Source organism: Ruegeria sp. CF1, assembly GCF_056537445.1.
Window position 1 is genome coordinate 343079 of record NZ_JBQFRN010000002.1, and the last position, 195927, is coordinate 539005.

Sequence of the window (195927 nt, forward strand, 5' to 3'; positions counted from 1 at the left end):
CCAGAGGTTGGAAATTGGTCCAGTATTGTCCGATCAGCCATTGTTCCCCAATTCGGATATTGGCATGACGAATTCGGAATTCGGCGGTTCCGTCCGAGCCGAAGGCATCGACTTCGATCTGGCCCTGAATGTCACCGATTCCCGAAGGCGTGCTGGTGCGCAGCCCGATACGAGACTGACGGACTGTGGCGCCAAACGTACCATCTGTCTCGGCCGAGGGTTCACCAATCACGTTTACGAATGCGGTGTCGCCCTGATCGTATTCGAAGTCATAGAAGAAGTCGGCTTTGACATAACCGTAGACGTCCAGAGTGGTGTTGCCGATCTGCAGATCCCCAGTACCAGACCCGGGATTGGAGGATTCCAGCGCTTCGACCCGGGCGCGCAGTGCATCCAGTTCAGCCTGAGTTTGTGCATCTTGCGCCAAGGCTTGCATACCGGTCACGGAAAGCGCGCTGGCAGCAAGCAAGATAGCAGTTTTACCCTTTGTTATCATATGGATAGTTCCTTGTGTGCGAGTGTGCAGGGGCACCGTTCCACGCAACTGAATTCTTGGGAAATCACCAAGTTGAGAGAAGATGCTCTCAATTTTTCAAGCAAAAGTGTCGGTAGACATGTGACGTTTCACACTGCGGTGAAACCGGAATCTAAGTTACTGTCACCGGAAGGATTTTTGCGTGAGTTTGTAGTGATGTTGCGTGAGGTGCCTCGCGCACTGCCTCGCTACAAGTCTTCGATTTGTAACAGGAACGTGACGGATTTCAGACGTAGTCGTCGCTGTCCGGGCGATTACGACGTCGGCGCAAATCTGCGTGGTGCCGCGCTGGATGGGCAGGTTTCAGCCGGAATCTCAGATGGAAACAATAACTGGTTGGCGGCCAGAATTGTGCTGTGCACAGTGATTGGGCCGTGCGGCTCTACTTTGCCTGCGTCGCACAAGCACCTACTATTCCGTACCCCTTCCTTCCGCGGGCAGGCTTGTGTTCCCCACAGAGTTCTGTCCGCGGTTTTCTTTTTGTCAGGATTGGACAAAAAGCGGCAAAAACCTGCGCAATTCGCAAGTTTGTGGTCCGTGTTATTGCATAACAAGGCGCGAAATCGGCATCTGCTCTCAAAGACTGCAAAAAATCTAGAAGGGCAGAAACCATGCGAATCAAACGAATTTCCCTTGCGTTGGCAACCTGCGCGGGTTTGGCGGCCTGCGGTGGCTCGACCGGCGAACAGGCGATCCTTGGCGGCGGTGCGGGGGCTCTGGGGGCGGCGGTCCTCAGTGCAGATCCGCTGCTTGGGGCGGCAGTTGGGGCTGCGGGCAACGTGCTTTACTGCAAGACCCAGAACAACTGTAACTAAAGCTGAATTTAACGGGGCTGGAAAAGTCTCGTCCGTCATTGCGCATCACGCCGTCGTGGGGTCAACGCCCCGCGGCGGCGTTTTGCGTTTCCAGAACATCAAGCCAAAGGACGTTCCATGTTCAACAAGATCCTGATCGCAAACCGGGGCGAGATTGCCTGCCGGGTCATCAAGACCGCCCGCAAGATGGGCATTGGCACGGTTGCCATCTATTCAGATGCTGACAAGAACGCCCTGCATGTTTCAATGGCGGATGAGGCCGTGCATATCGGCCCGCCGCCCGCCAACCAGTCATACATCGTCATCGACAAGGTGATGGATGCCATCCGTAAAAGCGGCGCGCAGGCGGTCCACCCCGGTTATGGCTTTCTATCCGAGAACTCCAAATTCGCCGAGGCGCTGGATGCCGAAGGCGTCGCCTTTGTCGGCCCCCCGGTCGGTGCGATCGAAAGCATGGGGGACAAGATCACCTCGAAGAAGATCGCGCAGGAGGCCGGGGTTTCGACGGTGCCCGGTTACATGGGCCTGATCGAAGACGCCGATGAGGCGGTGAAGATTTCGAACGACATTGGCTATCCGGTGATGATCAAGGCCAGCGCAGGCGGCGGTGGCAAGGGCATGCGGATTGCGTGGAATGACGAAGAGGCGCGGGAAGGTTTCCAGTCATCCAAGAACGAGGCCGCGAACTCCTTCGGCGACGACCGGATTTTCATCGAGAAATTCGTGACTCAGCCGCGCCATATCGAGATTCAGGTGCTCTGTGACAGTCACGGCAATGGCATCTATCTCGGGGAACGCGAATGCTCGATCCAGCGCCGGAACCAGAAGGTTGTGGAAGAGGCGCCATCGCCCTTTCTTGACCCCGAAACCCGTAAGGCGATGGGCGAACAGGCCGTCGCGCTTGCCAAAGCGGTGGACTATGCCAGTGCCGGTACGGTGGAATTCATCGTGGATGGCGAAAAGAACTTCTACTTCCTCGAAATGAACACCCGCCTGCAGGTGGAACACCCGGTGACCGAACTGATCACTGGTGTCGATCTTGTCGAACAGATGATCCGTGTGGCCGCTGGTGAAAAACTGTCGATCACGCAGGATGACGTCACCCTGACAGGCTGGGCGATTGAAAACCGTCTTTATGCAGAGGACCCGTATCGTGGCTTCTTGCCCTCGATTGGCCGCCTTACCCGTTATCGCCCGCCGCAGGAGGTCGCAGCCGGCCCGCTGCTTGTGAATGACAAATGGCAAGGTGATACGCCTAAAGGGGATAGCGCTGTGCGTAACGATACCGGCGTCTATGAGGGCGGCGAGATCAGCATGTATTACGACCCGATGATCGCCAAGCTGTGTACTTGGGCACCGACCCGCGAACAGGCGATTGAAGCCATGCGCGTGGCGCTGGACAGTTTCGAAGTCGAAGGCATCGGTCACAACTTGCCATTCCTGTCAGCGGTCATGGATCACCCGAAATTTGTAAGTGGTGACATGACGACCGCTTTCATCGCCGAGGAGTATCCGGACGGGTTCGAAGGCGTCGACCTTCCCGAAGAAGATCTGCGTCGCATCGCAGCCTCGTGCGCTGCCATGCACCGGGTTGCCGAAATCCGTCGCACCCGCGTATCGGGCCGGATGGACAACCATGAACGGAAAGTCGGCAAACGTTGGAATGTCGCTCTGCAAGGGCAGGATTTCAGCGTCAAGGTTAAGGCTGACAAACAGGGCGCGACTGTCAAATTCAAAGACGGGTCAGCTCTGCGAGTGTCCTCTGACTGGACGCCGGGTGACCAACTTGCGGTGTTGGACGTGGATGGCAGCCCGTTGGTCTTGAAGGTTGGAAAGATATCGGGCGGGTTCCGTATCCGAAACCGAGGGGCTGACCTCAAGGTACATGTGCGCACCCCGCGTCAGGCCGAACTGGCCCGCCTGATGCCCGAGAAGCTGCCGCCTGATACATCGAAAATGCTGCTCTGCCCAATGCCGGGCTTGATCGTGAAGATTGATGTGGAAGTAGGTCAGGAGGTGCAGGAAGGTCAGGCACTTTGTACCGTTGAGGCGATGAAGATGGAGAACATCCTGCGCGCCGAGAAAAAGGGCGTTGTCTCCAAGATCAACGCGGGCCCCGGCGACAGTCTGGCCGTTGACGATGTGATCATCGAGTTCGAGTGATGATGCGCGCACCTGCGACATATCTTTCAAGGTTCCCAGCGGCTTCCGCCGGGATCTTGAAGCATGTCGCAGGTGCTCAGCCGCCCTCACGTCGTTCGCGGATTTCGCGTTCGCGCAAAGGCGTCTTGTCAATGGATCGGCCAATCTCACGCACGCTCCATGGGCTGGGTTTGCGCAGTTTGACGACACCATCCTTGTCGACAAACACCATCTGGAATCCACGTGGTCGCAGTTTTGATCGGATCGATGATCGCGCCGCCGGATCAGTATCGGTCAAGACAATCACGTCGCGATCCCGCATTGCGTCCTCGCCTTCGAGTAACATGTCAATCTGTTGCTGGAATCTTGGGTCTGCCGGGGTATCGGCAAAAACGACGATCGGGCGATGCGTCCAGAGAAAATCGCTTAGATCGCTGTCAGCTACTGGACGAACAAAGCTGTCATTCGCAGGGGCAGTCGCGTCGGCGGCCAAGGCGGCCAACGGGAATAGTGCCGAGAAAACAAAGGCAAGCGTGCGTGTCATGAGGCCTCCTGTTGTGATGAATATAGCCTCTGCTGGGGCGAATGCGACTGACGAAATGCGTGTGATCACCAAAAATTTGCTTCGTGGACGCCGCACCCACCCATGCGTATTTATCAATTTGCCTACAAAATGCGCCGTTCCCGCGGCCTTCGTGTGGGGAGAGTAGGCCGATGGAAGTGATCCTGCATTGCGGTGCACATCGATGTGCAAGCACCAGTTTCCAGAACTATCTGAGCCGGAACGTGCAGGTCCTTGCAGATCAAGGTCTGGCGTATTGGGGGCCGGAGCGAACACGCTCCAATGGCCTCAACAGCTTGAATAAACTGACGCCTGAGGTCTGTGATGGATTACGCCGCGAGTTGGACGTATGTCAGCAAGACGGCGCGACGCAGCTATTGGTCAGCCAAGAGAATTTCGTGGGCTCAATGGAGCGCAATATTGCCTTTGCCTCGCTCTATCCAGGTATGCAGGAACGTGGGCAGCTTTTGGCAAGGGCATTTGATGGAAGAGTCACTAAAATTGCTTTGAATATCCGCGCGTTGGATATGTATTGGTCTTCCGTGGCCGCCTATAAGTTCAAACGTGGCAGCGCCCCAATAGAGCCCACAAAGTGGACCCGCATCGCGCAAAGCAAGCGGAGCTGGCGAGACGTCATCACCGATATTAGCCACGCCTTCCCGGGCGTCCCATTGCTCGTTTTGCCGTTTGAGGAATTTGCGGGTCATCAACAGGCGCAGCTTCAGGCGCTGACGGGTCGCACCGCGCCCGAATTCAGCGATGGCCTTGCGTTGAATGCTGCGCCCAAACCCACGCCCCATGGTCTGACCGCTGAACAGGCGATGCAGCTTTGGGCTGATTATGCCGATGATCTGGAATGGCTTGCCTCGGGCGCCGATGGGAGGGCTGAACTGATCTGCCGGACAGATAGCAATGCACGCGGGGTCGCCCCCGCCGAAACCAGAATTGAACAGAGGAAATCGACATGACCGACACCAACGACTGGCAGGTGCTGGCTGAAAAAGAGCTGCGCGGCCGACCTTTGGGCGATCTGACCAAAGAGACGCTGGAAGGCATCGACGTCAAACCGCTTTATACTCAGGAAGACACGGCTGATCTGCCGCATATGGGCTCGCTTCCGGGCTTCGGTCCGTTTACGCGCGGCGTAAAAGCGACGATGTATGCGGGGCGCCCTTGGACGATCCGTCAATATGCAGGCTTCTCGACGGCTGAAGAATCGAATGCATTTTACCGCCGCAATCTGGCAGCCGGCCAGCAAGGTGTCTCGGTCGCCTTCGATCTGGCGACTCACCGGGGGTATGACAGTGACCATCCCCGTGTGGTGGGCGATGTCGGCAAGGCCGGTGTGGCCATCGACAGCGTTGAGGATATGAAAATCCTGTTCGACGGTATCCCGCTGGACAAGGTTTCGGTCTCAATGACGATGAACGGGGCGGTGATCCCGGTTCTGGCCAGCTTCATCGTTGCAGGTGAAGAGCAGGGGCATGACAAGGCCGTGCTCTCGGGCACCATTCAGAACGACATTCTGAAAGAGTTTATGGTGCGTAACACCTATATCTACCCGCCCGAGCCTTCGATGAAGATCATCTCGGACATCATCGATTACACTTCGAATGAGATGCCCAAGTTCAACTCGATCTCGATCTCCGGCTATCACATGCAAGAGGCCGGGGCGAACCTGGTGCAGGAACTGGCTTATACGCTGGCCGACGGGCGCGAATATGTGCGCGCAGCGACGGAATCAGGCATGGACGTGGACAAGTTCGCGGGTCGTCTGTCGTTCTTCTTTGCCATCGGCATGAATTTCTTCATGGAGATCGCCAAACTACGCGCTGCGCGCACCCTTTGGCATCGGGTAATGACCGAGTTCGGGGCGAAATCCGAACGGTCGAAAATGCTGCGAACTCATTGCCAGACCTCGGGCGTGTCGCTGCAGGAACAGGACCCCTATAACAACGTGGTCCGCACTGCCTATGAGGCCATGAGCGCGGTTCTGGGCGGCACACAGTCACTGCATACCAACGCACTGGACGAGGCGATCGCGCTGCCAACCGATTTCTCGGCACGTATCGCGCGAAACACGCAACTGGTGTTGCAAGAGGAAACCGGCGTGACCGATGTGGTCGATCCGCTGGCGGGCTCTTACTACGTCGAAAGCCTGACCAACGAGTTGGTCGAAAAAGCCTGGGCTCTTATGGAAGAGGTCGAGGAAATGGGCGGTATGACCAAGGCCGTTGCCAGTGGCATGCCCAAGCTGCGGATCGAGGAAAGCGCTGCGCGCCGTCAGGCCATGATCGACCGGGGCGAAGAGGTCATCGTTGGTGTCAACAAGTATCGCAAAGAGCAAGAAGACCCGATCGATATTCTGGACGTCGATAACGTGGCCGTGCGCGAAGCTCAGGTCGCGCGGCTGGAGCGTATCCGTGCAACGCGCGACGAGGCGGCTTGCCAACAGGCACTGGACGCCCTGACAACAACCGCCCGCGAGGGAGGTAACCTGCTGGCCGCCGCCGTCGAGGCCGCTCGAGCCCGCGCATCCGTAGGAGAGATCAGCATGGCAATGGAGAAAGAGTTCGGTCGTCACCGCGCCGAAGTGAAGACCCTGGCCGGTGTTTATGGGGCGGCCTATGAGGGTGACGAAGGTTTTGCCGCGATTCAGAATTCCATAGAAGAATTCGCCGAGGCCGAGGGGCGTCGCCCGCGTCTGCTGGTGGTCAAGATGGGGCAGGACGGCCACGATCGAGGGGCCAAGGTGATTGCCACTGCCTTTGCCGATATCGGGTTTGATGTGGATGTCGGCCCTCTGTTCCAGACGCCTGCAGAAGCCGCACAGGACGCGGTGGACAATGATGTGCATGTGATTGGGATCTCTTCGCAGGCTGCGGGGCATAAGACATTGGCGCCTCAGTTGGTTGAGGAACTGAAAAAGGCGGGGGCTGAGGACATCATAGTCATCTGCGGTGGGGTCATTCCGCAACAGGATTACCAGTTCCTTTACGATCACGGTGTGAAGGCGATCTTTGGTCCGGGAACGAACATCCCTGAAGCGGCACAAGACATCTTGCGTTTGATCGGCGAAGCCAAAACCTGACGCCGGCGCCAAGATTTTTCGTACGAAAAATCTTGTGATTTCGCCCCTTTGCGGAAAACATGCGACCAGACCCAAATGGTCTGGTCGTTTGTCATCAGGAGGCGTCTTCATGTTACTGGATCATCTGGCTGTTGCGGGCGAAACGCTTGAAGAAGCTTCTGACCATATCGAACAGGCGCTGGGCGTACGGCTTCAGGACGGCGGCAAGCATGAAAAATTCGGGACGTATAATCGACTTTTGGGCTTGCGGGATGGGCTCTATCTGGAGGCGATTGCGATCGACCCCGAAGCCTCCAAACCGCAAAGGACGCGCTGGTTCGATCTGGACCGGTTCACCGGATCACCCCGCCTGACCAACTGGATTTGCCGGGTTCCGGATATCGAAGCGTCACTGACCGTTTTCCCTGACGGCGTCGGACAACCTATCGATCTGAACCGAGGCGCGCTGCGCTGGCGTATGGCAGTCCCCCCAAGTGGACGTCTGCCATTTGACAACCTCTTTCCGGCGCTTATCGAGTGGCAGGGTGATCTGCATCCGGCGCAAATGCTTCAGGACAGTGGCTGCCGGTTACGCCGCCTTATAGTGTGCCATCCGGATGCAATCGACTTAGCCAAAGGTTTGGGGGCGTTGGAGAATGTCGCGTTTGACAGCGGCCCGGCTGCATTGCGCGCTGAATTCGAAACACCGCACGGGTTGCGCGTGCTGGAATGAACATCCGGCAGGCCAGAACCCAAGATGCACCTGCGATTAGGGCGATCGCAAACGCGATCATCAGAAATACGCTTATCACGTTCACCAACGATGAACGCAGCGTAGAAAGCGTGGCCGCAGAGATCGAAACCAAAGGCCCTGCTTTTCTCATCGCCGAGCGCAGTGGTGCCGTCGAGGGGTTTGCGACCTATGGCGCCTTCCGCTCGGGACCGGGATATGCGCAGTGCCGCGAACATTCGATACAGTTGGCACCCGAAGCCAGAGGCCAGCATGTTGGCCGTTCGTTGATGGAGGCTCTTGAAGCCATCGCGCGGGAGGATAACGTGCATGTCTTGGTGGCGGGCATTTCATCGGCCAACCCCGCAGCCATCGCCTTCCATAAGGCAATTGGTTTCAAGCAGGTGGGACGCATGCCTGAAGTGGGGTTCAAATGGGGGCAGCGGCTGGATCTTGTCCTGATGCAGAAAATACTCGGCCCGCAGTCATCTGTCGCACCTGACAGTCGTGACAAGGCACGCTAGGGTGCGCCCATGTCGATCTGGTCCAGAATAGCCGACGCGCTGAACGCGCTTGCCCAGGGCGAAAGCCTGACTGCGGTGTTTGAGAAACTGCGCACGCCGCCAGAACGTTCGGTGGCCTTTGCGATTGCTGTCGTGGCGCTTGGCGCCAAGATGGCCAAGGCCGACGGTCAGGTGACGCGGGATGAGGTGACGGCTTTCCGTGAAGTGTTTCAGATCGCGCCCGAAGATGAAGACGGGGCGGCCAAGGTCTTTGACATGGCACGGACAGACGTTGCTGGATATCAGGACTATGCCCGCCGGATTGCCCGCATGTTCGCCGAAGATAGCACCACCCTGTGCGATTTGATGGAAGGGCTGTTTCACATTGCTATGGCGGACGGGTTCTACCATCCGAACGAAAACGAGTTTTTGGAAGAAGTCAGCCGCATTTTCGGCCAGACCGACGCTCAGTTCATGGCCCTGCGCGCGCGTTTCGTACCGGATGCGCCGAAAGACCCCTATACGGTTCTGGGCGTTCCCCGCGACGCTCCTCTGACCGAAATTCGCAAGGTTTGGCGGCAACTGGTGCGAGAAACTCACCCCGATGCGATGCTGGCACGCGGCGTTCCGGAAGAGGCGGTGCGGCTGGCCGAGAAAAAGATGATCGACATCAACCGCGCCTGGGATGAAATCAACGGCGCTCGGGTCTGATCCGTGCGGTTGGCGACCTACAATATCGAATGGTTCGCCAACCTGTTTGATCGCAATGACAGCCTGATTGTCGATGGCAGCTGGTCAGGGCGTCACGATGTGACCAAGGCCCGGCAGGTTGAGGCGATCGCAAAGGTGCTGACGGCGATCGATGCCGATGCGATGCTGATCGTCGAAGCCCCCAACACAGGCAAGTCTCAGAATACCGTCCGTGCCTTGCAGCGATTTGCCGAGGCGTTCGGTCTGCGTACAAGCCATGCAATCATGGGATTTCCCAATGATACACATCAGGAATTGGCCCTGCTTTATGATCCCGAAATTCTTACAGCCAAACACGACGCAAGGGAGGCCGAGAACGCGCCGCGTTTCGATGCCGAGTTCCGGATCGACCTGGATGTGGATGCGACCGAGGATCTTGTGCGGTTTTCAAAGCCTCCGATGGAATTGGCGATCCAAACAACCTCAGGGCAGGAGTTTCGACTGATCGGGGCGCATCTGAAGTCCAAAGCGCCCCATGGCGCTGCATCGCGGGATGAGATGATACGAATTTCGATTGCCAATCGCCGTAAGCAGTTGGCGCAGGCGGTATGGCTGGGTCGACGGGTCCGACATCATTTGACGGAGCAAGAGCCGGTGATTTTGCTGGGCGATCTCAATGACGGACCCGGACTGGATGAGTTCGAACACCTCTTCGGTCGATCGTCGGTCGAGATATTGTTGCAGGCGGGGCTCTATGATCCTCATGCAGCAAGGGCATTGGAACTGCGCCCCGGTTCCGTCCCAGCAACTGCACGATTTGCGCGGCCGAATGAGGGACGGTATCTTGAGGCGTTGTTGGACTACATCATGATTAGCGAGGATTTGCGCGCCCACCACCCGAACTGGCGCATCTGGCATCCGTTTCGCGATGCCGCCTGCTGGGGCAACCCCGAGCTGAGGGATGCCTTGCTAACCGCATCCGACCACTTCCCGGTGACGTTGGATATCGACCTCTGACCTTTCAACACTCGGCACGCTCGCTTATATTCAAGCTATGCTACGTCTCATGCTGATCAGCGCTATTTGTACCGCCTTGGCCCTGCCTGCCCAAGCACAGGACGATTCGGGTAAGTCGCTGATGGAGCGGGGTGCCGAGTTGTTTCTGGAAGGCTTGCGGCAAGAGATGGAGCCCACGATCGAAGACCTGCGTGGATTTGCGGACCAATTTGGTCCGGCTTTGCAGTCTTTCATGCGGGAAATGGGTCCGGCGCTGGCTGAGTTGGCTGCTCAGGTGCAGGATTGGAGCGCGTATGAATCGCCCGAGATGTTACCAAACGGCGACATTATCATCCGCAAGAAGCCCAAAGATCAGCCCGAAGAAGTTGTGCCGGAAGAAGAGACTTCTAACGGTTATACCGATATCTGATTATCCGCGAATGATCACTTTGGGTTCTGATTTCAGCGCGCCGGCCAACGAGTTAAAACGGGCCTCGGCGACTTCGTTGAACAATGCGCCTGCCGATTTGGGCAGACGCAGTTCGAGCTTTTGTTTTTTGGGATAGTAACGCATCTTGCCCATGGCTGCGTCGTGCTGCATCCAAAGCATCGCTCCGAACCGTAGTGCTTTGCCCAGGATTTCGGCTTGTTCCTGGCCGCGTTCGTCGAGCAGTTCGTAAAGCTCGGTAAAGCGGCTCCCTTCGCGTTTGTTGCGATATCGGTGTTGCAAAGCGAGCCCGATAAAGATCCGCTCGGAATGTTTGATCCCGCTCATGTTGGCGCGGGTGACATATTCGAAACAAGCCTCGGCCCGGTAATCTGGATGCGCACGCCAACTGACGTCATGCAGCAGACAAGCTGCCTTGATCAGGCGCAGCATCGGTTCCGGCGCCGAACGGAACAAGGGCATGACAAAATCGAACAGGTGTTTGCCGAAACCGGGCAAGCGCGCGTCTTTCGCTTCGGCAAACCGGCAGGCTTCGATCAAAGGATCCCGGTCGCGCAGGCGTTGCGGCATCTGTTCATACAGCAATCCTTCGCGGATGCCGTAGCTTGAAATCGCGATGTCCTTTGGTTTGAACGTGCGGATCAGGCGTGAAAGCACATCCATTGCATAGGGGATCAATGCCATACGCGAGCCCGACACACCGGCCAATGCGCGCAATTCATCAGGATCATTCTGTTCGATGAACTTGATGGTCTCGCGTACCTGACTTTGTGTCATGCGGTATTCGTGCAGCACGTTCAGCGGATAGCCTCGGCGCAGCATGTCCAGACGTGCGAAGGCGCGCCAGCTGCCGCCGACCAGAAACAGCCGATCACGTTGAGGGCCCATCCGGTCGCGCATCTCTTCCAGCGTCTTCTTGATATGCTCCTTACGCGCCCGGCGACCGCCTTTGATATCGCGCAGCTTGAGCGGCCCCAGGGGCGAAGTCATGCGACGTCCGACCTTGCCGCCTCCGATCTCAGCGAGTTCGACGGACGAGCCACCGATGTCGCAAATCAGCCCATAAGCTCCGGGCCAACCCAGCAGCACGCCCTGAGCTGAGAGCCGTGCTTCTTCCTCGCCATCGACAACGTTGATGATCAGGCCGGTTTCGGCTTTTGCCTGCGCGCAGAAATCCGGTCCATCGCTGGCCTCGCGCACCGCAGCGGTGGCGACCGCGTGCAGGGCGGGCAGGCCGAGGTCTCTGGCAAGATGCTGAAACCTGTGCAAGGCAGCCAGCGCCCGTTTGCGACCTTCAGGGTTCAGTCGGCCGGTCTCTGACAGGCCGGCGCCCAGTTCGCACATCACCTTTTCATTGTAGAAATAGGCCGGTGAGCGCGCCGCGCCGTCAAAGATCACCATCCGGACCGAGTTCGATCCGATATCGACAACCCCGACCCGGGAAAGTGCACGGGCGCCCGGATCTTCGAACAGCGGCCTTCCGAACAGCCCGTGATCCGGGAAATCAGTCTCGGCAATCTTGGTCATGGTGTCCCCAGGTCTTTTGCGCGACAGGATGCGAGATCACCCTTGTTCGGTCAATTGCAGGCATCCGATTGTTCGGCTTCTGTGTTCAATAGACGCACCGCCAGCGCACGCGTGATGTCGCGTTTTTCGGTTAGCGCAATTTCGTCCAGCTGCTCGACCACGCGGGCGGCGGTTTCAAAGCTTCGATTCATATGCTTGACCAGATATGCTATGACATCCGGCGCCGGATTGAGCTGCCGGTCGGTGAATAGCTTCGCCAGCACTGCGCCCAGCAACGCATCGTCCGGCCCTTCAAGCGACACATGATGCGCACCTTCGGCCCGGCTTTGCAGATCAGCCAGCGGCAGATGCCACAGCTTCGGCGTCGTGCGCCCGGTCATCAGCAAGGCGTGGCCCTCAGCCAGAACCAGATTGTGCAAATGGAACAGAGTTTTCTGCTGCTCGGCGTCCGCAGCGATTACCGGCACATCCTCGACCGCCACCGGACCGCGCGCCAGGTCCGGCACGTCGTCATATCGAAGTGCGGCGGCTTGTACGATTCGACCGCCGGTCTCGCCGGCCCAGACATGCGCCAGATGGGTCTTGCCCGATCCTGCGGGGCCGCTCAGCACCAGTTTGTTGCCAGGCCATGAGGTGGCAGAGATCATCGCAACAGCCAGCGCATTAGCAGGCGAGACGAAAAAGTCTTCGCGGCCCAAGGCAGTCTTGGACGGCAGATCAAAGCTGAGCTGCATGGCCATTTATTCGTCTTCCTGATTGAGCCCTTCAAGCCCGGTATATAGGCGGCTGTGCAGATATTGCTCGGTCGCAAACCGTGCCAGCACGCCCAAGGCAGCCGCTACAGGTACTGCGATCAGCATTCCGACAAAGCCGAACAGCGCGCCGAAGACCGACAAGGCCAGCAGCAGCCAGACCGGGTGCAGGCCCACTGAACTACCGACGAGGTTGGGCGTCAGGAAGTTGCCCTCGGTCACCTGTCCGATAGCAAATATACCGGCGACCAAACCGATATGTGCCCAGTCCCCCCAGAACTGAAACAGGGCCAGGCCTATGGCTAGGGTGCCTCCGATCAGGGCGCCCAAATAGGGGATGAAGGTTACCAGTCCTGCAATGAAGCCGACGATCAGGCCGAATTGCAGACCGACCAGCATCAATGCGACAGCATAGTAGGTGCCGAGGATCAGGCAGACGGTACCCATTCCACGCACGAATGAGGCAAGAACGGCGTCGATTTCACCAGCAAGTCGTTTGATCGTGGGGGCGTGATCACGGGGCAAGAGCTCTCCGATCCGGGTGATCATGCGATCCCAATCCATCAGCAGATAAACCGCGACAACCGGTACGATAACCAACAGGACGACGACATTTATCGCTGAACCCAATGAGGCCAGAACGGTTTGCAGCACATCGCCGGTTTTTGATTTCAGCGTCTCGCCAAATGACACCAGCATCTGGTGGGTATTTGATTCGCGATCGAGCAAAGCCGGGAATTGTTTCTCAATAAAGGCGCGCAGTTCTTTAAAAAGGCTTGGCAAAACATCAATCAGATCCAGTAGCTGTGTGATCAACGCGGGCACAACCATAAGAATCATCAAAACAAAACCAAACACGCCGACAACGGTAATGATCCCGGTCGCAGCCATGCGCGAAAGGCCGAGTGTTTCCAGGCGGTCCGCAACGGGATCAAGGAAATATGCAATCGCACCACCGATCACAAAGGGCAGCAAGACATCGCCCAACAGGTACAAAAGCAGCACGAAAACAGCGGCGGCAATGCCCCAGTATCTAAGCTGATCCTTCACCGGCAAGGCCATGGCGCAATCCCTCGTTTGCACAGCATTGCCGTGTTCTTGGCCCATGACGCCCGGCGATGCAAGCGGTTCATGGCGCGCGATTTTTATACCCTAGTCTGTCAGAGTACCCAGTTCCGGTGTCTCACCTGTGGCCATTTCATCAGGCCAGTTGGTGCGCCAGATTTCCGCCGACCAGTGTCCGCAATGTACCTTCGGGCGATCAAAGCCGGACAGGGCAGGCAGCAGTGGCGCAACCACCACATCGTGGCGCGGAACGGCGAAATAAGGGAAGGAATAGCGTTCACGCCCGGATCGATTAACCACGCGATGCGGGGTCGATTTCAACCGCCCGCCCGACCACAGTTCCAGCATGTCGCCGATATTGACCACGAAGCCGCCGGGCGGGCAGTCCGGTGTGATCCAGCCGCCGGTGCGGGTCTGCACCTCAAGTCCTCCGACCGGATCGGGAGCGATTATTGTCAGCGCGTCGGTGTCCTTATGCGGATGAATTCCATAGCCAAGCTCATCCGGGGATTGTGGCGGATAGTGTAGCAGGGTCATGTTGGTCATCGGGTCGCGGAAGGCGTCGCGTAGTGTGTTGGGCGGGATTTTTAACCCCACTTCCAATGCACCCAGCAAAAGATCTGTCACGCCATCAAGCTGTAGCCAGTAATCCAGTATTACCGCGCGGGCCTGGGGCACTTCTCGGGGCCAGATATTCGGGCCGTAAAGTGCGCATTCAACCCGGATCGGCGCATCTTCGGCTGCTTCGAAATGCAGCTTGTACCCTTCGTACTTATCCGCCGCGCCCGAGCCGTCATTGGGCGTGAAGAACCCCATCGGAATGTACCCACGATAGTTTTCGCGGGTGATGGCCTGATCCCATTTTCGGGCCTCGTCGATATCAAAGATCGCACTGACACACTCGCGCACCTGCTCGATGTGCTCAGGCGTGATGCCTGTCCCTGTGATCGACAGAAACCCGATGCTGGTGCAGGCATCCATGATCTGCGCGACCGTTGCTTGATACAGCGGACCAGAAGGATCAGTCAGCGGGCTGATATCTATGGTCGGAATATGCTCCATCAGTTAATTCTCACGCCTTGTCGTTCCAGTTCCTGATGCACAGGAACAAGGTTCATGCTGTCGAGATCTTGATTGCTTTTCAAGGATAACGCCGCAGCGATCCCTGCGCCCTGACCCATCACCGCGCAGCAGGACATGTTGCGCGTCGCGGCGTGAGCGACCCGATCCGCGCCATGGGACCGGCCCGCAACCAACAGGCCCTTGATCCCTTTGGGCAGCATCGAGCGATACGGAATCTGCATATATCGCCCCGTGGTCGGCAAGATCAGAATGCCGTAGCCATCGATGAATTCAGGGTAGATACCGATGGAATCCTCGAACCGGCCCTGATGACGCGCGTCATTTTCGGTCATGTTGTAGACAGCATCGATCTTGCGCGTATCCCGAATGCCGATGGTCATTCCGAAATTGCGTAGACGTGCGTTTTCGCAACCCGGCATGAAACGGCGAAGGGCATCAATGGCCAGCATCGCCTGTCGGCGGCCTTCGATTTCACCAAAGGTCAGGCTTTCGGGGTCGGTTCCATCGATCTGGTCCATATGAATCAGGTTCATATAGGTCAGTTCTCCGGTATCGTGCATCGCCCCCCAGGTCCCCGCGATCGTGTTCAAATAAGCCGGTATCAGGCCCTCATCAATCGCCTGCTGGAAGGGTTTCTTGACGAAGGGCGAGAACATGTCGTCCTCTTTGCCCGAGGTTTCGATATTCCATTCGCCACCGCCACCCCAGTCTTTGTAGGTCTGCGGGTCGGCTTTGACACCTTCAATAAAGGCCTGTTTGTCGACACCGGCCAGATGGAACATCACTGAGGCCGCCATCATGTCCTCGCGTGGCGTCTTGTGGGTCGGGGCGCCCGCGCGATGCGCTACATCTGCATCCCCTGTGGCGTCGATGACAACCTTGGCCAAGATCGCCTCACGCCCCGCTTTGGATTCGGTAATCACCCCAGTGATGCGATCCCCCTCCATGATCGGGGCGACGAATTGCCGGTGCAACATCGGATGGACGCCAGCCTCTTCAACCAGCTTGTCGGCCACCAGTTTGAAGCCCTCGCTGTCGAGTTCGTAGCTGAGCGATTGGCTTTCAGGCACCGCTGCACCCATCTCTTTGGCGCGGGTTTCGAACTCCATGCCGATGCCACCGGCCTCGACAGTTTGTTCGTGGCGATACCAAGCAAAGCCTTCGACACCGACTGCCGTAATATTCCCACCCATGCAACCGAATCTGTCCATCAAGGAAACTTCGGCCCCAGCGCGTGCGGCAGCCAGCGCTGCTGACAATCCAGCGGGACCCGAGCCGACAACCAATACGTCGGTCTGGTGAACAACGGGGATCTGGCGGGCGGGTTCGGTGATTGTTTGCATTGCTGCCTCGCGGTTGAACGTTTGCGCCAACATTGAAAACCCCGGCGTTGCGGTCAATCAAAAAACCGACTGCGCATGGGTCGCAAAACACCGATGTGCGATTGCCCCCGGCTAGGCTTTGGAATAATCACCTTGCAGCGAAATTCTCACCCGTAAGGTTACGTTATGCGCCTCAGCCGTTACTTTCTGCCCGTTCTCAAGGAAAACCCCTCGGAGGCTCAGATCGTCAGCCACCGGCTGATGCTGCGTGCCGGGATGATCAAACAGGCCGCCGCCGGGATTTATTCCTGGTTGCCATTGGGCTTCAAAGTTCTGCGCAAGCTGGAGAACATTGTGCATGAAGAGCAGGCGCGGGCTGGGCACATCGCGATCCAGATGCCGATTCTGCAATCAGCCGACCTGTGGCGCGAATCCGGTCGTTATGACGATTATGGCCAGGAAATGCTTCGCATGCAGGACCGCCACGGTCGCGATATGCTGTACACGCCAACCGCCGAGGAACTGGTGACCGACATCTTCCGCGGCCACGTGAGCAGCTACAAAGACCTGCCGCTGACGCTCTATCAGATTCAGTGGAAGTTCCGCGATGAAATCCGCCCACGTTTCGGCGTGATGCGGGGGCGCGAGTTCTACATGAAGGACGGATACAATTTCGATCTGACCAAAGAAGACGCGCTGCACGCCTATAACCGCCACTTGGTCAGTTATCTGCGTACTTATGAGCGGATGGGTCTGCAAGCCATCCCGATGCGTGCTGATTCTGGACCCATCGGCGGTGACTACACGCATGAGTTCCTCGTACTGGCCGATACTGGTGAATCCGAAGTCTTTTATGACAGCGCGGTCACCGATCTGACCTTCGGCGATCGTGAGATCGACTATGATAACCGCGAACAGTGTCAGGCGATCCTCGAAGAGTTCACCTCTAAATACGCCCGCACGGACGAAACCCACGATGAAGCCCTGTTTGACCAAATCCCCGAAAACCGCCGCCGCGTGGCGCGTGGTATCGAAGTGGGGCAGATCTTTTATTTTGGCACCCAGTATTCCGAAGCTCTTGGAGCGACTGTGCAAGGCCCGGATGGCAAGCCGGTTCCGGTGCATATGGGCAGCCACGGCATCGGCGTTAGCCGCCTGATCGGTGCGATCATCGAAGCCAGCCATGACGATAAGGGCATCATTTGGCCCGAAGGCGTGACTCCATTCCATTGCGGCATTGTGAACTTGAAGCAAGGTGATGAAGAGGCGGACGCGGCGTGCGATAAACTCTACAGCGCGTTGACTGCGCTGGGGCTTGAGCCGCTTTATGATGATCGGAATGAACGGGCAGGGGGCAAGTTTGCCACCATGGACCTGATCGGTCTGCCGTGGCGCATCACAGTGGGCCCGCGTGGTCTGAAGAACGGTGTGGTCGAACTCACCAGCCGCCGTACCGGCGAAAGTGAGGAACTCAGCCCCGAAGCGGCCGTCACCAAGATCGCAGAAATCTATGAGGGCATCGCCTGAACAAGGCGGTGCAACCTTCGGCGGTTTAGCTCAGGAAGCTGAGGTCGGACGTGCGGTCAGGAAATCGCCGTCCGCTTCGCTGCCGCGTGCGACCACGATCGGGCGACCAAAGCGGCGTACAAGTTCCGCCAGTTCGAAGCCCAGAAACCGCAATCCACAGACGCGTTCGTCAGTGGTGCGATCCGTGATGCACAGCCGCCCCTGCCGGAAAGCAAGGCGATAGCCTTTGTCACGCAGTATGTCGGCCAACCCGGCCCAGCTTGCTGCGCTTGTGAAAACTGGCCTGATCGCTGCCCGCAACAATGCGGCGCTTTCGCAATCCAGTTCTGTTGCTGCTGAACGGGCAGTAATCGGGCCCGTACCTTCCATATGTTCTTGAATACCCATGAGCGTGCCTCCGCCCTTAAACTCTTAAAATGTGTCCCCCACACAAATAGGGTGACAAAGTTTCTCACACTAATCAATTTGTGAAACAATATTTCGCACCTGAATGTTGCGATTGTGACTCAGTCGGGTGCTGATATCTCACATTGACTTCATAACTGAAACAATAAGCCCTTGTCTGTGAAGGGGTTCACAACCATTGGTATAATTTGCGGCCAGTGATTTCTCGTGCTGCCGGTGATGATTTGGCGCTTGGGGCAAATGATTCGTTTCAAACTGTTCTTTTAGCCCCTTTATCGGGCGCAGTAACGCCGAGCCGGTGTCCGCACGATAACTGGCTTGACCATCCGGCGAAATGTCGAAAGGGTCGCGAAAAATCTGAACCCGAGGCAGGAATGGCCAAATCTCCCCCGCCCTTTGCCCCTTTTGAATGGAAAATCGCCTGGCGATACCTCCGTGCCCGTAGGGCCGAAGGGGGCGTTAGCGTGATGACCTGGATCTCGCTGATCGGGATTACGCTCGCTGTGTTCGCTCTGATCGCGACGCTGGCTGTTCGGTCCGGATTCCGGTCAGAATTCGTGGGCACTATTCTTGGGGCCAACGCACATGTCACGGTGTATTCCGCCGGAGAAATCGATGCGCAGGGGCGGCTAGACCGCACCATCACGGATTTCGATGGAATGGCCGAGCGGATCGCGCAGGTGCCGGGGGTCGAACGGGCAGCACCGCTTGTCAAAGGGCAGGTGCTGATCACCAATGCGGACCGCAGTTCAGGCGTGCAGGTCTTTGGCATTCGTCCCGACGATCTGGCCGAGTTGCCCGGTATTGCAGAAAGCGAAGAGGCCTATGGTGACCTGTCCCGGTTCCCGGACGGCATCGCCATCGGCTCGGGCGTGGCGCGGGCCATCGGGGCGACGGTGAGGGATCGGGTCAAACTGACCTCGCCCAACGGTGTCAAAACCGCATTTGGCACATCTCCCCGCGTGAACGCTTATGAGGTGGTCTATGTCTTTTCTGCCGGGCGCTATGACATCGACCGCACGCGCGTCTACATGCCGTTTGCCGAGGCGCAAAGCTTCTTCAATCGTGAAGGCGTGGCGGACGAGATCGAAGTGATGGTCGAGCGCCCCGAAGAGCTGACCCCGATCCTGATTCCGATCCTTGAGGCCGCAGGTGAGCGCAGCCAGATCTGGACTTGGCAGGATGCCTCTGGAGGATTCCTGCGGGCACTGGAGGTCGAAGACAATGTGATGTTCATCATCCTGTCAATCCTCGTGCTGATTGCAGCAATGAACATCGTCTCGGGGTTGATCATGCTGGTGAAGAACAAAGGGCGCGACATCGGTATCTTACGCACCATCGGGCTCAGCGAAGGATCAGTGCTGCGGGTGTTCTTCATTTGCGGGGCCTTTACGGGAATCATCGGAACAGCGATGGGCGTCGTACTGGGCTGCCTCTTCGCTATCTATATCGATCCGATTTTTTCCTTCGTGAACTACGTCATGGGTGGCGGCGTCTGGGACCCGTCCATTCGCGGCATCTACGCATTGCCCGCCGAATTGCACCTGTCTGACGTCATGAAAGCGGTGGGTCTGTCACTTGGCCTGTCTTTCCTTGTCACCTATTTCCCGGCTCGTCGCGCAGCGCGGCTGAACCCGGTTGAGGCGCTGCGCTATGAGTGATGTGACTTTAAGGCTCAGCGGTCTGACCAAGACCTATCTGCAAGGCACTCCCGGAGAAGTACAGGTTCTGCGCGGTGCCGATCTGGAGCTGCGCGCGGGTGAGGCTGTGGCATTGGTTGCGCCATCCGGGGCGGGCAAGTCGACCCTACTGCATATCGCGGGCCTGCTGGATATCCCGGATACCGGCGAAGTCGAAGTCGCGGGGCAGGGCGCGACGGGCAAAGGGGATCGCACGCGCACAGCGATCCGTCGGCGCGATGTTGGCTTCGTCTATCAGTTCCACCATCTGTTGCCTGAGTTTACGGCGCTGGAGAACATCGTGTTGCCGCAACTGGCAAACGGTGCTTCCGAGAAAGCAGCGCAAGCCCGTGCGATGCAGTTGCTTGATCGCGTTGGCGTCGCTCCGCGCGCAGATCACCGGCCAGCAGCCTTGTCGGGCGGAGAGCAACAGCGCGTGGCCTTCTGCCGGGCACTGGCAAATCAGCCACGTGTGCTGCTGGCGGATGAGCCAACCGGCAATCTGGACCCCGATACCTCGGATCAGGTGTTTGCGGCCCTTATGGCGCTGGTGCGGGATGAAGGGCTTTCGGCGCTGATCGCGACGCATAACCTTGATCTGGCGGCGCGGATGGACCGGATGTTGCGGCTGGAAGGGGGCGTGCTCAGGCCAGCTGAGTGATGGCGACCCCGATTGCCATTACTGCAATGCCTCCTGCCCGCATGAATGTCAGCGGCGTAACCTGAGCGCCGAACAGACCGAAATGGTCAATCGCAGCTGTGCTGATCAACTGGCCGAGCAAGACGAAAAACACCGCATTGCCCACGCCAAAATGTGGGGCCACATGGGTGATTGATAGCACATAGAAGGCGATTAATACGCCGCCCAGCAGCAGATGTTTGGGGGCTTGGGTGAGTTTGGCAAAGGCATCGGATCCACCGAGTACCAACAGCGCCAGCGCTGAAGCGACAAAGGCGATCGCGAACAGGACGACGGCGGCCGCATTGGGTGAGCCGATCAACCTGCCCAAGGCTGCATTCAGAGCGGCGAGGATGGGAACGCCGATCCCGGCGGCCAGCATGATGGCTGCGTATTGTGTCATTGCCTTTTGTCCCTGCGCCTATTTCGTTGATCTGGATCATTGCGCCAGCGAGAACTCCCGGCAAGTCTCGATTTGCCAAGCAGGAGGGAGAAAAGTGATGATCCGATCAATACTTGGCGCGGGCGCGCTGACTGTACTTACCATGATACCACAGGCCTCTTCAGCTCAGGACGTGGAGACCGGGGCCGAGCTGTATCAGCACTATTGCGCTACCTGTCATGGGTTGGATGCAACGGGGCATGGGCCAATGGCCGGGGTGCTGGTGATCCAGCCAACAAACCTGAGAACGCTGGCCGATGCAAATGGTGTATTTCCGACAGCGCGCGTCGTGGCGCGGATTGACGGGCGCGAACCGTTGGTCAGCCATGGCAGCCCGATGCCGGTTTATGGCCCCTATTTCGAAGGTAACGACACCGCGATCAAAACGCCGGAAGGGCAGCCAATCCTGACCAGCAAGCCAATCGTGGATCTAGTGGCTTACCTGAAGACCCTGCAAGTAAACTAACAAGCTCAGCGACAGATGCCATTAATCTCTGCGCCCGCCCAGGGTATCAGGACGGAGCTTTCACGCCTGTTACCGGGCAATTTCGAGACTTCGAATTGCGCGCTTAGCATATCGTGCAGGCGCTTGGTTCGAGGTGCGTCGGGGTCGAGCGCCCGGCAGCAAACATATTCCTCGACGATGGCGCCCTGCTGTTCGTAGCCATAGGCCAGAAAATCGGGCGAAGTATCAAGGTCGAACAGGTAAGGATCGTCCTTCCGGCCATGCTCTGCCGCAGCGCGGAACGGGTGATAACCAGTTGTCTTGCGATTTTGCCACTGCCAGACATGGGTTAATTCATGCGCAAGCAACATTGCCCCGATCAGGTTCACCTGATCGGGGTACTGGCTCATGTAGTCGTCCAGATACCAGTCCTTCGTGAAGTATACATGATTGAACAGCGCAACGCCCGCGGGTTTGCCGGTCACGGTTTCCTCTTTGACAGGTGGTAAGATCCGTTCACGGCAGGCAACCCGAGGGCGGGCTTTGCGGGTAAATGTAACCGCTGCGACGGGGGCACCCTCTACCAATCGCACACGATCCAGATTCAATGTGTCTCCGTGGATTTTACTGACAAATGCGCGCTCGTGATCGGTTAGAGGTCGACCACAGGCTACACATAGAAACAGCAATGAAATCAACAGGGGGCGGATCATGGCATTAAGCCTAATGCGGCAGCTCGGCGCTGCAAGTCGTTTTCAAAGGCTCATCGCCAGAACCCGGCTGATTTCCGTCAGCGATCGCCCGGATTGTCCCATCCATGTATTGAACGCGGCCTGCACCGCGGCCATTGCTTTTTTGGAGGTTGCAGGTTTGTCGATAACGCCCTCAGCGATCAGACGAGCTGTTACATCTTGGGACAGAATAAAGCTGTCCCGTCCGGCAAACCGCATAGCATACTGCGCCGAAGCACCGCCAAGCCGTGATCCGCGCTTGGCGAGCATCTGTAGCAAGCCGACATAATCCTGTGATGGCCACCCGCCCAGAATTTGCCCGACGCCACCTTCCGCGCGGAGTTCTAGCAGAAACGCGGCATTGTCGCGCACTGTGGCAATCTTAGTTCCGTTGCGGACAATGCGGGTGTCCTGCAGCAGTGCGTCGAATTTCTCGTCATCCATGAATGCGCAGCGTCCAATGTCGAAGCCGTCAAATGCCGTTTCGAATCCGTCCCACTTCGATTCGATCACTTTCCAGTTAAACCCTGCCTGGAACACGGTTTTCGTAATAATCGATAACCAGCGATCATCTGGCATCGACACCAATTCGGCGATTGGTTTAGGCTTGCTTAGCTTGCTTTCCAGTTCGGCGGGGCCGCCGTGGCGATCAGCCGATATCTGGTAGATCTTTTCAAAGTGACGCATCTCCCAGACCCTCCCTTATCCAGATGCTGCCTTATTAAGAAGATTTGACAAGGCAAATCAGATCTTGAGATGAAGCGCGTGTTTTATATTGACTAGTCAATCAATATCTTTGACGGTTCCGAACTGACGGTGTTAAGTGTATGTATTGCCGAGTGGAGCAGCAGGGATGGGTCGTGGTTTCACGCTAGATGAAGCGCGTCGGACCCGGAACAACTGTTCCCTTTCCTTTTTCGGCTAAACTTGTGCATGTTGCGAAATGTGCTGTGACCACAAATGATCCTGGGCGGGCTCGATATCGCCATGGGGCAAACGTAAAAAACAGGGAGTTGTTGTTATGAAAAAGCTAAGCGTAAGCTTTTTGGCTATCGCAGTGGCCGGGGCGGCCCATGCCGCAGATATGGGCGCGGTCGATGAACCGATCAAGCTGGCGATCAACGAATGGACCGGTCAACATGTGACCACCCATGTGGCAGGTGAGATGCTGAAGGCCGCCGGTTATAACGTAGAATACGTGACCGCCGGGATGATGAATCAGTTCCAGGCGTTGGCCGATGGGGACATTGACGCGACATTGGAAATTTGGTCGTCCAACGTGTCCGACGAATATGCCAAGAAGATTGATGAAGGCACCGTTGTTGAAATCGGCGATCTAGGGCTTGATGCCAAGGAAGGCATTGCCTACCCGGCACATGTAGCGGAGCTGTGCCCGGGCCTGCCTGCGTGGGAAGCGCTGAAAGAGTGTGCGCAAGTTTTTGCTACGGCTGAAACTCTGCCCGGTGGCCGTCTGGTCGATTACCCAGCGGATTGGGGTACGCCCGGCGCGGATCGTATGACCGGTCTTGAATTGCCGTTCAAAGCGGTCCCCGCGGGTTCCGAGGGCGCTTTGATCGCCGAATTGCGCGCCTCGACCGAGCGCAAGTCGCCGTTGCTGATCACCTTCTGGCAGCCACATTGGGCGATGTCGGCATATGACGTACAGTTTGTCGAACTGCCTGCAGGCGAAGAGGCGTGCTTTAACGATCCGTCTTGGGGCCCGAACCCCAACGCAGTGAATGATTGCGATTTCTCGCCGTCACGTATCTTCAAGGCCGGTTGGAGCGGCATGGCAGACAAGTGGCCCGCTGCCTATGAAATCCTGACTAACTATCAGCTTTCGGTCGAAGACCAGCAGCCAATGATGGGGGCGATCGACGTAGATGGTGGCGCGGTCGAAGAAGTCGTCGCGGCTTGGATGGCCGAGAATGAAGACAAATGGCGCCCCGTCGTTGACGCGGCAACGCAGTGAGTCCGCTTAAGTGACTGAAGCGAATACGCCAGCCATCGCCTGCCAGAATCTCTGGCAGGTGTTTGGCCAAGGTGCCGACAAAGCTCTGACCGACGCGCTGTCTCGGTCAGGGAGTGACGCTGACAAAGCCGCCGCCGATTTGCGCGAACTGGGGTTTATCCCTGCTGTTCAGGATGCCAATTTCGAGGTCAAAGAAGGCGAGCTTTTTGTCATCATGGGTCTGTCCGGCTCGGGCAAATCGACGCTGATTCGTTGCATTTCGCAACTTCTGCCCGGTACGGGCGGCGAGATCCGTGTGGATGGCGAGAATGTCATCGGTGCATCGAAGAAAACCCTGACTGAACTAAGGCGCAAGAAGCTGGGCATGGTTTTCCAGCATTTTGGCCTGTTCCCTCATATGACCGTGGCCGAAAACGTGGCTTATCCGCTGCGTGTGCAAGGCGTTGGTAAAAAGGAACGTTTGGCGCGTGCGCAGGAAGTAATCTCGCTGGTCGGCCTGGAAGGCCGCGAAGATAGCTTTCCTCGGCAGCTTTCGGGTGGTCAACGCCAACGCGTAGGGATCGCGCGCAGCCTTGCGGTGAATCCCGATATCTGGTTTCTGGACGAGCCGTTCTCGGCCCTTGATCCTTTGATCCGTCGCCAACTGCAAGATGAATTCCTACGCATCCAGGCGACGTTGAAGAAATCCATCGTCTTTATCACTCACGACATTCAAGAGGCGCTGAAACTGGCCGACCGCATCGCCATCATGCGCGATGGCAAGATCGTTCAGATCGGCACGCCGACGGATATCGTGCTGCGTCCGGTGGACGACTACGTGCGCGAATTTTCTAAGGACGTGGCCAAAGGCCAGCATGCCAAGGTTGCTTCGGTCATGCGTGATGATGCTGATCGTGGGCCGGATGATCCGGGCTTGACCACATCCATGACGCTCGACGCGGCGCTCGCACATTGCATGGAGCTGTATGAACCCGTTCCTGTCCGCGATGCAGACGGCAATATTGTCGGTACGGTTCATCCGTCCGATCTCGCCGCAGCCCTGCAGGTGGATGAAGCATGACCGCTGTGACGGATATCCCCGCGCGGCAGGCCCGCCTGACGGCTGGGGCGCAGGCCGCGCTGATTACCCTTGTCGTTGGCGCGGTTTGCCTTGCGCTGGAAGGCGTCGCCCCAAGGCTGGTCACATGGCCCAAAGAATGGGAACTGCCTGCAACGCAATGGGTTGGGGCGTTTCTCGACTGGTTTCTGAATGGCATTAAACCGGCGATGCGGTTGTTTTCGGACCTGATGACGTATCCGATGAATGCTGCAAACTACGTGCTCGGCAGCACGCCCTGGCCGATCTTGATTGGGGTCGTCACTGCGCTGGGTTGGTATCTGGGCGGTTTGCCGATGGCGGCGCTGGGGTTCTTTGGCCTCAGCTTCGTTCTGGCTTCAGGCTATTGGGCCGAGAGCATGAATACACTGGCCCTTGTCGCCGTATCTGTCCCCGTGGCGCTGATTATGGGCGGGGCTATCGGTATTCTTGCCAATGAAGTGCCACGTGTGAAGGCCTTTGTTCAGGCAGTACTGGACATCATGCAAACGGTGCCGACCTTTGCCTATCTGACGCCGCTGCTGCTTCTGTTTGGCTTCGGTCCGGTGGTCGGCCTGATCGCTTCGGCCATCTACGCCGCGCCACCTATGGCTCGCAACGTTATGCTGGGGCTGGAACGGGTAGAGCCCGAAATCAAAGAAGCTGCGATCATGTCCGGCGGGACGCGCTGGCAGCAGCTCTTTCAGGTCGAAATTCCTGCTGCCACGACTCAGATCATGGTTGGTGTGAACCAATGCCTGATGGCCGCCCTGTCGATGGTGATCATCGCTGCGGTCATCGGCGGCTTCAACGACATCGGCTGGGAAGTCCTTTTGACCATGCGCAAGGCACAGTTCGGTGAATCCCTCATGGCCGGTTTGGTCATCGTTGTCTTCGCAGTGATCATCGACCGGATGAGCGGTACTTTGGCAACCGAGCGCAAGCGATATGACAGCCGCGTTGTCTGGGCGATGCTGGGCTTTGCAGTGCTATTTACCGCTGCCTTCTGGTCCCGGTTGCCGAACCCGTCTGACCTTACAATTCTGGACCCGATGGCCGAGGCGATTGACACCGGCCTGACCTCATTTACGCAGGCTAACGGGCCTTGGCTGGACGCACTCAAGAACAACTCTCTCTTCTATGTGTTGTTGCCCTTGCGGATCGGTCTGGACCAGGCTGTACTACCGTTCACCTGGGGGTTCCAGTGGACCCCGAGCATGAGCTGGGGTCTGTTCGCCGCCGGTGCGGCTATCGCTCTGCTGATGGCATGGCGCGGGCATCTGACCGGTGGACTGATCGTTCTTATCCTGATCGGCATGCTGGAAACCGGCATATCAAACCTGCCTTGGCCGTTTGTCCTGACCGGCGCGGCTGCGCTGGGTTGGGTCGCGGGTGGCTGGCGTCTTGCAGCGCTGTCGGTTGGGCTGCTGTGTACCATCCTCGTTTCAGGCCTGTGGGAGCGGGCACTCCTGTCGCTCTACCTCAGCGGTGCCGCAGTGTTTTCCTGCGCAGTAGTCGGAGGGCTGATCGGTCTTGCCAGCGCAGTTTGGGGGCCGGTCTGGAAAGTGGTTCGCCCGATCTGTGATATGCTGCAGACGATCCCACTGTTTGTGTTCCTGATCCCAGTTCTGATGGTGTTTCAGATCGGTGAGTTCTCGGCCTTCCTGGCGATCTGCGCCTACGCCATCGTCCCGATGATCCGCTACACGCGACACGGGCTGGTCAACACACCCGAGGAAATGATGGAAGCCGCAATCTCCAGCGGCGCGACCGAGTGGCAGATCATGCGCGACGTCCGCGCGCCCTATGCCGCACCGACCATCCTACTGGGGCTGAACCAGACCATCCTCTATGCCTTCGCCATGCTGGTGATTGCGGCACTGATCGGGACAACCGGTCTGGGCCAGTCGATTTATCTGGCGCTGGGACAGGCGGATGTGGGGCTTGGCATCTCGGCCGGTGCTGCCATGGCAATTTTAGCACTGATCGCTGATCGTATGGTGCAGGGTTTTGCCGAGGAACGCCGAAAGGCACTGGGCCTGTAAGACAGGGCAGGGGCGGGTAACCGCCCCTTTGCCCTCACTTGATTTCGGACAAAGACCAGCGCGCTGTCACGGCCTAAACCGGGCGCAACACGTTCGGAGATTACGATGACCGGTTGGGGCCTCTTCCTCGCAGCACTTGCCACATTCCTTCTTAGCCACATGATTCCAGCACGCCCCGCAGTGCGCGGCTGGCTGATCGGTACGATGGGAAAGCGCGCATATTTCGCCAGCTATTCAATGATTTCGCTAGCAGTTTTGGCCTGGTTGATCATCGCCGCCGCAAATGCACCCTATGTCGAAGTGATCCCGCCGCTTCCAATCTTTCGCTGGGTGCCTTTGCTGGTCATGCCTATAGTCTGCTGGTTGGCCATTGCGGGCCTGTCGATCCGGAACCCGTTCTCATTCGGAGGGCTGGGGCACCGTCCGTTCGATCCCGAAAACCCTGGAATCCTGCGCACGACGCGTCATCCGATACTTGCGGCGTTGATGCTATGGGCTTTGGCACATCTGTTGGCCAATGGAAGCCTGTCGCATGTCATCTTGTTCGGCTTGTTTGCTGGCTTTGCGGTGATGGGCATGGCGCTCATTGATCACCGCACCGCGCGCAATTTGGGGACGCAGTGGGTACGCCTTTCCCGCAATACCGCGCGCCTGTCACTCAGCGCGCCCCGCCCTTGGCCCAGCCTTTGGGTCTGGTTGACTGCTTTGGCTTCTTACGCGGTTCTCCTCCACCTGCACGCATCGGTGATCGGGCTTTCTCCGTTGCCTTAATGGATGAAGGTGGTCGGACAAGCCGACGCGTGCTATCTGAAAAGTCACCAATTGAACTTTGAGGTCCAAAAAATGCATCTGGCCTATGTTACGACAACCGATCGCGGCGCAACCGATCGCCTGCTTAGCGAATTTGCGGATGGTCTTGTGCAGGCCGGAACACCGATTGCCGGGGTTGTGCAGACCAACACCGAATGTGCCGACGGATATAAATGCGATATGGATCTGAAAGTCATGCCGACCGGGGAAACCATTCGCATCTCACAATCTCTTGGCAAGAACGCTCGGGGTTGCCGTCTGGATCCGGCTGAATTGGAACGGGCCGTCGGCCTCGTGACGCGGTCGCTTGAGGATGGCCCTCAATTGCTGATCATCAACAAGTTCGGAAAGCACGAGGCGGACGGGCGGGGCTTTCGCCCTATTGTCGCCGACGCACTCGAGCGTGAAATTCCCGTCTTGGTGGGCGTCAATCAGTTGAATATTGAAAAGTTTCAGGAATTCGCCGGCGGCATAGCCGAGGCGCTTGGCCCCGATGTCAGCAGCCTGACTGAGTGGTTTGACAAAATATCCCAAACTGACGTTCAACCCGCCGCGGCATCTGGCGGCTGAAGCCCAGGCATCCATCTGCTGAGCTGCGCGCATTGTTTCACGCGCCCAACTGCCGCAAAAATGGTGGACTTGAGCCCACACATCGGGTCTAGCTTCGGTCAAAGTTGCAATCCGGCGGCCAGATATCCTGGGCGAGTGCCGACGAAATGGGCTTATCCATGATCGAAGATCAGTGCGTCTCAGATGAGCGATCTCTGGAAGCCGCTTGCGGGGTCGATGACCCGGCAGCGAAGCAATCCCGTCTCGATGGGTTGATGTCGACAGATCGCTTCTGGTTAAGCATAGTCACGGCTTACTTTCTGCTTCATGTCGTATTGCGAGTTGCAACCGGCGGCGCGCTTGGTCTGGATGAGGCTGAGATACTTCTTGATGCGCGCCGCTTGGAATGGGGCTACGGCCCGCAACTGCCACTTTATGCCTGGCTGCAATGGGGCATCTTTCAGATCACCGGTCCCGGCATATTAGGGCTGTCACTGCTGAAGAACGGGATGCTGCTGGCGACGGTTGTCACGCTGTACCTGACCATACGAACCCGTCATGCGCCACTGTGGGCAGGGCTGTCGGTCCTGTCACTTCTGATGCTCTATCAGTTTAGTTGGGAGGCGCAACGCGCGCTGACGCATACCGTTCTGGCCAATCTCTGCTCGGTTCTGACCTTCGCGGTGATTTGGGGGCTAATTCGCAAACCGACGACTTGGGGATTCGTCTTGCTGGGCGTAGTCGTGGCAATGGGAAGTTTGTCAAAATACAACTATGCGATCGCGCTGCTGGCCATGTTGCTGGCGGCTTTCAGTGCATCTGAGACGCGCAAGCCTCTCTGGTCGCCTCGACTGCTGCTTTCGTTGGGTGTCGCCGCATTGCTTGTCACACCACCGGTGCTATGGGTTCTGAACAATCCCGAACACGCATTTGCAAGCGCGCGCAAGTTGGACATGAGCAGCGATGGCCCAACCACATTGATCGCGCTGCAAGGCTTGGTTGAGTTGGCCTTGGCGTCGGCTGGGTTTGTATCGCTCTTGCTGATCGTACTGGGCGTCCTTTGGTCGATCTATCTCAGGCAAGGGGTGGCCGCCAAAGGCGATGATCTGTGGCGATTGATGACGCGTACTCTAGTCTGGGCGTTGTTACTTATGGCGGCTGTAGTGCTTGTGAGCGGAAGCACCAACGTAAAGGATCGCTGGCTGCAACCGATTTTGATTTATGCCGGCCCCGTACTGTGTTTGTGGCTACTACCCAGAACAGGTCGTAAAGGCGTAAACCGATTTGCTCAGGTCAGCGCCGTTCTAGCGGTGTTTATCGGACTGGCGATGCTGCATCACAATCTGGCAGGGGATGCCAAACGCGCGGCCCCTTTCGCTACTTTGACCTCTGAGATAATCGCGCAAACAACGCCCGAAAGTGCAATTGTTGCTGACAATTGGATTTCCGGAAACATGGCCTATTTTGCGCCCGATCAGCCTGTTTACAGCGATCGGGACCCGCGCGCGCCAAATGCTGCTCTTCGGGTTTGGGAATCGGCTCGAAATGTCCCGAAGGACGTCGACCCAGCACAGGTGAAAACCTTGGTAGCGCCATACCGCTTTGACAACAACGAAGAGATGACGCTGTCATTTGGACCTGTGTCGCAATAGCGCGGGGACCATGGAAGTTGACATCGAACGTTGCTATCACCCAGATATCGGCCTGAACGAATGGCTCAATTTTTTCGGTGAGTAAGTGGTGGGCGACCCTGGAATCGAACCAGGCGTGCGTCTCCGCGAGGGAGTTACAGTCCCCTGCCACACCTTGCGGCCTGTCGCCCACTGTCAGGCGTTGCACCTGACGTGGAGGCGTGATTACTAGCGCGTCTAAAGGGCGTCAACAGGAAAATACCGCTTTGACGCAGGAAACCGAATTCCCGGCCCGGAGGCCCGTATCATGAAGAAACCAAAGTGGGTCGTTGAGAAGGAACAGGCGCGCAAAGCGGCTGCGGCAGAAACCGTCTGGCTGTTCGGTCTACACGCCGTACGCGACGCGCTGATGAACCCGAAACGGCAGAAGCTGCGCCTGATTGTGACGCGCAATGCCCGCGACAAACTGCTGGAAGCTATTGAATTTGCGGAGATTGTACCCGAGATCGTTGATCCGCGAAAATTCACCGCACCGATTGATCCGGGATCGGTTCATCAGGGCGCGGCACTTGAGGTCAAGCCGCTGGAATGGGGTGGGCTTGCCGAGAATTGTATCGGGCAGGAAAACCCACGTGTGCTTCTGCTGGACCGGGTGACAGACCCACATAACGTCGGGGCGATTCTACGCTCGGCAGAAGTGCTGGGCGCCAGCGCCGTCATTGGCACCCGCCACCATTCAGCGCCCGAGACCGGCGCTTTGGCAAAAACTGCCAGCGGCGCGTTGGAACGACAGCCCTATCTACGCGTGCGCAATTTGGCCGATACGATCATCGAGCTGCAGAACATGGGGTATTTAGTCCTGGGTCTGGATGGTGAGGCCGAACAGACGATAGAAGCCACGCTGGGCGACAAGCGTGATCGCCCGGTGGCGCTGGTGCTCGGGGCCGAGGGGCCCGGGTTGCGGCAGAAAACCAAAGAAACCGTCGATCAATTGGTAAAAATTGACGCGGCGGGGGGATTTGGTTCTCTAAACGTCTCAAATGCCGCGGCTATCGCACTATATGCATCCAAACCCAGATGACAGGAGGCCCCCATATCCACTCCACATAAAATTGCCACCTGCTGCTATTGCGGTACCCGTGCCGCATTGGTTCTTCGGGGAAAGCAACAGCACGAGCTGAGTTGCGCAAGCTGCGGCGCACCCCTGCATAATCTCAAGATGGTGCCAAAAGCCAAACTGGCAGATCGGCCGATCAAAAGTTACCAGCCGGCACAGAAGCACAAAAAATACAAAAAGAAGAAAAAGCGGGGTCTGTTCTCAAAGGTGTTGGACGAAGCCTGGGACGTGATCGAAGACGTTTTCGATTAACAACCGCACGCCCGTTCACATCGGCGTCATGGGGGTTTCAGATACGGTTTGAAATATGCATCTTGAAGCCCTCTAACCGCAATCCAGTGAATCACCTATGTTGTCTCGACGTTCCTTCTTGATCAGTCTCTTTTGTACCCCGTTTGCCTCTGTCGTCGGTGCGCAGGAAATGCCCATGTTCTACGTGGACGATGGGATGGCGGTCTCAGGCTATGATGCGGTTTCTTATTTCAAGGCTGGAGCACCAGAGTTGGGTCAGCCCGACATAGCGCTGATGTGGAAGGGTGCGATTTGGCGGTTTGCGTCAGAGGAAAATCGCGATCGATTTGAACGCAATCCGCGCGCCTATGCCCCGCAGTTTGGTGGTTACTGCGCCTATGCGATGGCGAAAGGCCTGCTAAGCAGTACCGATCCCAAGGCATGGCAGATTGTGGATGGGCGGTTATATCTGACCCACTCGGAAGCGATCGAACGTATCTGGGAACGCGATGTCACCAATTACATCCGCGAGGCCGAGGGGCATTGGCCTGCGGTTCTTTACCAATAAAACCTATTGCTCTTGGCTTAAGATCGGCGCGCGGCTTATGTAACGAGCCGTTCTGACCATGATCGCCGAAGGAAATGCGCACGGTCCCATTCGGCGGCATTCCGCCTTTTGTGATGTGTCATCACAAAAATGCGCGCGACCTCTTTTTTTTAGAAAACTCATGCTTAAATGTCACAGTGACCGCGGAATGGAACTGCCGCGGGTCATTTCACTGTCCCTCGTTCCAACAACTGGCGCTCAGGAGTTTCCTGGGCGCTTTTTTCTTTGCATGCGCTTGCTTATGGTGTGCTCATGAATGACTACTCCGACGATGTTCTGACCCAAATCCTTAGGCGCACCAAAGTGGTTGCGGTGGTTGGGGTTTCAATGAACCCGGTGCGGCCCAGCTATTACGTGGCGCGTTATCTGTCGCTCAAGGGATATCGGGTGATTCCGGTCAATCCGGGCCATGCAGGCAAGATGCTGTTTGGCCAGACGGTGCAGGCTTCGCTGTCCGATATTCCCGAGCCCGTCGATATGGTTGACATCTTTCGCCGCTCCGAGGCCGTGCCACCCATTGTCGACGAGGCGCTGGATGCGTTTCCCGACTTGCGCACCATCTGGATGCAGATCGGAGTTGAACATGCCGAGGCCGCTGCTAAAGCGCAGGCCCGCGATATCGACGTAGTCATGAACCGCTGCCCCAAGATCGAATATCAGCGCTTGTTTGGCGAACTGCGTATGGGTGGGTTTGCGACTGGAGTGATTTCGTCCAAGCTGTGACGGCCCTGACGTTTGTGTCTACGTCCCGGCCTGAATTGAACAGAAATGGTGCATTTGTTGAGGGGGAGGTCCAATTGACCTATACCCATTCAGCAAACCAATAAGACAGGACCATGCGGAATGATTGCTTATGTGACTGTTGGTGTTGACGATATCACGCGTGCCGAGCGGTTTTATTCGGCGTTCCTGCCCGCCCTTGGTTTTGCGTTGGAGCGGTATCACGGAGACTTGAGCTATGCGCTGCCAGTGCCGCCGGGGCAATCCCCGGTTCAGCCCGAGTTCTATGTAAAATCACCCTTTGATGGAGGCGCGGCTTCGGCTGGCAACGGGTCCATGGTGGCGTTTGAGGCGCGCACCCAACAGCAGGTTCGCGACCTTCACGCCGCTGCGCTTGCCGCAGGCGGGTCTGACGAAGGCCAGCCGGGCTTTCGCGCCTCGTATGGTCCGAATTTCTATGTCGGCTATCTGCGCGATCCTCAGGGCAACAAAATCGCGCTGTTTTCCAGCAATCCAAACGAGCCGGGGCGCGACGGGTAACGCTTTCGTCGGGTCGCTATGGCGCTTCGATCACTGCCCGCAGAAGCTCAGTCTCACGGGCTGGATGTTTGTTCCTGTCGCCGCTTTTCCAGAACCACTTCGCGTGGAACCCACTCGTAACGGGTGTCCTCAACCAGGGGCGACCAGAATAGCACTCCGCCATAGCGCCAGGGATCCAAGACAACGCCTTCGTACATGCTCTCTCCCTTGCGGCTGATAATGGCAGTGCTGTGGTCGATGCGGAACGGGTTATCCGCGTTGGCGATGGCGCGGTGCATTTCCAGAGTGCGGAACTGCTCCTGATCCAGTCGCCGCTCAATATCTTCAGCCCAGTGCCAGCACAGACCACGCGGACGCAGACCCTTGTTGACCTTGGCGTTGTGGATAAGCGGAGGGTCGGTGATCTCGTATTCCTGCGCCAGTTGCGCAGTATAGGCATAGGCGATGCGGGCGGCGCGGGTGGCCTCTTCCGGGTCGATATCGGGGCCGAGGCTTTGGATTTCAGCCGCCAGCCGCTGGACCTCATCTCCGGAAGACGGGGGAGGGGTGGCACAGGCGGCGAGGGTGGCAAGCGCTGCCGCGAACACCAAAGCTCTGATCATCTGCGCGTCCTTTGCCTCAATGCACCCGAAGCCGCAGTATAGCGGGCCGGGTCATCGCACGAAACCCGCTTAGTCTTTTGGTCGGGATGCCTTCTCCGTGATGCCGCTGGTGCCCTGTCGACGGGCCAGTTCGCCCAGCACATCATCCAGCGCAACATCGCGCGCGGCCAGCATCACTAGCAGGTGATAAAGCACATCAGCCGCCTCGGAGGTCAGTTTTCCCCTGTCCCCTTTGGCGGCTTCGATGATTGCTTCAATGGCTTCTTCGCCGAATTTCTCGGCACATTTCTCGGGACCTTTGGCCAACAGCTTGGCGGTCCAGCTGCTGTCTGGTTCTGCCCCTTTACGGGCCTCAATCGTAGCCGCCAGATCGTGCAGAATGCTCATGTCAGCCTCATCGGAATGCCAGCGGCGGCCATATGCACTTTGGCCTCGTGGATGGTGTATTCGCCGAAATGGAAGATCGAGGCGGCAAGTACCGCGCTGGCGCCACCTTTGGTCACACCTTCGACCAGATGATCCAGATTGCCCACGCCCCCGCTGGCGATGACCGGCACATCTACCGCGTCGGAAATCGCGCGGGTCAGGGGCAGGTTGAACCCGGCCTTGGTGCCATCGCGATCCATCGAGGTAAGCAGGATTTCCCCCGCGCCCTTGGCGACAACGGTTTTGGCAAATTCAACCGCGTCGATGCCTGTTGGCTTGCGCCCGCCATGGGTGAAAATCTCCCACTTGCCGGGGCTGACGGTCTTGGCGTCAATGGCGCAGACAATGCATTGGCTGCCGAACTGATCCGCTGCTTCGGCGATGACGTCCGGATTCGCGACGGCGGCCGAGTTAAAGCTGACCTTATCAGCCCCCGCCAGCAACAGGGCCCGCACGTCATCTTTGGTGCGCACGCCACCACCTACAGTCAGAGGCACAAAGCACTGCTCTGCCGTGCGTTGGACCACATCGAACATCGTGCCGCGGTTCTCATGCGTCGCATGGATGTCCAGAAAGCAGATCTCATCCGCTCCGGCGGCGTCGTATGCCTTGGCCGATTCCACGGGGTCACCAGCATCGCGCAGGCCAACGAAATTCACACCTTTGACCACACGGCCATCGGCGACATCCAAACAGGGAATGATGCGGGTTTTCAGCATGGGCTTTCCTTTGCTCGGGGCACCTGTACCGGCAAAGCCCCGCCGATGCCAGACTTGTGATTGTGATCTGTCGCGAAGCCATGGAAATTAGGGGTGAAATTTATGAAAAGGATTACGCAAATGCGACAACTTCTTTTGGCTTCAATTCTCACATTCGGAGGCGCCCTGTCCGCCATGGCTGACGACATCATCAAAGTGGAAACCAACAAATCTGTGGCCGAGGCGCTGGACGCGCTGGAAGCCGCCGTGGGCAATGCGGGCGCTACCGTGTTTGCCCGCGTGGATCACGCGGCGGGGGCGGAAAAGGTCGGAACGCCGATCCCGGCCAATCAGGTGCTGATTTTCGGCAACCCGGCTCTGGGCACTCCCGCCATGCAGATCGACCCGCGCGCGGGGCTGTTCTTGCCGCTGAAGGTGCAGGCCTACGAAGACGCAAACGGACAGGTCTGGCTGGCTTATGAAGATCCGAAAGAGACGATGGACGAGCTCGACGAAGTCGAGAAATCCCCCGTCATCGAAAAGATGCGCGGCGCTTTGGCGAAACTGACCGCCGCCGCTGCTCAATAACTCAGTTCAGGGCGCGAATGGCCTCTTTTAGGTCAATCGCGCCATCATATAGCGCGCGGCCAGAGATCGCGCCGTTCAACTCGACGCCACAATCGCGCAGGGCGATCAGGTCGTCCAGTGAGCTGACGCCTCCCGAGGCAATCACCGGAATCGAAACCGCCTGCGCGAGCGCCGCCGTGGCTTCGATATTCGGACCCTGCATCGCACCGTCGCGGTTGATGTCTGTATAGATGATCGCTGCCACGCCCGCGTCCTCGAAACTGTGCGCCAGATCGGTGACCTGTACGTCGGTCTCTTCGGCCCAGCCCTTGGTGGCAACCATGCCGTTTCGGGCATCTATACCGACGGCTACCTTGCCCGGGAAGGCTTTGGCAGCTTCGCGCACCAGATCAGGGTTTTCGACTGCAACGGTGCCCAGAATCACCCGCGCCAGACCTTTCTCGATCCAGGTTTCGATCGTGGCCATATCGCGGATGCCGCCGCCTAGCTGCGCGGGCACGTCACAGGCTTTCAGAATTGCCTCAACGGGTGCCGCATTAACAGGTTCCCCGGCAAAAGCACCGTTCAGATCAACCAGATGCAGCCACTCGCAACCAGCCTCGACAAAGGCGCGGGCCTGCGCAGCAGGGTCTTCGTTAAAGACCGTCGCCTTTTCCATTTCACCACGCAGCAGGCGCACGGCGTTGCCGTCTTTCAGATCGATGGCGGGGTAGAGGATCATTTCGGGCGGCCCTATATCACTGTTACACGCGCGGGATATCGCACAGGCAGGGCAGGGGCGCAACGCGACGCTAAGTCATTCTTGCCCGGTGCCGAACGGCAGGTCAGACTGACCGGAAAGACAGGGAGATAACCATGAAGACATATTCTCTTGCAGCGGTCTTCGCTGCGATGGCCACCACCGCCTTTGCTGCCGATCCAGTAGACGGGCTGTGGAAGACCGCTCCGGGCGATACGGGCGGCTATTTGCATGTGTCGATTTCGGAATGTGGCAGCGCCATCTGCGGAACTATCGACAGCGCATTTGATGCTCAAGGCAACCAACAGCTGGAGTACGAAAACCTTGGCAAGCAGATCATCTGGGACATGATCCCCGAGGGCAACGGCAGCTATGACGACGGCAAAATCTGGGCCCCGGATCGCGACAAAACCTATAGCTCGAAAATGACGCTGGACAGCCAGAACAAACTGACCGTTAAGGGATGTGCCGTTGGGGGTCTGGTCTGCCGAGGTCAGGTCTGGACACGGGTTCAGTAAATCTCAGGGCTTCCAGGTCAGGAAATTGCCGATCATCCGCAGGCCAACGTCTTGGCTTTTCTCAGGGTGAAACTGCATCCCAACCATAGTGTCGCGGCCAATCACGGCCGTGACCTCTTGCCCGTAGTCCACATAGGCCAGCCGTTGCGCCAGATCCATCACCCGGAAGTGGTAGGAGTGCACAAAATAGGCGTGATCGCCTGATTTTATCCCGTCAAAGACCGGATGGTCGCTTTCCAGAATCAGATCGTTCCAGCCCATATGTGGCACCTTGAGCGCGCTGTCCGAGGGCTCGATCTTCACAACATCACCTGCGACCCAGCCCAGACCGTCGGTCTCAGCATATTCATGGCCCTTGGTCGCCATCAGCTGCATTCCGACGCAGATGCCCAGAAACGGGCGGCCTTTCTGCTCGACGGCTTCTACCATAGCGTCATAGATGCCTTTGTGGCCGCGCAACTCGGCGGCGCATGCCGGGAAAGCGCCATCACCGGGCAGAACCAATCGATCAGCCCGCGCGACAACATCTGCATCCGATGTCACGACGACCTCGCCCGCATCCAGTTCGCGGGCCATCCGTTGAAACGCCTTCTCCGCCGAGTGCAGGTTACCGCTCTCGTAGTCAATGATGGCTGTCAGCATCTACAGCGCGCCCTTAGTCGAGGGAATCGCATCCGCCTTGCGTGGGTCGGTTTCGACCGCATCGCGCAAAGCACGGGCAACGGCCTTGAAGGCGGCCTCGGCAATGTGGTGGCTGTTGAAACCATGCAACTGATCGATATGCAGGGTGATCCCGCCATGGGTGCTGAGCGCCTGAAAGAACTCGCGCACCAGCTCGGTGTCGAATGTGCCAATCTTTTGCGTCGGTAGATCCACGTTCCAGATCAAGAACGGACGGCTCGAGAGATCCAGCGCACAACGCACCTGTGCGTCATCCATCGGCAGGTGGCATTCTCCGTACCGACGAATACCTTTTTTATCCCCTAGCGCCTGCGTCAGTGCCTGACCCAGCGCAATCCCGGTGTCTTCGACCGTGTGGTGGTCGTCGATGTGGTAATCACCCTTGGCACGGATCGTCATGTTGATCAGCGAATGCCGCGCCAATTGATCCAGCATGTGGTCAAAGAACCCGACGCCGGTCTCGTTGTCATACTGGCCGGTGCCGTCCAGATTGACCTCGACCGAAATCTCGGTTTCGGCGGTCTGACGGCTGATCTTAGCGCTGCGCATGGGCGAATTCCTTTTGCTACAGGCGCGCTTATAGACCCGGATGGGCGACCTATCCAGACCGCTTTAAGCCTTCGTCGCAAACTGTTGCAGGGGATTGCACCCGGACGCGGCCCGTGCCAGCCTGCGGGCAACACGAACCAACAAGGCCCGGCCCATGTCCACCTGCGTTTTCATCCAGATCCGTTGTAAACCCGGCACCACTTACAAAGTCGCCGAAGAGATCGCGCTGCGTGAAATCCATTCCGAATTGTATTCCACAAGCGGCGAATACGACCTGCTGCTGAAGCTCTACATCCCCGAAACCGAGGATGTGGGCCATTTCATCAACGAAAACCTGCTGGTGATTCCCAATATCGAACGCTCGCTGACCACGATGACGTTCAAGGCGTTCTAACCCAGTTCAAACGTCGTGATGCCATATATCCGGTCAAGGTCGATGTCCGGCGCGTGACTGGAATACATACGCCCCGTTTCAAATACCTTGGTCAGCCCCAACTGTTTGGCCAATTCCATGGCTTGTGCGTTTGGATTAGGCTTGTCGATGAATACCTCGGCCTTTGCCTGATCGGCGGGTAGCGTCGTCAGAAGGGAAACCAAAAGCGCCTGCGCGATTTGTGGATTGTTGGCAAACAGAGGCCCGACCTTGTACCCGCTCAGGCAGCGCCGCAACGTTGCATAGCCTTTGATCCGCCCATTTTCCTCAAACACCCGCGAAACGTGGCTGGGTGCCTCCAACCAGCCGCGCAAGAACGTGTCGCGCGCGGCGGGGAACAGGCCTCGGTCATACGACTTTAGATCATCGGTTAGTGCGTTGATTGGACGAACCCGAGTGTCCTCCACGCGACCCAGGGCATCCAGGATGCCGCCGACGGTGCCCGCGAATCGATAATTGTCATACGCCAGTTCAAAACCGAATTTCCGATAGTTGTCCTGCTGTTCGACCACACCATCCATGCCCATGTTACGATCCTGGCAATGTGCCTTGACCGCTTCGGCGACCTGCAATCCGTATCCCGAGCCGCGAAACTCGGGACGCACGATGTAGAAGCCAAGAAATGCGTAGGCATCATCGTAGTTCACGGCGGATGCGGACGCGATCATCTGGCCGTCCAGGAAACCGCCCTTGAATCCTTCGGGGTCCGAACTGCGAAAACAGACCGCGTCGTGCAGCCCGGGGTTCCAGCCTTCCTGTCCCGCCCAATCTACAGCGGTTTGAAGTTCGTCTGCTGTTAAGGCGCGAATGACGTAATCGGGCATATCCGCATCTCCGTCGTAATTTCATGTGCAGCAAAGATGCCGCAGCAATCGCGAAAGAACCAGCATGTTCGGAGAGTTTGGTATCTGGAGCGGGCGAGGCGATTCGAACGCCCGACCCTAACCTTGGCAAGGTTATGCTCTACCCCTGAGCTACGCCCGCATCAGATACTTATATGGTCCGTAGACCTCTCAATGGAGCGGGCGAGGCGATTCGAACGCCCGACCCTAACCTTGGCAAGGTTATGCTCTACCCCTGAGCTACGCCCGCGCCGTTGAGTGAGGAGGGATGTATAAATTCCCACACGAGGCTGCAAGCGGAAAAACACAAAAAACGGCAAAAATCTTTCGACGGAAATTCGGGGCTGCGGTGTTCAAGAGATATAGCAATGAACGAAATAAGGGATTGGGCAGAGGAAATGAAAGATATTGCAGACATTAAAATGGCGGCATTGGCGGCGCTGATTGTTCTTACCACCGTGATCTACAGTCAGAGCGATGAAACACTGGCAGAGGCGCAGCCTAGCCTCCCGCATGCTCCTTTGATCGAAACGCAGGTTTTGACGGGCTAAATCGCGCGCTCAAACAGCCAATGCGAGATTCGCGATCGCGGCAATCAGAATTGCAGTGAAGGTCAGACCCATTCCGATCTGGCGCAGGATGATGATCTGTGGGGTCTTGCCAAAACCATAAGCGTGCAGAAGCCTGCCCGCCAAAAGTAACATCCCCAGCAGGTTCACAAGCCAGCCGCCAGCATCTTGCAGTTCGACCATGGCGATAAGCAGCAAAGCAAAGGGAGCGTATTCGGCGCAGTTCGCATGCGTTCGCATTGCCTTGATCATGGCCTTGTCGCCATGATCCCCGACCGATATTTTGCCCACCCGGCGTTGCCGAATGACATTCACGCTGAGTGCGACGTACAGAAATGCGATCAACGCGGCGTAGATCGGGGTGATGGTCAGCATGCGGCCTCCTGATGTTGAAAGGGCCGCCCGGTTCCCCGAACGGCCCTTATTAGCTTAGAAGGCTAAACCGGTTATTCCAGTTCGACCAGCAGATCCTTGGCGTCGATTTGACCTCCGGGCTGGACGTGAACGGCCTTGACCACCGCGTCGCGCTCGGCGTGGATACCTGTTTCCATCTTCATCGCTTCGATGGTCAGCAGTAGATCGCCTTCTTTGACTTCTTGACCTGTGACAGCGGCAACAGTTGCAACGACACCCGGCATTGGCGCGCCGATATGGTTGGGGTTACCAACTTCGGCCTTTGGCCGCTGAGCGGTTGATGCTTTCACCAAACGGTTCGGCACGCGGATCACGCGGGGCTGACCGTTGAGTTCGAAGAACACGCGAACCTCGCCATTCTCGTCCGTCTCGCCGATGGCCTGACAGCGAATCTCCAGCGTCTTGCCGGGATCGATCTCGGCGGTGATCTCCTCGCCCGGCTCCATGCCGTAAAAGAAGGTGCGCGTGGGGAGGGTGCGGACCGGGCCATAGGTGCGGTGACGGCCCATATAGTCGAGGAACACCTTGGGATACATCAGATATCCGTTCAGGTCCTCGTCATCGATCTCTTTGCCCTCAAGCTGTTTGGACAAATCGGCGCGGGTGGCCTCGAGATCGACCGCTTCGACATGCTTGCCGGGGCGTTCGGTGTTGGGGGCCTCGTCCTTCAGGACCTTCTGGATGATGGTATCGGGGAACCCGCCCGGAGGCTGACCCAGATTGCCGCGCATCATGTCCACCACCGAGTCGGGGAAGGCGACATCAGTGTTCGGGTCTTCGACCTGCGCGCGGGTCATGTTCTGGCTGACCATCATCAGCGCCATGTCACCGACCACCTTGGACGACGGCGTCACCTTGACGATATCGCCGAACATCTGGTTCACGTCCGCATACATCTGAGCAACCTCGTGCCAGCGTTCTTCGAGTCCAAGCGAACGCGCCTGTGCCTTGAGGTTGGTAAACTGACCACCAGGCATTTCGTGCAGATATACCTCGGAGGCCGGGGCCTGCAGGCTGGACTCGAAGGCCGCGTATTGGCCACGCACTGCCTCGAAATAGTCGCTGATCTCACGGATGGCCTTGATGTCCAGCCCGGTGTCTCGCTCGGTATGGCGCAACGCCTCGACCACGGTGCCGAGCGTTGCCTGAGAGGTGTTGCCGCTGAAACTGTCCATCGCGCAATCCACCGCGTCCACACCGGCCTCGGAGGCGGCCAGAATGGTGGCGCTTGCAATGCCTGCGGTGTCATGGGTGTGGAAGTGGATCGGCAGCCCGACCTCTTCCTTCAGCGCCCGGATCAGGATCTTGGCGGAGGCCGGTTTCAGCAGTCCGGCCATATCCTTCAGGCCCAGCACATGTGCGCCAGCGTCACGCAGTTCCTTGGCCATTCCGACATAGTATTTGAGGTCATACTTAGCACGGTCCGGGTCTAGAATATCGCCGGTATAGCAAACGGTGCCTTCACAGATCTTGTTGTTTTCGATCACCGCGTCCATGGCGACGCGCATGTTCTCGACCCAGTTCAGCGAGTCGAACACGCGGAACACGTCGACACCCTTGGCCGCCTGACGCACAAACTCCTGCACCACGTTATCGGGATAGTTGGTATAGCCAACCCCGTTCGCCCCGCGCAGCAGCATCTGGGTCATCAGGTTTGGCATCGCCTCACGCAGATCACGCAGGCGCTGCCAAGGGCATTCCTGCAGGAAGCGATAGGCGACATCGAAGGTTGCACCGCCCCAGCATTCGACGCTGAATAGCTGCGGCAAGTTCGCAGCATAGCTAGGTGCTACTTTGATCATATCGATCGAGCGCATCCGGGTTGCCAGCAGCGACTGGTGCCCGTCGCGCATGGTGGTGTCGGTGATCAGCAGCTGACGCTGCGCCTTCATCCAGTCAGCCACCGCCTGCGGGCCTTTTTGCTCCAGCAGGTTGCGGGTGCCCATCTGCGGTTCGGCCTTGGGCGCGGGGGGCCTGGCCTCTTTCAGGTCGGGGCGCGGCATCGGGCGATCCTTGGTTTCGGGATGCCCGTTCACAGTGATGTCGGCGATATAGTTCAGAACCTTGGTGCCCCGGTCGCGGCGTTTCTTGAACTGGAACAGGTCCGGTGTCTCATCGATGAATTTGGTGGTGTATTCATTCGACAGGAAAGTCGGGTGCTTTAGCAGGTTTTCGACAAATGCGATGTTGGTGGAAACACCGCGCACACGGAATTCCCGCAGCGCACGGTCCATCCGCGCAATCGCCTTTTCTGGCGTTGGGGCCCAAGCGGTCACCTTGGTCAGCAGCGAATCGTAATACCGCGTGATCACCCCGCCTGCATAAGCGGTGCCGCCATCCAGACGAATGCCCATGCCGGTGGCCGAGCGATAGGCGGTGATGCGGCCATAGTCGGGGATGAAGTTGTTTAGTGGGTCCTCGGTGGTCACGCGGGTCTGCAGCGCGTGGCCGTTCAGGCGAATGTCGGACTGCGTGGCCTTGCCGGTGGCCTCGATCAGGGTCTTGCCCTCGGCGATCAGGATCTGAGCCTGCACGATGTCGATGCCGGTGACTTCCTCGGTGACGGTGTGTTCCACCTGCACGCGCGGGTTCACTTCGATGAAGTAGAACTTGCCGGTGTTCATATCCATCAGGAACTCGACGGTGCCCGCGCATTCATAGTTCACATGGGCGCAGATACGGCGGCCCAGCTCGCAGATTTCGGCGCGCTGTTCTTCGGTCAGGTACGGGGCAGGCGCGCGTTCCACGACCTTCTGGTTGCGGCGCTGGACCGAACAATCGCGTTCATAGAGGTGGTATATCTCACCGTGCTTATCGCCGAGAATCTGCACCTCAACATGGCGGGCACGGGTAATCATCTTTTCCAGATAGCCCTCACCGTTGCCAAAGGCGGCCTCGGCTTCGCGGCGGCCTTCCAGCACTTTCTCTTCCAGCTCATCCTCGGACAGGATCGGGCGCATCCCGCGTCCGCCACCGCCCCAAGACGCTTTCAGCATCAGCGGATAGCCGATCCCGGCTGCCTCGGCCTTGATGGCTGCCATGTCGTCACCCAACACCTCGGTCGCCGGGATAACCGGAACGTCGGCGGCAATCGCCACTTTCCGAGCGCTGGCCTTGTCGCCTAGCGCGCGCATGGTCTCGGCCTTGGGTCCGATGAAGGTGATGCCGTTCTGAACGCAGGCATCCACGAAATCCGGGTTTTCGGACAGCAAACCGTAACCGGGGTGGATCGCATCTGCGCCGCTTTCTTTGGCCACCCGGATGATCTCGTCAATCGACAGATACGCCGCAACCGGTCCCAGATCTGCGCCAATGCGATAGGCCTCATCCGCCTTGAACCGGTGCAGGCCCAACTTGTCCTCCTCGGCGAAGACCGCGACGGTGCGCTTGCCCATCTCGTTGGCTGCCCGCATCACACGGATGGCAATCTCGCCGCGATTGGCAATCAGGATTTTCTTGAAGTCTGTCATTTCAGGTCCCGGTCTTAATGGCTGTGGCCTTGTGCATAGGCGGACAATACGGCCACGTACATATGTAGTTCTGGGTAGAACCGGCATGTTAACGCTCGCAAACGCCGCCCTTTTGCGCAAACTTATTGCACATGCTGCATTGCGGCATCAATCCCCCGTGGGAAAGAGCAAATAATGCCCGTTTCTCCGAATATCCTCGCTGCGCCCTTTGAAGGGATGATTCTATTTGATTTGAGCGAACAAGCCGTGAACAAACCCTTTCCCTCCGCGCCCATCCGGCGTAGTTTACCGGCATGAGCAGTTTTGACGAAATGGACGCCTTCGAAGGCGCATCGCTGTCGGCGCGGGCGATGCCTGCGACCTCGGCTGAGTACCTCAACGATCTCAACCCGGCGCAGCGCGAAGCGGTTGAGCGGCTGGATGGTCCGGTGCTGATGTTGGCTGGTGCGGGCACGGGCAAAACAAAAGCTCTGACCGCTCGGATCACCCATCTGCTCAGGACACATAGGGTGCGCGAGAATGAGATTCTGGCGGTGACCTTCACCAATAAGGCCGCGCGAGAGATGAAAGAGCGGGTAGGGCGGATGCTGGGCCGACCCGCTGAGGGGATGCCGTGGCTTGGCACCTTCCACGCAATCTGCGTCAAGCTGCTGCGTCGCCATGCGGAACTGGTCGATCTGAAATCGAACTTCACAATTTTGGACACTGACGATCAGAAACGGCTGCTGAAACAGCTTACTCAAGCCGCCAACATTGACGACAAGCGCTGGCCCGCTCGGATGCTGGCCGGGATCATCGATGACTGGAAAAACCGAGCGCTGACGCCCGACAAGGTGCCTGCTGCGGATGCGGGGGCCTATAATCACAAGGGCATCGAGCTTTATGCCCAATACCAGACCCGCCTACGCGAGCTGAATGCGGTGGATTTCGGCGACCTGTTGCTGCACATGGTCACGATTTTCCAAACCCACCCGGACGTGCTGGAGCAATACCAGCGCTGGTTCCGTTACATCCTTGTGGACGAGTATCAGGATACCAACGTAGCCCAATATCTCTGGCTTCGTCTGCTTGCAGGGGGCCACAAGAACATCTGTTGCGTCGGAGACGACGATCAGTCGATCTATGGCTGGCGCGGGGCAGAGGTGGGAAACATTCTGCGGTTCGAGAAGGATTTTCCCGGTGCCTTCGTTGTGCGGCTGGAGCAGAACTACCGCTCAACCCCGCATATTCTGGCCGCAGCGTCGAACGTCATTCGTGGCAATGAGAAGCGTTTGGGTAAGGAGCTGTGGACGGCCGCAGAAATTGGCGAGAAGGTTCGTTTGATCGGCCATTGGGACGGCGAGGAAGAAGCGCGCTGGATCGGCGAGCAAATCGACGACCTAGTTAATGGTAGTTCTCCTCTTGCCAAAAGGCGGGAAAACTCTCGATCAGAGCAAATGATGAGAGAGGTTGAGCGCCTCGGTGAACTTGGTGCGTTAAAAGGGCTCAATAGCAGAGAACAAGTTTTAAATCAGCTTAAGAGCCACGAGAGCTTTTTGGCAGACGATCACCGGAAAAGTCTCATCTGGGAATTGACGATGAGGCAGCAAGAAGGTCGTTCACTGGAGGCGGCTTTCCCGAGATTCTATCTGGATGAGATCGCGATTCTGGTTCGCGCCTCGCACCAGATGCGCGCGTTTGAGGATCGGTTTTTGACCATTGGTCTGCCTTACAAGGTGATTGGCGGCCCTCGATTCTATGAGCGGATGGAGATTCGCGATGCCATGGCCTATTTCCGGCTGGTGGTCAGCCCCGAGGATGATCTGGCCTTCGAGCGGATCGTGAACACACCCAAACGCGGCCTCGGCGACAAGGCGCAGCAGACGATTCAGGTGGTGGCGCGCGAGAACGGAGTGTCTCTGGTCGAAGGCGCGCGGATTGCGGTCGATAACGGCCTGATCAAGGGCAAGGGCGGCAAGGCGCTGCGTGAATTGATCGACGGTCTGGCGCGGTGGAATGCAATGACACGTGGGCCTCGGATTGAGGTGGACGATGATACGGTGATTGATGACGGTGTTTCACCGATCCGATACGGCGCGCCCGAGCATACGCATATCGAGCTGGCGCAGATCGTCTTGGACGAATCCGGCTATACCGCGCATTGGCAGAACGAAAAGACGCCCGAGGCGCCGGGGCGGCTGGAAAACCTAAAAGAACTGGTCAATCAGCTGGACAATTTCGAAAACCTGCAAGGGTTTCTGGAGCATGTCAGTCTGGTGATGGATAACGAGCAGGACAGCGACGGGGCCAAAGTCTCGATCATGACGCTGCACGCGGCCAAGGGGCTGGAGTTTCCCGCGGTTTTCCTTCCGGGGTGGGAGGATGGATTGTTCCCCTCTCAGCGTTCGATGGACGAATCCGGTCTCAAAGGCCTCGAAGAAGAACGAAGGCTGGCCTATGTCGGTATTACCCGTGCAGAAGAAGTCTGTACGATTTCCTTTGCAGCCAACCGACGGGTGTTCGGACAATGGCAGAATTCGATGCCGTCCCGGTTCATTGATGAGTTGCCCGAAGATCATGTGGAAGTGCTGACACCTCCGGGGCTCTATGGGGGTGGTCAGCAGGCAGCCGGGATCGAAACCCGCGCAGCCGAGGCGAATGTCTATAACTCTCCGGGCTGGAAGCGGATGCAGGCGCGGCAGGGGCAATATGGCATGTCACAGCCAAAAGAAAGCCGGAATACTGTGATTGATGCGACCGCCGTGGCCAGCTTTACGCTGGGCGAGCGAGTGTTTCACCAGAAATTCGGCTATGGCGCAGTGATCGGCATCGAAGGTGATAAAGTCGAGGTCGATTTCGACAAGGCAGGGGTTAAGAAAGTGGTCTCGCGCTTTCTGACCAACAAGGATGACGTGCCGTTCTGAAGCTTACAACCCTTCGACCAGCACAAGATTCGCCGTCGCCGTTTTTTGCCTGATCTTGGCCAATTCGACATAGTCCGGATCGTCCTTCCACGCGTTTGCGGCAGCCATATCCGGAAACTCCATCAGGACGATCCCATCTTCTTCCCAACTGCCTTCGATCACTTCAACGGGTTTTGAGGATACGGTTAGAAGCCTTCCGCCATGCCGGTCAAAGATCGGCATGAATCCTTCGAGGTATTTCTGGTACCCATCCGGGTCATGAATGGAAATCTGGGCGATGAAATAAGCGGCCATGGGAGACTCCTGACAAATCGTTCACGACCCCAGCCTACATCTTGTGTGCAAAAAACGAAAAACGGCGGTTCCCAGGGAGGAGGAGGGGAACCGCCGTTCTTTTCTACATCAGGGCAGGGAGGAGGAAGCCCCGATGTATCCGTACCCGGGTTTGATCCCGGTATGAGGAAGACGCGGCGACGTCAGGGAGGAGGAAGACGTCGCCGCGCGCTTTCAACATCGAGGCAGGGAGGAGGAGAGCCCCGATGTATCAGGTTCCGGCGGTCAGGGCCGGTATTAGGTGCGGCAACGTCAGGGAGGAGGAGAGACGCTGCCGCTGAAATACAGGTCCGAAAGGGAGGAGGACGGACCTGATCTCGGTGTTCTTGTTGCGCTTACCGCGCGATCTGCTCTTCGGTGGCCTGTTGGGCCAGCCGGCGGATCATCGAGCGGTGCAAGCCCAGATCAGCCAATTCCCGATCTGACAGTCCCGACAATTCGTTGACTGTCTGACGGTACAGGCGATAACGAGCAACCCGGGTTTTTAGGGTCTCAACCAGCGTTGAGATTCCATATGCCGGTGTGCCTTTCAGGGCTGTTTGTGTGCTTGCGACTGCCATCTTCATGATCCGTTCATTCTTACTGTTGCCGGTATCGTCCGGCGTTTGCTTGAGACTGAAGATAGGCAAATGCTGCGATTGCACAATAGTTCGCGTCGTCAATGCTGCTATGCAGCAAATGCATGGATTGGCAGGATAATCCGGTACGCCCCAATAATTGCCTTTAAAATACTGGTTTTCACGTGTGGTTGACGTTTCGTGTGTCCAGACCCTGTGATGGTGACCGCTTATCTATTGAGCGGAATTGGTGTTTGTTTGGGCATGTTGTGTCAACTCAAGAGGGGGCAAATCTTCTCACCGCAGGTCCGACGCCTGGGGTGGTGGTGCTATGGGAAAGCATGGGTCGACTATGGGAATGGCCTGTAAAGGGACCGTGATTCGTCCTCTTCGGCTGCCATGAATGGGTGTCTGCGCCAAATAATCCATAATTCTGAAAATTATTGGGAATTCATGGGAGAAATAATTTAGGCGTCAATTCTTACATATTTAGTGTTAGTAGGCACCAGGGGCACAATTTGTGGCATATCTGATCCGAGTTTCGATTGTATTAGTCTTGATCTGAAGCCTGCACCAGGCCTCTCCACGCAAATTTCCTATTGATTTCCATGAATTCCCATGGCATCCCTTGTGTACCCGATGAGGGCGAGGACAGTTGAGGGGCACCAAACGACCCCGAACCAAAAATACAAAAACAGGTTTCATACAGGCATCTCGCTTTCATCACTTAACAGATCCGGCGCGCGGGCGAGCAGACATCCCCCCAGGTGGCGCGCGCAGCTGGACATCCCGCAAAGCGGGTCAATGCGGCGGGTTGATCAGTGGCAGCAGATCAACCCGCCGTTTTACTTCCGGGGGGAACGTGAATTTTGAGGTGGGGCGCAAGCGAAAGGGACAGTCGTCTTGGCGCGCAGGTTTAGAGGCGAAAGCCAGCATAAGGTGGACACGAAGGGCAGGGTTTCGATCCCGGCCTCGTTTCGTCGCGTGCTTGAAGCCTCGGATCCCAACTGGCAGCCTGGCGACAATCCTGAACTCGTGATTGTCTATGGCGACCACCGCCGCAAATACCTTGAATGTTACACCATGGAAGCGATCGACGAGGTGGATGCCAAGATCGATGCGCTGCCACGTGGCTCGATGCAGCGTCGGATGCTTCAGCGGATGTTCCACGGTCAGTCCTTCCCGACCAATGTGGACGAAACGGGTCGTTTGGTGCTGCCCGCAAAGCTGCGCAACAAGATCGACCTTGAGAACGAGGCGTTCTTTATCGCTGCCGGTGATACATTCCAGATCTGGAAGCCCGAGACATACGAGGCCGAGGAACTGGCCACGACCGAGGAATGGCTTGACGATCTGCCGGATGATTTCGATCCGATGCAGTATCTCGATGGCATCGGGGATGGGTGACGGCATGGCCGGCGCTCAGACCTCATCGGACAAACCTCATATCCCCGTTCTTCTGCGCCCGTTGTTGGCCGCCGTGGCGCCGGTGTCCGGTGCCTGGCTGGACGGCACATTCGGCGCAGGCGGCTATACTCGTGCGTTGCTGGAGGCCGGGGCCGAGAAAGTCATTGGCGTCGATCGCGACCCGCTGGCATTTGAAATGGCCGCTAACTGGGCTGGGGAATACGGTGATCGGTTGGTGATGCAGCAGGGCGTGTTCTCTCGCATGGATGAATATGCACAGGATTTGGACGGCGTGGTGCTGGATCTTGGTGTCTCATCCATGCAGTTGGATCGGGCTGAACGCGGTTTTTCCTTCATGAAAGATGGCCCGCTCGACATGCGGATGAGCCAGGACGGTGAAAGCGCAGCTGATCTGGTGAATACGGCAACCGAGACGCAATTGGCCGACATCCTGTTCCATTTCGGTGAGGAACGCGCCAGTCGTCGTATAGCAAAGGCCATCGTCAAGGCGCGGGCCGAAGAACCGATCACAACAACTCTGCGGCTGGTCGAGATTATCGAATCCTGCCTGCCGCGCCCTAAACCGGGCCAATCGCACCCGGCGACGCGCAGCTTTCAGGGGCTACGGATCGCGGTGAACGCAGAATACCAAGAACTGTTTCAGGGGCTTATGGCCGCCGAGCGCGCTTTGAAGCCGGGGGGGCAACTGGCCGTTGTGACTTTCCATTCCATAGAAGACCGGATGGTGAAGCGGTTCTTCCAATCGCGCGCGGGCAAAACCGGACGCGCCAACCGTTATGCGCCTGAGATGGAGCAGGAGAAGCCGCAATTCACACTCAAGACCCGCAAGGCCGTTGGGCCGGATGAGCGGGAACTTGAAGAAAACCCACGTGCACGCTCTGCAAAATTGCGTGTCGCGATAAGAACGGATGCCCCGGCAGGGAAAATTGAGGCCCGGGCCATCGGCATGCCGCAATTGGGGGGAAGGGCAAGATGAAGAGTATTCTGTATGTGTTGACTGCACTGTCCGTGTTCGGGTTGGCGCTTTGGGCTTATCAAGAGAACTACCGCACGCAGCAGGTGCTGAAGGAAACGCAGTCGCTGCAAGGCCAGATCGGTATGGCGCAGGCGCGACTCGCCGTGCTGAATGCCGAATGGGCCTATCTAAACCGGCCTGATCGTTTGCGTGAGCTGGCGGACTTGAATTTCGAACGTCTCAGCTTGCTGCCTCTGCGGGCTGAGCAGTTTGGTCGCGCCGATCAGATTTCCTATGGCGAGGACCCGGATCTGCCCATCGTCGACCCGCTTGAAATACAGGACGTCACTGACATTCAGGCACTGATCGAGGTGCAGGTTCCATGACCCGTACACCACTTCGCCCTCTGGCCCGTATCCTCGACGCCCGTGCAAAGGGTGAAAACCCCAAGGCGATTGAACGAGAGAACATCCGCAAACGCCACGAAGACATGAAAGACCGCGCCCGCGCACGCGCCGAGGGCCGCCTGTTGGTGTTGGGTCTTTTCTTCTTTTGCGCCTTTTCGGTCGTAGGCTTTCGTATGGGCGTTCTGGCGACATCCGAGGCGCAAGAACCATTGGCAAGTGCGCCGGGGGCCTCCATCGCCATGCAACGCGCCAATATCGTGGATCGCGAAGGCCGTATTCTGGCGACCAATCTGGACACCTATTCTGTCTATGCGCAGCCACCGCTGATGATTGACCCGATCGCCGCAGCCGAGCAACTGGTCGCTATTTTCCCTGATCTGGAAAAAGAGCGTTTGGTCAAAGACTTCACCGGTAAGCGAAAATTCCTGTGGATCAAGAAGCGCATCTCGCCCGAGCAGAAGCAGGCGGTGCATGACATCGGAGATCCCGGCATCCTGTTCGGCCCGCGCGAAATGCGGCTATATCCCAATGGCAGACTCGCGGCGCATATTCTGGGCGGCTCGGGCTTTGGCCGCGAAGGTGTCAGCGCAGCTGAGGTGATCGGCGTAGCTGGCGTCGAAAAACAGTTCGACGGCTATCTGCGCGACCCGGCCAACGGCAACAAGCCGCTGCAACTGTCGCTGGATCTGACCGTTCAAGCGGCGGTAGAACAGGTGCTATATGGCGGCATGAAGATCATGAACGCCAAAGGAGCCTCGGCGGTTCTGATGAACGCCCATACGGGCGAGGTCGTCTCGGCCGCGTCGTTGCCGTCTTTTGACCCCAATGACCGTCCGCGCCCGCCGACCTCGGGCTTCGATCCCTCGGACAGCCCGCTGTTCAATCGCTACGTACAGGGTGTCTATGAGCTGGGTTCGGTGTTCAAAATCTTCACCGCCGCACAGGCGGTGCAGCTAGGTCTGGTGAACTCCAACACCATCATTGACACTTCCGGCCCGATGAAAATCGGGCGCTTCCCGATTGGCGAGTTTAACGGCAAGAATTATGGTGAGATCAGTGTCTCGGATGTAATCAAGTACAGCTCGAACCGAGGCACCGGGCGGCTGGCCTTGCAAATCGGGGCCGACCGGCAACAGGATTTTCTGAACGCGCTAGGCATGTTCGACCCAACGCCATTCGAGATTGTCGAGGCCAAGGGCGGGCAACCGCTCAAGCCCAAGAAATGGGGTGAGTTGAGCACCGTGACGATTTCTTATGGCCACGGCCTTTCGACCAGCCCCATGCATCTAGCCGCTGGTTACGCAGCGATTGCCAATGGCGGGTACTATGTCAGCCCCACGATCCTGCGCCGCAATGGCCCGCAATACGGCCCTCGCGTGATGTCCGAAAACACCGCCAAGCAGGCGCAAAATATGCTACGCAAAGTGGTCACGGATGGCACCGCCAGCTTTGGTGATGTCAAAGGGTACGACGTGGCGGGAAAAACCGGTACTGCCGATAAACCCAAGCCGCGTGGCGGGTACTATGAGGACAAGGTGATTGCCACCTTCGCCACCATCTTCCCGGCTTATGATCCGAAATATGTGCTAATCGTCACGCTGGATGAACCGTCCATCGTGGCCTATGGCGAAAAGCGCCGCACGGCGGGTTGGACTGCCGTTCCCGTTGCTGCCGAACTGATTGGACGGGTGGCGCCGCTATTGGGTCTCAGACCCCGGCTTGAGCCTGAGGCGCGCGCTGCTATAACGCTGACCTCAAATTAGGCTGTCCAGCGAAAGGTGGGTCATGGGCAATCGGTCAAAGAAACTCAGCGAACTGGCCCTGACCGCACGGGGAGGGGCCAATCCCGAAATCACCGGTCTGGCTGTTGACAGCCGCGAGGTCAAAGACGGTTTCCTCTTTGCAGCCCTTCCCGGCACCCGAGTCCATGGTGGAGACTTCATCCAATACGCCTTGCGCATGGGGGCCGCCGCGATCCTGACGGACGCGAAAGGGGCCGAGATCGCCACCGACGAACTGGCCGCATCCGATGCTGCGCTGATCGTCACGGAAGACCCCCGTCAGGCACTGGCAGGGGCCGCCGCCCTATGGTTTGGCGCGCAACCGCAGACTATCGTGGCGGTCACCGGCACCAATGGAAAAACCTCGGTCGCCAGTTTCGTCCGCCAGATCTGGACCGAGCTTGGACTTGCCGCCGTCAACCTAGGCACCACCGGGGTCGAGGGCGCATGGACTGCGCCGCTGGCCCATACAACACCCGAGCCGGTCACTCTGCACCGCTGTCTCGCCGAAGCTGCCGAAAATGGCGTGACCCATGCGGCGATGGAGGCCTCCTCGCACGGGCTTGAACAGCGTCGCTTGGACGGGGTGCATCTGACCGCTGCCGGTTTCTCGAATTTCACGCAGGATCATCTGGACTATCACGACACGTTCGAGGCCTATTTCGCAGCCAAGGCGGGTCTGTTTGATCGTGTGCTGCCCGAAGACGGGGTCGCTGTGGTCAACCTTGGTGATCCCAAGGGTGCTGAGATGCGCAAGATCGCCGAGGCACGCGGCCAGAATATCATCACCGTGGGCCCTGAGGGTTCTGATCTTTGTCTTCTGAATCAACGCTTTGACGCGACCGGGCAGGATTTGCGCTTTTCATGGAAAGGCAAGGCCTATCAAACCCGCCTGAATCTGATCGGCGGCTTTCAGGCCGAGAACGTTTTGCTGGCTTGCGGATTGGTCATCGCGGCGGGCGAGGACCCCGACCGCGTGTTCGAAACCTTGCCGCACCTGATCACCGTGCGCGGACGGATGCAGCTGGCTGCCACCCGCGACAACGGCGCGGCGGTGTTTGTCGATTACGCGCATACGCCGGATGCCGTGGCCACTGCACTGAAGGCGATGCGCCCGCATGTCATGGGACGTCTGATCGCCATTGTTGGTGCAGGCGGTGACCGAGACGCCACTAAACGCCCATTGATGGGGCGGGCCGCTGCTGAAAACGCCGATCTGGTCTTTGTTACCGATGACAACCCACGCAGCGAAGACCCGGCCACCATCCGCGGTGCTGTCATGTTGGGCGCACCCGAAGCCACGGAAGTCGGCGACCGGGCCGAGGCCATCCTGCGCGGCATCGACGCGCTGCAACCGGGCGACGCTCTGCTGATTGCGGGCAAGGGACACGAAACCGGCCAGATCGTCGGAGATCAGGTCCTGCCCTTTGACGATGTGGAACAGGCCAGTATCAGCGTTGCCGCGCTGGACGGGAGGGTCGCATGACGCTCTGGACTGCAGCCGAGGCCGCAGAGGCCACCAACGGGCGCGCCCCCACCGATTGGCAGGTGAACGGCGTCTCCATCGACACGCGCACCCTGCAGCCGGGTGACCTGTTCGTTGCGTTGAAGGCTGCCCGCGACGGCCATGATTTCGTCGCCCAAGCGCTTGAAAAAGGCGCAGGCGCAGCGCTTGTGTCGCATATTCCCGAAGGCGTGCCCGAAGATGCACCGCTGTTGATCGTCGACGATGTGCAGACGGGTCTAGAGGCGTTGGGGCAGGCGGCTCGCGCCCGGACAGGTGCGCGCGTGGTGGGGGTGACTGGCAGCGTGGGTAAAACCTCGACTAAGGAAATGCTGGCCAGCATTCTGGAGACGCAAGGCAAAACTCATGCCAGTGTCGCCAGCTACAATAACCATTGGGGCGTGCCTTTGACGCTGGCGCGAATGCCGCGCGACACCGAGTTCGCGGTGATCGAGATCGGCATGAATCATCCGGGCGAAATCGCTCCGCTGGCGCGTCAGGCGCAACCGCATGTGGGGCTGGTGACCACAGTAGCCGCCGTCCACCTCGAAGCCTTCGACTCGGTTGCGGGTATTGCTTTTGAAAAGGCTGCGATCTTCGACGGGCTGGCCGAGGGCGGCACCGCTATCGTCAACGCCGATATCGAACACGCGGGCATCTTGCGCGACTGCGCCGCTGCGCATGGTGCAAGGATCGTCGAATTTGGCCACAAGGCGCGGGACTATGCCCTGACCAACGTGCTCCAAGGCCCTGACTCGGTGCGGGGACACGGTATTGTCGGCGGAGCAGACATCACATTCGATGTCCAATCCGCGGGAACTCACTTTGCTATGAATGCGCTGGGCGCTCTGGCGGCCTGTGTCGCGCTGGGGGTCGATCTGGATCAGGCGATTGCCGGTCTGCGCGGCTGGTCTCCGGTCAAAGGGCGCGGTGTGCGCGAAGTGATCGCGCTGCCAGATGGCGGGCAGATTGAACTGCTCGATGACAGCTACAACGCCAATCCAACCTCGATGGAGGCCGCTCTCGACGTGCTGTTTGCGTCGGAGGGCAAACGCAAGATCGCGTTTCTGGGCGACATGAAAGAGCTTGGTGCGCAAGAGCAGGCGATGCACGCCGCCATGGCCGAGGTGCCTGCGATGGCGCATGTTGATCAGGTTCATTGCATCGGTCCGTTGATGCAAGCGCTGCATCAGGCTCTGCCCGAAGGCAAGCGCGGGCTGTGGACGGAAACCAGCGATGAGATGGCCGCCCATCTGCCGGAACTGATCCGCAGCGGCGACGTAGTGATGGCCAAGGGCTCTCTCAGCATGGCTTTGGCACAGATCGTTGACGGTCTGCGGCAAATGGGGCATGGCAGCGCGCCAGAGAGCCGCCGTATTGTGAGAAAGGTTTTGTAATGCTCTATTGGTTAACCGCCCTGTCGGACGGAGGGGATTTCTGGAACCTCTTCCGCTATATCACCTTCCGGGCAGGGGGCGCCTTTCTGTCTGCGCTGATCTTTGGGTTTTTGTTCGGAAAACCCTTGATCAACGTATTGCGCAAACGGCAAGGCAAAGGTCAACCAATCCGCGATGACGGCCCCGAGGCGCATCTGTCCAAGGCTGGAACCCCTACCATGGGCGGTCTGCTGATCGTGGGCGCTCTGGTCACGTCGACCCTGATCTGGGCGCGCTGGGACAATCCATATGTCTGGATGGTACTGTTCGTGACGCTGGCCTATGCGGCCATCGGCTTTGCGGACGATTATGCCAAGGTCTCAAAGCAGAACACTAAGGGCGTTTCCAGTAAGATGCGGTTGGCGCTGGGAATCATCATTGCCGTGCTGGCGTCACTCTGGGCGACGCTGCACCATCCCAGCGATTTGCAGAACCAGCTGGCTCTGCCGGTGTTCAAGGATACGCTGATCAATCTTGGCCTTTTCTATATCCCCTTTGCGGTGATCGTCATTGTGGGTGCGGCCAACGCGGTGAACCTGACAGATGGTCTGGACGGGCTGGCGATCATGCCCGCGATGATCGCGGCCTCGACCCTTGGTGTGATTGCCTATGCGGTTGGGCGGGTCGACTTCACCGAGTATCTTGATGTTCACTATGTGCCTGGCACCGGTGAAATCTTCATCTTCACTTCAGCGCTGTTTGGTGCGGGGCTGGGATTCCTGTGGTACAACGCCCCTCCAGCGGCGGTTTTCATGGGTGATACCGGATCACTGGCTCTGGGCGGTGCGCTGGGCGCGATCGCCGTGGCTACCAAACACGAGTTGGTATTGGCAGTCGTGGGCGGGCTGTTCGTGGTTGAAGCTTTAAGTGTGATCATCCAGGTCCTTTATTTCAAACGGACCGGAAAGCGGGTGTTCCTGATGGCGCCGATCCATCACCATTATGAGAAAAAGGGCTGGGCTGAACCCACCATCGTGATCCGGTTCTGGATCATTTCACTGATCTTAGCGATGATCGGGCTGGCGACGCTGAAAGTCAGATGAGCCCGCGTTGCGTCGTGCTTTCTGGATGCTCCGGTGGTGGCAAATCAACACTGCTGGAGGAGATGGCCCGACGCGGATATTCAACAGTTTCCGAGCCGGGTCGTCGTGTCATTGCCGAGGAAAGACAAGGTGGTGGTCGCGCTCTGCCTTGGGTCAACTCCGAGGTATTCTGCCGCCGGATCATTGAACTTGCGATATCAGACTTCAACAATGCCAAAGATGATCTTGTGCTATTTGATCGTTCGGCATTGGACGCGCTGATTTGGTTTGATCGAACCGTTACACCGTTGGAGACCAAAGTGCGTGAACAGATACTGCACTTGGGCTACGACCCATGCGTGTTTCTCTTTCCTCCTTGGCCTGAGATATTCGAACAGGATGATGACCGGCGGCACAACTTGGCCGCAGCTATTGCGGAATACGATGCTTTGTGCGACCGGTTACCAGACTATGGGTTCGTAATAGAAAACGTTCCAAAAGGGCCGGTCTCTTGGCGGTCGGACTGGCTGGAAGAGCGGCTCGGATAGAAGGTGTATGGCAATGATCCCGGTCAAAGGGTTTTCAGGGCAGAAAGTAGCGGTTCTGGGGCTAGGTCGGTCGGGTCTGACCACCGCACGAGCGCTGCGCGCTGGCAGGGCTGAGCCGATCTGCTGGGATGACAACCCCGCCGCGCGTGAAGCGGCAGAGGTCGAGGGATTCTCGTGTGTCGATCTGCGCCGCCACGGGGCGTTTGACGATATTGCCGCACTAATTGTCTCGCCCGGCATCCCTCATCTCTACCCCGCGCCGAACCCGGTTGCGGCCGCTGCGTTGGAAGCCGGAGTTCCGGTCGACAATGATATAGGTCTGTTCTTTCGCTCTTTCGCAGGCCCTGAATGGAACAACTACGACATCCCACCGCGCGTCATCGCGGTGACGGGATCGAATGGCAAATCAACCACCGCTGCGTTGATCCAACATATCCTGACCGAGGCCGGGCGCGACTCGCAACTGGCGGGTAACATTGGGCGCGGCGTGCTGGACATCGACCCAGGTGGCGATGGATCGGTCGTGGTACTGGAGCTATCGAGCTACCAGACCGAACTGGCCCGCGCACTGACGCCGGATGTGGCGGTTTTCACCAATCTTTCACCTGATCACTTGGATCGACATGGTGGAATGGGTGGTTACTTTGCCGCCAAACGTCGCCTGTTCGCCGAAGGAGGTCCAGACCGCGCCGTGATCGGGATAGATGAGGCCGAGGGCGCGTTTCTAGCCGGGCAACTGGCCGAGGGGCCGTCGGATGACCGGGTGATCCGCGTCTCGGTGGCGCGCAAGCTGACCGGGTCGGGTTGGCAGGTCTTTGCCCGCAAGGGTTTCCTGTCGGAATACCGCAAGGGCCGTCAGGCCGGATCGATCGACCTGCGTGAGATCAAGGGCCTGCCCGGTGCGCATAATCACCAGAACGCCTGCGCCGCCTATGCCGCCTGCCGTTCGCTGGGCCTTGCTCCGCGCGTGATCGAAGACGCGCTGCACAGCTTCCCGGGTCTGCCGCACCGCAGTCAGATCATCGCCGAGGCGGACGGCGTGACCTATGTGAATGACTCGAAAGCCACCAACGTAGATAGCGCCCTCAAAGCCTTGAGCGCGTTCAAGAAGATACGTTGGATCTGTGGCGGGCTTGAGAAAGAAGGCGGGCTTGAGGCGCTGAACGGGGCAGGGGACCACGTAATCAAGGCCTACGTCATCGGGCGTGAGGCGGCGAGCTTTGCAATGCAGTTGCAGGCCGATGCGCAAGTCTGCACCACTATGGAAGCGGCGGTTATGCAGGCCATGGCCGATGCGCAGCCCGGTGAAACCGTTCTATTGGCACCTGCTGCGGCCAGTTTCGACCAGTATGACAACTTCGAACAACGTGGCGATGACTTCGTGGATCAGGTTAAAAAACGCCTCTGAAAGCAATGCGTTTGCAATAGATCGCCGGTTCGGCGAAGCTGTGGGCCTATCTGCTTGACGCACTGCCTGCATTGGTTTTTGCCTTCAGGAAATTCAACACGAGGTCATGAATATGCCAAACCGTAAACTTCTTCTGGTCGTTCCAGCGCTGCTGGCTGCTGCGGCTTGCACCAATACCGGGGCCAACTATCAGCCCGTGATCGATGGCCCTGTAGGCCCGAACTACAATTCGGACCTGTATCAGTGCCAGCAACTTGCAGCCTCGCAGGCCAGCGTTGACGGATCGACCGCAGGTAATGCCGCAATCGGCGCTGCAGGTGCTGCAGCCGTCACCGGCATCGTTCAGGACAGCAGCGACAACCTGGGTCGCGCCGCCGTTGCCGGTGCGTTGGTTGGTGCAGGTGCTGACGTGATCAACAAGAACCAGAACAAGGAAGTCATTGTGCGCAACTGTATGCGCGGACGGGGTTACAACGTCGTAGGCTAACGGCTTGCGATGGCACTTCCGGCGGCGTGGCCCGAGGACCACGCCCATTGGAAGTTGTAACCGCCAAGCCAGCCGGTGACATCCACCGCTTCACCAATGACATAGAGGCCGGGGACATCCCTGGCCTCCATCGTTTTAGACGACAGCCCGTCAGTGTCGATCCCGCCCAGAGTGACCTCGGCGGTGCGATAGCCCTCGGTGCCCGACGGCGTAAGCCGCCAGTTGGACAATGCGGCGATCAGTTCCGACAGCGCCGTGTCGGACTGATCCGCAAGATTGCCCTTCATCGGGATATGGTGTGCGAGGTATTCCACCAGACGCGTGGGCAGGTGGCGTGCCAATTCGGTGGTCAGCGCCTTGCGCCCAACAGCCTGCCGCTGATCGCGAAGCAGATCGTATAAAGGCAAATCGGGGATCAGGTTGACCCATATTGCCTCACCCTCGCGCCAGTACGAAGACAATTGCAGCACCGAAGGACCGCTCAACCCGCGATGGGTGAACAACAAAGCCTCGTCGAAACTGGTGCGCTCGTTTGATAGTCGAGCGGGCAGGGAGACGCCGGACAAATCCTTGAACCGACCGTCCGAGAAGGTGAACGGCACCAGCGCCGCTCGTGTCTCGGTTATCTGCAGCCCGAATTGCTGCGCGATGTCATAGGCCAACCCCGTCGCGCCCATTTTGGGGATCGATTTGCCACCCGTGGCCAGAACCAGATTACGACAGGTCAGAGGGATGTGCTTGCCATCGCGTTCGACATCCAAAGCGAAACCGCTTTCGGTTTTGCGCAAGTTGCGCAGCGACGTCTGCACCCAGAGCTCGGCCTCGGCCTTGACCATTTCATTCAGCAGCATCTGGACGATCTGTTTCGAAGACCCGTCGCAGAATAATTGCCCAAGCGTTTTTTCATGCCATGCAATGCCATGGCGATCGACCAGTTCGATGAAGTCCCACTGTGTATATCGCGCCAGCGCTGATTTGCTGAAATGCGGATTCTGAGACAGGAAATTGCCCGGTCCCGCATACATATTGGTGAAATTGCATCGTCCACCACCCGAGATGCGGATCTTTTCTCCGGGAGCTTTTGCATGGTCGATCACCAGCGCCTGGCCACCGCAATGGGCTGCGCACATCATGCCGGCCGCGCCAGCACCGAGGATGATCGTCTCGAAATCCATATGCTGCGCATGGCGTGGATTGTGAGCGATGGCAAGAGCGCAGACCAAAAACGGTGTGGGTTTGGCCACGGAATTTCTCAGCAGCACTTGGGTTTGTGCCATATGGTATGTGGATTTTTACTCGTAGTGCATTCTGACATGCTAGGCTCTGTGCTAATGCTTGCCGGTTAGATCTATTTAAAGGGATAGAAATATGCGCTTTCCAAACTTCATTACAGACTTTCCAAGACTAGACGTGCCATTTCCCGAAGACGTCGTGCAGACGGCAGTCATTCGATCTGATGCTGGTTTGGTCGCCTTTTTTACTTTTCTTAAAGAAATGGAACTCCCACTACATTCACATGGTGCCCAATGGGGTACGGTGGTGGAAGGAGAAATTGAACTCACCATTGGCGGAGAGACGAAAGTTTATCTACCCGGCGACAGTTATTCGATACCAGCCGGAGTGGAGCATGGCGGGCGCATCAAGGCGGGTTCCCGAGTGATCGATGTGTTTGAAGAGCCTGACAGATACCCCATCAAAGACTGACGATTTACTTTTTAAACAATGACGTTGGGCGCGGTTGATATTCCGATGAACTTAAGCCGTGTCTCAACTGGCCTTCGATCAGAACAGGCAACTTGCGCTGCTTGAATGCATGCGCGTTTGTCGACGTCGGCTCATTGTTCCGGAATTCCAGTTCTGCCTGTCATTCTGCTAGCCCAAATGTAAAAATCCCTGTAGACTCTCAATCAGATCCCGAAAACGGGACGTTAACGAGGCAGATAGTGGCGGTATCTCATGACTGAGATGGTGTATGGCGCGGTCCAGGACCAGCGCGGAGAACCGATTCTTCCGAAGTGGTGGCGAACGATTGATCGCTGGACGATGTCCTGCGTCCTGATCCTGTTTGTCATCGGGCTTTTGCTGGGGCTAGCCTCGTCGCCGCCACTAGCGGGGCGTAACGGGTTCGATCCTTTCCACTATGTAGAACGTCAGGCGATCTTTGGCGGGCTGGCGCTGGTCGCGATGCTGCTGACCTCAATGATGTCGCCGACACTAGTGCGGCGGCTGGCGATTCTGGGCTTTCTGGCCTCGTTCGTGGCGCTGGCCTTCTTGCCGGTCTTCGGTACAGACTTTGGCAAAGGCGCGGTGCGCTGGTATTCGCTGGGTTTTGCCTCGTTGCAGCCATCCGAGTTCCTCAAGCCCGGTTTTGTCGTGGTGGCCGCATGGCTGCTGGCCGCATCACAGGAAATCAACGGCCCGCCGGGGCGGTTGTGGTCCTTTGCACTGTGTATGTCCATCGTGGCAATGCTGGTGATGCAGCCCGATTTCGGGCAGGCCTGCCTGATCCTTTTTGGTTGGGGTGTGATGTATTTTGTCGCCGGAGCCCCGATGCTATTGCTGGTCGGCATGGCCGGGGCGGTCGTTCTGGGCGGCATGTTTGCCTATTCCAATTCCGAGCACTTTGCCCGTCGTATCGATGGTTTCCTTAATCAGGAACTCGATCCGACCACCCAGCTTGGGTATGCCACCAATGCTATCCGCGAAGGCGGCCTGTTCGGCGTCGGCGTGGGTGAGGGGCAGGTCAAGTGGTCTCTGCCTGATGCGCATACGGATTTCATCATCGCGGTCGCGGCCGAAGAATACGGGCTGATTCTGGTGCTGATTATCATCGCGCTGTACTCGCTGATCGTTGTGCGTTCGCTGCTGCGGCTGATGCGCGAACGCGACATGTTCGTCCGTCTGGCTGGCACTGGTCTGGCCTGCATGTTCGGCGTGCAGGCTATGATCAACATGGGCGTCGCCGTGCGTCTTCTGCCCGCCAAGGGCATGACGCTGCCGTTTGTCAGTTATGGCGGATCGTCCCTGATTGCTGGCGGCATCGCGGTTGGCATGTTGCTGGCCTTCACCCGAACCCGCCCGCAGGGCGAGCTGGGCGACATTCTGCGCGGACGAGGCTGATGGGCAAACCTTATCTACTAATCGCAGCAGGTGGCACCGGCGGCCACATGTTCCCCGCGCAGGCGTTGGCCGAGGCGATGCTACAGAAAGGCTGGCGTGTGCGCCTGTCCACCGACCCGCGCGGAGCGCGCTATACCGGCGCGTTCCCCGCAGACGTCGAGATTGTCGAGGCATCCTCAGCCACCTTCGCCCGAGGCGGATTAGCGGCCAAGATGTTGGTTGGACCCAAGATTGCTGCTGGAGTCACTAGCATGGCTGCGCAGATGATGCGTGACAAGCCGGATGTGTTGGTGGGCTTTGGCGGCTATCCGTCGATACCGGCGCTGGGCGCGGCCATCCTGCTGAAGCTGCCGCGTATGATCCATGAACAAAATGGCGTTCTGGGCCGGGTAAACCAACTGTTTGCCACGCGTGTGGCTCAAGTGGCCTGTGGTGTCTGGCCCACCGATCTGCCTGAAGGGTCCAAGGGCATACACACTGGTAACCCGGTTCGCGCCTCCGTTCTTGAACGCGCTGCTGCCCCCTATATCCCGCCTGGGGAGTACCCGATGTCCGTCCTGGTGATGGGCGGCTCACAGGGCGCACGTATCCTCAGTGACGTGGTGCCGGGGGCCATCGCTGCGCTGCCTGAATATCTGCGCGGGTACATCCGCGTCTCGCATCAGGCCCGCGATGAGGATGGTGAACGGGTCAAGGCCTTTTACGCCGATCACGGCATACGCGCCGATGTACAGCCTTTCTTTGACGACGTACCTCGCCGTATGTCCGACGCGCAGCTGGTTGTCAGCCGGTCAGGTGCCTCCAGTATCGCCGACATTTCCGTGATTGGCCGCCCGTCGATTTTGATCCCGCTTGCCACGGCTGCCGGAGATCATCAAACAGCCAACGCGCGTGGGTTGGTTCAGGCAGGTGGGGCGATCATGATCCCCGAAAACGCCCTTGACGTTCCCGCGCTGACACAGCAAATGACCACGGTTCTCACCAACCCCGAAGCCGCACAGCAAATGGCCCATGCCGCGCTATCGGTCGGGGCACCGGACGCCACCGAGCGTCTGGTCGCCCTTGTCGAGCAACTGGCGCAGAAGGAGACCTCATGAATCCAGCAACCAAACTGCCGCAGGACGTTGGACCGATCCACTTCGTGGGCATCGGTGGGATCGGGATGTCGGGTATCGCAGAGGTGCTTTTGAACCTTGGCTACCGTGTACAAGGTTCGGACTTGAAAACCTCGAAGATTACTGACCGGCTGGCTGGGCTGGGTGCTGAGATTTTCGAAGGCCAGCGTGCCGAGAACTTGCAGAACGCCGCCGTGGTCGTGGTCTCAACTGCGATCAAACCGGGGAACCCGGAACTGGACGAGGCACGCGCGCAGGGCCTGCCCGTCGTCCGTCGCGCCGACATGCTGGCGGAACTCATGCGCCTGCGCTCGAACATTGCCATCGCCGGAACTCACGGTAAGACCACAACAACCACTATGATGGCGGAACTGATGGTCGCCGGCGATTTCGATCCCACCGTCATCAATGGCGGCATCATCCACGCCTATGGCAGCAACGCGCGCATGGGGCAGGGTGAATGGATGGTGGTTGAAGCGGATGAGAGCGACGGCTCATTCAATCGCCTACCTGCAACCATAGCCATCGTCACCAATATCGACCCTGAACACATGGAGCATTGGGGCGATTTCGATAAGCTGCGGGACGGGTTTTACGAGTTCGTCTCGAACCTGCCTTTCTACGGTCTGGCGGTCTGCTGCACCGATCATGCCGAGGTGCAGGCTCTGGTCGGCCGCATCTCGGACCGTCGTGTGCGCACCTATGGATTCAACGCACAGGCCGATGTGCGGGCCGAAAGCCTGACCTATAAGGGTGGCGTCGCCCATTTCGACATCCACCTACACCATGAAGACAAGGTGATCGAAGGTTGCACCTTGCCAATGCCCGGCGACCACAATGTCTCTAACGCGCTGAGCGCCGTGGCCGTGGCCCGTCATCTGGGCATGAAGGCCAGTGAAATCCGCGACGCGCTGGCCAATTTCGGCGGCGTCAACCGCCGTTTCACGAAGGTTGGAGAAATTGACGGCGTCACCATCATCGACGATTACGGCCACCATCCGGTCGAAATCGCCGCCGTTCTCAAGGCCGCACGTCAGGCCACCGAGGGCCGCGTCATCGCAGTCCACCAGCCGCACCGCTACTCCCGCCTGTCCGACCTGTTCGACGATTTCTGCACCTGCTTCAACGACGCCGACGTGGTCGCTATTGCGGAGGTCTTTGCTGCAGGCGAAGATCCGATCGAAGGTGCCAGCCGTGACGATCTTGTGCAGGGCCTGATCCGCCACGGCCACCGCCACGCGCGCGCGATCTTGAACGAAGAAGACCTCGCCCGCCTTGTCCGTGAACAGGCCCGCCCGGGAGATATGGTTGTCTGCCTCGGCGCAGGTACGATCAGTACCTGGGCCAACGGTTTGCCTGACCGGTTAATCGCCAAAGCGAGCTAACCTCGTGGCGTTGTCGCTCATACTCGCCTGCGTCTGGGTCTTCGCTTCCACCATTGTGGCGATGCTGCCGATGCACCTGCAATTCCCACCGGGTGTTGTACTGTTTGCCAGCGCGCCTGCTCTGATTCTTTGGCTGAGTTTAGACTATGGCTGGTTCGTCGGAGTCCTGGCTGCTGGCGGTTTTGTTTCGATGTACCGCAACCCGATCCGCTACTACTGGCGCAAGTGGACGGGTAAAGAGGTGTCGGAATGAACTGGTCGATTGCGCTTGCCGGTCTGTGGGGTGTTGTCGCCAACGTGTTGGCGATGTTGCCCAGCAAGGACAACCATTGGCGGCGCGCCTATTTCCTGATCGCCGTTGGCGTCCCCATCCTAGGCTATGTCACCTATGAAAATGGTCCATGGATTGGGCTGCTGGTTCTGGCGGCAGGTATGTCAGTACTGCGCTGGCCGGTGATTTACCTCACCCGTTGGACAAAGGCGAAAATGCAGGGCATGAAGGCGGCGAACAAGTAACTGGCCATTTTCAGGAGGCCCCTATGGTCGACATCGCCACTTTCGCCTATTTGCCGCTGATTACCTTGATCCTCGGGACGCTTGCGGGTTTTGTCGCCGCGCGCTGGATCGGCCTCAAGGCACTGCTGTGGCTGATCGGGCTGACCTCGGCCCTTGGTCTGGTACTGATCATAATGCTGGCCAGTGTCGGCACCGGGGAAGAGGAACAGGCGTTCGGCCCCTTCGTCTGGCTGACCGGTGCGGTCCTGCCCTTCCTGTTTGCGGTGATCATGGGTGGAGTAGGCGGGCGCAGCCTTGCATCCCGGGAAGGCGCATGAGCGAACTGCCCGACGTCCGTGGCCGCTTGTCCGCGGCGCGCTCTCTTTCCGAACTCACCTGGCTGCGCGTCGGCGGACCAGCGGATTATCTGTTTCAACCCGCCGATACCGAAGACCTTCAGTCGTTTCTGCGTGATCTGCCTGCGGATGTTCCCATCTTTCCTATGGGTGTCGGATCCAATCTGATCGTACGTGATGGTGGTCTGCGGGCGGTGGTGATCCGATTGGGGCGCGGGTTCAATGGTATCTCGGTCGACGGCAACACCGTCAGCGCGGGTGCCGCCGCGCTGGATGCGCATGTGGCGCGTAAAGCAGCGGATGGAGGTGTGGACCTGACTTTCCTGCGCACGATACCAGGCTCGATCGGCGGGGCCGTGCGCATGAACGCGGGCTGCTACGGCAGCTATACGGCGGATGTGCTGCAAAAGGCTACCGTGGTCACCCGCGCCGGAGAGATCGTGGACCTGACCCCGCAAGACCTCAGCTTCCGCTATCGCCAGTCCGACCTGCCCGAAGGCGCGGTGCTGATCTCGGCGACGTTTCAAGGCCCCTCGGGCGATCCAGCTGAGCTGCACGCTCGCATGGAGGCGCAGCTAAAAAAGCGCGACGAAACTCAACCCACCAAGGACCGCAGCGCCGGGTCGACCTTCCGTAATCCAGCCGGGTTCTCGTCGACTGGGCGCGCGGACGATGTGCATGACCTCAAGGCGTGGAAAGTGATCGATGACGCGGGTATGCGCGGGGCCACAAAAGGTGGCGCGCAGATGAGTCCCAAACACTCGAATTTCATGATCAATACAGGCGACGCCACCGCCGCAGACCTCGAAGGTCTGGGCGAAGAGGTGCGAAAAAAGGTTTACGAAACAAGCGGCATCACGCTAGAGTGGGAAATCATGCGGGTCGGTGATCCGCTGGAAGAATAAAGCCCCGACCGTCAGACCATAACAGGCAAATTAGGACGACGGATCAAAGGCATAAACGCAGTACGGACCACCACATAAGGTCCGGGGACATTGAGGCGCACATTGGGTATGTCGAGCAGGACAAACCTCAAAGTGGCGGTATTGATGGGTGGCCCCTCGGCGGAACGCGAGGTGTCTCTCAGCTCTGGGCGCGAATGCGCAGCCGCTCTTGTGGGTGAAGGCTTTGAAGTGGTCGAACTGGACGCAGGTCCGGACCTTGCTGCTCGCCTTACCGATATCCAACCCGATGTGGTGTTCAACGCCCTGCATGGACGCTGGGGCGAGGATGGCTGTGTGCAGGGGCTACTGGAATGGATGCGCATTCCTTACACGCATTCCGGCGTGCTGGCTTCGGCCCTTGCGATGGACAAGCAACGCAGCAAAGAGGTCTACGCCGCCGAAGGATTACCCATCGTACCCAGCCTGATCGTTCCCAAGGTCGAGGTGGTCGAGGTCCATGTGATGGAGCCGCCCTATGTTGCCAAGCCCAACAACGAAGGCTCCAGCGTCGGCATCTATATCGTGCATGAAAATGCCAACGGCCCGCCGCAACTGGACGAGGCGATGCCTGATCAGGTGATGGTCGAGAAATACGTCGCGGGCCGGGAACTGACCGTGACCGTGATGGGCGATCGCGCCCTGACGGCGACCGAGATCATGACCGATGGCGGTTGGTACGATTATGATGCCAAGTACAAGCCCGGCGGCTCGTGGCATGTGCTGCCCGCCGAGATCCCGCAGGATATCTTTGACCGCTGCATGGACTATGCGGTTAAGGCGCATATTGCGCTGGGGTGTCGCGGCGTGTCCCGCACCGATTACCGCTGGGATGACAGCAAGGGTGCCGACGGGCTGTTCCTGCTGGAAACCAACACCCAGCCCGGCATGACGCCGACTTCGCTGGTGCCCGAACAGGCCGAGCATCTTGGCATCAGTTTCGGCCAGCTCTGCGCCTGGATGGTGGAGGATGCCTCATGCGACCGCTGACCGCCACCCGCGCGCCGGTGATCCACCGGACCAAACCGTTGGCGGGGCCGGATGCCGATTTCACCGCCGCGCCAAGGCCCGAGCCCAAAACCGAACCTAAGCTGCATTTGCGCGGGGCGCGTCTTTTTGGCCGTGCGCGCAACGCGGACCCCGCGCCCTCGCGCCTCAGCTACCGCTTTCAGCGCTGGATGCTCACCCCCGGCATCCGGCGCGGGCTAAAAATTGGCCTGCCGGTTCTGGCCGTCTTTGGTTTGGTGGGTGGCTTCTTTGCCGCCGAAGAACGTCGTGAGGCGGTCAGTACCTATATCGCCGACATCAAGACCTCGATCCAGGAGCGCCCCGAATTCATGGTCAATTTGATGGCCATCGACGGGGCAGGAACCGCACTGTCTGAGGATATCCGCGAGATCGTGCCGCTCGATTTCCCGCTCAGCTCGTGGGATCTGGATGTGGAGTTGATCCGCGACACCATCACCGGGCTTGACCCGGTGAAATCGGCAACCGTACGCATTCGCCCTGGCGGGATTCTTCAGGTTGATGTGGTCGAACGCCAGCCGGTCATCGTCTGGCGCACCCGAGACGGGATCGAGCTATTGGATGAAACCGGAGCTCATGTTGACCGTGTTTCAGCACGCGCCGATCACGCAGCCCTGCCACTGATCGCAGGGAAGGGCGCGAACAAACATGTCCCCGAGGCGCTGCAAATCCTGACCACAGCCCGCAGCTTGGGCGAACGCGTGCGCGGTTTGGTGCGCGTTGGCGAACGGCGCTGGGATCTGGTGCTGGATCGAAACCAGCGCATCATGTTGCCGACCGAACGTCCGGCGCGCGCGCTGGAACGCGTGTTGGCGGTGAACGAGGTTCAGGACCTTCTGGAACGTGACGTGGCCGTGGTCGACATGCGACTGGGGCAGCGACCGACCATCCGAATGAACAAAACGGCCAGCGAAGACTGGTGGAACACAAAAGTAGATGTGAGTAGCGGGCAGTAACGACCATGATGACCGATCTTTATCAGTCCCAAAGGGCTATGCGGCAGATGCGCCGACAGGCAATGCAACGCGGTGTAGTTGCTATCCTGGATGTCGGCAGCTCCAAAATCGCTTGCCTTGTATTGCGCTTCGACGGGACGGGGCGGTTGTCCGAGGATAACTCGATCGGCTCGATGGCCGGACAAACCGGTTTCCGGGTCATTGGCGCTGCGACCACCCGTTCGCGCGGGGTGCAGTTCGGCGAGGTTACCGCGATGCAGGAAACCGAGCGCGCCATCCGCACCGCGCTGCAGGCGGCGCAGAAGATGGCCGATATCCGCGTCGATCACGTGATTGCATCCTTCTCAGGGGCGAACCCGCGTTCCTACGGGCTGGATGCGCAGGTTGATCTGGAAGGCCAATTGGTTACCGAAGCCGAGGTCGGTCGTGTCCTGAACGCCTGCGACGTGCCCGATTACGGCGAAGGGCGCGAGGTACTGCATGCGCAACCGGTGAATTTCGCGCTCGACAACCGCTCGGGACTAATCGATCCGCGTGGACAGTTGGGGCAGAGCCTTGCAGTGGATATGCACATGCTAACCGTCGATGCGGTGGCGATCCAGAACATCGTCCGCTGCATCAAGCGCTGCGATCTGGAGCTGGCAGGGATTGCGAACTCAGCCTATGTCTCGGGCATTTCCGCATTGGTCGAGGACGAACAGGAGTTGGGCGCGGCCTGTATTGATTTGGGCGGCGGCACCACCAGCATCTCGATCTTCATGAAGAAACACATGATCTATGCCGATTGCGTGCGCATGGGCGGGGATCACGTGACCAGCGACATTTCGATGGGCCTCGGCGTGCCCGCAGCGGTGGCCGAACGGATCAAGACCTTTAACGGTGGCGTTCACGCGACCGGAGCCGATGATCGCGACCTGATCGACATCGGTGGCGATACAGGCGATTGGGAGCATGACCGCCGTACCGTCAGCCGTGCCGAGTTGATCGGCATCATGCGCCCCCGCGTCGAGGAGATTCTCGAAGAGGTGCGTACTCGTCTGGACGCTGCCGGTTTCGACCACCTGCCAAGCCAGCAGATCGTTCTGACTGGTGGTGGCAGCCAGATCATGGGGCTAGACGGGCTTGCCAGCCGGATTCTGGGTCAGCGTGTTCGTTTGGGCCGCCCGCTGCGCGTTCATGGCCTGCCGCAATCTGCGACCGGGCCCGGTTTTTCTTCGGCAGTGGGGCTTAGCCTGTTTGCGGCGCATCCTCAGGACGAATGGTGGGATTTTGAGATCCCGGTCGACACCTATGCCGCGCGCCCGTTCAAGCGCGCCGTGCGCTGGTTCCGTGACAATTGGTAATGCCCTGCGTGGTGCAGCCGTTGGCGCGGCCCTTGGGCCCGCTGCGGCCCCGGCTCAAACCCTGATTACGCCAGAGGCGTTTCTGAGCGCCGTCGTTGGCAAAACGATCACCTTCCATGAAATCCGAAGCGGTATGTTGGTCGGGACCGAGGAATTCCTCAGCCCGACTCTCTCGGTCTGGCGGATGGAGGGGCGGGGCTGTGTCTATGGCCAGATCACCACGCCAAATGGCCAGATCTGTTTTCTGTACGATGATGCGCCCGATGGCCTGCCAGTCTGCTGGTGGCCCTACCTGTACAATGACCGGCTGATGGTGCGGCTGGCGCGCTTCGTCGGCAGCGAAACGCAAGAGGTCCGTAGCATCTCTGAAGATGGCCTGAATTGCCCAAGTGCCCCGGTAGGCTAAAGAAATCAGTTGCGGCAACTGCCAAATTGCCGCAAAATAAGGTTCAAGGCCCGGCAGAGGCCCAGCGGCAGGACATTGAGCAGTTTTCCGCGACCAAACGAGTGACTAAAAGTTTTCGCATCCCCTCAAGGCGGGTGGGGTCTTTCCGTGTGTAGTGGCGCATGAGCCTTTCGCCGCAACATGTCGCGGTAACAGCGAAATGCCGCTGTTTGCTGCCTTATTTCCTCCATATTTTGTGGATTCGTGCGATTTTTCTGGTGACGTTTCCGAAATGACACAGTAAAATCGACTGTGGATAGGTCAGAAAAACCGCATTTTGCGGCAACATAAAAAACAGGCGGACAGAGCATGACATTAAATCTTTCGATGCCCGGGCACGACGAACTCAAGCCTCGGATTACCGTATTTGGCGTTGGCGGCGCTGGGGGCAATGCTGTCGACAACATGATTGAAAAACAGCTGGACGGCGTTGAATTTGTCGTCGCCAACACAGACGCACAGGCGCTGCAGCAAAGCCGTTCGTCGGCGCGGGTGCAGCTGGGCGTCAAAGTCACCGAAGGGTTAGGTGCAGGTGCGCGTCCGACCGTGGGTGCTGCAGCAGCTGAAGAAAGCATCGAGCAGATCGTGGATCATCTGGCGGGTGCGCATATGTGCTTTATCACCGCCGGTATGGGCGGTGGCACGGGCACCGGCGCAGCCCCGATCATCGCGCAGGCAGCGCGGGAGTTGGGTGTTCTGACCGTTGGGGTTGTCACCAAACCCTTCCAGTTCGAAGGCGCCAAGCGTATGCGTCAGGCCGAAGACGGCGTTGATGCGCTGCAGAAAGTCGTTGATACGCTGATCATCATTCCGAACCAGAACCTGTTCCGTCTGGCCAACGAAAAGACCACGTTTACCGAGGCGTTCTCGATGGCCGACGATGTCCTGTATCAGGGCGTCAAAGGCGTAACCGACCTGATGGTGCGTCCGGGTCTGATCAACCTCGACTTCGCCGACGTTCGAGCCGTGATGGACGAGATGGGCAAGGCGATGATGGGCACAGGCGAAGCGACCGGTGAAGATCGCGCCATTCAGGCAGCCGAGAAGGCCATTGCCAACCCGCTGTTGGACGAAATCAGCCTCAAGGGTGCCAAGGGTGTGCTAATCAACATCACCGGTGCGCACGACCTGACCCTGTTCGAACTGGACGAGGCCGCCAACCGCATCCGCGAGGAAGTGGACCCCGAGGCCAATATCATTGTCGGTTCGACCCTGGACACCGAGATGGAAGGCGGAATGCGCGTTTCAGTCGTTGCCACCGGTATCGATGCCAGCGAGAAAACCGAAGATGTACCGGTCGCCCGCCGTTCGATGTCGGCTCCGCTGACACGCACGGTTTCGGCAGAAGACTCCACGCCTGAACAAATCGCTGCAGATGAGGCCCTGGCTGAGGACAACATTGCGCCCACGCTCTTCGAGTCCATCGAAGATGTCGAGTTCAACGATGGCTGGCAAGACGAACAACCCGCTGCCGAGCAGGAAGATGACGGGCTGCCTCCGCCCGCCTATCAGCCTCAGGTTGCACAGTTCGAACCGCAACCCGAAGTCGAAGAGACAGTCGACTCCTACGACGCACCGCGTGCCCAGACCCCCGGCACACCGTCTCCGGAAGCGATGCAGCGGTTGCAGGCCGCAGTTCAGAAAGTACCTTCGAACCGGCTGCGTCCGACGCCTGAGGTACCTCGCGAACCGGCCTCTGAGCCGCAGCAAACGACCGAGGATCGCCCGCGTTTTGGCTTCAACCGATTGATTGACCGGATGACCGGCCATGCGGCCGATACGCCCGCTCAACCGGTACGCCAACAGCCTGCGATGCGGTCGGTTGACGCGACGGCACCTGTTCAGGATGAAGCCGATCCTGATCAGGAGCGCATCGAAATTCCCGCCTTCCTACGGCGTCAGGCCAACTGATCGCGGTAACAAAATCATCCCGAAGGGCCGCCATCGCGCGGCCCTTTTTTGTGGAAACACAAAGTGTTGAGCTGGTGTAAGCAGGGATTTGCCGATGTGTCACATTCATGTTTCATTCGGTTGCAAAAGGTGAGTTGAGCCTTAACGCCCCCTTCCTTAGTTGAGGGTGCAACACAGCCCCTGATAGGCTGGACACAACTCACCGAGGCTCACATTGCAACATACGCTCAAATCTTCAGTCACGTTTGTGGGCACTGGGCTGCATAGCGGCAAGCCTGCGACGATGGTTCTGAAGCCTGCAGCGGCAGGTCATGGAATCTGGTTCAAACGGACTGATATCGAGCTGGGCAATGCGTTGATCCCCGCTATCTATGATGTTGTTGAGCGGACGCCTCTTTGCACACGATTGGTTAACGATGCGAATGTGTCGGTATCGACTGTGGAACACATCATGGCGGCACTTGCCGGATGTGGTGTGCATAATGCACTGATTGAAATCGACGGTCCCGAAGTCCCGATCATGGATGGCTCGTCCGTGGCCTTTGTTCAGGGCATCATGGCCAAAGGCGTTCGTCGTCAGGCCAGTCCGGTACTGGCTTATGAGGTGCTTAAACCCATCTCAGTTGAACGCGAAGGCGCAAAGGCATCGATCGCGCCTGCGGAAGGTCTGGAGATCGAGTTCCACATTGATTTCGAAGATGACGCCATTGGCAGCCAGACAAAGGTTTTGGACATGCGCAATGGTTCGTTTGCGCGTGAACTCTGCGACAGTCGCACGTTTTGCCGCCGCACAGATGTCGAAGCGATGCGTGAAAACGGATTGGCCTTGGGCGGCACATTGGACAATGCGGTAGTCGTACAGGGCCACGAAGTCCTGACCCCGGGTGGCTTCCGTCACACGGATGAAGCGGTGCGCCACAAAATGCTGGACGCTCTGGGTGATCTCTATCTTGCAGGCGGTCCGATTCTGGGGCGCTTTGTCGGCGAGAAGTCGGGGCATTCGATGACCAACACATTGCTGCGCAAACTGTTCGAAACACCGGGCGCTGTGCGTCCGATCCTTTGTACCCCTGAACAAGCCGCGCGTCTGCCCGGCCAGGGCCTTGTGCGGAGCGAAATCCCGCAGGTTGCGTGATCTGATCAACTCTGACGACATTTGCGCCATGAGGGTGGATAAGGCGTTTTGCACTGGAATTTTATGTGCTAGACCGAGGCCCGATCAGGGGTAATTCCCGCTAAGTAGACGACAAGGATGGGCGGAATGGTTGGCAGCAAAGCGGCAGTCAGAATCGCAGGTGCGCTTCTTCTGGCAGCAACTTTGACGGCATGTGGCAATGCCGGAGGTCTGTTTGGTAACCGTGGGGCAGACCGCAGCCAAAACCTCGAAGGTTTCACACCTGAACAGATTTACACCCGCGGTGAATATGAGCTGTCGCAGAATCGCTCGGACGACGCGGCTTGGTATTTCTCTGAAGTAGAGCGGCTTTATCCTTATTCCGATTGGGCGAAACGTGCGCTGATCATGCAGGCGTTCTCATTCCATTCGGACCAGAACTATGAAGAAAGCCGCGCCGCCGCGCAGCGATATATCGATTTCTATCCCACTGACGAAGACGCCGCCTATGCCCAGTATCTTCTGGCGCTCAGCTACTATGATCAGATCGACGAAGTGGGTCGTGATCAGGGGCTGACCTTTCAGGCACTGCAGGCGCTGCGCACGGTGATCGAAGTCTACCCAGACAGTGAGTATGCCACATCTGCCGTACTGAAATTCGACCTTGCCTTTGACCATCTGGCTGGCAAAGAGATGGAGATCGGGCGCTATTATCTGCGTCAGGATCACTTCACTGCGGCGATCAACCGATTCCGCGTGGTGGTCGAGGATTTTCAGACCACATCTCATACCGCCGAGGCGCTCTATCGCCTGATCGAGGCGTATCTGGCGCTGGGACTGGTGGACGAGGCGCAGACCGCGGGTGCGATTCTGGGTTACAACTATCAGTCCTCGGAATGGTACGACGCGGGGTACACGTTGCTGACGTCGCGTGGTCTCGATCTAAAGAGCCGAGGTAACAATTGGCTCAGCACGATCTATCGCCAGACCGTCAAGGGTGAGTGGTTGTAACGGCCATGGCTAAAGGCTTGGGACGCTAAAGACCCGATGCTGCGCGCCCTTGATATCCGCGACATGCTGATCATCGACCGGCTGGACCTGACGTTTCAGCCGGGCTTGAATGCTTTGACCGGTGAAACCGGCGCGGGCAAGTCGATCTTGCTGGATTCGCTGGGCTTTGTGCTGGGCTGGCGAGGGCGCGCCGAGCTGGTTCGTCAGGGGGCCGCACAGGGCGAAGTTGTGGCCGAGTTTGAACTGCCTGACGATCACCCTGCCCATTCGATTCTGGCCGAGGCGGGTCTGCCCGGTGGCGAGGAGCTGATCCTGCGCCGCGTCAACACGGCCGAGGGACGTAAGACTGCATGGGTCAATGACCGCCGTTGTTCGGGCGAAGTGTTACGGGCGCTGTCGGAAACTCTGATCGAACTACACGGCCAACATGATGACCGAGGCCTGCTGAACCCACGCGGGCATCGCGCAACGCTGGATGCCTATGCCGGGGCAGGGGATCAGTTGGCCGCCGTGCGTGCCGCATGGGGCCAGATGTCCATCGCCCGCAAAGCTCTGGCGCAGACTGAGGCAGCGCTGGAGGCTATGCGTGCCGAAGAAGAGTTCCTGCGTCATTCCGTTGTCGAGTTGGATCAGCTTGACCCGCAACCGGGCGAGGATGCCGATCTCGACGCCCGCCGCCGCATGATGCAAGGGGCCGAACGGATTCGCGACGACGTGGCCCGTGCCTTTGCCTTGCTAGGCGGCGACGGGGCCGAGGGCGCGATGGCCGATGCCGTGCGCTGGCTGGAAGGCGTGTCGGACAATGCGGGTGGCCAGTTGGAAGGCCCCATTGCAGCGCTGGGTTGCGCCCTGATCGAACTGGGCGAGGCGCAGGATGGGGTCAACGCCTGTCTGCAAGCGCTCGATTTTAACCCAGCGGAACTGGAACAGGCCGAGGAACGCCTCTTTGCCATTCGCGCGCTGGCACGCAAACACGATGTGGCCCCCGATGATCTGGGCACCTTCGCCGATACCTTGCGCGACCGCCTGAACCGGCTGGATGCGGGTGACGCCGACCTCAGCAACAAACGCGCTGCTGTGGACGCGGCACAGGCTGCGTATGACAACGCGGCCACCGCGCTTGGCGAAACGCGCCGTAAGGCCGCCAGTGCGTTGGACACCGCAGTAATGGCTGAACTCGCGCCCCTGAAAATGGAACGCGCCGTGTTCCGGACCGAGATCACCGCGACCGACCCGGGCCCCGAAGGAATCGACGCGGTGGCCTTCACCGTCGCCACCAACCCGGGGGCGCCGTCAGGGCCGCTCAACAAAATCGCCTCGGGCGGCGAACTCAGCCGCTTTCTGCTGGCGCTTAAGGTCTGCCTAACGGGCGAAGACAGTGCCCGCACGATGATCTTTGACGAGATTGACCGTGGTGTCGGCGGTGCTACGGCGGACGCGGTGGGCCGCCGTCTGGCCGCACTCGCGCAGGGCGGGCAGGTGCTGGTCGTCACCCACTCGCCGCAAGTGGCCGCACGGGCGGCGCATCACTGGCGGGTGCAGAAACAGGTCACCGGCGATCAGACCCTGTCCACCGTGATCCCGCTGGCCGACCCCGACCGCGTCGACGAAATCGCCCGGATGGTCGCAGGCGACACCATTACGGATGAGGCACGTGCCGCTGCCCGTGCCCTGTTGGATGCATGACGCGCATTCTGTGAGCATCTTGTCGTGAACCGACTTTTATAAGGCGCGCGCGTGGCTTACTAAGGGTCAGGCGACCACCCCAACGAGGGCCAATGACCCAATCGACCCGCACCGTGCTGCGCAATCAGCTCAATCAAGCCCTCTCGGCGCTGCGGGATGCATGGCGGGTAATGCTTCATCGTGGCCCCAGCCAGATTCAGTTCTGGTTTATCGCTCTGGTCATCGGGATCGCTGCAGGCTTCATGGCGCTGGGATTCCGGATGGCGATCTCGTCGTTGCAGGCTTATCTCTACAACACCGAAGATATCCTATTCCTGCACAGCCATGCTGAGAAGCTGCATTGGCTCTGGATTTTCCTTACACCTGTGGTCGGCGGGTTGGTCGTCGGGATCATCCTGAACAGGTACACCGATGATGGCCGTGTGCGTTCGGTAGCTGATGTGATCGAGGGTGCGGCCATCACTGATGGACGGGTCGAAAAGAAGGCTGGTATCGCATCTTTTTTCGCTTCGCTGATCACGCTCAGCTCAGGCGGATCCACGGGGCGGGAAGGACCTGTTGTGCATATGGCCGGGGTCATCTCGACTTGGGTCAGCGACCGTATCCACGCCGACGGCATCACCGGGCGCGACCTATTGGGTTGCGCTGTGGCTGCTGCAGTTTCGGCCAGTTTCAACGCCCCCATCGCCGGTGCTTTGTTTGCGCTTGAGGTTGTGCTGCGCCACTTCGCCGTTCATGCCTTTGCGCCCATTGTCATCGCCTCGGTCGCGGGGACCGTGATCAACCGGCTGGCTTATGGTGACGTGACCGAATTCACGCTGGATACGCCCGGGTCGTTGCAATTCTATGTCGAGCTGCCCGCCTTCCTGATCCTAGGCCTGATTTGCGGGCTGGTCTCGCTGCTGTTGATGCGATCGATCTTCTTCGCCGAGGATATCGGCACGCATATCCAAAACCGCATGTCTCTGCCGCGCTGGCTGCGCCCCGGTGTTTCGGGCGCGATGCTCGGCCTGTTGGCGGTCTGGTTTCCGCACATCATCGGCGTGGGATACGAAACCACGATCCGTGCCTTGACCGGGGACCTCGTGCTGACGACCGCGATCCTGTTCGCGGTCATCAAGACCGTCGCAGTGGCGATTACCATGGGCGGTCGCATGGGTGGTGGTGTGTTTTCCCCTTCATTGATGATCGGAGCGTTGACCGGGTTGGCCTTCGGCCTGATCGCCACCGGATTGCTGCCAGATGTGTCAGGCACCCATACGCTCTATGCCTTTGCCGGGATGGGCGCGGTGGCGGCGGCGGTGCTGGGCGCGCCGATCTCAACCACGCTCATCGTGTTTGAATTGACCGGAGACTGGCAGATCGGCCTCGCCGTGATGGTTTCGGTCTCGATGTCCACTGCGCTGGCCTCGCGCCTTGTAGACCGGTCCTTCTTCCTGACCCAGCTGGAACGGCGCAATGTGCACCTGGCCGCCGGGCCGCAGGCGTACCTGCTGGCAATGTTGCGGGCAGGCGCGGTGATGCGCCCGCTGGGGGACGCGCGTTCGATCTCCAAGGAAGACGCGCAGGCATTGATCGAACAAGGCCTATGCGTCAAGGCCAGCGCCACGCTTGAGGCCGCGATGCCATATTTCGACCGCGATGACATCCCTTGCATCCCGGTGGTGATCATCGACAAGGACGGCTGTGAAAACCCCGTTGGCGCGCTCTATCACATCGACGCGCTGAAAGCTTACAACCGCGCGCTGGCCGCCACAGCGGCCGAGGAACATTCATGATCAGCGTCCGTAAACGCTGGCTGCGTCGCCCAGATAATTGTCCCAGGCAAACCAATACGAGATATGTCCCGCGACGCGCGGCAACTCTGCGCCATCCGGGCCAATTAGTGCCTCTTCGGTGACGCGCCACTTGTTGCCCGTTTCGTCCAGCAGCCCGCCATCGGTGGTCGCGCGGAACTGGCGCGATCCACGCTCGTAGGCGCGCACGCTGCGCTTGTCCGGGTCGCCCATCAGCATCAGTGCCCGCCCGCCAATCGCATCGTTGATCACCGGCTTGCCCTTGAACGCGTCCAACGGCCAGGCCCGCGCCGCGCCGAACTGGCGCACGGCGAACACGTAGTCCTTCTGGCGATGCCGACTTTGATCGACCAAGGCCGGGAACATCAGATCGGGTGAGGCAAAGTAATCGCGATACACAACGCCCGAGCCATAGTTGCGCCGATGACCGGTGCTGAGCGACAGCACCTTCGTATCTGAATGCGACGCCTTCCAGCTGTCCCAGCGGGTGATCACCACAGGACGCTGCTTCAGCTCGATTCCACTGTTGACCAGCGGTCCGACCACGGGCTTACCTGTGTACTGGTTCCATAACGAATGCGTCTCACGGTCGAACATCAATTTGTTCGACCGATACAGGAACCCGGACGAGCCAAATACAAACGGCTTCCGCCGCCCCTCGACCTGCGTTTCAAACAAAATCCCCGATCCGCACAGCGTACAATAGGCCAGTGCTACCGGAACGCCTCCGATCACCTCGTTGAACATCTCGTGCCAGCCCATGATGCGCAGCGGATAAGCGCGTACATCGCCGTTGATCGAGACGCCAAAGACCAAATCGTCGTCTTTCATGTAGTCCGCCCGCGCCGCCGGGATCAGCTTGGGATTGTCCAGCGAAGGGATACCGTCCTTTAGCACACCACCCCAACTGATCTCTTCCAACCGAATCTTCATGTTGTCGCGTTGCAAATATTCGGGTTTCAGGAAAACGTCGAAGTTCTGATCGATGCCCAAAAGAACTTCGCGTTTGAACGGTATCAAAGATGGATGAGGTACAATCTGAGCGTTCCGTTCTTGCCATAGCATCCATTCGAACCAGTCTGTGCCGTGGCGCGCGCCGCTCAACGCTTCCATGACTTTGGCAATGTCTCGCTCTCGCCGTCTACCATAGCGCATCGCCGTCAGAAGCGCGGGCACAACGTCCGGTTTGCCGCGCTCGGTCAGGAACGCCATCCCGGCTTCGAAATCGGTCCGATTGTCATACAAAGTTGAACGTACGGCATCGTAGACAGGGTCATCCTGCGCCCAAAGAGCGCGAGGGGCTACAGCGCTTGCCCCCAACAGGCCGACAAAGCTGCGACGTGGAATCGACATGGCATCCTCCGATCGGGTTCATATTCGATCTTGCCTGCAAAGCAGATCACATACACGCAACACTCGCGTGAGTGGCTCGAAATACTGAAGCTGCACGCCGGGCATCTCGACATTGGTCCATCCTGAGCACAAGATGCTGCTGCGATTGATGTCATCGAACGTGACAGTGGCAATGAAAAAGGAAATACCCATGCAAGACCATGGTTATAAGGCGGGGCGACTAAACCTGCCTTTTGTCGGCATCTCAACCTTCGCCAAATCTCCATATGTTGAGAATTGGGATGAGATAGAGGCGGATATCGCCGTTCTCGGCGCGCCCTTCGATTTCGGGACCCAATGGCGACCGGGGGCGCGGTTTGGACCTCGGGCCGTTCGCGAAGCCTCGACCCTGTTCAGTTTCGGCCACGCCGGGGCTTATGATCACGAAGATGACGCAACCTATCTGGATGGCTCGGTGCGGATCGTTGATCTGGGGGATGCGGATATTATCCATACCAAGACCGACGAGAGCCATGCGAATATCGCCTTGGGGGTGGGCAAGATCCTGAAAGCAGGGGCCTTGCCGGTGATAATTGGCGGGGACCATTCGATCAACATCCCCTGTATCAATGCCTTCGCCGAGGATTGCGCGCAGAACGGCCCGATCCATGTGGTGCAGATCGACGCGCATCTGGATTTTGTCGATGAACGCCACGGGGTGACTGCCGGGCACGGAAACCCGATGCGGCGGGCGATTGAGAAAGACTATGTCTCAGGCATGACGCAGCTGGGCATCCGCAATGTCTCATCCACCGCGAAGGAAGGCTATGACGACGCCCGTGCGCGCGGGTCGGACATCCTGTCTGTGCGGCAGGTGCGCAAACTGGGGGCCGAGGCAGTGCTGGCGCGTATCCCGCAGGGGGCACGGTATTACGTAACGATAGATATCGACGCTTTTTGCCCTTCAATCGCGGCGGGCACAGGTACGCCCAGCCATGGCGGGTTTCTCTACTACGATGTACTGGAAATTCTACAGGGTCTGGCCAAACGCGGGGATGTTGTGGGCATCGATCTGGTCGAAGTCGCGCCTGCTTACGACCCGACGGAAAGTACCCAAATTCTAGCGGCGCAGCTATTGCTGAACTTTCTGGGCTTCATCTTTCACGAACGCGCCCAGCGATAGAAGGTGGGGCATGTCGCCCCACCCGTTTTTTCATGGATCGATGATGTTGTGGCCGGGACCATAGGGGAAGCCGGTGATGTTCTCGGCCCCGTCTTCACCAACCACAAGGATATCGTGTTCACGATAGCCGCCCGCGCCGGGCTGGCCTTCGGGGATCCACAGCATCGGCTCGATCGAGACGACCATGCCGGGTTCCAGCACCGTGTCGATATCTTCGCGCAGCTCCAGACCGGCCTCGCGCCCGTAATAGTGGCTGAGGATACCGAAGGAATGGCCGTACCCGAATGAGCGGTATTGCAGCAGGCCCTCATCCGCGAAGAAGCGGTTGATCTCAGCCGTGATGCCCGAACAGGTCGCGCCGGGTTTGATCAGGCTTAGGCCCAGCTCATGCGCGGCAACGTTGGCCTTCCACAGGCGCAGGCTGTCGGCGTCGGGTTCGTCCAGGAACAGCGTGCGTTCCAGCGCGGTGTAATAGCCCGAGATCATCGGGAAGGTGTTCAGCGACAGGATATCGCCCTTTTGCAGCACGCGTTTAGTCACCGGGTTATGTGCGCCGTCGGTGTTAAGCGCCGACTGGAACCAGACCCATGTGTCGCGGTATTCGGCATCCGGGTAGGCGCGGGCGATTTCCTCTTCCATCGCGTCGCGTCCAGCCATGGCGATCTCAATCTCGGTGGCGCCTTCACGGATCGCTGCGTGAATGGCGGCCCCACCCACGTCAGCGGTGCGTGCGCCGCCTTTGATCAGTTCGATTTCTTCTGCAGATTTCACCATGCGGGCAAACATCGTGTCAGGTGCGATATCGATCAGTTCCGGTCCGCCCAGCATGTCCAGCGCCGTGTTGCGCGCCGCCAATGTCATGTGGTCGCCTTCGATCCCGATCCGTTTGGCCCCGCCGATCAGGCTGGCCACTGCGCGCCAGTAATTGTCGCGCTTCCAGTCGGTGTAGATGACGTTGTCCTCAACCGAGCGCCGCCACGGTTGGCCCGCGTCGATGTTTGCCGAGACAGTGGTGCAAGCGTCCTGTGTTACCACGCAGCCGTAGGGGCGGCCGAAAGAGCAGTACAGAAAGCCGGAATAATAGGCGATGTTCTGCATCGAGGTCAGCAGGACGGCGGGGACGTCATGCTTGGCCATGATTGCGCGCAGGGCGCCAAGGCGGCGGTCGTATTCGCCCTTGCTGAACGGCAGGGGCGCTTTGTCGCCATTGTGGCAGGTGAAGAATTCGGGGCGTTTTGTTGTGTCTGTCATGACTTGGTCTCTCATCATTGCCGGGCGGCAAACCCGGCCACTTGTCCCGGCGTTCAGGACAGGCGGTCTCGGGGTCCGAGAGCCGATCATCCCAGTGCGTCCGCGACGCCATCGCGGCTGGGATGAACAGGTGAATCGTTAGATCAGACCTAGGCCTGCGTCAAGCGGGGGAAAGGCCTCGCAGGCGCTCGGACCGACGGCGCAGCAGCTCGACCGTGGTCAGCAGCGCAATCGAGATCACCACGAGGATCGTGGCCACCGCCAGAATGGTCGGGCTGATCTGTTCGCGCAGGCCGGTGAACATCTGCCATGGCAGCGTTTTTTGGCTAGCCGAGCCGACAAACAGTACCACGACCACCTCGTCGAACGAGGTGATGAAGGCAAACAAGCCGCCTGAGATCACACCCGGCAGGATCAAGGGCATCTGAATCTTGAAGAATGTCCGCACCGGACCCGCGCCCATATTCGCAGCCGCCCGCGTCAGCGAGCGGTCAAAGCCCACTAGCGTTGCGGTCACGGTGATGATGACGAATGGAATACCCAGAACGGCGTGAGCGAGGATCACTTTCACATAGCCCACAAAGTTCTTGTTCATGCCCAGTGTTCCCTCCATGAAGCGGCCGATATCGCTGTAGAAGAAGAACATGCCTGTGGCTGAAATGATCAGCGGCACGATCATTGGCGAGATTAGGATGCCCATTATGGCGCGGCGGCCTGGAACGTGGCTCTGGCTGAGGCCAATCGCCGCCAGCGTGCCCAGCGAGACCGAGATGATCGTCGCAATCGGCGCAATGATGAGCGAGTTCTTGAAGCTGCGCTGCCATTCATTGTTGGTGAAGAAATCGCGGTAGTGCTTTAGCGAGTACCCTTCCGGGTCCAGACGCAGCATTTCTGGCGTGAAGGTAAAGAAGTCCTGCGCGTTGAACGAGAGCGGCAAAACCACGAGGATCGGGGTGATCAGGAACACGAAGATCGCGCCGCAGATCACCCGGAACAAGTAGTGATAGAACACTTGCTTCGCGGTCAGATAGGGCAACAGTTTTTGGCGATATCGACCTTCGTACAGCCAAAAGATAAACCAGACGAAGAACCATCCACCCAACAGGCCCAGAACGCCGCCCATTGGGCCAGAGAACAGAAAACCGACGATGCCAAAGCCAAGGATATTGATCCATCGTGCCAGTTTTTCGTTCTTGAGTATCGTGATGTAGACCCAGGCCACAGCGGCGATCAAGGCTGCACCGCCAATGATGCCGAGGAAGACCGAGCCATTGCCCGCGCCGACAAAGATACCGGCGAAGGCGCCTGCCAGCGCAACGCTTGGCAAAACCATGGACAAAGGTTTGCGGGATATCGGAGTAAGTGCGGCCATGTCGATTATCCCAGCTTCACGTTATCAATGCCGACAATCTTGTCGTAGCACCAGTAGAGCAGCAGTACGACGCCCAGAAGGATCGTTCCCAATGCCGCGGCCAGCCCCCAGTTCAGCGAGGACGAGATGTGATAGGCAATCCGGTTCGAAATAAAGACACCCTTGGTGCCGCCAACGATTTCAGGCGTGATGTAGTAGCCGATCGCCAGAATGAACACGAGGATTGAGCCCGCGCCAATGCCAGGAATGGATTGCGGGAAGTAGATGCGCCAGAATGTCGTCCAGTTGGTCGCGCCCATGGATTTTGCGGCGCGGGTGTACGAGGGCGGTATGGTCTGCATCACCGAATACATGGGCAGGATCATGAACGGCAGCAGGATATGCGTCATAGCTATGATCGTGCCGATCTGGTTGTTGATGATCACCAGCCTGGCGTCGTCGGCCACCAGTCCCAGCCAGACCAATGTTTCATTGATCACGCCCTGTTGCTGCAACATCACCTTCCACGCCGAGGTTCGCACCAACAATGACGTCCAGAAGGGCAACAACACGAGGATCATCAGCAGGTTCGACACCCGCATCGGAAGCGTCGCCAGCAAATAACTGACCGGATAGGCCAGCAGGATACAGGACGCGGTGATCACCAGCGACATGAACAAAGTGCGCCCGAACAGCTTGATCAGGATCTGCTTGTCCTCGGGCTGCGCCTGCGCGCCCTCGGGCGTGCGGCGCATGTCCACAGCGTTCAGGAAATAGCCATTGGTGACAGCGGGCGAATGCGTCTTGATAACCGCCCATGTCTGCGGTTCACCCCAGCCGTCGTGAATCTCGATGACCTGGTCTTTGAACGGCCCATCGGTTTCGGGGTCCAGCTTACCCATTTTCCGACCCGAGCGGCGGAACATCGAAGACATGCCTGTCTCTTCGTAGTTCAGACGCGAACCCAGCCGGGTGTGTGTCTTGTTATCGACGGCCACGACCATGTCGCGGACAAAGGCGTCATAAACGGCCTCGTCGGGCAACTCGCCGCTGGTTTCATCCCAGCTTTGCAATGCTTCGACCGTCAGGGGCAGTGTCTCTTGTACGATGCTGTTTTCCACAGATCGGAACAGCATCGCCGCAATAGGCACGATGAACGAGAACATAACGAACAGCAGCAGTGGGGCGACCAGCATCAGGGCCCGCAGCTTTTGCCGTCGCAGAGACCGGGCCAGCGATTGCTTGAGTGGCGTGCCGTCCGCGGCCAGCATGGGACCAGTATTTTGGGTGGCGTCAGTCATCGGTACCCCTTGGGTATTTTTGGGGTCGGGGGCGATAGCCGCCCCCGACAATCTCAGGAAATCAGACGCTTATTGCGCCAGCCAAGCCTGGAATTTGGCGTCGATATCGTCGCGGTAATCCGCCCAGAACTCGTAGTTATACAGGAACGTGTTCTTGGCGTTTTCCGGATCGGTCGGCATGTGTGGTGCCATGTCGATGCCCAGATCGGCGTGCTGACCCACCAGCGGTGCAGAGGAGGCACGAGCCGGGCCGTACGAGATGTACTTGGCCTGATCTGCCAGACGCTGCGTGTCAGTTGCGAACATGATGTAGTCCAGCGCGCGCTGTTGACGCTCTTCGCTCAGGCCAGCCGGAATGATCCAGCCATCAAGATCGAATACCTGAGCATCCCACAGCATCGCTACCGGCTGCTTTTGCTCTTCGATCACGCTGAACAGGCGACCGTTATAGGTCGAACCCATGACAACTTCACCATCAGCCAGCAATTGTGGCGTGTCGGCACCGGCAGACCACCAGACGACACTGTCCTTGATGGTATCCAGTTTGGCCAGTGCCTGGTCTTGACCTTCAGCAGTGGCCAGAACGTCGTAGACGTCGTCTTTTGCAACGCCGTCACACAGCAACGCCCATTCCATGTTGTTGATCGGGCGCTTTTCCAGCGAGCGCTTGCCGGGATAGGCTTCAAGATCGAATACTGCGCAGATGTCGGTTGGTGGAGTATCACCGACCAGATCGGTGCGATAACCGAAGGTGGTTGAATAGACGATCTGCGGGATAAAGCAGTCGCTGACCAGAAGGTCACCGAAATCTTCGGAGGCAGGCGTGCCATCGGGGGCAGGGGCCAGTTGAGTGTCGAAATCGATCTCAAGTGCCAGACCTTCGTCGCAGAGGCGGATCGCGTCCGCCGCAACCACATCAACCACGTCCCATGTGATGTTGCCCGCTTCGTTCATCGCGCGGAGTTTGGCGACGGCCTCGTTCGAGCTGTCATCGTTCAGGATGGTGACGCCGGTCTTCTCCGAATAGGGCTCGTGATAAGCCTTGAGCTGTGATTTGGAATAGGCGCCGCCCCACGAGACGATGGTCATCTCTTCGGCGGAAACGCCGCCAGCCGCTGTCGCAATAGCAGCTGCTGTCAGCAGTGTTTTGGTAGTTTTCATGTGTTACTCCCAGTACTTCCCGTTTGTTGTTTGGTCAGCTGACGCACGGGTTTTCGCCAGCTGGTCCCTCGGTAAACCACGTTTGTATCGCGCGGCTTGGTCTATGCGTCGAGCGCACGACAATCCTGTGCCAACCATCCGATTTCGATTTCTTGCCCCGGTTGCAGGCGAATGGCGTCGGGGGCATTCCGTGTTTTGACAATGAATTCGTCATTGCCCGCCACCGACATGCGGAAGCGGAACACGTCGCCCATATAGATGAATTCCTTGACCGTGGCTTTCAGCGTATGCGCATCGGCATGCAGACGGTCCTTGTTGAATTCCACACGCTCGGGCCGGATCGAGACCTTGGTGCGCTCACCCGGATTGTGCACGTTGATCGGAACTGCATCAATTTCCGAACCGTCATCCAGCTGTACAAGGCAAGTGTCACCGTCTATCGATTTAACAACGCCTTCTAGCGTATTGTTTTCACCGATAAATTGCGCGACGAAGCTGTTTTCGGGCTCTTCATAAAGTTGATCCGGCGGGGCCAATTGCTGAATGCGGCCATCGTCAAACACCGCAACACGGTCGGACATGGTCAATGCCTCGGTCTGGTCGTGGGTCACGTAGACGGTGGTAATGCCCAGTTCATGCGCCAGACGGGTGATTTCGAACTGCATATGCTCGCGTAGTTGTTTGTCCAACGCACCCAGCGGTTCGTCCATCAACACCAGTTCGGGCTCGAACACCAGCGCACGTGCCAGTGCGATCCGTTGCTGCTGACCACCCGACAACTGCGCGGGGCGACGATTGCCGAAGGCACCCATCTGCACCATGTCCAGCGCGCGCTTGACCTTCTCCTCGCGCTCGGACTTAACCAGCTTGCGGACTTCCAGCGGGAACGAAAGGTTCTCGGCTACAGTCATATGCGGGAACAGAGCGTAGTTCTGGAACACCATCCCGATGCCACGTTTGTGCGGAGGGATATTATTGATGGGTTTTCCATCCAGAAGAATCTCGCCATGTGTGGCGGTTTCGAATCCGGCAAGCATCATCAGGCAGGTCGTCTTACCTGATCCGGACGGCCCGAGCATGGTCAGGAATTCGCCCTTTGGCATTGCCAGGTTGAGATCTTTGACGACGAGGTTCTCGCCATCATAAGACTTTTGAACGCGTTGAAATTCAACAAACGCGGCGTCGCTATTTGTGTCGGTCACAAGACCCCCTGTTGCGTCAAATGATTACCCGGTTGGTCCGGGCCTCATTGATCTTCTCGTGCATTGATGACGAGGCTAACAAATGGTCGCAAGCCCGTAAAGCAATTGGAGTCGCGTAAACGCCGCATTTGCCTAATTTTGCGACACGTTCAGTTGTTTCATATGCCAGGCCAAACTCTGGTTGCTTGACAGGACAGGTTTGCCGATCTGCGCTTCGATCCTTGGGATAGCCGTCAGTGTCCGAAGGTTCGTACAACTAAGGAATACGGCGTCGACTGTTGAATCTCCTCCCAGTCGCACGGCGGCATCGACCACGGAATCGGTTGAGATCCGCACAACTTTGGCTTCTTCGGATTCGCCGAAAGTGCCAAACACATCCATCGAGATGCCTTGTTCTGCAAACGCGCGTCGCAACGGAGTGTTTACTTCTTCAATGTAAGGCGACAGCAGCGCAAATTTTGAGACGCCCAAATGTCTCGCGCAGGCAGAGGCTGCCCGCAACGGGTTGGTGACGGTCGATGTATTACAGGACTGCATGACCATCTGCTCAACCCGATCCGAGCCGATAACCGAACTGGCTGACGTACATCCATAGCCAACAACTCGATAGGGCCGCGCCTTTGGCAGCAAATCAGCCGCTGCAGGCAAGTCGGTCTCCATCTGCGCCAGCGTGTCAGTGTTGACCTCGGCCCCGCTGGGAATGCGGCTGACATAAAGCGGGCTTTTGTCATCGATAAAAAGGCTACGAAACTCAGGTTCGATTGTCTCGTCGGTCTGTAAAACGATCAGCCCCATTGGTACGGCCGAGGGATCGTCAGGATCCAGTGTGTACGGCAACGTGCTCATATTTCGGCAATCTCCGGTCCTATCCGGGGGCTGAGGAATTCGGGCGCGCCTTCGGTTATCAGGATGTTTTCTTCGTGCACGAGAATTTTGCCATCGACCGCAATACCCGGTTCAAGCGTCAAAACCATTCCTGGTTGCAGTTCAGTATGATCATCCGGAATAAGCGAAGGCGATTCGGTCAACGACATTCCTAACCCGTGGCCCAGACGCCCTGCATCGGTTCCCGCGCTGCCATCGGTGAGTATGGTGTTCATCGTATGAAAAAGCTGAGAAGCCGTCACGCCTGGGCGGGCTTGATCAAACGCTGTATCCGAAGCCTCGACCAATCTGGCATGTGCATCGCGTACCGCCTTGCTCGCTGGGCCGACGGACCAATTGCGATCATAGTCGCAAAAATAGCCATCGTGGACGAGGCCGGTGTCGAGCATCAGCACATCGCCTATACGAAGCGGGGTCTGTGTCGCGGGTGAGATTACATCCGAGTACCCGCCTTGCTCGGCCCCTCCGGCCAGATAGGGCACCCAGTCGGCACCCTCTTCAAGGCAGAGTCTCTGAAAGTTTCGAAATATCTGATCCAGCGGTGTCCCTGCTGAGGCAACCTCGGGCACTCGTGCAAAGGCGTGGGCACCAATCTGACAGGCAGTTCGAATCTTTGCGATCTCGGCGTCAGATTTCACCATCCGCAGCGCCCGCAGGATGCCATGGTCACCCGTAATTTGGCGCGCTCCAATTGCGGATTCGAGATGCCTTAGATCGGCCAGTGGCATCCTTACATGGGTCTCATGCCCGTCGGGGCAGCCGATTGAGGCGTTTTCAGGCGTCAACTCTCTCAGTGTATCGGCCAGCAGGGATACCCCATCATCTTCAAGGTCGGGTGCACTCCAGGTTCGAATATCGTCGATCCATGTCTGTGCCATCAATGCAGCACCGATGGATGGGATTACTGCAACCGGCTTGCCAGAAATCGGAACGATCATAAACCAAGGCCGCGTTGGGCTTTCCCAGAAACGGGTGAGATAACCGGTGAAATAGCGAAGCTGGGGCTCAGTCGTAAGCAATAGGGCCGATAGACCGGTTTCTTGCATCCGATGCTGGGCGCGCGCAACGCGGGTCGCGAATTCCTCTGGTGCGAAACCTCTCATGCAGGTTGCTCGCTCAAGATGCAGAGCACTTTGGAATTCGGTCCAATACCCAGTTCACTACGGATCGCGTCGTTCAGAACGGCCGCAATGCCAGCACCGCCCGAGGCGCTGGTTTCCAACCCGGCCTTCGCCATGGCCGGAAGCTGTGCTTCGACAGTGTCATCCTCGATTGTCACAAACAGATCGGCATCTCGGGCCAAGCCGTTCAAGGCGATCAGCGAGGGCTCTTTGCAATCCAGTCGCCCCATGATGCTGTCGGGCCCGTCAGCAAACACACAATGCCCCGCTTCGATACTGGCCTGCAGCGCCGGGGCAGAGGTTGGCTCAACAACAATGATCTGCGGAGCATCTCCCCAAACGACCCGCGCATAGGCAGCGACGGCTCCGGCCATGCCGCCAACACCGGCTTGCAGAAGAATGTGCGTTGGTGCCTCAGTACATTGCTCGGCGGCTTCGACCGCCATTTGCAGATACCCTTCCATCAGCAAGTACGGTAGTTCAGTATACCCCTCCCAGGAACTGTCCGAGAGCAAAGTCCAGCCATTGTCCTGCGCCGCTTGACTGGCTGCTTCCATGCTGGCGGCGTAATCCGCACCCGCCCGTACCACTTGTGCGTTTTGAGCGCGCAGGCGATCTGCAAAGCTTTCTGGAACTGTTTCTGCGATGTAGACAACTGCATCAGCTCCGAAAGTGCGCGCGCCCGCGGCCATGCTCATCCCGTGATTGCCCGCGCTTGCCGTAACATAGGTGCGCCCTTTGAGCGTGTTACCATCTGGCGTGACCGAGATGTCATTCGCTTCGCAGGCGATCACATAAGCCGCACCCAGCGCTTTGAACGATCCCAGGCCCATACGGCTTCGCTCATCTTTAACCCAGAGATTCGCGACGGGTGCCAGCGCCGATGCATTCACAAGGGGCGTTTCGACAAAGTCGGGGCAGAAGAATCGATGCCGGCCCAACCCATCTGTCTCTACGGAGGGATAAGGGGCCTGATCCGAAAGCTTAGAACCACCTCGAAACGGGTTACTGACTAGTTTCATCGCTCGCTCCCTGATCTTGTGTTGCGCCGACGTGAACGAATTGGCCGAAGGCTGTCAAGCTCGGCCTTGATTCAGCAGGATTGTGTTCGTGTTCTGCATGCATCCCTGGATCTGATGAATGAGTATCTTTTCAATCGTTTTGGTTGGTTGTAAGTGTCTGCACACGACATCGGCGCGGTGAGACAAAACTTCGACGATGATGTGCGGGCGTGATGGAATGGTAGACATATCGGACTTAAAATCCGAAGGCCTTAGTGCCGTGTGGGTTCGAGTCCCACCGCCCGCACCAGTACCATCTCAGACAGGGAAACCCAGCTGGGTGATCAATTTCCAGATATCCCTGTTGGCATTCGAGAGCTGAGTGACAACATCCTCGATTTCTTTCATTGCTTTGTCGTCAACTGTGTCTTCACGACCAAGTTTGATGTCGGTCTTGCGATCAGCAATGCGCATAAGGATGGTCTTTGGATTTCCGCTTTCCTGATCGAAAGAATAGATGCAGTGATTGTACTTGTTTCGAATAGAGGACAGGCGCGACAACCGCTGGGTGTGTTCGAGAATCGGATCGCGGATTTCAGGGGGGCGACCCTCCATCTTGGCGAGACGTTCGACCAGATCGATACGGGCACGTGTGGTGTTAAGCGTCAGGAATATGATGACCGCAACATCTTTGTTGGCCCCGGTCAGACCTGCGATCAGGTGGATCAGCAGGCTTTCCGTGTTCGTCCACATATAGTTGAGCCGACCCACCAACAGAATGAGCCGGTCGAACCGGGTTTCGAATGCCTCATCCAACGGGCGCGTTGCGCGCTTCGTTCGGCGCGACCTCAAAGTAGAAATGCGCAGCTTCAGTCCGGTTGCTCACATCGATCTTGCCCGAGACATTGTGCATATGCAGTTTGACGGTGTGTTCGGTGATGCCCAGATTCGACGCAATGGTCTTGTTGCTCTTGCCTTGCGATACCAGCCTCAGGACTTGTTTTTCGCGGCGCGTCAGCTTTGAGTATCGCAACAGTTTGTCAGGCGACCGGGTTCTGGTTGCAGGCTGTTTTTCGATAGGTGTGCCTGGCGCACTTTGTGTTGCGGTCATGCTGTCGGCAAGAAAGCAGGGCAGGTGCAGCTCTTCGTGCATCAGGAGGCGCAATATTGCGCGCCAAACATCCGGCGCCACGTTCATGGGCAAATACCCGACACTGCCGAAACGGGTGCGATCCCAGCGTTCGAACAGAACCCGGGCCGGACTTTTCTTGCGATAGGCGAAGGCCAGACATCCCGTCTCGGCGAGCCGGGAGTAATCAGCGGGCCGCGCCAACAGATCTTCGAGCATCATCTGATCCACGACAATGATGCGCTCGGAGGGAACAGAGTTCCCACTCTCGGCAAGCAGGTCGTCAAGGCTTTCATATCTTGACGCACGAACGCCGAATTCGCTTTGAACACTTCTCAGGGTTTGGTTCGAGTAGAACAATTCCTTGCCGATAAAAATGATCGACAGCTCTTCGGGATATTCAATCTGATCACGGGCGTCTTCTTGCAATGAAATATTCATTGACTTTCCCCCCACTAATACAAACGCCGCCCTCTGAATCTTTAAATCGGGTACAGAGCTGGGTGGCGCGAAACATTAACTTTGAACTCAAATAGTACCTTATCATAGCTGAAAGTACGTGTTTCAGCAACCAAAGGCGGGTTCTGCAATACCGCTTACTAGAACCTTTGATCAGGTTCTTCGCATCTGGTTATAGCGTAACTCCATGAAATATCAGGGTTAATAATCCTATATGTTTGCGCATGATTGTTTCCGGGTAAAATCTGGCGCGAAATAAGGCGAATTTCAAAAAAATATATATTAAACAGTGATTTGCAGAAAATAATGCTTTCGGCCAGCTATGCATACCCCTTTATCGCTGCGACCATTCCTAGGCTTCTATTTGTGAAGTGAACTTGAACCTGACGTGTCTGCGGTCCGCGTATTTCAGCGAATTTCTCGTGGTCATGGAATCGGCTTAGCCGAGAAAGGGGGGCAAACCAAACAGAAGACTTTCACTGCCGCGCGAGTGTCCAGTTTGACACCTTGTGCGCGAACTCTGTTTTCAACCGCGCCTGTAGCCGCTTTGTAGATGAATGGCGGCCCGGTGCTTCAGTAAAAGTGGAAAATTTTATGAGACGCCAACCCAACCAAACAACAACCGTGACCACAATTGATGACGTCCAAATCGATAATCTGGACGCCGATTTCGAAACAGATATAGCGGTAGACGAAGCCTATATCGAAGCTGACATCAACGCTCAGAAGCAAAAGCAAGACCAGGACGTTGAAAACTCTGCGAACAACTCTGATTCACAAGGACAAGATCAGTCACAGCGTTCTAAAAATGATAACGACAATGACAACGCGCAAGATCAGGATCAAAATCAGAAGCAGCAGCAGCAAAACACCAATGGTGGCGAAGACAATAATGATAATGACAACTCTAACAATAATGCGGTCAACATTGACTTCGGTGGCGGCGAATGGATTCCCCGCGATGACGATCAGGTAGACTTGGATCTGGGCGACAACGCCAGCGTTGGTGATGTAATCACCGCCGGTCGCGACCTGAATTATGATCCCGGTGATGATCTGAACCTTGATATTTCGCTGGATGGTCCTGGCAACGATATGTCGTCGATCAACAATCAGCTGGCAAGCTTGGAAGACAACGATCAGTTGGATAATGCCGAAGTTGGTAACTACGGAGAATTCAAGCAAAACGGTGATGCCAATGGTGGCGAAGCCAACGCTGCGGAAGGTATTAGTTCCAATGCAAATGGTGCAGCTTCCGGAAAAGGCGGAACCAGTTATGGCGGTGAAGCTGTAGGCGGCAAGACCATTGGTAGCGACGCTTACGGTGAAGGCGGAGACACTGGTGATGCTGATGCCCATGCCAAAGGTGGTAGCGGTGGCGATTCAGGTAATGCCGACAATGCAAGCACCGGCAAAGCCAAATCCAATTCGAACGCTGATGGTGAGAGCATTGGCGGGTACGGTGGTGACAGCACCAGCGACTCGAATGCTGACAACAACACCGACAGCGATAACACGACTGATGGCGAAGGCGGAGATGGCGGTTATGCCGATTCCGAAGGTGTAGGCAAAGGCTATGGTAAGGCGTACAGCGAGTCCGATGCTGATGCTGACGGTGGTGATGCTGACTCAGAGTCCAGCGCCAAAGGCAAGGGTGTAGCGGATAACGACGCAGATGCATCTGGTGCAGATGGTGGCGACGGCGACTCGAATGCGGATGGCAACGCTGATAACGACAGCGATAACAACACCGACGCCAACGACAATGACGGCGGTGACAACACAGCTGACGGAACAGGAACTGGTACTACCGATAGCGACGCTTCAGGCGACGGCGGCGATGGCTCGGGTGGATTCTCGCGCCTAGTCGAAGAAGCAATCGCGCGCCTCCAGCAGGAAATCTCTGAAAGCGGCCGTGGTGATGCAGATGCCGACACCGGTAATTCCAGAGCTGATTCTGGCAGTGGTTCATCCACCGGTGGAGACGGAGACGGCGGAGACAACAACGGAAGTTCAGCAGCTGATGCCGATGTTCAAGGTTTAGGTGATCAAGACGCTGAAGGCCCAAGTGTCGATCAGACATCTGGTGATGTTGACGGTTCGGCTGCCAACGCAAGTGATGCGGACGCTGATGGTGGCGATGGTGGTTCGAACGCTGCCAACGGTTCCGGTGATGGCACGGGTACAGGTACTTCAACGGCTGATGGTGATGGTGGTGCAGGTGGAACTGGTTCTGCTGCATCGGATTCAAACGCCAGTGCTGCTGGATCTGGCGCTTCCGAGGCCACAGGTGGTCTGGGTGGTGCATCAGATGTATTCTCAGAGACCGACACGGATGGTTCTGCTGATAGCCTCGCTGAGGCGATTGCCGGATACGGCGGTGCATCTGCATCGGACAATGACTCGGATTCGTCCGCAACTGGCAATGCCACTGGTACCGCATACAGCGGCGATGGCGGTGCAGGTGCTGCTGGTACTGCAGCAGGTGGAACTAGCGGCGCGTCAATGGTTGACGTCATGTCTGGTGACACAATGGGCGGCAACACGACAGGCGGAAGCGCAGCCGGTGCCTATTCGGGTGACGGCGGTGCCGGAGGCCATGGCGGTGATTGGGGTTCGAATAACGGTGGCGATGGCATCGTGACCGGTGAATCCTACGCCTCGGCCGCTGCCGTAGTCGATACGAACGCCTTCAACCAATCGATCGTACAGGGTGCCAATGTGCTAGGTAACTCAGTCGATACGACCATGGTTGGTGGTTCGATGACCTCGTCCTACGCAAGCGACGACACTGACGTCTAAGACAAAAAATCGGGGGCCGCATTCTCGGCCCCCGATCAATGAAATCGCCGGGGCCGCGCAATGTGGCCTCGGCCCAGCAAATCCCGAACCGGAAATTTTAGCTGGCAAGGGGGTAAGGGATCATCGAAATGTTATTCGATAGTGTTACCGAAAAGATTGCACACTTTATTGGATCTTTTGATCTTACGATTGAAAAAGCCCGGTTGAGGGATCAGTACGAAGAGTTCACCGCCATGCGGCGCAAGGCTGAACTGGACGAACTGGAAGAACCTGCAAAGATCCGGATCAAGGCAGATCTGGAACTGGACCCGGGCAAATATGGTCCGCTTTCCTATCGGTTTGACACCCCCCCCGCCACTCCTGAACTTCCACCCCCAACCGACGGCCCTGAATTTGAAACGGTCGTTGTACTTGAACCACCACTCTCAGACGGTCCGCCGTTACCCGAAGCGACAACCGGCCTAGGTGCAACGTTTGTGATCGAGCAGCAGCTGGAGATTGTGACAGAGCTTATCGGGTCTGCTGTGACCTACACGTTCCAGACGATTTTCCTGCGCGACAATGACGTTGTCGGCGAGGGAGATTTCCGCGATGTCGATCAGCTGATCGCATTGGCCGAGGCGGCTGCGCAGGTCGCAGCATCGATGCACGCGTTTGCCGTGCCCTCGTTCTCGATCTCGGACTACTTGTCGATTGAGTATGTAGAATCTTTGGCCGAAGCGATGTTGGCGCCGATCAATGTCGAAGTTGAAGGTGCAGTTGTTTATCAGTTCCACGGCGAAGAAGCGATGGGCGTGATCGTCAATGGTGAGTATGTGGACGAAGCCCCGGAATGGGACGATCTTCTGCCCGCGCATCATAGACCGGACGAGGAAGAAGAAGACGACACGCCCGATATGATGCCCGCCGAATGGGATCAGGATGAGGAAGACGAATTTGCCGACGGTCACACGGTGATTGCAGGCGGCAACCTTGCGATCAACGAGATGAACGCAACCGTAGCCTGGATCGATGCGCCTTATATCGCGGTCGGTGGAAAAGCGATCGAACTGGCAATGGTAAGCCAGGTCGCCGTTGTATCTGACACAGACAAGGGCACGAATGGCGGCTCGGGCACCAATGTGGTGCACTCGTCGACGATCGAAGTCGAAGGCAAGTCAGCCCCTTGGCTTAAGACAGGTTCAAGTGAAGACGATGCCCCGGCATATGTGCATGTTGATTGGATTACGACCGACCTGATCGTTGCTAATTTTGTCAAGCAGGACATCGACGCAACGGATATCGATCATATTGATACCGAGATTAACGCGACGACCACGCTGTACGCATTGGGCGACAACGAGTTGATCGATGTCACCAATATTCTTCAACTTGGCAGTTATTATGACCTGATCATGATCGAAGGTGACATGATATCGGTCGATGCGTTTATCCAGACACACGTCTTGATGGATGACGACGTGGTGATGGGCGGATTGCCAGGACCCATTGATGGATCGGACGAGAACCTGGTCATGAACCAGGTCTCTCTCATGAAAGAAGGCGAAGACACGCATCAGGCGATGAACGTTTCCATGGCCAGCGCAATGACCTTGGGCGAGGACGATATGGCGGCGCTGGAAGAGGCGCTGATGAACGATCCGATGTTCGCGGGCATGGAGCAGATGCGAGTGCTCAAGATCGACGGATCGTTGGTGCAGGTCAACGTAGCCGAGCAATCGACGATGCTTGCCGATCAGGATGACGTATATCTGAATGGTCCCCACGCGAACCAGACCGAGGTTCTGGCAGGCAGCAATGCGATGCTGAATGCCGCCAATGTAACCAAGGCCGGAGTAGACTCGGTTGTCATGGCCGAGGACGGGGCATTTTCTGACCTGTTGCTGCATCAGGCAAGCCTGCTCGACATACCCACGAATGAGGACATTGCAGAGATGACCAACGAGGCGATAGCCGCCTTGATGGAAGAGGCGGGAATGCCCGGTTACGAGAACGGCATTGGCCCGAATGGTAACGATCTCACGCCAAGCGAAATGGCGAATTCCTCTGATGGCCTGCAGACCATGCTGGCCTGATATTTCCTGATTAACGAGTGACCGGAAGGTTAGTTTATGTCGATCGTTTTTTCGTCGCGCCGCACCCGTTTTGCAAGTCCGTTGGACCGGCACGGAGGCGGAGGCCCATTGACCCTTGAACCCCGAGATCGAGTAGCAAAACCAAATGAAAGTAAACTTGCAAAAACAGCGTCCCGTCTGCGTTTGACAAGCGAAATGCAGTTGGCGGATTCTGAACCCGAACCGGATACCTTGGATGCAAGTGACACCTCGGTTGCAAAACCCGTGAAACGTTCGCGGCAACAATCAGAAGCGCCTCAGGCGACGACACAACCGGATGATCCGGGGCAGACCCAGGCAGAGCAGTTGGATCAAACATCACAACCGCGCGCTGGTTCTCCCCTTCGGCGCGCGTCGTCGCGGCCCGCGCAAGATAAGGATCCTGCGGGTGGCGACACTGGGGTGGCCGATACCGAAGCCCCCGATTGTGAAACCGCCGACCAATCGACAGCACGCATGACCCCCTCTGCGCCGTCGGATGGTAAAGACCGCATGGGCACCACGATCGAGGCCAAGGCCAACCAACCCTTGCTGCGCCTGGGGACGGGTGGTGGCGATGGCAAGGGGCCACCCCAAACATTCCACAAACGCACGCCGCCTGAGGATTTCCAGAAGACGCTGCGCACCTCACTGCGCGCGATCTGGCGCAATCTGGCTTTCGTGCTGGTGCTGACCTGCGCGACCAACGTCCTGATCCTTGCGATCCCGATTTATCTGTTTCAGATCAGCGACCGGGTTCTGACCAGTCGCTCGCTGGATACGCTGATCATGCTGACGGCAATCGTTGCCGGAGCCGTAATATTTCAATCAGCCTTTGATGCCGTTCGGCGGTTCATGCTGATGCGCACAGCGGTCGAGGTGGCTGCCCGTCTTGGTGCCCCGGTTCTCAGCGCCGCCGCTCATGCCTCGCTGCACGGCAATGGGCGCGAATATCAGACTCTTGGGGATCTGCAACAAGTGCGGGGCTTTCTGGTCTCGGGCACTCTGATCTCATTTCTGGATGTTCCATTTGCGCCGCTATTCATACTGATGATTTTTCTAGTGCACCCGCAACTTGGCATGATTGTGGTGACGACCGCTGTGATCCTGATGATTATCGCGCTGATCAACCAGAAAATGACCGCCAAGCCCTTTGCAAAGGCCAACCAGGCGCAATCCCTGGCGAACCAGCATCTGGATTCAATGTCGCGCAACAGTCAGATCATCAACGCTTTAGCGATGATCCCCGAGGCAGTGCGCATCTGGGGGCGTGACACCGCACAATCGCTGACATGGCAGGTCAAGGCGCAGGATCGTAACGTGATCTTCGCGGCCATTTCACGTGCCGTCCGTCTTTTGACGCAGATCGGCATTCTGGGCTGGGGCGCCTTTCTGGCCCTTCAAGGTGAAATTACCGGCGGTATGGTCATCGCCGCCTCGATCATCGCTGGGCGGGCTTTTGCGCCGATCGAAGGCTCGATTGAGGGTTGGAATACTTTCCTGCTGACGCGCGGCGCTTTTGGGCGGATCAAGGCTCTGCTGTCGAACTCGGCCCTGCAATATGAAAAACTGCGCCTACCACGGCCTGAGGGGCGGTTGGATGTCGAACGCCTGCTATATGTCCCAGGCGGCACCAAGCGGGTGGTTCTGAACGGGATTACCTTTGCGCTGAACCCGGGTGAAACTCTGGCGATCATCGGGAATTCAGGCGCGGGGAAAACGACGCTTGGCAAAACGCTGGTGGGGTCGATCCTGCCGACCTCGGGCAGTGTGCGGCTGGACCTGATGGATATCCGCAACTGGGATCCCCGTCAGTTTGGCGAAAATATTGGCTATCTGCCGCAAGACGTACAGCTATTCCCCGGCAGCATCAAAGACAATATTGGCCGGATGCGTGCCGATGCCACGGATGAGCAGATCCACGATGCCGCCGTTTTGGCCGACGTGCACAACATGATCGCTACACTGCCGCAGGGGTATGAGACGGTGGTTGCTGCGGACGGCTCACCTCTCTCAGGTGGCCAGAAGCAGCGTATTGCTTTGGCGCGTGCCTTCTTCGGCAACCCACGTTTGGTTGTTCTGGATGAGCCGAACTCGAACCTCGACGTGGCGGGTGACAAGGCGCTTGCGCGTGCGATTGAGCAAGCAAAGGAAAGCAAGATCACCGTTGTGGTGATTACGCAAAAGCCGACTCTGTTGAATGTTGTCGACAAGATCATGCTGCTGACCGATGGGCGCGTGGCGCTGTTCGGGCAGCGCGAACAGGTGCTGGAACAGCTCAACGGGCCGCGCCAGCAACCGCCCGAAATACAGGGCAAGGGGGATTAAGCGATGAACGACGTGGCACGCACCGATGAAGGCGGTCTTTGGTACTCTGAGGTTCCGCGCTCGATCACCAAATTCATCGTGATTGGCTTTATCATGCTTATTGTCTGTTTTGGCGGCTTTGGCGTCTGGTCCTTCCGTGCACCTCTGGCCGCTGCAGTCATCGCGCAAGGCAGCTTTGTCGCGACCGGTCGCAACAAGATCGTGCAGCATTTGGAAGGCGGTATCATCGAGAACATACTGGTCTCGGAAGGTGAATCTGTTCAAGCCGGACAGATCATGATGACTTTGGATCAGACCTCGGCCGAGGCGAGTGAACGCGAATTGTTCATTCGCAAACTTCGCCTTCAGGCCATGACCGAACGGTTGCTGGCTGAGCATAGCGAACAGGAAACCCTCGTGTTTTCGCCCGGATTGATCGAAGCATCGGACGACGTCGAGGTCATGACGATCCTCGACAATCAGAAACTCAGCTTTGATGTATCGCGAAAGACGCTGCTGAACGATATTGCTTTGCTGCAGCGCAACATGGAGGCGTTGAAAATCCGTGCGTCAGGATTTGAAGCACAATTGGTCAGCATGGAAAGGCGATCAGAGATTCTCGAGGAAGAATACGAGACCAAATATTCGTTGTTTGAAAAAGGATTAGTGCGCAAAGGTGATCTGAATACGATCCGCCGGGTGCAGGCCGAAGCCGAAGGTCAACTGGCGCGTCTGCGCGCAGAAACGGCTGAGGTAAACCAGATGCTGCTGAAGTATGAAGAGCAGATTCTGCGCACCCGCTCAGCCTACCGCGAGGCTGCGCTGGACGAGTTGGGCGTTATTGAAGCCGATCTTGAAAGTGTGCGTGAAAAAGCCCGTCAGGCCCGTAGCGTTCTGGCCCGTGCCGTTGTGCGTGCACCGGTGACAGGCACAGTGGTGCGACTTCATCACCACACGCCGGGCGGGGTGATCGAAACTGGCGAACAGATTGCTGAGATTCTGCCCGCCGATGCACCGCTAATCATCGAGGCGCAGATCCCGCGTACCGAGATCGACAGCGTGGTCACCGGGCAGATCGCGACGGTGCGCCTAGTCGCGCTCAATCAACGGACAACCCCAGTGCTTGAGGGCGAGGTCTATTACGTCTCGGCTGACTCGCTTGTCGAGGATTCTGCCGGTATGCCGCAAGAGGTCTATCTGGCGCGCATTTCTCTGACCACGGAAGAGATGGGGCGCGTGCGGGGCTTCGTGCCGACACCCGGAATGCCCGCCGAGATCATGATCCAGACCGAGGAACGCACCTTTGCGGCCTATATCGCCAAGCCAGTGGTTGACAGTATGTCGCGTGCTTTCCGCGAACATTAAGCGTCTGAACGTCTACACCTTCAATTTTCTGCATGTTAGCCTTTCACGGATTCATTTCCTGGAGGGGTGCAAATGCCATTGACGGTCAAAGACATGATGCAAGCTGCGAACGCGGTGGTTGAACGTATCGATGCCAGCCGGGCGAAAGAACTGATCGGGCAGGGTGCCTTGTTGTTGGATATTCGCGATGCGCCTGAACTGGAAAGGACAGGGCGCGCGGTCGGTGCGCATCATATCCCGCGCGGTATGCTGGAGTTTCGGGCCGATCCCGAGCTGCCTTCCCATGACGCGGAACTGCGCAAGGACCGGGTGATCATCCTGCATTGTGCATCTGGTGGCAGGGCGGCGCTGGCTGGAAAACTGCTCAAGGATATGGGGTATTTACACGTCTATAATCTGGGCGGGTTTGCGGATTGGGTGAATGGCGGCGGCGAGGCGACCGGGCCCATGGATCGCGGGATGTAGCTACATATCTGACCCAAATCAAAGTCACACATATTCCGTTGCTGTAATGTAAAGGCCAGAAGCTTAAACACAGGATACTGGCCATGATACGCCTAGCAGCCACGCTTTATTCTTTGATCGCCACAGCCATCGCGGGTTCTGCCGTGATTGCGGTCCTAGCGGTTGGAATGGTGACCTGGATGGCCATCGTTTCCGCCGCAGCAGCAGGGGCGGTTGTTGCCGCGCCGGTGTCGTGGCTGGTGGCAAAACGCCTGTATCAAGGCGCTTGATTAAGCGTTCAAGAAGGTCCTGACTGCAGCTTCGAATTCGCGGGGTTTCTCGGCGTGCAGCCAGTGCCCCGCACCGGGAATTTTGGCGAAGCGAGCTGAAGGAAACAGGGTGCGAATTTGCTCTCGGTATTCGGGCTGAACATAATCTGATGCTGCGCCAGACAGGAACAGAGCGGGGCCGTCCCAATGGGTCGAAATCTCGGGGAAGCCCATGATCTTTGGCATTTCGCTGGCCAGTACATCTAGGTTCAGCCGCCACCGGCCTCCCTCAACATCCAAAGACTGCGTAAAAAAGCTCTGCAGCGCCTTTTCGACGCCCAGATCGGCCAGCTGTGCTTCGGCATCTGAACGACGCTGAACGCGGGACATATCGACCGCCCGCATTGCCTCGATGAATTGAATCTGGCTGTGGCTGTATGCCACTGGTGCGATGTCGGCGACGATCAGCTTGCGCACCAGATTGCCATATTCCAGCGCCAGCACCATCGAAGCTTTTCCACCCATGGAATGCCCGACGATATCGGCGATGCCGCCAACGCTGTCGATGACCTTGGCCAGATCATGCGCCAAATCTGTGTAGCCATGCTGAGCATCCCAAAAGCTGTAGGCGTGATTGCGCATATCGACGGCGATCACCTGTCTTTCGTTCGACAGTCGCCGTGCAATGACTCCCCAGTTGCGCGCCGAACCATAGAGGCCATGCGCTATCAGCAGGGGCGGATGATCGGTCGGGTCGCCATGGATGATCGTATTCAGCATGCTTCTGTGATACGCGTCACCGCGCGGAACAACCAGCCCCATTGTCGCCGGTGTGACGCGCGGCTAAATTGTCCCGTCAGGAGGCGCCAATGACGCAGGAAATCGATATCCAGACCCGGATCGCAGAGACCATTCGGTTGCTGCGTAAAAAGCTTGGCGTGAAAGACAAGACCCTGATTGCCTCGATCCGGCGCGCAAAGCGGCGTTTGCCGCGCAAGGTCTATAAACAGGCCTTGGTTCTGGCAGAGGCCGAGCAGATGGCCGAGCATCCCAAACTGCGGATGGTTTTGGATATGCCCCGGCTCGAAAAAGCGTCGGACGAGGTGCAAGGCCACCTGAACGCGATCAATCTGGCAGATCGACGTTGGGGATGGTTCCTGAGCTTTCTTGGTTCGCTTGCGTTGGGCCTGATCGTGTTGGCGGCGTTGGCTGTGTTCGTACTACGATGGCGCGGGTATATCTGACCGCTGCACGCCTCAAAGAAAAACGGCGCCGATCAGGGCGCCGTTTTCTGTTCTAAGATCCGTATTGGATCAGAGATTCGGATAAAGCGGGTAGCGCGCGCAAAGTTCGGCGACTTCGGCTTTGACTTTGGCTTCGACCGCACCGTTTCCGTCTTCGCCATTTGCGGCCAGACCGTCGACCACTTCGATGATCCAGTCTGCGATCTGGCGGAACTCGGCCTCACCAAAACCGCGGGTGGTTCCGGCGGGCGAGCCCAGACGGATACCGCTGGTTATCGTGGGCTTTTCGGGGTCGAACGGCACACCGTTCTTGTTGCAGGTGATATGTGCCCGGCCCAAAGCTTTCTCGGTTGCGTTGCCTTTAACGCCTTTGGGGCGCAGGTCGACAAGAACCACATGGGTATCGGTGCCGTGGGTCACAGTGTCCAGGCCACCCTTGATCAGCTGATCTGAAAGGGCCTGCGCATTCACAACGACCTGCTTGATATAGTCCTTGAACTCAGGACGCAGTGCCTCGCCAAAGGCAACGGCCTTGCCAGCAATCACATGCATCAGCGGGCCACCCTGAATGCCCGGGAAGATCGCCGAGTTTACCTTTTTGGCAATCGCTTCATCATTGGTCAGGATCATGCCGCCGCGCGGGCCGCGCAGGGTTTTATGCGTGGTGGTGGTGGCCACATGCGCATGCGGGAAGGGCGAAGGGTGCGCGCCTGCGGCAACCAGACCGGCGATATGGGCCATATCCACATGCAGATAGGCGCCGACCATTTCAGCGATTTCACGCATGCGGGCAAAATCGATGACGCGCGGGATGGCCGAGCCTCCGGCGATGATCAGCTTGGGGTTATGTTCCTTTGCCAGCGCTTCGATCTGATCATAGTCGATCAGGTTGTCCTGCTTGCGCACGCCATAATGTACCGCGTTGAACCACTTGCCTGACTGGTTCGGCGCCGCACCATGGGTCAGGTGACCACCTGCATCCAGCGACATTCCCAGAATGGTGTCACCGGGCTTGATCAGCGCCTGAAATACACCTTGGTTCGCCTGCGATCCCGAATTCGGTTGGACGTTGGCAAACTCACACCCAAACAACTGCTTGGCACGGTCGATAGCCAGGTTCTCGGCAATGTCGACGAACTGACAACCGCCATAGTACCGGCGGCCCGGATAACCTTCGGCATATTTGTTGGTCATGACCGAGCCCTGCGCCTCCATCACGGCGGCAGAGACGATGTTCTCCGAGGCGATCAGTTCGATCTCGTCGCGCTGGCGGTCCAATTCAGATGTGATCGAGCCGAACAGCTCGGGGTCACGATCCGCGAGGGACTGGGTGAAAAATCCGTTGTCACGAAGATTGGCGTTCATGTGCGCTCCGCATGGCTGGGGTGTATCTGGCGGATTTCCTATCGGAAACGACGTGTGTCAGAAAGGTTGTAAAGCGACGAAATGGCCCTCTATGGCGTCAACTCTGGCCTATTGCGGAAAGGTATGTTTGTTTCGGAACCAAATGTGCAGCACTGGAAACTATAAAACATGACAAAGAGAATCGCCTTTCTGGCCAGCGATGCCAAGGTTGCGCAGACCGCCCGGGATGCGCTTGTGGCGCGCTACGGAAATGCAGCGCCGAGAGACGCAGATGTTGTGGTGGCGCTGGGTGGTGATGGCTTCATGCTTCAGACGCTGCAGGGCGTCCAGCATTTGGACAAGCCGGTTTATGGAATGAATCGCGGTACCATCGGGTTTCTGATGAACGAATATGCCGAAGTTGATCTGATGGCCCGGCTAGCAGAGGCAGAGGAAGAAGTCATCAATCCATTGGCGATGACTGCAATGGACCAGGCGGGCCAAAAGCACCAAGCACTTGCAATCAACGAGATTTCGCTGCTTCGTGCGGGGCCGCAGGCAGCGCGGTTGCGGATCAGCGTTGATGGGCGGGTACGCATGGCCGAACTCGTGTGTGATGGTGCATTGCTTGCCACGCCGGCGGGTTCAACCGCATATAACTATTCCGCTCACGGACCCATTGTACCCATTGGCGCGGACGTTCTGGCATTGACGCCAATCGCCGCGTTTCGCCCCCGGCGGTGGCGTGGCGCCTTGCTGCCGAAAGTTGCGAAAGTCAGATTCGATGTGATCGAGGCTGACAAACGCCCGGTTATCGTTGCGGCCGATTCCATATCGTTTCCGGATATCGATTGGGTCGAGATCAGGTCTGAGATTGCGATCCAGCATCGTATTCTATTTGACCCTGGCCACGGCCTGGAAGAACGATTGATCTCCGAACAATTTACTTAAATCTCAGCGTGTTGATCATTTTTCCACCGCTTGTGTGAACCAGTTCACATGCAACGCGATAAGGGTTTGTTAACTTCAAGTTGCCCGGAGAACACGCCGAGGTGGAAGTGAGTGGCCATCTAAAGGTGTTTTCGAATGATTGCGCAGTTTTCGCGCTGGCGAGGGTGGGTGGTGCTACGCTCGTCATCTTAATCCGGGCATATTTTAGTATGCGGACCCCGGGACAAAATCCCGGGGTCTATTTCATTTGTGAGGCCTGAGTGACTATGTCTCAGGTTTGCGCGCTCATTCGATCCCACAGAATCGGAGCCATCTGCCCCACACGCGCTTCGATCGCGACCGCTGCATCCACCGCCATATCCTCACGCCAGCGTCGAGCAGCAATCTGAACATTGATCGGTTGCGGCCCATTCGGCAATTCGGCCAAGCGTGCGGGAACGCTGGCGGCGGGCAGCCCGAGGAAATTCATCGCATAAGAATAGACCGCGCATCCTAACACCTCATGAACGCCTTCCGCACCTTCGGTATCGCGATCAGGTCTGAAGAACGGTTGCGGCAGGAATGGAGACAGGACCAAAGGATATTTCTGCATGAATAGCGACCATTGGCGCGCAAAATGGCTGCGTTGCGCCAACGCCTGAATCAGTTCGTCGCCTACGATCGGAGGAAACTCCTGAAAATAAACCTCGAAAATATCACGGATGGTTTGAGACCCGGCTGCCTCGATATCGTTTTTCATCAACGTCAGCACTTCACCCATCAGCGCGCGATAGCCGATGCGCCCGCATTCGAACACATCCGGCGGATCAATGTCTTCAACTATATATCCGGCATCTACCAGCGCCTCCCGAGCGGTACTTAGCGCTTTGTCCACTTCGGGGTGCAAAGCGTATTCGAACGTATTTTTGGTGAACGCAACTTTGATTGGGATATCCGGCCCCGCGCCGCGCCAAGGCATTGGCACATGGAAGGGGTCGCGGGCGTCCGGGGCGATCAGGCTGGGCATCGAAAGGTGCAGGTCCTTTGCGCTTCTTGTGATCAAGCCCTGTACCGACATCGATTGTGCCAGCATCCCGCGTTCTGCATTCTGGCTGGGGTTCCAGGCCGGTACGCGGCCCAGCCCCGGTTTCACTGTAACCGCACCATTGGCTGCAGCAGGGAACCGCAAGCTACCTCCGATATCGTTGCCATGCGCCAGTGCGCCGATGCCCGCCATGACTGCAGCCCCCGCGCCCCCGGACGACCCACCCGGCGAGATATGGCGCCCCCAAGGATTGTGCGTGCGCCCATGAAGTGGATTATCCGTGTCAGCGCGGAACGAGAATTCGGGCGTATTGGTCCGCCCGATGACAATGGCCCCCGCCTTATGCAAGTTTGAAACCACCGGTGCGTCATCAGGGGCAATGACATCCTTCAAGGCAACCACACCATTTGTGGTGGCATGGTTCTTCTGGTCGACATTCACTTTGATGGTCACGGGTACCCCGTGCAGCGGTCCAACCGAGGCACCATTGCGGCGCGCCTGATCAAGCGCAGATGCACGCTCTAACGCTTCTGTGCCCAGATCGTCCACGACAGCATTCAGCGAGGGATTTACCTGATGCATCCGCTCCAATGCATCACTGATCACCTCTTCTGCGCTCAACTCGCCAGCTTGGGTCAGCGCAGCCAATTCTGTTGCATCAAAACGCCAGATATCGCCCTGTGTCATGCTCGTCCTCCCCACCTCAAACTGAGGTGAGGAGGACCCAATGACAAGCCCCGCAATCGCAAAACGGATCCAACCTTCATCTGGCCAAAAATATCTCGGAGCGCGAGGCAGAGCCTCGCACACGCGCGACAGCGCAAATCGGTTGCGCCGTAAGGCGCTCCGCTTGATCGTACCGTGAAATTACTGCGCGTAGCCGATAGTTTGCAGGGCCACCGTGATCTCGTCCAGAATTGCTGGGTCATCGATTGTGGCAGGCATTTTATACGCCTTGCCATCCGCGATCGACACCATCGTACCACGTAGGATCTTGCCCGAGCGTGTCTTGGGCAGACGATCCACCACCACGGCTTTCTTGAACGCAGCGACTGGGCCGATTTTGTCACGAACCATCTGGACCACATCGGTTACCACCTCCGCGTGATTCCGGTCGGAACCGGCATTCAGGCACAGGAAACCGACAGGCATCTGACCCTTCAGTTGATCAGAAACCCCAATCACGGCGCATTCTGCCACATCGGGGTGGGCGGCCAACACCTCTTCCATCCCGCCCGTCGAAAGTCGGTGCCCGGCGACGTTGATCACGTCATCGGTACGGGCCATGATATAGAGATACCCATCTTCGTCGATCATGCCCGCATCACCGGTTTCGTAATAGCCGGGAAAATGCTCAAGATAGGATTTTCTGAAGCGCGCCTCGGCATTCCACAGGTTTGGCAATGTGCCTGGCGGAAGCGGGAGCTTGACTGCGATCGCGCCCAACTCGCCCGGTTTCATAGGATGGCCGCCCTCGTCCAGAATCTGAACGTCATAGCCCGGCATAGGTTTGGCAGGTGATCCCAGCTTGACCGGAAGCTCTTCGATTCCGAGCGGGTTGCCAGCGATGGTCCAGCCAGTTTCGGTTTGCCACCAATGATCGATGACCGGAACTTTCAGCGCATCTTGCGCCCAGATGATCGTATCTGGATCAGCCCTCTCTCCTGCAAGATACAGAGCCTTAAGGCAGGATAGATCGTAATTCGCCATCAATTCTGCGCTTGGGTCTTCGCGTTTTACGGCACGAATGGCGGTTGGGGCAGTGAAGAAGCTTTTGACCTTGTGTTCGGATATCACGCGCCAGAAAGTTCCGGCGTCAGGTGTTCCGACGGGCTTGCCCTCAAAAACAATCGTCGTGTTGCCGTGGATCAGCGGGGCATAACAGATATAGGAATGGCCAACGACCCAGCCGACATCCGAAGCCGCCCAGAACACATCTCCCGGATCGACATTGTAGATGTTTTTCATCGTCCAGTTCAGCGCGACCAGATGGCCGGCAGTCGGGCGCACGACGCCTTTGGGCGCACCAGTGGTGCCGGATGTATAGAGGATATAGGCTGGATCATTGCCGCTGACTGGTACACATTCTGCGGGCTCCGTACCGTATTGGAAACCGTGCCAGTTGACGTCGCGCCCCTCGATTAGTTGTGCGACTTCCTGCTCGCGCTGGAATATTACGCAAAATTCGGGTTTGTGGGCGGCCAGATCGATCGCGCCATCCAGCAGAGGTTTGTAGTGCACAACGCGTCCCGGCTCCATCCCGCATGAGGCAGCGATGATCGCCTTGGGTTTCGCATCGTCGATACGTACGGCCAGTTCGTTGCTGGCAAAGCCGCCGAATACCACTGAATGCACTGCTCCAAGCCGGGCGCAAGCCAGCATTGCCTCCAGCGCTTCGGGGATCATAGGCATGTAGATGATGACGCGGTCACCTTTCTCGATACCTTTTGCACGGAGCGCGCCAGCAAGATTAGCAACCCGATTGCGCAACTCGACGTATGAGATTTCGCGTTTGGTATGAGTAATGGGGCTGTCATAGATGATCGCGGTTTGCTCACCACGACCATTTTCCACATGGCGATCAACTGCGTTCCAGCACGTATTTACCTTGGCATCACTGAACCATTCGTAAAGAGGCGCATTGTCGTCAAACAGAGCTTTGCTGGGCGCTTGAACCCAATCGATCCCCTTGGCGGCATCCATCCAGAATGCTTCGGGGTCGTTCTTCCAGCTCTCGTAGACGTCCTGATATGCCATGATGGCCTCCTCCCAAATTCCTTGAGCTATGTGTTAGGCATCGTGGATGTTTCGAGCAAGCGATGCGCATAACGGCGCGTCAGTTTATCGCAAAATCTTTGCAGAACCTTGCAGTTTGGCTTGCAAATTTTTGCAAATCTTCTGATCTGAGCAGACTTCTGAGTGTCATATGTAAGGATTTGCAAATCTGCAAATTTATTACTGCAAATGTGCTGGCGCTAACAGAATCAAACCGGGCACCTAATCTGGTGCCCGGTCATGTTTCGTAATGATATAGGCGCTGGGCTTATCCGTAGTGCGCGACTGGCGTACCTGCGATGGCCGCCATGTTCAGCAGTCCTCTGGCCGTAATCGAAGGCGTTACGATATGCGCCTTGTTTCCCATTCCCATGAGGATTGGACCTACCTCAAGCCCGTCCGCTTTCATCTTCAGGATATTGCGCACACCGCTTGCCGCATCCGCATGGGCGAAGATCAGGACATTTGCAGAGCCTTCCAAACGCGAGTTCGGGAAGATACGTGCACGCAATTCAGGATCCAAAGCCAGATCAAGGTTCATCTCGCCTTCATAGCTGAAGTCGCGTGGCTCGGAATCGAGAATCTCAAGCGCAGCCCGCAGCCGCTTGCCTGATCCCTCGGCCTGATTGCCGAATTGCGATTGCGAACAAAATGCGATCTTGGGTTCCAACCCGAACCGCCGCACGTGACGAGCAGCTCCAATGGTGGATTCGGCAAGTTCTTCTGGTGTCGGCAATTGTCTTACATGCGTGTCTGCAATGAACAGAGGGCCATCTTCCAGAATCATCAGCGAAAGCGCGCCATGCGGGCGCAAATCGCCATCATCCAAAACCTGTTCGACATAGTTAAGATGCCAGCGATACTCACCAAAAGTGCCACAGATCATGCTGTCCGCCTCACCGCGATGCACCATGATTGCTGCAATGGCGGTGTTGTTGGTGCGCATGATGGCCTTGGCCAGATCCGGAGTGACCCCCCGACGCTGCATTATTTGATGGTACGAATTCCAATAATCGTAGTAACGGGGATCGTCCTGAGGGTTCACGATTTGAAAATCCTGCCCCGGTCGTACTGTCAGGCCTAGCCTTTCGCACCGTGCGCTGATCACGTCCGGTCGCCCGATCAGGATCGGGGTTTCCGTGGTTTCTTCCAATATCGCTTGCGCAGCCCTTAAAACACGCTCGTCCTCGCCTTCTGCGAAGACAATTCTACGCGATGCGACGGCTGCGGCTTCGAACACTGGCCGCATCAACAGTGCAGATTTGAACACGGTCTGGTTCAGGCGTTCTTTATAGGCTTCGAGGTCATCAATGGGTCGTTTTGCGACCCCGCTCTTCATAGCCGCCTGTGCAACCGATGACGAAACGACCCCCACTAGGCGCGGGTCAAAGGGTTTTGGGATCAGGTAATCTGGACCAAAAGTCAGCTGCTCACCCTTATAGGCCGCCGCGGCTTCAGCGCTCGTCGTCGCGCGGGCCATGTCGGCGATGCCGTCGACGCAGGCGATCTGCATCTCGTCGTTGATTTCAGTCGCGCCCACGTCCAGGGCACCTCGGAAGATAAACGGGAAGCACAACACGTTGTTCACTTGGTTCGGAAAGTCGCTGCGACCGGTCGCAATGATCGCGTCAGGGGCAACTTCGCGCGCCGCCTGTGGCAGGATTTCCGGAGTTGGGTTGGCCAGCGCAAAGATGATCGGGGTCTTGGCCATCTTCTCGACCATCTCAGGCTTGAGCACATTTGGTCCGCTCAAACCCAGAAACAGATCGGCACCTCCGATCACATCATCCAGAGTGCGCAGATCGGTTTTCTGTGCAAACTGGTCTTTGTGCGGGTTCATATCCTCGGCGCGGCCTTCATAGACCAGCCCGTGAATGTCGCACAGCCAGATATTCTCGCGTTTAACGCCGAGCTTCACCAACATGCTGAGGCAGGCGATCCCGGCAGCACCGCCGCCGGTCGAAACTACTTTGATATCCTCGAAGCTCTTTCCTGCCACATACAGGGCGTTTTTAGCTGCGGCACCAACAACGATTGCCGTGCCGTGCTGATCGTCATGAAACACCGGGATGTTCATCCGTTCCCGGCACAGTTTTTCGACAATAAAACAATCCGGTGCCTTGATATCTTCAAGGTTGATCGCGCCAAATGTGGGCTCCAGAGCACAGACGATATCTGCCAGCTTTTCTGGGTCAGGCTGATCCACCTCGATATCAAAGCAATCGATGCCTGCGAACTTTTTGAACAGGACGGCCTTGCCTTCCATTACCGGTTTCGAGGCCAATGCGCCGATATTCCCAAGGCCCAGAACTGCGGTGCCGTTTGACACAACCGCAACAAGATTGCCGCGGGCGGTGTATTTCTCAGCATTGGCGGCGTTGTCCTTTATCTCAAGACTGGCTTCGGCGACGCCTGGCGAATATGCCCGCGCAAGGTCACGACCATTTGCCATTGGTTTGGTTGTCTTGATCTCAAGCTTTCCGGGCTTTGGATGCGCATGATAGTCAAGCGCGGCCTGCCTCAGGTTCGGTGTGTCAGACATCGGTAATACAACTCCGTTCCAATATTCGTTTGATGGTTAAACTATTTCTCAGCGCTTGGCTATGTCGCCTCGGACCGCAGTCAGAGACAGGCCTCACGGATACGTTAACGAAACGTTGGTTGAGAGTTGCTGCATCGTTTTTATGTACAGCCAATTCCGGGGAACCTGACGGACACCAGAAGCGGCGGACCTTATCATGCGTCATGAAGACAAAGCTTGTGCTAATGCGCAATTTGCCAACCCTTCAATCAGGATTGGTGTCAATCGGAATGTCTTCTTTGTTGTGCTTGTTTCGGCGGTTTCATTTCTTTTTGTGGTTATGATTTGGCCCGAAGCGGCTGCGGCTTTCATCCAGGAAGGCGGGTTGATTGAGACGATATCGGCCACTGCGTTACTGGTTTCCGGGCTGGTCGCGTTGGCGCGTTACCGAGGCGTCTCGCGGCTTTACATCGCGGTGGTCTGCCTGCTGTTGGCCGAGCGCGAATTGGAGGCGGAGGTGTACACAGAAGGCAGCGCGCCTTTCGTGGTGCTAAACTGGGTTGATTTATTGCTTGATGTGACTGCAGTAAGGATCGTTTTGGCTGCGATCGTCATTGGTGGTTTGCTCTGGCATGGGATACCGAACGGAATTAAGGCACTGAAGATCCGCGCGCCTTTTTTGATGATTTTTTTCCTGGCTGGAAGTGTTGCGGTGCTGGCTCAGCTTCTTGAGGAAATCAGCGGATTGTTCGAAGAATACCTTTCGGTTGCGATGGCTGCACGTTTGTTCGTGATGGAAGAAACGCTGGAGATGTACTTTTCGATTGGCATTTTGGCTGCTGTTCTGATCGGATGGCCAAAACCAAAATCCGAAGAGAAACAGAATGACCAGCAATACCGGCGACTCCCTCACGCGCGCTGAAATCCGACTGCCGACGCAGGAACTGCGCAACGATATCCCGTTTTATACCAAGGTACTGGGGATGCGGATGGATATGATCTATCCGGCAGATGACCCTCGGGTTGCCGTGTTCTCTGGTCACGGTCTGCGCTTGCGGATCGAGAAAGATGCAGCTGAAGCGGCGGGAACGTTGCGCATTCTGACATCCGATCCAGATGGTTTTGCAGAAGGTCAACGAAGTCTTGTAGCCCCAAACGGCACCCGGATCGAGATTGACGAGTTGAACCCGCCGCTGGTCATGCCGGATACGGTCCACTCTTTTGTTGTCCGTAGGCTCAAGGATCAGGCGCCGTGGATCATTGGACGGGCAGGGATGCATTATCGCGATCTCGTGCCGGACCGGCTGGGCGGATCGATTATCGCCAGCCATATACGTATCCCAGATGGCGGTCCTGTGCCCGATATGGTGCATTTCCACAAAGTCGGATTTCAGCTGATCTTCTGCATCCACGGCTGGGTCGATGTGGTCTACGAAGATCAGGGCGACAAGATGCGCCTGACGGCAGGCGATTGCTTTATTCAGCCGCCTGAAATCCGCCACCGCGTGCTGGAAGCGTCAGACAACGTTCAGGTGATCGAGATTGGTGTCCCAGCCGAGCATGTCACGGAGATTGATCATGAGATGGAACTGCCCACCCCGCATTTCCGTCCGGATCGGGAATGGGATGGGCAGCGGTTCGTTTACAATCAAGCCAATGATGCCGACTGGGTGCCATTCCGCTTGCCCGGTTACATCTGCCGTGACACGACGATTGCCGAGAATACCAAAGGCGTGGCGGGCGTTCAGGTCGTGCGCCGGGGCGAGGGTAACCCTCAATGGGCGAGCCACGACACCGACATACACTTTACCTTCGTGATGACCGGCGAGGTGACTCTTGAGGGTGAAGGGCGCGAGCCCTATCGGTTGGAACAAGGCGATGCCTTCGTCATCCCGCCGGGAATGCGAACACGGCTGTCAGACCCCTCGCAGGATGTGGAACTGCTTGAGGTGACTTTACCGGGGACCTTCAATACGACGTTGGGTTAAGTCCAAGAAGAAGTGGATAATGGCGTCAAGGGGGCTTCAATTCCCCCGTCGCTTTCCAGTAGGGTATGATATTCTGACCAGATGATCAAAAATTGGGATTCGCCATGTCTTTGAAAGATGCAGCTTTGGCCGTTCGGGAAAATGCCCACGCGCCTTATTCGAATTTCAAGGTCGGAGCGGCGATCCGGTCCAGTTCAGGTGTGATCTATTTTGGCTGCAATGTCGAAAATATTGCTTACCCCGAAGGTACGTGCGCCGAGGCCGGGGCAATCGCGGCAATGGTCGCCGCTGGTGAAAAAGAACTGACCGAGGTCTACGTGGTCGCCAGCAGCCCGCAGCCGGTGCCCCCATGTGGTGGATGCCGTCAGAAACTGGCCGAATTCGGCAACGGGGATGTGGTCGTTACAATGGCAACGGTTGATGGTCTGGAAACCAAAACCACGATTGCCGATCTATTGCCCGGTGCGTTCGACGCGTCGCATATGGAGGATGTCTGACTTCATGGATGCGCGCTCGATCATCGCCAAACTTCGCCGTCAGGAGGTGCCAACTGGTGACGAACTAATGTGGTTCGCGCAAGGCCTGGCCGATGGTGGCGTCAGTGACGCGCAGGCCGGGGCCTTTGCGATGGCTGTCTGTATGGGCGGTCTGGGGGCCAATGGGCGGGCTGATCTGACTGTTGCCATGCGCGACAGCGGCGAGGTGCTGACGTGGGATTTGGACGGGCCGGTGGTCGATAAGCATTCGACCGGTGGGGTCGGCGATTGCGTCAGCCTGCTGCTTGCCCCGGCTTTGGCGGAATGCGGGGCGTATGTGCCGATGATCTCGGGGCGTGGTCTGGGCCATACCGGGGGCACTCTGGACAAGCTCGAGGCCATACCGGGAGTGACCACTCAGATCGGTCAGGCGCGACTGACGCAGGTGCTGAAAGACACAGGGGCAGCCATCGTGGGGGCAACGGGCCAGATCGCCCCTGCGGACAAGCGGCTGTATGCGGTGCGCGATGTGACGGCGACGGTGGAGAGCCTTGACCTGATTACGGCATCAATACTGTCCAAGAAGCTGGCGGCGAGCCCGGATGCGTTGGTTCTGGACGTTAAGGTGGGCAGCGGCGCGTTCATGAAGACGCTGGATGAGGCACGCAATTTGGCACAGGCCTTGACCGAAACGGCTAATGCCGCTGGTTGCCGTACATCCGCAGTGATCACCGACATGAGTCAGCCCCTCGCTTCCGCACTTGGCAATGCGCTGGAAGTGGCCGAGGTGATGAAAGCTTTGACCAGCGGGCAGGGATCGCCTTTGGCCGAAATCTCGGCCGAGTTGGGGGGCGTTCTCATGGCGGATGCCGGTATGTGCGCTACGGCAGAGGAAGGAAACGCCAGTATAGCCCAAGTGATCCGCGATGGTCGTGCAGCCGAACGGTTCGGACGCATGATGGCTGCCGTGGGTGGACCGGTGCATTTCGTTGACACATGGGATCGGTTTTTGCCGGAGGCCAATGTGATCCGGGAAGTTCACGCTCCGCATGGCGGATATGTCTCGTCCATTGATGGCGAGGCGCTGGGCCTCGCAGTCGTGGCCCTAGGCGGTGGGCGCCAGATCGAGAGCGATGAGATTGATCCGGCGGTTGGCCTGTCGGGCCTTCTGAGGGTCGGAGATAAGGTGACCAAAGGCGCTCCGTTGGCGGTTGTTCATGCGGGGCGAGAAGATGCAGCGCAACGGGCTGCCGCGGTGGTGCTAGATGCCATCACGCTGAGTGACGAACCGGTAGCACAGCCGCCTCAAATCCATGAAAGGATCAGCGCATGAGCCGCGCTTTCCTTGTGGTAATGGACTCGGTTGGTATCGGCGGCGCGCCGGATGCCGATCAGTTTTACAACGGCACCAAACCCGATACAGGCGCGAATACAGTGGCCCACATAGCACAAGCTTGTGCCGAGGGGCGTGCGGAAGAAGGGCGGAGCGGACCGTTGCAACTGCCCAACCTGGATGCCATGGGGCTGGGGGCGGCGACCCGTCTGGCCTCGGGCGCACCGACGCCGGGCCTTGAGGCCGCGCCGACGGGCTTGTGGGGTTGCGCACGTGAATATTCTCCGGGAAAGGATACGCCCTCAGGGCATTGGGAACTGGCGGGTCTACCTGTGCCCTGGGACTGGCGTTATTTCCCGGATCGCCAACCAGCGTTTCCCGAAACGCTAAGCAAGGCTGCCGCCGAGGTAGCGGGGACCGACGGAATATTAGGCGACTGCCATGCCTCGGGGACGACGATCATCTCAGAACTGGGGGCCGAGCATATACGTACCGGCTGGCCGATCTGCTACACGTCTGCCGATAGCGTATTCCAGATTGCCGCCCATGAAGACAGCTTTGGGCTCGACCGCCTGCTGGATATGTGCCGCACCCTTGCGCCGCGATTGCACGAGATGAAAGTGGGCCGCGTTATCGCCCGGCCGTTTGTCGGAACGCCCGAAAAGGGGTTCACCCGGACAACCAACCGCAAGGATTTTGCCATCGTTCCACCTGAACCCGTTCTTACGAATTGGGCACAGGATGCCGGTCGCCGTGTGCATGCGGTGGGCAAGATTGGCGATATATTTTCAATGCAGGGGATCGACACGCTGCGAAAGGGTTCGGACGCAGAGTTGATGCACCACCTTTCGGACCTCGTTGATGAGGCGGAAGAGGGCAGTCTGACATTTGCAAACTTTGTCGAGTTCGACAGTCTGTATGGCCATCGGCGCGATATCAGCGGCTATGCCCGTGCGCTGGAATGGTTCGATCGTGAAATTGGCGCGATCCTACAAAAACTGCGCCCCGGTGATCTGATGCTATTGACCGCAGACCACGGCAACGACCCCAGTTGGAGCGGCACTGACCACACCCGTGAACAAGTGCCCGTGCTGATCGCAGGGCAGGGCATGGGCGAGATCGGTCCCGTGAACTTTGCCGATATCGCCGCCAGTATCGCGCACCACCTGAACATACCGGTGCAAGGGCCGGGAAGGACTTTTATATGACAGTCGCTGACCTGCCTAAGATCGAATTACATTTGCACCATGAAGGCGCCGCTCCGCCTAGCTTCATACGCCAACTGGCCCATGAGAAACGAGTGGACCTGAGCGGGATATTCAAACCCGACGGCTCTTATGATTTCCGCGACTTTGCCCATTTCCTTAGCGTTTATGAGGCTGCGTGCGAGGTGCTGAAAACACCTGAAGATTTCCGCCGCCTGACGCTGGCCATTCTGGAAGAGAGCGCCGCGAATGGTGTGGTGTATTCCGAAACATTCCTTAGCCCGGATTTCTGCGGCGGTGGCGATTTGCATGCATGGAAGGATTACCTGACTGCGATTCAGGACGCCGCAGACGAGGCCGAGCGCAAATTCGGGATCACCCTGCGTGGTGTCATCACTTGCGTGCGCCATTTTGGACCCGAGCAAGCCAAGGCCAGCGCCCATTGTGCGGCTGAAACCGCAGGTGACTGGATTACCGGATTTGGTATGGGCGGCAACGAATCCGTCGGAACGCAGGGCGATTTCAAATGGGCCTTTGACTGCGCGCGCGAGGCTGGGTTGCGATTGACGACCCATGCCGGTGAATTTGGCGGTCCAGAGAGTGTTCGGGATGCCGTCCGTGATTTGGGGGTCGAGCGCATAGGCCATGGCGTCCGCGCCATCGAAGACCCGGATCTTGTGTACGAGTTAGTTGACCGGGGCATAACGCTTGAGGTCTGCCCGGGTTCAAACGTGGTACTGGGCCTGTTTCCTGATTTTGCCGCACATCCCATCGCGAAATTGCGTGATGCAGGCGTCAACGTCACGGTATCCACTGACGATCCGCCGTTTTTTCATACCACGATGCGGCGCGAGTATGAGATGCTGAATGCAGCGTTCGGCTGGCAAGCCGAAGATTTTGCTGCCCTGAATGAAACAGCCCTGAACGCGGCCTTTTGCGATGAAGAGACCCGCGCGCGGGTCAAGAAAAGACTGGAGACATCATGAGCGATCACCTGACCGTCGTCGACCACCCACTGGTGCAGCACAAATTGACGCTCATGCGGGACAAAGGCACCTCAACCGCTGTGTTCCGGCAGTTGCTGCGCGAAATCACGCTTTTGCTGGCTTATGAGGTCACCCGCGAGATGCCGCTGACCACCCGCCATATCGAAACCCCGATGGAAGAAATGGACGCTCCCATTCTGGCGGGCAAGAAATTGGCGCTGGTATCGATCCTGCGGGCCGGAAATGGGATGCTGGACGGCGTGCTGGAGCTTATTCCCTCTGCCCGAGTGGGGTTCGTGGGGCTTTATCGGGATGAAGAGACGCTGAAGCCGGTCCAATACTATTTCAAAGCTCCCGAGGGTTTGACGGACCGTTTGGTCATTGCTGTTGATCCGATGCTGGCAACCGGCAACAGCTCGGCTGCGGCCATTGATTTGCTGAAAGAGCAGGGGGCGAAAGATATCCGCTTTCTATGCCTGCTGGCTGCCCCCGAGGGCGTCGCGCGCATGAAAGAGGCGCACCCAGATGTCAAAATCGTCACGGCCGCGCTGGATCGTGAGCTGAACTCAAAGGGTTACATTATGCCTGGACTAGGTGACGCTGGCGACCGGATGTTCGGGACCAAATAGGTGCTATTGCCCGCAAATATTCTGTAGCCGGACCCAATCGCGGTCGGGCAGTACCTGTTCCAAAGTACGACCCGCCATCGGATCGGCTTCTATCAATCCAAGCACGGACTCGCCTGTGATATCAAGCGCATAGGCGTATGGGGTCGAGGGCAGTGCGGTCTGTGCAAAAACCGCGAGCAGCACGTCATCGCTTAGCTGCGGCTGTGGACCGGATAGAACCTGCTCAGTGTAGGTGTCCACGATCTCGGGCGTCAATTCGCCGGTGGTCAGCAACCGAAATGCGGCACTCGGGCCTGTACGGTCCAACAGATCGTCCAGCGGTTCCTGCTGAGTTGCCCGCGCGCGCGCGGCTATGATGTATCCGGCGGCAACGGCTGGGTCTTCGTGATCTTCGACCAGTGCCCGGTTTAGCAGTACGGTTCCACCCGGCAGGCTCAGGCTGTCAGGCAGACCTGCTGGAAGGATCACGATTTGGCGGACACCGGTGCGGCGCGCCAGCTGATCCAGCGACGCTTGCGCATCAGGCGAAGAGCAAGCCTTGCCTGACACCCTTTCGATCCGCTGCAGGATTGCATCGCCGATTTCTTGTTGCTTGACCTCTGGCACTACCGAAACAACATGGCGCTGCAGTGCTCTGGGTAGCCAAAACAAAAGCACTGCCAAGACCGCCAGAACAACCCCTGCAACGCTGAGCCAACGCAGCCGTCCGGGATGTGGTCTGGCACGGTCGATGGCGCGCTGCAGCCGGTCAATTGCTTCGATCATTGTGGTTTCAGATTCTGCAAGCTCCAGTGTTTCGCCGGGATCGCCGTCGGGATTGAATATTGCAGGGTAGGTTCCGGGGTTTTGTCGCTCTAGCGCCGCCAGCGACCAATGGGTCAGCGCGCTGTCATTGAAGTCAGAAATCGTCAGAGTGGCTTCACCAATCGATACGACTACTTCGCGCCGTTGCTCATCGGGCGAGGGACGCCACAGACCGGTGGCTTCGATCCGCTGGTACTGTTTGAGTGCGGTCATCGGGTAATGCTGCTCGAATATTATTTTGCGCCAAGCTTAGCATGGCGAAAACCAGCGGCGCAAACCTGTTGCGCAGTGTTTGTGAAATGTGCTGAGTGTGCCGGGTAAGTTTCGGCCAGAACGGGCTGATTAAGGGCAGAGGCGCGGATGCAGTCACAACAACAAACCCATTCAATCATGGCGTCGTTGCTGATGGTTGCGGCCATGTCCATTATCGGCGTGATCGACAATTTCGTGATCCGCGTGGCCGAGAGCGTGGGGCTTTGGCAGTTTCACCTAAGTCGCGCCTTACTGATGCTGCCGCTGATCGCGGTGTTGTCGATATTGGGTTTGGGCACCTTGAGACCCCGGCGGATTGGTGTCGTCGCGGTGCGCAGCGTGTTGATCACGCTGGCAATGCTTTTCTATTTCAGCGCGCTGGCATTGATGCCCATCGCTCAGGCGCTTGCCGGGTTATTCACATCGCCGATATTCGTGCTGTTGATTTCGGCCCTTTTGTTGAAGCAGCGCATAGGTCCCTGGCGGATCGTGGCTGTTTTATTGGGGTTTTCGGGAATTCTGTGCGTATTGCAGCCGGACCCGACATCATTTGACGTAAAGACGCTACTGCCAGTCGCTGGTGGCTTCTTTTACGCACTCAGCGCTGTTGTAACGCGCACCTACTGTTCCGACGAAAGCACTGTTGCGCTGCTGGCGGCGATGGTTGTCACACTGGGGCTTGCGGGGGCGATCGGACTGATCTGGCTTGCCCTGTTTCCGGTTGGCGTGCCAGTCGGGCCGGATGGCTTCGCGATGCGCGGTTGGGTTTGGCCGATGCAAGACGCGTTGCCTTGGGTAGTGGTTCAGGCCGTGGGCTCAACAATTGCCGTTTTTATGCTGATCAAAGCCTATCAACTGGGTGAGCCATCATATGTCGCAGTCTTTGAATACTCGGTCATGATATTTGGCCCGCTCTTTGCCTGGGTGGCGTTTGGGCAGTCCGTCGGGCAGATGCAAATTATCGGTATTGGCATGATCGCCTCTGCCGGAGTGCTGCTTGGGTGGCGGGAGCGGCGGATATCCTCGCTACAGCAGGCGGCGCAGTAAGAACGGAATAGAATCGGCTTGTATCCGTCATAGTATCGTTTCGATTTGCAGATCAAAGCCCGTTCGGAATACTGATTTGTTTATTCAAAACCAGTAAATTGCGGCGAAACTGACCTAATTTGGCCTCAAATGTGGCAAAACTAAGTCCAATTGAGGCACAACTCTAAGACCTTCTGAGTTGTTTGAAGGTGCCAACAGGGGGACGGCACGTGTTAGAGTTAGTGAGTGTTTCGGGGTATTCGAAACGTGAAGTTAAAGGCCGACAGGCCTTTGTGGGACAGGCCGCATCAGCGCGTCGTGGGGGATTGCTGCACGGAACCAAAGTGTCCACAACAGGGGGCTGGAAACGGGTCGAAAGACTGGTTGCAGGTGATCTGGTGCGGACACGGGACCATGGGTTCAGAGAACTGAGGCGCGTTTGCGTCGACCGCATTGTTGTGGCTGGAGACGAGCGTCGGCCCGAGCATCTGCCGATCCTTGTGCCATCCCGAGCAGCTTATAATGGGCGCCCAGTCTGGCTGATGCCGGAACAGGGTATGGCATTGGATCAAGGCAAGCTTGGTGTTGGAATCGAGGGGGTCTCGATCATTCCAGCTCGAATGCTCAGCGGGGTGGGGCGTCTTGAATCCAGCACGCCTGCGCAGTCATTCGATGTCACGTCATTATTCTTTGACGAGGATGAGCTGGTTTTTATCGAGGGCGGATTTCAGGCTTATTGCCCGTCCGGTCGCATGAATACCGGGTCAAGTCGAAACCCTGAGGCCTATGAAGTCGCGGATGCTGAACACGCCGATCTTCTGATCGAGGCCGTGACCGGCAAAGGGAACCTTTCGGCTTTGACCAACCCGTTGGCCGCGTTACCTGCACCCATTCCGCAAGAACCGATTTTCCCGATTCGGCCTGCGTTGGGCGTACGTCGACCCGGGCGACCGGGGCGGCCCAATATGCCTGCGCTGTTCTTGCGGCCTGAATGGCAGCTGCAATAGTACGTGTATAAGAATAAAGCAGGCGCATGGGCTCATGCGCCTGCTGTCTTTGTTCAGGCGGCCTGTGCTTCGGGGTTGAAGCGGCCATAGAAGCTCTGACCTTTTTCCGCCATCTCGCGCAGCAGCGGCGGGCAGGTAAAGCGCTCACCATAGGCTTCGGTAAGTTGATCGCAGCGTTCGGCGGCGTAGGGCGTACCAATGATGTCCAACCAGCTGAGCGGGCCACCGGACCACGGCGCAAAGCCCCAGCCAAGTATCGCACCCACGTCGCCCTCGCGGATATCTTCCAGAACACCTTCTTCCAGCGCACGGACGGCTTCCAGAACCTGCGCGAACATCAGACGTTCCTGCACTTCGATCAGGTCGGGCTGGTTTGCGGCATGTGGGTATTTGTCCTGCAGGCCCTTCCAATACTCGACGCGTTTGCCCTTGTCGTCATAGTCGAAGAATCCTGCATTGGCCTTGCGACCCAGACGACCTTGTTCTTCCATCCAAAAGATCAGATCATCGCCCGGATTTTCCGGGTAAGCGTTGCCCATAGCTGCCTTAGTAGCGCGGGCGATCTTGGCCCCCAGGTCAATCGAGGTTTCGTCGTTCAGCTGAATGGGTCCTACGGGGAAGCCCAACTGACGCGCCGCATTGTCGATCAGAACAGGGCTGACGCCTTCGGTGATCATCCGCAGACCTTCGTTGATGTACGGAATAATGCAGCGGTTGGCGTAGAAGAAGCGCGCGTCATTGACCACGATCGGTGTCTTGCGGATTTGGCGCACATAGTCCAGCGCCTTGGCGACAGCACGATCGCCGGTTTCCTTGCCTTTGATGATTTCGACCAGGAACATCTTCTCGACCGGTGAGAAGAAGTGGATGCCAATGAATTGCTCGGGCCGTATGCTGGCCCTGGCCAGATCTGTGATCGGTAGGGTCGAGGTGTTCGACGCAAAGATGCAATCCTCGGGGATGATCGCCTCGACTTTCTTGGTCATTTCAGCCTTGACGCCGGGGTCTTCGAACACGGCTTCGATGATCAGGTCGCAGCCTTTCAGGTGCTCCAGATCGGGCGTGGCGGTGATACGGGCCAACAGGGCTTCTTTCTTCTCAGCCGTCGCTTTGCCGCGCTTGATCCCTTTATCCATGTAGCTTTCGCTATAGGCTTTGCCCTTGTCGGCAGCCGCCTGATCGCGGTCGATCAGAACGACCTCCATCCCGGCCTGTGCCGAGACTAGCGCGATACCAGCCCCCATCATGCCGGCACCCAGAACGCCGATCTTCTTGACCCGCTGATCGGGTACATCCTTGGGTCGCACTGCGCCTTTCTCCAGCGCCTCCTTGTTCAGAAACAGCGACCGGATCATCGCTGACGAAGACGGGTTCATGAGCACGTTGGTGAACCAGCGCGCCTCAATCTTCAAGGCGGTGTCAAAGTCAACCAATGCGCCTTCATAGATCGAACTCAGCAGAGCCTTGGCCGCCGGGAAGGCACCTTGGGTCTTGCCGTTCACCATGGCGCTTGCGCCCACGAAGGTCATGAAACCGGCGGGGTGGTAGGGTGCGCCGCCGGGCATCTTGTAGCCCTTGGCATCCCACGGCTTTACCAGATCGGCATCCTTGGCGTTCAGTACCCATTCCTTGGCTGCCGCAACCGGATCATCCGCCACCGCGTCGATCAATTGCGCGCCTTTGGCCTTCTTTGGGTCCATCATCTTGCCTTCAAGCAAGACGGGTGCCGCCGCCATTGCGCCGACCATACGGCTGTAGCGCATGGTGCCGCCTCCACCGGGGAAGATACCCAGCAGAATCTCAGGCAGGCCGATCTTGGATTTCGGATTGCTGGTCATCACACGGTGATGACAGGCCAATGCGATCTCGGTCCCGATCCCTGCGCAGGTGCCGTTGATGGCACAGGCGACCGGCTTGCCGCCTTTTTTGGACTTGGGGTCCATGCCTGCCAGTTCCAGCCGACGCAGGATGTTATGGCCACTCATGACGAAATCGAACAGTGCCTGCGCGGGTTCGTCGCCGGCCTCCTGTCGGATCGTGGCGAGCGTGCTCAAGTCCATGCCGCCTGCAAACGACCCTTCTTTGCCACTGGTGATAACGATGCCCTTGATCTCATCATCCGCCAGCGCCTGATCGATCAGATCACCGACCAGAGTGAAGGCCTCGCGCGACAGGACGTTCATGGATTTGCCGGGAACGTCCCAGGTGATGAAGGCGACGCCATCGGCGTCTTTGCTGAGAGTGAAATCAGTCATTGTCATCTCCAATCTGGTCAGCCGTCAGCGGGCTGCCATCCTTGCGAGTGAAAGAGAATCCGTTCTCATCATCTTTCACCATCATGTCTATATCGCTGTAATAGCCGGTCTCGGTCGGGGTCCGGGTGCCCACCACCAGAAAGGTTGCGGGCGTGTCGGTTTTGTTCACAAGGTGATGGCCATTGGCCTCACCTGCAGGCCAAGCGGCGCAGTCACCAGGCAGCATCTCATGCTCGCCATCATCATCGATCAGCATGCATTTGCCGCTGAGCATGATGGCAAACTCGTCCTGCTCCATGTGGTAATGGCGCAGCGAGGATAGCCCTGAGGGTTCCAAACGTACGATGTTGACCCCGTATTGGGTCAGCCCGCCTGCATCTCCGACGCGCTGGACAAAACGACCCGCGGTGGCCTCGGCTAACTTGCCGGGATAAGATGAACCGCCTTTGAACGGTATCTGAGAAAGATCCAGTTTGGGCATCAGACGCGCTCGATAATTGTTGCCGCGCCCATACCGGATGCGATGCAGAGTGTGGCCAGACCGGTTTCCTTGTCCTGACGCTCAAGCTCATCCAGCAGCGTACCGATAATCATCGCGCCGGTTGCACCCAGCGGGTGACCCATCGCGATCGAGCCGCCGTTCACGTTCACCAGCGCCGGATCGACGTCGAACGCCTGCTGGAAGCGCAGCACGACCGAGGCGAAGGCTTCGTTCACTTCGAAAAGGTCAAGATCGCCGATTTTCATTCCGTTGTCGGCCAGAATTTTCTCAGTCACCGGAACCGGACCGGTCAGCATTATGGTCGGATCGGTGCCGATCTTGGCAGTTGCTTTGATGCGCGCGCGCGGCTTCAGGCCGTATTTCTCGCCGAACTCCTTATTACCGATCAGCACAGCGGCCGCACCGTCCACGATGCCCGAGCTGTTGCCCGCGTGGTGTATGTGGTTGATCCGCTCAAGATGCGGGTATTTGATCATCGCCACCTTGTCGAAGCCCGGCATCTGCTCACCCATCATTGCGAAAGACGGGTTCAGCGCGCCAAGCGACTGCATGTCTGTGCCGGGACGCATGTACTCGTCGCGGTCCAGAATGGTCAGACCGTTCTGATCTTTGATGGTGATCACCGACTTTTCAAACCGGTTGTCTTCCCAAGCCGCTGCTGCGCGTTTTTGGGATTCAACGGCCAGAGCATCGGCATCATCGCGGCTGAACCCATATTCGGTTGCGATGATGTCGGCCGAGATACCTTGCGGCACAAAATAGGTTTCCATCGCCAACGACGGGTCAACGGCAATCGCCGCACCATCGCTGCCCATGGCCACCCGGCCCATCATCTCGACACCGCCTGCGATATAGGCTTCACCCGCGCCGCCTTTGACCTGGTTTGCCGCCAAGTTCACAGCTTCCATGCCCGAGGCGCAGAAACGGTTGATCGCCAGACCGGGGATCGATTCATCTAGATCCGAAGCCAGAACTGCCGAGCGCGCCAGACAGCCACCTTGCTCCATCACCTGCGTGACGTTGCCCCAGATCACATCCTCGACGGCGTGACCTTCCAGATTATTGCGCTCTTTCATTGCGTTCAGGGTCAGGGCGGACAGGCGCACCGAGGTTACCTCGTGCAGGCTGCCATCCTTGCGGCCCTTGCCGCGCGGCGTGCGCAGGGCATCATAGATATAAGCTTCGGTCATGGGGTCTTCTCCTTAAGCTCGATCCGACGGGTTGCCGGGCATCAGGTCGTAGGGGTGTTTCCAACCGGGCTGTTCGCTAAGGCGCGTCAGCCAGGCATCGATGTTGGGCCAGTCGGCGCGATCAAAGCCAAATGGTTCGGGATAGTATAGGTAGCCGCAGCAGCTGATATCAGCATTGGTCACGCCGTCACCAACGATCCAGTCGCGGCCTTCAAGATGGGCGTTCAGTGTCTGATAAGCAGCCTTGAGGCGACCCTGATTGAACGCGATCACATCCGGGTTGCGGTGCTTTTCGGGCAGGAAGTTAATCAGGAAACGGGTCAGCCCAGCCATTGAGCTAAGCTTGTGATTGTCCCACAGAACCCATCTGAAAATCTCGTAGTTCTCATCCCGATCCTTGCCGCCGAATTTGCCGGACTTCTCGGTGACATAGGCCTGAATTGCCCCAGACTGACTGGTGCGAAAATCGCCATCGACCAGTACGGGTGCTTCGCCCATTTCGTTCACTTCGGCCCGGAATTCAGTGGTGCGCGTTGCGCCGTTGAAAAAGTCGACAAAGACTGCTTCCCACTCCAGACCTGACATCTCAAGCGCCAGAGCGGCTTTGTAGCTGTTGCCGCTTTCACCGAAGCAATGCAGTTTGATGGTCATTTGAGCGCCCCTCCCAAGGCGTATTGCGCGTTCAGCGCTTTCTTGCGTCCAGCTCGGAGTTAAAGATGCGCAATCTGTGCGTCAGGTTCTCGTGATCAATCACGCTATTGAAATTCTCGAACAGGAACGACAAAGCCTCACCTTCATCCAATCCCGCCTCTCGCGCGAAACCGCGGAGTTTGCGATAGCCATCCTCGGTCATGGCGACGGGAAAGCGGCGGGTCAGGCGAAAGCGTTTTGGCATCTTGTCTCCTCCAAGGGTGGGTTCGGGCTACGACGCCCGAGCCCACACTGAGATCAGAAGTTCGCTGCGTCCAGCGCCATTACCGTGTCCGCTCCGGTTTGGATGCGCGCCAAATGCATGGCTGTCGCGGGCAAGCGACGGGCCATGTAGAAGCGACCGGTATTGATCTTGGTCTCGTAGAACTCTTTGTCCGAGGCGCCACCATCCAGCGCTTCGCGAGCGGCTTTCGCCATCTGAGCCCACATCAGGCCCAGGCAAACATGACCAAACATGTGCATGAAGTCATACGAACCGGACAGCGCGTTGTTAGGGTTCTTCATGCCTTCCTGCATGAAATACATGCCAGCGGCCTGCAGGTCCTTGGACGCGGCCTTCAGCGGTTCGATGAACGCTTTGTCATAAGCTTCATCCTTGCCGGCATTTTCCTTGCAGAAGGTTTTAACCATCTCAAAGAACGCCATGACATGCTTGCCGCCATCCTGCGCCAGCTTCCGGCCAACAAGATCCAACGCCTGAACGCCGTTTGCCCCTTCGTAGATCATCGCGATGCGGGCGTCGCGGGTGTATTGCGACATGCCCCATTCTTCGATGTAGCCATGGCCGCCATAGACCTGCTGCGCCTGAACGGTCATGTCGTAACCTTCATCCGTCAGGAAGCCCTTGATGACCGGTGTCAGCAGCGAGATCAGCCCGTCCGCATCCTTGTCACCCGAGCGGTGCGCCTTGTCGATCATGGTCGCGCCCCACAGGATGAACGCACGTGCGCCCTCGGTGAAGCTTTTCTGATCCATCAGGTTGCGGCGGATGTCCGGGTGCACGATCAGCGGATCGGCCGGGCCATCCGGGTTCTTCACACCTGTTACGTCGCGGCCCTGCAGGCGGTCTTTGGCGTATTCGACGGCGTTTTGATACGCTGCCTCGGCCTGGGACAGGCCTTGCATGCCCACACCCAGACGCGCTTCGTTCATCATCGTGAACATGGCGCGCATGCCTTTGTGCTCGTCGCCCAGCAGCCAGCCGGTGGCCTCGTCATAGTTCATGACGCAGGTCGAATTGCCGTGGATGCCCATCTTTTCCTCGATCTTGCCGACCGAAACACCATTCCGCTCGCCCGGAGTACCGTCTTCGTTCACGATAAACTTCGGGACAATAAACAGCGACACACCTTTGATGCCCTCGGGTCCGCCTGGAATTTTGGCCAGCACCAGGTGAATGATGTTGTCGGCCATGTCGTGATCGCCCGCAGAGATAAAGATTTTCTGACCGGAAATCTTGTAGCTGCCATCGTCCTGCGGCTCGGCTTTGGTACGCATAAGCCCCAGATCGGTGCCGCAATGCGGTTCGGTCAGGTTCATGGTGCCGGTCCATTCGCAGCTGACCATATTGGGCAGGTACGTGTTCTTCTGCTCGTCGGTTCCGTGCGCCAGAATGGCTGAGGCTGCGCCGTGGGTCAGGCCCTGATACATCACAAACGCTTGGTTCGCGCCCGAGAACATTTCGCCTACCGCAGTACCAATCACATAAGGCATGTTCTGGCCGCCATACTCTTCCGGCATGTCGAGGCCAGTCCAGCCGCCTTCTTTCATCTGCTCGAAGGCATCTTTGAAACCTGTTGGGGTGTACACAATCCCGTTTTCCAACCGGCACCCTTCGATGTCCCCAACCACGTTCAGCGGGTGCAACACATTGGTGGCAACTTTGCCCGCTTCTTCCAGAACCGCGCCGGTAAACTCGGCCTCCAGTTCATCATAGCCGGGGATATCCGACTGCGAGACTTTCAGAACATCGTGCAGGATGAACTGCGTATCTTTGGTTGGCGCGTTATAGACGGGCATGTGAAGCTCCCTTAATTCATATGTCCGAAAGGCCGGGCTTATTCGGCGGCCTTCTTTTCCTGTTTCATCGAGGCGATAACCTTTTCGCCCCAGCGCAACTGCTCTTTTAGTTCGTCAATGGCCTGCGTCAGCTCTTCGCGGCGCGATTCCATGTCAGCAAGGCGCTCGCACGCGATTTCATAAGTGCGGGACATCTGGGTCAGCTGCTGGTCACCCACGTGGTACAGGTCCAGAAGCTGGCGGATCTCTTCGAGGCTGAAGCCAAAGCGCTTGCCGCGCAGGATCAGTTTCAGGCGTGCACGATCCCGTTTGGTGAACAAGCGCTTTTGGCCCTCGCGGATCGGAAACAAAAGCTCTTTGGCCTCGTAGAACCGCAATGTGCGGGGCGTGACATCATAGGTCTCGCACATTTCGCGGATGGTCAGCAGATCTTCGGTCATGGTTCAAACTCTCATCACTGGCGTCATGCAATCTGAGTTGCGCAGTCGATGAGCGTTTTACAACACACAAGTGACGTTTACGTAATGCGGACGCTGCGTCACAAAATAGTTGACGTAACATCCAGTCGCGTAAGCAGGGGTTTCGGCAATTTTCTTGCCGTAGGGGAAGGGGCTATTTCAGCAGGCCGACGGTCTGATCGCGCAATTGCTGAAGCGCATCCATTGCTTCATCCAACTGCGCGCGCTGCTGGCGCAGCTCTTCCATTTGACGATCGGCCATCTCGATAAAGGTCGCCATCTGCGCCTGATTGCCCTGATCTTCGTAGATCAGCAGCCACTGACGAATCTCTTCCAAAGGAAATCCAAACTTTCGACCACGCATGATCAGTTTCATCCGGGCGCATTCACGAGGCCCGTAAAACCGCGACCTGCCTTCACGGTCAGGCTGCAGCAATTCGATGTATTCGTAATAGCGCAGGGTGCGTGGGGTCACGTCGAACTCGGCGCACATTTCTTTGAATGACAAACGGGTGTCGGACATTCCGGGTCTCCTTGGCAGCAACCTAGGGCGTCGTTGCGGCAAGCGCAACAGGTGGGCTTGCCCTTGGTGTAAACGCAGGCCCATAAAGGGGCAGGTACAAGGACAGGACCCAACCCCATGGTCGATAAGACAGTTTTAGCGCGCCAGTTCATCGAGGCGATTCCGCACGCCAAGGCCTTGGGGCTTGATCTGACCCACATCGGAGAGGGCGAGGCTGAAATCTCGATGCCCTATAACGAGCAACTGATCGGCGATCCTCGGACTGGCGTGATCCATGGCGGGGCTGTGTCGGCCATGCTGGATACCTGTTGCGGTGCCGCAGTGATGAGCCACCCCTCAGCCCCGGGAGGAACCGCCACCATCGATCTGCGTATTGATTACATGCGGGCCGCAACGCCGGGTCAAAGTATCCGGACCCGCGCGACCTGCTATCACATCACGCGCAACGTGGCTTTTGTGCGGGCGACGGCGACGGATGATGACAGCGACCGTCCCGTTGCCACCGCTTCAGGTGCCTTCACCGTGGAGGGTCGCTAAGATGGCAAGACCTCGCCCAGAACCTATGCAGGTGGTCAAGCAACGCCGTGATGCCGCATTGACCGCGCTGGTCGAAGGTGTGCCGTATATTCGGTTCCTTAATATAACATTCGACCGGCGGGGGGACGAACTGACAGGCGTTCTGAATTTCGATGAGAAGTTGATCGGTAATCCTTTTCTACCCGCTATCCACGGTGGGGTGACAGCGGCGTTTCTGGAAGTCACTGCCGTAATCACGCTGAGTTGGGAACATATGTTTCCCAGGATTGAAAGCGGTGAGATCGGTGCGGAGGACATCCTGACTGACGTGAATATCCGCTTTCCCAAAACCATCGACTTCACGGTCGACTACCTGCGGTCTGGCCTGCCGCGAGACGCCTATGCGCGCGCTTTCATCAATCGCTCGGGTCGACGTTATGCCTCTGTCCGGGTCGAAGCCTGGCAAGACAATCACGCCAAACTCTTTGCGCAAGGTACGGGGCACTTCTTGATGCCGCAATCTCCGACACCGAAAGACTAAAGATGGAGGACGCCTCAGCGCCCATTACCCATAGGCGCGTCCTGAAAATCGCGTTGCCGATCGTGCTGTCGAACGCGACCGTACCGATCCTCGGGGCAGTGGATACCGGCGTTGTCGGTCAGATGGGGCAGGCCGCCCCCATCGGGGCTGTGGGTATGGGTGCGGTGATCCTGTCGGCGATCTACTGGATATTCGGCTTTCTGCGGATGGGCACCACCGGGCTGGCGGCACAGGCGCGCGGTGCAGGTGACACTGCAGAAACCGGAGCGTTGCTCATGCGAGGCTTGCTGCTGGGCGGAACAGCAGGATTGGTTTTCATTGCCGCGCAGGTTTGGGTATTCCTTGGAGCTTTTGCACTGTCGCCCGCCAGCGCCGAAGTCGAGTCTCTGACGCGCGCCTATCTGGAGATTCGCATCTGGGGCGCTCCGGCCACGATTGCCCTTTATGCGGTGACAGGCTGGCTGATCGCAGTCGAACGCACGCGAGGTGTATTCATCCTGCAGATATGGATGAATGGGCTGAATATAGCGCTGGATCTATGGTTTGTGCTTGGCCTGGGCTGGGGTGTCGAGGGCGTTGCCATCGCGACACTGATTGCCGAGTGGACGGGTCTTGCCCTGGGTTTGTGGCTTTGTGGGGATGCGTTTGGCGGCAAGCAATGGCGGGATTGGCCGCGTATTTTTGATTCCGCACGGCTGCGCCGGATGATGCAGGTGAATGGCGATATCATGGTGCGCTCGGTTCTGTTGACCGGAGCATTCACCACGTTTTTGTTTGTCGGTTCCGATCTGGGCGACGTGAATTTGGCGGCCAATCAGGTGTTATTGCAGTTTCTCGAAATCACCGCATTCGCTTTGGACGGATTTGCTTTCTCGGCTGAAGCTCTTGTCGGAGGAGCCGTCGGTGCTCGCGACCGCCGGAAGGTCCGGCGCGCGTCGGTCATGGCTTCGCAATGGGGCGTTGGCGGGGCCATCGGGCTTGGGCTGGTGTTTTACCTGGCAGGGCCTGCGCTGATCGATCTGATGTCGACATCGCCTGAAGTTCGTATGACGGCACGCGAGTATCTGCTCTGGGCTGCTCTGGCACCGATCATCGGAGTGGCAAGCTGGATGTTCGACGGTATCTATATCGGCGCCACCTGGACCCGCGATATGCGCAACGCGATGATCCAGTCAGTCGCGCTGTACGTGGTTGCGTTGTTCGTGCTGGTGCCAACGATGGGCAATCATGGGCTTTGGGCCGCGCTGATGGTGTTGAACATCGCACGGGGCCTTACGCTTGGTTGGCGCTATCCGCGACTTGAGGCACAGATCGCCTAAAGCAAGTCCAGCAGGTTCTCGGGTGGGCGTCCGATAGTGGCTTTGTCGCCCGCGATGGCCAGCGGACGCTCGATCAGGATCGGGTGTTCGGCCATGGCCTGAACAAGCTCCTCATCGGGCGAGGTCTTGGCCAGGCCAAGCTCTTTGAACGTTTTCTCTCCGGTGCGCATCATGCTGATCGCCGGGATATTCAGTTTGGCCAGAACCGTCCGGATTTCATCGGCCGAGGGCGCGTCTTCGAGGTATTTGCGCACCTCAGGATCTGCGCCGTTTTCCTGCAGCAACGCCAACCCCGCGCGGGACTTGGAACAGCGCGGATTGTGCCAGTATTCGATCATAGCCAGTCCTCTCGTTTGCTGCCCACCGCGTGCGCGACCGAATCGAAGCCGTCGCGCTCCAGCAGCGTGTCCAACCCCTGTGCGATGTCAGCGGCCAGGGAAATCCCGCCATAGACCATCGCCGTGTAGAACTGCACTGCGGACGCTCCGGCGCAGATCTTGGCATAGGCCTGTTCTGCCGTACTGATGCCGCCGACCCCGATCAGCGGGATATCTGCGCCTGTCAACTGGCTGAGCTGCGCCAGCACCCGCGTCGATTTCTCGAATAACGGCGCGCCGGACAGGCCTCCGGCCTGATCCTTGTGCGCACTGCGCAGGCCATCGCGCGACAGTGTGGTGTTGGTGGCGATCACCGCGTCCACGCCGGTTTCACGGGCGACAGCGGCGATATCCTGCAATTCGTGCTCAGTTAGATCCGGGGCGATCTTCAGGAAGATCGGGATCGGGCGGGGCAGGGCGTTTCGGGTTTCGATCACACCGCTCAGCAACGCAGTTAGCGCCGCTTTGCCCTGCAAATCTCGCAGCTTTTCGGTATTGGGCGAGGACACGTTGACGGTGGCAAAGTCCAAATGCGCAGCGCAATGGGCAAGCACTTTTGCGAAGTCTCCGGGCCGATCATCACTGTCTTTGTTGGCCCCAAGGTTCAAACCGATCACCGCGTCCTTTGGACGCTGCGCCAGACGCGCGGCCATGACCTCCATTCCCTCGTTGTTGAAGCCAAAGCGGTTGATGGCGGCGCGATCTTCGGTCAGGCGGAACAAGCGCGGTTTAGGATTGCCGGTCTGCGGACGGGGTGTCACCGCCCCGACTTCGATAAACCCGAACCCGGCGCGTGAAAGCGGCAACAGTGCTTCGCCATTTTTGTCAAACCCTGCGGCCAGTCCGACGGGGTTGGGCAAATCCAGGCCCGCGACTCGGGTCTTCAGCCGGTCCGATGTGACCGGCCCAGGCGTCGGTGCAAGCCCCGAGGTCAGGGCCTTGATCGAAAGCCCATGCGCGGTTTCCGGGTCAAGACGGTGCAGCGCAGCGAGCCCAAGTTTTTCGGTCAGTTTCATCCGAAGGAATCTCCACCCTCTGTCGGCGCGCAACGTATCAGGCGCGAGGTTTCAACGGCGGCCTGCCGGTGTATCACCGCGGCGCGATAGGCAGGGTCGGTCACCATCTCAAGAAATGCGTGGGCGGTGGGGTAGCGGGCGATGAACACAGCATCCCAAGCCTCATTTTGTGGACCGATCAGCATAGTCTGAAATGCGCCGCGCCAAAGGATCGACGCTCCTATGCGGGCGACGATAGGCGCGGTTTCAGACCCGTATTTGCCATAGGCCTGTGCGCCGGTCAGATGTGCGCCGGCCAGTGCGTGATCGGACGGATACTGAGCTGTTTCGCGAAACTTCACCAGATTGAGCATCTCGATAGGATGGTCTCGATCGAGGGCCTTAAACGCCTCGAACTGTTCGCGTTCGGGATCGATGAAGCGTGTCATTCCATCTCCTGCGGGAACTGGTGCGCCTGACCGTCAAAGGGCAGATCGCGTGACCAGACCACATCCGACATTTGAATCTGGCGGTAGAGATGGGGGAACAATGCGCCACCACGCGAAACCTCCCATTTCAGATCATCGCCCATTGCTTGGCTATCACAGGCCAAGAGGGTTAGGCCCTCGACCCCGGCAAAATGCTTGGCAGCGGTTTCAGCGGCCTGTTCTGCGGTTGAGAAATGAACATATCCATCCGAAACATCAATCGGTGCACCATCCGAAGCCCCTTGTGCTTGCAGGTTTGCCCATTCATCGGCGCGGAAGATCTTGTAAATCAGCATGAAGTCCTGATGCCCCGCACGACGGGTAGAATCAAGCCGGATTTCCCCCTTTGACTCTTCGCCACGCAACGCGCACCATCGCGCAAAACAATCATAGGGAGTTTCACGATGTTCACCCGTTTTCTGGCTTCGGCTGCGGTATTGGCACTCAGCGCCGGTATGGCGGCTGCCGAATACAAGCTTACGATTCTGCATACAAACGATTTCCACTCGCGCTTTGAACCGATCAACAAGTACGACAGCGCCTGTGGCGACGAAGACAATGCCGAAGGCAAGTGCTTTGGTGGATCGGCGCGCCTTGTGACGGCAGTCGAAGAGGCCCGCGGACGGGCCGATAACTCGATCCTCGTTGATGGGGGCGACCAGTTCCAGGGCTCGCTGTTCTATACCTACTACAAGGGTAAGGTTGCGGCTGAGTTCATGAACAAGCTGGGCTATGACGCCATGACTGTGGGCAACCATGAATTCGACGATGGCCCTGAGGTGCTGCGCGGCTTCATCGACTCGGTCGATTTCCCGGTGCTGATGTCCAACGCCGATTATGCGGATGAGGAACTGCTGACCGACAAGATCAAGAAATCGGCTGTGATCGAAGTGGGCGGCGAAAAGATCGGTCTGATCGGACTGACGCCGGAAGACACGCACGATATCGCGTCACCCGGTCCAAACATCACCTTCTCTGATCCAGTTCCTGCCGTTCAGGCTGAGGTCGACAAGCTGACCGGCGAAGGTGTGAACAAGATCATCGTTCTCAGCCACTCAGGCTATGTCGTCGATCAGCGCGTGGCGCAGGAGACCACGGGCGTTGACGTGATCGTGGGTGGGCATTCGAACACATATCTTTCGAACACATCCGACAAGGCCGCCGGACCGTACCCTACCGTCGTAAACGGGGTGCAGATCGTTCAGGCCTATGCCTATGGCAAGTTTCTGGGTGAATTGAATGTGACGTTCGATGATGACGGAAATGTTGTATCCGCTGAGGGTGAACCGCTGATCATGGACAATGCGGTGACCGAGGATCAGGCCGCGCTGGACCGCATCGCCGAGCTGGCCGTACCGCTCGATGAAATTCGCAACAAGGTCGTCGCGGAAGCGTCAGCTTCGATTGAAGGCGACCGGTCCGTTTGTCGCGTGCAGGAATGTGAAATGGGCAATCTTGTTGCGGATGCCATGCTGGCGCGGGTTGCCGATCAGGGCGCCCAGATTGCGATTGCGAACTCGGGTGGGCTGCGCGCCTCGATCGATCCGGGTGAGGTGACCATGGGTGAGGTGCTGACAGTTCTGCCGTTCCAGAACACGCTCTCGACCTTCGAGATCAGCGGTCAGGGCGTGATTGATGCTCTTGAAAACGGGGTGAGCCAAGTTGAAGAGGTCAAAGGCCGCTTCCCTCAGGTGGCAGGAATGACATTTACCTGGGATCCATCGGTTGCCCCGAATGAGGGCCGGATTGTTGAGGTCATGGTCGCCAAGGATGGCGGTTTCGAAGCTATTGATCCAGCTGCGACATATCTGGTGGTGACAAACAACTATGTCCGCAATGGCGGCGATGGTTATTCTGTGTTCTCGGGTGATGACAAAAACGCCTATGATTTCGGGCCTGATCTAGCGGATGTTACGGCGGAATATCTAGCCGAGAACGCCCCGTATCAGCCTTATCTGGACGGGCGCATCAAACAGAAGTGATGTGACCGGAGAAGCAAAAAAGGCCGTCTCTCGGGGCGGCCTTTTTTTTGGTCAATCGAACCTGTATTCGGGCCACAACGCCTGATCCAGCCCATCTAACATCGGCTGAATTTGATCCGCAACCTCTTGCCAGCCACCAATTGACCCGGTTGAGATTTTCTTGCGCACCTGATCGGTGCTGGCGGTGCGGACTTTCCTGGTATTTTTCTCAGGGGTCATCATCCGCTCATCCCAGTCGATACCGCAGAAGGCGGCGACTTGCTGGATACAGGTTTTGGGGTCGACTACCAGGTCCTCATATCGAACCGTTAGAATACGATCACCGAACAGCTTTTCCCAATGAGAAAGATAGCACCGGTACAGGTTGGCCGAGTGGGCAATCGATTCAAGATTGGATGCATAGCGCATACCCGGTGAGTGAAAACGCCTGATCCATTTTGATAGCCCCACATCCCTTGGATCGCGCAACATGTTGATCACGCGGGCATTCGGGAACGCTGACAATATGAAGCCGAGCCTTTGATAGTTGTGTGGCATCTTGTCAACGAATGCGGTCGAGCTTTCGGGTAAGGGTGGCATCAGCCTGCGAAACTCTGCTGCACATTCAGCAGCTGCGTCTGCGTCAAATGGTTTGCCGCTCTCTCTGACCTTTTGGGATAATTCACCTACAATCGTCAGCTCTCCACAGCCGGCGATATCCGGCGCCGAACTAAGCATCATTTCCATCAGTGTTGTGCCTGATCGTGGCTGTCCGACCACGAATATCGGCTTGGGCCCATCGCTTACGCCTGCAGTCGCAGGGGGTACATTCAGGGGAAAAAACGTGCTGATTTCTTCGAACCGTTTCTCTTCTTGCGTACTGTCATAGGGATTCACGTTGTGTTGAATGGCATTGGCCCGCGCAAAGTGGGGGAGCGCCGAGAACAGCCCATCACGTTTGGAGATCAAGTGCGCCTTTGCGAATTCAAGCACCGAGTTGGCGTGATCACTTCCTGAAATTGCGGTGTCGACAGCAAGCGCAAGGCTCTCGGCATGGTCATTGTCCACCATTAGAGACATTTGGTAGAGTGCCGCCGCGCAAAACTTGTTTCTCTCGAGTACAGCGCGCAAAATGGTTTTTGAGCCCTCTTTGTCGCCCGTTTGATACAAGTCTACGGCTTTCGACAATGCGATTTTTTCATTTTCAGGTGCGATCCCAAAAGCGCGGGCAATGTCCTGAGAGCTGTGATCGGAGAACCCGACCTCTCCGTAGGCGCGGGCCCGCAACCAAAGCAAATCTGCATTGTCAGGGTCTTTTTCCAGTTTTTTCGTCGTATGGTCGATGATCAGGCGCCAATTCTGTCCCTTGAGCTGAATTTCATCAATGACGCGGACCAGTTCTTTGTTATTCGGGAAGCGTTCAAGTTTCTGCTCGGCATAGGACAGCGCACGCGGAATTTGACCTGTCTGCATTAACGCGTTGGCGAGGTTTTCGACAAATTGAGCATCGTCCGGTTTCATTCGCGATGCTTCAGCGAAGTGTGGAATGGATTGCTTGTACCGCTTCATCTCGGTCAGGACAAAGCCTGCGATTGCTTGGTAATCGGCATCCTTGGGGTGTTTCTTGATGCCAAGCTGCGCTTTTTTCAAGGCCTGCGGCAACTTCCCTGTCTCCAGATCGGCCAATGCTTTGCTCTTGAGGGAATTTGCGGTCTGCTGTGCCATTTGTGCGCACGTCCCATGCCAATAAGAAACCAGTATCGATGGTTCATTACCCAAGCGAAGATGGTTTGCAATGGCTGTTCCGTATTATGGTCTGGTACCTTCAACAGCGGCTTGGGTTTTCTTCCGGCACCATGCGGGATAGACCGTTGATATGGTTTTGAAAGTCTCCAGCCTGCAGCAATTCTACAACCACACGTTTGATACGATTATCGACGTGCGTAGCCCGGCTGAGTTCGCCGAAGACCATATGCCGGGCGCTATCAATCTGCCGGTTCTGAACAATGAAGAACGGGCACGGGTCGGTACCATCTACGTCCAGCAAAGCCCGTTTCTGGCCCGCAAGCTGGGTGCTGCGCTGGTGTTTCGCAACGCGGCAGGCCATATCGAGGATCACCTGAGCCATCATGAGGGCGACTGGAAACCGCTGGTCTATTGCTGGCGTGGCGGGCAGCGATCAGGATCATTTACCTGGATGTTGCAACAAATCGGCTGGCGCGCCGAGGTGGTTGAAGGCGGCTATCGCAGCTATCGCCGACTGGTAAAGCAGTTCCTCTATGATGAAGTGTTGCCATATCGATTAGTCGCGCTGGATGGTTATACCGGGACGGCCAAGACAGACCTGTTGGGCCATCTAAAGGCGCAAGGCGCGCAAGTGCTGGACCTTGAAGGGTTGGCCAATCACCGAGGCTCATTGTTGGGCGAAATGCCGGGTGGGCAACCCAGTCAGAAAGCCTTCGAATCCGCGCTCGCCGCTTCCTTGGGCGAGCTGGATGCAGCGCGTCCGGTGGTTGTTGAAGCAGAATCATCCAAGATCGGAAACCTGATCCTCCCGCCCAGCCTGTGGTCGGCCTTGTGTGCTGCACCTCGCATCCAGATCACAGCACCGATTGCTGCGCGCACCGCGTATCTGGTGTCTGCCTACGATGACATTCTGTCGGATAGCGAACGGCTACGTGATCGATTGTCTCCACTGCGCATTCATCGCGGTCATGAGGTTGTGGATGGTTGGCTTGAATTGATCAATGCCGGCGACAAGCGTGGACTGACACAGGCATTGATGGAACAGCATTACGACCCGGCCTATGCCAAATCGCGTAAGGCGCAGCGTGCCGAAGTGATCGCGCAGATTGAGGCACCGTCACTTGATGATACCGGGCTGTCGGCGACGGTGGCTCGGATTAAGAATGTTCTGGATCAGCTTTGAACACGCAGGCCCGATGTAGCGTCGATGTGACCAATCAGGGCGGCAGGGTAACCGGCGGCGCGTAGTTCCGAGCATACTTGCTCGGCTTTGTTGGCATCGACGGCCGCCAAGAGACCTCCCGCAGTCTGAGGATCGAATAATAAATCCGCCTTGCCGCCGGTCGGAAGGCCTGGGGCGATGGCACGGTTGTCGGTGTAGATTGTAGATCGAATGCCCTGATCACTGAGCTCTGCCGCACCTTCCAGAGCTGGAATCGCGTCCAAAGACAGGGTTGCCCCGCAGCCAGACGCTTCGCATACCCCTTGCAGGTGACCCGCCAGACCAAAACCGGTGACATCCGTCATCGCATGGGCATTTTTCAGGATGCGGGACGCCTCACCCTGCGGCTGTATCATTTGCGCGAAAGCTGCCGCGACCCAGGCGCCTTCCGCCTTGCCCGCCATTTCGGCCGCCATCAAAACACCGCTGCCCAACGGCTTTGTCAGGATCAAAGCGTCATTAGGTTTTGCGCCACCCAGCGTGATCGGTTCAGCATCACAGAGCCCGGTCAGAGTGAACCCGATGGTCATTTCGTCACCCATTGAACTATGGCCGCCGACGATCTCAGCCCCGGCTTGGTGCATGACGTCGCTGGCAATATGCATGATCTCAGCCATTGTGCGCTGCTGCAACTCAGCTGACATGCGCGGCAGGATGATCGTTGCTGTCGCAGCCTGCGGACGAGCGCCCATTGCCCAGATATCACCAAGCGCGTGGACAGCGGCGATACGCGTCATCAAGGCGGGATCGTTGGTGAAGCTGCGTAAGTGATCCGATGTCATAACCTGTCGCGTGCCACCGGTTAGCAGCACCGCCGCATCGTCACCGGGCAGGGGTGTAATGTCGGGCCTGTCGAGCTGCGGCAACTCCTGCAATGCGGCCTGCAAAGCGCCTCGACCCACCTTTGCACCACACCCGCCGCACATTGGTTTTTCTCCCAACGCCTCTTGCAGCCCTGCTGCGTGATGACGGGGCAATGCGGTGGTGGGCATTTGGGGCAGTTCACGGAACCGGTACATGAACTTCTGATCGATATGGTTTTTCCATTGCCACATGAGCGGCCCGCTGAATGATGTTCCCAATCGCTCGGCCAGTGCGGATTTTCCACCCAGAGAGATGAGTTTCAGGTAATCCTTCTGCGGCACGTAACGCCGCATATTCCCAGACCCTAGCGCGGCGCGCAAATTGTCATACAATATTGGTGCCTCGCGCACTGCGTAGACCCCTGCCTTGGGGCGCGGGTTCTCGGACAGATGGGCGCAATCTCCCGCGGCGAAAATCGCCGGATCGCTGGATTGCAGGGACGCGTTCACTTTGATGAAACCGTCATGCAGCGCGAGGCCGGTATTGGATATCCACTCATAGGGCCGCGCGCCTGCAGCACCGGTGATGAAATCGGCCGGTATCTGGCGACCGTCCGTTAGCTCGATTTCGCCCGCAGAAATCTTCTGGATTGATGCGTTTTCCAGAACTTCGATCCCCAGGTGCGCCATCGCCTGCCGGATGGTAGCGGATGCCTTCGGGACAGTCGCTGTCAGGGCTGTTGCACTGTCGATCAACGTAACCTGCGCTTCACGTCCTTTGGAACGCAGTGCATGGGCCATCGCCATGACTAGCTCTACTCCCGCAACGCCACCACCGATCACGGCGACCGAGGCGCGGCCCGTCCCTGAAAGATAGCTTTGCCACTGCGCGGCGAAGAGGCCGAGCGGCTTGGCCGGAACGGCATGCTCGGCGAATCCCGGCAATGCTGGCATATCCGAGGTGATCCCGACATTGACCGAGGCCACATCAAACGCCACCGGCGGGCGTCCGGGCACATGGATTTGGCGTGTGTCCGGGTCGATACCTTCAACTGCGCCCAGTATCACCCGCGCACCGGCAAAGCGGGCCAGACGCACCAAATCAATATCAAGCTCCCACCGCTGATAGTGACCCGCGACAAATCCTGGCAACATGCCCGAATAGGGTGCGGTAGGACCGGGGTTTATCACCGTAACCCGCGCGCCGGACAGCGGTTTCATGCCCCATTTCCGCAGTAGCAGCGCGTGCGTGTGTCCTCCGCCTATCAGAACCAGATCGCGGGTTAGGGGCAGCAGAGGTGTGTGCATGGGTCTCAGTTCGTACTGTGGTCCGGGACGTCCTCGACCTGTTCGACCGCGTGGGTGGCCCAAAGCTCATCCTCGCCTGCGTCTGGCAGATCGCTGGGCTTTTCATGGCGATGAATGTGCCATTTGGCAATGAAAAGGGCCGTGATCGGAGCCGTCAGGAACAGAAAGAGCGTGATCAACAACTCGTGCATCGACAGTTTGCCCTCAAGCAAAACCGAATGCGCGATCGAGGCTAGCAGGACGCCGCCCACGCCCAGCGTAGTTGCCTTGGTGGGTGCGTGTAGGCGGGACATGGGGTCTTTCAGCTTGATCATGCCGAATGATCCGACAAAGCCGAAAATGCCCGATACGATCAGGAAGAATGCGATGAGCAGTTCGAAGATAAAGGTCATGCCACGCTCATTCGATGATATTGCCACGCAGCATAAAGCGCGCATAAGCCACGGTTGAGACAAAGCCGAGCATGGCGATGATCATGGCGGATTCAAAGAAGATTTCGGTCTCGATACTCAAGCCGTAAAGGATAAGCAGAGCGATGGTGTTGATCACCATTGTATCTAGGGCCAGAACACGGGTACTGACACCGTCGGCTGTAATGATACGCCACAAGCACATCATGATCGCAGCGCCGAAGCAGGCAAAAGCAAAGTAGATCGCATAGGTGATCATTCGAAAATCTCCTTCAGGCGGCGCTCATAGCGTTGTTTGATCTGGTCGCGCACCTCTTCGGGGTTCGGTGCATCCAGACAATGAACCAGCAGGTAGTGCCCTTGTGCGGACAAATCGCAACTGACGGTGCCAGGGGTCATGGTGATGGTTCCGGCCAGAACTGTGATGGCCTCGGGCGTGCGCAGTTCCAGCGGGACGCTGACAAAGCTTGGCTGGCGGTCTGCATCGCGCTTGAACAGGATGATCCGGGCCACCGCGATATTGGCCATCACGATATCCCATAAGACAACCAACATGTATTCCGCCACCATCGGCCAATTGCGCAGTTTCGGGCGATCCGGCCAATAGGGCTGAGTGATAAACGGAATGATGATGCCCAGTAGCAGGCCAAAGACCACCGAGTTCAAAGACCCGGTGTTTGCCAGAAACACCCACACCAGTGTAAGTAGTGCGGTCAGATGGGGATGCGGAAATATACGGTGCAGAAGCTTCATCATTCTTCCCCTCCCAGCACGGCCGAAATGTAATCTTCCGGCGCGAACAGTTGCACGGCCGTGTTGCTGGCATATTGCAGCGCCGGACCTGCAAACAGTGTCAGCAGCACAAGTCCCAGAACCGCCCCGAACACCGAAGTAAAGGCGAGGCCCGGATAGGGCTCGGGCGCGGTTGGTAGGCTGTCTTCGTCGGTTGGCTCAGGCGTCACATTATGTAGGGCGTCGTGACTTTTCCAGAAGATCAGCGTTCCCGCGCGGGCCAGACCCACGATTGTGACGAACGACCCGATCAAGATCACGGCCCAGACCGCATTTGCATCGGGCGCGCCACGTGAGGCGTCCAGTACCAGCAGCTTGCCCACAAAACCCGATAGTGGCGGCATGCCAGCCATCGCGATGGCGCCGACAAAGAACAGGGCTGAGATCAGACCGGATTGCGGCATCGGCGTCGAAGGGGCTATGGCTCCGCCACGGCGCTCCATTACCATGTCCGCGACAAGGAACAGCAGGGCCGTCGCCAGCGTCGAATGGAAGATATAGTAGAGTGCTGCCGCCGTCGCGGCCTCGCTAAACAACGAGATCGCAATCAGCAATGTGCCCATCGACGCGATGGCGCAAAAGGCCACCATTCGCGCGATATGTTGCGAGCCCAGAATGCCAATAGCGCCAACGGCCAATGTCAGCAGCGCTGCAGGTTGTAGCCAACTACCGACTAGCCCTTCGGTTGCGGCTACATCGGGCCCAAAGACCAGCGTATAGACCCGCAGGATCGAATAAGCACCGACTTTGGTCATGATCGCGAACAGCGCTGCAACGGGCAGCGGCGCATTTGCGTAGCTTGCAGGAAGCCAGAAATGCAGTGGCAAGACTGCAGCCTTGATACAGAAAACCAGTAATAGCAAGACTGCTCCAACCCGCAGCAAGGCGGTGTCTTCGGGTGGGATATCGGCCACGCGAACGGCCAGATCAGCCATGTTGAGCGTGCCGGTCACAGCATAGATCGTGCCCAAGGCAAACAGGAACAAGGTCGAGCCGAGCAGGTTATAGGCGACGTACTGAACACCGGCCTTCAACCGCACTGCGCCACCTGCATGCGTCATGAGGCCGTAAGAGGCAATCAGCAGGACCTCGAAAAACACAAAGAGGTTGAAGGCATCGCCGGTCAGAAAAGCACCGCAGACACCCATTAGCTGAAAATGGAGTAGAGCATGGAAGTGTTTGCCTCTCTCATCCCAGCCAGAGCCGATGGCATAAAGGACAACCGGCAGGGCCAGCAGGGCCGTCAACAACACCATCATGGCCGAAAGTTTGTCCAACACCATCACGATGCCGAACGGTGCGGGCCAGTTGCCGAGCTCATAGACCTGAACCTCGCCACCCGATGCCTGGGCGGTAATGGTCAAGGCGATACCCAGCAATCCCACGACGCCGGCGACCGAGAAGATGCGTTGAAGGTCCAAATGATATCGCAACACCATAATGATAAACGGGGCCAGGATCGCGGGCAGGACGATCGGCGCGACGATCCAATGGTTCATGCGTCTTCTCCCGGCGCGTCCACGCTATCGCTTGCGCTCATATCGATATGGTCATCCTTCGAGGACAGATAGGCAGACAGCGAGATCATCACGATCACCGCCGTCATCCCGAATGAGATCACGATGGCCGTCAACACCAGCGCCTGCGGTAGCGGGTCGGTATAGGGGACATCTTCATATTTGTTCAGAACGGCAGGTGCGTTCAGCGCCAGCCGCCCGGTGGCGAATAGGAACACGTTCACCGCATAGGTGATCAGGGACAGGCCCAGAATGACTGGGAATGTACGACGACGCAGGATCAGGAATATCCCGGCTGCGGTCATGACGCCGACTGCAGAGGCTACGAGCGCTTCCATCAGGCCTGCTCCTTCTCGTTATCTTCATCCTGAGGGCTATCCCGCAGCGGGTTGATATCCATCGGAAATTCTTGTGCCATTCCCGGCTGCCACGCGAAGCGCGACAGGCTGTCGAGCGCCAGCATCACAGCGCCCAGTACCGCAAGGAAGACGCCGGTATCGAATAGAATCGCGGTGGCCCATTCGAATTCTTCCAGCGGGGGCCAGTGGATATATCCGAAATCGCTGGTCAGGAACGGGCGTTCATTGAACCATGCACCCAGACCAGTGGCAGCGGCGATCAGAACGCCCCAACCGATGGTGCCGTGATAGTAGAACCGCTGCCGTTCAATCGCCCAGGTATAGCCGCTGGCCATGTACTGCATCAGGAAGGCGATCGCGACGATGAGGCCTGCGATGAAGCCGCCGCCGGGCTGGTTGTGGCCTCGGAAGAAGATATAGGCCCCGACCATCAATGCTATGGGCATCATCACGCGGGTGACGACCACCATCATTAATGGGTGAGAGTCACCCGACTGCGGCCAATGTGGTTTGCGGTTCAGCAGGTAACTGCGCACATTTGTGCTCAGCACTGCTTCGGTCAGGGCGTAGATGATCAGGGCTGCGATGCCCAGCACGATGATCTCGCCAAAGGTATCAAAACCCCGGAAGTCGACGAGGATCACGTTCACGACGTTGGTGCCACCGCCACCTTTGTACGAATTGGCCAGATGGAATTCCGAGATCGTTGGGAAAGCAAAATCCCGCATCATCAGCGCATAGATCAAAGCGCCTGAGCCGATCCCGGCAACCACCGAAATTGCCGCATCACGCCAACGCCGTGCCGCGCTGCTGTCCCAGGGTGTGTCGGTAGGCAGAAAGTTCAGCGACAACAACAGCAGGATCATCGTCACCACTTCGACCGAAATCTGTGTCAGCGCCAGATCGGGGGCAGAAAGGTAGTTGAATGCCATCGAAACGATCAGGCCAACCACCCCGATCAACACCAGTGACAGCAGACGGTTGCGGTGGAACCACATGATCGCCAGCGTCGCACCCACCAGACAGATCCAGCCGATGATCGGGATGACCTGAGCCTCAAGCGGTACGCGTGTTTCAACGCCAATGGTGCCGGTGGTGTAGGCGTAGTAGCCAAGCCCAACGACAAAAGCCACGAAGATGATCGCATACCGGCTGAGCACACCATTATGCAGTTCGTCCGTAATCCAGCGGCTGAGACGGGTCAGCGCGTCGATGATTGCCTCGAAGATCACCTTTGCCTCGGGCCGGGGCAGGGCGTTCCATATCTGGTCGCCGCGTTTGTGCAACGACAGCAGGAACAGGCCTCCCAGCGTCGCGACCACCGACATGTAAAGCGCAGGTGTAAAGCCGTGCCACAGTTTCAGCGAGTAATAAGGCAGCTTCTCGCCCCCGATCACCGCGCTGGAGACAACCGCGACAAGCGGGCCAACGATGGCTGCGGAATAAAGACCGATCAGGACAACCAGCACCACAAGGAACGCCGGCGCCAACCAAAGACCGACAGGCGGGTCATGCGGATGCGCGGGGTAATCGTCCCGCTCGGGCCCAAGGAAGACATGGCTGACAAAGCGAAAGGAGTAGGCCGCTGAAAATAGCGCAGCCAAAAGCGCCAAGCCGGGTACCAAGTAAGGCGAGTTAAGCCAAGTCGTGTGGACTGTCTCTTCCAGCATCATCTCTTTCGAGAGGAAACCATTCAGCGGTGGCAGACCGGCCATCGACAGGGCAGCGATGGTGCCGATAGTAAACGTGATCGGCATCAGATGCCGCAAACCACCCAGCCGTTTGACATCGCGTGTGCCGGTCTCGTGGTCCACGATCCCGGCGGTCATGAACAAGGCCGCCTTGAACGTCGCGTGGTTGATGATGTGGAAGACGGCTGCAACAGCGGCGATCGTCGTGCCAAAGCCCAGTAGCATCGTCACGAGACCCAGATGGGACACCGTCGAAAACGCCAACAGCGCCTTTAGGTCATCCTTGAACAGCGCAATCACCGCACCCAGCAGCATGGTGATCAAACCGGTAGTGGCGACGATGTAGAACCACGCATCCGTACCCGCCAGAACCGGCCACATCCGGGCCATCAGGAACAGGCCTGCCTTCACCATTGTGGCCGAGTGCAGATAGGCCGACACTGGCGTCGGAGCCGCCATCGCGTGCGGCAGCCAGAAATGGAACGGGAATTGCGCCGATTTGGTGAAACAGCCAAGCAAGATCAGGATCAGCGCAGGAAGGTAGTACGGCGAGGACTGGATCAGCTCTTTGTTCTGCAGAATGACACTCAGGTCATAAGATCCCACGATATTGCCGAGGATAAGCATCCCTGCGATCATCGCCAGCCCGCCCGAACCGGTCACGGCCAAAGCCATACGCGCGCCTTGACGACCCTCGGGCAAGTGCTTCCAGTAACCAATCAGCAAGAATGAACTGAGCGACGTAAGTTCCCAGAATATTAGCAGAAGCAGGATATTGTCGGACAGAACAATTCCCACCATCGCGCCCTGAAACAGCAGCAGATAGGTATAGAACTGCCCCATCGGATCCTCGCGCGACAAGTAGAATCGTGCGTAGAGGATGATCAGAAGACCGATGCCCAGGATCAGCAGGGCGAACAAAAAACCCAGGCCGTCCAGCATGAAGTTCGCGTTTAGTCCAAGCCCGGGTATCCAGTCGAACCGCGCGGTCACAACATCACCGCGCATGACGCTGGGAATGTGGATCAGCAATCCCATCAACGCGAGGAAGGTGGTCAACCCAGCCGCTGATGCTGCTGCGTTTCGTCCTGCCCGGATCAGGAGGGCCGGAAAGACAGCTCCGAGGAAGGGAAGGGCCGCGATAAGGAATAGGGACAAGTGCGATACTCCGGTCTGTGCGGTCAATATGACTGAATTACTAGGGATAATTTATTGACTGTCCGGAAATTGCAAGGTTCCGAAAGGTCCTAAAACGCACATATTGGACGTGATCTACCTGTGTAACTATGACGCGAACTTGATCTGAGGGTTGGATTTCCTGAAAGCGTCGCGAATTGCCATATGATAATACCGATCTGACAATGCAGGAGAGTACCGCATGGCAGAAGGGAAACGCCGAACCCGCAGATGGGTCCTATTGGGCGGAGGGGCCGCCATTGCAGCGGGTTTCGCAATCCGCGAATACCGGCTGATCCCGCAGGCCTATGCTGGTGGTCAGATTGCGGCGGCCACAGCCTATCAACAGGCCCTCGACGGCGCGATCCATCTTATCGATATCCGAACGCCACGCGAATGGCGGGCGACCGGGGTCGCCGAAGCGGCCCACCCGCTCGACATGCGCCGTGAGGATTTCGTGCAGGCCTTGGACCATCTGCTCGGGGGGGACCGATCTGCACCTGTCGCACTGATCTGTGCACGCGGGGTGCGCTCGGCCCGATTAAGCAATCGACTGACCGAGGCTGGATTTACCAATATCATCGACGTGCCCGAGGGCATGCTGGGTTCGGCGGCCGGGCCCGGTTGGGTGCGGGCTGGGTTGCCTGTCAACGCTTATGAAGAGGAAACGGGATGAGTGTCAGACACTGGTTGGCCGCGTGCTTTGTTTTTGCCGGGCAACCCGGCCTTGCGGCTTGTGGCGATACCGAGGGGATGTGCGAAACCGCATCAGGCGGATATCACATCGAACTGCCGAAAGCGGAGAACCCTCCGCTGGTTGTGTTCCTGCACGGCTATGGCGGCAGCGCCACCGGTACGCTCAAGAACCGATCCATGGTCGAGCCACTGCTGGCGCGCGGCTACGCAGTGATGGCACCGGAAGGGTCCGAGAGAAACGGCCGAAAAAGCTGGAACTTCTTTCCCGGTTGGGAAGGTCGGGATGAACCCGCGTTTCTTCGTGAAGTAGTGCAGGACGCTGCCGACCGGTTTGATATCGACCCGGATCGCGTGGTGCTGGGCGGCTTCTCGGCTGGCGCGTTCATGGTTTATTACCTCGCCTGCGCTGCGCCGGATTCATTTTCTGCTTATGTCCCGGTTTCAGGCGGGTTCTGGCGGCCACATCCCGAAAGCTGTGATGGTCCGGTACGCATGTTCCACACCCATGGTTGGACGGACAATGTGGTGCCGCTGGAGGGCCGCCTTTTGGGCGGAGGCCGTTTCCACCAGGGCGATATCTTTGCCGGATTGGAAATCTGGCGGGTCGCCAATGAGTGTGCCGATACCAAGCCCAGCGGGTTTTCTACCACGGGCCAGTTTATGCGTCGCAACTGGATGGGGTGTGCCGAAGGCAGCGCCTTGGAATTTGCTCTGTTCCCGGGTGGCCATACGGTGCCAAACGGCTGGGCTGATATGATGGTAGACTGGTACGAGGGCCTGCCCGGCGGGTGATCATTCCGCCGGTGTGATCACGCCCTTACCTTCGATCAATCGCTTCAACTCATCGCGATAGCGCCGGGCCGAGCGTGTAATTGCAGGCTCACTGACATCTTCGCGCATACCAACCATACGGCGTGCGGTGCCTGCCGATACGCCGCTGAGCGCAGACAATGGGATCGCCAGTGCCAGGCTGATCGCAATCGGGGCCAGCCAGACCGAGACCAGACCGGCGAGGATGCCAACGCTAAGCGCGACGCCGATGATAGTCTCAAGGCTGTGGCACAGGATCAGCGTGCGCAGCCCGTAGCTGCCACCATCGCGCGCTTGCGGGGACCAGCCCTTTTGAATGCCCAACGCGGTGCGGAACACTGCAATCATCTGCTGCACCATAAGTATAGGGGCATAGAGGATCGACAGGATGACTTCGGACAGAAATGAAGTGAAGAATTTTCGCGCTCCGCCGAAATCGGAATAGCGCACACCGCTGAGGGGCAGGGCAGCGACGCCCAAAACCTTGGGCGCCAATAGCATCGCATACATCACCAGAATGATCAGCACATGCCGTGTTTCGGACATTTCTGGCCATTGCGGGAACAGCGGATTGTCCGGGCTGAAGTAATGCAGGACCGAGGCGTCCTTGCCCTGACCGATCAAGGCCCACATCACCAAAAGTGCGAACCATAGCGGCGACATCAGATATCCGACCGCACCGTGGAACATATGGAACCGCGAGACTGCGCGGAAGCCGGTCGAACCCAGCAGTTTCAGGTGCTGCAGGTTGCCCTGACACCAGCGGCGATCGCGCATTGCGTGGTCAATGAGGGTGGGGGGCGTTTCCTCATATGATCCGCGTATGCGCGGCAGAAAGCGCACGGCCCATCCTGCGCGGCGCAGCAATCCGGCCTCGACGAAATCGTGGCTCATGATCAGCTTGTCTTGTCCGTTGAGCGACCGCAACTTGGGCAGACCTGCGCTAGAAGCAAATGCACAGGTGCGAATGATGGCGTTGTGGCCCCAATAATTGCCTTCTTGCCCGCACCAGCGCGCGAGGCCTTCGGCAAAGGCGATACCATAGACGCCGTTGGCAAACTGCTGCATCCGGGCAAAGACCGATTGCGCGCCAATCAGCTGCGGATAGCTTTGGATCAGGCCTGCGCCGGGATCGCGGGCCAAAGCATCGGTCAGGCGCGAGATCGCGCGACCCGTCATCAGGCTGTCGGCATCCAGCACCAACATCGCATCCCAGTCCGCGCCCCAGCGGCTGACCCAATCGGCAATATTACCGACCTTGCGATCCGTATTCTGGGGGCGGCGGCGGTAATAGAGTTCAAGCCCCGGTGCCAGCGTGGTCCGCAACGCCTCAACGCTGGCCTGTTCCTGCGCGGCGATCTCGGGGTCGCGCGTGTCGGATAAAATGAACATGGCATAGTGGTGCTGACCACCGCGTTTCTGCAGGTCTTCCAGCATCGTACGGGCGTTCCCCAGCACGTTCCATGGCACTTCGTTATAGACAGGCGTCAACAGCGCCACGCGCAACGGTTGCGAGCGTCCTTCACGCTTTGGCTGCTCTTGCCGGGACAGCGAGACCATGCCCAGCAGTACGGTGCAGACCGTGAAGGAAATCCAGAAGAAATTGAACGAGATTAGCGTCAGCAGGATACCTTCGACCAGATTGATCCCTTCGGCGCTGAACCAGTCGGACATGACCCAGAGCAGACCCAAAGCCGCCGCCATGGCAGGTGAGAAGACCAGCGCGCGCCAAAACCCGACAGAGGGATTTCGACCCCCGGCAGGTACCTGCGCATCGCGGAATCCCTGCGCAAAGTTCTGGGCTGGCATCGCTAGAGGGGCCTCGGGCGGCATGATATGAAGATCGCGGTTCATATGGTCCAACGGTAAAGCCAGACTTCAGAGGCTGGTTGTTTGTCTTTCAGCAACTGCGCGCGCAGTTCCACGTGGTTGCGTTCGCCTGGTTCGAATGAGAACGCCAGCCGCAACCCGCCCGTGTCTGGGTTACGCTGCAGAACGCCTTCTGAAGTTTCGGCATGGGGCGAGTCGACAAACACCGTGATGGCCTCGGGATCGTCAAGCAGCTCACTGCCTTCGAAATCAATCACAGCCAAACGGCCCTCGCCGAACGTGTTGTCGCCCATCGCGGTGTTGATCACGCGGGCCATAGGGGTGTGCTGCGGTTCCTCGCCCCAGATCAGGCGATAGGACAGATCAATCTGGCTGCCTGCTGCGTAGGGTTCCATCGGGCGCCAATAGGCGACGATGTTGTCATAAATCTCCTGATCCGCTGGGATTTCGACAAGCGTGACAGTGCCTTTACCCCAGTCTTCGCTGGGTTCGACCCACAAGCTTGGGCGTTTGTGATAATTGGCTTCAAGATCGGCATAGTCCGAGAACTTGCGCTTGCGTTGCATCAGGCCAAAGCCGCGGGGGTTTGTGTCGACAAAAGACGAGATCTGCAGGCGAGTCGGGTTCGCAAGCGGGCGCCACAGAACCTCTCCTGCGCCGTTGCGGATCATCAACCCGTCACTGTCGTGCACTGCGGGGCGAAAATCATCGAAACGGCTGTGATTGGTCTGATCGAACAGGAACATAGATGTGCCGGGCGCGATGCCGACATGGGGCAGTTCGGTACGTGGGAACAGGGTGGCTTCAATATCCATCACGCAATCTGAACCGGCGGTAACGTGGAAGCGGTAGGCCCCTGTAACGCTGGGGCTGTCCATGAGCGCATGAACGACCATGTTACGTTGATCCGGTTCTGGACGCTCCAACCAGAAACGAATGAATTCGGGGAATTCCTCGCCATCTGGATCGCCGGTCTTCAAGGCGAGCCCTCTGGCCGAAAGGCCATAGACTTCGTGCAAACCGATGGCGCGGAAATAGCTGGCCCCTTGCCAAACGCAGAACTCGTCAGTCTCGCCAGGGCGGTGCATCTCAGTACGCAGGCGTAGACCTGAAAAGCCCAGCGTGTCGTCAATGGGCAGCTCTGGTACGTCTTCAGACTTATCGAACATGGCCAGATCAAAGGCGACCGGCTTGGTCATACCGTCCTCGACGGTCGACACTTTCACTGTGCGTGGAAAATACAGGCCCGGCGTGAAAAAATCGACGTTGAAGGGCGTCTCGGTCTCGTACCACAGCGCGCGATCCAGCCGGAACCGGATTGAACGGTATTGCTGATACGTCAGGTCCTGCCACTCCTGCGGAACCATCTCACGCTCGGCATAATCACGGCTGGCCAGGTCGCGGGCCATTGCGATGACGTCGTCTCGGCTGAACGGGGTCTCTCCACCTGTGGCATATGCCGCTGGGGCGAAGGCCAGAGCGGTTGATGAGGCGAGAAAAGCGCGACGTGTAAAGTTCATTTCTTTGATTTCCAAGGTTGTGACTTGAACCAGGCGGCCAGATAAGCCACGCCGATGATCATGGCAAAGCCAATCATGTTGGCGATGAACACACTGGCAACATCCCGCCCACTCAGGTCCAGTCCGACGCCGATAAGTCGTGCTGCTGCCATAGAAAATACGAACACCGCGAGCGATTGCTGACCCACTTTGGTGATGATGGTCAGCAGGAACTGCCAGACTTTTGCGGCTGCCCCATGACCGGTCGCTATCAGGCGACGGCCATGCTCACCGGCGATAACCCAACCCAGATAGGCAAGCGACAGAAAATGCAGATATCGGAATAGACCAAAGTCGGTCTTGTCGCGAAATTCTTTGGTCACTGGCCAGACCTTGCGAATCTCATCAGCCAGATCAGGGGCTGCTGCATTGATCCAAGTGAATACCTTCCACGAGCCGAACGGCATCGAGAAGATCAAAAACAATGCTGCCGCCCAGATCAGAGTTTTCGACACCGGCGGCGCTGGAATCCAACCTCGCATGAACGCAAAGCCGGTGAAGAACAGCAATTGCCACCCGAATGGGTTGAAGAACCACTGGCGCTCTGACCAGGGCTCGGCCGGCAGGTCAAGGTAGTCGAATTGTGCAACGAGCCAGATCGTGACCGAGGCCATGGCGACCGCCCAGAATCCGATACGATATAGCCCCATAAACAGGGGCATCATCGCCAGTACCACCAGATACATCGGTAGAATATCGAAGTAGTTCGGCACATAGGTCAGGGTGAACAGTCCGACGATCTGTGACGCCGGATCGTTGAAGAAATGCTGTAGATTGAGAGAGGAGATATAGTTTTTCTCGAACAGCCCACTCTGGTTCAGGGCCGCCATTGTCATCGCGACAAAGAAGAACAGGCAGATATGCGCCCAGTAGACCTGCCAGATGCGAAAGCTCACGCGTGCGGTGCCCATCCACCAGCCTTTGCGCATGAACGCCCCCCCAAAAGCAATTGCCGAAGCCATGCCTGAACAGAATACGAAGATCTCGGTTGCGTCCGAAAAGCCAAAGCGGGCAGGTATCCATTTGGCCCACGGATCGTTCGGAATATGGGCAATCAGGATGATGAACATCGCGATGCCGCGATAGAAATCCAACCGCGGATCGCGCGTAGCGGCGGGGGCGGCGACCTGAGACGCCACCGGAGCAAAATCAGAAGCGGGCGATGCGGTCGCCATACGGTTTCTGTCCTTCTTGGTCTTTTATTGTTGTTATTCGGCGGGGACGCTTTGTGCGTCGCCGCTGTCGCGTGCGGCCTCGATCAATTCTCGGCGGGCGAGGGCGTAATTGTCCTCTCCCCCGGCACGTTTGGCGCGGCGGTCGTCCAGGATGCGCTCGACAGCATCCAGACGGCCAGCGCGCAGGCCGGAATCAATGGTGATGCGCTCGAATACATCACGTTGGGCGTGGCTGCCACCCGCCAGTTGCATCCCACCCCGGGCATTTGAAAGAAAATCAAAGGCTTGGCCGTAAAGGCCCTCTCCAAAGGCCTCAAGCCCCTTGGCGGCGGCAATGCCCGGGTCGGACATGCGGATCGGCGTGTCACCCTGATTGCGCTGGGCGTCATTTTGAATACGCTGCAGCATATTTGCTGTAGCCTCCGAACGATTGTCCCCGGTCAATGCCAGCAAGTAGTGAAGATCGGCGAAGATCAAGCATCCGTCTTCGGTTCGGGCTGCGCTGAGATCGGCCAGTTCTTCCCAACGGTTGCCAACATCAACGCCCTCAAGCTCTAGCCGGGACAGCAGCGAGGTTGCATTCGAGATATCGCGATAGTCGTCGGTTTTGTCCTGGCGGATGTGATGATCGTAAAGCGCCATCACTTGATCGACTTGCCCCAAATCCAGATGCATCAGCGCCTTGTGCCACCAGACATGATAGCGGAAATTGTTGCAATGCGCCCAAGCGTCCTCGCGTCCCGCGAGCCAGTCCAGTCCCAGCTGCGCGTTGCCCGTCATCTCGTGCACGTGCGCTACAGCGTGCAATCCCCAGGCGTCGTCCGAAACCATCCACAAGGCCTGACGACCGGCGATCTCGGCTTTCTCGTAGGCGCCGGTTTCCTCCAGCGCGAACGAGTGGCATCCCAGCAAGTATCCACGTCCGGCGTGGTCGGGTTCATACGCAGGCATCACCCGTTCGATCGACCGACGCATCCCCGCCGCATCGCCCAGAACGAAGCGCGTCGCATGGCTGAGCTTCATGGCCAGAGTATCCGTTGGGTGCGCCCGCAGAATCTCTTCAAATTTCTGAACGGCCTGTGATGGAAGGTCGGCCATATACAAACCCAGCGCCTCGACATATAGCCTTTCCCGGGCTGAAACGGGCTGACGCTCCATCGCTGCATTCGCGGCACTCAGCGCTTCGGCAGCGACCGCGATCATCTCACGCCGGCCCAGCAGAACCATGAACAGCCCCTTGACCGCATGGCCCAGCGTAAAGTCCGGCTCAAGCTCCAGAACCTTGCCCAGATGTTGCGGTGTTATAGCGGCATGCGCCATGAACCCAAGGAGAACACCATCCCATGCCTCGACGCTTGCGGGCTGGTTCAGGGTGTTCATCTGTCCAAAGACGTCTTGTTTCATACTCGGGTCCAATCTGATTGCGACGTTCTACACTGTTCGATGTAACAGAGTGTGCAGCCGGGTCGTAACAGTATCGACCCTGCTCTCGAATTGGTGAAATCCCGTGTGTGAGAAACGCGAAAAAAACCGCCGATTCAAGGGCATGTTTCAGCAACTTGCCGCCTAAACGGGCAGAGTGTTTCAATCTTCGAAGGGGTTTTCCGCGTTCAGAACAGCCTGTGTGTCAGCCCCACAGACCGGTGGTGCGCTGCGATATGTTACAGGCGTGCGTGACAGGTTCAGGGGATTCCCGATCAGTTGCACCTCGCCAGGCTCAGCTTGCATCGAGATCTGCATCTGGCGGGCAGCGACCTGATCCGAGGCAAAAACCTGATCGAGCGTCCGCACCGGGCCAACAGGGACTTTCAGGTCTTCAAGCCCCGCGATAACGCTGCCTGTATCCAGCGCCTGAACTGCCGGGCGCAGGATCGCATTCAACGCATCCCTATTTTCAAGACGGGCCGGGTTGGTGGCAAATCGGGGATCTTCGGCTAGCTCTGGCTTTTCGATGAAGCCGCAAAATCTTTTGAACTGACTGTCATTTCCAACGGCCAGAATCACGTGCCCATCCGCCGTCTGATAGACCTCGTAAGGCACAATATTGGGATGCCCGTTGCCGCGCCGCTGAGGCACTTCGCCCGAGGTCAGATAATTCACGCCCTCATTTATCAGCCAAGCGATCTGTGCATCCACCAGCGCCAGATCGATCTGCTGACCCTCGCCAGTCATGTCGCGATGACGCAGCGCAGCCAGAATACCAACGCAGGCATACATACCACACATCACGTCAGCAATTCCGACGCCTACTTTCATCGGCGCGCCTTCGGCGTCTCCGGTCAGAGACATGATCCCGCCATATCCTTGCGCCATTAGATCATATCCGGGCTTCGATGAGTTTGGGCCTGTCTGCCCGTAGCCTGAGATTGAACAATAGACGAGGTCGGGAAACTCATTGGACAAGGTTGCGTAGTCGAGCCCGTATTTCGCCAGTCCACCGGGCTTGAAATTCTCGATCAGTATATCAGCGTGCGAGGCTAGGCGTCGGACTTCTGCCTGTCCTTCGGGTGTTGCGATATCCAATGCGACCGATTTCTTGTTGCGGTTGGAGGACATGAAATATGCGCTCAGGTCCGAGCGGTTACCATCCGCATCCTCGGCGTAAGGAGGGCCCCATTGTCGCGTATCATCACCACCGGTCGCCGGGTTTTCGATTTTGATGACGGTAGCGCCAAGATCGCCCAACAACTGCGTACAAGTGGGTCCTGCCAGAATGCGAGACAGGTCCAGTACCTTGACGCCTTTCAGCGGTCCTTCAGATGCGGCCATCATATCCTCCACGGTCAATTTCCGCAGCAATGACAGTGAACTTGTCTGCTTTCAACGCCTGATCCAATGCAGCCCGCAAATCATCGCGGCTACGAACTGTGCGACCATAACCGCCGAGTGCGCGGCCTAAAGCGGCAAAGTCATGGCGGTCAAAATCCACTCCGCGATTGCCCATCTGACGCTGGCGTTGTTTCAGCTCGATCAGCGCAAGGCTGGCATCGACAAAGACCAGAAAGATTGTGTTGCCACCCAATTCGGCGGCAGTCGACAGCTCTCCTGCAACCATCAGAAACCCGGCATCGCCTGAAAAGCTGATCACGGGGCGATCCGGTTCGGCCAATTTCAGACCGATCGCCATCGGAACGGCACACCCCATGGTGCAGAGCGCCGAGGACTGGATCAACCCTCGTGCCTCCGAACACTCCCACATCTGACTGAGCAGAATGCGATGCGCGCCGCTGTCGGCCGTGGCGAGGGTCTCAGGTGGCAGAACGGCACGAGTTTCTGCGATGATCGCCGCCGGTCCCCAGTCTTCATCTGTCGGAAAAGCATTCGCCAGCGCAGCCTTGACCTGTTCAGGCTCACCATTCGGCCAAGTCTTGCCGGCAGGGTTGCCCTTGGCAATGGCCTCAAGCGTTGCGCCGGTGTCGGCGACCAGATTTAGCCCAGCCTGATGCATGTAATGATCGTTCACCACGGCTGATATGTCGATCACGCGCTTGGTTTCTGGGTCCCAGATCTCGCGCCAGCCGGGGCGCATCTCGATAGGGTCATATCCCAAACACAGTACTAGATCAGCCTGTTCCACCAGCGGGACTAGGTGCTTATCGGCCAGCGGAGACAAACCCGCCCCGCCCAGGCAGAGTGGATGATCCTCGGGCACCACCCCCTTGGCCTTGTAGGTGGTGACAAAGGGAATGTTGAAATGCTCTAAAAATGCTCGCACCACACAGCGCGAGTCGTCGTAAAGAACATCAAGACCGATGATCGCCAAAGGTCGCTCAGCCTCGGCCACCCATCGGCGGGCCTTTTCCAGACATTCCGCGCCAGGCGCGACAGGAGCAACTTTTGCCAGTCGACGACGTTTAACCCCTGATACGCGCGTATCGGCCACCGAGATAGGCACATCGATGTGTACCGGGCCGGGGCGCGCTTGGTTGGCAAGCGATACCGCCTTGTCGGCGATGATATCGGCCCCGTCGGCCGTCAGCATAAAGCTGCCTTTGGTGATCGAGCGATAGACTTGCGCGTGATCCATCACTTGATGGGTGTAGGTCAACGCCTCATCCGCGTCGACGCATCCGGTCAGCACGATCATCGGCACCCGATCCTGCAGGGCGTTGGCGACCACATTGATCCCGTTCATCGCTCCGGGCCCGAGTGTGGCCACGAGGATTGCAGGTGCACCATCGCGATGGTGGACCGCTTCGGCCATGAAACCTGCAGAGTTTTCGTGTTTTGCAAGGTGGAAAGCAATGCCCGCGCTTTCCAGCGCATCCACCAATGTCAGAACCTCGCCGCCGGGCATTCCGAACGCATGGCGGCATCCGGCCTCGAAAAGGCGTTGTGCCAACAAATCCGCAGCGCGGGGAGACAGGTCCTGCATTAATCAAGCTCCGACAAAGTTATCTGCCAGCAGATTGCGGAGGACGCGTCCGGACGCAAGCAGGTTCACGTCAGTGTGACTATTTGACGGCGTTTTCCGCCACGGCCTGAAACTTTGCGTCCAATTCTATGGCAATCTCGCGCAGAGCGTCTCCGCCCTCGTCTGCGTAAGGGGCAAAGACGAAGCTGGGTGTCTTGTAAGAAAGGGTTGCAGTGCCGTCCTCGTTCTCGGTCACGTAGAAACGGATGGGCGCTTCGATCATCGCGTTGGTCGAGGTTTCAAGAACCCGAACTGCGTAATCGTTGTTGAATGCGCCAATCACCCGGTTGCCCGGAATGGTGATACCGCGCGAGGCCGCCGCTTTGGTCGGCCCGGCCTGTGTCACAACGATCAGGCCGTTTTCCTTTACCGCGGCCTTTGTGTCATCTACGAGGGTCTCATAGCTTTTTCCGCTGGAGTAAACCGCCCATCCAGTAAGAGGTTCGATGCCGTCGGCCCAAGCAGGCATCGCCAGCAGGCAGATCGCAGCCCAAAGCGCCCTCATGTTCTTTCCCTTCCTGTTGACTGGGGAATTGATGACAGAAAAGCGCTGAAACGGGGCTCACAATCCTGTGCGCGCGTCAGGCCGCACGTTTCTTCAGCAAATAGATATCCATGATCCAGCCGTGATCAGAACGGGCCTGCGCGCGGGTATCCAGAATGTCTTGCGCCACATCCGCCAATGGGCCTTTGATCAGAATCTCTTCTTTCATGCCCACATATGCCCCCCACCAGATGTCATAATCGGTCATCTTCAGGCTCTGGAACGAGCATTCGCCATCCAGCATTACGGCCACTTTCGACGCCGTTTCAGGCCATCCATCATCGCGGATGCGACGGCCTGTGGTCACGACATAGGGCGCGCCCAGATCATTGATCGGGATCGCATGGGCTGCAGTCAACGCCTGCAACGCTGTGATTCCCGGCATAACCTGGACTTGTGGTTGCGGGTCCAGCCGCGCTGCAATTCTTAGCGAACTGTCATACAGCGACGGATCACCCCAGATCAGCAACGCCACCTTCTGCGCGTCCGGGTAGGCTGAAATCGCCTCGTGCCAGCGCAGGGCAATTGCGTCGTGCCATTCGTCGACGCCTCGGAGATAGCCGTCATCTGCCCGGCGTTTGGGAACGTCGAAATAGGCGATCCGTGCAGGTTTGTCGGTGACCTGCGTGATGATGTCTTCGCGCACACCGGCCAGATCAGCTTTGTTCTCTCCTTTTCGCGGGATCAGGATCAGGTCCGCTGATCTGATCGCCTTCGCCCCCTGAAAGGTCAGGTGGTCGGGATTACCCGTGCCGATTCCGATCAGAATCAGTTCAAACATCTTCGAACTCTGCCAGCGGGCCATACAGGATCAGGGCCGGGGCGGTTCCAACCTCGGATCGCAGCTTGTCGGACAGGTCTCCGATTGTGGAGCGCTCCAAGGATTGCTCGGGAGTTGAAACAGATTCGGCCATCAAAGCAGGCGTGTCCAACGGCAAGCTATGCGCGCTCAGGGCTTCGACCAGCAAGGGAAAAGTGCGCTTGCCCATAAATACGACCGTCGTCGCGCTAGCATCAGCCAGGGCGGGAAGGTTCAGATCGGTCGGCAATTTGCCACTTACGTCATGCCCGGTGACGAATTGAACGCGACGTGCAGTCAGGCGTCGGGTCAGAGGAATACCAGCTGCAGCTGCCGCCGCGACGGCAGAGGGGATGCCGGGAATGATCTCGTACTTGATGCCGGCTGCCTGCAACGCGACCAGTTCTTCTTCCAGTCGACCGAACAATCCTCCGTCACCGGATTTCAGGCGTACCACCTGCTGACCGGTCTGCGCATACTCCACCAACAATCGGCTGACGTGATCCTGCTTGGGCGAAGGGCGACCGGCGCGTTTGCCAACACCAACCAGATCAGCATCGTCACGCGCATGGGTCAGGATCGGGCCGCTGCTGAGATCATCAAACAGCACCGCATCGGCTTTCTGCATCCGGTCTACGGCCTTGAGCGTTAGTAGCTCCGGATCACCCGGACCGGAGCCAATGAAAGAGACAAAACCGGTCATGCCGAGGCCTCTGCAATAAGATGGAAAAATGTGCCGGTGACATTGCCACGTCGCGATCCTGTCTGAGGGCCTTCGGCCCCCTCGGCATCGAAGACTCGCGCAAGAGGAGCGTCAGGTTGTTCGATGATCGAGGAATAGTGGAACTCATGTCCGCGCAAGGCGGTACCCTTGGCAAAGCCCGGCATCGACGCCAAAAGCTCAGCCCTACGATAGCCAAGGTTGAATTTGCGCTTTTGGTATGAGGTTTGCAGACCCAACAACCCTGCCATCTGATGTGGCGCGCCTTCCTTGTCGACCAGAACTTCCCCCAATGCCATGTACCCCCCGCATTCACCATGCACAGGTCGCGTTTCCGCGTGTTTGCGCAGCCCGGTCAAGAATGTATCTGCTGCCGCCAATGTTCCTGCGTGCAGCTCGGGATAGCCCCCCGGTAGCCAGACCAGTTCAGCGTCTGCAGCTGGCGCTTCGTTTGCCAGTGGCGAAAAGGGCAGTATTTCTGCACCGGCGCTGCGCCACCCTTCCAGCAGATGCGGGTAGGTAAATGAAAACGCTGCATCACGGGCCAGTGCGATCCGCTGCGCCGGGGGTCGCGGCAGCGCGGCTGACGATGGCCTAGCAGGGCCTGAGGAGGCCGCCCGTTTGATCGCAACCAAATCGACATGTTCACGCAGGAATGCGGCATATCCGGCGATTGCCGTTTCCAGATCCGGATGCTCAACCGCCTGGATCAGGCCTAGATGTCTTTCGGGCAGGGTCAGATCACCTCGGCGCGGAAGAACGCCCAGAACCGGCAATCCAGCCCGTTCCATGCCCAGCCGCGTCAGCCGCTCATGTCTTGGGCTGGCACAGCGGTTCAGGATCACGCCGGCAAAAGGTAGATCGGGGTTATACATCCGAAAGCCAAGCGCGGTCGCCGCCGCCGATTGCGCTTGTCCTCCGACATCCAGGACCAGAACGACCGGCCATCCCATGCGCAGCGCCGTTTCAGCGCTCGACCCATGCCCCAGCTCTCCGGGTTTGGCGACGCCATCAAACAAACCCATTGAGCCTTCGGCCACCACAATATCCGCGCCCGTGGCCTGCTCAGAGATCGCGCTTAGCAGCGGCTCCCCCATCGCCCAGCTATCCAGATTGAACGAGGCACGGCCCGCTGCAGCGCGGTGAAACGCCGGATCTATATAGTCCGGCCCGCTTTTGAACGGTTGTACGGTCAAGCCGTCCTCGGCCAAAGCCCGGAGCAATCCCAGCATGACAGTGGTCTTGCCTGTACCCGATGACGGAGCGGAAATCAGTATTCCGGGGGGGTTAGTCATCACCATGGCTCCAGCTCGACCACGGACTGTCGGCGCTTTGAGGGCGATAGCGGCGGTCATATGTCTTGGAATACAGACAGCTTTCGTCAAACCCTTCACCTGCAAGCGCCGGACCAACCATGATCAGTGCGGTGCGCGAGATGCTGTAGTCCAGTGACTCCTTCAACGTGGCAAGCGTTGCGCGGATGATCTTCTCATCCGGCCAACTAGCGCGGTAGACCACGGCGACCGGGCAGTCTGTCCCATAGGCAGGTGTCAGGTCGGCGATGACGTTATCCAGATTTCCGATCGAAAGGTGGATAGCCAAAGTCGCACCTGTTTTAGCGAAGTTTTTCAGTGTCTCGCCTTCCGGCATCGAAGACGCACGCCCGGGCGTGCGGGTCAAGACCACTGATTGCGCCAGACCGGGCAGTGTCAGCTCGGTCCCGAGCGCTGCAGCCGCAGCCGCAAACGAGGGTACACCGGGCGTGACGCTGACCGGGACACCCATCTCTTTCAGACGTCTGATTTGCTCACCCATCGCCGACCAGACCGAGAGGTCCCCGGAATGCAGCCGCGCCACGTCCTGTCCAGCTTTATGCGCTGCTTCGATTTCGGCCATGATCTGATCCAGATCCATGGGTGCGGTGTTTACGATCTTCGCGCCTTTGGGGCAGTGGCCCAGAATCTCCTCGGGTACCAATGAACCCGCATAAAGGCACACCGGGCAGGAGGCGATGATATCGCGCCCGCGCAGGGTCAGCAGGTCGGCGGCGCCCGGTCCGGCGCCGATGAAATGAACGGTCATGTCTGTCCTCCGATGGCGACGGCGCAGGTTGCAAGCCGGTCGTCCGAGATTTGTCTGGGTGAAATCAGCCGCGCGCCATGTCCGGCGGCGGCAAGAGCGGATGCTTCGGCCACGCTGCCGGTGCCATATGTGGCGCGACTGCGGGTTGAGCAAGTAAGTGTGCGTTGTTCGGCAAGATCATTTGCCGGAATGAAATGTACCGGCAGCTCAGTTGCTTCTGCAAGCGCGGCAAGTGCGGTGTGTCCGTCCTTGTCCGCAACGGTCGCAAGGGCATCGACAGTTTTTCCTGTCGAGGCAAGCTCGAAAGCGGCACGAAGACTGGCCAGCGTAGCAGAGGATGAGAAACCTAACCCCGCGACGATCATAACGTGAGGCTCCACTGCACCACTGGGTAGGCAGATTTCCAGCCTCGCCGTGGACCAAGCGCAGCTGCCTGCGCCAGTTCGATGCGCAGCAGGTCTCCGCCGAGCTTGTCGTGCCATTCAGCTAGTAACGCTTCGCTTTCCAATGTCACCGCGTTGGCGATCAGCCGCGTGCCGGCCTGAAGATTAGCGTGTAGCCAGTTCAGCAGATCCGCACTCAGACCGCCACCGATGAACACCACATCGGGTCGGTCAAGATCAGCCAACGACTCTGGTGCAGAACCGTGCACAACGCACAACCGATCCTGCCCTAACGTATTGGCATTGCGGCGAATGCGTTCGGCCCGATCAGCACGCGGCTCGATAGTCGTTGCAGTTAGCGTCGGATCGCACATCAGCCACTCGATGCTGATCGAACCGGTGCCACCACCGATATCCCACAGATGCTCACCCCGATGAGGGGCAAGCGCCGACAGGGTTAGCGCGCGAATGGGGCGCTTGGTGATCTGGCCGTCGGTTTCAAAGATGTCATCGGGCTTTCCCGAGGCTTTGGGAAAGGCACGCCCAGTACCCGCGACATCAAGACCGACACAAACCGGATGTTCGAAGGTTCCAAGCAACGCCTCGGTCAGCGACACGCTGCGCGCGCGTTCACGGGGGCCACCGAGCGCTTCCATGACGTGCAGAGTGCAATCGGCAAAATCGGTTTCGCCCAGATAGGTCGCAAGCTCGGCTACGGCTTTGCCGTCGCGCAGCAAGAGAATCGCGCGCAGGCCGGGTGCCAAGTGAGGGCGAAGGCGCGTCAGAGGCGCGGCATGTAGCCCGAAGGTCAACGTGTTTTCAAGCGGCCAACCAAGCCGCGCAGCAGCAAGCGAAAAGGTCGACTGGCCGGGTAGGGCAATCCATTCGTTCGTTTCGAAATTACGCGCGATAACGGACCCGGCCCCGAACCAGAACGGATCACCCGAGGCCAGCACAACGGTTTGCCGACCGCGCAATGCGGTCAGAATTGGCAGGCCATCGGCAAATGGGACCGGCCATTCAATCCGTTCCGCCGCGCTGTCTGGGATCAACGACAGGTGGCGTGTCGGACCCATGACAATCTCAGCGCGGTCCAGCACTTGACGGCTTGCAGGGGACAGGCCATCCAGTCCATCTTCGCCCAAACCCAGAACGGTCAACCACGGAGTTTCAGACATGCCCAACCTCCTTATTCTTGGTGGCACGACCGAGGCGAATGCTCTGGCAAAATCGGTTGCCGATCAAGGCATTCCCGCTACATATTCCTACGCCGGACGTGTCGATAACCCGTGCTCGCAACCCGTGCCGATGCGCGTGGGCGGGTTTGGTGGTGCAGCGGGACTGGCGCGGTACATTCACGAGCACGGCGTCACCCATGTTGTCGATGCGACTCATCCCTTTGCGGCGCAGATGAGCCGAAATGCGGTGGAAGCCTGTGCGGGGGGCGCAACGCCCTTGGCCGCTTTGACGCGACCTGCTTGGGTCGCGCAAGACGGGGACAACTGGCAGCACGTACCGGATATTGAAGGTGCGGTTGAAGCTCTGGCCGGTCCAGCCCGCCGCGTCTTCCTGGCAGTTGGCCGCATGCATCTTCATGACTTCGCAGCCCAACCTCAGCATCACTATCTTTTGCGGCTTGTAGACGATCCGGACGCATTGCCGCTTCCGAAAAGCGATGTGATCGTTTCGCGGGGCCCGTTTACTGTTGAAGAGGACCGGGCCTTGATGGAACGTCACCATACGCAATTGATTGTATCCAAGAATGCGGGTGGCACCGGCGCGCGGGCCAAACTGGATGCCGCCAGGGCGCTGGGCTTGCCGGTTCTGATGATAGACCGTCCGACCCTGCCGAAGCGGACCGAGTTGGCAAATGTCACGCAGGTCTTGGACTGGCTGGCGCATACTTAATCCTTGGCCAGCGTGAATCTCGGGGTGTAGACGATCGGGGCGCTGTTGCGCTCGACTATGCGGGTCAGGGACGAGCCGACGATGACGACGGTCTGCATGTCCGCCATATCTGCCGTGGCTTCTTCCAGAGTTGAAATCCGCAAAGCCTCATCCTCGCGGGATACAGCGCGTGCGAACAGGATCAGGCGTTCCGGCTCACATTCCTCCCGCAGGATTTCCAGCGTTTTTTCAAACCCTTCCGGTCGAGACTTCGAGCGAGGGTTATAGAACGCCATGGCGAAATCGCCCTGCGCGGCAAGTCGGAGGCGCTTTTCGATCAGTGGCCATGGCTTCAGGTTGTCGCTCAGGTTGATGGCGCAGAAATCATGCCCTAACGGCGCCCCAGCGCGGGCCGAAGCCGCCAGCATCGCAGTGATCCCCGGCAGCACGTCGATCTGTATGTCACGCCAGTCTTTCGGCCCGTTTTCAAGCGCTTCAAACACCGCAGCGGCCATTGCAAACACGCCGGGATCCCCTGACGAGACTACAACGACGCGTTTACCGCCGGCCGCCATTTGCAAAGCGTGCCGAGAGCGGTCGATCTCGACCCGGTTATCGCTGGCGTGCAGGGTCAACCCCTCTCGCTCGGCCACCCGAGCAACATAAGGGATGTAACCAACCACGTCCGTCGCTTCTGCCAGCGCGGCAGTGACTTCGGGAGTGACCAGTGCTTCGTTTCCAGGCCCAAGGCCAGCGATCTTGACCCAACCGCTCATGGTCGGCGTCCCTGTCCATGAACCAGTATGATTGAGAAATAGGGCGTGATTCCTTCGCAATTATCAGACAGTTTGCAGACCCGTTGGTTCGGCATCTGAGCGTATTCGACGATCCACGCGCGGTCATACAGCCCGGCCTGTTTCAGCGCGCGCTTTACCTTGTCGAAGTTCCGCCCGATCTTCATGACAACCAGCGCGTCGGTCTGGGTCATGCGTTCAGTCAGAGTATCCTCGGGCAAGGTTCCAACAAGAACCGTGAGGACATCGTCGCCCCAAGTTATCGGGTCACCGGTTGCGGTCCAGGCGCCGGACATGCCGGTTATGGCAGGTACGACTTCGACTTCAGATATGTCTCGTAGTCGATTGTAAAGGTGCATAAATGATCCATAGAAGAACGGATCGCCTTCGCACAGGACCACTACATCCTCACCATTTTCGGTAAGCGACTTCAGATGTGCGGCACAGTCTTCGTAAAACACCGAAAGGAGTTCATTATACCTTGGATCCGTCACCGGGATTTCGGTGGTTACCGGGTACTCCATTGGAAACTCGATGGCGTCGCCGGGGATCATTCCATTGACGATCTTGCGGGCCTGACCTGTGCGGCCAGGTTTGCGAAAAAACGCCACATGGCGGGCATTGCGCAGCAGGCGGTCCGCACGGACACTCATCAGGTCCGGATCGCCGGGGCCGAGGCCCACGCCGTATATTTTACCCCCGCTCATTCCGTGCGGCTCGCGATAGCATTGATGGCAGCAACTGTGATCGCACTGCCTCCCAAACGGCCTTTGACGATGCAGGAGGGTACGGGCTGCGCTTCCCACAAGGCATCCTTGGACTCGACCGCTCCGACGAAGCCCACCGGGCAGCCGATAATGGCAGCGGGGCGTGGGCAGTCGGGATCTTCCAACATGTTCAGCAGGTGGAAAAGCGCGGTAGGGGCGTTACCGATCGCGACCAGTGCTCCTTCCAGATGCGGACGCCACAGCTCTAGCGCGGCGGCAGAGCGCGTGTTGCTCATTTCGGCAGCCAGAGGGCGCACGCGCTCGTCATGCAGGGTGCAGATCACTTCGTTATCAGCGGGCAGGCGAAAGCGGGTGACGCCTTCGCTGACCATGCGGGCATCACACAGGATCGGCGCGCCATTTTCCAGCGCGGAACGCGCTGCCGAGACAAAACCGTCCGAGAAATGGACGAACTCTTCCAGCCCGACCATCCCTGCGGCGTGGATCATCCGAACGGCGACCTGTTCTTCATCGGCATCGAACCGGGCCAGATCAGCCTCGGATCGGATGGTGGCAAAGCTCTGCTTGTAGATCGCCGCGCCGTCGGTTTCGTATTCATAGGGCATCAGGTGAAGTCCATGGTCATGAGTGTTTCTTCGGTCAGGCCGCGTTGGCAGGGCTCATCCCCCGCACGGCCTTGTTTGACAAGGTCAAATCGTCCGGAATTGCCAACCAAAGTGACATCGGCCGGACCCATTCGGGCGCATCCCTTGGCGCAGCCCGATACATGCAGGCTGCCTGCAACGCGCGCGGCCAGGGCGCGCGCCACACCGCGGGTTTCGACCTGCGCCTGCGGGCAGTATGGCGCGCCGGGGCAGGCGTCGGTTGTTCTCAGCGGGTCGGTGCCATCTGTGACAAAGTCAAGGGCGGGTATCGCCGCCCCGCCTTCCAACAGGAACAGCCGCCATGGTGTGACCCGCAGGGCAGTGGCGTTGCTGTTTTCGATCAGCAAATGGAGTTGCCGCGCCGGTAGCTGCCCAAAGGCAGCGCCATAGAGTGTCCCCTGCACGCAGGCTCCCGGTTGAAGAGGCACGCCAATGGGGCCGGGCGCGCTGCCTTGCCACTCGTTGGGCAAACCATATGTGGCAACGGTCCGCGCCATGCGGCGGGTCTCGGTTGTGTGGGTTTGCGCAAACCACTTCGCCAACGCGATCACTTGGTCGATGGCTTGAGCTTCCGACACCACTCGCCCGGTTTCGGCCCCGTCCGCGCGCAGGATCAGGCTGCCCGAACCGAGTTCAAGCCGGATATCCGCCGAGTCATCGGCCAATAAACGCTCGGAACCTGTGTCGATGGCAAAGCCGAACTTGGCAGGTAAATCCGGAAGCTCGGCCAGACGCTGGATCAATTCCTGTGTCAGCCGAGCGGTCAGATCACCGGCTTCATAGAGTGGCGAGACCAGAATGTTGCGGCGAATTTCGATTCCGGGTTCGGCGTCCAGCAGGTTCAGCGAGGAAAGCGCGGCCAACAAGGATTGATGGTCGGTTTCCTTTACTCCACGCAGCTGAAGGTTGGCGCGGTTGGTAAGGTCGATCGTGCCATTGCCGAACCGTTCCGCCAATTCGCACAGCCCTATCGCCTGTTGGGCATCCAGGCGCGCCAGCCGAGGGCGCACACGCACGACCAGCCCATCACCGGACATCATCGGGCGATGGGCACCGGGGCACCAGCCCTGCACGATGGGCGCACTCATCCCAACCCCTCCAGGTCGGCGCGGATCGAGTTCCGGCGGGTATGCCATAGCCCTGCCTCCAGCAGTGCCCGGAACCGATCCTGCATGGCCTGATGTGCTTGCGGGTTTGCCTGTTGCAGGAAGGCGTCGACCTCTTCATTGCCCAGCGTGGCGTCGTGGTACAGATCGAACAGATGCGGTGCGACTGTGCCGGACAGATGCGCGAAAGATGCCATATGATCCAGCGTCGCCGCGATTTCAGCGGCGCCCCGGAACCCGTGCCGCTGCATTCCGGCAATCCAGCCCGGGTTGGCGGCGCGGGCATAGACGACGCGGCTGATTTCCTCGGGCAGGGTGCGGGCGCGCGGGTTGTCCGGGTTGGTATTGTCCAGATGATAAAGCTGCGCAGTACCGCCGGTGATTTTCTTGGCGGCGGCAAATCCGGCCTCGTGCGTTGCATAATCATTGGCCAGCAGCAAGTCCGTCTCGGTCAGGTCCTGTAGGTGCACAAAGCTGTCGGCGTTGGCGACGCGTTGCGAGATACCGTCCTTATCCTGCGCGATGTGTTCACCTTCCAAAGCGAAGGAACTGGCATCAAGCCAAGCCTCACCCGCTTGCACGCGTGCCTCATCCGTATAGGTTTCGGACAGATGAGTCATGTTCAGACCATAGCTGCCGGGGGCTGGCCCATAGACCCGCGCCGCAGGCTCCTGACCGGCGTAAGGATTCCAGTCGGGTGCTTCATCTCGTTTGGTCAATGCGCGGACAGCCTGACCGTAAAGCGCTGAAAGCGTCGGGAACACGTCCCGGAACAGGCCAGAGACGCGCAGTGTTACGTCCAGACGCGGGCGGCTGAGATCGGTGATCGGCAACACTTCGATGCCCGAGACCCGCTCAGACCCTTTATCCCAAACCGGCTTCACTCCCAGCAGGTGTAGCGCCATGGCGAATTCCTCGCCCGCTGTGCGCATAGTGGCCGAACCCCATAGATCGACGATCAAGCCCTTGGGGTAGTCGCCTTCTTCCTGCAGGTGCCGCCGAACCAGTTCCTCGGCGAGCTTGACGCCTTGTGTATAGGCCGCGCGCGTGGGAACCGAGCGTGGGTCGGTCGTGTAAAGATTCCGCCCGGTCGGCAAAACATCCGTACGCCCGCGATAGGGGGAACCGGACGGCCCGGCCTCGATCCGTTTGCCCGCTAAAGCGTCAATCAGGGCAGAGCGTTCAGCTTGGGCTGAGGGGGCAGCGTCGAAATTGCCCGTCTCATCGGGAACGCGCCCAAAGATATGCAGCCCATCACCGAACTGGCTTTCCTTGATGTCGCAGACAAATCGGTCAATGCGCGTGATCGCCTCGGCGGTACAGGTGGCCTGATCGAGGCCAAGATCGCTTTCCAGCCCGATCGCCTGCGCCTCGTCCCGGATATCTTCCTGCAGGCGATCGCGGCGTTTGGGGTCTAGCCCGTCCGCGTTCGAGAACTCGTCCAAAAGCGATTCCAGCCGCACCATGCGATCTGGTGTGCCGCTTTCCTTCATCGGGGGTGGGATATGGCCCAACGTGACCGCCCCGATCCGACGCTTGGCCTGCGCGGCCTCGCCGGGGTCGTTGACAATGAAGGGGTAGATCACCGGCAGATCGCCGATTAACGCCTCGGGCCAACATTCGTTGCACAAGGCGACTGATTTTCCCGGCAACCATTCCAGCGTGCCATGCGCACCGATATGGATCAGCGTATCCGCGACCAATCCTTTGCGCAGCCACAAGTAAAAGGCGACGTAGGCGTGGCGCGGTGTGCGCGACAGATCGTGATAGTCGTCATCGCGCAGTTCGGGTGTACCGCGCTCGGGCTGCAGCGCGATCAGCGCTTTTCCACGACGCAGTGCCGTGAAATGGAACGCGCCGTTTGTGAAAGCAGGGTCGTCTTCGGGAGTGCCCCAAACCTTATTGAGATCGGCGCGGAGTGTTTCCGGCAGCGCCGCCAGCGCCGCCTGATAATCCTCTAGCGGCCATGAAATCCGTGCATCAAGAAGAGTTTCAGCAATTGGCTCGGCAGGCGCGGTGTCATACCCTTCGCCTTGCAGATCGAGCAACATTGCCTCAGCCGAGGCCAGCGCATCCAGACCCACTGCATGTGCCATCTGCCAGTCTTTGCCGGGATAGGTCGATAGTACCAGCGCCGGAACCTGCTCCGCTTTGGGTTTGTCGTGAAGGTTCAGCCAGCCGGAGATGCGGTTGATGATGGCTTCGATCCGTTCGGGTTCAGCCCGATGAGCGAAACGAGAATATTCGAGATGCGGATCGCGTTTGCCCGGCTCTTTGAAGGATACGATGCCCGCGTTGATCCGCCCGTCCACTTCCGGAAGGACCACATGCATCGCGAGGTCGGCAGGTGAAAGGCCACGCACTGCGTCAGCCCACGCTTTGCGGCGTGAGGTGGCCAGCGCGACCTGAAAGACCGGCACCTCTGCCACATCCAGAGGTGAGGTGCCTGATGCGCCCTTGCCTGAGAATGAGGTGGCGTTGACGATCGCCGAAGGCTTCAGCGCCACAATAGTCTCGCGCAGCCAATCGGCGGCATTTGGTGCTTTGAGCGACGGGGCAAACAGGCCGACGGCCTCAAAACCCCGCGCCCGCAAGCTGCGGATCAACGCCGCAATTGGGGCGGTATCTGCCGAGGTCAGGTATGCGCGATAAAAGGTTACGATGATACGTTTCGCATCACCGGGCAGAGCGTTTTCTGCAGGGATCACGCCGTGATCTGGGCACCAGGCACCGCATTCGGGGATGGTCTTGGCGCCCATGACCGGACCTGCATACAACCCCGCAGCCAGTGCCATCTGCGCCAGAGCGGCCTGCGCCGCGACCTCACCGCCGGTGTCGCACAGATGCGCCAGCCGCCGCAGGGTCGAGACAGGCAGGGTAGAGTAATCATCCAGCCGCGTATCCTCGCGACCGTCTGCGGGCAGTACGGCCAGTGCAATCCCTTTGGCCTGCGCCAGCGCCAGAACCTGCTGCAAGCCGTACGCCCAATAGGGCACTCCACCGATCAGACGGATCAGGATGCCCTTTGCGCCCTCCAGTGTCTGCTCGACATATGTGTCGACTGAGAGGGGATGCTTCAGCGCCGTCAGATTGGCCAGCCGCATCGTTGGCATGCGTCCTTCAGGCCCACCTCCACGATGCCATCCCGCCGCGAAAGCGCCAAGGTCACTGTCGGAAAAGGACAGCACCACCAGGTCCGCCGGGCTCTGACCCAGATCGGTCGGGGTCTCGGTTTCTTCGAGCCCATGGCTTTCGCGGAAGACGACGTGCATAAGTCTTACTCGGCAGCCTCGGTTACACCCACGAGGATATCGCGGATCTCGGCCTCTTTGATATCGTCATGCTCGGCAATGACCACAAGGCGCGAGCGACGGTCTTCGCCGGGCTCCCACGGGCGGTCATATTGGTGACGCACGCGCGCACCGACGGCCTGAACCAGTAGGCGCATGGGCTTGCCTTGAACGGCGGCATAGCCTTTGACGCGCAGGATATTCAACTCGTTGGCCAATCGTTCAATCTTGGCGACCAGATCAATCGGATCGGTTTGCTCGGGCAGTTCAACGATGATGCTTTCGAAATCGTCATGCTCGTGATCGTGATGGCCGTCGTGATGGCTGGGACGCGCGTCCATGTCATCCTCGGCCGCGGCTTCTAGACCCAGCACGACGCGGACGTCCACGGCACCCTCGGCCACTTCGACCACGGGCATGGGGCGGGGCGCTTCGGCGGCGATGATCTCTTTCGCTTTCGCAACGCCTTCCGGGCCAGCCAGATCGGGCTTGGTCAGCAGAATGATGTCGGCGCAGGAAATCTGATCCTCGAACACCTCGGACAAGGGAGTTTCATGATCAATCGAGTCATCTGCCATGCGTTGCGCATCCACCGCCTCGACATTCGGAGCGAACCGACCAGCGGCCACGGCCTCGGCATCGGCCAGAGCAATCACGCCATCGACGGTGATTTTCGAGCGGATATCGGGCCAGTCGAACGCCTTCAGCAGCGGTTTTGGCAGGGCAAGACCGGAGGTTTCGATCAGGATGTGATCGGGGCGCGGCTCTAGTGCCATCAGGGCTTCAATGGTCGGGATGAAATCATCGGCCACGGTGCAGCAGATGCAACCATTGGCCAGTTCCATGATGTTTTCCGCCGGGCAATCAGGAATGGCGCAGGACTTCAGGATATCGCCATCGACGCCGACATCGCCGAATTCGTTGACGACCACCGCCAGACGCTTGCCCTGCGGGTTCTGCATCAGATGGCGCACCAGTGTGGTTTTGCCCGAGCCCAAAAAGCCGGTGATCACAGTGACGGGGAGTTTCTCGAGATTGCTCATTTCAGGGCTCCAATCGGGGGAATGCGGGCCGCACAGTTTTTGCGGAAATGTTCGGGACGTTCGCGCCATTTGACCAAACCGTCCTCGGTGGCGAGGTATTTGGCTGCGCCTTCGACGATGGTTTCAACATGGTCGATCTCGTTCAGATGCTCATACACGAAAGTCCAGCGATCCGGTCCTCCGCGTAGCACGATCGAGCAGCCTTCATCGCAATTCGACAGGCATTCCACAGCTTTCAAGGTAATGCCTTCGGGCAGGCCCGCCTGTTCAAGCGCCTTGTGCAGCAACGTGCCGGGGCGCTGGGCGTCATCCTCGACAGGCAGCCCGCGACGGCAGGTAGTGCAAACCAGCAGTTCGACCGGTGCGGTCTCGGTCATGTCTCTCATCCCCCCAAATCCTCTTCGTGGGGGACGGGGTTTCATGCGGGCCGATCACAGCCCCACACCGGAACACCCCGTCCGGTTTCATCTTCGGGCGTTGGCAGGTCTCCCGGCTTGCGGATTTCAGAGGAGGCCTCTGTCGGATGTCCCGCCTTCCCGGCCATACTGCCAGTGGCTTTGGGCACCCTCTCCGGTCACGGTCGCGGGGGCGGCTGCGTTTGACGGCAAAAACCGCTGACGCATTCCCTTTTCATCTGCTCTCGCAGACACCAACGAAAGGGACATGCGGCAGGGCAGGGTTGCTTGTCAAGCGAGTCGCGCCGATCCGTGAAAAAGCGGATAAAAAGCGACCTGTCGGGGTCGCTGGGCGGCATGATACTTCTGCAACGACGTGCTGGCATGGCAGCAAGATGCGAACAGGAGGATACCGCGCATGAAAGTAGGGTTTGTCGGGCTGGGGAATGTAGGGGGCAAGCTATCTGGATCGCTGCTACGAAACGGTATCGATCTGACGGTTCATGACCTGAACCCGGATCTGGTGACCGAATTCGTCGCCAAGGGTGCCAAAGCCGCCAAATGTCCGGCGCAGCTGATGCGCGATTGCGATGCTGTTATAACCTGTTTGCCTTCTCCTGCGGCCTCGGACGCGGTGATGCAGGAAATGTTGCCAGAGGTCGGCCCTGGCAAAATCTGGATGGAAATGTCGACCACCGACGAAGCCGAAGTCAAACGCCTTGGCGCAATGGTCATCGAACGAGGCGGCGCAGCGGTGGATTGCCCGGTTTCGGGCGGATGTCACCGGGCAGCGACGGGTAATATCTCGATCTTCGCAGGCTGTGATCGTGAGACTTTTGAACGTATCCTGCCATTCCTGACCACCATGGGGCGGCGCATTTTGCACACGGGCGATCTGGGCTCGGCCTCTGTTTTGAAGGTGTTGACCAATTATCTGGCGACCGCCAACCTGATCACCTGCGCCGAGGCACTGGTGACAGCCAAGGCCGCCGGCATGGACCTTGGAACCACCTATGAGGCGATCAAGATATCGTCAGGCACATCCTTCGTGCACGAGACCGAAAGTCAGGTCATCCTGAACGGCTCGCGCGATATTTCCTTCACCATGGACCTGGTGAAAAAAGATATCGGTCTGTTTCAGGAGGTCGCCGACCGTGCCGGAGTTCCCCTTGAGATAAACCCATTGATGATCAAGATTTTCGAAGATGGCATCGCGCGATATGGTGAGCGTGAACTGTCCCCGAACATCATCAGGCGGCTAGAGGACGCGACCGGACTGGAGATCCAGGCGCCAGGGTTCCCAACCGAGATGCTGGACGACGAGCCAGAAGAACCGGGTTATGAGGTGATCCCACAGAATCGGTAGATCAAATAATCGGCAAGCGTTGCGGCTGTCTGGCGGCCTGGTTGGACAAAATTCTGGGGCTATTCTAAACAGGTCAACAAGAGTCCGACACCGGCACAGGCAAGAGAACAACTTATGACGAATGAGACCTTTCTCATCGTAACAACGATGAAAAACGAAGGGCCTTTCATGATCGATTGGGTGGCCTACAACCACGCAATCGGCTTTGATGACATTCTGATTTATACCAATGATTGCGCTGATGGTACCGATGCCATGGGCGAACGGTTGCAAGCGCTTGGCTGGGCTCACCACCAACGAAACAGGCTGGGTCCGCGCGCTGCGCCGCAGGTTCGTGCATTTTCGCTTGCGCGGAATCACCCAAGCTATCTGTCATCGGATTGGATTCTCAGTTTGGATGTGGACGAGTATATCAATATCCGTTTGCCCAATAGTGATATAAGAAGCCTCGTTGAGGCCAGCGGCGTGGCGGACGCGATCTCGATCTGCTGGCGCATGTTCGGAAACGCGGGTCAGAACGATTTCGTTGATCGACCTGTACCTGAGACTTTCTTTCTGGCCGCCACCGAAGACGGCTATCCGCATCACCGGACCAAAGGGTTCAAAACGCTGTTCCGCAACAACGGAAAATTCAGCCGTTTTCGCGCCCATCGTCCCAGGATTAATCCAGAAGATGCACCGAACCCTGACGCGCCATACGAAGGCGTGTTGTGGCGGGATTCGGGCGGGAACCTGTACCCAGCAGACCAAGTGAAATGGAAAGCATGGCGTGGTTTCAGCCATGAATTCGCGCGCATTCATCATTATGCTGTGCGCAGCACTGATAGCTTTTTGGTCAAGCGCGACCGTGGGCGCACCAATCATGTGGGGCAGGATCAAGGGCTCAAGTACTGGCTCATGATGAACCACAATGATGTTGAGGATCGCTCAATTCTGGAACACATGCCGGCTATGCACGACATCAAATCTGAGATGATGGCAGATCCGCAATTGGCAGACCTCCATCACCAAGCATGTGAGTGGCACAGATCGAAAGCCGAAGAATTGAGAGCCAGACCGGACTGGGTTGATCTGGTTGAAGCGTTGCAAAATTCCTCTACCGGAGAAGACGTCTATGGGTGAAGCTGTATCTGCTGAGGATCGCCGCAAGAAGCAAGCTGAGCAGCGCGAGCGGAAGGATTCCCTGCGGCGCGAAATGCTCAAGGCCATGCCGCATGGACGGCTGAGCGTTGAAATTGGCGTTTGGAAGGGCGAGTTTTCGCGGATTCTGCTGGAAGAGCTGCAGCCCTCGAAATTGTGCCTCATCGATCCCTGGCAAGTACAGCAAGATCCGGATGGCGGTGCTTCGCTTGCCGGAGCGCGCACGCAAAAGGATATGGATCGGATCTACGATGCAGTAACGGGTAAATACAGTACCGAGATCGCCAAGGGGCAAGTTTCGATCATTCGCGACTATTCGCAACCGGCGCTGCGTTTGTTTGAAGATCAAAGCATCGGGTTTGCCTATTTGGACGGCGACCATTCCTACGAGGGAGTAAAGACGGATCTGAGTGCTTTGCTGCCCAAGATGATCGAAGGCGGCGTAATCATGCTTGACGATTATCACAGGCGCGGTTGGTGGAAAGATGACGTGATGCGTGCATTCCACGAATTCCTCGGGGCAAATTCTGCGGGGCTGCGGCTCAAGGCCATCATGGGGGCGCAGGTGGCCGTCGAGAAACTTTGAGCCGAGATCATTTTTCTGATTATAGATTCGTGCGACGTAACCCAGGCTGGCTAGTGTCTTCCAGCGTCAACAGTGTTAAGCAACAAGTTCAGCGATGACGGATAGGGTTGTTGTCTAAGTCCGATCATCTTTGAATAGCGGCACTTTCCCAGGCAGACAGGAACTTCCTGCGCTTCAGCGTATCGAGGAACGTCAACAACGCAGGGTCCAGCGCTATCGCTGCGCTTTCGGTCGTGGAGTCCTGCGTGTCCAGAAGTGGCAGTGCTGCCAGTGATTCCGGATTCAGCGTGGTCAGGTGCCGGACAAAGGTTTCCGCTTCCTCCGGCAAGCGGCTTTTGCCAGTTACCATGGCGGTTCGCATCATCGTCGTCTGAAAATCGGAAGGCAGAATGATCTGAAGGGCATCCTTTCCTTCTGTTCGTACCGCCGCATAACTGCCAAGCACGTTGTAGGCCACCGCGATTGTACCATCCGCCAGGTCGTTAATCATGTCGCCCGAACAACAATACAGCCGCACATCCAGGCCGCCCAAAACCTCCATCAAGCGCCAATAGGTTTCCGAGGCGCGGGCGTCCTGCGTGGCGAACAAATAGCCCAATCCCGACTGGCGCACGTCATAAGTGCCGACTTTGCCCCGAAAATCATCCGGGCGGGCACGCAGCGCTTCGATCAGTTCCTGCCGCGTTTGCGGCATTGGTTGTCCTTCGAACGCGGTGCGGTTGACAACGATGGTTGCGGGTTCCGAAGTGAAGGCGAACAGGCTTTGATGCCATTGCGCCCAAGGGGGGTGCGGAAGATCGTTAAGCGCCAGCGCATATCCGTCATTCGCGAGCTTCAGTTGCAGGTCCATCGCGCTGGAAACGACAACGTCGAACGCTTCTGGCGTGGCTCGGACGCGTCGGTCGATATCGGCCGTGCCGGTCACCAGATATTCGACCGATATCGCTGGATTCTGGGCGACGAAATCCTCGATCAGCGGCGCAAACAGGGCGGTATCGGTGCTGGAAATGACCCGCAGTCGGGGGCCGTCGGCACTTTCGTTGAATATTTGTCGGTCTTCCCAATCCTGAGCCCCTGCGCCGCTGGCGAATAGGCACAGGATCAGAGTGACAAGATAACGCATGCGCCGCCCTCCGCTTTGTTTGACAGTACCAGCGTGCCGCCATGGGCGACCGCGACGTCCTGGGCAATGGTTAGCCCGAGGCCCGATCCGATGGTTCCCGCCGCGTTCTGACCACGTTCGAAACGTCTTGTGAGCGTTTCGATTTCATCTGGCGGAAAGCCTGGCCCCTGGTCACTGACCGTGATCCGGGCTGTGGGTGACCCTGCGACATCGATGACTACGGTACTGTCCGCTGGCGCATATTTAAGCGCATTGTCTACCATGTTCCGCACCGCATTTTGGATGAGGATGGGGTCGCCCGAATACATGACCTGCGGATCGCCGCTCAAAGCAAGCGAAAGGTCTTTCATTTCAGCGATGGGCGTCAAGCGCTGGACAAGTTCACGGATCAGAGTCACCAGATCGATATCCTCGCGCTCCAGATGGTCGGCGCGGAATGTGATCATGGCGTGATCCAGTAGTTGCCCCGCAGCCCTAGAGCTTTCGTCGATGGCGCGCATCATTGATCTTAACGCCTCGCGGTTGTCTTCTCTCTCGACCCGTTGCAGCGTCGCCTCGGCATAAGACCTGACCGTTGCCAGCGGGGTGCGGACCCTATGGGCGGCCTCGGCGATAAAGTCCTCGGATTGGCTGAGAGACTGGTCCAGGCGTCCCATAAGCGAATTCAGCGATGACACCAAAGGCGCCATTTCACGCGGTACTGGTTTTTTGAATGGGCTGAGATCTTGCGGTCCCCGACGGGTGACGGATGTCGTTAATCTGTCGAGCTGACCAATGGTGGCCGAACTCACCCAGAAGGACAATACAGCCGCAAGTACAAAGAACCCCAATCCCAAAAGGCCAGCATTGCGTGAGATTTGATCCAGCGTCTCCGATAGCGCATCTTGGGTCTGTCCCAAGGCCACTTCGATTTCTGTCTGATTTCCCAGCCCAACCAGTGTGCGGCTGGCACTGACCTGACGAACGTTTTCACCGCGCACTTCACCGAAGCGAAAGGTCCATTTTCCATCAGCGGGTCCTTGAGTTGGGGTCAGGTCTTCGTAGCCGGACAAGAACTCGCCATCCTGAAAAATCGCATAAAACACTCGGTCGTCCGACGGCGTGCTCAGCATGGAAAAGGCAGCATAGGGGATATCGACTTCAAGCTCGCCTCCACGCAACGCCGCGGCGTCGAGGATCGAGGTGACTGAGGCACCCAGAATGTTGTCCTGACCTTGCTGGGCAACCTGAACTGCATAGTCGCGGACAGCAAAGAACAGCACAAGGGCCAGAATCGCGGCACCGCCGATTAGCGTTAGCGCAAGACGGTTTCGCAGTGATCCGGAAACGTTTGGATTAGTTGCCATGATCCAGCCTGTAGCCCAAACCGCGCAACGTTGTGATCCTGAGCTCCGATTTTTCCAGATGCTTGCGCAGTCGGCCGACATAGACCTCGATGGCATTGTCCGAAACATTGTCGTCGTAGGAGAACAACCGGTCCGCCAGCTTCTGCTTAGAAAACACCTGACCGGGGGCGTTGATCAGCAGTTCCAACAAGCGCAGTTCGCGGTTGCGAAGCGAGACGATGTCGTCGCCCACCGTCAAATGACCCGCAACCGGATCAAAGACGACGCCGCCAATTTCAATCGTCGTTTTGGTCTTGCCGGATTTGCGTCTCAGCACTGCGCGGCAGCGCGCCTCAAGTTCGGCATGGTCGAAGGGCTTGGTGACATAATCGTCCGCCCCAAGATCGAGTGAGCCGATTCGATCCGACACTTGACTGCGGGCGGTCAGAACGATGACAGGTGTGTCCAGATGGCTGGCGCGATGCCGTTTGAGGAAATCGCGCCCGTCCCCGTCGGGAAGCATGATGTCCAGCAGGATCAGGTCATACTCATCGATTTCAACAAAGGCCACAGCATCTTCTATTTTCTCTGCGTGATCAACCACATGCCCGTCCAGTCGCATGCGCGAACTTATGGCATTGGCGAGGTCCAGATTGTCTTCGACCAAGAGGAATTTCATCGGGATCCAATAGTAATTTCACCCATGACAGGTTGATGTCAGGTTGATGTGTTTAGGTTTCGAATAATCTGAGCCGCACTGCGGCCGGTTGTCAAACGGGAGGAATTCATGACGACAATCAAACTGGGCCGTCGCGCCCTGATCGCGGCTGTGACCGCTATTGGTCTGGCTGGACCGACTTTCGCTGAAGAGGTCGTAGATAGCATCCACTTTCTGATCCCCGGTGGCGCAGGGGGCGGCTGGGACGGCACGGCCCGTGGCACCGGTGAGGCGCTGACGAATGCGGGTCTCGTGGGAACTGCATCCTACGAAAACATGTCGGGCGGCGGCGGTGGTAAAGCCATCGGATATCTGATCGAAAACGCCGACAGCAACCACGGCACGCTCATGGTCAACTCGACCCCGATCGTGATCCGCTCTCTGACCGGAGTGTTCCCGCACAATTTCCGCGACCTGACACTGGTCTCGGGCACGATCGGTGATTACGCCGCGATTGTTGTGGGCAAAGACAGCCCCATCAATTCAATGGCGGACCTGCTAGCCGCGTATGACGCCGATCCAAGTACAACGGCCATCGGCGGTGGTTCTGTGCCGGGTGGGATGGACCATCTGGTCGCGGCGATGGTTATGGAAGCGGCAGGCAAGGACGCTTTGGGCGTGAAGTACATCCCCTATGATGCAGGTGGCAAAGCGATGGCCGCGCTTCTGTCCGGTGAGATCGCCGCGCTATCGACCGGTTTCTCGGAGGCTGTCGATCTGGCGAATGCGGGTGAGGTGAAGATCATTGGCGTCACCGCGGAAGAGCGCGTGGATGCAGCCCCTGATGCGCAGACCATGAAAGAGCAGGGCATCGACACAACTTTCGTGAACTGGCGTGGGTTCTTTGCTGCTCCTGGTCTGCCCGAGGACAAGCTGGTCGCTTATCAAGAAGCCATCGCCAAGATGTATGACACACCTGAATGGGAAGAGGTCCGCGCCCGTAACGGTTGGGTGAACATCCACAACTCGGGTGCTGATTTCCAATCGTTCCTGGAACAGCAGGAAAAGCAGATCGGCGATCTGATGAAAAAGTTGGGTTTCCTGTAAGGATACCTCGGGCAGAGCGGGCAACCGCTCTGCCTCAACCAACAATAAATCAAAGGAGGGGGAAACATGGCGCTGGATCGCTGGATCGCGCTCGTTTTGCTGGGCATATGCCTGACATATGGCTACACCGCCTGGTTCACGATGGATGGCAGTCTGCCCCCCTTCATGCAGCGCAACCCCATTTGGCCGAGCACCTTTCCCAAGGTGCTGTCGATTTTGGGGATAATTGCCACAACGATTATTCTGCTGGGATTTGAAAAGGCTGAGCCCAAAGAGGCTGATATCGATTATCGGAGGCTGGGCGAATATCACTTGGGCCAGGCGCTGCTGTTGCTGGCTTTGATGGTTGCCTATGCGCTGTGCCTACGTCCGGTTGGATTTCTGATCTCGACATCCGGGTTCCTGATCCTCGGTTCTTTCATTCTGGGCGAACGCAAATGGCACGTCATGCTGCCGGTTGCCATAATCGCTACAGGTTCAGTCTGGTACCTCGTGCAAGAGGTTCTTGGCATCTACATGCGACCCTTGCCGGGCGTTTTCGGAGGCTGACATGCTTGAAGGATTGTTGATCGGCCTACAAACGGCATTCTCCATCCAAAACTTGTTGATGGTCATAGCGGGCTGTCTGATTGGTACATTCATCGGCATGCTGCCCGGTCTTGGGCCGATGTCGATCATCGCCATCATGATTCCGGTCGCCATTTCGATGGGCGATCCGTCCGCCGCACTGATCCTGCTTGCCGGTGTCTACTACGGCGCGATCTTTGGTGGCTCGACATCTTCCATTCTTCTGAACGCGCCGGGGGTCGCGGGAACCGTGGCCTCAAGCTTCGACGGCTATCCGATGGCTCGTCAGGGCAAAGCCGGGAAGGCGCTCACAGTTGCCGCTATCGCCAGTTTCGCCGGGGGTACGATAGGCGCGCTGCTGCTGATGGTCTTTGCGCCTGCATTATCCTCGGTCGCACTGCTGTTCCACTCGGCTGAGTACTTTGCCTTGATGGTAGTGGGTCTGTCCGCCATCGCCGCTTTTGCGGGAACCGGGCAGGTGGCCAAGGCAATTGTCATGACTATTCTCGGGCTGATCATGGCCACCGTCGGCGAGGGCGCGCTGTTCAACTTGCCGCGTTTCACGATGGGGATCATGGATCTGCAGTCCGGCTTTGGTTTCATCACGCTTGCAATGGCGATGTTTGCCCTGCCCGAAGCGCTGTTTCTGGTTCTCAAACCCAAGGACCTGCAAGGCGATGAAGGCGAAATCAAGGACCTGCGCATCACAGGATCCGAGGCAAGGGCCATCGCTCCGGTGGTTGGTCGCCAATCTGTGCAGGGTTTCTTTATCGGTGTGCTTCCGGGGGCAGGGGCAACGATTGCCAGTTTCCTTGGCTATGCGGTTGAACGCAATATTGCCCCGAAAGAAGAGCAGGAGGAGTTCGGCAAAGGCTCGATCAAAGGTCTGGCAGCACCCGAGACAGCTAACAATGCTGCCTGTACCGGTTCCTTTGTTCCGTTGCTGACGCTCGGCATTCCAGGTTCCGGAACTACGGCCATCTTGTTGGGCGCACTGATCGCGCTGAATGTGACACCGGGTCCGCGCCTGATGATCGACGAGCCTCAGGTGTTCTGGGCTGTCATCATGTCGATGTTCATTGGCAATCTGGTGCTGCTGATCCTGAACCTACCGTTGATCCCCTATATCGCCAAGGTGCTTGCAGTACCGCGCAACTATCTGATTCCGTTCATTTTGTTCTTCACCCTCATGGGGGCCTATATCGGGCAGAACAATGCCACGGAACTGCTGATATTGGTCGGCTTCGGCGTCTGCGCCACGGCACTGAAATTTGCCGATTACCCTCTGGCACCACTGCTGATCGGTTTCATCCTTGGTGGCATGATGGAGGATAACTTCGCCCGTTCCATGCAGCTGTATGACGGCATCGCCTTTATCTGGGAACGTCCGATGACGCTGGGCCTGTTGGTGATTGCCCTCCTTCTGGTGCTGTTGCCCAGTTACCGCGCACGTCGCGCCAAGGCGCGAGCAGCAGGCGTGGCCGATGGCGACTGAGCCACTTTCAGGCATCCGGGTTCTTGACCTGACTAATGTCCTGGCCGGGCCGTATTGTTGCTACCAACTGGCCCTGATGGGGGCCGAAGTGATCAAGGTCGAACGCCCCGGCAGCGGAGATCTGGCCCGTGTGCTGGGGGCGGATCCTGATCGGAACAAGGCCGGCATGGGCATCAGCTTTCTGGCGCAGAATGCAGACAAGAAATCCGTGACTTTGGATATGAAGGCTGATCGGGGAAAGGCTCTGCTCAAGCGGCTGGTCAAGACTGCCGATGTGCTGGTCGAGAACTTCCGGCCCGGCGTGATGGACCGGCTTGGGCTGGGGTATCAGGTTCTGCGCGCCGAGAACCCCAGACTGATTTATTGTGCCATCAGCGGGTTTGGTCAGGATGGACCACGCCGGGACGACCCGGCCTATGACCAGATCGTGCAGGGGATCAGCGGTGTCATGTCAATCACAGGTGCGTCGGATACCGCACCTTACCGGGTTGGCTATCCTCTGGCAGATACCGTCGGCGGGATGACGGCGGCCTTTGCCATAAGCGCGGCCTTGAATGCCAGCCCGCGCGGGGCATTCCTTGATGTCGCAATGAGCGAGGCGGTGGTTTCGACCATGGGGTGGGTGGTGTCCAACTATCTGGTCGGTGGCGTGACTCCTGCGCCGCATGGGAACGAAAACACAACGTCGGCCCCGTCCGGAACTTTCGCCACATCCGACAACCCTATAAATATCGCCGCCAATCGCGACGAACAATGGCATGCGCTCGCCCAACATCTGGGCCGCGCCGACCTTTTGACGCATCCGGACTACCTAACCCGCGAGGATCGCAAGACCAACCGGCATGAATTGCGCCAAGAACTGGAACGCACGCTTTCCACCCGTCCAGCCAGTGATTGGGTCCAAGAGTTGAATGCGTTGGGTGTACCGGCCGGGCCGGTTATGACGGTGCCGCAGGCTTTGTCCGACGATCAACTCTCAGGGCGCGGGCTGATTGGAACTCTGTCGGCGCACGGAGAGAGTTTACGCCTTGCGGGCAGCCCAGTGGTCATTGATGGCGCACGCCGCATGCCACGATCCGCACCACCGGATCTTGGGGCCGACAACCTCTCGATTTGGGCCGAGCTTGGACTGTCGGACGCAGAGATCGAAACGTTGCGACATGAGAGGGTGATATGAGCGATGTTGCTGATTGGTGGCGCACCGCTATCATCGATATGGAGCCCGGACGCATTGAACTGCGTGGCCAGCCGATTCAAGACCTGATCGGCAATCTGGGTTTCGCTGAAATGATCTGGTTGATGGTGCGGGGTGACAGACCGACACCTGCGCAGGCTCGATTGTTCGAGGCCGCTTTGGTCGCCGCCGTGGATCACGGCCCGCAAGCCCCCTCGATCGCGGCTGCACGAATGGCGGTGACCTGCGGGCTGTCTCTTAACAACGCGATGGCGAGTGCTGTTAACATGCTGGGTGACATCCATGGTGGTGCCGGCGAGCAGGCGATGGAGCTTTATCACTTTGTAGACGCCCATGCCGAAGGCCCAGAACAGGCATTGGACGACTGGATCGCCGAACGCGGGAAGATACTCCCGGGTTTCGGGCATCGGTTCCATACACCGACGGACCCGCGTGCACCCCGGCTGATGGCCCTGGTCGCTGATGCGGTCGAACAGGACGCCTGCGAGGGTCGGTTCATGAAAGTCGGGCAAGCCGTGGAAACCGACCTGATGCGCCGGAAAGGCAAGCCGGTGCCGATGAATATCGATGGTGTCACGGCAGTGATCTATGCAGAGCTAGGCTTTGCCCCTCCATTGGCACGGGGTTTGTTTTGCCTTTCGCGGTCGGTCGGTATTCTGGCCCATGCCTGGGAGCAGACCCAGCAAGGCGGACGTAACAAAGGTCCTACACCGCCCCACTATCGCTGGACTTATCTAGGCGATTGAAGTTGAGGTATGCCGCCTGTCGTTCCTCATGGCTTCGGATTCCTCTTATCCAGATTCTGAAACATAGCGACATAGTTTGTGGCTAGAGCCTTCGCCTTACGGCCGACACCGTCCAGAACTGCGTAGGACAGGAGCCGGGGAATTTGGGTGAAGTGCCTTCGCAGCTGGCGCAGGTAGGACTGGCGTAGCGTGTTGTCGTTTTCCAGGAAAATGCGCACAAGGCGGACAACGTAATCGCCCTAAGTCAAGGATCTAGAGTGAATTGGAGGCGAGTACCGGAATCGAACCGGTGTACACGGATTTGCAATCCGCTGCGTCACCACTCCGCCAACTCGCCTTTTTAAGCAATATCAATAACTTGCCGTGGTGTGAGGGGCGTTCTATCAGCTTTCAGGATGAACGTCCATAGCCTTGAGGGCGATTATTTCTGTCTTGTTTGGAAATTTGACAATACCCCAATGGTACGTTTTTGCCGCGCCCGGAAATGCAATCTGGCCCGTTGCTGCAGGCAGGCGGATGTGGCAAAAGCCAGATAACAGTCTGATAAGGAATGAGCGATCACATGACAGATTTCGCAGCCCGGCGCCTTACGATGGTTGATACTCAGGTCAGGCCCTCGGATGTGACCAAGTTCCCTATCATTGATGCGATGCTGAGCGTTGCGCGCGAAAATTTCGTGCCGGATGCGCAACGTGAGGCAGCCTATGTTGGTGATCTGGTCGAGTTGGGTGATGGACGTTGTCTGCTTGAGCCCAGGACGCTGGCTAAGATGTTGGACGCAGTCAACATTTCCAATGATGAAGTGGTGCTGGATATCGCTCCGGGGCTGGGTTACTCAACCGCAATTGCCGCGCGAATGGCAGAGTTGGTTGTGGCCGTGGAATCCGACCCGGCATTGGCAGCTGAAGCTCAGACGCTTCTGATGGAAGCTGACGTAGACAACGCTATTGTTCATGAAGGACCGCTTGAACAAGGCGCGGTTGAGCATGGACCCTACGATGTGGTCATGATTCAGGGTGGGGTCGAGCAGCTTTCAGACACTTTGCTGGATCAACTCAAGGATGGGGGCCGGATCATTTGCCTGTTCATGGAGGGTGATCTTGGCACGGTTCGTATGGGTCTCAAGTCCTCAGGCCGTGTCTCGTGGCGATTTGCATTCAATGCTAGCGCACCGATTTTGCCCGCATTTTGCGCTGAGTGTGCATTTTCGCTATAGTTGGCAATAGAAGTATTTTGATGCCTTGATTACTTGAAAACACCGGCGCAAACTGCGCTGGTGGTTGCGTAATTTCGATTTGAGAGGACTTAGTTATGCGCGGGACGACGACAGGAAAGCTGGTCAAAGGCCTGACTTTGGCTGCTGGTGTTGCATTAAGTGTGATGCCCGGAAGGTCGGTTTGGGCAGATAATCTGACCGATGCATTCATCGGCGCGTATAACACCAGCGGCCTGCTTGAGCAGAACCGTGCCTTGTTACGCGCAGCGGATGAAGATGTCGCCATTGCGCTCTCAGCGCTGCGTCCGATCATCAACTGGACCGTGCGGGTGAGCCGGGATTACACGCGCACCAATACGAGCAGCTTGATCACGACGCGCGAACCCTCGAGCTTTTTTTCCGGTCTCACGCTGAGCCAGTTGATCTATGACGGTGGCGCTTCCATCCTTGGCAAGCAATCGGCGCAGGAAACTGTGCTATCCACCCGTCAGTCTCTTATTGATATTGAACAACAAATCCTGATCAGAGCCGCGAACGCCTATCTGGGTGTTCTGCTGCAGGAAGAGACGGTTGCGATCCGCCAGAACAACGTGGAAGTGTCGGCGGAAGAACTGCGCGCATCGCAGGATCGCTTTGAAGTAGGTGAGGTTACACGTACCGACGTTGCCCTGTCCGAGGCACAATTGGCCAGCTCTCAGGCTGATTTGGCGGTCGCACGTGGTAACCTGAGCATTGCTCAGGCTGAATACGTAAACGCCGTTGGCAAGACACCTGGGCGGACGGCTGGTCAGCCAAGGCTGCCCAACCTGCCGCGTTCAGAGGCGGATGCGGTGAATTTGGCTCAGCGGAACCACCCTGCGATTCTTTCCGCACAGCATCAGGTGCGTGCGCTGGACCTGATCGTGCAGCAGCAGCGTGCAAATCTGGGTCCGAATGTCAGCCTGAATGCGGATGCGGGCATTACCGAGAGCTACGACAATGACGATTACATCAACGATGCGACGATCTCACTGAACTTCAATCAGCCGATCTATTCCGGTGGCGGTCTGGCGGCAGCGGTGCGTCGTGCGATGGCAACTCGTGATGCGTCGCGTGCCAACCTTCTGAACGTTCAGAAAGACATCACACAAGGTGTTGCCGATCGCTATGCTGCGTTTCAGGCGGCAACTGCAAGCCTGCGGGCGTCAACAGAACGGGTTCGTGCTTCGCAGGTGGCGTTTGACGGTATTCGTGAAGAAGCAACGTTGGGTGCACGGACGACCTTGGACGTCCTGAATGCCCAGCAGGATTTGCTGGACGCGCAATTGGCCGAGGTAGCATCCCGGACCGAGCGGTCGCGGGCTGCATATGAACTGCTGCAAGCCCAGGGGCTGTTGACGGCAGAGCGTTTGGGTCTTGCAGTGCAGATCTATGATCCGACCCTGTATTACAACCTCGTGAAAAAGGCGCCGTCGCAGGTCAGTAAGCAAAGCCGCGATCTGGATCGAGTGCTCAAGGCATTGCGCCGCGACTAAAGGGCATCGCTACCTGTTGTGGCGCTGGCTCAGATTGGCTACAATCGGGCCTAGGTTAGAGCGGTAGAAAATAATGTCAGATCGTGTTGTAAGCGCCAATATTCAGGACGTTCTTTCGTCGGTTAAGCGAATGGTCGACGAGGACGCGCATGACGAATCAGAATTCATATTTGTTCCGACGGCCCCGGCTGCCAAGCCGGGCCGGTTGGTTTTAACGGATGCGCTGCGCGTCAGCAATGAACCGCTGATCGCCAAGAAGGCCGCGCCCTTGAAACTGATGCCCCAGCATAGCGCGGGTGACAGTACCCCAAAGCAGGCCGCAAATGCGCCAAGCAACCCTGCCGAACCGATGCGGCTGCAACCCAGCGATATTGTGCGCGCTGGTGATGTCGACGCCAAGGCAGACGCACCAAAGCGCGACCTAGCGGGAAGCCTCAGCGCCAAGATTGAAGCTTTGGAAGCTGCTATCGCGCGCACCGAGGATCAGTGGGAGCCCGATGGCGAGAGCGATGACGACTACTCTGGCACCAAGACGCAGGCTGTTGAATGGCCGGCAGACAGAGCTTTTGCTCAGTCTCAGGCGGCTGAACCAAAATCCGAAGCCACATTTATTCGCGACCCGGAGGTGGTGGAAGATATGGCACAGAAGCCGACCGATGCGACAATCGGAGAAGAGGAATTGCGCGAACTCGTCGCCCAGATCGTCCGGGAAGAGCTGCAGGGCGCGCTGGGCGAACGGATCACGAAAAACCTGCGCAAGATGGTTCGGCGTGAGATCACGCGGGCGATCGCCGCAGCGGATATTGACTGAGGCTTAACTGGTGCGTGGCGTCTGCGCCATCGCGAGAAGCAGATCCAGATCCATATGCTGTTCCAGATGGTCGGCAAGGTCGTCCAGCACTTGTTCGACGCCGTCTTCATAAGCTGTTTCCGATGTCACGCCCAGCTTTGCCAGATAGCTGGCGCGAAACGTGTCCGAGGTGAAAATCCCATGCAGATAGCTGCCGCGTATGCGCCCATTGGCGCTGGCGGCACCTTCCGGGCGACCTTCGATCTGCAGCCAGGCCCGAGCGCAATCCGAGCCATCAGTACGGCCCATGTGGATCTCATATCCGCTGACGGGTTCATGACCTGGCAGGGCGGTTGCTGAGCGCAGGATAACCTGCTTTTCTCCGGCCATTGTGGTGCTGACATCCAGCAATCCCAACCCTTCGACCTGACCGGGGCGTCCATCGACGCCATCGGGGTCCGAGATGGTTTTACCAAGCATCTGATAACCCCCGCACAGGCCCAGAACATGACCCCCGCGGCGGACATGGGCATAAAGGTCGATATCCCAACCCTGCGCCCGGAAATAGGCCAGATCGCCGATTGTAGACTTACTGCCCGGCAACAGCACCAGATCGGCATCTCCGGGCAGGGGGCGGCCTGCTGAGATGATCTCGACCGTAACGCCCGGTTCGGCGGAAAGCGGGTCGAGATCGTCGAAATTGGCCATCCGCTCAAGCTGAGGCACAGCGATCTTGCATGCCCCCCCGGTATGAGAGCGAATGTCCATCATATCTTCTGCCGGCAGCTTCCATGCGTCATGGAACCAGGGCACCACGCCCATACAGGGCCAGCCGGTCCGGGATGCGATATCGTCGCGACCTTCATCGAACAGGGAGACATCGCCCTTGAAGCGGTTAATCGCAAAGCCCCGGATCATCGCAAGGTCCCCGGCCTCCAAGACGGCTTGCGTCCCCACGATCTGAGCGATCACGCCACCCCGATGAATGTCGCCCACCAGAACCACCGGAACCTGTGCGGCACAGGCAAATCCCATATTGGCGATGTCACCCTTGCGCAGATTAGTTTCTGCCGGACTACCCGCGCCTTCGATCAACACCAGATCAGCGTCGCTGCAAAGCCTTTCAAAGCTTTCCAGAGCCGCCCCCAGCAGTTTAGACTTGTCCTTGCGATAATCGCCCGCCTTCATTGTACCTGCGCGCTGGCCCTGAAGAATGATCTGCGCGCCGGTATCAGTTTCGGGTTTGAGCAGGATTGGGTTCATATCCGTATGCGTCGGTCGTTTGGCCGCCCGCGCCTGCAGGGCTTGCGCGCGCCCGATTTCGCCGCCGTTTTCCGTAACAGCGGCGTTGTTCGACATGTTCTGCGGCTTGAACGGAGCCACGCGCAACCCGCGTCGCGAATAGGCGCGGGCCAACCCGGCCACCAAAACCGATTTGCCGACATTGCTGCCGGTGCCTTGAATCATGATGGACCGCGCCATGGCCTGTCTCCTATGCTCGGGCGCAGATGACCTGATTTAAGGCCAAAGGAAAAGCCCCATATGAATACGCCTGCGCATCTTTTGATCGGTGCTGCTGTTTTTGCGCGCCCGGCCCGGGGCGCGACGCTATGGGCAGCTCTGTTTGGGTCCTTGTTGCCGGATTTGTCGCTATATTTGATGGCCGGCGTTTCGCTGCACATTCTGAACATCCCGGCACAGGTGGTGTTTGATCAGCTTTACTTTTCACCCGCGTGGCAAACCGTATTCGCCATCGATAACTCGTTCATTTTGTGGGGAGTGGCACTTGCACTCGGGCTGTGGCGCGGCTGGCACCTGCTGACTATTGGCGCATCCGCAGGGATACTTCATTTGGTGATGGATTTCTTATTGCACGCAGGCGATGGCCGACCACAGTTCTGGCCGATCAGTTCATGGGTCTTTCACAGTCCGATCAGCTATTGGGGCAGCACACATCATGCGGCTTGGATCGCGCCGATCTCAGTGACGATTTGCATTGCCGCCTATGTGGTGCTTTGGCAGCGCGGCCTGTCGGTTTCGGCAAAACTGTTCTTTGCGCTGTTACTGGCGGCCGAGCTTTGGGTGGCGTGGCAATGGATCATGTATTTTTGATCTGAACAATCAGCCCATAGAAAAACGCGCCCCGATGTCAGGGCGCGTTTTTTCAATCGGATGCGGGGAACAATCAGGCAGCTTCGGCCTGCTGAGCCGCATTCCGGCGTTCGCTTTCTTCGCGGGACAGGGCGACAGACGTCCGTACGCCGCGACCAACAAATTCCATCAGCCCGCCTACAACCCGCTCATTGGGGTCGATGCCGGCGCACGATAGTACTTCGCGCCCATCGCGCGAACGCGCCCAACGGGCAATTTGTTCCGGTCCGTTGCCATACTTCTTGTCGTCGGCGATGGCATCATCCAAAGCAGCCAGTACAACGGCTGCGAAAAGTTTGCGTGCACGATTGCCTTGTTCGTTGTTAAAGGCAGTGCCGTCAACGAAATCTCTCATCTCGTCTTTCCTGTTTTTCTTGCTCTTGCAATTTTCGGCGTGACGGTCCTTATGACCTATTACATGCGATTCGGATACACCTAAAATGCATAGTTGCGTTGCGTCATTTGCATGGCTCGCTGCAGGTGCAGCACTAGGTTTCGTTGTCTTGTCAGGTGTGGTCACGCCAGATATAGGGACCAGAACTGACGCATCAACCGTTTGTGAAGGATTTAAGTCATGCCCAAGATAAATGGGAACGAAATTCGCCCCGGCAATGTGCTTGAGCATAATGACGGACTGTGGGCGGCGGTCAAAGTGGATCACGTAAAGCCCGGCAAAGGCGGAGCTTTTGCCCAGGTCGAGCTGCGCAACCTGCGCAATGGCTCAAAGCTGAACGAACGCTTCCGTTCGGCCGACAAGGTCGAACGCGTGCGCCTTGAGCAGAAGGATCAGCAGTTCCTGTACGAATCCGATGGCATGCTGGTGTTCATGGACTCCGAGACCTACGAGCAGATCGAACTGCCTTCGGAACTGCTGGGTGAGCGCCGCCCGTTTCTGCAGGACGGCATGACTATCGTTGTGGAGTTTTATGAAAGCGAGGCGCTGAACGCCACGCTGCCCCAAAAAGTGACCTGCAAGATCGTCGAGACCGAGCCGGTTGTGAAGGGTCAGACTGCGGCGAACTCGTTTAAGCCAGCGGTTCTGGACAATGGCGTCAAGGTCATGGTGCCGCCTTTTATCGGGCAGGATGAGATGATCGTAGTGAATACCGAGACCATGGAATATTCCGAACGCGCGTAAGCGGACGATAGTTCGGTGCAAAAGGGTCGCTCTGCGGCCCTTTTTTAGGTCCGAATGCGATAGCGCTCGGGATGATCTCCAAACAGCTCCAGCATCAGTTCGTACTTGATGCGATTGGCGCTGACCTGTCGGTAGAACGCGATCAAGAAAGCGGTCGGGCCTTGAATGCGTCCGAGACCGCTTATCGCGGCCACGACGGTGCCGACATCGGTTTTACCCTGCAACACTAGCCAGCCGCCCAGCATCAGAATCCCAACAGTCCCTGCGCCGTTGATGACACTCAGCAGAAACTTGGCCGAGAGTTTCCAGATGAACATCTTGCGGCGGGTCTCAAATATCTCGTCGAACTGTTTCTCAATCGCTCGCGATGCCGCCTCAATATCCTCGTGCGTCAAGCGGTCGGTCGCGCTGCGCAGGATTCGAACACGCTCGGCCACGAAGATGTTCACTTTTCGCTGAGAGGCCAGAACGATAATGATCTGCGGAACGATCATGGAAAGTGCAATCAAGCCCAACCCCGGTTGGGTGGAAGAGATGTAGCCGATTACGCTGATCAATGTGCCGATTTGCACCACGGGGTCAGAAAATGCACCGCCTGCGAACTTGCCCAGCTCTTCCGCCTCAGCGGATACGGCCGTTGTCATCGTGCCCGAACGAAGGTCTTGCCCCTCTTCGCTGAGATCGATTGATCGGGCAAGCAACCGTCCCCGGATCAGTCGGATGATGTCCTCGCCCAGCGTTCCAGAGCGATACCCGAGCACCCATTTCAACGTAAGGCTCAACAGGATGACGCCCATCATCCCGGCGCCCACCAACAGCAGGCGATCCACTTCGATGCTATCAGATGTCAGGTGATTGACGATGTCGCGCTGGAACTCAAGCGGAGCAGCCGCCAGCGCAGCCACCGCCAATGACAGCAGAATAAGGATGATTTGCCGTCCGGCGCTGACACGCCATATCGCGGTATAGAGGCGAAACATGCACGTATCCCGTTAGGCCAATTGCAGTCAGTGATACCGCGCGGCCCGGCAGCGTCAAATACGCAAACGGTTTCAAAAGAATGGGCGTGCCGGTTCAGCAACAAAATCAACCTGGCAGTTTTAGCGTCGCGCCACCCGCCTGCATGTCGTCCCCCGCGCGATCCAGCCGAAGGTATGCGATCGCCTTTCCGCCAGACTGTGTAAACAACACCCCGGCGGGTTTACCACTGGAGTGAATCTCGGCCCCGACCGGAGCGGTGCCCGCGATCTCGACAACGCGCAGACCTTTGCGCAACTCAGTCTTGTGCTTCATGCGCGCGGTGACCTCTTGTCCGACATAGCAGCCCTTCTTGAAGTCCAAGCCATTCAGCGCCTCGAACCCGGACTCAAGAATATAGCTGTCTGGCGTCAGTTCGATGCTGGTTTCGGGGATACAGTGACGGACGCGGATAGCATCCCAGTCCGTACCGTCATCACCTTCCGGAGCGGTAGAATAAGCGCGCCATCCCAGATCAGGATGCCGTGGGTCGGGTAGGGCGCCCTCGGGCGCGGGGCCGGTGCCGCGTTGTACGTTCAGGTCGGTCTGGTCGATGGTCACATCTGCACGCAGCTTGTACATCGTCAGTCGTTTGGCAAGCCCGTCGGCCAGCACATCGGCCACATCCAGCAGCACCGACTCACCGTCTCGTTTGAGAAAGAAGTCAGCCAGGTACTTGCCCTGCGGGGTCAGAAGGGCGGCGTAGACCAGCCCGTCGTCCAGCCGCTGCACGTCATTTGTGATCAGCCCCTGCAGAAAGCTATCAGTATCGTTGCCGGTCAGGCGCAGAATGCGGCGATTGGACATGGGTTGATCCTCGTCAATTCGTCTGGCTTCGTGATATAGGAAATCGCGCCGCCATGACCAGAGGGTTTCAGACGTGTCCGCCCCGATCAGCATTGTGATTCCAACCCTTAACGCGGGGCATTCCCTGCCGGGAACGCTACAGGCTTTGATGGAAGGGCTTCATTCAGGCCTGATCCGAGAGTTAATCGTGACCGATGGCGGCTCAGAGGATCCAACACTTGTGATGGCGGATGAAGCCGGAGCCATGATCGTAACAGGCCCGGCGTCAAGGGGAGGGCAGTTGCAAAGGGGGTGTGCCAAAGCATCTGGCGACTGGCTGCTGATCCTGCATGCCGACACCGAGTTGCAGTCAGGCTGGAGCGCCATCGTGGCAGAGCATCTGCGTTCGCACAGGCCAGCAGCCTTCCGATTGCGGTTTCGCGTCAGCGGGATTGGTGCCCGCTGGGTCGCTGGTTGGGCCAACCTGCGTAGCAGAGTGTTTGGTTTGCCCTACGGCGATCAGGGGCTGTTGGTACGCCGCAGGGATTATGACTCTGTCGGAGGATTCCCAGATCAGCCACTGATGGAAGATGTCGCCTTGATCCGCGTGTTGCCGCGCCCGGTGCTGTTGAAAGCGGACGCGGTTACGAGTGCGGAACGCTATATCCGTCAGGGTTGGTTTCGGCGGGGCGCGCGGAACCTTTGGACTCTGGCGCGGTACTTTCTGGGGGCTGATCCGCATCTGCTGGCGCAGTCGTATCGGCGTTGAAAGCTGTGCGTAGCTCAACGATGGATTTGCCCAGACGGAACGGTGCAGCAAAGCTTACCAGACATAGGGCAATGATCTGCAGTACCAAAATATGCGCATTCGCCTGCAGATATTCCCATTCATCCTTGAGCTTGCCGACCTGTTCGATCAGATCGTCATAGCTTTGGGCCAGGATCAGATAATCACCGGCAATCGCAGGCACCTTGCGCCGCATGTTGTCAATAGCGGTTTGTGTATCATCGTCCAGAGATGTGAAGACGAGAAATTGATCGATGCTGAAGGCATCCGCTTTCGCTGCCATCTCGCGGGCCTCATCCATGTCATCACTCGACGTGCGGCCGAATAGAAAATGCAGGCCTTGAAGCGGGGCTACTTCGTTCGTGACCGCGATGAACAACGGTAAATCGGCATTGCTTGCGGTTGAGGCGGACAGAAACTCTACCTTTTCGCACAAAACAGCTGTATCCGGGTCGTAAGCGGGGTCACAGAACCTCAGCCGAAACCGCGCGGCATCACGGTCGAATGCAAGCGTGGCGGCATAAGCAACGTCGATCTGCCGGTCCAGCCGCGAACTGTCCGAGGTGTAAAGACCGGCCAACACGGCGACCAGTGCACCGATCCCACCCAATACGACCCAGACCAGATCCGCCAGTTTCCATGCCCGATGCCCTGCAGGTTTGCGGAAAAGAAATCCTGTGCCAAACAGGCCGATCATAAAGGCCAGTATCAGCAGAGGTAATTGGTTTTCAGCGATGAATGTCATACGCCGGAGTGTACGGTCTGCGCAGCGTCTGACAACAGGGCTCACGCGCAGTTGTACCTTATGAAACGTCGCTACCTGACGTCAGGACCCCGAGCTTTGGCCGAACTTGCGAAACAGCTTCGTCCGGTCAAAGGCCTGCTCTAACTCGTCCGTGCGCTGCTTGACACTGTCCCAGAGACGTTCCTGCATTTCGGCAATGGCGCATTCCAATAGCACCATTAGCGAAGTCATGGAATCCCATGCCGAAGGCACTGCGATCCTTACCGCAAAGGTGTGTTTCGCCAGCCGGTGGATGGGGGATCGCCATTGATCCGTCAGCAGGACAACCTCGGCCCCGCGCTCATGGCAAAGCTGCCCGATCAACAAAGTAGTGTTCTCATAACGCCGCACATCCAAGGCCACCAGCACATCGCCTTCGCGCACTTCGAGCAGATCGTGAGTCCACGACGCTGCATCTGACAGCAGCTTCACATCAGGACGGATCATCTGCAGGTGGAGGTAGAGATATTGCGCCAGGGTCCCGGTTATGCGTCCGCCGGTTATGAAAACACGCCGTTTGGGATCGCAAAGCATACGGCAGAAACTGTCAAACTCATCCGGGTCGACCTCATCAATCGAACGCCGCTGGTTCTCAAGCGCTTGGCGGGAGTAGCGGTTGAGAATGTGTTCTTCAGGCAAGTCATTCTGCCAGACATCCCGTTTGGCGACGGGCCCCGAGATCATCTCTTTCACTTCGCTGCGTATCGCGGACTGAAACTGCGGATAGCCATCAAAGCCGGTTTTCTGAAGCATCCGCGCAACCGTGGCGGTGGAAACCGAGGCGATACTGGCCAGCTCGGTTATGCTGCCAAGCCCTGCCATGGGGTAATCATCCAGCAGCACGTTGACCAACTGCCGCTCGGTCGGTGTCATCATTTCGCGATGCGCAAGGAGCCTTTCTGTCACTCGCACGGAATACTCCTTTCCCTTTCTACCCATGTTTATGTGGAAAATTTGACAATGCAATCTGACTTGGGGAATTTTATACAGGAAATTTATTGACAGGTTAAGAACCTCTGTGGAATTTTTTCCAAATGGAATCACGTAGCGCCACTCTCACCTCTGCTCAGCTTGATTTCGGTCCTGTCGTTCACATCGACGACGCGCCGGAAGAGCCTTCGGTTGTGGTGGTGTGCGAACACGCCTCGCATCGTATCCCGGACGGACTGGGGGATATGGGGCTAAGTGCCGAGGCACTGCGCAGCCATATCGCGTGGGACCCGGGCGCGCTGCCGGTTGCTCAGGCACTGGCCCAGCAGTTGAACGGCGTGCTGGTGCATGGTGGGGTGTCGCGGCTGGTTTATGACTGCAACCGCCCTCCCGAAGCCCCCGATGCTATGCCGGAATGCAGTGAAGACACACCGATCCCGGCGAACCTTGAACTGAGCGCCAATGCGCGTCAGCAGCGGATCGAAGGCGTATATGTGCCGTTTTGCCAAGGGCTAGAGGATGTTCTGATCCGTCATCACCGCACGCTAAAACTCATGGTGACGGTTCATAGTTTCACGCCGATATACCGCGGAAAGCCGCGCGATGTTGAGCTTGGTTTGCTGCATGGCCAGGACGCCCGCTTTGCCAAGGCGATGTTGGCCAGCGCCGCGCACGAGCTGCCCCTGGTTACTCGATTGAACGAACCCTATTCGGCGGCAGACGGGGTGGCGCACACTTTGGATCTTCACGCAGCGCCCAACGGATTGTTGAACGTCATGATCGAGATCCGGAATGATCTGATTCAGACAGCCGAGCAGCAGCGGGTCATGGCCGATTGTCTGGCCCCGTGGATCAATCGTACCATTGCTCCGTTCTGTAGCGGGGTGGGCGAATGATCAAGGCAATGTCAGCATATGTGCGTGTAGTCGATGCGGTGAACTACCGGATCGGGCGGGTCATGATGTGGGGCCTGTTCGTGATGATGGGTATCCTGCTGTGGTCCTCGATCTCGAAGACCTTCTTTCTGCCTTCGCTCTGGACGCTAGAAATGGCGCAGTTTGCGATGGTGACTTATTACATCATGGGGGGGCCGTATTCGATCCAACTGGGTTCGAACGTGCGAATGGATCTGTTTTACCATAATTGGAGCCATCGCCGGAAAGCCTGGTTCGATGCCTTCACGGTGCTGCTGCTGATCCTTTATCTGGGTGTACTGTTCTACGGTGGGCTTGGATCCACGGCGTACAGCCTGGGCTATTGGGGTGATGAGCCTGTCGCCTATTTCACAGGCCTTCTGACCGGCAGCGAAGAGGTCGGACGGCTTGAACGATCCTCCACCGCGTGGCGGCCATACATCTGGCCGGTCAAGGCGATCATGGTCTTCGGCTTCTTCCTGATGCTGCTGCAGGCGATATCAGAATTTTTCAAAGACATTGCGCGGATCAACGGGCAAGAGATCGGGGCAGCGCGGGCATGAGCCAGGAATTTATCGCAATCTTCATGTTCGCTTCGATGATGCTGATGCTGTTCACCGGGCAGCGCGTCTTTGGTGCCATTGGTGCCGTCGCAGCCATTGCGGCACTGGCGCTCTGGGGGACAGGCGGGCAGGACATTCCGTTTTCGGCGGCGATGAAGCTGATGAAATGGTACCCGCTGCTGACCCTGCCGATGTTCATCTTCATGGGCTATGTCCTGAGCGAAAGTCGTCTGGCCGATGACCTCTATCGCATGTTCCACGTCTGGATGGGGCCGGTGAACGGTGGGCTTGCCATCGGCACTATCGGTCTGATGGTGCTGGTCTCGGCCATGAACGGGCTTAGCGTGGCAGGTATGGCCATCGGGGCGACGATTGCACTGCCTGAACTGCTGCGGCGCGGATACGACAAGACCATGGTGACGGGGGTCATTCAGGCCGGGTCGAGCTTGGGCATCCTTGTGCCGCCCTCGGTAGTTCTGGTGCTTTATGCCATGATCGCGCGGCAACCCGTCGGTCAACTTTGGCTGGCAGGCATTGTGCCGGGGCTGCTGATGGCGTCTTTGTTCATCCTCTACATCTGGATTCGTTGCCGGCTTCAACCGCATCTGGGACCAGCGATGGAAGACGCGCACGAGGTCCCAAGGTCCGAGAAACTCCGTCTGCTCTGGGCCGGGGCACTGCCATTGATGATTTTCGCTGCGATGATGCTGCCGTTCGTGAATGGTTGGACCTCATTGGTAGAAAGTTCGGCCATCGGAGCGTTGGCGGCGCTTGTGGCGTCTGTCCTCAAACGTCGGATGACGTGGAAGATTTTCGAGGACTGTACCAAGCAAACCTTGGCCATCTCGTGCATGTTCATGTGGATCATCCTTGCGGCGCTGGGCTTCGGCGCGGTGTTTGACGGGCTGGGCGCGGTCAAGGCCATCGAGAACCTGTTCACCGAGCAGTTGGGGCTGTCACCGTGGCTGATCCTGATCCTGATGCAGCTCAGCTTTATCATCATGGGCACGTTCCTGGACGACACCGCAATGCTCGTCATCGTGGCGCCGCTCTATGTGCCGCTCGTGGGGGCGCTTGGCTTCGATCTGATCTGGTACGGTGTACTTTACACCATCACCACCCAGATCGCGTATATGACGCCGCCTTTCGGCTACAACCTGTTCCTGATGCGCGCAATGGCTCCGCCAGAAATCAGCCTGCGCGACATCTACCGCTCAATCGTGCCCTTTGTCGGGGTGATGATCCTGGCGCTCGCAATAATCATGATATTCCCCGAGATCGCCTTGTGGCTGCCCGGGTATGTTTACGGAAATTAACCAGAAGGCCCGACACACGGGCACCCAAACTTAAACGGAGAGGAAATTGACATGACGACAAGACGTAAGTTTCTGAAAACTGCGGGGGTAGGGGTTGCGGCGGCACCTTTGGCAACGCCTGCACTGGCGCAAAGCACGATCACATGGCGGATGCAGACATATGCCGGTCCTGCACTGGCCGAGCATGTGATCGACCCGGCTATTAAGATGTTCAACCAGATCGCCGGTGACCGTATGCAGATCGAGCTATTCTACGCCGATCAACTGGTCCCGACCGGAGAGCTGTTCCGCGCTATGCAGAAGGGAACCATCGACGCGGTTCAATCGGATGATGACTCGATGGCCTCGCCCACCGAAGTCACTGTTTTCGGCGGCTACTTCCCGTTCGCTTCGCGCTATTCGCTGGACGTACCGGTGCTGTTCAACCAGTGGGGCTTGAACGAAATCTGGGACGAAGAGTATTCGAAGGTTGGCGTTAAACACATCAGCGCCGGCGCGTGGGATCCGTGTCACTTTGCGACCAAGGATCCGATCAATTCGCTGGAGGATATGAAGGGCAAACGCATCTTCACCTTCCCGACAGCAGGCCGGTTCCTCAGCCAGTTTGGCGTGGTACCCGTCACACTGCCGTGGGAAGACATCGAAGTTGCAGTTCAAACCGGCGAGTTGGACGGTATTGCCTGGTCGGGCATCACCGAAGACTACACCGTGGGTTGGGCGGATGTGACTAACTACTTCCTAACCAACAACATTTCGGGGGCCTGGGCCGGCCACTTCTTTGCCAATATGGATCGCTGGAACGAGCTACCGGAAGATCTGCAAACTCTGTTCAAGGTCTGCTGTGACCAGTCGCACTACTACCGCCAGTGGTGGTATTGGGGCGGCGAGGCCAACCTGCGGGTTAACGGCACCAAGATGCAATTGACGACCATCCCGGACGAAGAGTGGGCAACGGTGGAAGAGGCTGCGGTGAAATTCTGGGATGAAATTGCTGCGGAATCCGAGACCAAGGCAAAGGTCGTGGATATCTTCAAGCGCTACAACGCCGAAATGCTCAAGGCCGGGCGGCCCTATCGTTACGGATAAAATACTTGACCGGCCCGTTCTTTCGCGGGCCGGTCGTTACAGGGACAAAGAATTTTCGTCGAAAATTCTCGCATATCACAGAGGTATTGCATGCTGACATTTGAGCATTTGAAGGCTGAGGTTTCGTCTGGCGAGATTGATACGGTATTGGTTTGTCTGGTTGACATGCAGGGCCGTTTGATGG

188 protein-coding genes, 5 tRNA genes and 1 riboswitch (1 of these 194 running past the window's edge) are annotated in these 195927 nt (G+C 58.0%); of the genes, 101 read left to right on the forward strand and 92 right to left on the reverse strand.

The annotated features are described in order from the left end of the window. On the reverse strand, positions 1-496 hold the start of the coding sequence (locus tag ACRZ96_RS06800) for a DcaP family trimeric outer membrane transporter (protein ID WP_480752420.1). The gene continues 656 nt to the left of window position 1, outside the view; the window shows 496 of its 1152 coding nt (coding positions 1-496); its start codon is at positions 494-496; its stop codon lies beyond the left edge, outside the window. Positions 497-1146: 650 nt separating this feature from the next. Between ACRZ96_RS06800 and ACRZ96_RS06805 the strand changes: the two genes are divergently transcribed. Further along, positions 1147-1350 carry a hypothetical protein gene (locus tag ACRZ96_RS06805; protein ID WP_170392147.1) on the forward strand — a complete coding sequence of 68 codons (204 nt, stop codon included), beginning with the start codon at positions 1147-1149 and terminating at the stop codon, positions 1348-1350. Between the two features lie 117 nt (positions 1351-1467). Then, positions 1468-3513, forward strand: a complete 2046-nt coding sequence (locus tag ACRZ96_RS06810) for an ATP-binding protein (RefSeq protein WP_480771953.1) — start codon at positions 1468-1470, stop codon at positions 3511-3513. Positions 3514-3589: 76 nt separating this feature from the next. Here the strand turns inward: ACRZ96_RS06810 and ACRZ96_RS06815 are convergent, their stop codons facing one another. Beyond that, positions 3590-4036, reverse strand: coding sequence for a DUF4174 domain-containing protein (locus ACRZ96_RS06815; protein ID WP_170512329.1), 447 nt, complete (start codon positions 4034-4036; stop codon positions 3590-3592). A gap of 170 nt (positions 4037-4206) precedes the next feature. Between ACRZ96_RS06815 and ACRZ96_RS06820 the strand changes: the two genes are divergently transcribed. From ACRZ96_RS06820 to ACRZ96_RS06850, 7 genes are all read left to right on the forward strand, one after another. Beyond that, positions 4207-5022, forward strand: a complete 816-nt coding sequence (locus ACRZ96_RS06820; protein WP_170594698.1) for a hypothetical protein — start codon at positions 4207-4209, stop codon at positions 5020-5022. Next, positions 5019-7145 (forward strand): methylmalonyl-CoA mutase, encoded by a 2127-nt coding sequence (gene scpA, locus ACRZ96_RS06825; protein ID WP_170512325.1) that lies wholly within the window; start codon positions 5019-5021, stop codon positions 7143-7145. Before ACRZ96_RS06820 ends, scpA begins: the two co-directional genes overlap by 4 nt. 109 nt (positions 7146-7254) lie before the next feature. Next, positions 7255-7857, forward strand: a complete 603-nt coding sequence (locus ACRZ96_RS06830) for a VOC family protein (RefSeq protein ID WP_223116798.1) — start codon at positions 7255-7257, stop codon at positions 7855-7857. Then, entirely contained in the window at positions 7854-8378 is a 525-nt protein-coding gene (locus ACRZ96_RS06835) for an N-acetyltransferase family protein (protein ID WP_480814348.1), read from the forward strand. The genes ACRZ96_RS06830 and ACRZ96_RS06835 overlap by 4 nt, the downstream gene beginning before the upstream one ends. A 9-nt stretch (positions 8379-8387) precedes the next feature. Further along, positions 8388-9068, forward strand: a complete 681-nt coding sequence (locus tag ACRZ96_RS06840) for a molecular chaperone DjiA (protein ID WP_170392133.1) — start codon at positions 8388-8390, stop codon at positions 9066-9068. A 3-nt stretch (positions 9069-9071) separates the two neighbouring features. Continuing rightward, positions 9072-10064 carry an endonuclease/exonuclease/phosphatase family protein gene (locus ACRZ96_RS06845; RefSeq protein ID WP_170594704.1) on the forward strand — a complete coding sequence of 331 codons (993 nt, stop codon included), beginning with the start codon at positions 9072-9074 and terminating at the stop codon, positions 10062-10064. Positions 10065-10101: 37 nt separating this feature from the next. Further along, positions 10102-10473 carry a hypothetical protein gene (locus tag ACRZ96_RS06850; RefSeq protein ID WP_170512319.1) on the forward strand — a complete coding sequence of 124 codons (372 nt, stop codon included), beginning with the start codon at positions 10102-10104 and terminating at the stop codon, positions 10471-10473. On the opposite strand, the gene ACRZ96_RS06855 is transcribed toward ACRZ96_RS06850, so the two are convergent. From ACRZ96_RS06855 to ACRZ96_RS06875, 5 genes are all read right to left on the reverse strand, one after another. Then, on the reverse strand, positions 10474-12018 hold the full coding sequence (locus ACRZ96_RS06855; protein ID WP_170401504.1) for a Ppx/GppA family phosphatase: 1545 nt from the start codon (positions 12016-12018) through the stop codon (positions 10474-10476). A 50-nt stretch (positions 12019-12068) separates the two neighbouring features. After that, positions 12069-12758: an HdaA/DnaA family protein gene (locus ACRZ96_RS06860; RefSeq protein WP_480706751.1), complete on the reverse strand. Its 690-nt coding sequence runs from the start codon at positions 12756-12758 to the stop codon at positions 12069-12071. Further along, complete coding sequence (locus tag ACRZ96_RS06865) at positions 12759-13832, reverse strand: AI-2E family transporter (protein ID WP_480706983.1); 1074 nt, start codon at positions 13830-13832, stop codon at positions 12759-12761. 90 nt (positions 13833-13922) lie between these two features. Then, the gene (locus ACRZ96_RS06870; RefSeq protein ID WP_480706749.1) at positions 13923-14897 is read right to left on the reverse strand and encodes an isopenicillin N synthase family dioxygenase; all 975 of its coding nucleotides are present in this window, start codon (positions 14895-14897) and stop codon (positions 13923-13925) included. Next, positions 14897-16294, reverse strand: a complete 1398-nt coding sequence (locus ACRZ96_RS06875) for an FAD-dependent oxidoreductase (protein ID WP_480814371.1) — start codon at positions 16292-16294, stop codon at positions 14897-14899. The genes ACRZ96_RS06870 and ACRZ96_RS06875 overlap by 1 nt, the downstream gene beginning before the upstream one ends. A 132-nt stretch (positions 16295-16426) precedes the next feature. Here ACRZ96_RS06875 and proS point away from each other — a divergent pair, with 132 nt between their 5' ends. Further along, positions 16427-17767 carry a proline--tRNA ligase gene (gene proS / locus ACRZ96_RS06880; RefSeq protein WP_170465087.1) on the forward strand — a complete coding sequence of 447 codons (1341 nt, stop codon included), beginning with the start codon at positions 16427-16429 and terminating at the stop codon, positions 17765-17767. A gap of 30 nt (positions 17768-17797) precedes the next feature. Here proS and ACRZ96_RS06885 read toward each other — a convergent pair whose 3' ends face one another. Next, positions 17798-18154: a hypothetical protein gene (locus ACRZ96_RS06885; RefSeq protein ID WP_170563856.1), complete on the reverse strand. Its 357-nt coding sequence runs from the start codon at positions 18152-18154 to the stop codon at positions 17798-17800. Positions 18155-18546: 392 nt separating this feature from the next. Here ACRZ96_RS06885 and ACRZ96_RS06890 point away from each other — a divergent pair, with 392 nt between their 5' ends. Together ACRZ96_RS06890 and ACRZ96_RS06895 are read left to right on the forward strand one after the other, a co-directional pair. Then, complete coding sequence (locus ACRZ96_RS06890; RefSeq protein ID WP_480814349.1) at positions 18547-19833, forward strand: lipoprotein-releasing ABC transporter permease subunit; 1287 nt, start codon at positions 18547-18549, stop codon at positions 19831-19833. After that, positions 19826-20512 carry an ABC transporter ATP-binding protein gene (locus tag ACRZ96_RS06895; RefSeq protein WP_170392116.1) on the forward strand — a complete coding sequence of 229 codons (687 nt, stop codon included), beginning with the start codon at positions 19826-19828 and terminating at the stop codon, positions 20510-20512. The genes ACRZ96_RS06890 and ACRZ96_RS06895 overlap by 8 nt, the downstream gene beginning before the upstream one ends. On the opposite strand, the gene ACRZ96_RS06900 is transcribed toward ACRZ96_RS06895, so the two are convergent. Then, on the reverse strand, positions 20496-20933 hold the full coding sequence (locus tag ACRZ96_RS06900; protein WP_170512310.1) for a DMT family transporter: 438 nt from the start codon (positions 20931-20933) through the stop codon (positions 20496-20498). The two genes, ACRZ96_RS06895 and ACRZ96_RS06900, sit on opposite strands and share 17 nt — an antisense overlap. 97 nt (positions 20934-21030) lie before the next feature. Here ACRZ96_RS06900 and ACRZ96_RS06905 point away from each other — a divergent pair, with 97 nt between their 5' ends. Beyond that, positions 21031-21438, forward strand: a complete 408-nt coding sequence (locus ACRZ96_RS06905; protein WP_170392112.1) for a c-type cytochrome — start codon at positions 21031-21033, stop codon at positions 21436-21438. A gap of 5 nt (positions 21439-21443) precedes the next feature. Here the strand turns inward: ACRZ96_RS06905 and ACRZ96_RS06910 are convergent, their stop codons facing one another. Together ACRZ96_RS06910 and ACRZ96_RS06915 are read right to left on the reverse strand one after the other, a co-directional pair. Further along, entirely contained in the window at positions 21444-22130 is a 687-nt protein-coding gene (locus ACRZ96_RS06910) for a hypothetical protein (RefSeq protein WP_170392110.1), read from the reverse strand. Positions 22131-22172: 42 nt separating this feature from the next. Further along, the gene (locus ACRZ96_RS06915) at positions 22173-22835 is read right to left on the reverse strand and encodes a DNA-3-methyladenine glycosylase I (RefSeq protein WP_480814350.1); all 663 of its coding nucleotides are present in this window, start codon (positions 22833-22835) and stop codon (positions 22173-22175) included. A gap of 334 nt (positions 22836-23169) precedes the next feature. On the opposite strand from ACRZ96_RS06915, the gene ACRZ96_RS06920 reads away from it, so the two are divergent. The 6 genes from ACRZ96_RS06920 to ACRZ96_RS06945 all read left to right on the forward strand — a co-directional run bounded on the left by ACRZ96_RS06920 (position 23170) and on the right by ACRZ96_RS06945 (position 30251). Beyond that, a complete protein-coding gene (locus ACRZ96_RS06920; protein WP_170392106.1) occupies positions 23170-24120 on the forward strand; it encodes an ABC transporter substrate-binding protein in 951 nt (316 codons plus the stop codon). Between the two features lie 10 nt (positions 24121-24130). Continuing rightward, positions 24131-25180 (forward strand): betaine/proline/choline family ABC transporter ATP-binding protein, encoded by a 1050-nt coding sequence (locus ACRZ96_RS06925; RefSeq protein WP_170512340.1) that lies wholly within the window; start codon positions 24131-24133, stop codon positions 25178-25180. Next, complete coding sequence (locus tag ACRZ96_RS06930; RefSeq protein ID WP_480706742.1) at positions 25177-27240, forward strand: ABC transporter permease; 2064 nt, start codon at positions 25177-25179, stop codon at positions 27238-27240. The genes ACRZ96_RS06925 and ACRZ96_RS06930 overlap by 4 nt, the downstream gene beginning before the upstream one ends. Before the next feature lie 105 nt (positions 27241-27345). After that, positions 27346-28011, forward strand: a complete 666-nt coding sequence (locus ACRZ96_RS06935) for an NnrU family protein (protein ID WP_170563835.1) — start codon at positions 27346-27348, stop codon at positions 28009-28011. A 72-nt stretch (positions 28012-28083) separates the two neighbouring features. Then, positions 28084-28620 (forward strand): DUF2478 domain-containing protein, encoded by a 537-nt coding sequence (locus ACRZ96_RS06940; RefSeq protein ID WP_480706739.1) that lies wholly within the window; start codon positions 28084-28086, stop codon positions 28618-28620. A gap of 158 nt (positions 28621-28778) precedes the next feature. After that, on the forward strand, positions 28779-30251 hold the full coding sequence (locus ACRZ96_RS06945; protein WP_480791137.1) for an ArnT family glycosyltransferase: 1473 nt from the start codon (positions 28779-28781) through the stop codon (positions 30249-30251). An 86-nt stretch (positions 30252-30337) separates the two neighbouring features. On the opposite strand, the gene ACRZ96_RS06950 is transcribed toward ACRZ96_RS06945, so the two are convergent. After that, positions 30338-30421: transfer RNA gene (locus ACRZ96_RS06950), tRNA-Tyr, on the reverse strand. A 116-nt stretch (positions 30422-30537) separates the two neighbouring features. On the opposite strand from ACRZ96_RS06950, the gene rlmB reads away from it, so the two are divergent. From rlmB to ACRZ96_RS06975, 5 genes are all read left to right on the forward strand, one after another. Continuing rightward, on the forward strand, positions 30538-31311 hold the full coding sequence (gene rlmB, locus ACRZ96_RS06955) for a 23S rRNA (guanosine(2251)-2'-O)-methyltransferase RlmB (RefSeq protein ID WP_170625271.1): 774 nt from the start codon (positions 30538-30540) through the stop codon (positions 31309-31311). 12 nt (positions 31312-31323) lie between these two features. Next, positions 31324-31599 carry a hypothetical protein gene (locus ACRZ96_RS06960; protein ID WP_255612144.1) on the forward strand — a complete coding sequence of 92 codons (276 nt, stop codon included), beginning with the start codon at positions 31324-31326 and terminating at the stop codon, positions 31597-31599. 175 nt (positions 31600-31774) lie between these two features. After that, a complete protein-coding gene (locus tag ACRZ96_RS06965; protein WP_170735482.1) occupies positions 31775-32146 on the forward strand; it encodes a YHS domain-containing (seleno)protein in 372 nt (123 codons plus the stop codon). A gap of 291 nt (positions 32147-32437) precedes the next feature. Next, a complete protein-coding gene (locus ACRZ96_RS06970; protein ID WP_170392089.1) occupies positions 32438-32908 on the forward strand; it encodes a CoA-binding protein in 471 nt (156 codons plus the stop codon). 120 nt (positions 32909-33028) lie between these two features. Beyond that, entirely contained in the window at positions 33029-33445 is a 417-nt protein-coding gene (locus tag ACRZ96_RS06975; RefSeq protein ID WP_480706735.1) for a VOC family protein, read from the forward strand. Between the two features lie 53 nt (positions 33446-33498). Here ACRZ96_RS06975 and ACRZ96_RS06980 read toward each other — a convergent pair whose 3' ends face one another. From ACRZ96_RS06980 to hisF, 3 genes are all read right to left on the reverse strand, one after another. Further along, positions 33499-34047, reverse strand: a complete 549-nt coding sequence (locus ACRZ96_RS06980; RefSeq protein ID WP_480586685.1) for a hypothetical protein — start codon at positions 34045-34047, stop codon at positions 33499-33501. Positions 34048-34116: 69 nt separating this feature from the next. Then, positions 34117-34434: a phosphoribosyl-ATP diphosphatase gene (locus tag ACRZ96_RS06985; RefSeq protein ID WP_170401439.1), complete on the reverse strand. Its 318-nt coding sequence runs from the start codon at positions 34432-34434 to the stop codon at positions 34117-34119. Then, positions 34431-35192 (reverse strand): imidazole glycerol phosphate synthase subunit HisF, encoded by a 762-nt coding sequence (gene hisF, locus ACRZ96_RS06990; RefSeq protein ID WP_480706733.1) that lies wholly within the window; start codon positions 35190-35192, stop codon positions 34431-34433. The genes ACRZ96_RS06985 and hisF overlap by 4 nt, the downstream gene beginning before the upstream one ends. Before the next feature lie 120 nt (positions 35193-35312). Between hisF and ACRZ96_RS06995 the strand changes: the two genes are divergently transcribed. After that, positions 35313-35759 carry a DUF302 domain-containing protein gene (locus tag ACRZ96_RS06995; RefSeq protein WP_480439179.1) on the forward strand — a complete coding sequence of 149 codons (447 nt, stop codon included), beginning with the start codon at positions 35313-35315 and terminating at the stop codon, positions 35757-35759. Position 35760: 1 nt separating this feature from the next. Here the strand turns inward: ACRZ96_RS06995 and hisA are convergent, their stop codons facing one another. Next, the gene (gene hisA / locus ACRZ96_RS07000; RefSeq protein ID WP_480814351.1) at positions 35761-36480 is read right to left on the reverse strand and encodes a 1-(5-phosphoribosyl)-5-[(5-phosphoribosylamino)methylideneamino]imidazole-4-carboxamide isomerase; all 720 of its coding nucleotides are present in this window, start codon (positions 36478-36480) and stop codon (positions 35761-35763) included. Between the two features lie 134 nt (positions 36481-36614). Here hisA and ACRZ96_RS07005 point away from each other — a divergent pair, with 134 nt between their 5' ends. Further along, a complete protein-coding gene (locus tag ACRZ96_RS07005; RefSeq protein ID WP_170563813.1) occupies positions 36615-37016 on the forward strand; it encodes a DUF2147 domain-containing protein in 402 nt (133 codons plus the stop codon). A gap of 3 nt (positions 37017-37019) precedes the next feature. Here ACRZ96_RS07005 and hisH read toward each other — a convergent pair whose 3' ends face one another. Both hisH and hisB read right to left on the reverse strand, forming a co-directional pair. Then, positions 37020-37658, reverse strand: coding sequence for an imidazole glycerol phosphate synthase subunit HisH (gene hisH / locus ACRZ96_RS07010; RefSeq protein ID WP_480814352.1), 639 nt, complete (start codon positions 37656-37658; stop codon positions 37020-37022). After that, positions 37659-38246 (reverse strand): imidazoleglycerol-phosphate dehydratase HisB, encoded by a 588-nt coding sequence (hisB, locus tag ACRZ96_RS07015; RefSeq protein ID WP_480706730.1) that lies wholly within the window; start codon positions 38244-38246, stop codon positions 37659-37661. 154 nt (positions 38247-38400) lie between these two features. Here hisB and ACRZ96_RS07020 point away from each other — a divergent pair, with 154 nt between their 5' ends. Then, positions 38401-38640, forward strand: a complete 240-nt coding sequence (locus ACRZ96_RS07020) for an Lrp/AsnC family transcriptional regulator (protein WP_170325761.1) — start codon at positions 38401-38403, stop codon at positions 38638-38640. Here the strand turns inward: ACRZ96_RS07020 and ACRZ96_RS07025 are convergent. The 3 genes from ACRZ96_RS07025 to ACRZ96_RS07035 form a co-directional block, all read right to left on the reverse strand. Then, positions 38637-39503: a GNAT family N-acetyltransferase gene (locus ACRZ96_RS07025; RefSeq protein WP_170512318.1), complete on the reverse strand. Its 867-nt coding sequence runs from the start codon at positions 39501-39503 to the stop codon at positions 38637-38639. The two genes, ACRZ96_RS07020 and ACRZ96_RS07025, sit on opposite strands and share 4 nt — an antisense overlap. Positions 39504-39588: 85 nt before the next feature. Beyond that, positions 39589-39663, reverse strand: a tRNA-Gly gene (locus ACRZ96_RS07030). 33 nt (positions 39664-39696) lie between these two features. Then, positions 39697-39771 (reverse strand) — tRNA-Gly (locus ACRZ96_RS07035). A 148-nt stretch (positions 39772-39919) separates the two neighbouring features. Between ACRZ96_RS07035 and ACRZ96_RS07040 the strand changes: the two genes are divergently transcribed. Beyond that, positions 39920-40072, forward strand: a complete 153-nt coding sequence (locus ACRZ96_RS07040; protein ID WP_170609401.1) for a hypothetical protein — start codon at positions 39920-39922, stop codon at positions 40070-40072. 9 nt (positions 40073-40081) lie between these two features. Here the strand turns inward: ACRZ96_RS07040 and ACRZ96_RS07045 are convergent, their stop codons facing one another. Both ACRZ96_RS07045 and ACRZ96_RS07050 read right to left on the reverse strand, forming a co-directional pair. Then, complete coding sequence (locus tag ACRZ96_RS07045; RefSeq protein WP_480706728.1) at positions 40082-40465, reverse strand: MAPEG family protein; 384 nt, start codon at positions 40463-40465, stop codon at positions 40082-40084. A gap of 71 nt (positions 40466-40536) precedes the next feature. After that, positions 40537-43974, reverse strand: a complete 3438-nt coding sequence (locus ACRZ96_RS07050; protein WP_480706726.1) for a pyruvate carboxylase — start codon at positions 43972-43974, stop codon at positions 40537-40539. Between the two features lie 293 nt (positions 43975-44267). On the opposite strand from ACRZ96_RS07050, the gene ACRZ96_RS07055 reads away from it, so the two are divergent. Beyond that, the gene (locus ACRZ96_RS07055) at positions 44268-46877 is read left to right on the forward strand and encodes an ATP-dependent helicase (protein ID WP_480706724.1); all 2610 of its coding nucleotides are present in this window, start codon (positions 44268-44270) and stop codon (positions 46875-46877) included. Positions 46878-46880: 3 nt separating this feature from the next. Here the strand turns inward: ACRZ96_RS07055 and ACRZ96_RS07060 are convergent, their stop codons facing one another. Then, positions 46881-47171, reverse strand: a complete 291-nt coding sequence (locus ACRZ96_RS07060) for a DUF1330 domain-containing protein (protein ID WP_170401405.1) — start codon at positions 47169-47171, stop codon at positions 46881-46883. A gap of 374 nt (positions 47172-47545) precedes the next feature. Continuing rightward, entirely contained in the window at positions 47546-47770 is a 225-nt protein-coding gene (locus ACRZ96_RS07065) for a DUF1127 domain-containing protein (RefSeq protein ID WP_480706722.1), read from the reverse strand. Positions 47771-48706: 936 nt separating this feature from the next. Here ACRZ96_RS07065 and mraZ point away from each other — a divergent pair. The 10 genes from mraZ to ACRZ96_RS07115 all read left to right on the forward strand — a co-directional run bounded on the left by mraZ (position 48707) and on the right by ACRZ96_RS07115 (position 58743). Continuing rightward, positions 48707-49174, forward strand: coding sequence for a division/cell wall cluster transcriptional repressor MraZ (gene mraZ / locus ACRZ96_RS07070; protein WP_480537011.1), 468 nt, complete (start codon positions 48707-48709; stop codon positions 49172-49174). A 4-nt stretch (positions 49175-49178) separates the two neighbouring features. Continuing rightward, the gene (gene rsmH, locus ACRZ96_RS07075; RefSeq protein ID WP_480706982.1) at positions 49179-50171 is read left to right on the forward strand and encodes a 16S rRNA (cytosine(1402)-N(4))-methyltransferase RsmH; all 993 of its coding nucleotides are present in this window, start codon (positions 49179-49181) and stop codon (positions 50169-50171) included. Beyond that, positions 50168-50536, forward strand: coding sequence for a cell division protein FtsL (gene ftsL / locus ACRZ96_RS07080; protein ID WP_170392057.1), 369 nt, complete (start codon positions 50168-50170; stop codon positions 50534-50536). Before rsmH ends, ftsL begins: the two co-directional genes overlap by 4 nt. Beyond that, a complete protein-coding gene (locus ACRZ96_RS07085) occupies positions 50533-52320 on the forward strand; it encodes a peptidoglycan D,D-transpeptidase FtsI family protein (RefSeq protein ID WP_170392055.1) in 1788 nt (595 codons plus the stop codon). The genes ftsL and ACRZ96_RS07085 overlap by 4 nt, the downstream gene beginning before the upstream one ends. Positions 52321-52342: 22 nt before the next feature. Then, positions 52343-53824, forward strand: coding sequence for a UDP-N-acetylmuramoyl-L-alanyl-D-glutamate--2,6-diaminopimelate ligase (locus tag ACRZ96_RS07090; protein WP_480591851.1), 1482 nt, complete (start codon positions 52343-52345; stop codon positions 53822-53824). Continuing rightward, positions 53821-55239: a UDP-N-acetylmuramoyl-tripeptide--D-alanyl-D-alanine ligase gene (locus ACRZ96_RS07095; RefSeq protein WP_480706719.1), complete on the forward strand. Its 1419-nt coding sequence runs from the start codon at positions 53821-53823 to the stop codon at positions 55237-55239. The genes ACRZ96_RS07090 and ACRZ96_RS07095 overlap by 4 nt, the downstream gene beginning before the upstream one ends. Further along, positions 55239-56321: a phospho-N-acetylmuramoyl-pentapeptide-transferase gene (gene mraY / locus ACRZ96_RS07100; protein ID WP_480706717.1), complete on the forward strand. Its 1083-nt coding sequence runs from the start codon at positions 55239-55241 to the stop codon at positions 56319-56321. The genes ACRZ96_RS07095 and mraY overlap by 1 nt, the downstream gene beginning before the upstream one ends. After that, a complete protein-coding gene (locus ACRZ96_RS07105; protein ID WP_480706715.1) occupies positions 56318-56848 on the forward strand; it encodes an AAA family ATPase in 531 nt (176 codons plus the stop codon). Before mraY ends, ACRZ96_RS07105 begins: the two co-directional genes overlap by 4 nt. A gap of 13 nt (positions 56849-56861) precedes the next feature. Further along, positions 56862-58256 carry a UDP-N-acetylmuramoyl-L-alanine--D-glutamate ligase gene (gene murD, locus ACRZ96_RS07110; RefSeq protein ID WP_480771959.1) on the forward strand — a complete coding sequence of 465 codons (1395 nt, stop codon included), beginning with the start codon at positions 56862-56864 and terminating at the stop codon, positions 58254-58256. Between the two features lie 112 nt (positions 58257-58368). Beyond that, positions 58369-58743 carry a glycine zipper family protein gene (locus ACRZ96_RS07115; RefSeq protein ID WP_255611713.1) on the forward strand — a complete coding sequence of 125 codons (375 nt, stop codon included), beginning with the start codon at positions 58369-58371 and terminating at the stop codon, positions 58741-58743. On the opposite strand, the gene ACRZ96_RS07120 is transcribed toward ACRZ96_RS07115, so the two are convergent. After that, entirely contained in the window at positions 58740-59918 is a 1179-nt protein-coding gene (locus ACRZ96_RS07120) for a BaiN/RdsA family NAD(P)/FAD-dependent oxidoreductase (protein ID WP_170401383.1), read from the reverse strand. The genes ACRZ96_RS07115 and ACRZ96_RS07120 overlap by 4 nt on opposite strands. A gap of 193 nt (positions 59919-60111) precedes the next feature. Between ACRZ96_RS07120 and ACRZ96_RS07125 the strand changes: the two genes are divergently transcribed. From ACRZ96_RS07125 to ACRZ96_RS07205, 17 genes are all read left to right on the forward strand, one after another. Further along, positions 60112-60447, forward strand: a complete 336-nt coding sequence (locus tag ACRZ96_RS07125) for a cupin domain-containing protein (RefSeq protein ID WP_170392042.1) — start codon at positions 60112-60114, stop codon at positions 60445-60447. 252 nt (positions 60448-60699) lie between these two features. Next, positions 60700-61863, forward strand: coding sequence for a putative lipid II flippase FtsW (gene ftsW, locus ACRZ96_RS07130; RefSeq protein WP_480706712.1), 1164 nt, complete (start codon positions 60700-60702; stop codon positions 61861-61863). Then, positions 61863-62960, forward strand: coding sequence for a UDP-N-acetylglucosamine--N-acetylmuramyl-(pentapeptide) pyrophosphoryl-undecaprenol N-acetylglucosamine transferase (locus ACRZ96_RS07135; RefSeq protein WP_170420828.1), 1098 nt, complete (start codon positions 61863-61865; stop codon positions 62958-62960). The genes ftsW and ACRZ96_RS07135 overlap by 1 nt, the downstream gene beginning before the upstream one ends. After that, the gene (gene murC, locus ACRZ96_RS07140) at positions 62957-64363 is read left to right on the forward strand and encodes a UDP-N-acetylmuramate--L-alanine ligase (protein WP_480814353.1); all 1407 of its coding nucleotides are present in this window, start codon (positions 62957-62959) and stop codon (positions 64361-64363) included. Before ACRZ96_RS07135 ends, murC begins: the two co-directional genes overlap by 4 nt. Before the next feature lie 4 nt (positions 64364-64367). Next, positions 64368-64616 (forward strand): DUF2484 family protein, encoded by a 249-nt coding sequence (locus tag ACRZ96_RS07145; protein ID WP_170401374.1) that lies wholly within the window; start codon positions 64368-64370, stop codon positions 64614-64616. Further along, on the forward strand, positions 64613-64879 hold the full coding sequence (locus ACRZ96_RS07150; protein ID WP_170392032.1) for a DUF2484 family protein: 267 nt from the start codon (positions 64613-64615) through the stop codon (positions 64877-64879). Before ACRZ96_RS07145 ends, ACRZ96_RS07150 begins: the two co-directional genes overlap by 4 nt. Before the next feature lie 23 nt (positions 64880-64902). Further along, positions 64903-65196, forward strand: a complete 294-nt coding sequence (locus ACRZ96_RS07155; protein ID WP_170392030.1) for a hypothetical protein — start codon at positions 64903-64905, stop codon at positions 65194-65196. Next, entirely contained in the window at positions 65193-66119 is a 927-nt protein-coding gene (murB, locus tag ACRZ96_RS07160) for a UDP-N-acetylmuramate dehydrogenase (protein ID WP_480567197.1), read from the forward strand. The genes ACRZ96_RS07155 and murB overlap by 4 nt, the downstream gene beginning before the upstream one ends. A gap of 108 nt (positions 66120-66227) precedes the next feature. Next, entirely contained in the window at positions 66228-67145 is a 918-nt protein-coding gene (locus ACRZ96_RS07165; protein ID WP_480814354.1) for a D-alanine--D-alanine ligase, read from the forward strand. Then, positions 67133-68137, forward strand: a complete 1005-nt coding sequence (locus ACRZ96_RS07170; RefSeq protein WP_170512290.1) for a cell division protein FtsQ/DivIB — start codon at positions 67133-67135, stop codon at positions 68135-68137. Before ACRZ96_RS07165 ends, ACRZ96_RS07170 begins: the two co-directional genes overlap by 13 nt. Before the next feature lie 8 nt (positions 68138-68145). Next, positions 68146-69480 carry a cell division protein FtsA gene (gene ftsA, locus ACRZ96_RS07175; protein WP_170392023.1) on the forward strand — a complete coding sequence of 445 codons (1335 nt, stop codon included), beginning with the start codon at positions 68146-68148 and terminating at the stop codon, positions 69478-69480. Then, a complete protein-coding gene (locus ACRZ96_RS07180) occupies positions 69467-69886 on the forward strand; it encodes a hypothetical protein (RefSeq protein ID WP_170401361.1) in 420 nt (139 codons plus the stop codon). The genes ftsA and ACRZ96_RS07180 overlap by 14 nt, the downstream gene beginning before the upstream one ends. Before the next feature lie 348 nt (positions 69887-70234). After that, the gene (gene ftsZ, locus ACRZ96_RS07185) at positions 70235-71836 is read left to right on the forward strand and encodes a cell division protein FtsZ (RefSeq protein ID WP_480706706.1); all 1602 of its coding nucleotides are present in this window, start codon (positions 70235-70237) and stop codon (positions 71834-71836) included. Positions 71837-72050: 214 nt separating this feature from the next. Then, positions 72051-72971: a UDP-3-O-acyl-N-acetylglucosamine deacetylase gene (gene lpxC, locus ACRZ96_RS07190; protein WP_480706704.1), complete on the forward strand. Its 921-nt coding sequence runs from the start codon at positions 72051-72053 to the stop codon at positions 72969-72971. 126 nt (positions 72972-73097) lie between these two features. Then, complete coding sequence (locus ACRZ96_RS07195) at positions 73098-73961, forward strand: outer membrane protein assembly factor BamD (protein WP_170392015.1); 864 nt, start codon at positions 73098-73100, stop codon at positions 73959-73961. Positions 73962-73997: 36 nt separating this feature from the next. Then, the gene (recN, locus tag ACRZ96_RS07200) at positions 73998-75647 is read left to right on the forward strand and encodes a DNA repair protein RecN (RefSeq protein WP_480814355.1); all 1650 of its coding nucleotides are present in this window, start codon (positions 73998-74000) and stop codon (positions 75645-75647) included. Between the two features lie 92 nt (positions 75648-75739). Beyond that, the gene (locus tag ACRZ96_RS07205) at positions 75740-77425 is read left to right on the forward strand and encodes a chloride channel protein (protein ID WP_480814356.1); all 1686 of its coding nucleotides are present in this window, start codon (positions 75740-75742) and stop codon (positions 77423-77425) included. On the opposite strand, the gene ACRZ96_RS07210 is transcribed toward ACRZ96_RS07205, so the two are convergent. After that, positions 77426-78796: a DUF3179 domain-containing protein gene (locus ACRZ96_RS07210; RefSeq protein WP_480771960.1), complete on the reverse strand. Its 1371-nt coding sequence runs from the start codon at positions 78794-78796 to the stop codon at positions 77426-77428. 190 nt (positions 78797-78986) lie between these two features. On the opposite strand from ACRZ96_RS07210, the gene speB reads away from it, so the two are divergent. Then, a complete protein-coding gene (gene speB / locus ACRZ96_RS07215) occupies positions 78987-79958 on the forward strand; it encodes an agmatinase (RefSeq protein WP_480771961.1) in 972 nt (323 codons plus the stop codon). A 30-nt stretch (positions 79959-79988) separates the two neighbouring features. On the opposite strand, the gene ACRZ96_RS07220 is transcribed toward speB, so the two are convergent. The 8 genes from ACRZ96_RS07220 to ACRZ96_RS07255 form a co-directional block, all read right to left on the reverse strand. Continuing rightward, positions 79989-81209 carry an aminopeptidase P family protein gene (locus tag ACRZ96_RS07220; RefSeq protein WP_480771962.1) on the reverse strand — a complete coding sequence of 407 codons (1221 nt, stop codon included), beginning with the start codon at positions 81207-81209 and terminating at the stop codon, positions 79989-79991. Positions 81210-81369: 160 nt separating this feature from the next. Then, the gene (locus ACRZ96_RS07225; RefSeq protein WP_170392003.1) at positions 81370-82581 is read right to left on the reverse strand and encodes an ABC transporter permease; all 1212 of its coding nucleotides are present in this window, start codon (positions 82579-82581) and stop codon (positions 81370-81372) included. Between the two features lie 5 nt (positions 82582-82586). Continuing rightward, entirely contained in the window at positions 82587-83861 is a 1275-nt protein-coding gene (locus ACRZ96_RS07230) for an ABC transporter permease (RefSeq protein ID WP_170392001.1), read from the reverse strand. 69 nt (positions 83862-83930) lie between these two features. Then, positions 83931-85022 (reverse strand): extracellular solute-binding protein, encoded by a 1092-nt coding sequence (locus tag ACRZ96_RS07235; RefSeq protein ID WP_170391999.1) that lies wholly within the window; start codon positions 85020-85022, stop codon positions 83931-83933. A gap of 101 nt (positions 85023-85123) precedes the next feature. Beyond that, the gene (locus ACRZ96_RS07240) at positions 85124-86224 is read right to left on the reverse strand and encodes an ABC transporter ATP-binding protein (protein ID WP_480771963.1); all 1101 of its coding nucleotides are present in this window, start codon (positions 86222-86224) and stop codon (positions 85124-85126) included. A gap of 132 nt (positions 86225-86356) precedes the next feature. Further along, a complete protein-coding gene (locus ACRZ96_RS07245; RefSeq protein WP_480771964.1) occupies positions 86357-87070 on the reverse strand; it encodes a maleate cis-trans isomerase family protein in 714 nt (237 codons plus the stop codon). Then, positions 87067-88212: a M24 family metallopeptidase gene (locus ACRZ96_RS07250; protein WP_480771965.1), complete on the reverse strand. Its 1146-nt coding sequence runs from the start codon at positions 88210-88212 to the stop codon at positions 87067-87069. The genes ACRZ96_RS07245 and ACRZ96_RS07250 overlap by 4 nt, the downstream gene beginning before the upstream one ends. Beyond that, complete coding sequence (locus ACRZ96_RS07255) at positions 88209-89252, reverse strand: pyridoxal-phosphate dependent enzyme (RefSeq protein ID WP_480814357.1); 1044 nt, start codon at positions 89250-89252, stop codon at positions 88209-88211. Before ACRZ96_RS07255 ends, ACRZ96_RS07250 begins: the two co-directional genes overlap by 4 nt. Positions 89253-89455: 203 nt before the next feature. Between ACRZ96_RS07255 and ACRZ96_RS07260 the strand changes: the two genes are divergently transcribed. Next, a tRNA-Leu gene (locus ACRZ96_RS07260) sits at positions 89456-89541 on the forward strand. A gap of 8 nt (positions 89542-89549) precedes the next feature. Here ACRZ96_RS07260 and ACRZ96_RS07265 read toward each other — a convergent pair. Both ACRZ96_RS07265 and ACRZ96_RS07270 read right to left on the reverse strand, forming a co-directional pair. Continuing rightward, the gene (locus ACRZ96_RS07265) at positions 89550-90047 is read right to left on the reverse strand and encodes a hypothetical protein (RefSeq protein WP_170391988.1); all 498 of its coding nucleotides are present in this window, start codon (positions 90045-90047) and stop codon (positions 89550-89552) included. Further along, positions 90040-90801: a helix-turn-helix transcriptional regulator gene (locus ACRZ96_RS07270; RefSeq protein ID WP_170401338.1), complete on the reverse strand. Its 762-nt coding sequence runs from the start codon at positions 90799-90801 to the stop codon at positions 90040-90042. The genes ACRZ96_RS07265 and ACRZ96_RS07270 overlap by 8 nt, the downstream gene beginning before the upstream one ends. A 642-nt stretch (positions 90802-91443) precedes the next feature. Here ACRZ96_RS07270 and ACRZ96_RS07275 point away from each other — a divergent pair. The 6 genes from ACRZ96_RS07275 (at position 91444) to ACRZ96_RS07300 (ending at position 100120) form a co-directional block, all read left to right on the forward strand. Then, positions 91444-93621, forward strand: a complete 2178-nt coding sequence (locus tag ACRZ96_RS07275) for a hypothetical protein (protein WP_480814358.1) — start codon at positions 91444-91446, stop codon at positions 93619-93621. Between the two features lie 128 nt (positions 93622-93749). Next, positions 93750-95696 (forward strand): type I secretion protein, encoded by a 1947-nt coding sequence (locus tag ACRZ96_RS07280; protein ID WP_480706688.1) that lies wholly within the window; start codon positions 93750-93752, stop codon positions 95694-95696. Positions 95697-95732: 36 nt separating this feature from the next. After that, complete coding sequence (locus ACRZ96_RS07285) at positions 95733-98042, forward strand: type I secretion system permease/ATPase (RefSeq protein WP_170732901.1); 2310 nt, start codon at positions 95733-95735, stop codon at positions 98040-98042. Positions 98043-98045: 3 nt separating this feature from the next. Continuing rightward, complete coding sequence (locus ACRZ96_RS07290) at positions 98046-99386, forward strand: HlyD family type I secretion periplasmic adaptor subunit (protein WP_170391969.1); 1341 nt, start codon at positions 98046-98048, stop codon at positions 99384-99386. A gap of 72 nt (positions 99387-99458) precedes the next feature. After that, positions 99459-99851, forward strand: coding sequence for a rhodanese-like domain-containing protein (locus ACRZ96_RS07295; protein WP_480771968.1), 393 nt, complete (start codon positions 99459-99461; stop codon positions 99849-99851). Between the two features lie 83 nt (positions 99852-99934). Beyond that, entirely contained in the window at positions 99935-100120 is a 186-nt protein-coding gene (locus tag ACRZ96_RS07300; protein WP_170391965.1) for a hypothetical protein, read from the forward strand. Here the strand turns inward: ACRZ96_RS07300 and ACRZ96_RS07305 are convergent, their stop codons facing one another. Next, complete coding sequence (locus ACRZ96_RS07305) at positions 100121-100879, reverse strand: alpha/beta fold hydrolase (RefSeq protein ID WP_170512263.1); 759 nt, start codon at positions 100877-100879, stop codon at positions 100121-100123. 89 nt (positions 100880-100968) lie between these two features. On the opposite strand from ACRZ96_RS07305, the gene ACRZ96_RS07310 reads away from it, so the two are divergent. After that, positions 100969-101343, forward strand: coding sequence for a hypothetical protein (locus ACRZ96_RS07310; protein ID WP_480814359.1), 375 nt, complete (start codon positions 100969-100971; stop codon positions 101341-101343). 69 nt (positions 101344-101412) lie between these two features. Here ACRZ96_RS07310 and glyA read toward each other — a convergent pair whose 3' ends face one another. Beyond that, the gene (glyA, locus tag ACRZ96_RS07315; protein ID WP_480814360.1) at positions 101413-102708 is read right to left on the reverse strand and encodes a serine hydroxymethyltransferase; all 1296 of its coding nucleotides are present in this window, start codon (positions 102706-102708) and stop codon (positions 101413-101415) included. A 168-nt stretch (positions 102709-102876) separates the two neighbouring features. On the opposite strand from glyA, the gene ACRZ96_RS07320 reads away from it, so the two are divergent. Continuing rightward, positions 102877-103638, forward strand: a complete 762-nt coding sequence (locus tag ACRZ96_RS07320) for an NAD kinase (RefSeq protein ID WP_170391948.1) — start codon at positions 102877-102879, stop codon at positions 103636-103638. Between the two features lie 271 nt (positions 103639-103909). Here ACRZ96_RS07320 and ACRZ96_RS07325 read toward each other — a convergent pair whose 3' ends face one another. From ACRZ96_RS07325 to ACRZ96_RS07335, 3 genes are all read right to left on the reverse strand, one after another. Continuing rightward, positions 103910-105349, reverse strand: a complete 1440-nt coding sequence (locus ACRZ96_RS07325; RefSeq protein WP_480706680.1) for an amidase family protein — start codon at positions 105347-105349, stop codon at positions 103910-103912. A gap of 180 nt (positions 105350-105529) precedes the next feature. Next, positions 105530-107419 (reverse strand): propionate-CoA ligase PrpE, encoded by a 1890-nt coding sequence (gene prpE / locus ACRZ96_RS07330; RefSeq protein ID WP_480706678.1) that lies wholly within the window; start codon positions 107417-107419, stop codon positions 105530-105532. Positions 107420-107705: 286 nt separating this feature from the next. Further along, positions 107706-109979 carry an NADP-dependent malic enzyme gene (locus tag ACRZ96_RS07335; RefSeq protein WP_480706676.1) on the reverse strand — a complete coding sequence of 758 codons (2274 nt, stop codon included), beginning with the start codon at positions 109977-109979 and terminating at the stop codon, positions 107706-107708. A gap of 196 nt (positions 109980-110175) precedes the next feature. Between ACRZ96_RS07335 and ACRZ96_RS07340 the strand changes: the two genes are divergently transcribed. From ACRZ96_RS07340 to upp, 7 genes are all read left to right on the forward strand, one after another. After that, positions 110176-110880 (forward strand): hypothetical protein, encoded by a 705-nt coding sequence (locus ACRZ96_RS07340; RefSeq protein WP_480706674.1) that lies wholly within the window; start codon positions 110176-110178, stop codon positions 110878-110880. Then, entirely contained in the window at positions 110843-111946 is a 1104-nt protein-coding gene (locus ACRZ96_RS07345) for a cupin domain-containing protein (RefSeq protein ID WP_480586584.1), read from the forward strand. Before ACRZ96_RS07340 ends, ACRZ96_RS07345 begins: the two co-directional genes overlap by 38 nt. 104 nt (positions 111947-112050) lie before the next feature. After that, entirely contained in the window at positions 112051-112443 is a 393-nt protein-coding gene (locus tag ACRZ96_RS07350) for a cytidine deaminase (RefSeq protein ID WP_170391936.1), read from the forward strand. Between the two features lie 4 nt (positions 112444-112447). Continuing rightward, positions 112448-113755 carry a thymidine phosphorylase gene (locus ACRZ96_RS07355; protein WP_170392910.1) on the forward strand — a complete coding sequence of 436 codons (1308 nt, stop codon included), beginning with the start codon at positions 112448-112450 and terminating at the stop codon, positions 113753-113755. Further along, positions 113752-114963: a phosphopentomutase gene (locus ACRZ96_RS07360; protein ID WP_480706670.1), complete on the forward strand. Its 1212-nt coding sequence runs from the start codon at positions 113752-113754 to the stop codon at positions 114961-114963. Before ACRZ96_RS07355 ends, ACRZ96_RS07360 begins: the two co-directional genes overlap by 4 nt. Next, positions 114960-115946: an adenosine deaminase gene (locus tag ACRZ96_RS07365; RefSeq protein WP_170401310.1), complete on the forward strand. Its 987-nt coding sequence runs from the start codon at positions 114960-114962 to the stop codon at positions 115944-115946. The genes ACRZ96_RS07360 and ACRZ96_RS07365 overlap by 4 nt, the downstream gene beginning before the upstream one ends. Continuing rightward, positions 115943-116575 (forward strand): uracil phosphoribosyltransferase, encoded by a 633-nt coding sequence (gene upp, locus ACRZ96_RS07370; protein ID WP_170391930.1) that lies wholly within the window; start codon positions 115943-115945, stop codon positions 116573-116575. The genes ACRZ96_RS07365 and upp overlap by 4 nt, the downstream gene beginning before the upstream one ends. Before the next feature lie 3 nt (positions 116576-116578). On the opposite strand, the gene ACRZ96_RS07375 is transcribed toward upp, so the two are convergent. Next, positions 116579-117592 (reverse strand): hypothetical protein, encoded by a 1014-nt coding sequence (locus tag ACRZ96_RS07375; protein ID WP_170401308.1) that lies wholly within the window; start codon positions 117590-117592, stop codon positions 116579-116581. A 147-nt stretch (positions 117593-117739) separates the two neighbouring features. On the opposite strand from ACRZ96_RS07375, the gene ACRZ96_RS07380 reads away from it, so the two are divergent. Together ACRZ96_RS07380 and ACRZ96_RS07385 are read left to right on the forward strand one after the other, a co-directional pair. Continuing rightward, on the forward strand, positions 117740-118678 hold the full coding sequence (locus ACRZ96_RS07380) for a DMT family transporter (protein WP_480814361.1): 939 nt from the start codon (positions 117740-117742) through the stop codon (positions 118676-118678). Between the two features lie 209 nt (positions 118679-118887). Then, positions 118888-119664, forward strand: a complete 777-nt coding sequence (locus ACRZ96_RS07385) for a Hint domain-containing protein (RefSeq protein ID WP_480814362.1) — start codon at positions 118888-118890, stop codon at positions 119662-119664. Between the two features lie 53 nt (positions 119665-119717). Here the strand turns inward: ACRZ96_RS07385 and ACRZ96_RS07390 are convergent, their stop codons facing one another. From ACRZ96_RS07390 to ACRZ96_RS07425, 8 genes are all read right to left on the reverse strand, one after another. After that, entirely contained in the window at positions 119718-121919 is a 2202-nt protein-coding gene (locus ACRZ96_RS07390) for a 3-hydroxyacyl-CoA dehydrogenase NAD-binding domain-containing protein (RefSeq protein WP_480706665.1), read from the reverse strand. Beyond that, entirely contained in the window at positions 121912-122400 is a 489-nt protein-coding gene (locus ACRZ96_RS07395; RefSeq protein ID WP_170420894.1) for a cupin domain-containing protein, read from the reverse strand. The genes ACRZ96_RS07390 and ACRZ96_RS07395 overlap by 8 nt, the downstream gene beginning before the upstream one ends. Next, positions 122400-123611 carry an acetyl-CoA C-acetyltransferase gene (locus ACRZ96_RS07400; RefSeq protein WP_170420896.1) on the reverse strand — a complete coding sequence of 404 codons (1212 nt, stop codon included), beginning with the start codon at positions 123609-123611 and terminating at the stop codon, positions 122400-122402. Before ACRZ96_RS07400 ends, ACRZ96_RS07395 begins: the two co-directional genes overlap by 1 nt. A gap of 12 nt (positions 123612-123623) precedes the next feature. Beyond that, positions 123624-124262, reverse strand: coding sequence for a glutathione S-transferase family protein (locus ACRZ96_RS07405; protein ID WP_480706663.1), 639 nt, complete (start codon positions 124260-124262; stop codon positions 123624-123626). 31 nt (positions 124263-124293) lie between these two features. Beyond that, positions 124294-124506 (reverse strand): hypothetical protein, encoded by a 213-nt coding sequence (locus ACRZ96_RS07410; protein WP_170391916.1) that lies wholly within the window; start codon positions 124504-124506, stop codon positions 124294-124296. A 53-nt stretch (positions 124507-124559) separates the two neighbouring features. Beyond that, positions 124560-126341 carry an acyl-CoA dehydrogenase C-terminal domain-containing protein gene (locus ACRZ96_RS07415; protein WP_480706661.1) on the reverse strand — a complete coding sequence of 594 codons (1782 nt, stop codon included), beginning with the start codon at positions 126339-126341 and terminating at the stop codon, positions 124560-124562. Between the two features lie 38 nt (positions 126342-126379). Further along, the gene (locus ACRZ96_RS07420; protein WP_039536426.1) at positions 126380-126781 is read right to left on the reverse strand and encodes a MerR family transcriptional regulator; all 402 of its coding nucleotides are present in this window, start codon (positions 126779-126781) and stop codon (positions 126380-126382) included. A gap of 172 nt (positions 126782-126953) precedes the next feature. Continuing rightward, on the reverse strand, positions 126954-127322 hold the full coding sequence (locus tag ACRZ96_RS07425; RefSeq protein WP_170391912.1) for a MerR family transcriptional regulator: 369 nt from the start codon (positions 127320-127322) through the stop codon (positions 126954-126956). A gap of 117 nt (positions 127323-127439) precedes the next feature. On the opposite strand from ACRZ96_RS07425, the gene ACRZ96_RS07430 reads away from it, so the two are divergent. From ACRZ96_RS07430 to ACRZ96_RS07440, 3 genes are read left to right on the forward strand one after another with little or no spacing between them, the layout of a single operon-like run. Continuing rightward, on the forward strand, positions 127440-127859 hold the full coding sequence (locus ACRZ96_RS07430) for a PaaI family thioesterase (RefSeq protein WP_010438901.1): 420 nt from the start codon (positions 127440-127442) through the stop codon (positions 127857-127859). Between the two features lies 1 nt (position 127860). Next, positions 127861-128379 carry a PaaI family thioesterase gene (locus ACRZ96_RS07435; RefSeq protein ID WP_170635955.1) on the forward strand — a complete coding sequence of 173 codons (519 nt, stop codon included), beginning with the start codon at positions 127861-127863 and terminating at the stop codon, positions 128377-128379. A gap of 2 nt (positions 128380-128381) precedes the next feature. Next, a complete protein-coding gene (locus tag ACRZ96_RS07440) occupies positions 128382-129698 on the forward strand; it encodes an MATE family efflux transporter (RefSeq protein ID WP_480706658.1) in 1317 nt (438 codons plus the stop codon). Here the strand turns inward: ACRZ96_RS07440 and arsC are convergent. Genes arsC through ACRZ96_RS07460 form a run of 4 tightly spaced genes read right to left on the reverse strand, consistent with a single transcriptional unit; the run spans position 129695 to position 131854 of the window. Beyond that, on the reverse strand, positions 129695-130036 hold the full coding sequence (gene arsC, locus ACRZ96_RS07445; RefSeq protein ID WP_480706656.1) for an arsenate reductase (glutaredoxin): 342 nt from the start codon (positions 130034-130036) through the stop codon (positions 129695-129697). The genes ACRZ96_RS07440 and arsC overlap by 4 nt on opposite strands. Beyond that, a complete protein-coding gene (locus ACRZ96_RS07450; protein ID WP_480771972.1) occupies positions 130033-131091 on the reverse strand; it encodes a quinone-dependent dihydroorotate dehydrogenase in 1059 nt (352 codons plus the stop codon). The genes arsC and ACRZ96_RS07450 overlap by 4 nt, the downstream gene beginning before the upstream one ends. Continuing rightward, a complete protein-coding gene (locus ACRZ96_RS07455; RefSeq protein WP_170420906.1) occupies positions 131088-131519 on the reverse strand; it encodes a DUF1330 domain-containing protein in 432 nt (143 codons plus the stop codon). Before ACRZ96_RS07455 ends, ACRZ96_RS07450 begins: the two co-directional genes overlap by 4 nt. Continuing rightward, on the reverse strand, positions 131516-131854 hold the full coding sequence (locus ACRZ96_RS07460; protein ID WP_170563662.1) for a DUF952 domain-containing protein: 339 nt from the start codon (positions 131852-131854) through the stop codon (positions 131516-131518). Before ACRZ96_RS07460 ends, ACRZ96_RS07455 begins: the two co-directional genes overlap by 4 nt. Before the next feature lie 108 nt (positions 131855-131962). Here ACRZ96_RS07460 and ACRZ96_RS07465 point away from each other — a divergent pair, with 108 nt between their 5' ends. Further along, the gene (locus ACRZ96_RS07465; protein ID WP_170594839.1) at positions 131963-133540 is read left to right on the forward strand and encodes a bifunctional metallophosphatase/5'-nucleotidase; all 1578 of its coding nucleotides are present in this window, start codon (positions 131963-131965) and stop codon (positions 133538-133540) included. Between the two features lie 51 nt (positions 133541-133591). Here ACRZ96_RS07465 and ACRZ96_RS07470 read toward each other — a convergent pair whose 3' ends face one another. Then, positions 133592-135244 (reverse strand): tetratricopeptide repeat-containing sulfotransferase family protein, encoded by a 1653-nt coding sequence (locus tag ACRZ96_RS07470; RefSeq protein WP_480706652.1) that lies wholly within the window; start codon positions 135242-135244, stop codon positions 133592-133594. Between the two features lie 151 nt (positions 135245-135395). Here ACRZ96_RS07470 and mnmH point away from each other — a divergent pair, with 151 nt between their 5' ends. After that, positions 135396-136448: a tRNA 2-selenouridine(34) synthase MnmH gene (gene mnmH / locus ACRZ96_RS07475; protein ID WP_480706650.1), complete on the forward strand. Its 1053-nt coding sequence runs from the start codon at positions 135396-135398 to the stop codon at positions 136446-136448. Here mnmH and selD read toward each other — a convergent pair. The 7 genes from selD to ACRZ96_RS07510 are packed head-to-tail and all read right to left on the reverse strand — an operon-like array spanning position 136439 to position 144525. Further along, positions 136439-138598, reverse strand: coding sequence for a selenide, water dikinase SelD (gene selD / locus ACRZ96_RS07480; protein ID WP_480706648.1), 2160 nt, complete (start codon positions 138596-138598; stop codon positions 136439-136441). The two genes, mnmH and selD, sit on opposite strands and share 10 nt — an antisense overlap. 5 nt (positions 138599-138603) lie before the next feature. Beyond that, positions 138604-138990, reverse strand: coding sequence for a Na+/H+ antiporter subunit G (locus ACRZ96_RS07485; RefSeq protein WP_170401276.1), 387 nt, complete (start codon positions 138988-138990; stop codon positions 138604-138606). Positions 138991-138997: 7 nt separating this feature from the next. Continuing rightward, a complete protein-coding gene (locus ACRZ96_RS07490) occupies positions 138998-139267 on the reverse strand; it encodes a K+/H+ antiporter subunit F (RefSeq protein ID WP_170563653.1) in 270 nt (89 codons plus the stop codon). Continuing rightward, the gene (locus tag ACRZ96_RS07495) at positions 139264-139761 is read right to left on the reverse strand and encodes a Na+/H+ antiporter subunit E (protein WP_170392908.1); all 498 of its coding nucleotides are present in this window, start codon (positions 139759-139761) and stop codon (positions 139264-139266) included. Before ACRZ96_RS07495 ends, ACRZ96_RS07490 begins: the two co-directional genes overlap by 4 nt. Further along, positions 139761-141299, reverse strand: coding sequence for a monovalent cation/H+ antiporter subunit D (locus tag ACRZ96_RS07500; RefSeq protein WP_480706646.1), 1539 nt, complete (start codon positions 141297-141299; stop codon positions 139761-139763). The genes ACRZ96_RS07495 and ACRZ96_RS07500 overlap by 1 nt, the downstream gene beginning before the upstream one ends. Then, entirely contained in the window at positions 141296-141655 is a 360-nt protein-coding gene (locus ACRZ96_RS07505) for a Na+/H+ antiporter subunit C (RefSeq protein ID WP_170391885.1), read from the reverse strand. The genes ACRZ96_RS07500 and ACRZ96_RS07505 overlap by 4 nt, the downstream gene beginning before the upstream one ends. Continuing rightward, complete coding sequence (locus ACRZ96_RS07510; RefSeq protein ID WP_170401275.1) at positions 141655-144525, reverse strand: monovalent cation/H+ antiporter subunit A; 2871 nt, start codon at positions 144523-144525, stop codon at positions 141655-141657. Before ACRZ96_RS07510 ends, ACRZ96_RS07505 begins: the two co-directional genes overlap by 1 nt. A gap of 220 nt (positions 144526-144745) precedes the next feature. Between ACRZ96_RS07510 and ACRZ96_RS07515 the strand changes: the two genes are divergently transcribed. Both ACRZ96_RS07515 and ACRZ96_RS07520 read left to right on the forward strand, forming a co-directional pair. Continuing rightward, the gene (locus tag ACRZ96_RS07515; RefSeq protein WP_170391881.1) at positions 144746-145219 is read left to right on the forward strand and encodes a rhodanese-like domain-containing protein; all 474 of its coding nucleotides are present in this window, start codon (positions 144746-144748) and stop codon (positions 145217-145219) included. Continuing rightward, entirely contained in the window at positions 145216-146031 is an 816-nt protein-coding gene (locus tag ACRZ96_RS07520; protein ID WP_170391879.1) for a PHB depolymerase family esterase, read from the forward strand. The genes ACRZ96_RS07515 and ACRZ96_RS07520 overlap by 4 nt, the downstream gene beginning before the upstream one ends. Here ACRZ96_RS07520 and mdoH read toward each other — a convergent pair whose 3' ends face one another. From mdoH to cbiE, 13 genes are all read right to left on the reverse strand, one after another. Next, the gene (gene mdoH, locus ACRZ96_RS07525; protein ID WP_480586539.1) at positions 146032-147903 is read right to left on the reverse strand and encodes a glucans biosynthesis glucosyltransferase MdoH; all 1872 of its coding nucleotides are present in this window, start codon (positions 147901-147903) and stop codon (positions 146032-146034) included. After that, positions 147900-149399 (reverse strand): glucan biosynthesis protein G, encoded by a 1500-nt coding sequence (locus tag ACRZ96_RS07530; protein ID WP_170391875.1) that lies wholly within the window; start codon positions 149397-149399, stop codon positions 147900-147902. The genes mdoH and ACRZ96_RS07530 overlap by 4 nt, the downstream gene beginning before the upstream one ends. Further along, a complete protein-coding gene (locus ACRZ96_RS07535; RefSeq protein ID WP_170594865.1) occupies positions 149396-150613 on the reverse strand; it encodes an OpgC family protein in 1218 nt (405 codons plus the stop codon). Before ACRZ96_RS07535 ends, ACRZ96_RS07530 begins: the two co-directional genes overlap by 4 nt. A gap of 33 nt (positions 150614-150646) precedes the next feature. Beyond that, positions 150647-152017 carry a tetratricopeptide repeat protein gene (locus ACRZ96_RS07540; RefSeq protein WP_170648105.1) on the reverse strand — a complete coding sequence of 457 codons (1371 nt, stop codon included), beginning with the start codon at positions 152015-152017 and terminating at the stop codon, positions 150647-150649. A 180-nt stretch (positions 152018-152197) separates the two neighbouring features. Then, positions 152198-153382, reverse strand: a complete 1185-nt coding sequence (locus ACRZ96_RS07545) for a CoA transferase (RefSeq protein ID WP_170648107.1) — start codon at positions 153380-153382, stop codon at positions 152198-152200. After that, positions 153369-154988, reverse strand: coding sequence for a thiamine pyrophosphate-binding protein (locus ACRZ96_RS07550; RefSeq protein WP_480706639.1), 1620 nt, complete (start codon positions 154986-154988; stop codon positions 153369-153371). Before ACRZ96_RS07550 ends, ACRZ96_RS07545 begins: the two co-directional genes overlap by 14 nt. A 79-nt stretch (positions 154989-155067) precedes the next feature. Beyond that, the gene (locus ACRZ96_RS07555) at positions 155068-155532 is read right to left on the reverse strand and encodes a DUF302 domain-containing protein (protein WP_170401258.1); all 465 of its coding nucleotides are present in this window, start codon (positions 155530-155532) and stop codon (positions 155068-155070) included. 76 nt (positions 155533-155608) lie between these two features. Further along, positions 155609-156352 carry a precorrin-6A synthase (deacetylating) gene (gene cobF / locus ACRZ96_RS07560; protein ID WP_170512199.1) on the reverse strand — a complete coding sequence of 248 codons (744 nt, stop codon included), beginning with the start codon at positions 156350-156352 and terminating at the stop codon, positions 155609-155611. Next, positions 156345-157073: a uroporphyrinogen-III C-methyltransferase gene (gene cobA, locus ACRZ96_RS07565; protein ID WP_480706636.1), complete on the reverse strand. Its 729-nt coding sequence runs from the start codon at positions 157071-157073 to the stop codon at positions 156345-156347. The genes cobF and cobA overlap by 8 nt, the downstream gene beginning before the upstream one ends. After that, on the reverse strand, positions 157070-158392 hold the full coding sequence (locus tag ACRZ96_RS07570; RefSeq protein WP_480706980.1) for a cobyrinic acid a,c-diamide synthase CobB: 1323 nt from the start codon (positions 158390-158392) through the stop codon (positions 157070-157072). Before ACRZ96_RS07570 ends, cobA begins: the two co-directional genes overlap by 4 nt. Beyond that, a complete protein-coding gene (gene cobM, locus ACRZ96_RS07575; protein WP_480814363.1) occupies positions 158379-159173 on the reverse strand; it encodes a precorrin-4 C(11)-methyltransferase in 795 nt (264 codons plus the stop codon). The genes ACRZ96_RS07570 and cobM overlap by 14 nt, the downstream gene beginning before the upstream one ends. Next, positions 159170-159538 carry a cobalamin biosynthesis protein gene (locus ACRZ96_RS07580; protein ID WP_170391855.1) on the reverse strand — a complete coding sequence of 123 codons (369 nt, stop codon included), beginning with the start codon at positions 159536-159538 and terminating at the stop codon, positions 159170-159172. Before ACRZ96_RS07580 ends, cobM begins: the two co-directional genes overlap by 4 nt. Beyond that, a complete protein-coding gene (gene cbiE / locus ACRZ96_RS07585) occupies positions 159535-160734 on the reverse strand; it encodes a precorrin-6y C5,15-methyltransferase (decarboxylating) subunit CbiE (RefSeq protein ID WP_480706634.1) in 1200 nt (399 codons plus the stop codon). The genes ACRZ96_RS07580 and cbiE overlap by 4 nt, the downstream gene beginning before the upstream one ends. Between cbiE and ACRZ96_RS07590 the strand changes: the two genes are divergently transcribed. Further along, positions 160733-161464 carry a cobalt-precorrin-6A reductase gene (locus ACRZ96_RS07590; RefSeq protein ID WP_480706632.1) on the forward strand — a complete coding sequence of 244 codons (732 nt, stop codon included), beginning with the start codon at positions 160733-160735 and terminating at the stop codon, positions 161462-161464. The two genes, cbiE and ACRZ96_RS07590, sit on opposite strands and share 2 nt — an antisense overlap. Here ACRZ96_RS07590 and cobJ read toward each other — a convergent pair. Genes cobJ through ACRZ96_RS07625 form a run of 7 tightly spaced genes read right to left on the reverse strand, consistent with a single transcriptional unit; the run spans position 161461 to position 169425 of the window. Beyond that, on the reverse strand, positions 161461-162219 hold the full coding sequence (cobJ, locus tag ACRZ96_RS07595; protein ID WP_480752504.1) for a precorrin-3B C(17)-methyltransferase: 759 nt from the start codon (positions 162217-162219) through the stop codon (positions 161461-161463). The two genes, ACRZ96_RS07590 and cobJ, sit on opposite strands and share 4 nt — an antisense overlap. Further along, positions 162216-162944 (reverse strand): precorrin-2 C(20)-methyltransferase, encoded by a 729-nt coding sequence (locus ACRZ96_RS07600; protein WP_170401239.1) that lies wholly within the window; start codon positions 162942-162944, stop codon positions 162216-162218. The genes cobJ and ACRZ96_RS07600 overlap by 4 nt, the downstream gene beginning before the upstream one ends. Continuing rightward, on the reverse strand, positions 162941-163570 hold the full coding sequence (locus ACRZ96_RS07605) for a precorrin-8X methylmutase (protein WP_170391845.1): 630 nt from the start codon (positions 163568-163570) through the stop codon (positions 162941-162943). Before ACRZ96_RS07605 ends, ACRZ96_RS07600 begins: the two co-directional genes overlap by 4 nt. Beyond that, on the reverse strand, positions 163570-164697 hold the full coding sequence (gene cobG, locus ACRZ96_RS07610) for a precorrin-3B synthase (protein WP_170594884.1): 1128 nt from the start codon (positions 164695-164697) through the stop codon (positions 163570-163572). Before cobG ends, ACRZ96_RS07605 begins: the two co-directional genes overlap by 1 nt. After that, positions 164694-167987: a cobaltochelatase subunit CobN gene (gene cobN / locus ACRZ96_RS07615; RefSeq protein ID WP_480771975.1), complete on the reverse strand. Its 3294-nt coding sequence runs from the start codon at positions 167985-167987 to the stop codon at positions 164694-164696. The genes cobG and cobN overlap by 4 nt, the downstream gene beginning before the upstream one ends. Before the next feature lie 5 nt (positions 167988-167992). After that, positions 167993-169048, reverse strand: a complete 1056-nt coding sequence (gene cobW / locus ACRZ96_RS07620; protein ID WP_170420949.1) for a cobalamin biosynthesis protein CobW — start codon at positions 169046-169048, stop codon at positions 167993-167995. Beyond that, on the reverse strand, positions 169045-169425 hold the full coding sequence (locus tag ACRZ96_RS07625) for a DUF1636 family protein (protein ID WP_170391837.1): 381 nt from the start codon (positions 169423-169425) through the stop codon (positions 169045-169047). The genes cobW and ACRZ96_RS07625 overlap by 4 nt, the downstream gene beginning before the upstream one ends. A gap of 85 nt (positions 169426-169510) precedes the next feature. Next, positions 169511-169717, reverse strand: a riboswitch (cobalamin riboswitch). A gap of 144 nt (positions 169718-169861) precedes the next feature. On the opposite strand from ACRZ96_RS07625, the gene ACRZ96_RS07630 reads away from it, so the two are divergent. From ACRZ96_RS07630 to ACRZ96_RS07640, 3 genes are all read left to right on the forward strand, one after another. Further along, positions 169862-170809 (forward strand): NAD(P)-dependent oxidoreductase, encoded by a 948-nt coding sequence (locus ACRZ96_RS07630; RefSeq protein WP_480814364.1) that lies wholly within the window; start codon positions 169862-169864, stop codon positions 170807-170809. Between the two features lie 114 nt (positions 170810-170923). Next, positions 170924-171931, forward strand: coding sequence for a glycosyltransferase family 2 protein (locus ACRZ96_RS07635; protein ID WP_480771977.1), 1008 nt, complete (start codon positions 170924-170926; stop codon positions 171929-171931). Next, entirely contained in the window at positions 171924-172535 is a 612-nt protein-coding gene (locus ACRZ96_RS07640; protein WP_480706622.1) for a class I SAM-dependent methyltransferase, read from the forward strand. The genes ACRZ96_RS07635 and ACRZ96_RS07640 overlap by 8 nt, the downstream gene beginning before the upstream one ends. A 124-nt stretch (positions 172536-172659) precedes the next feature. Here ACRZ96_RS07640 and ACRZ96_RS07645 read toward each other — a convergent pair whose 3' ends face one another. Genes ACRZ96_RS07645 through ACRZ96_RS07655 form a run of 3 tightly spaced genes read right to left on the reverse strand, consistent with a single transcriptional unit; the run spans position 172660 to position 175662 of the window. Further along, complete coding sequence (locus tag ACRZ96_RS07645) at positions 172660-173658, reverse strand: ABC transporter substrate-binding protein (protein ID WP_170391831.1); 999 nt, start codon at positions 173656-173658, stop codon at positions 172660-172662. After that, a complete protein-coding gene (locus tag ACRZ96_RS07650; protein WP_170420953.1) occupies positions 173637-175004 on the reverse strand; it encodes a sensor histidine kinase in 1368 nt (455 codons plus the stop codon). Before ACRZ96_RS07650 ends, ACRZ96_RS07645 begins: the two co-directional genes overlap by 22 nt. Next, entirely contained in the window at positions 174994-175662 is a 669-nt protein-coding gene (locus tag ACRZ96_RS07655; protein WP_170391826.1) for a response regulator transcription factor, read from the reverse strand. The genes ACRZ96_RS07650 and ACRZ96_RS07655 overlap by 11 nt, the downstream gene beginning before the upstream one ends. Positions 175663-175770: 108 nt before the next feature. Between ACRZ96_RS07655 and ACRZ96_RS07660 the strand changes: the two genes are divergently transcribed. The 5 genes from ACRZ96_RS07660 (at position 175771) to ACRZ96_RS07680 (ending at position 180751) form a co-directional block, all read left to right on the forward strand. After that, positions 175771-176748: a tripartite tricarboxylate transporter substrate-binding protein gene (locus ACRZ96_RS07660; protein WP_170391824.1), complete on the forward strand. Its 978-nt coding sequence runs from the start codon at positions 175771-175773 to the stop codon at positions 176746-176748. Positions 176749-176814: 66 nt separating this feature from the next. Then, a complete protein-coding gene (locus ACRZ96_RS07665; protein WP_170391822.1) occupies positions 176815-177297 on the forward strand; it encodes a tripartite tricarboxylate transporter TctB family protein in 483 nt (160 codons plus the stop codon). Position 177298: 1 nt separating this feature from the next. Continuing rightward, entirely contained in the window at positions 177299-178810 is a 1512-nt protein-coding gene (locus tag ACRZ96_RS07670; RefSeq protein ID WP_480771978.1) for a tripartite tricarboxylate transporter permease, read from the forward strand. Then, a complete protein-coding gene (locus tag ACRZ96_RS07675) occupies positions 178800-179987 on the forward strand; it encodes a CaiB/BaiF CoA transferase family protein (protein WP_480814365.1) in 1188 nt (395 codons plus the stop codon). The genes ACRZ96_RS07670 and ACRZ96_RS07675 overlap by 11 nt, the downstream gene beginning before the upstream one ends. After that, entirely contained in the window at positions 179984-180751 is a 768-nt protein-coding gene (locus tag ACRZ96_RS07680; protein WP_170420960.1) for a citryl-CoA lyase, read from the forward strand. Before ACRZ96_RS07675 ends, ACRZ96_RS07680 begins: the two co-directional genes overlap by 4 nt. A 263-nt stretch (positions 180752-181014) precedes the next feature. On the opposite strand, the gene ACRZ96_RS07685 is transcribed toward ACRZ96_RS07680, so the two are convergent. Then, positions 181015-181088: transfer RNA gene (locus ACRZ96_RS07685), tRNA-Cys, on the reverse strand. A gap of 225 nt (positions 181089-181313) precedes the next feature. On the opposite strand from ACRZ96_RS07685, the gene ACRZ96_RS07690 reads away from it, so the two are divergent. From ACRZ96_RS07690 to ACRZ96_RS07700, 3 genes are all read left to right on the forward strand, one after another. Further along, positions 181314-181967 carry a protein-L-isoaspartate O-methyltransferase family protein gene (locus ACRZ96_RS07690; RefSeq protein ID WP_480814366.1) on the forward strand — a complete coding sequence of 218 codons (654 nt, stop codon included), beginning with the start codon at positions 181314-181316 and terminating at the stop codon, positions 181965-181967. 95 nt (positions 181968-182062) lie between these two features. Beyond that, complete coding sequence (locus ACRZ96_RS07695) at positions 182063-183481, forward strand: TolC family outer membrane protein (protein WP_170391809.1); 1419 nt, start codon at positions 182063-182065, stop codon at positions 183479-183481. 73 nt (positions 183482-183554) lie between these two features. Further along, the gene (locus tag ACRZ96_RS07700) at positions 183555-184292 is read left to right on the forward strand and encodes a hypothetical protein (RefSeq protein WP_480814367.1); all 738 of its coding nucleotides are present in this window, start codon (positions 183555-183557) and stop codon (positions 184290-184292) included. A gap of 3 nt (positions 184293-184295) precedes the next feature. On the opposite strand, the gene ACRZ96_RS07705 is transcribed toward ACRZ96_RS07700, so the two are convergent. After that, the gene (locus ACRZ96_RS07705) at positions 184296-185753 is read right to left on the reverse strand and encodes a cobyric acid synthase (protein WP_480814368.1); all 1458 of its coding nucleotides are present in this window, start codon (positions 185751-185753) and stop codon (positions 184296-184298) included. A gap of 60 nt (positions 185754-185813) precedes the next feature. Here ACRZ96_RS07705 and ACRZ96_RS07710 point away from each other — a divergent pair, with 60 nt between their 5' ends. Next, positions 185814-186383 (forward strand): cobalamin biosynthesis protein CobQ, encoded by a 570-nt coding sequence (locus ACRZ96_RS07710; RefSeq protein WP_480814369.1) that lies wholly within the window; start codon positions 185814-185816, stop codon positions 186381-186383. A gap of 73 nt (positions 186384-186456) precedes the next feature. Here the strand turns inward: ACRZ96_RS07710 and ACRZ96_RS07715 are convergent, their stop codons facing one another. Beyond that, positions 186457-186777 (reverse strand): DUF6280 family protein, encoded by a 321-nt coding sequence (locus tag ACRZ96_RS07715; protein ID WP_008757056.1) that lies wholly within the window; start codon positions 186775-186777, stop codon positions 186457-186459. Positions 186778-186996: 219 nt separating this feature from the next. Between ACRZ96_RS07715 and efp the strand changes: the two genes are divergently transcribed. Next, on the forward strand, positions 186997-187560 hold the full coding sequence (gene efp / locus ACRZ96_RS07720) for an elongation factor P (RefSeq protein WP_170391801.1): 564 nt from the start codon (positions 186997-186999) through the stop codon (positions 187558-187560). A gap of 44 nt (positions 187561-187604) precedes the next feature. Here the strand turns inward: efp and ACRZ96_RS07725 are convergent, their stop codons facing one another. After that, positions 187605-188540: an ABC transporter transmembrane domain-containing protein gene (locus ACRZ96_RS07725; protein ID WP_480814370.1), complete on the reverse strand. Its 936-nt coding sequence runs from the start codon at positions 188538-188540 to the stop codon at positions 187605-187607. Between the two features lie 106 nt (positions 188541-188646). Beyond that, entirely contained in the window at positions 188647-189384 is a 738-nt protein-coding gene (gene ygfZ, locus ACRZ96_RS07730) for a CAF17-like 4Fe-4S cluster assembly/insertion protein YgfZ (RefSeq protein ID WP_480706613.1), read from the reverse strand. A gap of 73 nt (positions 189385-189457) precedes the next feature. Between ygfZ and ACRZ96_RS07735 the strand changes: the two genes are divergently transcribed. Next, positions 189458-190132 carry a TIGR04283 family arsenosugar biosynthesis glycosyltransferase gene (locus ACRZ96_RS07735; RefSeq protein WP_480706611.1) on the forward strand — a complete coding sequence of 225 codons (675 nt, stop codon included), beginning with the start codon at positions 189458-189460 and terminating at the stop codon, positions 190130-190132. Positions 190133-190976: 844 nt separating this feature from the next. On the opposite strand, the gene ACRZ96_RS07740 is transcribed toward ACRZ96_RS07735, so the two are convergent. Beyond that, positions 190977-191873: a MurR/RpiR family transcriptional regulator gene (locus ACRZ96_RS07740; RefSeq protein ID WP_480459644.1), complete on the reverse strand. Its 897-nt coding sequence runs from the start codon at positions 191871-191873 to the stop codon at positions 190977-190979. A gap of 95 nt (positions 191874-191968) precedes the next feature. Here ACRZ96_RS07740 and ACRZ96_RS07745 point away from each other — a divergent pair, with 95 nt between their 5' ends. The 4 genes from ACRZ96_RS07745 to ACRZ96_RS07760 are packed head-to-tail and all read left to right on the forward strand — an operon-like array spanning position 191969 to position 195743. Further along, the gene (locus ACRZ96_RS07745; RefSeq protein ID WP_170594904.1) at positions 191969-192760 is read left to right on the forward strand and encodes an N-formylglutamate amidohydrolase; all 792 of its coding nucleotides are present in this window, start codon (positions 191969-191971) and stop codon (positions 192758-192760) included. Next, positions 192757-193341, forward strand: a complete 585-nt coding sequence (locus ACRZ96_RS07750) for a TRAP transporter small permease subunit (RefSeq protein WP_170420973.1) — start codon at positions 192757-192759, stop codon at positions 193339-193341. Before ACRZ96_RS07745 ends, ACRZ96_RS07750 begins: the two co-directional genes overlap by 4 nt. Further along, on the forward strand, positions 193338-194657 hold the full coding sequence (locus tag ACRZ96_RS07755; RefSeq protein WP_170391787.1) for a TRAP transporter large permease: 1320 nt from the start codon (positions 193338-193340) through the stop codon (positions 194655-194657). The genes ACRZ96_RS07750 and ACRZ96_RS07755 overlap by 4 nt, the downstream gene beginning before the upstream one ends. A 51-nt stretch (positions 194658-194708) precedes the next feature. After that, complete coding sequence (locus tag ACRZ96_RS07760; RefSeq protein WP_170391784.1) at positions 194709-195743, forward strand: TRAP transporter substrate-binding protein; 1035 nt, start codon at positions 194709-194711, stop codon at positions 195741-195743. The last annotated feature ends 184 nt before the right edge of the window (positions 195744-195927 follow it).

Bases quoted from the DNA above. Each gene is read 5' to 3' on its own strand.
- ACRZ96_RS06805 (WP_170392147.1), top strand. From the start codon at position 1,147: ATGCGAATCAAACGAATTTCCCTTGCGTTGGCAACCTGCGCGGGTTTG.
- ACRZ96_RS06810 (WP_480771953.1), top strand. From the start codon at position 1,468: ATGTTCAACAAGATCCTGATCGCAAACCGGGGCGAGATTGCCTGCCGG.
- ACRZ96_RS06815 (WP_170512329.1), bottom strand. From the start codon at position 4,036: ATGACACGCACGCTTGCCTTTGTTTTCTCGGCACTATTCCCGTTGGCC.
- ACRZ96_RS06820 (WP_170594698.1), top strand. From the start codon at position 4,207: ATGGAAGTGATCCTGCATTGCGGTGCACATCGATGTGCAAGCACCAGT.
- scpA (WP_170512325.1), top strand. From the start codon at position 5,019: ATGACCGACACCAACGACTGGCAGGTGCTGGCTGAAAAAGAGCTGCGC.
- ACRZ96_RS06830 (WP_223116798.1), top strand. From the start codon at position 7,255: ATGTTACTGGATCATCTGGCTGTTGCGGGCGAAACGCTTGAAGAAGCT.
- ACRZ96_RS06835 (WP_480814348.1), top strand. From the start codon at position 7,854: ATGAACATCCGGCAGGCCAGAACCCAAGATGCACCTGCGATTAGGGCG.
- ACRZ96_RS06840 (WP_170392133.1), top strand. From the start codon at position 8,388: ATGTCGATCTGGTCCAGAATAGCCGACGCGCTGAACGCGCTTGCCCAG.
- ACRZ96_RS06850 (WP_170512319.1), top strand. From the start codon at position 10,102: ATGCTACGTCTCATGCTGATCAGCGCTATTTGTACCGCCTTGGCCCTG.
- ACRZ96_RS06855 (WP_170401504.1), bottom strand. From the start codon at position 12,018: ATGACCAAGATTGCCGAGACTGATTTCCCGGATCACGGGCTGTTCGGA.
- ACRZ96_RS06860 (WP_480706751.1), bottom strand. From the start codon at position 12,758: ATGGCCATGCAGCTCAGCTTTGATCTGCCGTCCAAGACTGCCTTGGGC.
- ACRZ96_RS06865 (WP_480706983.1), bottom strand. From the start codon at position 13,832: ATGGCCTTGCCGGTGAAGGATCAGCTTAGATACTGGGGCATTGCCGCC.
- ACRZ96_RS06870 (WP_480706749.1), bottom strand. From the start codon at position 14,897: ATGGAGCATATTCCGACCATAGATATCAGCCCGCTGACTGATCCTTCT.
- ACRZ96_RS06875 (WP_480814371.1), bottom strand. From the start codon at position 16,294: ATGTTGGCGCAAACGTTCAACCGCGAGGCAGCAATGCAAACAATCACC.
- proS (WP_170465087.1), top strand. From the start codon at position 16,427: ATGCGCCTCAGCCGTTACTTTCTGCCCGTTCTCAAGGAAAACCCCTCG.
- ACRZ96_RS06885 (WP_170563856.1), bottom strand. From the start codon at position 18,154: ATGGGTATTCAAGAACATATGGAAGGTACGGGCCCGATTACTGCCCGT.
- ACRZ96_RS06890 (WP_480814349.1), top strand. From the start codon at position 18,547: ATGGCCAAATCTCCCCCGCCCTTTGCCCCTTTTGAATGGAAAATCGCC.
- ACRZ96_RS06895 (WP_170392116.1), top strand. From the start codon at position 19,826: ATGAGTGATGTGACTTTAAGGCTCAGCGGTCTGACCAAGACCTATCTG.
- ACRZ96_RS06900 (WP_170512310.1), bottom strand. From the start codon at position 20,933: ATGACACAATACGCAGCCATCATGCTGGCCGCCGGGATCGGCGTTCCC.
- ACRZ96_RS06905 (WP_170392112.1), top strand. From the start codon at position 21,031: ATGATCCGATCAATACTTGGCGCGGGCGCGCTGACTGTACTTACCATG.
- ACRZ96_RS06910 (WP_170392110.1), bottom strand. From the start codon at position 22,130: ATGATCCGCCCCCTGTTGATTTCATTGCTGTTTCTATGTGTAGCCTGT.
- ACRZ96_RS06915 (WP_480814350.1), bottom strand. From the start codon at position 22,835: ATGCGTCACTTTGAAAAGATCTACCAGATATCGGCTGATCGCCACGGC.
- ACRZ96_RS06920 (WP_170392106.1), top strand. From the start codon at position 23,170: ATGAAAAAGCTAAGCGTAAGCTTTTTGGCTATCGCAGTGGCCGGGGCG.
- ACRZ96_RS06930 (WP_480706742.1), top strand. From the start codon at position 25,177: ATGACCGCTGTGACGGATATCCCCGCGCGGCAGGCCCGCCTGACGGCT.
- ACRZ96_RS06935 (WP_170563835.1), top strand. From the start codon at position 27,346: ATGACCGGTTGGGGCCTCTTCCTCGCAGCACTTGCCACATTCCTTCTT.
- ACRZ96_RS06940 (WP_480706739.1), top strand. From the start codon at position 28,084: ATGCATCTGGCCTATGTTACGACAACCGATCGCGGCGCAACCGATCGC.
- ACRZ96_RS06945 (WP_480791137.1), top strand. From the start codon at position 28,779: ATGATCGAAGATCAGTGCGTCTCAGATGAGCGATCTCTGGAAGCCGCT.
- rlmB (WP_170625271.1), top strand. From the start codon at position 30,538: ATGAAGAAACCAAAGTGGGTCGTTGAGAAGGAACAGGCGCGCAAAGCG.
- ACRZ96_RS06965 (WP_170735482.1), top strand. From the start codon at position 31,775: ATGTTCTACGTGGACGATGGGATGGCGGTCTCAGGCTATGATGCGGTT.
- ACRZ96_RS06970 (WP_170392089.1), top strand. From the start codon at position 32,438: ATGAATGACTACTCCGACGATGTTCTGACCCAAATCCTTAGGCGCACC.
- ACRZ96_RS06975 (WP_480706735.1), top strand. From the start codon at position 33,029: ATGATTGCTTATGTGACTGTTGGTGTTGACGATATCACGCGTGCCGAG.
- ACRZ96_RS06980 (WP_480586685.1), bottom strand. From the start codon at position 34,047: ATGATCAGAGCTTTGGTGTTCGCGGCAGCGCTTGCCACCCTCGCCGCC.
- ACRZ96_RS06985 (WP_170401439.1), bottom strand. From the start codon at position 34,434: ATGAGCATTCTGCACGATCTGGCGGCTACGATTGAGGCCCGTAAAGGG.
- hisF (WP_480706733.1), bottom strand. From the start codon at position 35,192: ATGCTGAAAACCCGCATCATTCCCTGTTTGGATGTCGCCGATGGCCGT.
- ACRZ96_RS06995 (WP_480439179.1), top strand. From the start codon at position 35,313: ATGCGACAACTTCTTTTGGCTTCAATTCTCACATTCGGAGGCGCCCTG.
- hisA (WP_480814351.1), bottom strand. From the start codon at position 36,480: ATGATCCTCTACCCCGCCATCGATCTGAAAGACGGCAACGCCGTGCGC.
- ACRZ96_RS07005 (WP_170563813.1), top strand. From the start codon at position 36,615: ATGAAGACATATTCTCTTGCAGCGGTCTTCGCTGCGATGGCCACCACC.
- hisH (WP_480814352.1), bottom strand. From the start codon at position 37,658: ATGCTGACAGCCATCATTGACTACGAGAGCGGTAACCTGCACTCGGCG.
- hisB (WP_480706730.1), bottom strand. From the start codon at position 38,246: ATGCGCAGCGCTAAGATCAGCCGTCAGACCGCCGAAACCGAGATTTCG.
- ACRZ96_RS07020 (WP_170325761.1), top strand. From the start codon at position 38,401: ATGTCCACCTGCGTTTTCATCCAGATCCGTTGTAAACCCGGCACCACT.
- ACRZ96_RS07025 (WP_170512318.1), bottom strand. From the start codon at position 39,503: ATGCCCGATTACGTCATTCGCGCCTTAACAGCAGACGAACTTCAAACC.
- ACRZ96_RS07040 (WP_170609401.1), top strand. From the start codon at position 39,920: ATGAAAGATATTGCAGACATTAAAATGGCGGCATTGGCGGCGCTGATT.
- ACRZ96_RS07045 (WP_480706728.1), bottom strand. From the start codon at position 40,465: ATGCTGACCATCACCCCGATCTACGCCGCGTTGATCGCATTTCTGTAC.
- ACRZ96_RS07050 (WP_480706726.1), bottom strand. From the start codon at position 43,974: ATGACAGACTTCAAGAAAATCCTGATTGCCAATCGCGGCGAGATTGCC.
- ACRZ96_RS07055 (WP_480706724.1), top strand. From the start codon at position 44,268: ATGAGCAGTTTTGACGAAATGGACGCCTTCGAAGGCGCATCGCTGTCG.
- ACRZ96_RS07060 (WP_170401405.1), bottom strand. From the start codon at position 47,171: ATGGCCGCTTATTTCATCGCCCAGATTTCCATTCATGACCCGGATGGG.
- ACRZ96_RS07065 (WP_480706722.1), bottom strand. From the start codon at position 47,770: ATGGCAGTCGCAAGCACACAAACAGCCCTGAAAGGCACACCGGCATAT.
- rsmH (WP_480706982.1), top strand. From the start codon at position 49,179: ATGGCCGGCGCTCAGACCTCATCGGACAAACCTCATATCCCCGTTCTT.
- ftsL (WP_170392057.1), top strand. From the start codon at position 50,168: ATGAAGAGTATTCTGTATGTGTTGACTGCACTGTCCGTGTTCGGGTTG.
- ACRZ96_RS07085 (WP_170392055.1), top strand. From the start codon at position 50,533: ATGACCCGTACACCACTTCGCCCTCTGGCCCGTATCCTCGACGCCCGT.
- ACRZ96_RS07090 (WP_480591851.1), top strand. From the start codon at position 52,343: ATGGGCAATCGGTCAAAGAAACTCAGCGAACTGGCCCTGACCGCACGG.
- ACRZ96_RS07095 (WP_480706719.1), top strand. From the start codon at position 53,821: ATGACGCTCTGGACTGCAGCCGAGGCCGCAGAGGCCACCAACGGGCGC.
- mraY (WP_480706717.1), top strand. From the start codon at position 55,239: ATGCTCTATTGGTTAACCGCCCTGTCGGACGGAGGGGATTTCTGGAAC.
- ACRZ96_RS07105 (WP_480706715.1), top strand. From the start codon at position 56,318: ATGAGCCCGCGTTGCGTCGTGCTTTCTGGATGCTCCGGTGGTGGCAAA.
- murD (WP_480771959.1), top strand. From the start codon at position 56,862: ATGATCCCGGTCAAAGGGTTTTCAGGGCAGAAAGTAGCGGTTCTGGGG.
- ACRZ96_RS07115 (WP_255611713.1), top strand. From the start codon at position 58,369: ATGCCAAACCGTAAACTTCTTCTGGTCGTTCCAGCGCTGCTGGCTGCT.
- ACRZ96_RS07120 (WP_170401383.1), bottom strand. From the start codon at position 59,918: ATGGATTTCGAGACGATCATCCTCGGTGCTGGCGCGGCCGGCATGATG.
- ACRZ96_RS07125 (WP_170392042.1), top strand. From the start codon at position 60,112: ATGCGCTTTCCAAACTTCATTACAGACTTTCCAAGACTAGACGTGCCA.
- ftsW (WP_480706712.1), top strand. From the start codon at position 60,700: ATGACTGAGATGGTGTATGGCGCGGTCCAGGACCAGCGCGGAGAACCG.
- ACRZ96_RS07135 (WP_170420828.1), top strand. From the start codon at position 61,863: ATGGGCAAACCTTATCTACTAATCGCAGCAGGTGGCACCGGCGGCCAC.
- murC (WP_480814353.1), top strand. From the start codon at position 62,957: ATGAATCCAGCAACCAAACTGCCGCAGGACGTTGGACCGATCCACTTC.
- ACRZ96_RS07150 (WP_170392032.1), top strand. From the start codon at position 64,613: ATGAACTGGTCGATTGCGCTTGCCGGTCTGTGGGGTGTTGTCGCCAAC.
- ACRZ96_RS07155 (WP_170392030.1), top strand. From the start codon at position 64,903: ATGGTCGACATCGCCACTTTCGCCTATTTGCCGCTGATTACCTTGATC.
- murB (WP_480567197.1), top strand. From the start codon at position 65,193: ATGAGCGAACTGCCCGACGTCCGTGGCCGCTTGTCCGCGGCGCGCTCT.
- ACRZ96_RS07165 (WP_480814354.1), top strand. From the start codon at position 66,228: ATGTCGAGCAGGACAAACCTCAAAGTGGCGGTATTGATGGGTGGCCCC.
- ACRZ96_RS07170 (WP_170512290.1), top strand. From the start codon at position 67,133: ATGCGACCGCTGACCGCCACCCGCGCGCCGGTGATCCACCGGACCAAA.
- ftsA (WP_170392023.1), top strand. From the start codon at position 68,146: ATGACCGATCTTTATCAGTCCCAAAGGGCTATGCGGCAGATGCGCCGA.
- ftsZ (WP_480706706.1), top strand. From the start codon at position 70,235: ATGACATTAAATCTTTCGATGCCCGGGCACGACGAACTCAAGCCTCGG.
- ACRZ96_RS07195 (WP_170392015.1), top strand. From the start codon at position 73,098: ATGGTTGGCAGCAAAGCGGCAGTCAGAATCGCAGGTGCGCTTCTTCTG.
- recN (WP_480814355.1), top strand. From the start codon at position 73,998: ATGCTGCGCGCCCTTGATATCCGCGACATGCTGATCATCGACCGGCTG.
- ACRZ96_RS07205 (WP_480814356.1), top strand. From the start codon at position 75,740: ATGACCCAATCGACCCGCACCGTGCTGCGCAATCAGCTCAATCAAGCC.
- ACRZ96_RS07210 (WP_480771960.1), bottom strand. From the start codon at position 78,796: ATGTCGATTCCACGTCGCAGCTTTGTCGGCCTGTTGGGGGCAAGCGCT.
- speB (WP_480771961.1), top strand. From the start codon at position 78,987: ATGCAAGACCATGGTTATAAGGCGGGGCGACTAAACCTGCCTTTTGTC.
- ACRZ96_RS07220 (WP_480771962.1), bottom strand. From the start codon at position 81,209: ATGACAGACACAACAAAACGCCCCGAATTCTTCACCTGCCACAATGGC.
- ACRZ96_RS07225 (WP_170392003.1), bottom strand. From the start codon at position 82,581: ATGGCCGCACTTACTCCGATATCCCGCAAACCTTTGTCCATGGTTTTG.
- ACRZ96_RS07230 (WP_170392001.1), bottom strand. From the start codon at position 83,861: ATGACTGACGCCACCCAAAATACTGGTCCCATGCTGGCCGCGGACGGC.
- ACRZ96_RS07235 (WP_170391999.1), bottom strand. From the start codon at position 85,022: ATGAAAACTACCAAAACACTGCTGACAGCAGCTGCTATTGCGACAGCG.
- ACRZ96_RS07245 (WP_480771964.1), bottom strand. From the start codon at position 87,070: ATGAGCACGTTGCCGTACACACTGGATCCTGACGATCCCTCGGCCGTA.
- ACRZ96_RS07250 (WP_480771965.1), bottom strand. From the start codon at position 88,212: ATGAGAGGTTTCGCACCAGAGGAATTCGCGACCCGCGTTGCGCGCGCC.
- ACRZ96_RS07255 (WP_480814357.1), bottom strand. From the start codon at position 89,252: ATGAAACTAGTCAGTAACCCGTTTCGAGGTGGTTCTAAGCTTTCGGAT.
- ACRZ96_RS07270 (WP_170401338.1), bottom strand. From the start codon at position 90,801: ATGAATATTTCATTGCAAGAAGACGCCCGTGATCAGATTGAATATCCC.
- ACRZ96_RS07280 (WP_480706688.1), top strand. From the start codon at position 93,750: ATGTTATTCGATAGTGTTACCGAAAAGATTGCACACTTTATTGGATCT.
- ACRZ96_RS07285 (WP_170732901.1), top strand. From the start codon at position 95,733: ATGTCGATCGTTTTTTCGTCGCGCCGCACCCGTTTTGCAAGTCCGTTG.
- ACRZ96_RS07290 (WP_170391969.1), top strand. From the start codon at position 98,046: ATGAACGACGTGGCACGCACCGATGAAGGCGGTCTTTGGTACTCTGAG.
- ACRZ96_RS07295 (WP_480771968.1), top strand. From the start codon at position 99,459: ATGCCATTGACGGTCAAAGACATGATGCAAGCTGCGAACGCGGTGGTT.
- ACRZ96_RS07300 (WP_170391965.1), top strand. From the start codon at position 99,935: ATGATACGCCTAGCAGCCACGCTTTATTCTTTGATCGCCACAGCCATC.
- ACRZ96_RS07305 (WP_170512263.1), bottom strand. From the start codon at position 100,879: ATGCTGAATACGATCATCCATGGCGACCCGACCGATCATCCGCCCCTG.
- ACRZ96_RS07310 (WP_480814359.1), top strand. From the start codon at position 100,969: ATGACGCAGGAAATCGATATCCAGACCCGGATCGCAGAGACCATTCGG.
- glyA (WP_480814360.1), bottom strand. From the start codon at position 102,708: ATGAACGCCAATCTTCGTGACAACGGATTTTTCACCCAGTCCCTCGCG.
- ACRZ96_RS07320 (WP_170391948.1), top strand. From the start codon at position 102,877: ATGACAAAGAGAATCGCCTTTCTGGCCAGCGATGCCAAGGTTGCGCAG.
- ACRZ96_RS07325 (WP_480706680.1), bottom strand. From the start codon at position 105,349: ATGACACAGGGCGATATCTGGCGTTTTGATGCAACAGAATTGGCTGCG.
- prpE (WP_480706678.1), bottom strand. From the start codon at position 107,419: ATGGCATATCAGGACGTCTACGAGAGCTGGAAGAACGACCCCGAAGCA.
- ACRZ96_RS07335 (WP_480706676.1), bottom strand. From the start codon at position 109,979: ATGTCTGACACACCGAACCTGAGGCAGGCCGCGCTTGACTATCATGCG.
- ACRZ96_RS07340 (WP_480706674.1), top strand. From the start codon at position 110,176: ATGCGTCATGAAGACAAAGCTTGTGCTAATGCGCAATTTGCCAACCCT.
- ACRZ96_RS07345 (WP_480586584.1), top strand. From the start codon at position 110,843: ATGACCAGCAATACCGGCGACTCCCTCACGCGCGCTGAAATCCGACTG.
- ACRZ96_RS07350 (WP_170391936.1), top strand. From the start codon at position 112,051: ATGTCTTTGAAAGATGCAGCTTTGGCCGTTCGGGAAAATGCCCACGCG.
- ACRZ96_RS07355 (WP_170392910.1), top strand. From the start codon at position 112,448: ATGGATGCGCGCTCGATCATCGCCAAACTTCGCCGTCAGGAGGTGCCA.
- ACRZ96_RS07360 (WP_480706670.1), top strand. From the start codon at position 113,752: ATGAGCCGCGCTTTCCTTGTGGTAATGGACTCGGTTGGTATCGGCGGC.
- ACRZ96_RS07365 (WP_170401310.1), top strand. From the start codon at position 114,960: ATGACAGTCGCTGACCTGCCTAAGATCGAATTACATTTGCACCATGAA.
- upp (WP_170391930.1), top strand. From the start codon at position 115,943: ATGAGCGATCACCTGACCGTCGTCGACCACCCACTGGTGCAGCACAAA.
- ACRZ96_RS07375 (WP_170401308.1), bottom strand. From the start codon at position 117,592: ATGACCGCACTCAAACAGTACCAGCGGATCGAAGCCACCGGTCTGTGG.
- ACRZ96_RS07380 (WP_480814361.1), top strand. From the start codon at position 117,740: ATGCAGTCACAACAACAAACCCATTCAATCATGGCGTCGTTGCTGATG.
- ACRZ96_RS07390 (WP_480706665.1), bottom strand. From the start codon at position 121,919: ATGACTGATTTCACTCTCAGCAAAGACGCCGATGGCGTCGCCTTCATC.
- ACRZ96_RS07395 (WP_170420894.1), bottom strand. From the start codon at position 122,400: ATGCCCAAACTGGATCTTTCTCAGATACCGTTCAAAGGCGGTTCATCT.
- ACRZ96_RS07400 (WP_170420896.1), bottom strand. From the start codon at position 123,611: ATGACCGAAGCTTATATCTATGATGCCCTGCGCACGCCGCGCGGCAAG.
- ACRZ96_RS07405 (WP_480706663.1), bottom strand. From the start codon at position 124,262: ATGACCATCAAACTGCATTGCTTCGGTGAAAGCGGCAACAGCTACAAA.
- ACRZ96_RS07410 (WP_170391916.1), bottom strand. From the start codon at position 124,506: ATGCCAAAACGCTTTCGCCTGACCCGCCGCTTTCCCGTCGCCATGACC.
- ACRZ96_RS07415 (WP_480706661.1), bottom strand. From the start codon at position 126,341: ATGCCCGTCTATAACGCGCCAACCAAAGATACGCAGTTCATCCTGCAC.
- ACRZ96_RS07420 (WP_039536426.1), bottom strand. From the start codon at position 126,781: ATGACCGAAGATCTGCTGACCATCCGCGAAATGTGCGAGACCTATGAT.
- ACRZ96_RS07425 (WP_170391912.1), bottom strand. From the start codon at position 127,322: ATGTCCGACACCCGTTTGTCATTCAAAGAAATGTGCGCCGAGTTCGAC.
- ACRZ96_RS07430 (WP_010438901.1), top strand. From the start codon at position 127,440: ATGGTCGATAAGACAGTTTTAGCGCGCCAGTTCATCGAGGCGATTCCG.
- ACRZ96_RS07435 (WP_170635955.1), top strand. From the start codon at position 127,861: ATGGCAAGACCTCGCCCAGAACCTATGCAGGTGGTCAAGCAACGCCGT.
- ACRZ96_RS07440 (WP_480706658.1), top strand. From the start codon at position 128,382: ATGGAGGACGCCTCAGCGCCCATTACCCATAGGCGCGTCCTGAAAATC.
- arsC (WP_480706656.1), bottom strand. From the start codon at position 130,036: ATGATCGAATACTGGCACAATCCGCGCTGTTCCAAGTCCCGCGCGGGG.
- ACRZ96_RS07450 (WP_480771972.1), bottom strand. From the start codon at position 131,091: ATGAAACTGACCGAAAAACTTGGGCTCGCTGCGCTGCACCGTCTTGAC.
- ACRZ96_RS07455 (WP_170420906.1), bottom strand. From the start codon at position 131,519: ATGACACGCTTCATCGATCCCGAACGCGAACAGTTCGAGGCGTTTAAG.
- ACRZ96_RS07460 (WP_170563662.1), bottom strand. From the start codon at position 131,854: ATGCTGATTTACAAGATCTTCCGCGCCGATGAATGGGCAAACCTGCAA.
- ACRZ96_RS07465 (WP_170594839.1), top strand. From the start codon at position 131,963: ATGTTCACCCGTTTTCTGGCTTCGGCTGCGGTATTGGCACTCAGCGCC.
- ACRZ96_RS07470 (WP_480706652.1), bottom strand. From the start codon at position 135,244: ATGGCACAGCAGACCGCAAATTCCCTCAAGAGCAAAGCATTGGCCGAT.
- mnmH (WP_480706650.1), top strand. From the start codon at position 135,396: ATGGTTTTGAAAGTCTCCAGCCTGCAGCAATTCTACAACCACACGTTT.
- selD (WP_480706648.1), bottom strand. From the start codon at position 138,598: ATGCACACACCTCTGCTGCCCCTAACCCGCGATCTGGTTCTGATAGGC.
- ACRZ96_RS07485 (WP_170401276.1), bottom strand. From the start codon at position 138,990: ATGACCTTTATCTTCGAACTGCTCATCGCATTCTTCCTGATCGTATCG.
- ACRZ96_RS07490 (WP_170563653.1), bottom strand. From the start codon at position 139,267: ATGATCACCTATGCGATCTACTTTGCTTTTGCCTGCTTCGGCGCTGCG.
- ACRZ96_RS07495 (WP_170392908.1), bottom strand. From the start codon at position 139,761: ATGAAGCTTCTGCACCGTATATTTCCGCATCCCCATCTGACCGCACTA.
- ACRZ96_RS07500 (WP_480706646.1), bottom strand. From the start codon at position 141,299: ATGAACCATTGGATCGTCGCGCCGATCGTCCTGCCCGCGATCCTGGCC.
- ACRZ96_RS07505 (WP_170391885.1), bottom strand. From the start codon at position 141,655: ATGGAAGCGCTCGTAGCCTCTGCAGTCGGCGTCATGACCGCAGCCGGG.
- ACRZ96_RS07515 (WP_170391881.1), top strand. From the start codon at position 144,746: ATGGCAGAAGGGAAACGCCGAACCCGCAGATGGGTCCTATTGGGCGGA.
- ACRZ96_RS07520 (WP_170391879.1), top strand. From the start codon at position 145,216: ATGAGTGTCAGACACTGGTTGGCCGCGTGCTTTGTTTTTGCCGGGCAA.
- mdoH (WP_480586539.1), bottom strand. From the start codon at position 147,903: ATGAACCGCGATCTTCATATCATGCCGCCCGAGGCCCCTCTAGCGATG.
- ACRZ96_RS07530 (WP_170391875.1), bottom strand. From the start codon at position 149,399: ATGAACTTTACACGTCGCGCTTTTCTCGCCTCATCAACCGCTCTGGCC.
- ACRZ96_RS07535 (WP_170594865.1), bottom strand. From the start codon at position 150,613: ATGGCGACCGCATCGCCCGCTTCTGATTTTGCTCCGGTGGCGTCTCAG.
- ACRZ96_RS07540 (WP_170648105.1), bottom strand. From the start codon at position 152,017: ATGAAACAAGACGTCTTTGGACAGATGAACACCCTGAACCAGCCCGCA.
- ACRZ96_RS07545 (WP_170648107.1), bottom strand. From the start codon at position 153,382: ATGGCCGCATCTGAAGGACCGCTGAAAGGCGTCAAGGTACTGGACCTG.
- ACRZ96_RS07550 (WP_480706639.1), bottom strand. From the start codon at position 154,988: ATGCAGGACCTGTCTCCCCGCGCTGCGGATTTGTTGGCACAACGCCTT.
- ACRZ96_RS07555 (WP_170401258.1), bottom strand. From the start codon at position 155,532: ATGAGGGCGCTTTGGGCTGCGATCTGCCTGCTGGCGATGCCTGCTTGG.
- cobF (WP_170512199.1), bottom strand. From the start codon at position 156,352: ATGTTTGAACTGATTCTGATCGGAATCGGCACGGGTAATCCCGACCAC.
- cobA (WP_480706636.1), bottom strand. From the start codon at position 157,073: ATGACCGGTTTTGTCTCTTTCATTGGCTCCGGTCCGGGTGATCCGGAG.
- ACRZ96_RS07570 (WP_480706980.1), bottom strand. From the start codon at position 158,392: ATGGTGATGACTAACCCCCCCGGAATACTGATTTCCGCTCCGTCATCG.
- cobM (WP_480814363.1), bottom strand. From the start codon at position 159,173: ATGACCGTTCATTTCATCGGCGCCGGACCGGGCGCCGCCGACCTGCTG.
- ACRZ96_RS07580 (WP_170391855.1), bottom strand. From the start codon at position 159,538: ATGATCGTCGCGGGGTTAGGTTTCTCATCCTCTGCTACGCTGGCCAGT.
- ACRZ96_RS07590 (WP_480706632.1), top strand. From the start codon at position 160,733: ATGCCCAACCTCCTTATTCTTGGTGGCACGACCGAGGCGAATGCTCTG.
- cbiE (WP_480706634.1), bottom strand. From the start codon at position 160,734: ATGTCTGAAACTCCGTGGTTGACCGTTCTGGGTTTGGGCGAAGATGGA.
- cobJ (WP_480752504.1), bottom strand. From the start codon at position 162,219: ATGAGCGGTTGGGTCAAGATCGCTGGCCTTGGGCCTGGAAACGAAGCA.
- ACRZ96_RS07600 (WP_170401239.1), bottom strand. From the start codon at position 162,944: ATGAGCGGGGGTAAAATATACGGCGTGGGCCTCGGCCCCGGCGATCCG.
- ACRZ96_RS07605 (WP_170391845.1), bottom strand. From the start codon at position 163,570: ATGCCCTATGAATACGAAACCGACGGCGCGGCGATCTACAAGCAGAGC.
- cobG (WP_170594884.1), bottom strand. From the start codon at position 164,697: ATGAGTGCGCCCATCGTGCAGGGCTGGTGCCCCGGTGCCCATCGCCCG.
- cobN (WP_480771975.1), bottom strand. From the start codon at position 167,987: ATGCACGTCGTCTTCCGCGAAAGCCATGGGCTCGAAGAAACCGAGACC.
- cobW (WP_170420949.1), bottom strand. From the start codon at position 169,048: ATGAGCAATCTCGAGAAACTCCCCGTCACTGTGATCACCGGCTTTTTG.
- ACRZ96_RS07625 (WP_170391837.1), bottom strand. From the start codon at position 169,425: ATGACCGAGACCGCACCGGTCGAACTGCTGGTTTGCACTACCTGCCGT.
- ACRZ96_RS07630 (WP_480814364.1), top strand. From the start codon at position 169,862: ATGAAAGTAGGGTTTGTCGGGCTGGGGAATGTAGGGGGCAAGCTATCT.
- ACRZ96_RS07635 (WP_480771977.1), top strand. From the start codon at position 170,924: ATGACGAATGAGACCTTTCTCATCGTAACAACGATGAAAAACGAAGGG.
- ACRZ96_RS07640 (WP_480706622.1), top strand. From the start codon at position 171,924: ATGGGTGAAGCTGTATCTGCTGAGGATCGCCGCAAGAAGCAAGCTGAG.
- ACRZ96_RS07645 (WP_170391831.1), bottom strand. From the start codon at position 173,658: ATGCGTTATCTTGTCACTCTGATCCTGTGCCTATTCGCCAGCGGCGCA.
- ACRZ96_RS07650 (WP_170420953.1), bottom strand. From the start codon at position 175,004: ATGGCAACTAATCCAAACGTTTCCGGATCACTGCGAAACCGTCTTGCG.
- ACRZ96_RS07655 (WP_170391826.1), bottom strand. From the start codon at position 175,662: ATGAAATTCCTCTTGGTCGAAGACAATCTGGACCTCGCCAATGCCATA.
- ACRZ96_RS07660 (WP_170391824.1), top strand. From the start codon at position 175,771: ATGACGACAATCAAACTGGGCCGTCGCGCCCTGATCGCGGCTGTGACC.
- ACRZ96_RS07665 (WP_170391822.1), top strand. From the start codon at position 176,815: ATGGCGCTGGATCGCTGGATCGCGCTCGTTTTGCTGGGCATATGCCTG.
- ACRZ96_RS07670 (WP_480771978.1), top strand. From the start codon at position 177,299: ATGCTTGAAGGATTGTTGATCGGCCTACAAACGGCATTCTCCATCCAA.
- ACRZ96_RS07675 (WP_480814365.1), top strand. From the start codon at position 178,800: ATGGCGACTGAGCCACTTTCAGGCATCCGGGTTCTTGACCTGACTAAT.
- ACRZ96_RS07680 (WP_170420960.1), top strand. From the start codon at position 179,984: ATGAGCGATGTTGCTGATTGGTGGCGCACCGCTATCATCGATATGGAG.
- ACRZ96_RS07690 (WP_480814366.1), top strand. From the start codon at position 181,314: ATGACAGATTTCGCAGCCCGGCGCCTTACGATGGTTGATACTCAGGTC.
- ACRZ96_RS07695 (WP_170391809.1), top strand. From the start codon at position 182,063: ATGCGCGGGACGACGACAGGAAAGCTGGTCAAAGGCCTGACTTTGGCT.
- ACRZ96_RS07700 (WP_480814367.1), top strand. From the start codon at position 183,555: ATGTCAGATCGTGTTGTAAGCGCCAATATTCAGGACGTTCTTTCGTCG.
- ACRZ96_RS07705 (WP_480814368.1), bottom strand. From the start codon at position 185,753: ATGGCGCGGTCCATCATGATTCAAGGCACCGGCAGCAATGTCGGCAAA.
- ACRZ96_RS07710 (WP_480814369.1), top strand. From the start codon at position 185,814: ATGAATACGCCTGCGCATCTTTTGATCGGTGCTGCTGTTTTTGCGCGC.
- ACRZ96_RS07715 (WP_008757056.1), bottom strand. From the start codon at position 186,777: ATGAGAGATTTCGTTGACGGCACTGCCTTTAACAACGAACAAGGCAAT.
- efp (WP_170391801.1), top strand. From the start codon at position 186,997: ATGCCCAAGATAAATGGGAACGAAATTCGCCCCGGCAATGTGCTTGAG.
- ACRZ96_RS07725 (WP_480814370.1), bottom strand. From the start codon at position 188,540: ATGTTTCGCCTCTATACCGCGATATGGCGTGTCAGCGCCGGACGGCAA.
- ygfZ (WP_480706613.1), bottom strand. From the start codon at position 189,384: ATGTCCAATCGCCGCATTCTGCGCCTGACCGGCAACGATACTGATAGC.
- ACRZ96_RS07740 (WP_480459644.1), bottom strand. From the start codon at position 191,873: ATGGGTAGAAAGGGAAAGGAGTATTCCGTGCGAGTGACAGAAAGGCTC.
- ACRZ96_RS07745 (WP_170594904.1), top strand. From the start codon at position 191,969: ATGGAATCACGTAGCGCCACTCTCACCTCTGCTCAGCTTGATTTCGGT.
- ACRZ96_RS07750 (WP_170420973.1), top strand. From the start codon at position 192,757: ATGATCAAGGCAATGTCAGCATATGTGCGTGTAGTCGATGCGGTGAAC.
- ACRZ96_RS07755 (WP_170391787.1), top strand. From the start codon at position 193,338: ATGAGCCAGGAATTTATCGCAATCTTCATGTTCGCTTCGATGATGCTG.
- ACRZ96_RS07760 (WP_170391784.1), top strand. From the start codon at position 194,709: ATGACGACAAGACGTAAGTTTCTGAAAACTGCGGGGGTAGGGGTTGCG.